The organism is Amycolatopsis rifamycinica, from assembly GCF_000695625.1.
Classification (GTDB): Bacteria; Actinomycetota; Actinomycetes; order Mycobacteriales; family Pseudonocardiaceae; genus Amycolatopsis; species Amycolatopsis rifamycinica.
On record NZ_JMQI01000064.1, the window covers coordinates 57,139 to 220,440 of the forward strand.

General features: G+C 71.2%; 169 protein-coding genes and 1 tRNA gene (1 of these 170 only partly in view). 89 read left to right on the forward strand and 81 right to left on the reverse strand.

Going from position 1 to position 163,302, the window contains the following annotated elements:
* Together DV20_RS30440 and DV20_RS30445 are read right to left on the reverse strand one after the other, a co-directional pair.
* Window positions 1–22: the 5' portion of an HhH-GPD-type base excision DNA repair protein gene (locus tag DV20_RS30440; RefSeq protein WP_043786366.1), read on the reverse strand. It extends 560 nt beyond the left edge of the window; 22 of the gene's 582 nt are visible here — the first part of the coding sequence; it begins with the start codon at window positions 20–22; the stop codon falls past the left edge of the window.
* Window positions 23–142: 120 nt separating this feature from the next.
* The gene (locus DV20_RS30445; RefSeq protein ID WP_043786367.1) at window positions 143–919 is read right to left on the reverse strand and encodes a helix-turn-helix domain-containing protein; all 777 of its coding nucleotides are present in this window, start codon (window positions 917–919) and stop codon (window positions 143–145) included.
* A 50-nt stretch (window positions 920–969) separates the two neighbouring features.
* On the opposite strand from DV20_RS30445, the gene DV20_RS30450 reads away from it, so the two are divergent.
* On the forward strand, window positions 970–1,383 hold the full coding sequence (locus DV20_RS30450) for a DUF2000 domain-containing protein (protein WP_043786368.1): 414 nt from the start codon (window positions 970–972) through the stop codon (window positions 1,381–1,383).
* A gap of 39 nt (window positions 1,384–1,422) precedes the next feature.
* A complete protein-coding gene (locus tag DV20_RS30455; protein ID WP_235191016.1) occupies window positions 1,423–1,956 on the forward strand; it encodes a hypothetical protein in 534 nt (177 codons plus the stop codon).
* A gap of 1 nt (window position 1,957) precedes the next feature.
* Here DV20_RS30455 and DV20_RS30460 read toward each other — a convergent pair whose 3' ends face one another.
* Genes DV20_RS30460 through DV20_RS30470 form a run of 3 tightly spaced genes read right to left on the reverse strand, consistent with a single transcriptional unit; the run spans window position 1,958 to window position 3,507 of the window.
* Complete coding sequence (locus DV20_RS30460; protein ID WP_043786570.1) at window positions 1,958–2,572, reverse strand: class I SAM-dependent methyltransferase; 615 nt, start codon at window positions 2,570–2,572, stop codon at window positions 1,958–1,960.
* Window positions 2,573–2,582: 10 nt separating this feature from the next.
* Window positions 2,583–2,963, reverse strand: coding sequence for a DUF2203 domain-containing protein (locus DV20_RS30465; protein ID WP_043786370.1), 381 nt, complete (start codon window positions 2,961–2,963; stop codon window positions 2,583–2,585).
* 25 nt (window positions 2,964–2,988) lie between these two features.
* A complete protein-coding gene (locus DV20_RS30470) occupies window positions 2,989–3,507 on the reverse strand; it encodes a hypothetical protein (protein ID WP_043786371.1) in 519 nt (172 codons plus the stop codon).
* A gap of 257 nt (window positions 3,508–3,764) precedes the next feature.
* Here DV20_RS30470 and DV20_RS30475 point away from each other — a divergent pair, with 257 nt between their 5' ends.
* Both DV20_RS30475 and DV20_RS30480 read left to right on the forward strand, forming a co-directional pair.
* Entirely contained in the window at window positions 3,765–4,988 is a 1,224-nt protein-coding gene (locus tag DV20_RS30475; RefSeq protein ID WP_043786372.1) for an NADP-dependent isocitrate dehydrogenase, read from the forward strand.
* A 172-nt stretch (window positions 4,989–5,160) separates the two neighbouring features.
* A complete protein-coding gene (locus DV20_RS30480; RefSeq protein WP_043786373.1) occupies window positions 5,161–5,457 on the forward strand; it encodes a hypothetical protein in 297 nt (98 codons plus the stop codon).
* Between the two features lie 651 nt (window positions 5,458–6,108).
* Here DV20_RS30480 and DV20_RS30485 read toward each other — a convergent pair.
* Entirely contained in the window at window positions 6,109–6,873 is a 765-nt protein-coding gene (locus DV20_RS30485) for an MBL fold metallo-hydrolase (RefSeq protein WP_043786374.1), read from the reverse strand.
* Between the two features lie 50 nt (window positions 6,874–6,923).
* Here DV20_RS30485 and DV20_RS30490 point away from each other — a divergent pair, with 50 nt between their 5' ends.
* The 7 genes from DV20_RS30490 to DV20_RS30520 all read left to right on the forward strand — a co-directional run bounded on the left by DV20_RS30490 (window position 6,924) and on the right by DV20_RS30520 (window position 12,848).
* Window positions 6,924–7,742, forward strand: a complete 819-nt coding sequence (locus tag DV20_RS30490; protein ID WP_043786375.1) for an exodeoxyribonuclease III — start codon at window positions 6,924–6,926, stop codon at window positions 7,740–7,742.
* Between the two features lie 253 nt (window positions 7,743–7,995).
* Window positions 7,996–8,358 (forward strand): hypothetical protein, encoded by a 363-nt coding sequence (locus DV20_RS30495; RefSeq protein WP_043786376.1) that lies wholly within the window; start codon window positions 7,996–7,998, stop codon window positions 8,356–8,358.
* A gap of 46 nt (window positions 8,359–8,404) precedes the next feature.
* Window positions 8,405–9,439, forward strand: coding sequence for a tryptophan--tRNA ligase (gene trpS, locus DV20_RS30500; protein ID WP_043786377.1), 1,035 nt, complete (start codon window positions 8,405–8,407; stop codon window positions 9,437–9,439).
* On the forward strand, window positions 9,436–9,936 hold the full coding sequence (locus tag DV20_RS30505; RefSeq protein ID WP_043786378.1) for an AAA family ATPase: 501 nt from the start codon (window positions 9,436–9,438) through the stop codon (window positions 9,934–9,936). The genes trpS and DV20_RS30505 overlap by 4 nt, the downstream gene beginning before the upstream one ends.
* Window positions 9,937–10,235: 299 nt before the next feature.
* On the forward strand, window positions 10,236–11,246 hold the full coding sequence (gene yhjD / locus DV20_RS30510) for an inner membrane protein YhjD (RefSeq protein WP_043786381.1): 1,011 nt from the start codon (window positions 10,236–10,238) through the stop codon (window positions 11,244–11,246).
* A 58-nt stretch (window positions 11,247–11,304) separates the two neighbouring features.
* The gene (locus tag DV20_RS30515; RefSeq protein WP_043786382.1) at window positions 11,305–12,414 is read left to right on the forward strand and encodes an acyl-CoA dehydrogenase family protein; all 1,110 of its coding nucleotides are present in this window, start codon (window positions 11,305–11,307) and stop codon (window positions 12,412–12,414) included.
* The gene (locus tag DV20_RS30520) at window positions 12,411–12,848 is read left to right on the forward strand and encodes a winged helix-turn-helix transcriptional regulator (RefSeq protein WP_043786384.1); all 438 of its coding nucleotides are present in this window, start codon (window positions 12,411–12,413) and stop codon (window positions 12,846–12,848) included. The genes DV20_RS30515 and DV20_RS30520 overlap by 4 nt, the downstream gene beginning before the upstream one ends.
* On the opposite strand, the gene DV20_RS30525 is transcribed toward DV20_RS30520, so the two are convergent.
* The gene (locus DV20_RS30525) at window positions 12,845–14,089 is read right to left on the reverse strand and encodes a D-alanyl-D-alanine carboxypeptidase family protein (protein WP_043786386.1); all 1,245 of its coding nucleotides are present in this window, start codon (window positions 14,087–14,089) and stop codon (window positions 12,845–12,847) included. The two genes, DV20_RS30520 and DV20_RS30525, sit on opposite strands and share 4 nt — an antisense overlap.
* A 43-nt stretch (window positions 14,090–14,132) precedes the next feature.
* Here DV20_RS30525 and DV20_RS30530 point away from each other — a divergent pair, with 43 nt between their 5' ends.
* Together DV20_RS30530 and DV20_RS30535 are read left to right on the forward strand one after the other, a co-directional pair.
* Window positions 14,133–14,372, forward strand: a complete 240-nt coding sequence (locus DV20_RS30530) for an SCO4848 family membrane protein (protein ID WP_043786388.1) — start codon at window positions 14,133–14,135, stop codon at window positions 14,370–14,372.
* 96 nt (window positions 14,373–14,468) lie between these two features.
* Complete coding sequence (locus DV20_RS30535) at window positions 14,469–15,866, forward strand: S8 family peptidase (RefSeq protein ID WP_043786389.1); 1,398 nt, start codon at window positions 14,469–14,471, stop codon at window positions 15,864–15,866.
* 76 nt (window positions 15,867–15,942) lie between these two features.
* On the opposite strand, the gene DV20_RS30540 is transcribed toward DV20_RS30535, so the two are convergent.
* From DV20_RS30540 to sdhC, 4 genes are read right to left on the reverse strand one after another with little or no spacing between them, the layout of a single operon-like run.
* Window positions 15,943–16,713: a succinate dehydrogenase iron-sulfur subunit gene (locus tag DV20_RS30540; protein WP_043786391.1), complete on the reverse strand. Its 771-nt coding sequence runs from the start codon at window positions 16,711–16,713 to the stop codon at window positions 15,943–15,945.
* Entirely contained in the window at window positions 16,713–18,467 is a 1,755-nt protein-coding gene (gene sdhA, locus DV20_RS30545) for a succinate dehydrogenase flavoprotein subunit (protein WP_043786393.1), read from the reverse strand. Before sdhA ends, DV20_RS30540 begins: the two co-directional genes overlap by 1 nt.
* A 20-nt stretch (window positions 18,468–18,487) precedes the next feature.
* A complete protein-coding gene (locus DV20_RS30550; RefSeq protein WP_043786394.1) occupies window positions 18,488–18,904 on the reverse strand; it encodes a succinate dehydrogenase hydrophobic membrane anchor subunit in 417 nt (138 codons plus the stop codon).
* A 1-nt stretch (window position 18,905) separates the two neighbouring features.
* Window positions 18,906–19,349 (reverse strand): succinate dehydrogenase, cytochrome b556 subunit, encoded by a 444-nt coding sequence (gene sdhC / locus DV20_RS30555; RefSeq protein WP_043786396.1) that lies wholly within the window; start codon window positions 19,347–19,349, stop codon window positions 18,906–18,908.
* Window positions 19,350–20,015: 666 nt separating this feature from the next.
* Between sdhC and DV20_RS30560 the strand changes: the two genes are divergently transcribed.
* The 6 genes from DV20_RS30560 (at window position 20,016) to DV20_RS30585 (ending at window position 26,827) form a co-directional block, all read left to right on the forward strand.
* Complete coding sequence (locus DV20_RS30560) at window positions 20,016–21,158, forward strand: BMP family lipoprotein (RefSeq protein ID WP_043786397.1); 1,143 nt, start codon at window positions 20,016–20,018, stop codon at window positions 21,156–21,158.
* An 80-nt stretch (window positions 21,159–21,238) separates the two neighbouring features.
* Complete coding sequence (locus DV20_RS30565) at window positions 21,239–22,810, forward strand: ABC transporter ATP-binding protein (RefSeq protein WP_043786398.1); 1,572 nt, start codon at window positions 21,239–21,241, stop codon at window positions 22,808–22,810.
* Window positions 22,807–23,898, forward strand: coding sequence for an ABC transporter permease (locus tag DV20_RS30570; protein ID WP_043786399.1), 1,092 nt, complete (start codon window positions 22,807–22,809; stop codon window positions 23,896–23,898). Before DV20_RS30565 ends, DV20_RS30570 begins: the two co-directional genes overlap by 4 nt.
* Before the next feature lie 32 nt (window positions 23,899–23,930).
* Window positions 23,931–25,163, forward strand: a complete 1,233-nt coding sequence (locus DV20_RS30575; RefSeq protein WP_051736210.1) for an ABC transporter permease — start codon at window positions 23,931–23,933, stop codon at window positions 25,161–25,163.
* On the forward strand, window positions 25,164–25,553 hold the full coding sequence (locus DV20_RS30580; protein WP_043786401.1) for a cytidine deaminase: 390 nt from the start codon (window positions 25,164–25,166) through the stop codon (window positions 25,551–25,553).
* Window positions 25,550–26,827 (forward strand): thymidine phosphorylase, encoded by a 1,278-nt coding sequence (locus DV20_RS30585; RefSeq protein WP_043786402.1) that lies wholly within the window; start codon window positions 25,550–25,552, stop codon window positions 26,825–26,827. Before DV20_RS30580 ends, DV20_RS30585 begins: the two co-directional genes overlap by 4 nt.
* On the opposite strand, the gene DV20_RS30590 is transcribed toward DV20_RS30585, so the two are convergent.
* Together DV20_RS30590 and DV20_RS30595 are read right to left on the reverse strand one after the other, a co-directional pair.
* Window positions 26,824–27,339, reverse strand: coding sequence for a hypothetical protein (locus DV20_RS30590; protein ID WP_043786403.1), 516 nt, complete (start codon window positions 27,337–27,339; stop codon window positions 26,824–26,826). The genes DV20_RS30585 and DV20_RS30590 overlap by 4 nt on opposite strands.
* Before the next feature lie 292 nt (window positions 27,340–27,631).
* Window positions 27,632–28,753 (reverse strand): hypothetical protein, encoded by a 1,122-nt coding sequence (locus tag DV20_RS30595; RefSeq protein WP_043786404.1) that lies wholly within the window; start codon window positions 28,751–28,753, stop codon window positions 27,632–27,634.
* A gap of 212 nt (window positions 28,754–28,965) precedes the next feature.
* Between DV20_RS30595 and DV20_RS30600 the strand changes: the two genes are divergently transcribed.
* On the forward strand, window positions 28,966–30,060 hold the full coding sequence (locus DV20_RS30600) for an adenosine deaminase (protein WP_043786405.1): 1,095 nt from the start codon (window positions 28,966–28,968) through the stop codon (window positions 30,058–30,060).
* 102 nt (window positions 30,061–30,162) lie between these two features.
* The gene (locus tag DV20_RS30605) at window positions 30,163–31,371 is read left to right on the forward strand and encodes an MFS transporter (protein ID WP_043786571.1); all 1,209 of its coding nucleotides are present in this window, start codon (window positions 30,163–30,165) and stop codon (window positions 31,369–31,371) included.
* A 334-nt stretch (window positions 31,372–31,705) separates the two neighbouring features.
* On the opposite strand, the gene DV20_RS30610 is transcribed toward DV20_RS30605, so the two are convergent.
* Entirely contained in the window at window positions 31,706–32,971 is a 1,266-nt protein-coding gene (locus tag DV20_RS30610; RefSeq protein WP_043786406.1) for a hypothetical protein, read from the reverse strand.
* A gap of 151 nt (window positions 32,972–33,122) precedes the next feature.
* On the opposite strand from DV20_RS30610, the gene DV20_RS30615 reads away from it, so the two are divergent.
* On the forward strand, window positions 33,123–35,627 hold the full coding sequence (locus tag DV20_RS30615; protein WP_043786407.1) for a DEAD/DEAH box helicase: 2,505 nt from the start codon (window positions 33,123–33,125) through the stop codon (window positions 35,625–35,627).
* A 78-nt stretch (window positions 35,628–35,705) separates the two neighbouring features.
* Window positions 35,706–35,915 carry a hypothetical protein gene (locus DV20_RS30620; protein WP_043786408.1) on the forward strand — a complete coding sequence of 70 codons (210 nt, stop codon included), beginning with the start codon at window positions 35,706–35,708 and terminating at the stop codon, window positions 35,913–35,915.
* A gap of 161 nt (window positions 35,916–36,076) precedes the next feature.
* On the opposite strand, the gene DV20_RS30625 is transcribed toward DV20_RS30620, so the two are convergent.
* Window positions 36,077–36,658, reverse strand: a complete 582-nt coding sequence (locus DV20_RS30625; protein WP_043786409.1) for an NADPH-dependent F420 reductase — start codon at window positions 36,656–36,658, stop codon at window positions 36,077–36,079.
* Window positions 36,659–36,725: 67 nt separating this feature from the next.
* Between DV20_RS30625 and DV20_RS30630 the strand changes: the two genes are divergently transcribed.
* Window positions 36,726–37,052 (forward strand): winged helix-turn-helix transcriptional regulator, encoded by a 327-nt coding sequence (locus DV20_RS30630; protein ID WP_043786410.1) that lies wholly within the window; start codon window positions 36,726–36,728, stop codon window positions 37,050–37,052.
* On the opposite strand, the gene DV20_RS44375 is transcribed toward DV20_RS30630, so the two are convergent.
* Together DV20_RS44375 and DV20_RS30640 are read right to left on the reverse strand one after the other, a co-directional pair.
* Window positions 36,940–37,626 (reverse strand): hypothetical protein, encoded by a 687-nt coding sequence (locus DV20_RS44375; protein WP_235191017.1) that lies wholly within the window; start codon window positions 37,624–37,626, stop codon window positions 36,940–36,942. The two genes, DV20_RS30630 and DV20_RS44375, sit on opposite strands and share 113 nt — an antisense overlap.
* Window positions 37,627–37,790: 164 nt before the next feature.
* A complete protein-coding gene (locus DV20_RS30640; protein WP_043786412.1) occupies window positions 37,791–38,777 on the reverse strand; it encodes a sugar-binding transcriptional regulator in 987 nt (328 codons plus the stop codon).
* Between the two features lie 128 nt (window positions 38,778–38,905).
* Here DV20_RS30640 and DV20_RS30645 point away from each other — a divergent pair, with 128 nt between their 5' ends.
* The 4 genes from DV20_RS30645 to DV20_RS30660 are packed head-to-tail and all read left to right on the forward strand — an operon-like array spanning window position 38,906 to window position 42,999.
* Window positions 38,906–39,910 (forward strand): zinc-dependent alcohol dehydrogenase family protein, encoded by a 1,005-nt coding sequence (locus DV20_RS30645; protein ID WP_043786414.1) that lies wholly within the window; start codon window positions 38,906–38,908, stop codon window positions 39,908–39,910.
* Entirely contained in the window at window positions 39,897–41,237 is a 1,341-nt protein-coding gene (locus DV20_RS30650) for an ABC transporter substrate-binding protein (RefSeq protein WP_043786415.1), read from the forward strand. Before DV20_RS30645 ends, DV20_RS30650 begins: the two co-directional genes overlap by 14 nt.
* On the forward strand, window positions 41,237–42,169 hold the full coding sequence (locus DV20_RS30655; RefSeq protein ID WP_043786416.1) for a carbohydrate ABC transporter permease: 933 nt from the start codon (window positions 41,237–41,239) through the stop codon (window positions 42,167–42,169). Before DV20_RS30650 ends, DV20_RS30655 begins: the two co-directional genes overlap by 1 nt.
* A complete protein-coding gene (locus DV20_RS30660) occupies window positions 42,166–42,999 on the forward strand; it encodes a carbohydrate ABC transporter permease (protein WP_043786417.1) in 834 nt (277 codons plus the stop codon). Before DV20_RS30655 ends, DV20_RS30660 begins: the two co-directional genes overlap by 4 nt.
* 67 nt (window positions 43,000–43,066) lie before the next feature.
* Here the strand turns inward: DV20_RS30660 and DV20_RS30665 are convergent, their stop codons facing one another.
* The 3 genes from DV20_RS30665 to DV20_RS30675 are packed head-to-tail and all read right to left on the reverse strand — an operon-like array spanning window position 43,067 to window position 45,720.
* Window positions 43,067–43,261: a ferredoxin gene (locus tag DV20_RS30665; RefSeq protein WP_043786419.1), complete on the reverse strand. Its 195-nt coding sequence runs from the start codon at window positions 43,259–43,261 to the stop codon at window positions 43,067–43,069.
* Window positions 43,262–43,297: 36 nt separating this feature from the next.
* Complete coding sequence (locus tag DV20_RS30670; protein WP_043786420.1) at window positions 43,298–44,488, reverse strand: cytochrome P450; 1,191 nt, start codon at window positions 44,486–44,488, stop codon at window positions 43,298–43,300.
* Between the two features lie 11 nt (window positions 44,489–44,499).
* Window positions 44,500–45,720, reverse strand: a complete 1,221-nt coding sequence (locus DV20_RS30675) for a cytochrome P450 (protein WP_043786421.1) — start codon at window positions 45,718–45,720, stop codon at window positions 44,500–44,502.
* 181 nt (window positions 45,721–45,901) lie between these two features.
* Between DV20_RS30675 and DV20_RS30680 the strand changes: the two genes are divergently transcribed.
* Both DV20_RS30680 and DV20_RS30690 read left to right on the forward strand, forming a co-directional pair.
* Window positions 45,902–46,540 (forward strand): TetR/AcrR family transcriptional regulator, encoded by a 639-nt coding sequence (locus tag DV20_RS30680; RefSeq protein ID WP_043786422.1) that lies wholly within the window; start codon window positions 45,902–45,904, stop codon window positions 46,538–46,540.
* A gap of 245 nt (window positions 46,541–46,785) precedes the next feature.
* The gene (locus DV20_RS30690) at window positions 46,786–47,478 is read left to right on the forward strand and encodes a GH12 family glycosyl hydrolase domain-containing protein (RefSeq protein ID WP_235191018.1); all 693 of its coding nucleotides are present in this window, start codon (window positions 46,786–46,788) and stop codon (window positions 47,476–47,478) included.
* A gap of 2 nt (window positions 47,479–47,480) precedes the next feature.
* Here the strand turns inward: DV20_RS30690 and DV20_RS30695 are convergent, their stop codons facing one another.
* The 5 genes from DV20_RS30695 to DV20_RS30715 form a co-directional block, all read right to left on the reverse strand.
* Window positions 47,481–48,536: a beta family protein gene (locus DV20_RS30695; protein WP_043786423.1), complete on the reverse strand. Its 1,056-nt coding sequence runs from the start codon at window positions 48,534–48,536 to the stop codon at window positions 47,481–47,483.
* A 126-nt stretch (window positions 48,537–48,662) separates the two neighbouring features.
* Complete coding sequence (locus tag DV20_RS30700) at window positions 48,663–49,529, reverse strand: aldehyde dehydrogenase family protein (protein WP_043786424.1); 867 nt, start codon at window positions 49,527–49,529, stop codon at window positions 48,663–48,665.
* Window positions 49,522–50,955, reverse strand: a complete 1,434-nt coding sequence (locus DV20_RS30705) for an aldehyde dehydrogenase family protein (RefSeq protein WP_043786426.1) — start codon at window positions 50,953–50,955, stop codon at window positions 49,522–49,524. The genes DV20_RS30700 and DV20_RS30705 overlap by 8 nt, the downstream gene beginning before the upstream one ends.
* Window positions 50,955–51,929, reverse strand: coding sequence for a deoxyribose-phosphate aldolase (gene deoC / locus DV20_RS30710; protein ID WP_043786427.1), 975 nt, complete (start codon window positions 51,927–51,929; stop codon window positions 50,955–50,957). Before deoC ends, DV20_RS30705 begins: the two co-directional genes overlap by 1 nt.
* Before the next feature lie 84 nt (window positions 51,930–52,013).
* The gene (locus DV20_RS30715; RefSeq protein ID WP_051736211.1) at window positions 52,014–52,628 is read right to left on the reverse strand and encodes a DUF1707 SHOCT-like domain-containing protein; all 615 of its coding nucleotides are present in this window, start codon (window positions 52,626–52,628) and stop codon (window positions 52,014–52,016) included.
* 85 nt (window positions 52,629–52,713) lie between these two features.
* Between DV20_RS30715 and DV20_RS30720 the strand changes: the two genes are divergently transcribed.
* Together DV20_RS30720 and upp are read left to right on the forward strand one after the other, a co-directional pair.
* A complete protein-coding gene (locus tag DV20_RS30720) occupies window positions 52,714–53,136 on the forward strand; it encodes a protein-tyrosine phosphatase family protein (protein WP_043786430.1) in 423 nt (140 codons plus the stop codon).
* Between the two features lie 5 nt (window positions 53,137–53,141).
* Window positions 53,142–53,765, forward strand: a complete 624-nt coding sequence (gene upp / locus DV20_RS30725) for a uracil phosphoribosyltransferase (protein ID WP_043786432.1) — start codon at window positions 53,142–53,144, stop codon at window positions 53,763–53,765.
* A 64-nt stretch (window positions 53,766–53,829) separates the two neighbouring features.
* Here upp and DV20_RS30730 read toward each other — a convergent pair whose 3' ends face one another.
* Window positions 53,830–55,221: a hypothetical protein gene (locus tag DV20_RS30730; RefSeq protein ID WP_043786433.1), complete on the reverse strand. Its 1,392-nt coding sequence runs from the start codon at window positions 55,219–55,221 to the stop codon at window positions 53,830–53,832.
* A gap of 76 nt (window positions 55,222–55,297) precedes the next feature.
* Here DV20_RS30730 and DV20_RS30735 point away from each other — a divergent pair, with 76 nt between their 5' ends.
* Window positions 55,298–55,873, forward strand: coding sequence for an RNA polymerase sigma factor (locus DV20_RS30735; RefSeq protein ID WP_043786434.1), 576 nt, complete (start codon window positions 55,298–55,300; stop codon window positions 55,871–55,873).
* Window positions 55,870–57,111: a hypothetical protein gene (locus tag DV20_RS30740; RefSeq protein WP_043786435.1), complete on the forward strand. Its 1,242-nt coding sequence runs from the start codon at window positions 55,870–55,872 to the stop codon at window positions 57,109–57,111. Before DV20_RS30735 ends, DV20_RS30740 begins: the two co-directional genes overlap by 4 nt.
* On the opposite strand, the gene DV20_RS30745 is transcribed toward DV20_RS30740, so the two are convergent.
* The gene (locus tag DV20_RS30745; protein WP_043786436.1) at window positions 57,087–57,701 is read right to left on the reverse strand and encodes a TetR/AcrR family transcriptional regulator; all 615 of its coding nucleotides are present in this window, start codon (window positions 57,699–57,701) and stop codon (window positions 57,087–57,089) included. The genes DV20_RS30740 and DV20_RS30745 overlap by 25 nt on opposite strands.
* Before the next feature lie 84 nt (window positions 57,702–57,785).
* On the opposite strand from DV20_RS30745, the gene DV20_RS30750 reads away from it, so the two are divergent.
* From DV20_RS30750 to DV20_RS30785, 8 genes are all read left to right on the forward strand, one after another.
* Entirely contained in the window at window positions 57,786–58,187 is a 402-nt protein-coding gene (locus DV20_RS30750; RefSeq protein ID WP_043786437.1) for a MerR family transcriptional regulator, read from the forward strand.
* Between the two features lie 50 nt (window positions 58,188–58,237).
* Window positions 58,238–59,161, forward strand: coding sequence for an aldo/keto reductase (locus tag DV20_RS30755; RefSeq protein WP_235191024.1), 924 nt, complete (start codon window positions 58,238–58,240; stop codon window positions 59,159–59,161).
* Between the two features lie 82 nt (window positions 59,162–59,243).
* Entirely contained in the window at window positions 59,244–60,779 is a 1,536-nt protein-coding gene (locus DV20_RS30760) for an NAD(P)-binding domain-containing protein (RefSeq protein WP_043786439.1), read from the forward strand.
* Entirely contained in the window at window positions 60,779–61,849 is a 1,071-nt protein-coding gene (locus tag DV20_RS30765) for an alpha-hydroxy acid oxidase (protein ID WP_043786440.1), read from the forward strand. The genes DV20_RS30760 and DV20_RS30765 overlap by 1 nt, the downstream gene beginning before the upstream one ends.
* A complete protein-coding gene (locus DV20_RS30770) occupies window positions 61,846–63,075 on the forward strand; it encodes a cytochrome P450 family protein (RefSeq protein WP_043786442.1) in 1,230 nt (409 codons plus the stop codon). Before DV20_RS30765 ends, DV20_RS30770 begins: the two co-directional genes overlap by 4 nt.
* On the forward strand, window positions 63,072–64,352 hold the full coding sequence (locus tag DV20_RS30775; protein WP_043786444.1) for a cation:proton antiporter: 1,281 nt from the start codon (window positions 63,072–63,074) through the stop codon (window positions 64,350–64,352). Before DV20_RS30770 ends, DV20_RS30775 begins: the two co-directional genes overlap by 4 nt.
* Before the next feature lie 63 nt (window positions 64,353–64,415).
* A complete protein-coding gene (locus tag DV20_RS30780; protein ID WP_043786574.1) occupies window positions 64,416–65,063 on the forward strand; it encodes a response regulator transcription factor in 648 nt (215 codons plus the stop codon).
* A complete protein-coding gene (locus DV20_RS30785) occupies window positions 65,060–66,253 on the forward strand; it encodes a sensor histidine kinase (protein ID WP_043786446.1) in 1,194 nt (397 codons plus the stop codon). Before DV20_RS30780 ends, DV20_RS30785 begins: the two co-directional genes overlap by 4 nt.
* 70 nt (window positions 66,254–66,323) lie before the next feature.
* On the opposite strand, the gene DV20_RS30790 is transcribed toward DV20_RS30785, so the two are convergent.
* The 9 genes from DV20_RS30790 to DV20_RS30830 form a co-directional block, all read right to left on the reverse strand.
* Window positions 66,324–67,601 (reverse strand): HEAT repeat domain-containing protein, encoded by a 1,278-nt coding sequence (locus tag DV20_RS30790; RefSeq protein ID WP_051736205.1) that lies wholly within the window; start codon window positions 67,599–67,601, stop codon window positions 66,324–66,326.
* Between the two features lie 56 nt (window positions 67,602–67,657).
* Complete coding sequence (gene hisS, locus DV20_RS30795; RefSeq protein WP_043786448.1) at window positions 67,658–68,947, reverse strand: histidine--tRNA ligase; 1,290 nt, start codon at window positions 68,945–68,947, stop codon at window positions 67,658–67,660.
* A gap of 34 nt (window positions 68,948–68,981) precedes the next feature.
* Window positions 68,982–69,371, reverse strand: a complete 390-nt coding sequence (locus tag DV20_RS30800) for a hypothetical protein (RefSeq protein WP_043786449.1) — start codon at window positions 69,369–69,371, stop codon at window positions 68,982–68,984.
* Window positions 69,372–69,483: 112 nt separating this feature from the next.
* On the reverse strand, window positions 69,484–70,659 hold the full coding sequence (locus DV20_RS30805) for an amidohydrolase family protein (RefSeq protein ID WP_043786450.1): 1,176 nt from the start codon (window positions 70,657–70,659) through the stop codon (window positions 69,484–69,486).
* 1 nt (window position 70,660) lies between these two features.
* Complete coding sequence (locus tag DV20_RS30810) at window positions 70,661–71,773, reverse strand: MAB_1171c family putative transporter (protein WP_043786452.1); 1,113 nt, start codon at window positions 71,771–71,773, stop codon at window positions 70,661–70,663.
* On the reverse strand, window positions 71,770–72,291 hold the full coding sequence (locus DV20_RS30815; RefSeq protein ID WP_043786453.1) for a hypothetical protein: 522 nt from the start codon (window positions 72,289–72,291) through the stop codon (window positions 71,770–71,772). Before DV20_RS30815 ends, DV20_RS30810 begins: the two co-directional genes overlap by 4 nt.
* Window positions 72,288–72,716, reverse strand: coding sequence for a helix-turn-helix domain-containing protein (locus tag DV20_RS30820; protein ID WP_043786456.1), 429 nt, complete (start codon window positions 72,714–72,716; stop codon window positions 72,288–72,290). Before DV20_RS30820 ends, DV20_RS30815 begins: the two co-directional genes overlap by 4 nt.
* Window positions 72,717–73,005: 289 nt before the next feature.
* The gene (locus DV20_RS30825; protein ID WP_043786459.1) at window positions 73,006–73,467 is read right to left on the reverse strand and encodes a flavodoxin family protein; all 462 of its coding nucleotides are present in this window, start codon (window positions 73,465–73,467) and stop codon (window positions 73,006–73,008) included.
* Window positions 73,467–75,098 carry a phospho-sugar mutase gene (locus DV20_RS30830; protein ID WP_043786462.1) on the reverse strand — a complete coding sequence of 544 codons (1,632 nt, stop codon included), beginning with the start codon at window positions 75,096–75,098 and terminating at the stop codon, window positions 73,467–73,469. The genes DV20_RS30825 and DV20_RS30830 overlap by 1 nt, the downstream gene beginning before the upstream one ends.
* 30 nt (window positions 75,099–75,128) lie before the next feature.
* On the opposite strand from DV20_RS30830, the gene DV20_RS30835 reads away from it, so the two are divergent.
* Window positions 75,129–76,292, forward strand: coding sequence for a glycosyltransferase (locus DV20_RS30835; protein ID WP_043786577.1), 1,164 nt, complete (start codon window positions 75,129–75,131; stop codon window positions 76,290–76,292).
* A gap of 79 nt (window positions 76,293–76,371) precedes the next feature.
* On the opposite strand, the gene DV20_RS30840 is transcribed toward DV20_RS30835, so the two are convergent.
* The 3 genes from DV20_RS30840 to DV20_RS30850 are packed head-to-tail and all read right to left on the reverse strand — an operon-like array spanning window position 76,372 to window position 78,505.
* On the reverse strand, window positions 76,372–77,151 hold the full coding sequence (locus DV20_RS30840) for a purine-nucleoside phosphorylase (protein ID WP_043786464.1): 780 nt from the start codon (window positions 77,149–77,151) through the stop codon (window positions 76,372–76,374).
* On the reverse strand, window positions 77,148–77,567 hold the full coding sequence (locus DV20_RS30845; RefSeq protein WP_043786578.1) for an ABA4-like family protein: 420 nt from the start codon (window positions 77,565–77,567) through the stop codon (window positions 77,148–77,150). Before DV20_RS30845 ends, DV20_RS30840 begins: the two co-directional genes overlap by 4 nt.
* Window positions 77,564–78,505 (reverse strand): hypothetical protein, encoded by a 942-nt coding sequence (locus DV20_RS30850; protein ID WP_043786465.1) that lies wholly within the window; start codon window positions 78,503–78,505, stop codon window positions 77,564–77,566. Before DV20_RS30850 ends, DV20_RS30845 begins: the two co-directional genes overlap by 4 nt.
* A 114-nt stretch (window positions 78,506–78,619) precedes the next feature.
* On the opposite strand from DV20_RS30850, the gene DV20_RS30855 reads away from it, so the two are divergent.
* Window positions 78,620–79,249 (forward strand): MerR family transcriptional regulator, encoded by a 630-nt coding sequence (locus DV20_RS30855; protein WP_043786466.1) that lies wholly within the window; start codon window positions 78,620–78,622, stop codon window positions 79,247–79,249.
* On the opposite strand, the gene DV20_RS30860 is transcribed toward DV20_RS30855, so the two are convergent.
* Window positions 79,246–80,985: a serine/threonine-protein kinase gene (locus DV20_RS30860; RefSeq protein ID WP_043786467.1), complete on the reverse strand. Its 1,740-nt coding sequence runs from the start codon at window positions 80,983–80,985 to the stop codon at window positions 79,246–79,248. The two genes, DV20_RS30855 and DV20_RS30860, sit on opposite strands and share 4 nt — an antisense overlap.
* Before the next feature lie 151 nt (window positions 80,986–81,136).
* Here DV20_RS30860 and DV20_RS30865 point away from each other — a divergent pair, with 151 nt between their 5' ends.
* The 6 genes from DV20_RS30865 to DV20_RS30890 all read left to right on the forward strand — a co-directional run bounded on the left by DV20_RS30865 (window position 81,137) and on the right by DV20_RS30890 (window position 89,022).
* Window positions 81,137–82,972: a methylmalonyl-CoA mutase family protein gene (locus tag DV20_RS30865; protein WP_200876534.1), complete on the forward strand. Its 1,836-nt coding sequence runs from the start codon at window positions 81,137–81,139 to the stop codon at window positions 82,970–82,972.
* Window positions 82,969–85,137: a methylmalonyl-CoA mutase gene (gene scpA / locus DV20_RS30870; RefSeq protein ID WP_043786470.1), complete on the forward strand. Its 2,169-nt coding sequence runs from the start codon at window positions 82,969–82,971 to the stop codon at window positions 85,135–85,137. Before DV20_RS30865 ends, scpA begins: the two co-directional genes overlap by 4 nt.
* Window positions 85,138–85,140: 3 nt before the next feature.
* Window positions 85,141–86,124, forward strand: coding sequence for a methylmalonyl Co-A mutase-associated GTPase MeaB (gene meaB, locus DV20_RS30875; RefSeq protein ID WP_043786471.1), 984 nt, complete (start codon window positions 85,141–85,143; stop codon window positions 86,122–86,124).
* A 49-nt stretch (window positions 86,125–86,173) separates the two neighbouring features.
* Window positions 86,174–86,485 (forward strand): hypothetical protein, encoded by a 312-nt coding sequence (locus DV20_RS30880; protein ID WP_043786473.1) that lies wholly within the window; start codon window positions 86,174–86,176, stop codon window positions 86,483–86,485.
* Window positions 86,486–86,681: 196 nt separating this feature from the next.
* Window positions 86,682–87,983 (forward strand): amidohydrolase, encoded by a 1,302-nt coding sequence (locus DV20_RS30885; protein ID WP_084093760.1) that lies wholly within the window; start codon window positions 86,682–86,684, stop codon window positions 87,981–87,983.
* Window positions 87,984–88,188: 205 nt separating this feature from the next.
* Entirely contained in the window at window positions 88,189–89,022 is an 834-nt protein-coding gene (locus DV20_RS30890) for a DUF559 domain-containing protein (RefSeq protein ID WP_043786477.1), read from the forward strand.
* A 64-nt stretch (window positions 89,023–89,086) separates the two neighbouring features.
* Here the strand turns inward: DV20_RS30890 and DV20_RS30895 are convergent, their stop codons facing one another.
* Window positions 89,087–89,539: a gamma-glutamylcyclotransferase gene (locus DV20_RS30895; RefSeq protein WP_187324689.1), complete on the reverse strand. Its 453-nt coding sequence runs from the start codon at window positions 89,537–89,539 to the stop codon at window positions 89,087–89,089.
* A gap of 126 nt (window positions 89,540–89,665) precedes the next feature.
* Here DV20_RS30895 and DV20_RS30900 point away from each other — a divergent pair, with 126 nt between their 5' ends.
* The 5 genes from DV20_RS30900 to DV20_RS30920 all read left to right on the forward strand — a co-directional run bounded on the left by DV20_RS30900 (window position 89,666) and on the right by DV20_RS30920 (window position 94,057).
* The gene (locus tag DV20_RS30900; protein ID WP_043786479.1) at window positions 89,666–91,066 is read left to right on the forward strand and encodes an NAD(P)H-quinone dehydrogenase; all 1,401 of its coding nucleotides are present in this window, start codon (window positions 89,666–89,668) and stop codon (window positions 91,064–91,066) included.
* 72 nt (window positions 91,067–91,138) lie between these two features.
* On the forward strand, window positions 91,139–91,588 hold the full coding sequence (locus tag DV20_RS30905; RefSeq protein WP_043786480.1) for a hypothetical protein: 450 nt from the start codon (window positions 91,139–91,141) through the stop codon (window positions 91,586–91,588).
* Between the two features lie 222 nt (window positions 91,589–91,810).
* Window positions 91,811–92,422, forward strand: coding sequence for a hypothetical protein (locus DV20_RS30910; RefSeq protein ID WP_043786481.1), 612 nt, complete (start codon window positions 91,811–91,813; stop codon window positions 92,420–92,422).
* A gap of 115 nt (window positions 92,423–92,537) precedes the next feature.
* Window positions 92,538–93,185 carry a class F sortase gene (locus tag DV20_RS30915; protein ID WP_043786482.1) on the forward strand — a complete coding sequence of 216 codons (648 nt, stop codon included), beginning with the start codon at window positions 92,538–92,540 and terminating at the stop codon, window positions 93,183–93,185.
* 80 nt (window positions 93,186–93,265) lie between these two features.
* The gene (locus tag DV20_RS30920; protein ID WP_043786483.1) at window positions 93,266–94,057 is read left to right on the forward strand and encodes a VOC family protein; all 792 of its coding nucleotides are present in this window, start codon (window positions 93,266–93,268) and stop codon (window positions 94,055–94,057) included.
* A gap of 46 nt (window positions 94,058–94,103) precedes the next feature.
* Here the strand turns inward: DV20_RS30920 and glpK are convergent, their stop codons facing one another.
* The gene (gene glpK, locus DV20_RS30925; RefSeq protein WP_043786485.1) at window positions 94,104–95,618 is read right to left on the reverse strand and encodes a glycerol kinase GlpK; all 1,515 of its coding nucleotides are present in this window, start codon (window positions 95,616–95,618) and stop codon (window positions 94,104–94,106) included.
* 31 nt (window positions 95,619–95,649) lie between these two features.
* Entirely contained in the window at window positions 95,650–96,399 is a 750-nt protein-coding gene (locus DV20_RS30930; protein ID WP_200876535.1) for an MIP/aquaporin family protein, read from the reverse strand.
* Window positions 96,400–96,646: 247 nt separating this feature from the next.
* Between DV20_RS30930 and DV20_RS30935 the strand changes: the two genes are divergently transcribed.
* The gene (locus DV20_RS30935; RefSeq protein WP_043786489.1) at window positions 96,647–98,380 is read left to right on the forward strand and encodes a glycerol-3-phosphate dehydrogenase/oxidase; all 1,734 of its coding nucleotides are present in this window, start codon (window positions 96,647–96,649) and stop codon (window positions 98,378–98,380) included.
* A 180-nt stretch (window positions 98,381–98,560) separates the two neighbouring features.
* On the opposite strand, the gene DV20_RS30940 is transcribed toward DV20_RS30935, so the two are convergent.
* The 5 genes from DV20_RS30940 to DV20_RS30960 all read right to left on the reverse strand — a co-directional run bounded on the left by DV20_RS30940 (window position 98,561) and on the right by DV20_RS30960 (window position 102,290).
* Window positions 98,561–99,091 (reverse strand): GNAT family N-acetyltransferase, encoded by a 531-nt coding sequence (locus DV20_RS30940; protein WP_084093761.1) that lies wholly within the window; start codon window positions 99,089–99,091, stop codon window positions 98,561–98,563.
* Window positions 99,092–99,120: 29 nt separating this feature from the next.
* A complete protein-coding gene (locus tag DV20_RS30945; RefSeq protein WP_084093762.1) occupies window positions 99,121–99,513 on the reverse strand; it encodes a DUF1707 SHOCT-like domain-containing protein in 393 nt (130 codons plus the stop codon).
* Between the two features lie 6 nt (window positions 99,514–99,519).
* A complete protein-coding gene (locus tag DV20_RS30950; RefSeq protein ID WP_043786491.1) occupies window positions 99,520–100,056 on the reverse strand; it encodes a DUF1707 SHOCT-like domain-containing protein in 537 nt (178 codons plus the stop codon).
* A gap of 58 nt (window positions 100,057–100,114) precedes the next feature.
* A complete protein-coding gene (locus DV20_RS30955) occupies window positions 100,115–101,908 on the reverse strand; it encodes an acetyl/propionyl/methylcrotonyl-CoA carboxylase subunit alpha (protein WP_043786492.1) in 1,794 nt (597 codons plus the stop codon).
* Window positions 101,909–102,014: 106 nt separating this feature from the next.
* Window positions 102,015–102,290, reverse strand: a complete 276-nt coding sequence (locus DV20_RS30960) for an SAV_915 family protein (RefSeq protein ID WP_043786493.1) — start codon at window positions 102,288–102,290, stop codon at window positions 102,015–102,017.
* Between the two features lie 180 nt (window positions 102,291–102,470).
* Here DV20_RS30960 and DV20_RS30965 point away from each other — a divergent pair, with 180 nt between their 5' ends.
* Window positions 102,471–103,196, forward strand: a complete 726-nt coding sequence (locus tag DV20_RS30965) for a hypothetical protein (protein WP_043786494.1) — start codon at window positions 102,471–102,473, stop codon at window positions 103,194–103,196.
* Window positions 103,197–103,272: 76 nt separating this feature from the next.
* Here DV20_RS30965 and DV20_RS30970 read toward each other — a convergent pair whose 3' ends face one another.
* Both DV20_RS30970 and DV20_RS30975 read right to left on the reverse strand, forming a co-directional pair.
* On the reverse strand, window positions 103,273–104,625 hold the full coding sequence (locus DV20_RS30970; RefSeq protein ID WP_043786496.1) for a dicarboxylate/amino acid:cation symporter: 1,353 nt from the start codon (window positions 104,623–104,625) through the stop codon (window positions 103,273–103,275).
* A 100-nt stretch (window positions 104,626–104,725) separates the two neighbouring features.
* A complete protein-coding gene (locus tag DV20_RS30975) occupies window positions 104,726–105,355 on the reverse strand; it encodes a Maf family protein (protein WP_043786497.1) in 630 nt (209 codons plus the stop codon).
* A 118-nt stretch (window positions 105,356–105,473) separates the two neighbouring features.
* Here DV20_RS30975 and DV20_RS30980 point away from each other — a divergent pair, with 118 nt between their 5' ends.
* Window positions 105,474–107,327 carry a glycoside hydrolase family 3 protein gene (locus tag DV20_RS30980; protein ID WP_043786498.1) on the forward strand — a complete coding sequence of 618 codons (1,854 nt, stop codon included), beginning with the start codon at window positions 105,474–105,476 and terminating at the stop codon, window positions 107,325–107,327.
* Window positions 107,328–107,403: 76 nt separating this feature from the next.
* On the opposite strand, the gene DV20_RS30985 is transcribed toward DV20_RS30980, so the two are convergent.
* The 4 genes from DV20_RS30985 to DV20_RS45190 all read right to left on the reverse strand — a co-directional run bounded on the left by DV20_RS30985 (window position 107,404) and on the right by DV20_RS45190 (window position 111,516).
* Entirely contained in the window at window positions 107,404–109,017 is a 1,614-nt protein-coding gene (locus DV20_RS30985) for a DHA2 family efflux MFS transporter permease subunit (protein WP_084093765.1), read from the reverse strand.
* On the reverse strand, window positions 108,998–109,624 hold the full coding sequence (locus tag DV20_RS30990; RefSeq protein ID WP_043786502.1) for a PadR family transcriptional regulator: 627 nt from the start codon (window positions 109,622–109,624) through the stop codon (window positions 108,998–109,000). The genes DV20_RS30985 and DV20_RS30990 overlap by 20 nt, the downstream gene beginning before the upstream one ends.
* A gap of 140 nt (window positions 109,625–109,764) precedes the next feature.
* Window positions 109,765–111,339, reverse strand: a complete 1,575-nt coding sequence (locus DV20_RS30995) for a TROVE domain-containing protein (RefSeq protein WP_043786503.1) — start codon at window positions 111,337–111,339, stop codon at window positions 109,765–109,767.
* Between the two features lie 103 nt (window positions 111,340–111,442).
* Window positions 111,443–111,516: transfer RNA gene (locus tag DV20_RS45190), tRNA-OTHER, on the reverse strand.
* 298 nt (window positions 111,517–111,814) lie between these two features.
* On the opposite strand from DV20_RS45190, the gene DV20_RS31000 reads away from it, so the two are divergent.
* Window positions 111,815–112,708 carry an LLM class flavin-dependent oxidoreductase gene (locus DV20_RS31000; protein WP_043786504.1) on the forward strand — a complete coding sequence of 298 codons (894 nt, stop codon included), beginning with the start codon at window positions 111,815–111,817 and terminating at the stop codon, window positions 112,706–112,708.
* Window positions 112,709–112,717: 9 nt separating this feature from the next.
* On the forward strand, window positions 112,718–113,176 hold the full coding sequence (locus DV20_RS31005) for a MarR family winged helix-turn-helix transcriptional regulator (RefSeq protein WP_043786505.1): 459 nt from the start codon (window positions 112,718–112,720) through the stop codon (window positions 113,174–113,176).
* Here DV20_RS31005 and DV20_RS31010 read toward each other — a convergent pair.
* A complete protein-coding gene (locus DV20_RS31010; RefSeq protein WP_043786506.1) occupies window positions 113,167–113,385 on the reverse strand; it encodes an acyl-CoA carboxylase subunit epsilon in 219 nt (72 codons plus the stop codon). The two genes, DV20_RS31005 and DV20_RS31010, sit on opposite strands and share 10 nt — an antisense overlap.
* Window positions 113,382–115,019 (reverse strand): acyl-CoA carboxylase subunit beta, encoded by a 1,638-nt coding sequence (locus DV20_RS31015; protein WP_043786507.1) that lies wholly within the window; start codon window positions 115,017–115,019, stop codon window positions 113,382–113,384. The genes DV20_RS31010 and DV20_RS31015 overlap by 4 nt, the downstream gene beginning before the upstream one ends.
* Window positions 115,020–115,074: 55 nt before the next feature.
* Between DV20_RS31015 and DV20_RS31020 the strand changes: the two genes are divergently transcribed.
* On the forward strand, window positions 115,075–115,857 hold the full coding sequence (locus DV20_RS31020; RefSeq protein WP_043786508.1) for a GNAT family N-acetyltransferase: 783 nt from the start codon (window positions 115,075–115,077) through the stop codon (window positions 115,855–115,857).
* Here DV20_RS31020 and DV20_RS31025 read toward each other — a convergent pair.
* Genes DV20_RS31025 through DV20_RS31040 form a run of 4 tightly spaced genes read right to left on the reverse strand, consistent with a single transcriptional unit; the run spans window position 115,841 to window position 118,897 of the window.
* The gene (locus tag DV20_RS31025; protein ID WP_043786509.1) at window positions 115,841–116,491 is read right to left on the reverse strand and encodes a response regulator; all 651 of its coding nucleotides are present in this window, start codon (window positions 116,489–116,491) and stop codon (window positions 115,841–115,843) included. The genes DV20_RS31020 and DV20_RS31025 overlap by 17 nt on opposite strands.
* Complete coding sequence (locus DV20_RS31030) at window positions 116,488–117,594, reverse strand: sensor histidine kinase (protein WP_043786510.1); 1,107 nt, start codon at window positions 117,592–117,594, stop codon at window positions 116,488–116,490. Before DV20_RS31030 ends, DV20_RS31025 begins: the two co-directional genes overlap by 4 nt.
* Before the next feature lie 34 nt (window positions 117,595–117,628).
* Window positions 117,629–118,426 carry an SRPBCC family protein gene (locus DV20_RS31035; protein ID WP_043786511.1) on the reverse strand — a complete coding sequence of 266 codons (798 nt, stop codon included), beginning with the start codon at window positions 118,424–118,426 and terminating at the stop codon, window positions 117,629–117,631.
* Between the two features lie 54 nt (window positions 118,427–118,480).
* Window positions 118,481–118,897, reverse strand: a complete 417-nt coding sequence (locus DV20_RS31040) for a MarR family winged helix-turn-helix transcriptional regulator (RefSeq protein ID WP_043786512.1) — start codon at window positions 118,895–118,897, stop codon at window positions 118,481–118,483.
* 78 nt (window positions 118,898–118,975) lie between these two features.
* Between DV20_RS31040 and DV20_RS31045 the strand changes: the two genes are divergently transcribed.
* Window positions 118,976–119,539, forward strand: coding sequence for a flavodoxin family protein (locus DV20_RS31045; RefSeq protein ID WP_043786513.1), 564 nt, complete (start codon window positions 118,976–118,978; stop codon window positions 119,537–119,539).
* 96 nt (window positions 119,540–119,635) lie between these two features.
* Here the strand turns inward: DV20_RS31045 and DV20_RS31050 are convergent, their stop codons facing one another.
* The gene (locus DV20_RS31050) at window positions 119,636–120,001 is read right to left on the reverse strand and encodes a winged helix-turn-helix transcriptional regulator (protein WP_200876536.1); all 366 of its coding nucleotides are present in this window, start codon (window positions 119,999–120,001) and stop codon (window positions 119,636–119,638) included.
* Window positions 120,002–120,083: 82 nt separating this feature from the next.
* Here DV20_RS31050 and DV20_RS31055 point away from each other — a divergent pair, with 82 nt between their 5' ends.
* The 4 genes from DV20_RS31055 to DV20_RS31070 all read left to right on the forward strand — a co-directional run bounded on the left by DV20_RS31055 (window position 120,084) and on the right by DV20_RS31070 (window position 123,745).
* Complete coding sequence (locus DV20_RS31055; protein ID WP_084093766.1) at window positions 120,084–120,935, forward strand: NAD(P)-dependent oxidoreductase; 852 nt, start codon at window positions 120,084–120,086, stop codon at window positions 120,933–120,935.
* On the forward strand, window positions 120,932–121,681 hold the full coding sequence (locus tag DV20_RS31060; protein ID WP_043786515.1) for an SDR family NAD(P)-dependent oxidoreductase: 750 nt from the start codon (window positions 120,932–120,934) through the stop codon (window positions 121,679–121,681). Before DV20_RS31055 ends, DV20_RS31060 begins: the two co-directional genes overlap by 4 nt.
* A gap of 140 nt (window positions 121,682–121,821) precedes the next feature.
* Entirely contained in the window at window positions 121,822–122,820 is a 999-nt protein-coding gene (locus tag DV20_RS31065) for a GlxA family transcriptional regulator (RefSeq protein WP_043786516.1), read from the forward strand.
* A 22-nt stretch (window positions 122,821–122,842) separates the two neighbouring features.
* Window positions 122,843–123,745, forward strand: coding sequence for a transglutaminase domain-containing protein (locus DV20_RS31070; RefSeq protein ID WP_043786517.1), 903 nt, complete (start codon window positions 122,843–122,845; stop codon window positions 123,743–123,745).
* On the opposite strand, the gene DV20_RS31075 is transcribed toward DV20_RS31070, so the two are convergent.
* Window positions 123,702–124,604 (reverse strand): LysR family transcriptional regulator, encoded by a 903-nt coding sequence (locus tag DV20_RS31075; RefSeq protein WP_043786518.1) that lies wholly within the window; start codon window positions 124,602–124,604, stop codon window positions 123,702–123,704. The genes DV20_RS31070 and DV20_RS31075 overlap by 44 nt on opposite strands.
* A gap of 96 nt (window positions 124,605–124,700) precedes the next feature.
* On the opposite strand from DV20_RS31075, the gene DV20_RS31080 reads away from it, so the two are divergent.
* Window positions 124,701–125,084, forward strand: a complete 384-nt coding sequence (locus DV20_RS31080) for a nuclear transport factor 2 family protein (RefSeq protein WP_043786520.1) — start codon at window positions 124,701–124,703, stop codon at window positions 125,082–125,084.
* 54 nt (window positions 125,085–125,138) lie between these two features.
* Here the strand turns inward: DV20_RS31080 and DV20_RS31085 are convergent, their stop codons facing one another.
* From DV20_RS31085 to DV20_RS31105, 5 genes are all read right to left on the reverse strand, one after another.
* On the reverse strand, window positions 125,139–125,795 hold the full coding sequence (locus tag DV20_RS31085; RefSeq protein ID WP_043786522.1) for a TetR/AcrR family transcriptional regulator: 657 nt from the start codon (window positions 125,793–125,795) through the stop codon (window positions 125,139–125,141).
* A 15-nt stretch (window positions 125,796–125,810) separates the two neighbouring features.
* The gene (locus DV20_RS31090; RefSeq protein ID WP_043786523.1) at window positions 125,811–126,629 is read right to left on the reverse strand and encodes a class I SAM-dependent methyltransferase; all 819 of its coding nucleotides are present in this window, start codon (window positions 126,627–126,629) and stop codon (window positions 125,811–125,813) included.
* Window positions 126,630–126,768: 139 nt separating this feature from the next.
* Window positions 126,769–127,623, reverse strand: coding sequence for a sigma-70 family RNA polymerase sigma factor (locus DV20_RS31095; RefSeq protein WP_043786524.1), 855 nt, complete (start codon window positions 127,621–127,623; stop codon window positions 126,769–126,771).
* Window positions 127,624–127,699: 76 nt separating this feature from the next.
* Window positions 127,700–128,098: a nuclear transport factor 2 family protein gene (locus DV20_RS31100; RefSeq protein ID WP_043786581.1), complete on the reverse strand. Its 399-nt coding sequence runs from the start codon at window positions 128,096–128,098 to the stop codon at window positions 127,700–127,702.
* A gap of 134 nt (window positions 128,099–128,232) precedes the next feature.
* Complete coding sequence (locus DV20_RS31105) at window positions 128,233–128,559, reverse strand: DUF6223 family protein (RefSeq protein WP_043786582.1); 327 nt, start codon at window positions 128,557–128,559, stop codon at window positions 128,233–128,235.
* A 192-nt stretch (window positions 128,560–128,751) separates the two neighbouring features.
* Here DV20_RS31105 and DV20_RS31110 point away from each other — a divergent pair, with 192 nt between their 5' ends.
* Together DV20_RS31110 and DV20_RS31115 are read left to right on the forward strand one after the other, a co-directional pair.
* Window positions 128,752–129,852 carry a sensor histidine kinase gene (locus DV20_RS31110; RefSeq protein WP_043786525.1) on the forward strand — a complete coding sequence of 367 codons (1,101 nt, stop codon included), beginning with the start codon at window positions 128,752–128,754 and terminating at the stop codon, window positions 129,850–129,852.
* Window positions 129,849–130,535, forward strand: a complete 687-nt coding sequence (locus DV20_RS31115) for a response regulator (protein WP_043786526.1) — start codon at window positions 129,849–129,851, stop codon at window positions 130,533–130,535. The genes DV20_RS31110 and DV20_RS31115 overlap by 4 nt, the downstream gene beginning before the upstream one ends.
* On the opposite strand, the gene DV20_RS31120 is transcribed toward DV20_RS31115, so the two are convergent.
* The gene (locus tag DV20_RS31120) at window positions 130,508–131,536 is read right to left on the reverse strand and encodes a C40 family peptidase (RefSeq protein WP_043786527.1); all 1,029 of its coding nucleotides are present in this window, start codon (window positions 131,534–131,536) and stop codon (window positions 130,508–130,510) included. The genes DV20_RS31115 and DV20_RS31120 overlap by 28 nt on opposite strands.
* 81 nt (window positions 131,537–131,617) lie before the next feature.
* On the opposite strand from DV20_RS31120, the gene DV20_RS31125 reads away from it, so the two are divergent.
* The 5 genes from DV20_RS31125 to DV20_RS31145 all read left to right on the forward strand — a co-directional run bounded on the left by DV20_RS31125 (window position 131,618) and on the right by DV20_RS31145 (window position 135,418).
* The gene (locus DV20_RS31125) at window positions 131,618–132,415 is read left to right on the forward strand and encodes a biotin--[acetyl-CoA-carboxylase] ligase (RefSeq protein WP_043786528.1); all 798 of its coding nucleotides are present in this window, start codon (window positions 131,618–131,620) and stop codon (window positions 132,413–132,415) included.
* Window positions 132,416–132,500: 85 nt separating this feature from the next.
* Window positions 132,501–133,097 carry a PH domain-containing protein gene (locus DV20_RS31130; protein WP_043786529.1) on the forward strand — a complete coding sequence of 199 codons (597 nt, stop codon included), beginning with the start codon at window positions 132,501–132,503 and terminating at the stop codon, window positions 133,095–133,097.
* Window positions 133,097–134,026, forward strand: a complete 930-nt coding sequence (locus DV20_RS31135) for a hydroxymethylglutaryl-CoA lyase (RefSeq protein WP_043786530.1) — start codon at window positions 133,097–133,099, stop codon at window positions 134,024–134,026. Before DV20_RS31130 ends, DV20_RS31135 begins: the two co-directional genes overlap by 1 nt.
* Window positions 134,027–134,171: 145 nt before the next feature.
* Window positions 134,172–135,158: a TNT domain-containing protein gene (locus DV20_RS31140; RefSeq protein ID WP_235191020.1), complete on the forward strand. Its 987-nt coding sequence runs from the start codon at window positions 134,172–134,174 to the stop codon at window positions 135,156–135,158.
* Window positions 135,158–135,418: a hypothetical protein gene (locus tag DV20_RS31145; RefSeq protein WP_043786532.1), complete on the forward strand. Its 261-nt coding sequence runs from the start codon at window positions 135,158–135,160 to the stop codon at window positions 135,416–135,418. Before DV20_RS31140 ends, DV20_RS31145 begins: the two co-directional genes overlap by 1 nt.
* Before the next feature lie 12 nt (window positions 135,419–135,430).
* Here the strand turns inward: DV20_RS31145 and hisN are convergent, their stop codons facing one another.
* The gene (hisN, locus tag DV20_RS31150) at window positions 135,431–136,216 is read right to left on the reverse strand and encodes a histidinol-phosphatase (protein ID WP_043786533.1); all 786 of its coding nucleotides are present in this window, start codon (window positions 136,214–136,216) and stop codon (window positions 135,431–135,433) included.
* Between the two features lie 42 nt (window positions 136,217–136,258).
* Here hisN and DV20_RS31155 point away from each other — a divergent pair, with 42 nt between their 5' ends.
* On the forward strand, window positions 136,259–136,954 hold the full coding sequence (locus DV20_RS31155) for a response regulator transcription factor (protein ID WP_043786583.1): 696 nt from the start codon (window positions 136,259–136,261) through the stop codon (window positions 136,952–136,954).
* Between the two features lie 3 nt (window positions 136,955–136,957).
* Complete coding sequence (locus tag DV20_RS31160) at window positions 136,958–138,241, forward strand: ATP-binding protein (protein ID WP_043786534.1); 1,284 nt, start codon at window positions 136,958–136,960, stop codon at window positions 138,239–138,241.
* Between the two features lie 37 nt (window positions 138,242–138,278).
* Here the strand turns inward: DV20_RS31160 and DV20_RS31165 are convergent, their stop codons facing one another.
* The 5 genes from DV20_RS31165 to DV20_RS31185 form a co-directional block, all read right to left on the reverse strand.
* A complete protein-coding gene (locus DV20_RS31165) occupies window positions 138,279–139,127 on the reverse strand; it encodes an NAD(P)H-binding protein (protein WP_043786535.1) in 849 nt (282 codons plus the stop codon).
* On the reverse strand, window positions 139,124–140,428 hold the full coding sequence (locus tag DV20_RS31170) for an MFS transporter (RefSeq protein WP_043786537.1): 1,305 nt from the start codon (window positions 140,426–140,428) through the stop codon (window positions 139,124–139,126). The genes DV20_RS31165 and DV20_RS31170 overlap by 4 nt, the downstream gene beginning before the upstream one ends.
* A gap of 234 nt (window positions 140,429–140,662) precedes the next feature.
* Window positions 140,663–141,190 (reverse strand): GtrA family protein, encoded by a 528-nt coding sequence (locus DV20_RS31175; RefSeq protein ID WP_043786538.1) that lies wholly within the window; start codon window positions 141,188–141,190, stop codon window positions 140,663–140,665.
* A 37-nt stretch (window positions 141,191–141,227) separates the two neighbouring features.
* The gene (locus DV20_RS31180) at window positions 141,228–141,737 is read right to left on the reverse strand and encodes a GtrA family protein (protein WP_043786539.1); all 510 of its coding nucleotides are present in this window, start codon (window positions 141,735–141,737) and stop codon (window positions 141,228–141,230) included.
* A 10-nt stretch (window positions 141,738–141,747) separates the two neighbouring features.
* Window positions 141,748–143,982 (reverse strand): sigma-70 family RNA polymerase sigma factor, encoded by a 2,235-nt coding sequence (locus DV20_RS31185; RefSeq protein ID WP_043786541.1) that lies wholly within the window; start codon window positions 143,980–143,982, stop codon window positions 141,748–141,750.
* Between the two features lie 271 nt (window positions 143,983–144,253).
* On the opposite strand from DV20_RS31185, the gene DV20_RS31190 reads away from it, so the two are divergent.
* From DV20_RS31190 to purE, 5 genes are all read left to right on the forward strand, one after another.
* The gene (locus DV20_RS31190) at window positions 144,254–145,099 is read left to right on the forward strand and encodes a hypothetical protein (RefSeq protein WP_043786542.1); all 846 of its coding nucleotides are present in this window, start codon (window positions 144,254–144,256) and stop codon (window positions 145,097–145,099) included.
* Between the two features lie 71 nt (window positions 145,100–145,170).
* Window positions 145,171–146,520: a glycosyltransferase 87 family protein gene (locus tag DV20_RS31195; RefSeq protein WP_043786543.1), complete on the forward strand. Its 1,350-nt coding sequence runs from the start codon at window positions 145,171–145,173 to the stop codon at window positions 146,518–146,520.
* Complete coding sequence (locus tag DV20_RS31200; protein ID WP_043786545.1) at window positions 146,495–147,703, forward strand: glycosyltransferase 87 family protein; 1,209 nt, start codon at window positions 146,495–146,497, stop codon at window positions 147,701–147,703. Before DV20_RS31195 ends, DV20_RS31200 begins: the two co-directional genes overlap by 26 nt.
* A gap of 13 nt (window positions 147,704–147,716) precedes the next feature.
* Entirely contained in the window at window positions 147,717–148,901 is a 1,185-nt protein-coding gene (locus DV20_RS31205; RefSeq protein WP_043786546.1) for a 5-(carboxyamino)imidazole ribonucleotide synthase, read from the forward strand.
* A gap of 14 nt (window positions 148,902–148,915) precedes the next feature.
* Window positions 148,916–149,413, forward strand: coding sequence for a 5-(carboxyamino)imidazole ribonucleotide mutase (purE, locus tag DV20_RS31210; protein WP_043786548.1), 498 nt, complete (start codon window positions 148,916–148,918; stop codon window positions 149,411–149,413).
* Window positions 149,414–149,535: 122 nt separating this feature from the next.
* Here the strand turns inward: purE and DV20_RS31215 are convergent, their stop codons facing one another.
* The gene (locus DV20_RS31215; protein ID WP_200876537.1) at window positions 149,536–151,209 is read right to left on the reverse strand and encodes a class I adenylate-forming enzyme family protein; all 1,674 of its coding nucleotides are present in this window, start codon (window positions 151,207–151,209) and stop codon (window positions 149,536–149,538) included.
* Window positions 151,210–151,314: 105 nt separating this feature from the next.
* Between DV20_RS31215 and DV20_RS31220 the strand changes: the two genes are divergently transcribed.
* The gene (locus DV20_RS31220; protein WP_084093768.1) at window positions 151,315–152,472 is read left to right on the forward strand and encodes an acyl-CoA dehydrogenase family protein; all 1,158 of its coding nucleotides are present in this window, start codon (window positions 151,315–151,317) and stop codon (window positions 152,470–152,472) included.
* A gap of 80 nt (window positions 152,473–152,552) precedes the next feature.
* On the opposite strand, the gene DV20_RS31225 is transcribed toward DV20_RS31220, so the two are convergent.
* A complete protein-coding gene (locus DV20_RS31225) occupies window positions 152,553–153,308 on the reverse strand; it encodes a class I SAM-dependent methyltransferase (RefSeq protein ID WP_043786551.1) in 756 nt (251 codons plus the stop codon).
* A gap of 116 nt (window positions 153,309–153,424) precedes the next feature.
* Complete coding sequence (locus DV20_RS31230) at window positions 153,425–154,279, reverse strand: helix-turn-helix domain-containing protein (protein ID WP_043786553.1); 855 nt, start codon at window positions 154,277–154,279, stop codon at window positions 153,425–153,427.
* 140 nt (window positions 154,280–154,419) lie between these two features.
* On the opposite strand from DV20_RS31230, the gene DV20_RS31235 reads away from it, so the two are divergent.
* From DV20_RS31235 to DV20_RS31245, 3 genes are all read left to right on the forward strand, one after another.
* Window positions 154,420–155,349, forward strand: a complete 930-nt coding sequence (locus DV20_RS31235) for an alpha/beta hydrolase (RefSeq protein WP_043786554.1) — start codon at window positions 154,420–154,422, stop codon at window positions 155,347–155,349.
* A 96-nt stretch (window positions 155,350–155,445) separates the two neighbouring features.
* The gene (locus DV20_RS31240; RefSeq protein WP_235191021.1) at window positions 155,446–156,366 is read left to right on the forward strand and encodes an alpha/beta fold hydrolase; all 921 of its coding nucleotides are present in this window, start codon (window positions 155,446–155,448) and stop codon (window positions 156,364–156,366) included.
* Window positions 156,367–156,434: 68 nt separating this feature from the next.
* A complete protein-coding gene (locus DV20_RS31245) occupies window positions 156,435–156,860 on the forward strand; it encodes a hypothetical protein (protein WP_043786557.1) in 426 nt (141 codons plus the stop codon).
* Between the two features lie 3 nt (window positions 156,861–156,863).
* Here the strand turns inward: DV20_RS31245 and DV20_RS31250 are convergent, their stop codons facing one another.
* Window positions 156,864–157,604 (reverse strand): SDR family NAD(P)-dependent oxidoreductase, encoded by a 741-nt coding sequence (locus tag DV20_RS31250; RefSeq protein ID WP_235191022.1) that lies wholly within the window; start codon window positions 157,602–157,604, stop codon window positions 156,864–156,866.
* 77 nt (window positions 157,605–157,681) lie between these two features.
* Between DV20_RS31250 and DV20_RS31255 the strand changes: the two genes are divergently transcribed.
* A complete protein-coding gene (locus DV20_RS31255) occupies window positions 157,682–158,284 on the forward strand; it encodes a TetR/AcrR family transcriptional regulator (protein WP_043786558.1) in 603 nt (200 codons plus the stop codon).
* Here DV20_RS31255 and DV20_RS31260 read toward each other — a convergent pair.
* Window positions 158,281–158,688 (reverse strand): hypothetical protein, encoded by a 408-nt coding sequence (locus DV20_RS31260; RefSeq protein ID WP_043786559.1) that lies wholly within the window; start codon window positions 158,686–158,688, stop codon window positions 158,281–158,283. The genes DV20_RS31255 and DV20_RS31260 overlap by 4 nt on opposite strands.
* Window positions 158,689–158,849: 161 nt before the next feature.
* On the opposite strand from DV20_RS31260, the gene DV20_RS31265 reads away from it, so the two are divergent.
* Window positions 158,850–159,665: a DUF1206 domain-containing protein gene (locus tag DV20_RS31265; protein WP_043786560.1), complete on the forward strand. Its 816-nt coding sequence runs from the start codon at window positions 158,850–158,852 to the stop codon at window positions 159,663–159,665.
* Between the two features lie 116 nt (window positions 159,666–159,781).
* Window positions 159,782–160,222 (forward strand): DoxX family protein, encoded by a 441-nt coding sequence (locus DV20_RS31270; protein ID WP_043786561.1) that lies wholly within the window; start codon window positions 159,782–159,784, stop codon window positions 160,220–160,222.
* Between the two features lie 46 nt (window positions 160,223–160,268).
* Here the strand turns inward: DV20_RS31270 and DV20_RS31275 are convergent, their stop codons facing one another.
* Entirely contained in the window at window positions 160,269–160,973 is a 705-nt protein-coding gene (locus DV20_RS31275; RefSeq protein ID WP_043786562.1) for a TIGR03089 family protein, read from the reverse strand.
* A gap of 108 nt (window positions 160,974–161,081) precedes the next feature.
* Here DV20_RS31275 and DV20_RS31280 point away from each other — a divergent pair, with 108 nt between their 5' ends.
* Complete coding sequence (locus DV20_RS31280) at window positions 161,082–161,918, forward strand: NAD(P)H-binding protein (protein WP_043786563.1); 837 nt, start codon at window positions 161,082–161,084, stop codon at window positions 161,916–161,918.
* 40 nt (window positions 161,919–161,958) lie between these two features.
* On the opposite strand, the gene DV20_RS31285 is transcribed toward DV20_RS31280, so the two are convergent.
* A complete protein-coding gene (locus tag DV20_RS31285) occupies window positions 161,959–163,236 on the reverse strand; it encodes an LCP family protein (RefSeq protein ID WP_200876538.1) in 1,278 nt (425 codons plus the stop codon).
* Window positions 163,237–163,302 lie beyond the last annotated feature (66 nt).

Genomic DNA, 163,302 nt, shown 5'->3' on the forward strand with positions numbered 1-163,302 from the left:
TCAGGTGCAGTTCGCGCAGCATGCCGTCATCTTGACACAGCCTGCTTCCCCGGCAAATGGGCGACGACCAGGGCCGTCGCCGCGATCCGGAGCGCTGTCGTGCCGGTGAGGACGGTGACCGCGAACCGCAGGCCGCCGATCCTCACCGGGTTTTCGCGTAGCGAGACGGCGTCGTGCCCAGGTACCGCTTGAAGTGCCGCGTGAGGTGGGCCTGGTCGGTGAACCCGGCCGCGGCCGCGACCTCGGCGGCCGGGGTGCCGTCGAGCAGCAGGCGGCGGGCCCGGTCCACCCGGCGGCCGGTCAGGTACCGGTGCGGTGGCAGGCCGAACCGGGTCCCGAAGCAGCGGACGAGGTACGCGGGGTGCGCGCCGAGTGTCTCGCCCGCTTCGGCCAGCGTCAGCGCTTCCGGCAGGCGCGCGTCGAGCAGGTCCCGGAGGTCGTCGGCGAGGCCTCGCTTCGGCTCGTGCGACGCCGGCTTCCCCAGGTGGGTGCGCAGGCGGTCGGCGACGAGCACGAGCCGGCTCTCGGCCTCGAGCGCGTCACCGGGCTCGGCGAGGGACTCGTGGAGCTGGTGGATGCGGGTGCGCAGCAGCCCGTCGGCGACGCTCGGCTGGTCGACCGCCGCGCCGATGAGGTCCTCGCCCAGCACCGGCGTGTCCAGGTAGAGCACGCGCTTGCGGAAGCCGTGGCTGGTCGCGGCGCGACCGTCGTGGGCGACGTTCGGCGGCAGCAGCGTCACGGCCGCGCCGAGCGCGCCGTGGTGGTGGCGGTCGAGGTCGTAGCGGATGACGCCGTCGTCGACGATCAGCAGCGTCCACGTGTCGTGCGTGTGCAGCGGGTAGGCGTGCGTGGTGAAGCGCGCGTGGAAGACCTCGGCGATCCCCGGGACCGCCGGCCGCCACGCTTCGACCTGCGCCATGTCAAGAACGTACAAGACGTACCGGTGGCCGCCGGGCGAGTCTTCGGGGCATGAGTTCCTTCGACACGAAGATCGCCGTCCTGCTCCGCGACGACCTGGCGTCCTGGCAGCGGCTGAACGTCACCGCGTTCCTGGTCAGCGGCATCGCCCACGTGACCCCGGAGCTGATGGGCGAGCCGTACGCCGACGCCGATGGCACGGAGTACCTGCCGATGTTCGGCCAGCCGATCATGGTCTTTTCCGGGACGGCGGACGTGCTGACCGCGGCGCACGCGCGGGCCCTCGGCCGCGGGCTGCGGTTCTCGATCTTCACCGACGAGCTGTTCCACACCGGCAACGACGCCGACAACCGGGCGGCGGTCCGCGCGGTGCCGGGGGAGAAGCTGGCGCTGGCCGGGATGGCCGTGCACGGGCCGAAGAACGCCGTGGACAAGATCCTCAAGGGCGCCTCGCTGCACCGCTGAGTAGAACTCCTCTATCCCTCGCCCGGGTGAGCTGCCAGCATGATCGGCAGTGCCGCGGAGGGCGGCTCGGACTGGGGAGGTTTCGTGGATTCACTTCGTCGTGCGTGTGTGGTCCTGACGGCGGCGGCCGGGCTGGGCTTGGCGCTCGTCCCGGTCGCCTCGGCGGACTCGCTGCAGACCGTCGACTACACGTCGGAGGACGGCGCCTGGCCGCTGCAGGGCAGCGCCCACTACGCGGCGCCGGGGGACGAGATCGCCGTGTGGGAGTACGACGGCCGGCTGAAGATCGACGTCCAGTCGGGTTTCAAGGACCTGCGCATCGAGCTGAGCGCTCCGGCGGGGGAGACGCTGCACACCGGGACGTACCCGGGTGCGCGGTTCCGCGGCCAGAGTGACCCGGCGTTGCCCACGCCGGGCGTCTTCGTGGTCAGCGGCAACTTCGGGTGCAGCGACGCCTACGCCGACTTCACGATCGACCGGCTCGACGCCTCGGGCGTGGACGTGACGTTCGTCCAGCGCTGCGGCGCCCCGGACGGCCCGGCGACGCGCGGTCAGGTGCACTTCACCGCCTGAGTCACGGAGCTGTCGCGTGCACCAGGAAGACGCTGCGGACCCGCTCGCCGTCGTCGGCGGTGAACGTCCGCGCTGACGCGTCCACGAAGCCCGCCGACGAGGCCAGTGCCGCGGCCTCGGCCTCGTCGTGCGGGAACTCCAGGTCGTCGGGCACCAGTTCCGCGAACGGTCCCGAAGGCCGGAACCGGGCTCTGGACACCACCGAGAACGCCAGCTGCCCGCCCGGGCGCAGGACGCGGAGCCAGTCCGGGAACGCCGCGGCCCCCAGGAAGTGCAGCGAGGACGCGCACAGCACGACGTCGGCTGAGCGGTCCTCGACCGGCATCGGCACGGCGGGCGCGGTGCGCCAGGTGATCCGCCGCTCGGGGTCGAGGTCCACCTTGGCCTCGGCGCGCGCCAGCATCTCCGGCGACAGGTCGACAGCCAGCACGCGTGCCGGCTTCAGCCGCAGCGCCGCGTACGCCGCGAAGCCGGTCCCCGTGGCGACGTCGAGGACCAGCTCCGGGCCCTCGCGCAGCGGCTCGACCAGTGCTTCCGCCACCCGGGCGTGGAGGGTGTCTTCGTCGTAGTGCTCGGCGGTGCCGTCGAAGACGGCGGCCCTCACGTCGTGGTCCACGGACCCCAACCTAGCGGGCGTCACCAGCGGTTTTCAGCGGACGACGGCCCGCGAAACCGAGGTCCGTGCGGTGGTACCAGCTCAGCTCCCGGTCGCCTTCGAGCCAGCACAGGAGGACGTCGGTGCCGTCCAGTTCGGCCGGGAAGTCGACCAGCAGCGGCGCGAACCCCTTGAGCTCGGCGCCGGTGCGCTGCACGGTCGTCATCAGGTCGTCGAGGCGCGCCTGTGCGGCTTTCCACTCGGGCAGCCCGCCCAGCTCGGTGGCCCGGCCGCCCGGCCGCAGCGATGCGGCGAGCTCGGCGGCGTCGGCGCGGACGCGCACGAGTTCGTCGAGGACCGGCCGCAGCCGTGCCAGTTCGTCGCGAGCTTCCGCGACGGTGAACAGTCCCATCGCCCGATGATGCCACCGGCGGGCGTCAGCCTTCGCGGCGCCGCCGGACCAGCGCGTTGGCCAGCCCGCTGCCGACCAGCAGGAAGCCCACGCCGAGCAGGCCGCCGATGAAGAGGAAGTCCATGACGCCGTAGGCGATGTCGCTCTTCGGCATCAGGTTGACCAGGCGGAACCCCCACTCGGGCACGGCCATCGCGGCGACGCCGGGCAGCACGCCGTAGATCAGGCCGCCGAGGATCGGGCCGACGGCCGACAGGGCGCCGAGCGCGGCGACGACCAGCAGCAGGATCGCGCCGCCGGCCAGCAGCGCGATGCCGAGGGGATCGCGGTTGGTGCTCAGCGTGGCCTGGATCAGCTGCTGCTGGCGCAGCCCGCCCCAGCTCAGCAGGCCCAGCGCGACCGGCGTCAGCACGAGGCCGCCGAGTGCGCTGACGACGTGTGCGGCGCCGCGGCGCGGCCGCTCGTCGAGCACGTCGGGGTCGCCGGAGTCCTGGTAGTCGTTCTCGTAGTCGTCTTCGAAGTCGGCGTACCGATGGGTCGACATGGCCGTCACCTCCCGCACGATGGATGCACGGGTGGCATCGTTCCCTGGTTCACGCCCGAAAGCGATCCTCGCTCGGCGAGCGGTCGGATCGGCTGACCGGCGGGTTCGCGCCCGGTGATCCCGGCCACAACGGGCGGGTGGAGACTTGATGCCGACCACTACTGGAACCATCCAGCTCGGTCAAGCAGTACGCTTGTACCGCTACCGGCGAGACGTATGAAGCAACGCGAAGATCCGCGGAAGGAGCACCGCTGCTCATGGCCAAGATCAAGGTCCAGGGCACCGTCGTCGAACTCGACGGCGATGAGATGACCCGCATTATCTGGCAGTTCATCAAGGACAAGCTGATCCACCCGTACCTGGACGTGAACCTGGACTACTACGACCTGGGCATCGAGGAGCGGGACCGCACCGACGACCAGGTCACCATCGACTCCGCGAACGCCATCAAGAAGCACGGCGTCGGCGTCAAGTGCGCCACGATCACCCCGGACGAGGCGCGGGTCGAGGAGTTCGGCCTCAAGAAGATGTGGCTGTCGCCCAACGGCACCATCCGCAACATCCTCGGCGGGGTCATCTTCCGCGAGCCGATCGTCATCCAGAACATCCCGCGGCTGGTGCCGACGTGGACGAAGCCGATCATCATCGGCCGCCACGCCCACGGCGACCAGTACAAGGCGACCAACTTCAAGGTCCCGGGCCCGGGCAAGCTGACCGTGACCTACACGCCGGACGACGGCTCCGAGCCGATGGAGTTTCAGGTCGCGCAGTTCCCCGAGGGCGGCGGCGTCGCCATGGGGATGTACAACTTCAAGAAGTCGATCGAGGACTTCGCGCGCGCGTCGCTGCAGTACGGCCTCGACCGCGGCCTGCCGGTCTACCTCTCCACCAAGAACACCATCCTCAAGGCCTACGACGGCCAGTTCAAGGACGTGTTCGAGGAGATCTTCCAGAACGAGTTCAAGGCCGACTTCGACGCCAAGGGCATCTCCTACGAGCACCGCCTGATCGACGACATGGTCGCCGCGGCGATGAAGTGGGAGGGCGGCTACGTCTGGGCGTGCAAGAACTACGACGGTGACGTCCAGTCCGACACGGTCGCGCAGGGCTTCGGCTCGCTCGGCCTGATGACGTCGGTGCTGCGCACCCCGGACGGCCGGACCGTCGAAGCCGAGGCCGCGCACGGCACGGTCACCCGGCACTACCGCCAGCACCAGCAGGGCAAGCCGACGTCGACCAACCCGATCGCGTCGATCTACGCCTGGACCCGCGGCCTCGAGCACCGCGGCAAGCTGGACGGCCACCAGGAGCTGATCGGCTTCGCGAACACGCTGGAGCAGGTCGTCGTCGAGACCGTCGAGAGCGGCCAGATGACGAAGGACCTGGCCCTGCTGATCAGCAAGGACCAGCCGTGGCAGACGACCGAGGAGTTCCTCGCGACGCTGGACGACAACCTGGCGAAGAAGATCGCCCAGGGCTGAGTTTTTTCGTGGTGGACGCCCCTTCCCGGTTCGCCGGGGAGGGGGCTTTCGCTTGATCACACCGTGTGACGTCGCTGGCGCCTCCGGGTGGTTGCGACGTCCGGCACTGCCGTCCGGGTAAAGGATTGCCTACCCTTGGCGGGGGGACGGGTCCGCGGGGTTGGAGGAAAGCATGTCGAAGAAGACTCTGCTCATCTTGGGCGCGCTCATCCTGGTCGTCATCGTCTACGCCATGAACACGGAAAAGCAGGCCTCCGGCGCGTCGGCCACCGGCTGCAAGGTGACGGTGACCGCGGACGTCCTGAACGCCCGCGAAGCGGCCGACGGCCACGCGAAGATCGTCGGCAAGTACCTGCGCGACGCCCAGTTCGACGCCATGCCGGGCGTGCAGAACGGCTTCCGCAAGGTGGCCGACGCCAAGTGGGTGGCGGCCGAGTTCACCCAGCCGGTCGCCGGCTCCGCCTGCTGAGGTCCTCCACGCCGGGCAGGTCGCGTTTCGGGCGCGGAGAGTTCCGGCCATTTCCCGGACGACACGTAGGTCGATCAGCCGCCGGCGATCCTTGACGTGCTCGTAGAGCTATCGGTCGTCGCTTCTGGCGTTGAGGCGCGTTTTTTGTCGGTGGTGGGTGCTAGAACTGATCACGTCGAAAACCGCAGGTGGGCGGCGTGGAGTCGCCAGGAAGGAGGGGGACGTCCGGGGGCGGGCGACAACTGAATGCGCGGCATGAGCCGGAGTGTCCGCGGGGTCTCCAGGGGGAGTCTCGCGGGCCGGACGGGCTCGGGTGGCGAGCGGACACCCGGCCGGGATCGCCCTGGGGACCGCGCTCGGACGGGGGTCGGAGCGCGAGGGGAGATCGTCGGTGGGTGGGTGTTCCGGAAGCCGGGCGGGCAGCGCAGTCGTGGGCCGGCACCGGACGCGGCGCGGGTGACTGGCAAGGGTCGGCGACTCGGGCGGCTGGCGAGGCCGGTCTGGCCGCCGAGGGCCCGCAGCGCCCAGCGGACCAGCTAGGGAAGCCTTCCGCGAGCGGCCCCCTCCGCCGAGCGAGCCTCGCTGTCCGAGACCTGCCGTGGCCGAGATCCAGCAGCCCGGCCGTGCCCATCGACCGCGGTCAAGCGGGTGTCAGAGCTTGACCACGAGGTCCTCGTCCGCGACCAGAACCTCTCCACCAAAGCCCCTGCGGGCCTCCTCGGCGGCCGCCGTCCGGTCGGTGCCCGGCCAGAAGTGGGTCAGCAGGAGCCGGCGCGCTGCGGCCTTCTCCGCCCAGTGGCCCGCCTCCGCCGCCGTCATCAGGTAGCGGGGCTCGCCCTCCGGGGGTGGGGTGCGGAGGGTGGCGTCGCAGATGAACAGGCCCGCGTCGCGGCCGAGGTCGGCCAGTGCCGGCGACGGTCCCGTGTCGCCCGTGTACGCCACCGTCAGCCCGGGCGCCGTCAGCCGCACTCCGAAGTTCGGCTGGTGGTGCGGGAGCGCGTACGGCGTCAAGCGGAACGGCCCGACGTCGGCCGGCTCGGCGAGGCCGAGGTCGTGCACCTCGAACAGCGTCGTCGGGTGTGGCCGGGGCTCCAGCGCCTCGAGCCGGCGGATCGTGCCCGGCGTGCAGTGCAGGGGCAACCGTGCCGTGGGCGAGCCGGCCTGGACGCGGTAGTGCCACGCCCGCCCGAGCGCGCTCACGTCGGTGCAGTGGTCGGGGTGCTCGTGCGTCACGACGACCGCGTCGGGCAGCCCGTCGCCGCAGTGGGTGAACAGCCGCGGGGCGGTGCCGTACCCGAGGTCGAGAACCACCCGGAAACCGTGGTGCTCGAGCAGGAACCCGGCGCAGGACCGGCCGGGCTCCGGCCACGCCCCGCAGCTGCCCAGCACGGTCAACCGGCTCGCCCCACCGCCCATCGCGGCAGTCTGGCAGAGCACCCCGCGCCCGCCCCGGTCCGGCCGGTAGCGTGCAGCGCGTGCTGACCGTCTCCACCGTGAACGTCAACGGCCTCCGCGCCGCCGCCAAAAAGGGCTTCGTCGAGTGGCTCGCCGCCACGAAGGCCGACGTCGTCGCCTGCCAGGAGGTCCGGGCCGAAGCCAGTCAGCTGCCCGCCGAGGTCGTCGAGCCCGAGGGGTGGTTCTCGGTGCACGCGCCCTCGGCCGTCAAGGGGCGCAACGGTGTCGCCGTCTACAGCCGCGTGGAGCCCGAAGAGGTGCGCGTCGGCTTCGGGGAGCCCGAATTCGAAGACAGCGGGCGATACCTGGAGGTGCACCTGCCGAACGTCGTCGTCGCGAGCCTCTACCTGCCCAGCGGGGACGTCGGCACCGAACGCCAAGCCGAAAAGGAGCGCTTCATGGACGCGTTCCTGCCGTACCTGGTCGAGCTGCGGGCGAAGGCCGCCGCGGCCGGGCGGGAGGCCGTCGTCGCCGGGGACTGGAACATCGCCTACGACACCGTCGACCTCAAGAACTGGCGCGGCAACCGCAAGAACTCCGGCTTCCTGCCCGAGGAACGCGCCTGGCTCGGCCGCGTCTACGCCGAGGCGGGCTACACCGACGTCCAGCGCCGCGTCGACCCGGAGGGACCCGGCCCGTACACCTGGTGGTCCTACCGGGGTCAGGCCTTCGACAACGACTCCGGCTGGCGCATCGACTGCCAGCTCGCGACACCCGGCCTCGCCGAGACGGTCGTCGATGTGGTGGTCGAGCGGGCAGCCGCCTACGACCAGCGGTGGTCCGACCACGCGCCGGTCACCGCGACCTACGCCATCGATTTCCCCCGCTAGGCCTGGCCCGGACACACTCCGAGCACGCACTACTTCGCGTAGTAGTCGATTCACCCAGCCGGGTGGCGCGAGTGAACCCTGGGGGTGCTCGAGGCGTATTACGGAATGAGCGCTACCCTCGCTTCGAGTTGATCAGGACCGACAGGCCTTGACACGCTCGGTAGTTTTTTGACCAGTAGCACGCAACGTCTCACTCGGATGGGTGGGCGTACTCGCGGGAGGCACTCCGGTGCGCAACCCAGGTCGAACCCTGTTGCGGTCCACCCTGCGCGGTTCCCGCGCGGCCGTGGTGGTCGCGCTCGTCCCGGCCGGCCTGCTGCTGGCCGGCGGCAGCGCGTTCGCCGCCGTCACGACGACCGCGCGAGCCGACAGCAACGCGGAGACCTTCGGCCTGCTCGGCCCCGTCGGGCTGGTCGCGGTCGCGCTCGGCATCGTCGGCATGACGCTGGGTGTGCTGCGCCAGCGCCGCAAGACCCGCGCCGCCGCGGCGCTCCCCGAGGTCACTCCGGTCGTCCCGGACCTGCCGGGCCCGGTGACCGCGATGGCCGAAGCCGTGCTCGCCGACCCCGACGTCACGCCGACGCGGCCGTTCCTCACGCCGCGCCCCCACGCCTGAGGGCCCTCGGCGCCCGCCGCTCGTCGCGGCCTGGAAGAATCCTGACGTGTCCGAAGAGCAGACCGTCGCAGCAGAGCGCCGCCCGCGGGTCCTGTCCGGGATCCAGCCGACCGCCGACTCGTTCCACCTCGGCAACTACCTCGGCGCGCTGCGCCAGTGGGTGAAGCTGCAGGACACGCACGAAACGTTCTACAGCGTGGTCGACCTGCACGCGATCACCGTCGAGCAGGACCCGAAGGTGCTGCGGCAGCGCACCCGCGTCTCGGCCGCGCAGCTGCTGGCCATCGGCATCGACCCGCAGCGCAGCGCCTTGTTCGTGCAGAGCCACGTCCCGGAGCACGCCCAGCTGAGCTGGGTGCTGGAGTGCCAGACCGGCTTCGGCGAGGCCGGCCGGATGACGCAGTTCAAGGACAAGTCGGCCAAGCAGGGTTCCGACCGCTCCAGCGTCGGCCTGTTCACCTACCCGGTCCTGCAGGCGGCGGACATCCTGCTGTACCAGGCGGACGCCGTCCCGGTCGGCGAGGACCAGCGCCAGCACCTGGAGCTGACGCGCGACCTCGCGCAGCGCTTCAACAACCGGCTGGGCAAGACGTTCGTGGTGCCCGAGCCGTACATCATCAAGGACACGGCGAAGATCTACGACCTGCAGGAACCGACGGCCAAGATGAGCAAGTCGGCCGCCAACGTCAACGGGATCATCGAGCTGCTCGAGGACCCGAAGCGTTCGGCGAAGAAGATTCGCTCGGCGGTGACCGACACCGGCCGCGAGGTCAGGTTCGACGTGGAGAACAAGGCGGGGGTGTCGAACTTGCTGACCATCTACTCGGCCCTGACCGACCGCACGATCCCGGACCTCGAAACGGCGTACGAGGGCAAGGGCTACGGCGACCTGAAGAAGGACCTCGGCGAGGTGTTCGTCGAGTGGGTGACCCCGATCCAGGAGCGCGTCAAGTCCTATTTGGACGATATCGCGGAGCTGGACAAGGTCCTCGCCGTGGGCGCCGAGCGCGCTCGCGAAGTGGCGTCCAAGACGCTCGCCAAGACGTACCAGCGGATCGGGTTCCTGCCGCCGGTGCGGTGAAACTGATCCTGCTCAACGGCCCGCCGGGCAGCGGCAAGTCGACGCTCGCCCGGCGCTACGCCGAAGACCACCCCCCGGCGTTGGCCCTGGACGTGGACCGGATCCGCGCCATGCTCGGCGGCTGGCGCACGTCCCCGGGCGAGGCGGGACTCCTGGCGCGGGACATCGCGGCGGCGGCCGCGCGCACCCACCTCGCCGCGGGGCACGACGTGGTGGTGCCGCAGCTGGTGGCTCGGCCCGGTTTTGCCGAACGCCTCGAAGCCGTGGCGAGCGAGTGCGGGGCGAGCTTCCACGAGGTCGTGCTGCTGCCGGGGCGCGAGGTGGTCCGGCGGCGCTTCGCCGCCCGCGGTTCGTCGGAGATCGAGGCCGCGGCTCCGCTGACCGGACGGGAGCTGGACCGGGCTTACGAAGCGATCGCCGCGTTCGCCGCGAGCCGGCGCGTACCCGTGCTCACCGAGCCAGACGCCTACCCCGCGCTGCTGGCGTGCCTCACGTGAGCCGTCGCGCGGGGCACGGTGCCGTGAATGAGTCATTCAAGACGTTCGAACCCGGCTGACACCGGCAGCGACGACCGCCCGGAGGACTTCGCGAAACCCCGCCCGCCCGCGGGGGCGCCCCCCGGGTCCAGCGTATCGGCGACGTCCGACGATCCCCGGCCTTCGCGGCCGGGAACCAGCGACCTGTCCACAACGGGCGGGCGCTGTGGACAACGCCGAGCCGGGCGCCTGGAGCGCGGGCCTCCCTCACGTGGGCCGCTCGCGTTGCGGGGTTCACCAAGCGTGGTTAGCGTTTCACGGTGGCGAACGAAGAGAAGGAAAAGCTGCTGCCGCGGCTGCGGCGGAAGTACCCGTGGCTCGATCACCTCATCCGGGCCAACGACGCCTTCACCGAGCGGTACGGCAACCACTACGCCGCCGCCATCACCTACTTCAGCGTGCTCTCCGTCTTCCCTCTGTTCATGGTCGCCTTCGCCGTCGTCGGGCTGGTCGTCAACCACGATCAGACGATCATCACCAAGATCACCGACAGCATCAACAACTCCGTGCCCGAAGGCCTCAAGGACCTCGTCAACGGCATCGTCAAGGGCGCGCTCGACTCCGGCGGCGGCATCGGGGTGTTCGGTCTGCTCATCGCCCTCTACTCCGGCGTCGGCTGGATGTCGAACCTGCGGGACGCGCTCACCGCGCAGTGGGGCCAGGAAAAGCAGCCGCAGCCGATCGTGAAGCAGACGCTCAAGGACCTCGTCGCGCTGATCGGGCTCGGCGTCGCGCTCGTCGTCTCCTTCGCGCTGACCGCCGTCGGCAGCGGGGTCGGGCAGTTCCTGCTGGAGCTCGTCGGGCTCGAGCAGGAGACCTGGGCGATCGTCCTGCTCCGCGGGGCGACCATCGTGCTCGGGCTGGCCGCGAACACCCTCGTCTTCATCTGGGTGATCGCCCGCCTGCCCCGGGAGCGGGTCGAACTGCGCAGTGCCGTCAAGGGCGCCGTGGTCGCCGCCATCGGGTTCGTCGTCCTGCAGCAGGTCGGCTCCATCTACCTGGCCAGCGTCACGAAGTCGCCGTCGGCCGCGCTGTTCGGGCCGGTCATCGGTCTGCTCGTGTTCGCCAACCTCGTCTCGCGCTTCCTGCTGCTCATCACGGCGTGGACCGCGACGGCGAAGGAGAACGAGCGCAAGGTCATCGCCCCGCCGCCGCCGGTGCGGCTCGAGCAGAACGTCACCGTGCAGCGCGGGGCGGGCGTCGGTGCCGTCGCCGGGGCCTTCGGTGCCGGCGCGCTGCTGGCGTGGCTGGGTGGCCGCCGGAAGTCTTGACACCCGCGCGGGCGGTAAAGAAACTGAACCGGTAAGAAATCCGAACCGGAGGGGTTTCGTGCTGCTGGACGCCGCCCGCGAGTGCGCCGACCTCGCCAGGACCCTCGCGCCCGTCACCGAACGGCAGCGCGCGTTGCCGCCCGAACTGGTCGCGAAGCTGACCGACGCCCAGCTGTTCCGCACCGGCGTCCCCGGCTACCTCGGCGGCCCCGAAGCGCCGCCCGCTGTCAGCCTCGAGACCGCCGAGACGATCGCGCGCGGGGACGCCTCGGCCGGCTGGTGCGTCTCGATCGCCGTGACGAGCAGCCTGCTCTCGGCCTACGCCCCGCGGAAGTGCGCCGAGGAGGTCTTCGGGGACCCGAAGACGGTCGCCGCCGGCGTCTGGGCGCCGCGGGGCACCGGCCGGAAGGCCGACGGCGGCTACGTCGTGACCGGCCGGTGGGCGTTCTGCAGCGGGATCCCGCACGCGGACTGGCTCTTCGCCGGGTTCGTGCACGAGAAAGCGCTTTACGTCGCCGCGTTGCCGAAGGCCGAAATCGAGGTGCTCGACACCTGGCACACCACCGGCCTGCGCGGCACGGGCAGCCACGACTGCGTGGCCGACGAGCTGTTCGTCCCGGACCACCGCGTCTTCTCGGTCATGGCCGGGCCGCCGCCGGAAGCCGTCGCGCTGCACCGCTTCCCGCTCTTCGGCTTCTTCGCGCTGTCGGTCGCGGCCGCCGCGCTGGGCAACGCGCGTGGCGCGATCGACGACCTCGTCGAGCTCGCCTCGACGCGCAAACCGCTCGGCTCCAGCCGGTCGCTGGCCGAGCGGACGGCGACCCAGGCGGCCGTCGCGGAGGCCGAGGCGGCCCTGCGGGCGGCTCGCCTGCTCTTCTACACCAGCATCGGCGACGCCTGGCAGGCCGCGCAGGGCACCGAACCGGTCCCGGACGCGCTCAAGCTGGGCCTCCGGCTGGCCGCGACCCACGTGACGCGCACCGCCGCGAAGGTCGCCGAAAGCATGTACGACCTCGGCGGCGGCGCGGCGATCTACGAGACTTCGCCGTTGCAGCGCCGATTCCGCGACGCGCACACCGCGACCGCGCACTTTCAGGTCAACCCGGCCAGCTACGAGCTCTCCGGCAAGGTCCTGCTCGGCGTCCCGGCCCGGACGGACCAGCTGTGACCGGCCTCGGGCACCGGTTCACGGCCGACTCGGTCGGCCGCGCGCTCGACCTGGTCGGCGAGCGGTGGAGCCTGCTCATCCTGCGTGAGACGTTCTTCGGCGTGCGCCGCTACGGCGAGTTCGCGCGCAACCTGTCCATCCCGCGCCCGACGCTGTCTGCGCGGCTGAAGACCCTCGTCGACGCCGGGGTGCTGGAGCGCGTCGACCCGGTGCCCGAGTACGTGCTGACCGCCGCCGGGCGCGACCTCTTCGGCGCCGTCGTCACGCTCATGCAGTGGGGCGACAACCACCTCGCCGGGCCGGAGGGACCGCCGATCCTGCTGCGGCACAACGACTGCGGCGAGATCGCCGGGACGTACGTGGCCTGCGCGCACTGCGGCGGCGCGATTTCCACCGATCGGGTGACTCCGGAGGCGGGGCCCGGTTTCCGCTAGGCCGAGGCCTTCTTGCGCTGGTGCCCGACGACGAACCCGCCGACAATGAGCAGGAACACCACCAGCGTGATGATCCAGCCGGTGACCCCGAACGGGTCTTCCTTCGCCGGCGCGGCGGCCGACGACGTCCCGCTGTTGCCGGTGCCGCCGTCGGCGAGCACCGACGGGTCGCCGCCCGCCGACGTCGTGGCCGGTGCCTGGTAGGTGATCTGACCGACCGGCGCGGCCCGGTCGTTCTCCAGCTCGAAGCCGTAGTCGAGCAGCTTCGCCGCCTGGTCGACCACCTTCGTCGGCTTCTGCTCGGCGCGCAGCATGACGACCGCCAGGCGCTTGCCCTTGCGCTGCGCCGCGCCGACGTAGGTGTGGCGGGCGTCGTCGGTGAAGCCGGTCTTGCCGCCGAGGAAGCCGGGGTAGACGCCGAGCAGCTTGTTGTCGTTGTAGATCGGGATGGCCGGTTTGCCGCCGGTCGCCGGGATCTCGAAGCTCTTCGTCGCGATGACCTTCGCGAACTCCGGCTGCTTCATCGCGTAGTGGAAGATCAGGCTGAGGTCGTAGGCCGAGGTCGACATGCCCGGCCCGTCCAGGCCCGACGGCGTCGCGGCGCGCGTGTCGAGCGCGCCGATCTTCGCGGCCAGCGCGTTCATCTTCGCCACCGTGGCGTCGACGCCGCCGAGCGCCGTGGCGAACGCGTGCGCGACGTCGTTGCCCGAGTGCATCAGCAGGCCGTGCAGCAGCTGGTCGACGGTGTACTGGCCGCCGGCGACGAGGCCGGCGCAGGTGCACTCCTGCTCCGCGTCCTCCTTCGTCGCGACGATCGGCTGCCGCGGGTCGAGCTGGGTCGCGACGACCAGCGCGAGCAGCGTCTTGATCAGCGACGCGGGCCGCTGCCGGGCGTGCGGGTCCTTCGCCGCGACGACCGCGCCGGTGTCGAGGTCCTGCACCAGCCACGACGCCGCGGTGTTGCCGTCCGGCGGGTTGAGCGCGCCGTCCGGGGTGATCAGGCCGCACTCCGCCATCCGGTCGCCGCCGACCGGGACCGCGGGCACAGCCAGCGGCGCCGGGGCCTGCTTGCCCGGCGCCGGCTTCTCCGACGTGTCGACCGGCGGCGGGGGAGCCTGGCGGTTCGCGCACTGGCCCTGCTGCGGCGCGGCGGCCGCCAGCGCCGGCGTGCTCAGGGCCAGGAGGGCGGCGGCGAGCGTCGTCGTGAAGACCTTGAGCGACCGGGAGACAACAGAGTGCACCCACGCAATCTAGCGCCGCGACCGCCGCCGCATACTCTGGGGCATGCGCATTTCACGCGGAACCTCGCTGTTCCTGCTGGCCTTCGGTGTGTGGTCGTGGATCATCTGGATCACCTTCGCGAAGAACCTGTGGGACAGCGACCGGGCCTGGACCCCCGACGGCTCGCCGACCGCGTACTTCGTGGTGCACGCGGTGCTGACCGTCGTTTCGTTCGTGCTGGGCACGATCATCGGCGTGCTCGGCTGGCGCGGGGTGCGGGCGGGTTCGCGCGCCAGTTCCTGAACCGCCTGCCTGAACCGCCTGCCTGAATCCCCTCCTTGGTCGGTGGCGCGGCCCGGCGGGCCGGTTTAGGTTGGCGCCACCGAACCTGGAGGTGGAATGTCCCGTTTACGTCGAATGGCGGCCCCGCTCGTGCTGGCCGTCGGAGGCGGCCTGTTCGCGGCGGCCCCGGCCGCGGAGGCCGCGCCGGCCGCCTGCGACCCGACGAGCACGCCGTACACCTACGTCGTGACGTACGACCCGGGCACCCGCGCGTCGGCCGTCGACAAGGAACTCGCGGCGAAGTGCGGCACGAAGGTCGCCTACTACGCCGAAATCGGCGTCGCGATCGCCAGCTCGCGCAACGCGGACTTCCAGCAGAAGATCGGCGTATACCGGGCCTACTCGGGCGGCAAGGACGTGGCTTCGCAGGGCGCCACGGCTTCGGCCCGGTCGCTGGGTGCGGTGCGGACGCTCGAGGACACGCGGTCGGTGGCCGCCGCCGGTGACCTCTCGGCGCAGCAGTGGGACATGAAGGCCATTCACGCGCCCGAAGCGAACAAGATCTACCAGGGCAGCCGCGCGGTGACGGTCGGCGTGCTCGACTCGGGCATCGAGGCGACGCACCCGGCGCTGAAGGCGGCGGTCGACCCGGCCGCTTCGGCGGGCTGCGTGACGGGCGCGCCGGACCTGTCCCCGGCGTCCTGGGCGCCGACGACGTCGGACCACGGCACGCACGTGGCGGGCACGATCGCGGGCAAGGACCCGGCGGCGGGCTTCACGGGCATCGCGCCGGGCGTGCGGCTGGCCTCGGTGAAGGTCGTCAACGACTCGGGCTACATCTTCCCGGAGTCGGCGGTCTGCGGGTTCGTGTGGGCGGCCCGGCACGGGTTCGCGGTGACGAACAACAGCTACTACATCGACCCGGGCCTGTTCTACTGCCCGAAGCAGCCGGGCGACGCGGCGGCGTTCGAAGCGGTTCGCCGGGCGGTGCGGTTCTCGACCCAGCGCGGCGTCCTGAACGTGGCGGCGGCGGGCAACGACAACCTCGACACGACCAAGCCGGAGAGCGACCCCAACCGCCCCCACCCGGTGGACTCGTCGTGCGGCATCCTCCCGAAGGCCATCGACGGCGTCGTGAACGTCTCCTCGGTCGGCTACGCCGGAACGAAGTCGAGCTTCAGCAACTACGGCCAGATCGACGTGACGGCGCCCGGCGGTGACTTCGTCCAGACGCCGCCCGCCGGCGAGGGCCCGGCCTGCCCGCTGTCGACCGTGGCCGGCGGCCAGTACGGCTCGAAGTGCGGCACGTCGATGGCCTCCCCGCACGCGGCGGGCGTGGCGGCGCTGCTGGCTTCGCGGTTCCGCGGTATCCCGCCGCAGCTGCTGGCGGGGCTGCTGGAGGGCGAGGCCGACGTGGTGCAGTGCGCGGCCACGGAGACGGCGTGCACGGGCCCGGCGAAGAACAACACCTACTACGGCCACGGCCTCGTCAACGCCCTGGACGCGGTGCGCTGACGAAGAACGGAAAAGGCCTCCCCGTTCGATGAACGGGGAGGCCTTTCTCGCTCAGCGCCCCAGGGCGGGGCGAACCTCAGACGCGCTTGAACAGCAGCGCGCGCTTCACTTCCTGGATCGCCTTGGTCACCTGGATCCCGCGGGGGCAGGCGTCCGTGCAGTTGAACGTCGTCCGGCAGCGCCAGACACCCTCGCCGTCGTTCAGGATGTCCAAGCGCTCCTCCGCTCCCTCGTCGCGGGAGTCGAAGATGAACCGGTGGGCGTTGACGATCGCCGCCGGGCCGAAGTACGAGCCGTCGTTCCAGTAGACCGGGCAGGACGAGGTGCAGCACGCGCACAGGATGCACTTCGTCGTGTCGTCGAAGCGGTCGCGGTCCGCCTGGGACTGGATGCGCTCGCGCGTCGGCTCGTTCCCGTACGTGATCAGGTACGGCTTGATCGCGCGGTACGCCTCGAAGAACGGGTCCATGTCGACGTAGAGGTCCTTCAACGTCGTCAGGCCCTTGATCGGGGCGATGGTGATCGTGGTCTTCTTGCCGTTCTTCTCCAGCAGGTCCTTCATCAGGACCTTGCACGCCAGGCGGTTGATGCCGTTGATCTGCATCGCGTCGGACCCGCACACGCCGTGCGCGCAGGAGCGGCGGAACGAGAACGTCCCGTCGATGTAGTCCTTGACGTAGAACAGCAGGTTCAGCAGCCGGTCGGTGCGCTGGGCCGGGACGTCGTAGGACTCCCAGTGCGGCTCCGAATCCACCTCCGGGTTGAACCGGAGGATCTTCAGCGTGACCGTGATCGGCGTGTGGTCCGAGTCCGACGAAGCGGCCGGAGCTTCCGTAGCGGTGGTCATCAGTACTTCCGCTCCATCGGTTCGTAGCGGGTGAAGGTCACGGGCTTGTAGTCGAGCCGGATGTCCGAGTTCAGCCCGGTGCCCTGCTTGTAGGCCATGGTGTGCCGCATGAAGTTCGTGTCGTCCCGGTTCGGGTAGTCCTCGCGGGCGTGGCCGCCACGGGACTCCTTGCGCGCCAGCGCGCCCACGACCAGGACCTCGGCCAGCTCCAGCAGGAAGCCCAGCTCGACGGCTTCGAGCAGGTCGGTGTTGTACCGCTTGCCCTTGTCCGCCACGGTGATCCGCTGGTACCGCTCCTTCAGCGCCTGGACGTCGGTCAGCGCCTGCTTCAGCGTGTCCTCGGTCCGGTACACCGACGCGTGCGAGTCCATCGTCTGCTGCATTTCCTTGCGGATGTCGGCGACGCGCTCGTCGCCGTGCTCCGACAGCAGGCCCGCCAGCTGCTCCTCGACCAGCTTGGTCGGGTTCTCCGGCAGCTCGACGTGCTCGTGCGCGAGCGCGTACTCCGCGGCCGCGATGCCGGCACGGCGGCCGAACACGTTGATGTCCAGCAGCGAGTTCGTGCCCAGGCGGTTGGAACCGTGCACGGACACGCACGCGACCTCGCCCGCGGCGTACAGGCCTGGGATGACGTTCTCGTTGTCCCGCAACGCTTCGCCGTGCACGTTGGTCGGGATCCCGCCCATCACGTAGTGGCAGGTCGGGAACACCGGCACCGGCTCCTTCACCGGGTCGACGCCCAGGTAGGTGCGCGAGAACTCGGTGATGTCCGGCAGCTTGGTCTCGAGGACCTCGACCGGCAGGTGCGTGACGTCGAGGACGACGTAGTCCTTGTTCGGGCCGCAACCCCGGCCCTGCAGCACTTCCTGCACCATCGAGCGCGCCACGATGTCGCGCGGCGCGAGGTCCTTGATGGTCGGGGCGTAGCGCTCCATGAACCGCTCGCCGGAGGCGTTGCGCAGGATCCCGCCCTCGCCGCGGACGGCTTCGGAGATCAGGATGCCCAGGCCCGCGAGGCCGGTCGGGTGGAACTGGAAGAACTCCATGTCCTCCAGCGGCAGGCCCTTGCGGAAGATGATGCCGAGGCCGTCACCGGTGAGGGTGTGCGCGTTCGACGTCGTCTTGAAGATCTTGCCCGCGCCGCCGGTGGCGAACACGATCGACTTCGCCTGGAAGACGTGCAGCTCGCCGGTGGCCAGCTCGTAGGCGACGACGCCGGACGCGACCGGGTTCCCGTTGTCGTCCTCCGACAGGATCAGGTCGAGCACGTAGAACTCGTTGAAGAACTCCGTGCCGTACTTGACGCAGTTCTGGTACAGCGTCTGCAGGATCATGTGGCCGGTGCGGTCCGCGGCGTAGCAGGCGCGGCGCACCGCGGCCTTGCCGTGGTCACGCGTGTGGCCGCCGAACCGGCGCTGGTCGATCTTGCCCTCGGGCGTCCGGTTGAACGGCAGGCCCATCTTCTCCAGGTCGAGCACCGCGTCGATGGCCTCCTTGGCCATGATCTCCGCGGCGTCCTGGTCGACGAGGTAGTCGCCGCCCTTGACCGTGTCGAAGGTATGCCACTCCCAGTTGTCCTCTTCGACGTTCGCCAGCGCGGCGCACATGCCGCCCTGGGCCGCGCCGGTGTGGGACCGGGTCGGGTAGAGCTTGGTGAGGACCGCGGTGCGGGCGCGCTGGCCGGACTCGATGGCCGCGCGCATGCCGGCGCCGCCGGCACCGACGATCACCACGTCGTACTTGTGGAACTGCATGGTGGGAGCTCTCCGGGCTTTCAGTTCGCGGGCATGTTCGGGTCGAAGGTGAAGATCACCATCGTGCCGACGGCCAGGATCAGCACCATCGAGACGTAGAGCACGATCTTCAGCCAGAACCGCGTGCTGTCCTTGCGGGCGTAGTCGTCGATGATGACGCGCAGGCCGTTGCCGCCGTGGATCTCGGCCAGCCACAGCATCAGCAGGTCCCAGAACTGCCAGAACGGCGAAGCCCAGCGGCCGGCGACGAAGCCCCAGTTGATCCGGTGCACGCCGCCGTCGAGGATGTTCATGATCAGCAGGTGGCCGAGCACCAGGATGACCAGCGCCATCCCGGAGATCCGCATGAACAGCCAGCTGTAGAGCTCGAAGTTGCTCCGGCGCGCGGCCGGGCGCTTCGGGGAGCGCGGCTTGTCGAGGGTGAGCGACTCGGCCATGTCAGTTACCCCCGAAGAGCATTTCGGCGGTGCGCTTCAGCATGAAGAACGCACCGGGGACCATCACGACGACCCAGACCACGCCGATCACCCAGAGCATCGCCTTCTGCAGCTGCGCGCCCTTCGACCAGAAGTCGACCAGCATGACGCGGATGCCGTTGAGCGCGTGGAAGAGCACCGCGCCGACCAGGCCGACCTCCAGGAGGTTGACGATCGGCGTCTTGTAGGTCTCGATGACCTGGTCGTAGGTGTTCGGCGACACGCGCACCAGCGCGGTGTCGAGCACGTGCACGAACAGGAAGAAGAATGTGAGCACGCCGGTGATGCGGTGCAGGACCCAGGACCACATGCCGGGGTCGCCCCGGTAGAAGGTCCCCTGCCGGCGTGAGGCACCCGCCCGATCGCTCGCCGCTGCCTCGGGGGCAGTGCTCGCCGTGGTGGACATCGGTGAACGGCCTCCAACGTCTGACTACGTGCCCGTCTGACCGTGAGGTCCGCACTGATCGTCGTCGTCCACCTGGGACGGCTACGGCGGCAATGCCGAGATCGAGGGTCATCGAGCGTGGATGAAAAGGATGCTAGACCCGCCCTCGGAAGACGGCTCACCTCCGGGTTCCTCTCTGTGACGGACCAGACACCTGGGTGCGCACCGATTGTGGGCGCCGTCACAGCCCGCGGCGTCCACTGTGGACTTGGCCGGGCCGCCCGGGGTGCGCTCGCCCGCTCGGTGGACCCTCGATCGGGTGGCGTCGGCGGGAACCGGCACTGAAACGATTCGGACGAGGGGGAGTGGACTGTCGTCTCAAGGAGTGATCGATGTGGTCCATTCCTCGGTCGATCTGCCACACTGAGTCACATCAAACGGTATTTCGGCCGTCCCGCGGCCCGAGACTCGGCCGAAAGCGACGCCGCGTGGGTCATTTGACTACGTTGGGTGTCCAGTTCGTCGCGCGTGCGACTCGTGAGTAAACGTTTGTGTTACGTAGCGTGCCTTTCCTATGGCGCATTCCGGTCCGGCGGGTACGGTCTGGCGGTCGACCCGGCAGTAGGGCCGGGTCGTGCCCTTGACCATCCGCTGGATCAGCGGGGAGGGAGACACACGTTGCGTCGCATGCGTGGAACCGCGCTGGCCGCCGCGGCCATGGCCGGGGTGCTCACCCTGGCCGGGTGCGCCAAGGATTCCGGCGGTGGTAACAGCTCGAACAACACCGCGGCCTCGACGGGCGGTTCCGACTGCGTCACCGCGCAGAAGCCGCCGGCCGCGCCCGCCGCCGCGAGCAGCTCGACCGCCGCCGGGGCGAAGGTCGACGGCAGCAAGCTCAAGATCGGCCTGGCCTTCGACGTCGGCGGCCGGGGTGACGCGTCGTTCAACGACGCCGCCGCCGCGGGCACCGACAAGGCGAAGTCCGACCTCGGCGTGACGACGGTCAGCGAGAGCACCGCCTCCGCCAGCGAGGCCGAGTCGGCCAAGCAGCAGCGTCTCGACCAGATGGCCGCCTCGGGCCTGAACCCGATCATCGCGGTCGGTTTCGCCTACGCGAAGTCGGTCGAGGCCGTCGCCACGAAGTACCCGAACACCAAGTTCGCCATCGTCGACGACGACTCGATCAAGCTGCCGAACGTGACGCCGCTGGTCTTCGCCGAGGAGCAGGGCTCGTTCCTGGCCGGCGTCGCCGCCGCGTACAAGAGCAAGAACTGCCACATCGGCTTCGTCGGCGGTGTCAACACCCCGCTGATCCAGAAGTTCGAGGCCGGCTTCCTGCAGGGCGCGAAGACCGTTTCGTCCAAGATCAAGATCGAGGACGAGTACCTGACCCCGGCCGGTGACTTCTCCGGGTTCCAGGACCCGCCGAAGGGCAACGCGAAGGCCGCGGCCGAGATCGCCAAGGGCGCGGACGTGATCTACCACGCCGCCGGTGCCTCGGGTAAGGGCGTCTTCGACGCCGCCAAGGCGGGCAACGCGCTGGCCATCGGGGTCGACTCCGACCAGTACAACCAGAAGACCGTCGAGGCCGACAAGGACGTCATCATCACGTCCATGCTCAAGCGCGTCGACGTCGCGGTGTTCGACTACATCACCGCGCTCGCCAAGGGTGACGTGACGACCCTGCCGAAGCGGTTCGACCTCAAGGTCGACGGCGTCGGCTACGCCACCTCGGGCGGCAAGGTCGACGACATCAAGGACGTCCTGGACGGCTACAAGGCCCAGATCATCGCGGGGGCCATCACCGTTTCGGACAAGCCGCAGAAGTAACTGGAGTGCGCGTCGGGGCTCGGAGGAATTCTCCTCCGGGCCCCTCACGCGTTTACACGAGATAGGGAATTCTCCCGCCCATGAGCACAGCCGAGGCCCCGGCCGAGGCCGTCCCCGACCGGGGCGCCCCCGCCGTCCAGCTGACCGGGATCACCAAGCGCTTTCCCGGCGTGGTGGCCAACTCCGACGTCAACCTCACCGTCGCCGCCGGCGAGGTGCACGCCATCTGTGGTGAGAACGGCGCCGGCAAGTCCACCCTGATGAAGATCCTGTACGGCATGCAGCCGCCGGACGAGGGCACCATCGCGATCAACGGCGAAGAGGTGAAGCTGCGCAACCCGCAGGACGCCATCCGCGCCGGCATCGGCATGGTGCACCAGCACTTCATGCTCGCCGACAACCTGACCGTCGGCGAGAACGTCTTCCTCGGCGCCGAGGGCCTGCACGGCATCGGCCGCGCCGCCCGCGCCCGGCTGGCCGAGCTCGCGGAGCGGACCGGCCTGCACGCCAAGCCGGAGACACTGCTGGAGGAGCTCGGCGTCGCCGACCGCCAGCGCGTCGAGATCGTCAAGGTGCTCTACCGCGGGGCGAAGATCATCATCCTGGACGAGCCGACCGCGGTGCTCGTCCCGCAGGAGGTCGACGCGCTGTTCGCGACCGTGCGGGAGATGAAGGCCGGCGGCTACACGTTCCTCTTCATCTCGCACAAGCTCGACGAGGTCCGCGCGATCGCCGACACCGTCACGGTGATCCGGCGCGGCACGACCGTCGGCACCGCCGACCCGAAGACCATCACCTCGCGCCAGCTCGCCGAGATGATGGTCGGCTCGGAACTGCCCAGCCCGGAGACCCGCGAGTCCACGGTCACCGACCGGGACGTGCTGCGGCTGACCGGGCTGACGCTCGGCGCCGAGGGCTCCGGCCGCAACGCGCTCGACGACGTCTCCTTCACCGTGCACGCGGGCGAAGTGCTCGGCATCGCCGGCGTCGAGGGCAACGGCCAGACCGAGCTCGTCGAGACCATCATGGGCATGCGCAAGCCGACCGGCGGCACGATCGAGCTGGTCGACGCCGATGGGCGTTCGAGGGACATCACCAAGGCGGGCACGCTGGCCCGGCGCGAGGCCGGCATCGGCTACATCGCCGAGGACCGCACCCGGCACAGCCTGCTGCTCACGCAACCGTTGTGGGTCAACCGGATGCTCGGGTACCAGACCCGCGAACCGGTCTCGAAGGGACAGTTGCTCGACATCGCGGGCACCCGCTCGGACACCGAGCGGATCGTGCGCGAGTACGACGTCCGCACGCCCGGGATCGACGTCCCGGCCGCGGCGCTCTCGGGCGGCAACCAGCAGAAGCTGATCGTCGGGCGGGAACTGTCCGGCAACCCGGTACTGCTCATCGCGTCGCACCCCACGCGCGGCGTCGACGTCGGCGCGCAGGCACTGATCTGGGAGAACATCCGCCAGGCCCGCGCCGCCGGGCTCGCCGTGCTGCTCATCTCCGCCGACCTCGACGAGCTGATCGGCCTGTCCGACACGATCCGGGTCATGCTGCGCGGGCGCCTCGTCAGCGAGGCCGACCCCGCCACCGTGACCCCGCAGGAACTGGGCTCGGCGATGACCGGCGCCGGAGAGGGTGACGAAGAATGACCTCCTGGCGCACGAAACTGCTGCCACCGCTGCTGGCGATCGTCTTCGCCGTGCTGCTGTCGGCGATCGCGCTGATCATCTCCGGGGCCGACCCGCTCGAGGCGTACGGCACGATGATCGGCCAGATGTTCAAGGGCTCGACCTCGGTCGACACGGTGAACCTGGCGACCGTGTACTACCTGTCCGGGCTCGCGGTGGCCATCGGCTTCCAGATGAACCTGTTCAACATCGGTGTCGAAGGCCAGTACCGGTTCGCCGCCGTCGTCGCGGCCATCGCCGGCGGCGCGATGAAGCTGCCGCCGGTGGTCCACGTGCTCGCGATCCTGCTGGTCGCGGTCGTCGCCGGCATGACGTACGCGGCGATCCCGGCGATCCTCAAGGTGACCCGCGGGGTCAGCGAGGTCATCTCGACGATCATGCTCAACGCGATCGTCGCCGGCATCATCGCCTTCCTCATCAACGCCGACCAGTTCGGCGTGCAGACCGGCAACAACATCGGCACCCGCGTGATCGAGCCGTCGGGCCGGATCCCGGGCATCCCGCTCGGCTCGGGCACGCTGTTCGGGTTCGTCGTCGTCGCGGCCGTCATCGGGGTCGCCTACTGGTTCATGCTCAACCGCACCCGGTTCGGCTTCGAGCTCAAGGCGTCCGGCGAGTCCACCACCGCGGCCGCCGCGGGTGGCGTCAACGCCAAGAAGATGACGCTGATCGCGATGCTGCTCTCCGGCGGCGTCGCCGGCCTGGTCGCCATGCCGGAACTGCTCGGCCGCGACTACAGCTACGGCATCACCGCGACGCAGATGTACGGCTTCACCGGCATCGCGGTCGCGCTGCTCGGCCGCAACCACCCCGGCGGCATCGCGCTCGGCGCGCTGCTGTGGGCGTTCCTCGACACCTCCGCGGTGTCGCTGGAGCAGATCAACGTGTCCAAGGAGATCGCGACGATCATGCAGGGCATCATCGTGCTGTCGGTCGTCGTGGCGTACGAAATCGTGCGCCGGGCCGACCTCGCGGCCGAACAACGGCGGGTGGGCCGCGCGCTCGCCGGCCGCAAGGGTTCCTCGGTCGCCGAAGGGGGTGCGGTGTGATCACCGACGTCGCTCCCGAATCCGGCTCGACCATGCCGGTGCAGCGCCGGCGCCGAGGCCGGATCCCCGGCTGGCTGCGCGGGGTCATCTGGGCCGTGATCGCCATCGCCGTCGTCTCGACGGCGTCCTACTCCACCGGCGTCGCCGCGCTGACGTCGTCGAACACCGCCTCGACGGCCTTGCGCCTGGCGCTGCCGATCCTGCTCTGCGCGCTGGGCGGTCTCTGGGCCGAACGCGCGGGCGTGGTCAACATCGGGCTCGAGGGCATGATGATCCTCGGGACCTGGGGCGCCGCTTGGGGTTCGTACAACGGCGGCGTGTGGGCCGGGCTGGTCTCCGCGATCGTGTTCGGGGCGCTGGGCGGGCTGCTGCACGCGGTGGCGACGGTGACGTTCAACGTCAACCACATCGTCTCCGGTGTCGCGATCAACCTGCTCGGCCTCGGTGTCACCAAGTACCTGGCGAACCTGATCTTCGCGCCGATCTCCGGCAACCCGCGGCAGTCGCCGGTGGTGCCGAAGTTCGACACCTACTCGGCGACCTTCCTCTCGGACTGGCTGGGCGACCTGGAGAAGCAGCAGCGCGTCGGCGTCTCCGACGTCGCCGGCATCCTGCGCGGCCTGGTCACCGAGGTGGCGCCGCTGACGATGCTCGCGATCATCCTGGTGCCGGTGAGCTTCTGGGTGCTGTGGAAGACCCGGTTCGGTCTGCGGCTGCGCTCCTGCGGCGAGAACCCGGTGGCGGCCGAGTCCCTCGGCGTGAACGTGTACCTGCACAAGTACGTCGCCGTGATCATCTCGGGCGCGTTCGCCGGCATGGGTGGCGCTTCGCTGGTGCTGCTGCGCGGTGGCGCGGACTACCTGGAGAACCAGACGAACGGCCGCGGGTACATCGGCCTCGCGGCGATGATCTTCGGCAACTGGCGGCCGGGCGGCCTGCTCGGCGGCGCGGCGCTGTTCGGCTACGCGGACGGCCTGCAGCTCGCCGGCGGTGGCGAAGCGGTGCTCGCGCTGCTGTACGGCGCGGTGATCCTGGTCGGCGTGATCGTCGTCGTGCAGCTGTTCCGGCGGCAGTGGATCGCGGCCGGGCTCGGCGTCATCGGCGCCGGGGTGCTGTACGCGATCTACTGGTCGAACGACACGCTGCCGTCCGACCTGATCCCGTACACCGCGCACTTCGTGACACTGATCGTGCTCGCGGTGGCTTCGCAGCGGCTGCGGCCGCCGAAGGCCGACGGGCAGCCGTACCGACGGGGTGAGGACTGAGTGTCTACTTTCGACTGGGACGCGTTGCGCGCTCAGGCCATCGAGGCGGCTTCCCACGCGTACGCGCCTTATTCGGGGCTGCACGTGGGTGTCGCCGGGATCGTCGATGACGGCCGGGTCGTGACCGGCTGCAACGTCGAAAACGCTTCCTACGGCCTCGGGCTGTGCGCCGAGTGCACGATGGCCGGGCAGCTGCGGCTGTCCGGCGGCGGGCGGCTGGTCGCCGTCGCGTGCCGCAGCGGCGCGGGTGACCTGCTGATGCCGTGCGGGCGCTGCCGGCAGATCCTGTTCGAGCTCGGCGGGTCGTCGTGCCTGGTGGACACGCCCAGCGGGATCCTGCCGATGTCCGACGTCCTGCCGGACGCGTTCGGCCCGGACGACCTGCCGTGAGCACGTTCGCGGCGGTCGACGTCATCCGGACGAAGCGGGACGGCGGGACGCTTTCCGACGAGCAGATCGACTGGGTCGTCGACGCCTACACCCGCGGCGAGGTCGCCGAGGAGCAGATGTCGGCGCTGGCCATGGCGATCTTCCTGCGGGGGATGTCCCCGGCCGAGATCTCCCGCTGGACGCACGCGATGATCGAGTCGGGGGAGCGGCTGTCGCTGTCGGTCTCCCGGCCGACGGTCGACAAGCACTCGACGGGCGGGGTCGGCGACAAGATCACGCTGCCGCTGGCGCCCCTGGTGGCGGCGTGCGGTGCGGCGGTGCCGCAGCTGTCCGGCCGCGGGCTCGGCCACACGGGCGGGACGCTCGACAAGCTGGAGTCGATCCCCGGCTGGCGCGCCGCACTGTCCACTTCGGAGATCCGGGCGCAGCTGGCGGACGTCGGCGCGGTGATCTGCGCGGCGACGTCCGGGCTGGCGCCGGCGGACAAGAAGCTGTACGCGCTGCGGGACGTCACCTCGACGGTGGAGTCGATCCCGCTCATCGCCAGCTCGATCATGAGCAAGAAGATCGCGGAAGGCGCGTCGGGGCTGGTCCTGGACGTGAAGTTCGGGTCGGGCGCGTTCATGAAGACCCTCGACCAGGCGCGCTCGCTGGCCGGCGCGCTGACGTCGATCGGCGCCGACCACGGTGTCCCGACGACGGCGTTGCTGACCGACATGAACGTCCCGCTGGGACGGGCGGTCGGCAACGCGGTGGAGGTCGCCGAGTCGGTCTCGGTGCTGCAGGGCGGTGGGCCTTCGGACGTGGTCGAGCTGACTCTGGCGTTGGCCCGGGAGATGCTCGCTCTGGCCGGGCTGGATGCCGACCCGGCGGCGGTGCTGGCTTCCGGCGAGGCCTACGAGGTGTGGTGCCGGATGATCACCGCCCAGGGCGGCGACCCGTCGGCGCCGCTGCCCACGCCCGCTCACGTGCACACGGTCGTCGCTCCGGCTTCGGGCGTCCTGGCCTCCCTGGACGCCTACGCGGTGGGCGTCGCGGCGTGGCGGCTGGGCGCCGGGCGGGCTCGCAAGGAGGATCCGGTGCAGGCGGCGGCGGGCGTGCTGTGCCTGGCGAAGCCGGGCGACGACGTCTCCGAGGGCGAGCCGCTGCTGGAACTGCACACGGACACCCCGGACGCGGTCCCGGCGGCGCTGGCGGCGCTCGAAGGCGGGTTCTCGATCGCTTCGGAGGCGCCCGCGCCGGGACCGATCGTCCGGGAGACCGTGCGCGGCTAGGACACCTGGATGGTGGCGGCGACCGGCTTGGCGCCGCTGCCACCGCAGGAGCTGATGAAGGTGCCGGTGCTGTAGTAGAGCACGTAGCTGCTGGTCGCGAGGGTGACCGGCCCGGCGGCGGGCAGCGTGACCTGACCGGTGCCCCCGGTCAGCCGGAAGAGCGTGCCGGGCTGGACGACGGGGTTGGTCATGCCGGTCGCGTTGACCCGGCCCGAGGCGGCGCCGCCGAGTTCGAGCACGACGTAGCCGGTGAACTGCCCGGCGGGTGCGGTCCCACCGGCCCACGCCGGTGCAACCTGCGTCAGGTCGGCGTGCACGGTGACGGCCTGCCCGGCGGTGGCGGTCGCCGGAGCGGTCACGGTGATCTCGAACGTCTTGGTCCCGGCGGGGCCGCCGATGGTGCCGCAACCCCAGGTGACCGAGACGGTCCCGGCTTCGGCCGCGACGGGGGCGACCAGCCCCAGCCCGGCGGCCACGGCGGCGATCGTCGCGAACCTCGTGAGTGTCTTCATGGTGCATCCCCTCGTAGTCGGACTACGAGGGTCGCGAAGGTCACCGGCGCCGGACGTCTCCCGAAATGCCGGGGTGGTCCGATTCGGCGGGTGTGACGATGATCGCGGCGATGATCACCCGGTCGAGTGAACGGTTCCCGCGGTGATCGCCGCCGAGCCGCCCGGAACCGTCGGTGGTGCTCGATAAGCTGGAAGACGGGGGCCGGAGGCCCGCGCCGCCATGCTCACTCCGTCGCCCGGCACGAAGAAACCCCCGCCGGCGCACCGGCGAGGGCCTCTTCGGGTATGGGCCTTACTCCGTGGGTTCTTCCGAACCCTCGGTCTTGGCCTTGGCGTCGGCCGGCTTGGGGGCGCGGCCGTTGCGGGAGCTGCGACGCGGCTGGCGCGGGGCCGGCGGGGGCGGGGCGATCTGCTGGACCGCCGGGCCGCCGCCGAGCATCAGCTCCGCGAACGTCGCCATCGCCTCGTCGAGCTGGCCGCCGATGCGGCGGACGCTCTCGTCGTTGCTCCGGCGGACCAGCGAGTCCACCGAGTCGGTGTCCGGCTGCTTCGACAGCGTGCCCTCGACCTTCGACAGCCCGGCCTTGAGCGCACCGTCGAGGTCGCCGATGCCGGAGAGGAAGCCGTCCTCCACCTTGTCGAGGCGGGAGGCCAGGTCGTCCAGGCGGGTGGTGACCGTTTCGAGCCGGTTGCCCAGGTTCTCCAGCCGGTCCGAGGCGTCGATCATCTCGCCGGTCTCGGTCAGCGCGACCTTGAGCGCCTCGGTGTTGGCGTCGATCCGCTCGTGCGTCGTGCGGCCCAGCTCGCCGACCCGCTCCTGCGTGACGCGGCTGAGCTCGTCGACCTTGTTCCGCAGCTCGTGGTCGGCGTGGTCGACCCGGTCGCGCAGCGTCGACTCGGCCTGCTCGATCCGCTCGCGGACCGGACCGTGCACCGACTGCGGCAGCGACTCGAGCTTCGCGTCCTGCTTGTCGAGGTGGCCGCCCAGCTCGTCGAGCCGGCGGTGGATGTTCTGGAGCTTGTCCTCGAGCCCGTCCATCCGGCCGGCGACCCCCTCGAAGCGCGCGGCGACGCCGTCGAGGCGCCCGTCGAGCTGCGCGAAGGGCTTGGCGAGCTTGTCGACGATGCTCTCGACCGCGCGGGTCAGGGCGGCGATCGCCGTGTCCTGCGCTTCGAGGCGGGACATCGTCTCGTCGAGGCGCTCGGCGAGGACGCTGACCTCGGTGCGGTCGGGCATCTCGGACAGCCGCTTGCGGACCGCGCCCAGCGAGTCCACCGGCGCGAGGCGGGCGTAGATGTCGTCGAGCGCGTCGAAGATCTGCTGCTGCTCGCTCTCACGCACTTCGGCCGCGCGCACCAGCATGTTGCGCATCCGGTCGAAGGACGGGGCGGCAATGTGGTTGTCAGTGGTCACTGCTGTGTGTCCTTCGTCGGCGGGGAAATGGAGGGACGTGCCACGAAGCTTATCGATTGCGAAATTGCTGTGCGTATGGCCCCCGTGAAGTGCCTATTGCGGAGGCCGCCCCCGGATGGCCGATTCGTCACCTGATCGTCGACGCTGAGGGTGAACCCGAACCTGAGAGTTACGGCCATGTAGGGGAATGACAACGAGGTTACCGTTGGGGGATGCCTGACGAAAGCCCTGTTCTGCCCACCGAGACACTCCGCCGCGCACCCAAGGTGCTGCTCCACGACCACCTCGACGGCGGTCTGCGGCCGGCCACCGTCGCCGAGCTGGCCGACGCGACCGGCTATGCCGGTCTGCCCACCACCGACCCGGCCGAGCTGGGCAGCTGGTTCCGCCGAGCGGCCGACTCCGGCTCACTCGTCTCCTACCTCGAGACCTTCGCGCACACCTGCGGCGTGATGCAGACGGAGGAAGCCCTGGTCAGGGTCGCCGCGGAGGCGGTGGAGGACCTGGCCGCGGACGGCGTCGTCTACGCCGAGGTGCGCTACGCCCCGGAGTTGTTCGTCGAACGCGGTCTGTCACTCGATGCGGTGGTTGAGGCTGTCCAAGCGGGGTTCACGGAGGGCACACGCCGGGTGGCCGCGAACGGCGGCACCATCCGCATCGGGACGTTGCTCTGCGCGATGCGCCAGCACGCCCGGGCCCTCGAGATCGCGAACCTGGCCGTCCGCTACCGCGACGCCGGCGTCGCCGGGTTCGACATCGCCGGACCGGAGGACGGATTCCCGCCGACCCGCAATCTCGACGCGTTCGAATATCTGCGTCAGAACAATGCGCACTTCACTATTCACGCGGGCGAAGCCTTCGGTTTGCCCTCCATTTGGGAAGCGATTCAGCACTGCGGCGCCGAGCGGCTCGGGCACGGCGTGCGCATCGTCGAGGACATCAAGACCGACGCGGACGGCACGGTCCACCTTGGACGGTTGGCCGCGTACGTCCGCGACCGCCGCATCCCCCTGGAGATCTGCCCGACGTCGAACGTCCAAACAGGCACGGTCCGCTCGATCGCCGAGCACCCCATCGGCCTGCTGGCCAAGCTGCGGTTCCGGGTGACCGTGAACACGGACAACCGGCTGATGAGCGGATGCACGATGACCAGCGAATTCGCCGCGCTGCACGAGACGTTCGGCTATGGTATCGACGACTTCCGCTGGTTCACCATCAACGCGATGAAATCCGCGTTCATCGATTTCGACGCCCGGCTCGCGCTGATCGACGACGTCATCAAGCCCGGCTACGCCGCGCTGACCTGACCCGCCCCCGCTTCGGACCGCAACTCGCTTGCGGTCCTTAGCCATGCCAACTATCGTTCACTATGTAGGAACAACTTCTCATAATTTGAGACGGTGGCGATGATGGCGCAGGTCGCGAGTGGTGCGGGTGAGCAGCTTCAGGCGAGTCCACGACGGTGGCTCATCCTCGCGCTCGGCCTCGCCGCGCAGACGGCGAGCTGCTCGTTCCTCTACGGCATCCCGTTCCTGGTCCCGGCGATGCGCGCCGCCGAAGGGCTGACGCTGGCCGAGGCCGGCACGGTCGTCGCGGCGCCGAGCATCGGGCTGCTGTTCACCCTGATCGTGTGGGGCGCGGCTGCGGACCGTTACGGAGAGCGCGTCATCATGGCCCTGGGCTTGGGCGTCTCGGGGTTACTCCTGGTGTACGCCGGGGCAGGAAATCACTCGATCGGGCTCCTCTTTGGGGTGTTTTTGGCGGCCGGCGCCTGCACGGCCTCGGTGAACGCGGCGAGCGGCCGCGTCGTGATGGGCTGGTTCGCGAAGTCCGAGCGGGGCGTGGCAATGGGGATCCGCCAGACGGCCCAGCCGCTCGGCGTGGGCGTGGCCGCACTGGGGCTGCCCCCGCTGGCCGCGCACCACGGTTTCCGGGCGGCGGTGCTGTTGCCGGCCGGGCTGGCGATCGCCGTGGCGCTGCTGGTGGCGTGGCTGGTGACGGACCCGCCGCGGCCGCCTCGCCCGGCCCGCTCGGCGGGCGGCGTTTCGCCGTACCGGCACGCGGCGCTGTGGCGGGTGCACGGGGCGAGCGCGCTGCTGGTGGTGCCGCAGTTCGCGGTGTCGGCGTTCGCGCCGGTGTACCTGGTGGCGGTGCAGCACTGGAGCCCGTTGTCGGCGGGCTGGTACCTGGGGGTGGTCCAGGTGCTGGGGGCACTGGGCCGGCTGGGGTCGGGCTGGTGGTCCGACCGGGTGGGCAGCCGGCTGCGCCCGATGCGGCAGCTGGCTTTCGCCAGTTGTCTCGTCATGCTCTTGGTCGCGCTCGGGGACGCCTCCTGGCCGTGGCTGGTGCTGCTGGCTCTGGCGCTGGCGGCGGTCATCACGGTGGCGGACAACGGCCTGGGCTTCACGGCCTCGGCGGAGCTGGCGGGCCTGGCGTGGTCGGGACGCGCGATGGGAACGCAGAACACGGCCCAGAACATCGCGGCCTCCCTGACCCCACCCCTGCTCGGCTTGGTGATCGGCGACAGCCGCTACGCACTCGCCTTCTGCGTGGCAGCGGTGTTCCCGGCCCTGGCGGTGCTGGTGGTCCCGGTCCGCGCCGAACCCCCGTCCCCATGACCCGTGTCGTCCACCCAGGTACGCGTGTCGTCCGTTCAATCACGCGAGTCGACCCTCGGATCACGCGAGATGCCCCCTGGATCACGCGAGCTGCCGGTTCGATCACGCGAGCTGCCCGCTGGATCACGTGAGATGCCTGCTCGATCACGCGAGATGACGGCGCAGCAAGCGAGTCCTTGGGAGTGCGTGGGCCGACGGCCCGGGAGCCGGACGGACGACACGCGTGCTTGGAGGGACGACACGCGTGCCTGGATGGACGACACGCGTGCTTGGAGGGACGACACGGCGAAGGCCGCCTCCCGACCTGCGGGAGGCGGCCTTCGGAAGCCGAGGCTCAGGCGACCGTCAGACGGTTCTCGAAAGTTTCGACGAGCTTCCGCCAAGCGCTCTGCTCGGCGTCGAAGGGCGCCGACGGCTCCAGGCGGGACGGGTCCGGACGCAGCACGAACGAGACCAGCCAGCCCAGGCTTTCGTTGCCCGCCAGTGCCGTCTCGGCCGAGTCGTCGCCCGCCCACTCCGCCGCGTCCGTGATCAGCTCGACCGCCAGCTCCAGCTGCGTCGGGTCGATCGCCTCCGGGCCCTCCGCGATGTCCGCGTCCAGGCCCGTCAGCACGTACGTGTTCTCCGGGTCGACGTCGATCTCGAGCTCGCCCGCCGTCGCCTTGGCGAGGACCTCGTCCCACGTGGACACGTCGGCCAGGTCCGTGTCGGCCAGGTCCTTGCCGTCCGCGAGGGCCCTGGCGAGCGCGCCCGTCGACGTGAACACGTCGATCTCGCCCTCGCTGCCCAGGAACACCGGGGCGTCGTCGAGGTAGCAGCGCAGCGTGTAGTACTCCGCGCCGGACGTGATGATCTTGATCGGGTCGATGCCGACCTCGGCCCAGAAGCCGACCGGGCCCTCGTCCTCTTCCTCGTCCTCGGCGTCGTCGTCCGCAGAGACGTCGATGACCTCGAGGTCCTCTTCGCCCTCGGTGCCGGCCTCGGCCTCCGCGGACTCCTCGTGGAACGCGGCCAGCTCCTCGGCCGTCTGCTCCAGGACCTTCTCGTCGACCTCCGGCTGGGTCACCAGGCCGTCGATCGCGTCGAGCACGGTGTCCCACTTCTGCGACACCGTCTCGGACAGGTCGTTCCACACCTGGACGCCGACGCTGCCGGTGAACGGCAGGGTGCCCTGGTCGAGCAGCGAGAAGCCCTCGGTCGAGTCGAGGATCTCGTGGACCTCTTCGAGGTCGCAGACGTCGGCGAGCGAGCGCACGATGCCGACGATCTCCGCCAGCTCGGCGATGTGCCAGACGTCCGGCTCCTCGGCGACGAGCTCCGGCACGCCGACGAGGTCGTACGTGTGGTCCTCGTCGGGGATCAGCTCGGGCACGTTCAGCGACGGCACCGCGTCCCAGGCCGGGTGGTCGAGCAGGTCGTGCCGCTCGGAGGTCCTCACGAAGGCGGCCAGGTGAGCGGCGTCGGCGAAGGCGTACAGGTCGTCCTCGTCACCGAGGAACGCTTCCCACTCCTCGCCGTCTTCCCGCCAGCGCGGCGCCCACAGGGTGACGACGTCGCCCTGCGGCAGGCCGAGTTCGATCGGGATGATGTCCTGTGCCATTCCTAAGCCCTCCGGAGTACCGCCCGTGTGCGCGCGGGACCGGAAGTAACTCCCAGTCGACGCGCGGTACCGCGAAGCCTACGGGTTTCCCACTCGCGATGCGATCGCCCCTGCCGACTTTGCGACGAGCGGATGGCACGATGGACGCCTGATGACTCTCACAGACCTCCTGCCTGCGGATCCCGACCCCGACGCCCTCTTCGAAGCCTTCACGACCTGGACGGCCGAACGGGGCATCGAGCTGTACCCGGCGCAGGAGGAGGCGGTGATGGAGGTCGTCTCCGGATCGAACGTCATCCTTTCGACGCCGACCGGCTCCGGGAAGAGCCTCGTCGCCGTCGGTGCGCACTTCACCGCGCTCGCCCAGGGCCGCCGCAGCTACTACACCGCGCCCATCAAGGCCCTCGTCTCGGAGAAGTTCTTCCAGCTCATCGACATCTTCGGCGCCGACAACGTCGGGATGATGACCGGCGACTCCAGCGTCAACCCGGACGCCCCGATCATCTGCTGCACGGCCGAAATCCTGGCGAACATCGCGTTGCGGTTCGGTGCCGGCGCCCCCGTCGGGCAGGTCGTGGCCGACGAGTTCCACTTCTACTCCGAGCCCGACCGCGGCTGGGCCTGGCAGGTGCCGCTGCTGGAGCTCCCGAACGCCCAGTTCGTCCTCATGTCGGCCACCCTGGGCGACGTCTCCTTCTTCGAGAAGGACCTCACCCGCCGCACCGGCAAGCCCACCGCCGTCGTCACGTCGGCGCAGCGCCCGGTGCCGCTGACCTTCCGGTACGCGCTGACGCCGCTGCACGAGACCATGTCCGAGCTGCTCAACGGCGGTCAGGCGCCGGTCTACGTCGTGCACTTCTCGCAGGCCGCGGCCATCGAGCGGGCGCAGACGCTGATGAGCATCAACGTGACGTCGAAGGCCGAGAAGGAGGCCATCGCCGAGCTGATCGGCGACTTCCGGTTCGCCGCCGGCTTCGGCAAGACGCTCTCGCGGCTGGTCCGCCACGGCATCGGCGTCCACCACGCCGGCATGCTGCCCAAGTACCGCCGATTGGTCGAGACCCTCGCCCAGTCCGGGCTGCTCAAGGTGATCTGCGGGACCGACACGCTCGGCGTCGGCATCAACGTGCCGATCCGGACGGTCGTGTTCTCCGCGCTCACGAAGTACGACGGCGTCCGCCAGCGCCACCTCAAGGCGCGCGAGTTCCACCAGATCGCCGGCCGCGCCGGGCGCGCGGGCTACGACACCGACGGCTACGTCGTCGTGCAGGCACCCGACCACGTCGTCGAGAACGCCAAGGCGCTCGAGAAGGCGGGCGACGACCCGAAGAAGAAAAAGAAGATCGTCCGGAAGAAGGCCCCGGAGGGGTTCGTCAACTGGACCGAGAGCACGTTCGACCGGCTCATCGCCGCCGATCCCGAGCCGCTGACGTCCAGCTTCAAGGTCACGCACTCGATGCTGCTGAACGTGATCTCGCGCCCGGGCAACGCCTTCGACTCGATGCGCCACCTGCTGGAGGACAACCACGAGGACCGCGCGTCGCAGCGCAGGCTCATCCTGCGCGCCATCGCGATCTACCGCGCGCTGCTCGCCGCCGGCGTCGTGGAACGACTGTCCGAACCGGACGAGCAGGGCCGGATCATCCGGCTCACCGTCGACCTGCAGTTCGACTTCGCGCTCAACCAGCCGCTTTCGCCGTTCGCGCTGGCCGCGATCGAGCTGTTCGACCTCGAGTCGCCGAGCTACGCGCTCGACGTCGTGTCCGTTGTGGAATCCACAGTGGACAACCCACGGCCGGTGCTCTCGCAGCAGCAGTTCAAGGCGCGCGGCGAAGCCGTCCAGGCGATGAAGGCCGAGGGCATCGAGTACGACGAGCGCATGGAGCTGCTCGAGAACATCAGTTACCCCAAGCCGCTCGAAGAGCTGCTGCAGGGCGCGTTCCACAGCTACCGGCAGGGCCACCCGTGGGTCGCCGACTACGAGCTGTCGCCGAAGTCGGTCGTGCGCGACATGTACGAGCGCGCGATGAACTTCGTCGAGTACATCGGCTTCTACCAGCTGGCCCGGTCCGAAGGCCTGGTGCTGCGCTACCTCGCCGACGTCTACGACGCCCTGCGCCACACGGTCCCGGACGAGGCGAAGACCGAGGCGCTGCAGGACCTCATCGAGTGGCTCGGCGAGCTCGTCCGCCAGGTCGACTCGAGTCTCCTGGACGAGTGGGAAGCGCTGCGGCACCCGACGGAAGAGGGGCCGGTGTCACACCGGCCGCCGGAGCCGCCGCCGGGCGTCACCCGCAACGAGCGCGCGTTCCGCGTCCTGGTGCGCAACGAGCTGTTCCGCCGGGTCGAGCTGTTCGCGCGGCGGGCGTGGTTCCCGCTCGGCGAGCTCGACGCGGATTCGGGCTGGGACGCCGACGCGTGGCAGGAAGCGATCGAGGACTACTTCGAGGAGTACGAGACGCTCGGCACCGGCCCGGACGCGCGGGGCCCGCAGCTGCTGATGATCGACCAGCAGCCGGACGTCTGGAAGGTCCGCCAGATCTTCGACGACCCGGCGGGCGACCACGACTGGGGCATCAGCGCCGAGGTCGACCTGGCCGCGTCGGACGAGGCCGGGATGGCGGTGGTCCGGGTGACCGAGGTGGGGGCGCACTGACACCGGGTCGCGCTCATCGGCGCAACCCGGCGGCGTGGTTTCGCGTTAGCGTGGACGCTTCGCGACCCGGGAGGGACCATGGGGAACGTCAAGCGCCTGATGGCCGGGATCTTCGTCGCCGCGGCGGTGGTCGTGGCCACCGCCCCGGCCGCGTCGGCGAGTTCGCCGGTGGAGTACGTGATCCTCCTCGATGGCGGCACGAACGCCACCGCCATCGAATACGGCCTCTTAGGATCGGTCTACGAGGACGCACGTAGAGGAAGTTCTGAGACCCGTCCCGTGATGTAGTGCTGCCCACCACGAGACGGGGCCAGTGTTGGTAACGGGCCTGGTCCGCGATCAACCAGGACGACCTCGAGCGTCACCCTTCGGTGCCGGTCGGATTCTTCCCGGAACCCAGAACAGCTTGAGTCGCCACTCTGCCGCGACTCGACACGCGGCAGTGCTTGCTAGCCCACCGGGGTCAGGATCGCCTGGGCGTCCTCGCCGGCGAACCAGAGCCTGATGACGAACGCCGCCGTGGCCTCCAGGAGGGCCGCGCGGTCCAGGCCGCCCGCTCGCACGGGGTGCGCACCGATGTCCCGGACGAGCGTGCTCACCGCGTCGAGCGCCGCCGGGTCGTCGCCGCACAACGGGACCGACAGGGGACGACCGCCGAACACTGGTGGCGTCATCCGCCAGACGTCGACGTGGGCGAGGTTGAACGCCTTCACCACGCGGGCCTCCGTCGTGATCCGCGACGCCACCGGGGTGCCGGTCAGACCGGGGTCGTTGGCGCAGTCCACCAGCACCTTCCCGGTCAGCGGGCCCGCCTCGGCGAGCACTTCGCCGATCGCCGCCGCGGGGACGGCCAGGAGCAGCACGTCGGCGAAGGCGGCTGTCTCGCGCCACTTGCCGGCCGCCGCGCCGAGCCGGGCGGCCAACGGGCCGGGGTCGGACCGGCCGCTCACCATCAGTTCGTGGCCCGCCCGCGCCCACTGCGTGCCGAGCGCGTCCGCCATCCCGCCCGTGCCGAAGATCCCGATCCGCATGCGTCCTCCTTGTGCTTGGCTGTACGAGAACGACGGTAGGAACCCGGGAAGGAACCGAACGGTAACCATGGACTTCCTCGCCGACTGCCGGACGCGGCTCGCGTTCGACCTGGTCGCGAACACGTGGAACCCCGTCGTGCTGTGGGCGTTGCGCGACGGCCCGCGGCGCCACGTCGACCTGCGGCGCACGATCGGCGGCATCAGCGCGAAGGTGCTCACGGAAGCCGTGCGACGCCTGGAGTTCGACGGTCTCGTCGAGCGGCGCGAAGGCGCGTACGCCCTTACGCCGTTGGGCGAGACGCTGCTGGAGCCGATCGAGGGCTTCGGGCGCTGGGCCGCTGAGCACGGCGACGACGTCCTCGCCGCTCAAACCCGAGCAGAACGATCAGCATGACCAGCTCCGCCAGTGGCGACGGGAAGCCGAGGACGAGCCCGGCGGCGACGTCCACGGCGGGTGCAGCGATGCCCGCCACGAACACCCAGGTCGGCGCCGTTAGCGGCTTCGCGGCCGGGGACCACGGCGTCTTCTTCCACGGCTTCGCGACCGAAAGCCAGGCTTGGAAGGCGAGCGCGCTCACCATCAGCGAGGTGCCGGCCACCTGCAGCCACGTGCCGGTCGCGGTGTCCGCGGATGCGTGCAGCGCGGGGGAGAGCAGGAAGATCCCGGCGTAGAGCTGGGCGAGGGTCAGGACGAGCTTGGTCAGGACCCACCAGTGCCGGAAGTACCCCCACGCGGTGGCGCCGGCGAGCAGCAGGCCGGTGAATGCCGAGACGTTCGCCATCGGAGCGAGCAGGACGGAGTCGAGTCTTTCGGCCATCGACGTCGCGGCCGGCGCCTGGGCGGCGTGGGTGAGGGTCAGCGACATCAGGACGACGAGGCCGAGCGCCTGGCTCATCCAGGCCACCGAGGACACGACGTGCAGCCAGACGACGGCCTGCCGCCAGCGGGGAGAAGTCTTCGCGGTCACGGGATCCAGGCTCGCCGAGCGGCGGCGCGGGCACATCGGGCGCGACCCCGGTTTCGCCCCGGACCCGCCGACGCCGGGTTTGCGCCCGCCGGAGTACGCCGCGGAGGCGGCAATACGCCCGGGGGAGTACGGAACTGGCGTGATCAGCGGGGCTTCTCGCGTGATCAGCGGGGCATCACGGGGTTCTTCGCCGCCAAGGCGAGCAGGGGGACTGCTGCGGCGGCGTCGGTGATCAGGGTCGAGACCATGCCGGACCGCAACACCGCGTCCACGGCCGCGGCTTTCGGGCGGCTGTAGCCCAGGGCGATCACCTCCGGCACCGCCATCAGTTCCTCGTGGCTGATCGCCAGGACGTGGTGGGCCAAGCCGGTGGAAAGAGCGTTTCCCGAAGCGTCGAAGAGCCGGGCCGCGACCTCCGCCGTCGCCCCGCGGGCCGCGATCGCCGCGCGCTCGGCTTCGTCCAGCGCGTCGTAGACCGTCGACTCGCCCGGCTGCCACGCGCCGATGCTGACCACCGCCTTGGTCAGGTTCCGGAACTGGCCGAACGTCTCCGCGATCCCCGGCTGACGCCGCAACGTCTCCGTCGTGCGCCGGTCCGGCAGCACCAAGGGCCCGAAGATCGGGTACGCGTCGCCGCCGGACACCGACGTCACGCGGCTGACCGTCTCCACCGAACGGCCGCGCATGTCCATCCCCGCCTGCACCCCGCACAACTGGACGATCGGGCAGCGCGGCAGCGACCGGACCGCCTCCGCCATCGCGTTCACCGACCGCGCCCACGACAGCCCGATGACGTCCGAGGGGACCGCGATCTCCTCCAGCAGCCGGGCCGCCAGCGAGCCGATCTTCGCCCGGACGACCTCCTTCGGCTCGCGCTCGGTTGAGCGTTCGAGCACCAGGGCGCGCTCCAGGCCGTACGCCGAACGCACCTCGTCCGACAGCGCCAGGTCCACCGGCGCCGGCAGCGAGAACTCGACCCTGACCAGGCCGGACTCCATGGCCGTGTCGAGCATCCGCGCCACCTTGAACCGGCTGACGCCGAACTCGTCGGCGATCTCCAGCTTGGAGCGTCCCTGCACGTAGAAGCGCCGGGCGACGGTGGCGAGCAGCAGCGCTTCGGTGAGCGAAGCACTCTTACGGGAAGCGCTCATTTGAGCATAATACCGCGAAATCCAGCCGAAAGGTTGACGTAACACCGACGTCAGACCTGTAATGCCCTCACATCTTCTCGTCGCGATAGGTCAACGTTGCTCGTTTGAGCGCGAGGAAGGGGCAAGGCATGCGTGCCGCCATCGTCGACCGGCCCGGTGAGATCAGGGTCGGCGAGGTGCCCGATCCGAAACCCGGGGAACGCCAGGTCGTCGTCAAGGTCGGAGCGTGCGGCATCTGCGGCACCGACCTGCACATCGCGGACGGGCACTTCCCGCCCACCCCGTACCCCATCGTCCCCGGGCACGAGTTCGCCGGGGAAATCGTCGAGCTCGGCGCGGACGTGCCGGGCGAGTGGAAGATCGGCGACCGCGTGGCCGTCGACCCGTCCCTGTTCTGCGGCTACTGCGGCCCGTGCCGCGCCGGCCACGGCAACCTCTGCGCGAACTGGAACGCCACCGGCGACACCGTCGACGGCGCCTTCGCGGAGTTCGTCGCCGTTCCGTCGGCCAACTGCTACCGCATGCCGGACTCGATGACCTGGGAGCAGGGCGCGCTGGTCGAGCCGGTCTCCTGCGCGGTGCACGGCGTCCGCCGGGTCGGCGTCGAAGCCGGCGAACGCTTCCTGGTCGTCGGCGCCGGCACGATGGGCCTGATCATGCAGCAGCTGCTGCAGCGCTCGGGCGCGCAGGTCACGGTGGTCGACCGCAACCCGGACCGGCTGCCCCGGGCGGCGAACCTCGGTGCCGTGGCGACCGCCAAGGACGTCGGCGACCTCGACGGCGAGAAGTTCGACGTCGCCGTCGACTGCACCGGCGCCGCGCCCGCCATCGAAGCCGCCTTCGACTCGATCCGGCGCGGGGGACGACTGCTCGTCTTCGGCGTCGCCCCGGCCGAAGCCCGCGTCGCGCTTTCGCCGTTCCGCATCTACAACGACGAGATCACCGTTGTCGGCTCGATGGCCGTGCTGCACAGCTTCGGCGCCGCCCTCGACCTCGTCGCGACCGGCGCGGTCGACACCGACGCGCTGCTCACCGACACGCTGCCGCTGGAGCAGTACCCCGAGGCGCTGGCCAAGATGCGCAGCGGCTCGGGCCTCAAGGTGCAGGTCCTCCCCGGAGGTGGCCGTGCGTAAGCTCCTCACCCTCCTCGCGGCGACGTCGCTGCTGGCCACCGGCTGCGCGGGCGCCGGCTCGCTCGGCACCGGCAGCAGCACGCTCGTCATCGCGATCGTGGCCAACCCGCAGATGAAGGACGCGATCGCGCTCGCGCCGGAGTTCGAGAAGGCCACCGGCATCGGGCTGAAGTTCGTCTCCCTGCCGGAAAACCAGGCCCGCGCGAAGATCACCGCGTCGACCGCCACCGAGGGCGGCGAGTTCGACGTCGTCATGATCAGCAACTACGAGGCCCCGCAGTGGGCGGCCAACGGCTGGCTCGAGAACCTCGAACCGCACATGGCGGCCACGCCGGGCTACGACGAAGGCGACTTCATCCCCAGCATCAAGCAGTCGCTGTCGTACCGGAACCAGATGTACGCGGTGCCGTTCTACGGCGAATCGTCGTTCCTGGCCTACCGCAAGGACCTCTTCGACAAGGCCGGGCTCACCATGCCGGCCAGGCCGACCTGGCCGCAGATCGCCGACTTCGCCGCGAAGCTCGACGACAAGGCCAACGGCGTCGCGGGCATCTGCCTGCGCGGCAAGCCGGGCTGGGGCGAAAGCCTCGCGCCGTTCACGACCGTGGCCAACACCTTCGGCGCGCAGTGGTTCGACCAGGGCTGGAACGCCAAGCTGACGTCACCGGAGTTCACGCGGGCCGCGAACTTCTACGTCGACCTCATCCGCGAGCACGGCGAAGTGGGCGCCTCCAGCGCCGGGTTCTCCGAGTGCGGCACGCGCTACACCCAGGGCAACGCGGCGATGTGGTACGACGCGACGGTCATGGCGGGCACCAACGAAGACCCCTCCAGCAGCAAGATCGTCGGCAAGTCCGGCTACGCGCCCGCGCCCGTCGTCAAGACCCAGGCCAGCGGCTGGCTCTACACCTGGGCCCTCGGCATCCCGAAGGTCGCCAAGGACAAGGACGCGGCCTGGAAGTTCATGGCCTGGATGACCGACAAGGCCTACGTGCAGAAGGTCGGGCACACCTACGGGTGGAACCGCGTCCCGCCGGGCGTCCGGCAGTCGACGTACGCGATCCCCGAGTACGCCGACGCGGCGAAGGCCTACGCGAAGCCGACGCTCGACGGCATCGCGGACGCGAACCAGCAGAAGGTCATGGCGAACCCGGTGCCCTACCCCGGTATCCAGTTCGTCGGCATCCCCGAGTTCCAGGACCTGGGCACCCGGGTGAGCCAGCAGCTGTCGGCCGCGATCGCCGGCCGCCAATCCGTCGAAGACGCGCTGAAGCAGTCCCAGGACTACGCGCGAACCGTGGGCGATTCGTACAAGGCGGTGCAGTGATGTCCACGATCTCCGTATCCACGCCGGCGTCCACCTCCCACGCGAAGGCCGAGGAGAAACGCGGCCTGAGTACCGCGGCCAGGCGGCGGCTGCCGCTGCTGCCCGCGCTGATCTTCGTCATCGCGGTGACGCAGCTGCCGTTCCTGCTCACCGTGTTCTACTCGTTCCAGTCGTGGAACCTGGTCCGGCCCGGCTCGCGGCACTTCGTCGGCCTGCAGAACTACGTCGACGTCTTCAGCGACACGACGTTCCTGGTCGCGCTGCTCAACACCGTCGTGCTGACCGTGGTGTGCGTGTTCGTCGCGCTGCTGCTCGGCCTCGGCCTGGCGATCCTGCTCGACCGCAAGTTCCTCGGCCGCGGCGTCGTCCGGACGCTGCTGATCACGCCGTTCCTCATCCTGCCGGCGGCCGGCGCGCTGCTGTGGAAGACGACGATGTTCGACCCCACCTACGGGCTGCTGCACTTCGTGTTCGGCACCGACGTCGACTGGCTCTCGGAGTTCCCGCTGGCCGCGGTGATGGCGCAGATCGTGTGGCAGTGGACGCCGTTCATGATGCTGCTCATCCTCGCGGGCCTGCAGAGCCAGGCCAAGGACGTCCTCGAAGCGGCCGATGTGGACGGTGCGGGTCGCTGGCGGACGTTCGTCTCCATCACGCTGCCGCACCTGTCCCGGTTCCTGCAGCTGGCCACGCTGCTGGGCGCGATCTACATCGTGAACAGCTTCGACGCCATCTTCCTGATGACCCAGGGCGGCCCGGGCACGGCGAGCACCAACCTGCCGTACTACATCTACCAGCGCGCGTTCGAGGGCTTCGACGTCGGCCAGTCCTCGGCGATGGGGGTCATCGTCGTGATACTGACGATGATCGTCGCGACCTTCGCGCTGCGCCTGATGTTCCGCACCTTCTCCGTGAGCGGAGGGATCAAGTGACCACAGTCGCCCCGCGTAAGCGGCACTACGGCAAGGGCGCGCTGACCGTCGCGACCTGGGTGATCGCGATCCTGTTCGTCTTCCCGCTGCTGTGGATGATCCTCACGGCGTTCAAGCAGGAAGCCGACGCCTACACCGACCCGCCGAAGCTGCTGTTCACCCCGACGTTCGAGCAGATCGGCAACGTCTTGGGCGGCGGGTTCCTGCCGTACCTGTCGAACTCGGCGTTCGTCACGATCCTCTCGACGCTGCTGGTGCTGCTCCTCGGCGTCCCGGCGGCGTACGCGCTGTCGCTGGCGCCGGTGAAGGGCACGTCGAACGCGCTCGGCTTCTTCCTGTCGACGAAGATGCTGCCGATCGTGGCGGCGATCATCCCGCTGTACGTCATCTCGCAGAACACCGAGCTGCTCGACACGGTGTGGGCGCTGGTCATCCTGTACACGTCGATGAACCTGCCGCTGGCCATCTGGATGATGCGGTCGTTCTTCCTCGAGGTGCCGCACGAGATGATCGAGGCGGGCCGCATCGACGGCGCCAACCTGCCGACGCTGCTGCGCAAGATCATCATGCCGGTGGTCGCGCCCGGGATCGCGGCGACCGCGCTGATCTGCGTGATCTTCTCCTGGACGGAGTTCTTCTACGCGGTCAACCTGACCGCGGCCCGCGCCGGCACGGTCCCGGTGTTCCTGGTCGGGTTCATCACCAGCGAAGGCCTGTACTGGGCGCAGCTGTCGGCCGCGGCGCTGCTGGCGTCGCTGCCGGTGATGATCGTCGGGTGGATCGCGCAGAACCACCTGGTCCGCGGCCTGTCGATGGGCGCGGTCAAGTAAGGCCGCGAACGGCCCATTCACGGCTTCACCCGATCGCCGTGAGTGGGCCGTTCACGGCCCTCGCGGGTCAGTCCTCCAGGGCGAGGGCCTGGCTCGGGCAGACGTGCACCGCTTCACGGGCCTTCTCGACCAGGTCACCCTGAGGCTGGTCGTCGAGCACGATGACCGTGCCGTCCTCCTCGCTCTGGTCGAACAGCGAGGGCTCGGTGAGTACGCACTGACCGGCGCCGACGCACTTTCCGGTGTCCGCGATGATCTTCATGGTCCTCTTCTCCTGTGGTGGTTTGGCAGTTCGTCTCTACCAGGTCACCGGCAACCGGTACAGGCCGTAGATGGCCGCGTCGTCCTTGAACGGCAGGTCGTCGACCGGCGCGGCCAGCTTGAGGTCCGGGATGCGGCGGAAGAGCGTGTCGAAGACGATCTGCAGTTCCATCCGGGCGAGGTTCTGGCCCAGGCACTGGTGCGGGCCGAACCCGAAGGCGACGTGGTGCCGCGCGCCGCGCTCGATGTCCAGCTCGTCGGGGGCGGCGAAGGCGCCGGGATCGCGGTTGGCCGCGTAGCCCAGCGCCAGCACGCCTTCGCCGGCGCGGATCAGCTGCCCGCCGACCTCGGCGTCCTCGACGCACAGCCGCGCGGTGGCCGCGTCGACGATGGTGAAGTACCGCAGCAGCTCCTCGACGGCGTCGAGCGTCTTGCCCGGGTCCGCCGTGATCAGCGCCAGCTGCTCCGGGTTCTCCAGCAGCCCGACCGTGCCCAGCGAGATCATGTTCGCCGTCGTCTCGTGCCCGGCGACGAGCAGCAGGAACCCGGTCGCGGCCAGCGAGGCCCGCCGGTAGGTGCCCTCTTCCCGCAGCTTGACGATCTGCCTGCCGAGCAGGTCGTCGGGCGGGTTCGCCTCCTTGCCGGCGATGAGGTCGCTCATGTACTCGCGGACGGCCTCGACCGCGGCCCGCCGCTCCTGCGGGGGCGTGCCGCGCTTGATCAGCTTCGCCGTGTGCGTCTGGAAGAAGTCGTGGTCGGCGTACGGCACGCCGAGCATCTCGCAGATGACCAGGGACGGCACCGGCAGCGACAGCGTCTCGACCAGGTCGCCCGGCTTCGGCCCGGCCAGCAGGGCGTCGATCCGCTCGTCGACGATCTCCTGGATCCGCGGCCGCAGCGCCTCCATCCGGCGCACGGTGAACTCGCCGAGCACGGCCTTGCGGGCCGGCCCGTGCTCGGGCGCGTCCATGGTGATCATGGTGCGCTCGTCGTCCGGCCGCCGGAAGCCCGGCACCAGCTGCGGGAAGTCCGGGTGCTGCCGGTCGGCGCTGAACCGCCGGTCGTTCAGCACGGTCCGGACGTCCTCGTGCCTGCTGACCACCCAGGCCTGCTTGCCCTCGGGCAGCCGCACCCGGGTGACCGGCTCCTCCTCGCGGATCTCGGCGTACGCCGTCGGCGGCGCGAACGGGCAGGTCCGGGCCATCGGGAACTCGTGAACGGCGGTCATGGCGTCCCCCCTCACCAGGTCACGGGCAGGCAGTAGAGGCCGAAGATCGACGAGTCGTGCTTGAACGGCAGCTGGTCCACCGGCGCGGCCAGCTTGAGGTCCGGGATGCGGCGGAAGAGCGTGTCGAAGACGATCTGCAGCTCCATCCGGGCGAGGTTCTGGCCCAGGCACTGGTGCGGCCCGAAACCGAAAGCGACGTGGTGCCGCGCGCCGCGCTCGATGTCCAGTTCGTCCGGGTTCTCGAACGCGGCTTCGTCGCGGTTGCCGGAGTAGCTCAGACCCAGGACGCCCTCGCCTTCGCGGATCAGCTGCCCCCCGATTTCGACGTCCTCGGTGGCGACGCGCGAGGTCGCGAACTCGGCGATGGTGAAGTACCGCAGCAGCTCCTCGACGGCGTCGAGCGTCTTGCCGGGGTCCTTCTTGATGATCTCCAGCTGGTCCGGGTTCTCCAGCAGGGCGACGGTGCCGAGGGAGATCATGTTCGCCGTCGTCTCGTGCCCGGCGAGCAGCAGCAGGAAGGCGAGCGAGACCAGCGAGTCGTGGTCGACGTCGCCGTGCTCCTCGCGCTGCTTGAGGATCTGGCGGCCGAGCAGGTCGTCGGTCGGGTCGGCCTCCTTCGCGGCGACGAGCTTGTCGAGGAAGTCCTGCATCTCTTCGACGGCCTGCACGCGCACCTCCTGCGTCACCTCCCGGTTCAGCAGGGTGGAGCTGCGCGACTGGAAGAAGTCGTGATCGGCGTAGGGGACCCCGAGCTGCTCGCAGATGACCAGCGACGGCACGGGCAGCGACAGCGCCGAGACCAGGTCGGCGGGCTTCGGGCCGGCCAGGATCGCGTCGATGTGCTCGTCGACGATCTGCTGGATCCGCGGCTGCAGCGCCTTCATCCGCTTGACCGTGAACTCGCCGACGACCTCGCGGCGGGCGGCGCCGTGTTCCGGCGGGTCCATGTTGATCAGCGACGCGCCGAAGCGGCGGCGCTGCGGGCGGCCGCCCTTCGCCAGGATGGGGAAGCCCGGGTTGAACCGGTCGGAGCTGAACCGCGGGTCGGTCAGCATCTGCCGGACCTCCTCCAGGCGGGTGATGGCCCAGGCCTCCGAGCCGTCGGGGAGCGCCACCCGCTGGACCGGACCCGCCTCGCGCAGCTTCTCGTACGCCGGCGGCGGGGCGAACGGGCAGGTGCGGGCCAGTGGGAAGGTCTCGTCCCGCGTCGCGGGCTCGGCCAATTCAGTCATTTCGGACCCCCTAAATCGGACGGAACGTATGCGGAAGATTACATTCCGGTTCTACGTCCCAAGGTACCGAAGCGGAAGGATGCCGTCCACTAGATGCCGCCTACCCATTCGAGGAGGCAGTGTGTGGCCGCCTGACCATGCGAGAATCACCCCGCGCGCGATTCAGCGGAAGGCGAACGGCATGACGGCAGACCCCGAGACCACCCTGCGGGCGGACGCGCGCCGCAACCGCGACCAGATCCTGGCCGCCGCGAAGAGCATCTTCGCCGTTTCCGGTCCCGAGGTGCCGATGGAGGAGATCGCCCGCGCGGCCGGCGTCGGTGTCGGCACGCTCTACCGCCGGTTCCCGGACCGCGACGCGCTGGTCCGCGCGGTCGCCATGGACAACTTCGAGCGGGTGCTGGTCGACGCGCGCGTGATCGCGGCCGAGGAGACGTCGTCGTGGCGCGCGCTGGAGCGGCTGCTGCGGCAGTCGGTGGAGCTGCAGCTGAGCGTGCAGCTGGCGATGGTGTCGCACCGGGCGCTGGTGATCCTCAAGAACGACCCGGAGGTCCGCCGGCTGCGCGACGACATCCTGGCGGTCCTCGACGGCTTCGTCGACGGCGCCAAGGCCGAGGGCAAGCTCCGCGAGGACGTCGGCGCCGGCGACATCGCGATCCTGTTCGCGACGCTGCTGCGCCAGGTGCGCGCGAAGTCCCCGAAGGTGGCCGAGATGGCGGCGCGCCGGTGCGTCGGCATCATGATCGACGGCCTCAGCGCGCGGCCGGGTTCCCCGCTGCCCGGCCGGCCGATCACGTCCGGGGACCTCGAGCCCGACTGAATCCGCACAATTCCGTGTTAGGGTTCCGCCTCGTTCTGCCGGAAATTGCAGCTACGGGCGGGAAAATGCGACGAAGAACGCTGGCCGTGTTGTTGGCGATTTCCTTCCCGGTGCTCGCCGGGTGCGGCGGCACGCCCGTCGACGGGGCGGCGGCCGCGCCGGCGTCCCCGCCTGCGTCCCTGCCTGCTCCGACGTTCTCGGCCGTGCCTTCCTCCTCCGCTTCGGCTCCGTCGACGTCCCGACCTGTGCCTCCGTCCACTCCGGCGCCGCCGTCGACCGCGCCGGTGCGGAACTGCCGCAGCCCGGAGTTCACCACCAGCGACCCCGACGGCGGCTGGTCGGACGGCGGTTACTACGTCCACAACAACATGTGGAACGCCGGCGAAGCGGGCCCGGAAACGCTGCGGGCGTGCGCGTACGACAACTGGTACGTCGAATCCACCCAACCCGATTCGACGTCGGTGAAAACCTATCCGAACGTGCACAAGGACATCAACGACCAGAATGGAAAACCGTTCAACGACTATTCGGTGATCAGATCGGCGTTCGCCGGCCGCGGCCCGGGCACGGGCATCTACGACGTGGCGTACGACCTGTGGCTGAACGGCGTGGGCAACGGCGCCGGCGTCAGCGAGCTGATGGTCTGGACGGAGAACCGCAAGCAGGTCCCGGCGGGCGAAAAGCTGACGACGTACACAGCGGGCGGCTTCACGTACGACGTCTGGGCGGAAGACGAGGGGTACGTGGCGTTCGTGTCCCGGACGACGCAGTACGCGGGGACCGTCGACCTGAAGGCGATGATCGCGTGGGCGATCGGCAAGGGCCTGATCCCGCCGAACCCGACGGTCAACCAGATCGGCTACGGCATCGAGTTCTGCTCCACCGGCGGCGGCAAGGCCCGATTCACCCTGTCGGACTTCTCGGTGACGATGAGCTGACGTCAAGCCGCGGCGCGGGTGGCCAGGTAGGCGAGGTGGTGCGAGGTCGCGAACGCCACCGGCTTGCTGGTGTTGCCCAGGCCCGTTCCACCGCCCGCCGCTGCTTCGTGGATTTCGCGATCTCCCCAGGAGAAGTCCGGGCCGGCGTAGCTCGCCGATTCGATCACGTGGCGGCACACGACCCGGAGCGCGCGGCCGCGGGCCGACTCGTCCCCCGTCTCGTCCGGCATCCGCTCTCGCGAGTAGAGCCAGCGGTGCGGGCACGTGTACTTGAGTGCGACGTGGTTGCTGCGGAAGCCCGGGCCGGGGATGGGGTGCACGACGCCGTAGTCGCCGAACCGCAGGTTTCCGGCGCCGCCGCGCACCAGGTGTTCCCAGAGCACTTCCTCGGCTCGCGCCTGCTCCCAGGTCGAGGTCTGGCCGAGGGTCATCGGGATCGAACCGGTCAGCAAGGTCGTCGATCCGAAGGCACCGACCTCGGTGAGTGCGGTCAGGACGCCCGCGGCTCGCTCGACCCGGGTGGCCGTGGCCTCGGCGACGTACCGGAGGTCCAGGACGACGTGGATGTCCCCCGGTTCGATCGCCAGCCGCTCGATCACCCGGCCGAGGGTGTCCCGGTCGGCTGCGTCCGGACGGACCCGGAGGGCGACGCCGGCTCCCAGCTCGGCGCCCAGGCGGCCCAGTGTCGCGGCCGATGGCCCGGTGGCGTCGCCGCGGACCACCGGGACGAACGGGACCGGCCAAGCCGTGTCGAGGAGGTCGGCCGGCCCGGCCAGGTGGTCGGCCAGGCGGCCGAGTGCGCCACCGGCGCCGAACCCGGGCCGGTCCGCCACGTCCGAGGCGTCGATCCAGCAGTGCCTGCCCAGGCGGTGCAGGTGGCGTGCGACCTCTTCGACGTCGTCGAGCTGCTCGGCCGGGTTCTTCCGTTCCGGGTCGAACTGCAGCAGTGGCTGCACCCGGCGGACCTGCTCAGGGCGCGACAGTGCTCGCAAAGCGGCCAGTTCGCCGGCTTTCGCGCGCAGAGCCACCAGCGTCGTGAAGCCGTCGTGAGCTTCCACGGAGCTCCCGATCACGTCAAGTGAGTGCCCGATTACATCGAGCGTAGATCGAGAGGACTCCGCGGAAAATCCACCACAAGAATGAAGGCCACCACCGGGCGGACCGGGTGGTGGCCTTCTCTGACCTCAGACGCCCAGCGGGTGCCAGACCGTCTTCGCCTCCAGGTACCGCCGCAGGCGGGTGATGTCCGGCGCTGCCGTCCAGTCCGGCTCCGCCTCCGGGACCGTCAGCACCCGCTTCACCGTGTTCGCCGCTTCGCGCGCCAGGTCCGGGCGGTCCGCTGGGGCCGCTCCCGTCGGGTCCAGCGCGTTGACGTCTCCGTGCGACGCCAGCCAGGGGCCCAGTTCCGCGGCCCGCCCGGTGAGGATGTTCGCCACGCCGCCCGGGACGTCGGACGTCGCCAGGACCTCCGACAGGGTGATCGCCGGCAACGGCCGCTCCGCGCTGGAGACCACCACTGCCGTCGAGCCCGTGGCCAGGACCGGGGCCAGGACCTCGACCAGGCCCAGCAGCGACGAGCCCTGCGGCGCCAGGACGCCCACCACGCCCGTCGGCTCCGGGACCGTGAACGAAAAGTACGGGCCCGCCACCGGGTTCGCCGCGCCCAGGACCGTCGCGATCTTGTCCGTCCAGCCCGCGTACCAGACCCAGCGGTCGATGGCCGCGTCCACGACGGCCTCGGCCTTCTTGCCGCCGAGGCCTTCCGACGCCGAAACTTCGGCGACGAACTGGTCGCGGCGGCCCTCCAGGACCTCGGCCACCCGGTAGAGCACCTGGCCGCGGTTGTAGGCCGTCGCGGACGACCAGCCCGGGAACGCCTTGCGAGCTGCCACCACCGCGTCGCGGACGTCCTTGCGGGACGCGTGGGCCGCGTTCGCCAGGAACTTGCCCTTGCTGTCCGTCACCGGGTACACCCGGCCGGACTCCGAACGCGGGAACTTGCCGCCGATGTACAGCTTGTACGTCTTGGCGACGGAAATCCGATCAGACATTCAGGTACGCCTCCAGCCCGGTGCGGCCGCCTTCGCGCCCGAAGCCGGATTCCTGGTAGCCGCCGAACGGGGCGGCGGGGTCGAAGCGGTTGAAGGTGTTGGCCCAGACCACGCCGGCGCGCAGCTGGTTCGCCATCCAGAGGATCCGGGAACCCTTTTCGGTCCAGATGCCGGCCGAAAGCCCGTACGGCGTGTTGTTCGCCTTCGCGACGGCCTCGTCCGGCGTGCGGAACGTCAGCACCGACAGCACCGGGCCGAAGATCTCCTCGCGCGCGATCCGCATCGACTGGTGGACGTTCGCGAACACCGTCGGGGCGAAGAAGAACCCGCGGTCCGGAACCGGGCAGGGGCTGGTCCAGCGCTGCGCGCCCTCGGCGTCACCCGATTCGACGAGCCCGCGGATCTTGGCGAGCTGCTCGGCGGAGTTGATCGCGCCGATGTCGGTGTTCTTGTCCAGCGGGTCGCCGATGCGCAGGGTGGACACCCGGTAGCGGAGCTTCTCGAGCACCTCTTCGGCGATGGACTCCTGCACCAGCAGGCGCGAGCCCGCGCAGCAGACGTGGCCCTGGTTGAAGAAGATGCCGTTGACGATGCCCTCGACGGCCTGGTCGAGCGGGGCGTCCTCGAACACGATGTTCGCCGCCTTGCCGCCCAGCTCCAGCGTCAGCTTCTTCGGCGTGCCCGCGACCTGGCGCTGGATCGCCTTGCCGACCTCGGTCGAGCCGGTGAAGGCGATCTTGTCGATGTCGGCGTGCTCCACGATGGACGCACCGATGTCGCCCGCGCCCGGGAGGATGTTGACCACGCCCGGCGGCAGCTCGGCCTGCTGGCAGATCTCCGCGAAGACCAGCGCGGTCAACGGTGTCGTCTCGGCCGGCTTGAGGACCACGGTGTTGCCGGTGGCCAGCGCCGGGGCGATCTTCCAGGCCAGCATCAGCAGCGGGAAGTTCCACGGGATGATCTGGCCCGCGACGCCGAGCGGACGCGGATCGGCGCCGTACCCCGCGTACTCCAGCTTGTCGGCCCAGCCCGCGTGGTAGAAGAAGTGCGCGGCCGCCGTCGGGACGTCGGAGTCGCGCGACTCCTTGATCGGCTTGCCGTTGTCCAGGCTCTCCAGCACGGCGAGCTCACGCGAGCGCTCCTGGATCAGCCGTGCGATGCGGAAGAGGTACTTCGCGCGCTCGGTGCCCGGCATCTTCGACCACACGGAGCCGTACGCCTTGCGCGCGGCCTTCACCGCGATGTCCACATCGGACTTCGACGCGGTGCCCACCTCGGCCAGGACCTCTTCGGTGGCCGGGTTGATCGTCTTGAGCGGCTCACCCGAGCCGTCGACGAACTCGCCGTTGACGAAGGGCTTGTAGGAGTCCTTCAGGTTCGCGATGGCGCGCGATTCCGGCGCCGGTGCGTACTCGAAAACAGGCATCAGTCCACCGTCACGTAGTCGGGGCCGCTGTAGTGGCCGTCCACCTGGGTGCGGCGCTGCAGCAGCAGGTCGTTGAGCAGGCTGGACGCGCCGAAGCGGAACAGGTCCGGGGTCAGCCACGCCTCGCCGGCGACCTCGTGCACGGCGACCAGGTACTTGATCGCGTCCTTCGTCGTCCGGATGCCGCCGGCGGGCTTGACGCCGCGCAGTTCGCCGGTCTGGGCGTGCCAGTCGTGGACGGCCTGCAGCATGACGTGCGTGACCGGCAGCGTCGCGGCGGGGGAGACCTTGCCGGTGGAGGTCTTGATGAAGTCGCCGCCGGCCAGCAGCGCCAGCCACGACGCGCGCCGCACGTTGTCGTAGGTCGCCAGCTCACCGGTCTCGAGGATGACCTTCAGGTGCGCGTCGCCGCAGGCGGCCTTGACGGCCTGGATCTCTTCGAAGACGGCCATGTACCGGCCCTCGAGGAAGGCGCCGCGGTCGATCACCATGTCGACTTCGTGCGCGCCGGCTTCGACGGCGATCTTGGTGTCGGCCAGCTTGACTTCCCGCGAAGTGCGCCCGGCGGGGAACCCGGTGGCCACGCTGGCGACGTGCACGCCGCTACCCTGGAGCGCCTCGACGGCCGTGGCGACCAGGTCGGGGTAGACGCAGACGGCGGCGACGCGCGGGGTGTCCTGGCGTTCCGGGTCGGGGCGGACGGCCTTCGCGGCCAGCGCCCGGACCTTGCCCTGGGTGTCGGCGCCCTCCAGGGTGGTCAGGTCGACCATGGAGATGGCGGTGTCGATGGCCCACCGCTTGGCGTCCTTCTTGATGCTGCGCGTGCCGAGCCCCGCCGCGCGCTGCTCGACGCCGACCTGGTCGACTCCGGGCAGCCCGAGCAGGAAGCGGCGCAGGCTCGCGTCGTCGCGAGTCGCGTCCACCAGCGGTGCCGGGGTGGCCGGCGCCGCTGACGTGCTGGTCGTGGCTGTCATGCGCCTGAGTCTAGGCGGCGGGTCCGACAGTCCGCGGTCCCGTTCGTTGTGACGCTGGGTGCCGAACGCGTCACAAACTCGTGGTCAGGACCCTTCGATCTGCGGCGGCTCCGACCGGTTCGCCGGCTTCCGGTACACGATCACCCCGCCCCAGAACGCCAGCCCGTTGATCTTCACCGTCGGTGCCGTCGGCGGTGCGGGTGGTGCCCCCGACTTGTCCTCCAGGCCGAAGCCGCCCATCAGGCCGATGCCCGTGACGTCCACGTTGATGTCGTCCGGGACCGTGATCTGGATGCCGCCCATGATGGCCACCGCGGTGATCGTGCAGTGGCGGTCGGCGAAGCGGGCCTGCCGCAGGTCGATCTCCGCGCCACCCCAGAACGCGAGGCTGTTGTGCTGCGGGGGCAGGACCCAGCTGCCCTTGCGGATCGCTCCGGACAGCACGCCGATCGACACCGGGCTGCCCGGGTGGCCGCCGATGCGCTGGTCGGGGTGGCCCAGGGCCCGCGTGGTCGCCGGCTCGACGGCCGCCGAAGCGACCGGCAGGTCCGCCGTCACCGGCTTCAGCTCGCCGAGCGTTTTCGCCGCGTACACCGTCGTGAGCCGCTCTTCCAGCTCGTTCACCGTGATCCGCCCTTCGGAGAGGGCGTTGTGCAGCACCTGGGCGACGCGTTCGCGGTCCGCGTCGGAAGCCCGCATCTGGTCGGGCGTCAGTTCGCTCACCCGGCGCAGCTTATCGGCGAAAACCCCTCCGGGTGTCCATCTTCCGGAGGACACTGGCCGGATGATCGAGTTTCCGGACGGCACCCGCGTGCAGGGGCGCGGGCTGAGGCGCCCGCGCCCGGACGGACCCGAACCCGATTTCGGGCTTTACCTGGGCACGAGCCGGTTGCGGCGCAAGCACGGTGGAGGCATCACCTGGCCGCACGAATGGGTCACCTGGCCCGATTTCCTGCTGCCCACCCATCCCGCCGAAGCACGCCGGCAGATCAAGGCCCTCCACGAACGGGCGAAGACCGAGACCGTCGAGGTCGCCTGCTACGGCGGCGCCGGCCGGACCGGCACGGTGCTGGCCTGCCTGGCCACCCTCTCCGGTGTCCCGGCCGAGGAAGCCGTCGCCTGGGTGCGGGCGCACTACCACGAGCGAGCCGTGGAAACGCCCTGGCAGCGCGGCTGGGTGAAGAGCTTCGCGAAACAGCTAGATTGACCCGCATGGATGTGCACGTCGTCGACCACCCCCTCGCGAAGGCCCGGCTCTCCACGATGCGCGACGCGCGCACCGACAGCGCCGCGTTCCGGGCCGCGCTGCACGAGCTGACCGTCATGCTGGTCTACGAAGCCACGCGCGACGTGCCGGTGAAGGTCGAGAAGATCCACACGCCGGTCGCCCGCACCGACGGCTACAAGCTGGCGAAGCCGCCGCTGCTGGTGCCGGTGCTGCGGGCCGGGCTGGGCATGGCCGACCAGGCGCACAAGCTGATCCCGGACGCGCAGATGGGCTTCGTCGGCCTGGCGCGCGACGAGGAGACGCTCAAGCCGACGCCGTACCTGGAGTCGCTGCCGGAATCGCTCGCCGACCGGCCGGTGCTGGTGCTCGACCCGATGCTCGCCACCGGCGGCTCGATGGAGTACACGATCCGCCTGCTCACCGACCGCGGCGCCGACGACGTCACGGCGATCTGCGCGCTGGCGGCCCCGGAAGGCCTGGCGCACCTGGAGAAGACCGGCCTGCCGGTCCGGGTCGTCACGGCGAGCATCGACGAGCGCCTCAACGACTCGGGCTTCATCGTCCCGGGCCTCGGCGACGCGGGCGACCGCCAGTACGGCGCCGTCTGAGCCGGGTGCCGGCCTGAAGCGGCGCCAGGCGGCCGGATGCGCCGGTCCGCATCGACGCGTTCCCTCAGGACGGCACCAAGTAGAGCTCCTGCTTCCCCAGCGTGGGGGCGTCGAGCGTCCAGTGCGCGAGCGCGTCCGGTGGCGGGCTCGGCAACCGCCGGAGCACCAGGTCGGGCCGGCGCGGGCGGATGTCGAAGTCGAAGAACGCGTAGTCGACCCGCAGTGCCGCGCGCAGCCAGCGGTTCCCCGCGCCGCGGGCCTCGATGGCCGCGGGGAGCAGGCCGCGGTCGGCGAAGACGTCGACGATCGCGCACTCGCACGTGTACGCCAGCACGCCGATTTCCCCGGCGCTGCCCACCACGCGTGATCCGGCCAGCACGCGAAGGTCGCGGCCGATCTCGGTGTACTTCGCCGTCGAGGCGTAATTGGACGTCAGCGGCGCGAATTCGCGGGGCGGAACCCCGTAGGTGACCACGGAAGCGCACACCACCGCGAGGACGAGGAGAGCCGAGCCGCGGTGGGACGCCGCCCAGGCGCAGGCGAACACCGTCGCCGCCGTGATCCCCGGGCCGTAGTACCAGTGGTACGGCGGAACGGTCAGCAGCACGTACGTCCCGTGGTAGAGCGCACCGCCCAGGGCCAACAGCGCGAACGGCCGGAGCGACGGCGACCGCCGGATGGCGAACGGCACCACGGCGAGCGGCAGGAACGACAGCACGGTCGTCCACCAGGCGGTGTGGGCGTAGAAGAGCGGTCCGTTGCCGAAGTTCCAGCCGCCCCACGCCCGTTGGGCGCCCTGCAGCGTCTTGATCACGAACGTGTCGGGCACCGCCGCGCCGAGCACGATCCAGCTGAACGCGAACCACGGCAGGGCAACCGCCGCGGCCCCGAGCACCGCGCGTCCGGAGCGCACGGTGAAGCCCAGGACGACCGCGAAGATCAGCAGGTCGAGCCGCACGAGCGCAACCACGCCGGCGGTGAGCCCGAAGGCCAGGGGCCGCCGCTCGACGGCGAAGACCGTCAGCCACCCGAGCCCGGCCGCCCCCAGCGCCACTTCCAGCCCGATCGACGACAACAGCAGCGGGTTCGCCGTCAGTGCCGCGAAGGCCAGCGCGGGAAACCAGCGCGGCAACGCGGTGCCGAGCCGGCGCAGGGCCAGGACGAGCGCGACCTGGCTCAGCACGTACAGCACCCCGGCCGCGAAGACGGCGTCGCGCACGATGAACGTCAACGCGGCCAGGGCGAGGACGTTCGCCGGTGACGTCGCGGAGTTCGACGTCGCGTCGGCCAGCAGCCCCCAGTGCCCGTGGAAGGCGAGGTTCCGCGCGTAGGAGAGCGTGATGAACGTGTCGTCGACGAGGTGCGGGCGCGCCAGCAGGAAAACCACTGCCGACACGCACGCCGTGGCCGCGGGTAGCCGCAGGCGAAGGTTGTCCGTGCTCCGGACCTGCTCCATGATCACGACCGGAAGTGGCCGCCCGGTTCGCGGAAGTTGCGCGCAACACCTCCTCCGCTGCCGGCCACTGAGGAGTGTGACCAGCCATGCGACGGGGGCGCCGGTGGGTGACCGGACACTGTGGGACCGGGCGTCCGGCGGTGACGAAGCGGCCTTCGGCGAGCTCTTCGAGCGGCACGCCGAGGCCGTCTGGAACCACGCCTACCGGTTGACCGGGTCGTGGAGCGCCGCCGAGGACCTGACGTCGAACACCTTCCTGACCGCCTGGCGCCGCCGCGCCGACGTGACGCTGGTCCGGGACAGCGCCCTTCCGTGGCTCTACACGGTGGCCGCCAACGCCGCCCGCGACGAACACCGCGGCGCGAGACGGCGGCTGCGGCTGCTGCGGAAGGTGCCGGACCCGCCGGTCGTGGCCGATCACGCCGACTCGGTCGCCGAGCGGCTCGACGGCGAGCAGCGGGTCCGCGAGATCGTCGAAGCCGTGCGGACGCTGCCGAAGTCGCAGCGGGAGGTCGTCGAGCTGTGCCTGCTCGGCGACGTGAGCGTCGCCGACGCGGCCGCGTTGCTGACCGTCGCCGAGGTCACCGTCCGCGCCCACCTGTCCCGGGGCCGGGCCCGGCTGCGCACGCTGCTGAAGGAGGCGGGGAAATGAACGACGGCTTCGGCCTGCCGCCCCGGCGCGAACTGCCGGACGACGTCCGCGCCCGGTTGCGCGCCGGGCTCCACCAGGGCATGGCGAAGCGCCGGCCGTCCCGGGTCTGGTACGCGGCGGCCGCCGCGGTGCTCGTCCTCGCCGTGGGCGCGGTCGTCGTGACCCGGCAGCTGCGGCAGCCCGCCGACGTGCCGCCGGCGGTCCCCAACGGGCTGAAGCTCGACGGCGTGCTCGCGAAGACGGCGTTGGACCGGTGCTGGGCCGCGGTTCAGGTCGCGGGGAAGACCGGCCGGGTGGCTCCGCGCGAAGACTGGGTTCCGCTGTTCACCGACGAACAGGAAGGGGACGCGGTCGTCGCCGCCACGGCCGCGGGCAAGCCGATGTTCTGCGAGACGACCGAGACGACCGTGACGCTTTCGGACCCGGAAGCCACTCCGGCGTACGGGCCGGGCTCACGCGCGGGGGTACTGCTCCACAGCCCGACCGGCCTCGTCGGCGGGCTGGTGGATCCGGGCTGGCGGAAGGCCGACCTCGGGACCCGGACCGCGCACGGCGACACGTCGTCGCACAACCTCGTCTTTTCCCCGGTCAGCCACCAGTTCGTGGTGCTGACCCGTACCGACCCGGCGCGGACCGTGCTCACCATCGGCAACCCCGATGTCCCCAGCGCCATGACGCTGCCTCCGGCGCCCCCGCCACTGCTGTCGGTCACCGACCGCCCCGAGCCCGCCGACCGGACCTCACCCGCGGGCCGGGTGCTCGGCGACTGCCTGGCCGACGCCGAAGAACGGATCCCGGACGGCGCGAGCTACCGGCCGGGACCGCTGCTCGAGGCGGACGGCTACCAGGTGGTCATGGGCCGCCTGGGTGATCGCGTCGTGGCCTGCACCCGGGAACCCGAGTACGGGCAGCCGGGGAAGACGCAGGCCCGCGCTTACCCCGACTTCGCCTTCGACCGGCGGGTTCCCGCCCGGCGCATCCTGGTGAGCACCCTGGGGGCGGTCGAGGCGGGTGGCGAGCCGGGCAAGTCGCGGACGCCGTTCGCGGCGGTGGTGCCGAAGACGGCGGCCGGCGTGTCGGTCGGCTTCGGCGGGGGGACGAGTGCCGAGGGCACGGCCGTCGACGGGATGTTCGTCGTCTGGGTGCCGAAGGAGCGGTACGAGACCGGGGTGAACGTGACCGTGGTGGCGCGGGACGGGCGGGGTGGGGTCGTCTACGAAGGGGACCTGCCGCTCTGAGGCCGCAGCCAGCCGGAGGCGTTCGCGCGCAGAGCGGCTTCGTAGGAGGTCGTGACGTCGAACTCTTCCGGCAGGTTGCCGGACAGCTCCAGGGACACCAGGCCGTGCACGATGGCCCAGCAGCCGACCGCGACGGTCTCCGGCGGGACGTCGAGGAAGACGCCGTCGGCGATGGCTCGGCGGATGATCCGCTCCAGCGGCTTGAGCGTTTCGCGGGCGAGCTTTTCGGCGTCCTCGTTCGGCTCGAACCCGGGCACCGACTTGGTGAACATGATCCCGTAGAGGTGCGGGTCGGCCAGCGCGCTCGCGCGGTACGCGCTGCCGAGCGCGACGAGGTCCTCGACGGCGTCGCCGGTCAGCGGCGTCCCGGCCATCCGGGCGCCGAAGCGGCGGAAGCCCTCGGTGTAGAGGGCGTTCACCAGATCGGGTTTGCTGCCGAAGAGCGAGTACACGGCGGTGGTCGACGTCCCGGCGTCGGCGGCCAGCTTGCGCAGGGAAAGCGCCTTCGGCCCGTCGGCCGCGAGGAGCTCGCCGGCCCGGTCGAGCAGCTTGAGCCGGAGCGCTTCGTCGTGCGTGCGGGGTCGCGCCATGCACCGAGCGTATCGGAACAGTGTTATGGATGGCCAGCGGGCGAATTTGACCTGGAGTGCACTCCAGGTCGTACTGTCGGGCGCATGAGCTACTCGATAGCGGAAGCCGCGCGACGTAGCGGACTGTCCATCGACACCCTCCGGTACTACGAGCGCATCAAACTGCTCGACCCGCCCGCGCGGGACGCCGCGGGCCGCCGGGCCTACTCCGACGACGACCTCAACTGGCTGGGTTTCCTGACCAAGCTGCGCACCACCGGCATGCCGATCAAGAGCATGCGCGAGTACGCGTCGCTGCGCCGCCACGGCGTCGCGAGCGCGGGCCGCCGCAAGGCCCTGCTGGTGGAGCAGCGCCGGTCGGTCGCGGAGCGGATCGCGGAGCTTCAGGGCTGTCTCGACATCCTCGACTACAAGATCGAGAACTACGAACGCGTCGAGCAGAAGGTGCTCGGCATCGAACCCGGCATGGAGGAGATTTCCGCGTGAAGACCAGGAAGCTGGGGGGCCTGGAAGTCGGCGCGCAGGGGCTCGGCTGCATGGGCATGAGCCAGGCCTACGGCGTCCAGGACAACGACGAAGAGTCCATCGCGACCATCCACCGCGCGCTCGAGCTCGGGGTGACGCTGCTGGACACCGCGAACGTCTACGGCGCCGGCGTCAACGAGGAGCTGGTCGGCCGCGCGATCGCCGGCCGCCGCGACGAGGTCGTGCTCGCGACGAAGTTCGGCATCGTGTGGACCGGCGACGCGATGGGCGCCCGCGGGGACGCCGCGTACGTGAAGCAGTCGTGCGACGAGTCGCTGCGCCGGCTCGGCGTCGACCACATCGACCTGTACTACCAGCACCGCGTCGACCCGGACACGCCGATCGACGAGACCTGGGGAGCTCTCGCCGAGCTGGTGGCGGCCGGGAAGATCCGGTACGCCGGGATCTCCGAGGCGAGCGCGGCGACGATCCGGGCCGCGCACGCGGTGCACCCGGTGACGGCGCTGCAGAGCGAGTGGTCGCTGTGGACCCGCGGCATCGAGGGCGAAATCCTCGACACGTGCCGCGAGCTCGGCATCGGCATCGTCCCGTTTTCGCCGCTGGGCCGCGGCTTCCTGACCGGCGCGGTGAAGTCGGTGCGGGACCTGCCGGAGAACGACATGCGCCGCGGCCTGCCGCGCTTCGCCGAGGGCAACTTCGAGCGGAACATGGCGATCGTCGACGCGCTGCGCGAGCTGGCCGAGGAGAAGGGCGTCACCGCCGGGCAGCTGGCGCTGGCGTGGGTCCAGTCCCAGGGCGAGGACGTGGTCCCGATCCCGGGCACCAAGCGCCGCCGGTACCTCGAGGAGAACGTGGCCGCGGCTTCGCTGGAACTGACGGCCGAGGACCTGGCGGCCATCGCGGCGGCCGCCCCGGCCGACGCCGTCGCGGGGGAGCGCTATCCGGAACGGCTCGCCCGCGCGGCGGGGAAGTAACTTACTTCTGAGGCTTTTCTGAGATCTCCGGAGCAGGCTCGGCGCCGATCATGCGGTCGGTGCGGAGCCTCAGGAGGTCGTCGTGGCGGAGGAAGTGCTCGATTATCTGGTCGTCGGGGCCGGGCCGGCCGGGGTGCAGCTGGGGCAGTTCCTCGGCCACGCCGGGCACCGGTACCTGGTGCTGGAAGCCGGGTCCGCGCCCGGGCACTTCTTCGAGACCTTCCCGCGGCACCGGACCCTCATCTCCATCAACAAGAAGCACACCGGGTACACCGACCCGGAGCTGCGCATGCGGATGGACTGGAACTCGATCCTCGCCGACGGCGACGAAAATCCGGTCCTGTTCACCGATTACAGCGAGAAGCTCTTCCCGGACGCCGAGAACCTCCTCCGCTACCTCGCGGACTACGCGGCGAAGTACCAGCTGAACATCCGCTACGACACCCGGGTGACGCGCATCCGCCGCGAGCGGGAGATCTTCGTTCTCACCGCCGGTGACGAGGAGTTCCGGGCGAACCGGCTGATCATGGCCACCGGCGTGACCAAGCCGTACATCCCGGACTTCCCCGGCGCCGAGCTGATCGACCAGTACGTGGACGTCGACGTCGACCCGAAGAGCTTCACCGACCAGCGCGTCCTCGTGCTCGGCAAGGGCAACTCCGCCTTCGAGACGGCCGACAACCTGATCGAGCAGGCCGCGGTCGTGCACGTCGGCGGCCCGCGGCCGGTGAAGCTGGCCTGGCGCACGCACTTCGTCGGGCACCTCCGCGCCTACAACGCGGGCATCCTCGACATGTACCAGCTCAAGCTGCAGCACGCGATCCTCGACGGCGACGTGCGCGAAGTCCGCAAGGACGCCGACGGCTACCACGTCAAGTTCGCCTTCGCCCGCGCCGACGAAGTGATCAAGGAGATCCGCTACGACCGCGTGATCGGCTGCACCGGCTTCCGGTTCGACGCCGGGCTCTTCGACGAAGACTGCCGCCCGGAACTCACCATCAACGACCGGTTCCCGGCGCAGACCTCGACCTGGGAGTCGGTCAACGTGCCCGGCCTCTACTTCGCCGGCACGATCACGCAGGTCCGTGACTTCAAGAAGGCCACCAGCGCCTTCATCCACGGCTTCCGCTACGGCGTCCGCGCGCTGGCCAAGGTGCTGAACGAGCGCTACCACGATGTTCCGTGGCCGCACACCGAGCTGCCCGCCAAACCGGACGCGCTGACCGAGGCGGTCATCGCCCGGATCAACCGGACTTCCGGGCTGTACCAGCAGTTCGGCTTCCTCGGCGACGTCGTGGTCGTGGACGGCGACACGGCCCGCTACCTCGAAGAGGTGCCGGTCGACCGGGTCCTCGAAGACCCGCCGGACGACGCGTACGTCGTCACCCTCGACTACGGCCCGGACCACGACAAGATCGACCCGTTCGACTTCGTCGCCCGCGCCGCCCAGGACAAGGCCAACGACCACGGCGAAGGCCACTACCTGCACCCGATCGTCCGGCACTACCGCCGCGGCGAGCTCGTCGCCACCCACCACGTCACCGAAAACCTCGAGAACGAGTGGGACAAAGAGGTGCACGTCGAGCCGCTGACCGCGTTCTTCACCCGGGAGCTCTGATGCGGACGATCGCGGAGTTCGAAGCCGCGGCCCGCGAGCGCCTCGACCCGGCGCACTACGACTACTTCGCGGGCGGCGCGCAGGACGAGATCACCCTGCGGGAGAACGAAACGGCGTTCCAAAAGCTGCGGCTGATCCCCCGGGTGCTGCGCGGCAGCGACAAACGCGACCTGAGCGTGACACTGCTCGGCACGCCGTCCTCGATGCCGATCCTCGTCGCGCCCACGGCGTTTCACCGGCTCGCGCACCCCGACGGCGAACTCGCCACCGCGCGGGCGGCGGCGCGGGCGGGCACGATCATGATCGTCAGCATGGCCGCGACCACGGCGATCGAGGACATCGCCGCGGCCGCCCGCGAGGTCGCGCCGGACCCCGGCCTGTGGTTCCAGCTCTACCTGCAGCCGGACCTGGAGTTCACCGAGGCGATCGTGCGGCGCGCCGAAGCCGCGGGAGTGAAGGCGTTCGTCGTCACCGTCGACTCGCCCGTGCTCGGCCGCCGCGAGCGCGACGACCGCAACGCGTTCCACGACCTGCCCCCCGGGCTGTTCGTCGAAAACCTGCGCAACATCGGCGAAAACCGCAGTGGCGGCAACACCAGCCACGTCCGCGAAATCGTCATGTCGGCCGGGCTGAACTGGGACCACATCGCGTGGCTGCGGTCCAAGACCAAGCTGCCCGTGCTGATCAAGGGCCTGCTCCACGCCGAGGACGCGCGGCTGGCCGTGCACCACGGCGTCGCCGGCATCGTCGTGTCCAACCACGGCGGCCGCCAGCTCGACACCGTGCCCGCCACCATCGACGTGCTCCCGGAGATCGCGGCGGCCGTCGGGGGAGCGCTGCCGGTGCTGCTGGACGGCGGCATCCGCCGCGGCACCGACGTGGTGAAGGCGCTCGCCCTGGGCGCGGACGCGGTCGGCGTCGGCCGCCCGGTCGTGTGGGGGCTGGCGGCGGGTGGCCGGGAGGGTGTTTCGGAGACACTCGAAATGCTGCGGGCCGACTTCGACCAGGCGCTCGCGCTGTGCGGCGGGCGGCACCCGGCGGACCTCACCCCGGACCAGGTGCGGCGATGATCGGCAAGGTGCTCGCCTGGCTGCCCGAGCGCGTCGTCGCGCTGCGGATGCGGATCTTCGCGCTGGTCAACGGCCAGGACGCGGTGACGATCCCGGGTCCGCAGGTCGGCGTCGCCGACTTCCGGCGCGTCTACGCCGATCCGGCGGCGAACGGCCGCAGCCGCGGTGCCGCGCTGTCCGACCTGTTCTGGTACTGGCTGTCGCCGGGGGCCGAGGTGCACCAGGAACACCTGGAAGCCGGGCCGCGCTACGACGAGGTGGCCAAGTGCACCCGCCACATCCTGGTCAAGTCCAAAAAGGACTCCGAAGAGCTGACCCGGCGCGTCGCCCGCCACGTCCTGGACGGCGTCCGCCCCGGGCTCGTCCGGCTGCGTGACGAGATGATGCCGATCTGGGCCGAGCTGTACTACGAGCTGGTGTTCGACGAGCCGTGCCCGCCGCGGGCTCGCGAGCTCATCGTGGCGCACGCGGACGACGTCGCTTCGGCGCTGAAGTGTGTGCGGCCGCGGAACATGCGCCGCCGGGCGAGGCTGACGAAGTACCTCAGGCAGCGTCTCGCCGATGTCCCGCACCCGCTCCCGCAGTCCCTGACCGCGGAGGAGCAGGCCTACTACCTGCAGGGCACGTTCTTCACCACCGCCGTCGTGCAGATGTCGGAGGCGATGGCGCACCTGCTGATGATCATCGCGCGGGACGACGGCGTCCAGCAGCGGCTCGCCGACCACCCGGAGGACATCGACCAGGTCGTCGACGACGGCCTGCGCCAGTACCCGCTGTTCGGCATCGCGCACCGGATCTCCACCGCGGACATCGAGCTGGACCAGCTCACCATCCCGGCCGGGACGGTGCTGTGCTTCAGCTACCCGGACTTCGCCGAACAGGCCCCGGCGGAGGAGTTCATCCCGTTCGGCGTCGCGCAGAACCGCGCCTGCCCGGCCCGCGGGATCGCCCCGGTGACCATGCGGGTCGTGGCGCAGGAAGTGCTGCGGCGCTTCAGCCTCGCCTCGACGGCCGCCCACACGCGGTCCATCCCCAACCGCGGCCCGGCCCTGCTCACCCCGCGCGGGGACCGCCGCCGGCGCGCGCCGCTGGTGTGGCTGGCGGTCCGCGACCGCTGGGAAGACGTCTGGCGCAGCTTCGCCCAGCTCGTGTTCGGCACGTACATGGTTCTCGACGCCCGCCGCCTTGCCCTGTGCTCGACCTACTTCGCCGGAGGCAACCGATGAGCCCGTCCGAAGCAGCACCGGTCTTCTTCCTCGCCGTCGTGGTGATCCTCGTGGTGGTCCGGCTGGTCTGCCTGGCCGCGGTCAAGCTCGGCCAGCCGCCGGTGGTCGGGGAGATGATCGCCGGCGTGCTGCTCGGCCCGTCGCTGTTCGGGCTGCTGCTGCCGGACGTGCAAGCGGCGATCTTCCCGGACGGCATCCGCTCGCTGCTCTACGTCGGCGGCCAGATCGGCCTGGTCATCTACATGTTCGGCGCCGGCTACGAGTTCAACCTGCAGAGCATCGCCCGGTCGCGCAAGTCGGTCGCGGCCATCTCCTCGGCCGGGACGCTGGTGCCGCTGGCGCTCGGCGTCGGCGTCGCGGTCCTCGGCACGTCGTGGGTCGACATCGGCAAGGACGGCGTTTCGCTGGTCACCTCGGCGGCGTTCGTCGGGGTGGCGGTGGCGATCACGGCGTTCCCGATGATGGTCCGGATCATCACCGAACGGGGGATCGCGTCGACGAAGTTCGGCTCGCTGGCGCTGGCCTGCGGCGCGCTCGACGACGTCCTCGCGTGGCTGCTGCTGGCCGTCGTGCTCGGCATGCACGCGGGGTCGGCCGGGCCGGTGGCGCTGGCCCTCGGCGGCGGGCTGCTGTTCGCGCTGCTCGTGTTCATCGTCGGGCGGCGGCTGCTGAACCGGATGATGCGCAGCGACCGGGTGACCGTCGACCAGCGCGTGCTCATCACCGCGATGGCGTTGTTCGCGGCGGCCTGGTTCACCGACACCATCGGCCTGTACGCGGTGTTCGGCGCGTTCACCGTCGGCGTGGCCTTCCCCCGCGGTCTCGCGTCCGACGCGGTGCTCGCGAAGATCATGCCGATCGGGCGGATCGTGTTCGTTCCGCTGTTCTTCACCTACTCGGGTCTGAACACCCGGTTCGCGCTGCTCGCCGACCCGAAGCTGCTCGCCTTCGCGCTGGTGACGGTGGTCGTCGCGATCGTCGGCAAGCTGGGCGCGTCCTGGGGCGCGGCCCGGCTGGCGGGCGAGCCGCCGGAGATCGCGTCGCGGGTCGGCGTGCTCGTCAACGCGCGTGGCCTGATGCAGCTGATCGCGCTCAACATCGGGCTGGCCGCCGGGATCGTCTCCTCGGCGTTGTTCACCGTGCTGGTGCTCGTCGCGCTGGTCACCACGATCATGACCGCGCCGCTGCTGAGCTGGCTCGACCGGCGCGATGCGCGCAAGGGGAGCACCGCCCTGCTCCTGACGGCCGAACCTGTTCCGGTGACCGGGAAAAGTTGATTCTTCAAGTTCGGAAATAACTGTCAAGATGGATCGGTGCGCGACGGGGTGGCGAAGCCGAGAGTGCTGCTGGTCGAAGACGACCGGGAACTGGCGGGCATGTTGGGCGAGTTGCTCGCGGACGAAGGCTACGAGACCGAGGCGGCGCACGACGGCCAGCGAGGTCTGCACCTGGGCCTCACCGGGCGGTACGACGTGATGGTCATCGACCGGCGGCTCCCGGTGCTCGACGGGCTGGAGCTGCTGCGGCGGCTGCGGGCCCGGGCGGTGACCACGCGGGTCCTGGTGCTCTCGGCGCTGGGTGAGGTGGCCGACCGCGTGGCGGGCCTCGACGCCGGCGCGGACGACTACCTCGTCAAGCCCTTCGAGGCCGAGGAACTGCTGGCCCGGCTGCGGGCGCTCGGCCGCCGTGACCTGGAAGGCGCCGAGTGCCTGCCGCTCGGCACGGCGGCCCTCGACCTGCAGCGGCACGAGGTCGTGCTGCCGCGCGGCGAGCGGATCACGCTGTCCGGGCGGGAGTTCGAGCTGCTGCGGGCGCTGGCGCAGCGGCCCAAGGCGATCCACCCGCGGGCGGCGCTGCGCACGCGCGTGTTCGCCGACTCGACCGGCGAGTCCATAGTGGACACTTACGTGTACTACCTGCGGCGCAAGCTCGGCCGGGACGCGGTGCGGACCGTGCACGGCCTGGGGTACCAGATCGGCGTGGTATGAGTCCCGACCCGGAGGAGCGAGCCCTGCGGCGGGCGCGGTGGGTGATCACCGCGCAGATCTCCGTCGTGGTGTCGCTGCTCGTGGCCGTCGCCGGCGCCATCGCGTACGGAATCCTGCTGTCCGGTCAGCACGCCGACGCGGACCGGCTGCTGGCCAGGACGATCCAGCTCGGCCCCGCCGCGACCCCGCCCGGCTGCGTCTGGCTGTTCACACCGGCAGCGCACGCCCCCGCGGGGCCGCCGCCGGCGGGCATGCCGATCCCGGAGCTGGACGCGCTCGTGCCGTCGCCCGGCGACGTCCACACCGAACGGCGCTCGATCGGCGGGATGACGCACACGATCCGGGTGGAGAACCGCGGCGGCGTCGTCTCCCAGGCGTTCTTCGAGGAGCGGTACCAGATCCAGGACCGCTCGTCGCTGGTGTTCGGGCTCGGCGTCGCGGAGGTGCTCGCCCTGCTGGCGGCCCTGGGGTGCGGCCGGGTGCTGGCCCGCCGGGCGATCCGGCCCCTGGAGGACGCCCTGCGGCGGCAGCGGACGTTCGTCGCGGACGCGTCCCACGAACTGCGGGCGCCGCTGACCCGGCTGCACACCCGCGCGCAGCTGCTGGCCCGGCGGGCGTCCGGCCGCGACGCGGCCGAGCTCGACCACCTGGTGCGCGGCACGCGGGAACTCGGCGAAGTCGTCGAGGACCTGCTGCTGTCGGCCCAGGCGTGCGGCGAACGGCCGTCGCTGGAGCTGGTCGAACTGGGCGTGCTGGCCGAGGAGGCGGTCGCGGCGGAAGCGGTGCGCGCGGAGGAGGGCCAGGTCCGCCTGGCGGTGACGCGCGAGCGGCGGCCGTACGTCGTCCAGGGCGTGCCGACGGCGTTGCGCCGCGTGCTCTCGGCGTTGCTGGACAACGCACTCGGCCACACCCCGCCGGGCGGCTCGATCGAGGTGTCCCTCGGGGTCCCCGACGAGCGGCACGTCGAGCTGCGGGTCCGTGACACGGGAGCGGGTTTCCCCCAGTCCGACGCGGACCGCATCTTCGAGCGGTTCGCCCGCGGCTCCGACGGCGACGGCCGCCGCTTCGGCATCGGCCTGGCCCTGGTCCGCGAAGTGGTGACCGGCCACGGCGGCACGATCGCGGCCGCGGCCCGCCCCGGAGCCGGCGCCACCTTCACCCTCCGCCTCCTCCGCGCCGACCCCTCGTGATCCGGCCCGGAACTCGTGTGATCAGGCCCGGAACTCGTGTGATTGAAGCCGGAACTCACGAGATCCGGCTTCAATCACGTGAGTTCCGGCCTTGATCACGTGAGTTCCGGGTGGCTGGGAGGGCGAAGCGGATTTCGCGGGCCAAGGCGGGGTCGAGGGTGGTGCAGGCTGCGTCGATTTCGGCGGCCAGGGCCGGGGGCGGGGTGGTGTAGGTGGTCGTCGAGTGCCGGAGCCAGGTGTGGATGTCCTGGTGGGCCTGGGCGGCCAGGTCCGGGTCGGCCAGCAGGGCGAGGTCCGTGTGCAGGCGCACCCACGTGTCGTGGTCGCGGAGGAGGGCCGCGGCCGCCCGGCGCGTGTGGACCGGGCGGGCGGGGTCCAGCAGGGCCCGCAGCGTGGCCGGGTCGGTGAACCGCCCGCGCAGGAACGTCACCACCTGGCGGGTCACCGCGGGCGACGGGTCGGTCAGCAACGGCCGCACCGCCTCCGACTCCGGCGCGATCCGGCGCAGGCCGCGGACCGCCGCGCGGCGGATCCGGGGCCGGTCGTCGGCGAGGTGACGCTCCAGCCGCGCAGCGTCGGCGGCCGTGCCGGTCTCACCGAGTCCGGCGATCGCGCCGAACGACGCCGGCATCGCGCGGTAGTGCGCCGCCGGGTCGCCGCCCGCCTTCAGGACCAGGGCTTGCGCCATCGACCGGACCGCCGACGAACGGTCCGCCAGGGAGACCACGGCGGCGTCGGTGCCGAGCAGCGTCAACGCCCGCACCCGGACCTTCGGTGCGCCGGCCGCCGCCAGCTCCTCGACGTGTTCGCCGCGGTCGAGCAGCACGTTGCCGCACACCGCGCGGACCACGAAGTCGTGGTCCCGCAACGCGATGTCGAGCAGCCGCTCGCGGGAAAGAAGCCCGATCGCCTCGCCGTGGAACCAGCGGCGGGTTTCCCGGTCCTCGAGTGCCAACGCGTCCTCGAGCACGTTCGGCAGCGCCTCGCGCAGCAGCGTGGTCATCCAGTCGTCGACCGCACGCCGCCGCAGGAGGCCGAGCAGCGGCAGCATCGCGCGCAGCGTGGGCTGGTCCAGTTTGGACGAGACGGCCGACCGGGCGCGCTCCCGGACCGGCCGGACCCAGTCGACGCACCGGAGCAGCAGGAGCGGCAGCGCTTCGGGGTCCGTGCTGACCGCCAGCCGTTCGACGGCGGCCTCGCGCAGATACCCGTTGCTGTCACACGCGGCTTCGGCCAGTTCTTCGCGCGAAAGCCGGCGGCGCAGCCGCCTTTCGGCGCGGTACCACGACGCTCGCCGCACGGCCGTGTCGAACTCGATCCACTGCCGCACGTCCTCGAAAACGATCATCGGCCTCCCCCTCCGGCGCCCAGGATGCCCTGGCGCCGGAGGGGAGTCGAACCCATTTACGCGAGCAGGGCCCGCACGGCCGCCGGGGCGTCCGCGGCCGCGACCGGGTTCTGCTCGCGCGTCGCCAGGCTCCGGACCGTCACGTTCCCGGCGGCCCAGTCCTCCTGGCCGACGATCACCACCGCGACCGCGCCCGCCTTGTCCGCGCGGGTCAGCTCCTTGCCGAGCTTGCGGTGCTCGATCGGCGTCGACGTCCGCAGTCCCGCGGCGCGCAGGGACGCCGCCACCGAACGGGCCGCGTCCGAAAGGTCCTCGGTCACCGGGATGACCATGACGTCGACCTCGCTGCGCGGGGCCGGCGTCAGTCCGTGCGTGTCGAGGAAGTCGATCAGCGTCACGTCGCCCATGCCGAACCCGATGCCCGGGATCTGCTGCGGCGTGAACATCGACGCGAGGTCGCTGTAGCGGCCGCCGCCGAAGAGGGCGCGGCGGTTCTCCGGCGAGGTGTCGAAGACTTCGAACACGGTCGACGTGTAGTACGCCAGCCCGCGCACGATGATCGGCTCGTACTTCACCAGCGAGCTCGCGCTGCTGTTGAGCACCTTCACGAGGTTCGACTGCTCCCGCACCTCGGCGGGCAGCTCGTCGAGCAGCGCCTCGCCCGCGTCGAGCGTCTCGGCGAGCTTCTCGAACTGCTTGTCCGACAGCCCGATCTCCCCGGCGCTCTCGGCCAGCTTCTCGCGCGGGTACTTCTCCCAGCGGTCGACGAGCGCGAACACCTGGGCCAGGTGGTCGGCCGACACCCCGGCGACGTCGGTGAGCGCCGACGTCAGCAGGTTCCGGTCGTTGACGCGCAGCACGAACATGTCCGGCGTCGCGCCCAGCGCGGCCATCATGTCGTGCACCAGCTCGAAGATCTCGATCTCGCAGTTGGCGCTGTCCGAGCCGAAGATGTCCGCGTTGATCTGCCAGTGCTCGCGCACGCGGCCGCGCTGCGGCGCCTCGTAGCGGTGGCAGTTCGGGTGGCTGTACCAGCGGACGGGGAACGACAGCGACTTCGCGCTGCCGGCGATCATCCGCGCCACCGACGGCGTCATCTCCGGCCGCAGCGCCAGCCGCCGCCCGCCCTTGTCGGTGAGGGTGTACAGCTGCTTGTCCGCGATCTCCTGGCCGGACTTCCGCTCGTAGATCTCGGCCGACTCGAGGATCGGGCCGTCGTAGCGGAGGAAGCCGCGGCGCTCGAGGACGTCGTAGAGATGACCGAACACCTGCGTTCGCACGGACATTTCGGCGGGCAGGAAGTCCCGGGTCCCCTTGTAGGGCGCGGTCGGCAGGTATTCAGGCACGTCGCCAGCTTAACGACCGGCCGCATCCGGGTTTTCAGGGGAAGGCGACCCCGTAGGCGGTGAGCAGCGTCGCCGCGGCCAGCAGGACCGCGCCCACGGACGTCACGCGCCCGCCGAGCCTGCCCCTGCCCGGGATCAGGTGGACGAAGAATCCACCCGATTGGGCGAGGATCCCGAACAGCAGCAGGAAGCAGCCGATCCACAACGTCGTGTCGGACAGCGTCGTGCGGCTCAGGATCTGCAGCGCGACCAGCGCGAGGATCAGCAGGACGCCGGCGTGCGCGTGGCCGGCCCGGAACATCGCGCGCTGGTGCTCGGTCAGCTTGCGCTCGCGCATGACGCCCATCAGCGCGTAGCCGCCGTACATCACGGTCGGCAGGGAGACCAGCGCGATCACCGTGAACAGCTGGGTCGGTCCGTGCATCGAAAGCTCCTCCTCGGGTTGACGACGCAACAGTAACACTGTTTTAAAACGCTGTCACCAAACCGGCACTTTCACGTGAAAGTGACCTAGAGGAGTTCCCTCCGGATCACTTTCACGTGAAAGTGGCGGACTGGCCTTGGGCGAGCACCAGCAGGGGATTGCGGAGAGCGGCCAGCGAGGCGAGCGGATCGCCTTCGACGACCAGGACGTCCGCCGCCAGCCCGGGTTCGAGACGGCCGGTCACCGCGGCCAGCCCCAGCCCGGCCGCGCTGTCCTCGGTCGCGATCTCCAGGATCCGGCGGCGGGAGAACCCCAGCCATTCGTAGAGCTCCAGCGCGCCGGCCGGGTCGTCGAACACCGAGCCCGGCAGGCCCGCGTCGGTGCCGGCGAGCAGCCGGACGCCGTGTTCCTCCAGCCACGGCAGCCGCCCGTACATCGCCTGTGCGACGTCGTCGCCGAGCTTCTCGACGATCACCCGCCAGTTGCGGCTGCTCGTGGAGCACGCCGAGATGCCGTCGGCCGCCATCCGCTTCGCCACGTGCGTACGGCGGTCGAACGACCGCGGCCCGGTCAGGAAGCTGCAGTGCTCGACCGTCGAAACCCCGGCTTCGACGGCGGCCTCGATCGCGTCGGCGCCGTGGGCGTGGGCCGCCACCGGCAACCCGTGGGCCGCCGCGTGCTCGGTGACCACCCGCAGCTGCCGGGCGTCGAACTGCGACTCCCACATGTCCGCGCCGCCTTCGGTGATCTGGCCGCCGCTGGCCATCACCTTGATGACGTCCGCGCCCGCGGCCGCGTTCGCGTCGATCAGGGCGCGGATTTCGTCGTCGGAAGCCGTTTCGCCGCCGAAAAAGTGGCAATGACCGCCCGGCACGGTGATCGGCGGCCCGGACACGAGCAGCCGCGGCGCCGGAGATCCCTCGAACGAGCGCCGGACGGCCGCGCCGAGGTGCTCGCGATCGCCGAGGTCCCGCACGGTCGTGACGCCGCTGCGCAGCAGCGCTGTGAGCCGCGAACGCGCGCCGTCCAGCCGGTCTTCGCTTTCGGAGAAGCGGGCCAGCATCTCCCGGGACGCGTCGAACGCCAGGTGCACGTGGACGTTGAACAGCCCGGCCAACGCGGTCCCGGTGGGGAAGTCGTGCCGGGCCGCGTCCGGCGCGGCCCGCGCGACGACGTCCGCGCGCGGGCCGCACGCGGCGATCACGCCGTCGCGCACGAGCACGGCACCGTCCTCGATCGGCGTGGCCGGCCGCGGCAGCACCCGGCCGGCGGTGATCAGGGTGTCCACGTCACTTCCCGTTCGTCATCGCGGCCGACAGCGCGAGCAGCGGCCGGACGTCGGATTCGAGGTCGTCCGCCCCGGCGGGCAGCACCTGCTTGGCGCGGCCGTCGGTGGGTTCGCCGTCCGCGTGCCGCCGCAGCGCCGCCTTCAGCGCGGCCGCCGCGGCACCGGGGTCGGTGGCCACGAGCTCGCCGAAGTCCGCGTCCAGGTACGGCGAGAGCTGCACCAGGCCGTCCCGGATCTCGATCACCCGCCGGTAGTGCCCGCGGTGGGACAGCCGGTCGCCGCGGCGCGGCGGGGTCCGCAGCACGATGCTGGGGAACGCCTCGACCAGGACCGTCCACAGGGGAGCGAGGGCCGCGTGCTCCCGCCGGTGCCGCCGGCGCCGCCGCAGCGCCGAGATCCGCGCCCGCACCCCCGGGTAGGTGACGCCCGCGAGGAACAGCATCCCGCCGGCGATCACGAAGGGCACCGCGAGCAGCAGCAGGATCTTCACGACCGGCCCGAACACCCACGCCACCACGATGTACAGCGCGCGGAGGATGCTGCCGGTGGCCGCGCTCGCCATGCCGATCGCGCCCAGCCGCAGCCCGATCCGCAGGTCGCGGTCGGCCACCCGCAGGTACCGCACGATCCAGGCGGTGCAGGCGATGAGGCCGTAGATCAGGTACAGCCCGGCGCCGAGGTAGAAGACCGCGACCCCGCTGTCGTGGATCGTCGAGGGCCCCAGCGGCAGCCCGCGCAGCTCCGGCCGCGTCAGCCGCATCGCGGCGATCATCAGCGCGATCGCCGCCGCCAGCGGGATCAGCTCGGCCACCACCCGGCGGTGCCGGCGGGGGCCCAGCGCCGAGCCGAGGAAGAAGATCACCAGCGCGCAGAGGCCGCACGCCAGCAGCGCGTTGTTCGCCACGCGCGACGCGCCCCGGCCCAGCAGCGCGTCGACGTCGTCGGAGAGCACCGGTTGCTGCAGCAGGAACGCCGCCGCGAACCCGGCCACGCAGGCGGTGACGGCCCAGTTCGGCACGGTCGGCGCTCGCGACACCTGGTAGATCCGCCACGCGAGCGCGGCGGCGAACAGCAGCAGGGCGATCAGGTTCACCGGGCTGAAAAGTGTGCTCACAACCACCCTTGGTGATCGCCGAGCGCCCCCTGGATCCGGCGGAGATCCCGGTCCGCGGCGCGCCGGGGGATCGTGTAGTTCAGGACCGACGCCCATTCGAGGATGATCGTCGCGACGGTCTCGGCTTCCCACTCGTGCGCGTCATCGTAGGACGAGCGGCGCAGGGCGCGGTGGACGGCATCGGGGTCGAGACCGGGCGCCGGGCCGCGCAGGAAGTCCGCCGGCTCGGCGTCGCCGTGCGGGTGGTGGTCGGCCAGCATGTGGCCGAGTTCGTGCAGGATGATGTGGTCCTGGTGCGATTTGGTCGTTTCGGCCTGGTAGAAGATGTAGTCCGCGGACGACGTCGCGATCCAGCAGCCGAACGGGCCCGGCACTTCGAGCGGGTACGCCATCAGCCGGATCGGCTTCCCGCGCCGCTCGCCCAGCCGCGCGCACAGCACCTCGACGTCCAGCGGCGGTCCGATGTCGAGCTCCTTGAGCAGCTTCCGGCAGCGGCGGCGCAGCTCGCGCTCCTTCATCGAGCCGCGCTTCCCTGGCCCCGGCTCTCGCCGTCCTCCGGGTTCCGGCCCTCGCGTTCGGCCCGCTCGTAGCGCTCGACGAGCTCCAGCAGGTCCATCACCTGCCGCCGCCCCTGCGGGGACAGCTCCTGGGCCCGCATCGCCATCAGCTGCGCTTCACCCGCCGGCGGCGCCGCCACCTCTTCGTCGAAGAAGTACGTCACCGGCACGCCGAACAGCCGGGCCAGCGCCTCGACGTAGTGGATCTTCGGGTTGACCCGCTTGCCCGTCGCGAGCTGCTGCAGGTAGGCCGGCGACATCGCCGGGCCGCCCGCCCGCTCGACGGCGGCCGAGATCTCCCGGTAGCTGTGCGGTGCCCGGCCGTCCAGCCGGGCGGCCTCGATCAGGGCGCTCAGGCGCTCCGCGAAGGTGCGTTCCCGTGCCATCTCCACCCCCTGGGAATCCAGCCGCGGAAAGTCTAGCCGCAGAGCCACTGTACGCACATGTTGACAGCTGTCGTATGCAGTGGTTTACAGTTGGCTCGCCTCTCGCCTGACCCTCCGTGCCCTGGGGGTGTACGGAACGGTTCAGGCGAGAGGTTGTCGCGCCTTCGACTCGTCATGATCGGCCGTCTGTAGTACGCTTCACAGGCCAAGGTTGATCGCCCTCGGGCGAACCCTTGGTCACGGCCTGTTGCCGGAGGTCGACCCCCAGGGCTTCCGGTGACAGGCCCCTTTAATTTCCGCGGTCCATCAGTGTCGCGGCCAGCGTGCCGCCCAGTTCGGCGCACGCTTCGAAGGTTTTCTTGTCCGGTTCACCCGTGGTGATGACGGGTTCTGCCGCTTTGGCCCACGCCAAGCCCGTCGTGATGGCCAGCAGTTGCCGTTCCGTGCCCGAGGTGTCGCTGTTGCCGTGAATCCAGTACCCGAACGGGCGACCTCGCGTCTCGTCCAGGCACGGGTAGTAGATCGTGTCGAAGAAGTGCTTCAGCGCGCCGCTCATGCTGCCCAGGTTCGCCGGCGTACCCAGCAGGTAGCCGTCGGCTTCGAGGACGTCGGTGGCGGTGGCCGCCAGCGCCGCCCGGCGGACCACCTCCACCCCCTCGATGTCCGGGTGCGTCGCCCCGGCCACGACCGCTTCGAACAGCGCCTGCGTCGACGGCGACGGCGTGTGGTGGACGACCAGCAGCCGCGCCATCAGGCGAGTAGCTCCTCGACGTCCGCCCGCAGCGCCGTCAACCGCTCCTGAGCGGCGGCGCGCGCGCCGGCCAGATCGTCGGTCACCGGGGCCACCACCTGCAGGTACGCCTTCAGCTTCGGCTCGGTCCCGGACGGCCGCACGACCACGCGGACGCCGTCGCCGGTCAGCCGCACGACGTCGGCGTCCGGCAGCAGGTCTTCGAGGGTGACCTCGACGCCGCCCAGCCGGGACGGCGGCGTCGCCCGCACCTTCGCCATCAGCTGCCCGCGGACGGCGAGATCGGTGACCCGCAGCGAAACCTGGTCGGTCAGGTGGACGCCGTGGCGCCGCGCCAGCTCGTCGAGCACGTCCAGTGGCGTGCGGCCCTGCGCCCTGAGCTGCGCGGCGAGCCCGGCGGCCAGCGTCGCGGCGGCGATGCCGTCCTTGTCGCGCACGAAGCCCGGGTTCACGCACAGCCCGAGCGCCTCTTCGTAGGCGAACACCAGCCCGTCGCCGGCCCGGACCAGCCACTTGAAGCCGGTCAGCGTCTCGGCGTAGCGGGCGCCTTCGGCCTTCGCGATCTCGCCGAGCATCGACGACGACACGATCGTGGTGGCCACCAGCGGGTCCGGCAGCACCGTCCGATCCACTGTGGACAGCACGTGCGAGCCGAGCAGCACGCCGGTTTCGTCGCCGCGCAGCATCCGCCACCGCCCGTCCCGCTCGCGCACGCCGAGCGCGCACCGGTCGGCGTCCGGGTCGAGCGCGATCGCCAGGTCGGCGTCCACATCGGACGCCAGGGCGAGCAGCAGGTCCGTCGCGCCAGGTTCTTCGGGGTTGGGGAACGACACGGTCGGGAAGTCCGGGTCCGGCGCGGCCTGGGCGCCGACCAGGTGCAGGTCGGTGAACCCCGCCCGCTCGAACGCCGCGCGCAGCGTGTCGGCGCCGACGCCGTGCAACGCCGTCGCGGCCACCCGCACCGTGCGCTCGTGCCCCAGCGGCAGCGTCGCCACCTCGTCGAGGTAGCGGGGCAGCAGGTCGACGACCTCGGCGCCGGGCGCGCGCGGCACGTCGGCGGCGGGCGGCGCGGCCTCGATGGCCCGCTCGATCTCGCCGTCGGACGGCGGGACGATCTGCCCGCCGGTCGCGTCGTAGAGCTTGTACCCGTTGTCCGCCGGAGGGTTGTGCGACGCGGTGATCTGGATCCCGGCCACCGCGCCGAGCCTGCCGACGGCGAACGCCAGGATCGGCGTGGGCAGTGGGCGGGGGAACACCTTGACGTCGAACCCGGCCGCGGTCAGCACCTCGGCGGCGGCGGTCGTGAAGGCTTCCGAGCCGTGCCGCGCGTCGCGGCCGACGACGACCAGCGCGCCGGCGTGCCCGTGCGCCTTCAGCCACTGGGCGACCCCGGCCGTCGTGCGGGTGACGACGGCGACGTTCATCCCGTTCGGCCCGGCGCGCACCGGGCCGCGCAGGCCGGCGGTGCCGAACTCGAGCGGGCCGGCCAGCCGGTCGGCCAGGTCCACGGCGGCCCCGGGGTCGCTGTCCACCCGGGCCAGCACGGCCTCGAGTTCGGCGCGGGTGGCGGGGTCCGGGTCGGCGGCGATCCAGCGGGAAGCGGCGTCACGCAGGGTGGAATCCGATGTCACCGCGACAGCCTACGGGCTATGGTCGGGGGAGTGCGCTTACTCTTCACCTCACTGGGGTCCTTCGGCCACACCTTCCCGCTCGTCCCGCTGGCGGTCGCCGCGCGCGAGGCCGGCCACGACGTCGTCTTCGCCACCTCGGAAGACTTCCTGCCACAGCTGACCAAAGCCGGGCTCGACACGGCGGCCGCCGGGCTCGCCATCAAGGACGCCTTCGGGCAGGCGTTCGGCCAGGTGTTCGGCGACGCGGGCCCGCCCGGCCCGCCGGGGGACATCCCGCGGGAGGTGCTGTTCCCGGTGGTCGCGAAGGTGTTCGGCGAGCTGATGCCGAAGCGGTTCCTCGCCGACCTGCTGCCGCTGTTCGAGCACGTCCGCCCGGACCTGGTGGTCAGCGAGGCGGGCAATTCGGGCGGCGCGTTCGCCGCGCTGAAGGCCGGGCTCCCGGTGGTCTCGCACGGTTTCGGCCGCGTGTCGACCGGCGACCCGATGACCACGATGATCCGCGAGGCGATCCTCTCGCACGCCGGCGAGCTGGGCATCGAGGTCGGCGAGGACCTGACGTTCGGCGGCCCGTTCGTCGACATCTGCCCGGAGTCGGTGCAGGACCCGGATTTCCTGGCGCGCACCCACCGGGTGCCGCTGCGCCCGGTCGGCTGGAGCGAGCCGGGCGAGCTGCCGCCGGGCGTGCTGGACAAGCGGCGTCCGCTGGTCTACCTGACGCTGGGCACGGCGATGGGCCACGCGGGCGTGCTCGGCGAGGCGATCGCCGGTCTGTCCGGTTTGGACGTCGACGTCCTGGTCGCCACCGGCCCGTCGCTGCCCGAGGACGCCCTGGGCGAGGTCCCGGCGAACGTCCGGCTCGAGGCGTGGGTCCCGCAGGCGGCGCTGCTCCCGCACGTCGACCTGGTGGTCCACCACGGCGGCAGCGGCACGACGCTCGGCGCGTTCGGCGAGGGCCTGCCCCAGCTGCTGCTCCCGCAGGGCGCGGACCAGTTCACCAACGCGGACGCCGTCTTCGCGGCGGGCGTGGGCGACCGCCTGCTCGGCGCCGAAGTCACGGCCGAAGCCGTCGCCACCAAGGCGCGTCACCTGCTCACGGACACCGCGGTCCGCGACGCGGCCCGAGCCCTGGCCGCCGAAGTCGCGGCCATGCCGTCCCCGGCCGACGTCGCCGCCGAACTCCCCACCCTGGCCTGAGCCCAAGCGCCACTTTCACGTGAAAGTGACCCGGAGGAGTCCCCTCCACGTCACTTTCACGTGAAAGTGGCGGGCAGGGTCAGGCGCGGGAGACGAGCTCGCGCAGCAGGGAACCCATCTGGGTGGCCGCCGCACGGCCGGCTTCCAGGACTTCTTCGTGGTTGAGGGGTTCCCCGGTCATGCCCGCGGCCAGGTTCGTCACCAGGGACAGGCCGAAGACCTCGACCCCGGCCGCGCGGGCGGCGATCGCCTCCAGGACGGTCGACATGCCGACCAGGTCCGCGCCCAGCGTGCGCAGCATCCGGATCTCCGCCGGCGTCTCGAAGTGCGGCCCGGTCAGGCCCGCGTAGACGCCTTCTTCGAGCGACGGGTCGATCTCGCGGGCGATGTCCCGCAGGCGCTTCGAGTACAGGTCCGTCAGGTCGACGAAGTTCGCGCCGACGATCGGCGAGCGCGCGGTCAGGTTCAGGTGGTCCGAGATCAGCACCGGCTGACCCACCCGGAAGCCCTCGCGCAGGCCGCCCGCCGCGTTGGTCAGCAGCACCGACCGGACGCCGGCCGCCGCCGCGGTGCGCACGTTGTGCACCACCCGGTCGACGCCCTTGCCCTCGTAGAAGTGCGTCCGGCCGAGCATCACCAGTACGTTCTTGTCCCCGACCTTCAGCGACCGGATGGTGCCGCCGTGGCCCACCGCGCCGGGCGTGGTGAAGCCGGGCAGTTCGGCGAACGGGATCTCCGTCTCGCACTCCCCGATGACGTCCGCCGCCGGACGCCAGCCCGACCCCAGGACCACCGCGATGTCGTGCGCGTCCACGCCGGTGCGCTTGGCGATGGCGCTCGCGGCCTCTTGTTCACTCATGCGAGGGAGCGTAACCGGGCACTTCGAACCAGCAGGAAGAACACCAGCCCGAACGGCGAGAGGAAGATCGTCACCACCAGGATCGGGCTGACGATCCACGGCGAAAGGCCGGCCGAACGTCCTTCGAAGTACATCCACCGCGCGATGAACAGGTCGAACGCGATGAGGTGCGCCCAGACGAGCCCAGCGCCCCACGGCGTGGCCAGCAACGTCTGCAGGACGCCGAGGTCGGGCCGCAGCATCGCCCGTCCCCACTCGCCCAGGTGCGGCAGCACGAGCCCGAAGTAGCACACCAGCGGCAGCAACGGCACCCACGGCGACTTCATGATCCGCGCGGTCCACCGCCACCGCGGGGCGAAGATCAGCAGCGCCCAGAACGGCGCCGCCAGCGGGAAGGCCAGGTCGAAGACGGTCATCGGACGCGCACCGTGGCCCACGAGACCAGCCCGACCACCGCGGCCAGCAGCGCGAACGCGCCCAGCGTCGCCGCGTCCGGGTGCGCGATCGACTGCGCTCGCAGCGCCTGCCAGGTGACCAGCCCGATCAGGCCGGCGTACCCGGCCGCGCCGATCAGGACGAGCCGGACGCGGACGACGTCGTCACGCAGCCGCGGGAACCGCGCGGCCAGTGCCACCAGCGCGATGGCGAGCAGTGGCAGGGCCTGCAGGGCGTGCATGCCGACGAAGTGCGGGATCCGCAGGTCGCCGCCCACCGTGCTCCAGCCGAGGATCGGCAGGCCGGGGCCGCCGTCTTCGAGCCCGACGGTGTGCCCGCCGACCATGTCCGGCCGCCCGCCGGTCTTCCACTGCGCGAGCTGCTGCGCGGTCGGGTTCGTCATCAGCTGGCCGAGCGAAATCCCCACCAGCGAGAGGACCGCCCCGGCCCGCACCGCCCAGTACGACGCGCGGTCGGACACCTTCGTGAACAGCATGAGCACCGTGAGCGCCAGGGTGGCGACCCAGAGCACGGCGATCATCGCGGCCATGGTGCCGAAGACCGCGGCGTCCTGCGGGGTGGCGACGTTGAAGTGGCTCGCCCGGCCGCGCGCGGCCTGGAACACCAGCAGGACGTACTCGGCGGCGAAGATGAGGACCAGGAGGTTCGTGAGCCAGTTCGCGGTGCGCCGGAACCGCGGCAGCAGCGAGACGAGCCAGCTCCAGGTGGCGAAGTAGAGCGCGCCGGACACCGCGAACTTGAGCGGCTTCGCCCAGAGCGGCGCCCCTCCCAGAGCCCGCTGGTCGAGGACCATGGCGGCCACGCACAGCACCGCCACCACCCCGAGTGCGGCGGCCGCGAACCCGGACGGCCGGTGCCAGGAGTTCGTTCTTCCCCGGAGATCGGCAAGGATGGTCATGGTTCCCTCCCAGAATGGATAGGCAAGCTCTCCATTTTGGGAAGTTAAACTATCCATGCTGAGAAGTCTTCAGGGGTTTCCCTGAGACGGACCCCGGGATCGGAGCGGAAACGCATGCGGATGGCCGAGCTGAGCGCCGAGTCCGGGGTGCCGGTAGCGACCGTCAAGTACTACCTGCGCGAAGGTCTGCTCCCGCCCGGCGAGCGCACCAGCCCGAACCAGGCGCGGTACTCCGCGGCGCACGTCCAGCGGCTGCGGCTGATCAAGGCGCTCACCGAGGTCGGCGGCCTGTCGCTGGCCTCGGTCGGCGCCGTGCTGAGCGCGATCGACGGCGACGAGACCCCGCACCGCACCATGGGCGTCGTCCAGCAGGAGCTGGCCGGGACTCCGCCGAAGGTGTCCGACGAGGATGCCGAGTGGGCGTCCGGGCGGCTGGCCGACCTCATGCGCCGGCACGGCTGGAAGGTGCACCCGCCCGAGCACCGGACGATGGCCAACCTCGTCGCGGCACTGGCGACGGCAAGGGAGCTGGGGCAGGAGACGCTGACGGAACGGCTCGAGGAGTACGCCGACCTGGCGATGCACGTCGCGGAACTCGACGTCCAGGTGGTGGCGCGCCTGACGTCGATCGACAACATCATCGAGGCGGGTCTGGTCGCCACCGTGCTCGGCGACCGGATCTTCGCCGGGCTGCGCCACCTCGCCCAGGAACAGGTGTCCCGGAAGGTGCTCGGCGGCGGCTAGTCCGAGACGCTCAGGGTGCCCGCGACCCGGTCGAAGACGTCCTGGCGGCCCGAGTTCTCCTGCTCGGCGGGCACGGTGACCGAGAGGAGCCACAGGCTGGTGCCCGCCTGGACCAGGTTCATGAACGTCACGCGGGTGCCGCCGCCCCGGTCGCTTTCCGGGAGGGTGCCGCCCTCGGCGAGGCGGTACGTCAGCGTCGTGCCCTTGCCGCCCGGCGACGGCGACGGCTCGGACAGGTTGAACGCGTTGGCTGGGTAGGCCTGCTTCAGCCAGGCGATGTACTCGCCGTCGTCGGGGTACTGGGCGAAGTACTTCTCCAGCCGCTCCACGCGCAGGGACCGGCGGCCGTCGGGGGAGACGTACTGGACCGCCGTGCTCGCCCCGAACTTCGTGGTGGTGTGCGGGGCGACGAACTTCTGCCAGCCCTCCGGCACCTGCAGGCCGAACTGCCCGCCGTTGCCGGTCGCGTAGCTCGCGTCGCCGGACTGTTGCACCAGCGTCGGCGGTGGAACGTCGGTGACGCCGTTCGGCGTGCTCCGCGGGGCGGCGTCCGGCGGCAGCAGTGACTGGCCGCCGACCGCCCTGGCCAGCGCGAACCCGCCGCCCGCGGCGAGGAGGAAGAGCAGGATCGCCACCGCGACGAGCACGGCGGTGGCCGTGGAGCTGCGCCGCGCCGGCCGCGGCGCCGGGACGAACACCGTCGGCGGACCCGACGTCGGGCTCGCCGGCGGCGGCGTGGGCGGGCGCAGGAACGGGAGCGGGCCCGGGTCGGCGGCGAGCTCGCTGCTCGACGCTTCGGCCTTCTTCTCCGCCTTGGCCGTGTTCTTCTCGGGCAGGACGGTCTTGATGATCTGGGTGTCGGTCGCGTCCGGCTGCGCGGACGTCTTCTTGCCGTCCGGGGTGCGGAACAGCTCGGGCCCGAACAGGTCGAGCGGCGTCTTCGTCTGCAGCGGGTAGAGCCGGTGCCGGACCTCGCGCAGGGTGATCCGCTGGCCGGGCTCCTTCTTCATCAGCGCGCCGATGACGTCGGCCAGCGGGCCGTCCTTCGGCTGCGGCACCTTCCCGTTGACGACCTTGCCGACCGTCTCCAGCGGATCGCCGTCGGCGTCGTACGGCGGCGCGCCCTCGACCGCCGCGAACAGCGTGGCGCCGAGTCCCCACAGGTCCGCGGCCGGGGTGACGGCCCCACCGGAGGCGACCTCCGGCGCGATGTAGGCGGGCGAGCCGAGCATGATCCCGGTGCGGGTCATGGTCGCCTCGGAGACGTTGCGGGCGATGCCGAAGTCGGTCAGCTTGATCCGGCCGTCGCTGGCCACCAGGACGTTGCCCGGCTTGACGTCACGGTGGGTGATGCCGGCCGAGTGCGCGGCTTCCAGCGCGGACGCCACGGCGATGCCGACCGCGGCGGCCTGCCCCACGGTCAGCGGCCCGTGGTCGCGCAGGATGTGCGCCAGGCTGCGCGAGGGCAGCAGCTCCATCACCACGAACGGCTGGTCGTCCTCGCGGGCGACGTCGTGCAGGATGATCACGTTGGGATGGGAGAGCACGGCGATCGCGCGCGCCTCGCGCAGCGTGCGCTCCCGCAGCTCGTCCGCCTGCGACGCCGGGATGCCCGGCGGCACCTTCATCTCCTTGACGGCGACCTGCCGGTGCAGGAACTCGTCGTAGGCCGACCAGACGGTGCCCATCGACCCGGAGCCGAGCACCGAACGCAGCCGGTAGCGACCGGCGACCACTCGTGTCTCTTCGCTGGAGGGGGGCACCCGCCAATTGTGGCGTACGGGACCGACAGTCCCTGCAAGCTGGCCCCCAACCCGGCCTCGTGCCGCCCCCGGCGCGACCAGACTCACAGGTCGAGCGCGGCGAGTGCCTCTACCATCACTGGTTATGACTGATGTGGCCGGTCCGGAGTCAGTGCCGATCTCCGAGCTCGACCTCGCGGCGGAATTCCCCCAGGCGACGCGCGAGCAGTGGCAGGAGCTGGTCGCGGGCGTGCTGCGCAAGAGCGGGAAGCTGCCGGAGGACTTCGCGGGCGCCCCGGAGAGCAAGCTCGTCACGCGCACCTACGACGGGATCGAGATCCAGCCGTTGTACACGGCCGAGGACGTCCCGGGCGAGATCGGCTTCCCGGGCCTGCCGCCGTACGTGCGCGGAGCCCGTCCGGAGGGCCAGGTCACCACCGGCTGGGACGTCCGGGCCCGGTTCACCGGCGACGACGCCCGCGCGGTCAACAAGGCGATCCTGGCCGACCTCGAAGGCGGCGTGACGTCGATCTGGCTCTCGGTGCCGCCGCCGGCCCTGGCCGACGCGCTGAACGAGGTCTACCTCGACCTGGCGCCGGTCGTCCTGGACGCCGGTGCCGAGTACGAGGCCGCCGCTTCCGCACTGCTGGCGCTGTTCGACGAGCGCGAGATCCCGGCGAGCGAGGCCACCGCCGTGCTGGGCGCCGACCCGATCGGGCTGGCCGCCCGCTCCGGCTCCGCCGTGGCGCTGGAACCGGCCGCCGCGCTCGCGGCGCGTGTCGCCGGGAAGTACCCGAAAGTGCGGACGATCGTCGCCGACGGCCTGCCGTTCCACGAAGCCGGCGGCTCGGACGCCCAGGAACTGGGCGCCTTGGTCGCCGCCGGCGTCACCTACCTGCGTTCGCTGACCGACGCGGGGCTCGACGTCGAAGCCGCGGCCGGGCAGCTGGAGTTCCGGCTCGCCGCGACCGCCGACCAGTTCTCCACCATCGCGAAGCTGCGCGCGGCCCGCCGCCTGTGGGCCCGCGTCGCCGAGGTGTGCGGCTTCACCTCGCCCATGCGCCAGCACGCCGTGACGTCGCCGGCCATGCTGACCAGGCGCGATCCCTGGGTGAACATGCTGCGCACGACGGTGGCCTGCTTCGGCGCGGGCGTCGGCGGCGCGGACGCGGTCACCGTGCTGCCGTTCGACGCGGCGATCGGCCGTCCGGACGCCTTCTCCGCGCGGATCGCCCGCAACACCCACGCCGTGCTGCTGGAGGAGTCGAAGCTGGCCGGCGTGGCCGACCCGGCGGGCGGCTCCTGGTACGTCGAGAAGCTCACCGACGACCTCGCGCACGCGGCCTGGGCCGAGTTCACCGCCATCGAGGGTGAGGGCGGCCTGGTGCCTTCGCTGGCCTCCGGCGCGCTCGCCGGGCGGCTGGCGGCGACGTGGGAGAAGCGGGCGAAGCGGATCGCCACCCGGCGCGACCCGCTCACCGGCGTCAGCGAGTTCCCGAACCTGGCCGAGAAGCCCGTCGTCAGAGCGCCCGCCGAGGCCACTGTGGAAGGCGGGCTGCCGCGGCACCGGTACGCCGAAGGCTTCGAAGCCCTGCGGGACGCTTCGGACGCGTACCTCGCTTCGCACGGTGAGCGGCCCAAGATCTTCCTCGCGACGCTCGGCCCGGTCGCCGCGCACACCGCGCGGGCCGGGTTCGCCGCCAACCTGTTCCAGGCGGGCGGCATCGAAGCCGTCAACCCGGGCGCGACCGACGACCTGCCCGGCGCGTTCCGCGCGTCCGGCGCGCGCATCGCCTGCCTCTGCGGCACCGACGACGTCTACGCGGACCAGGCGGCCGAAGTCGCCGCGTCCCTCGGCGCCGAGTACGTCCTACTGGCGGGGAAAGGGTCGTACGACGGCGTGGACGGAAACGTCTTCGCCGGCTGCGACGCCCTGGAAGTCCTCGACGGCCTGCACGCCAAGCTGGGAGTCACGCGATGAGCATCCCGAACTTCGCCGGTCTCGACCTCGGCACGCCGGCGCCGGGTGACCGCGACACGTGGGCGCGCGCGGTGGAGAGCGCCACCGGCAAGGGCCCGGACGCCCTGGCCTGGGAAACGCCCGAAGGCATCGGCGTCAAGCCCGTCTACACCGCCGCCGACCTGTCCGGTGTGGACTTCCTCGGCACGTACCCCGGCATCGCGCCCTTCCTGCGCGGGCCGTACCCGACGATGTACGTCAACCAGCCGTGGACCATCCGCCAGTACGCCGGGTTCTCCACCGCCGAGGAGTCCAACGCCTTCTACCGGCGCAACCTCGCCGCCGGGCAAAAGGGCCTCTCGGTCGCCTTCGACCTGGCCACCCACCGCGGCTACGACTCCGACCACCCGCGCGTGTCGGGTGACGTCGGCATGGCGGGCGTCGCGATCGACTCCATCTACGACATGCGCCAGCTCTTCGACGGCATCCCGCTCGACAAGATGTCGGTGTCGATGACGATGAACGGCGCGGTGCTGCCGGTGCTCGCGCTGTACGTCGTCGCGGCCGAGGAGCAGGGCGTCAAGCCCGAGCAGCTCGCGGGGACCATCCAGAACGACATCCTCAAGGAGTTCATGGTCCGCAACACCTACATCTACCCGCCGCAGCCGTCGATGCGGATCATCTCCGACATCTTCTCCTTCACTTCGCAGCACATGCCGAAGTACAACTCGATCTCCATCTCCGGCTACCACATGCAGGAGGCGGGGGCGACCGCCGACCTCGAGCTGGCGTACACGCTGGCCGACGGCGTCGAGTACATCCGCGCCGGGGTCGACGCGGGCCTCGGGGTCGACAAGTTCGCGCCGCGGCTGTCGTTCTTCTGGGCGATCGGCATGAACTTCTTCATGGAGGTCGCGAAGCTGCGCGCGGCACGCCTGCTGTGGGCGAAGCTCGTGAAGGGCTTCAACCCCCAGTCGTCGAAGTCGCTTTCGCTGCGGACGCACTCCCAGACGTCCGGCTGGTCGCTGACCGCGCAGGACGTCTACAACAACGTCGTCCGGACGTGCGTCGAGGCGATGGCCGCGACCCAGGGGCACACGCAGTCGCTGCACACGAACGCCCTCGACGAGGCCCTCGCCCTGCCGACGGACTTCTCCGCGCGGATCGCCCGCAACACCCAGCTGCTGCTGCAGCAGGAGTCCGGCACCACGCGCGTGATCGACCCGTGGGGCGGCAGCGCGTTCGTGGAGAAGCTGACCTACGACCTCGCGCGCAAGGCGTGGGGCCACATCACCGAGGTCGAGCAGGCCGGCGGCATGGCGCGCGCGATCGACGCCGGAATTCCCAAGCTGCGCATCGAGGAAGCCGCCGCGCGCACCCAGGCGCGCATCGACTCCGGGCGGCAGCCGGTGATCGGCGTCAACAAGTACCAGGTCACCGCCGACGAAGAGATCGACGTCCTCAAGGTCGACAACGCCGGCGTCCGCGCCCAGCAGCTGGAGAAGCTGCGGCGGCTGCGGTCCGAACGCGACTCCGCGGCCACCGAGGATGCGCTGCGGCGGCTCACCGAGGGCGCCGGCAACGGCGGCAACCTCTTGGAGCTGGCCATCGACGCGGCCCGCGCGAAGGCGACCGTCGGCGAGATCTCCGACGCGCTCGAGAAGATCTGGGGCCGGCACGCCGGCCAGATCCGGACCATCTCGGGGGTGTACCGCGAGGAGGTGGGGAAGACGCAGAACGTCGAAAAGGCCCGTCAGCTGGTTGAAGAGTTTGCCGCGGAGGAGGGCCGCCGCCCGCGGATCCTCGTCGCGAAGATGGGCCAGGACGGCCACGACCGCGGCCAGAAGGTGATCGCCACCGGCTTCGCCGACCTCGGCTTCGACGTCGACGTCGGCCCGCTGTTCTCCACCCCGGCCGAGGTGGCGCGGCAGGCGATCGAGGCGGACGTGCACGTCGTCGGCGTCTCGTCGCTGGCCGCCGGGCACCTCTCGCTGGTGCCCGCGCTGCGGCACGAGCTCGCCGAGCTCGGCCGCGAGGACATCATGGTCGTCGTCGGCGGGGTCATCCCGCCGCAGGACTACCCGGCGCTGCGCGAGGCCGGTGCCGCGGCGATCTTCGGGCCCGGCACGGTGCTCGCGGACGCGGCCATCGACCTGCTCGGGCAGCTGTCGGCGCAGGAGTCCTGACCCTTGCCGCGGAAGATCGACGTCACCGCCTACGCCAAGGGGGTCCTGGCGGGCGACCGCGGGACGCTGTCGAAGGCGATCACGCTGGTCGAGTCCCAGCGGGAGGACCACCGCGCGCTGGCGCAGGAGCTGCTGGTCGAGCTGCTGCCGTCGGCCGGCGGTGCGCAGCGCGTCGGCATCACCGGCGTCCCCGGGGTCGGCAAGTCGACATTCATCGACCAGCTGGGCAGCGACCTGACCGCGGCGGGGCGCCGGGTGGCCGTGCTGGCCGTCGACCCGTCGTCGACGCGGACCGGCGGATCGATCCTCGGCGACAAGACCCGGATGGCGCGGCTGGCCGTCGACCCGCGGGCGTTCATCCGGCCGTCCCCGACGTCCGGGACGCTCGGCGGCGTCGCGCGGGCGACCCGCGAGACGATCGTGCTGATGGAGGCGGCCGGCTACGACGTCGTGCTGGTCGAGACCGTCGGGGTCGGACAGTCCGAAGTGACCGTCGCGAACATGGTGGACTGCTTCCTGTTCCTGACGCTGGCCCGCACCGGCGACCAGCTCCAGGGCATCAAGAAGGGCGTGCTGGAGCTCGCCGACGTCATCGCCGTCAACAAGGCCGACGGCGACCACGAGCGGGACGCCCGGCGGGCCGCGCGGGAGCTGGCGGGCGCCCTGCGGATGATCTACGGGCCCGACGCGTCGTGGACGCCGCCGGTGCTGACCTGCAGCGGCCTGCACAACCTGCGGCTCGACGAGGTCTGGGGCGCGATCGAGCGGCACCGCGAGACGCTCACGGCGTCCGGCGAACTCGACGCCCGGCGGCGGCAGCAGCAGGTCGACTGGACCTGGGCGATGGTCCGCGAACAGCTGCTGGGTCGGCTGGCGGCGCATCCGGACGTGCGAACGGTCGTTCCCGACGTCGAACGGGCGGTGCGCGACGGTGAGCTGACGGCTACCCTCGGTGCACAGCGGATCCTCGACGCGTTCGGTGGCTGACGGACGCCCGGTCCGTCGGCAGAATGCCTGGTCGTGGCGAAAGGATGACATGGCGAAACTGCGGGGTCTGGTCCTGGTCGGCCTGCTCGGGGCGGTGCTGTTCACCGCGTCGCCGGCACTGGCGCTGGCCGGGCCGGTGCGTCCGGCGGCCGTCACGGTGAACGTGGCGCACGCCGCTCCGGTGCTTCTCCCGGCGCAGACGACCGTCAACCCGGGCCCGGTCCTCGACCCGGCCCAGACGGACCGGGCGAACACCGAAAAGACCAAGAACAAGCTGATCGCGGGCCTGCTCGCGGTCGCTTTGCTCGGCATCGTGATCTGGGGGCGCAAGATCCGTTCGAAGCGGGCCAAGGGGTCCTGAGGTTTTCGGCTTTGCCGAACTGAGCACACCGTTCAACGCAGATCCGGTACCGGCCGTCTAGGACGGCCGTTTTCGAGGCGCGGCTTGCCGCCTGCATGGTGCACGATCGTCTGCAAATGCGTACGACAGATCGATCGGCACGACGCGTGACCCCAGCCGCTGCGCGGGTTACCCGTGTTGCGGGAGGAGGTGCGGCGTGACGGTGCTCGACTCACGGCCGGACGTTCCAGGCGACCCCCAAGGGCGCATCATCAACCCCATGGAGGGGTCCGAGGCGCTCATTTCCGAAGCGGGCGTAAGCATGGCTCCCGTGGAGGACCTTGGTGCGGGCCGCGGCCCGTTCTGGCTGGACGACTGGCTGCGCGCCAACGCCACCGACGTGCTGGCCTGGCGGCGGCACATCCACGCGCACCCGGAGCTGTCCCGGCACGAGTTCGCGACCACGGAGCTGGTGGTCACGCTGCTCCGCTCGGTCGGGCTCAAGCCGTGGGTGCTGCCGGGCGGCACGGGCGTCGTCTGCGACATCGGCAGTGGTGAGCGGTGCGTGGCGCTGCGCGCGGACATGGACGCGCTGCCGCTGACGGAGGCGACCGGCTTGCCCTACGCGTCGACGACCGAGGGCGCGGCCCACATGTGCGGCCACGACGCCCACACGGCCATCCTGCTGGGCGCGGCCCGCGCGCTGGCCGGCGCGCCGGAGCTGCCCGGCCGCGTCCGGCTGATCTTCCAGCCTGCCGAGGAGGTCATGCCCGGCGGCGCGCTGGACATGATCGCGGCGGGCGCGCTGGACGGCGTCGAGCGGATCTACGGCCTGCACGTCGACCCGCGGCTCGAGGTGGGCCGCGTCGGGATGCGCGTCGGCGCTCTGACGTCGGCCGCGGACCTGATCGAGCTGCGCCTGACGTCGCCGGGCGGCCACACGTCCCGGCCGCACCTGACGGCGGACCTGGTCCACGCGCTGGGCACGGTGATCACGTCCCTGCCCGCGGTGCTCTCCCGCCGCGTCGACCCGCGGTCCGGCACGATCCTGGTCTGGGGAGCGGTCCACGCGGGCCAGGCGGCCAACGCCGTCCCGCAGGACGGCGTCCTGCGCGGCACCCTGCGGACGGCCGACCACGAGGTCTGGACGGCCCTGGAGCCGCTGGTGGCGGCCTCGGTGGAGTCCCTGCTGGCGCCGACCGGCGTCGGCTTCCACCTGGACTACCGCCGCGGCGTCCCGCCGGTGGTCTCGGACCCGGAGTCGACGGCCCTGATGCGCGCGGGCACCGAAGCGGCCCTCGGCGAGGGCGCGGTGGCCCCGACGGAGCAGTCCTCCGGCGGCGAGGACTTCGGCTGGTACCTGGAGCACGTCCAGGGAGCCTTCGCCCGCCTCGGCGTCTGGCCCGGCCCGCCGGCCCCCCAATCGGACATCCACCGCCCCACGTTCGTCCTCGACGAGCGGTCCCTCCTCTGCGGAGTCCGAACCCTCGTCCACACCGCCCTAACCACCCTCGCCTGACGAGTTCCGTCTCCAATCACGCGAGTTACGTCCCCAAGCACGCGAGTGCGGAGTTGCACACACAAGTTATCCACAGGTTCGACAAGTTATCCACAGTCTGAGAATGAGGTCCTTCCCTTGATCGGCGAAGGGCCTCATTCTCGATTGTGTGATCACTTGGGGAGGACAACACGGTGCTGTCTCGCGTCGCGAAGCTGACGCGGTTTTGGGACGCCGAGCCGTACTCGAGGGGCTCGCGACGGGAGTCCTCGCGCAGCCGTGGCGCGGCGTTGTCATCCACGCCGCTGATGCGCTGAATCTCGCGACCCGGGCTCAGGCCGCGCTGATCGCGGTGGGTCCGCCCGCGGCTTTGTCGGGAGCTACTTCCCTTGCGCTGCATGGGATTTCAGCTGTCGAAGAGTCCACCGTGCACGTCACCGTGCCCTATGCCCGACGGGTCGAGTCGAGGCCCGGACTGACCATCCATCGAGCCGAATTCACCGAGTGCGATGTGGTCGAACTCGACGGACTTGCGGTGTTTTCGCTCAATCTCGCCCTCGCCGATTTCCTCTGCGACGGAGGCAAGCGAACCGCGTTCGCCGCCCTCGACGAGGCTCTGCGAGGCCTGCTTCCCGATCACGGCCTGAGGCTCCGGGAGAACGTCCGTGACCGCATCCTGGACCGCCGAAGCAAGCGAGGTATCCACAGGGCGCAGATGCTCCTGGCACTCGCGACCGGGAAGGCGGAATCGCCGCCCGAAAGCATCCTTCGGCTGATCGTGGTCGAAGCCGGGTTGCCGGTCCCGGAGCCGCAATACGAGATCACCGCCATCGACGGTCGCAAGCTCTACGTGCTCGACATGGCTTGGCCGGCGCTGCGCATCGCGCTGGAGTACGACGGCTTCGCGGCTCACGAGGAGCGGCGTGATCACGATGCCGAGCGCGACCAGCGGCTGGCAGGCCGAGGATGGGTCACCATCCGGGCGACGGCGGCCGATCTCCGAGATCCCAGCCGGCTGCTGGCCGAGCTCCAGACACACTTCAGGCGACGAGCGGCGTAACTCGCGTGATCGAGGCCGTCACCCGCGTGATTGGAGACGTGACTCGCGTGATTGAAGACGGAACTCAGCCGGTGATGCCGGAGCAGGGGCGGGTTCGGAGGTCGTCGACGTAGTCCGCCGGGGCGCCGGCGGCTTCGGCTGCGTCGGCGAGGACGCCGAGGTAGCGGGCGGACGGGAGGCCGCCTTCGTAGGCGTCCAGGACGTACAGCCAGGCCAGGACCGAGCCGTCCATTGTCTGGACCCGCAGGCGGATCTTCGAATGGATGCCCAGCTCACCGCCTTCCCAGCGGTCCAGGCCCGTCTCGTCCAGCGGGGTCACGTCGTAGAGGACGACGAAGACCCGTGAGCCCGGGTCCTCGACGATCGTGGCCAGGGCACCTTCCCAGCCGAGGTCCTCGCCGCCGAAGGTCAGGCGCCAGCCCTCCAGCCAGCCGGTGCCGGCCATCGGAGAGTGCGGCGCGCGCTCCAGCATCTGGGCGGGCTCCATGTTCGATCCGTACGCGGCATACAACGGCACGCCGACAGCGTAGCGATACCTTCCTCACCCGAGTGGACGCACTCGCCGTGTTCGCCCACTTCAGTGTCTGGTCACCTTCGCCGCGTACGGTGAGAGCACCGCACGGACTGCCAGAGGAGGACCCAGGTGACCAGGATCGTGATCATGGGCGGGGGCCCGGCCGGCTACGAGGCAGCGCTGGTCGCGGCCCAGCACGGAGCCGACGTCACGATCGTCGAGCGGGACGGCCTGGGTGGCGCCTGCGTCCTCTACGACTGCGTTCCCTCGAAGACGTTCATCGCCAGCTCGGGCGCGCTCGCGAAGATGCACGACCTCGGCGAGCTCGGCATCAACACCGACATGGCGGACACCAGCGTCGACCTCCCGACCGTCCACGGCCGGGTGAAGGGCCTCGCGCTCGCCCAGTCCGCCGACATCCGCGCCCGCGTCCAGCGCGAAGGCGTCCGCGTCATCGCCGGCGAGGCCCGCTTCTGCGACGAAGAGCCCGGCCTGGCGACCCACAAGGTCGCCGTCACGACGAAGGACGGCACCGAGAAGCTGCCCGCCGACGTCGTCCTCATCGCCACCGGCGCCACCCCGCGCGTGCTGCCCGGCGCGGTCCCCGACGGCGAGCGCATCCTCGACTGGCGTCAGCTCTACGAGCTCCAGGAGCTGCCCGAGCACCTCGCCGTGATCGGCTCGGGCGTCACCGGCGCCGAGTTCGCGTCCGCCTACACCGAGATGGGCGTCAAGGTCACCGTCGTCTCCAGCCGTGACCGCGTCCTCCCGCACGAAGACGCCGACGCCGCCGCGGTGCTCGAGGAGGTCTTCTCGCAGCGCGGGACGACCGTCGCGAAGCAGGCGCGCGCCGACCGCGTCGAGCGCACCGAGAAGGGCGTCGAGATCTTCCTCGCCGACGGCCGCGTGATCGAAGCCAGCCACGCGCTGATGACCGTCGGGTCGGTCCCGAACACCAAGGACATCGGCCTGGACAAGGTCGGCATCGAGCCCGGCCCCGGCGGGTTCATCACCGTCGACCGCGTTTCGCGCACCTCCGTTCCCGGGATCTACGCCGCCGGCGACTGCACCGGCGTGCTCATGCTGGCCTCGGTGGCGAGCATGCAGGGCCGCATCGCGATGTGGCACGCGCTGGGCGAAGGCGTCGCGCCGATCAAGCTCAAGACCGTCGCCGCCAACGTGTTCACCCACCCGGAGATCGCCACCGTCGGCATCAGCCAGCAGGCGATCGACTCCGGCGAGGTGCCCGCGCGCACCATCATGCTGCCCCTGGCCACCAACGCGCGCGCGAAGATGGAGGGCCTCCGCCGAGGCTTCGTCAAGCTGTTCTGCCGCCCCGCCACCGGCGTGGTCGTCGGTGGCGTCGTCGTGGCGCCGCAGGCGAGCGAGCTCATCCTTCCCATCGCGCTCGCCGTCCAGAACCAGCTCACAGTGGACCACCTGGCACTGACATTTTCGGTGTACCCGTCGCTGTCGGGCTCGATCACCGAGGCCGGGCGCCAGCTCATGCGCCACGACGATCTCGACTGACGAAGCACGCAACCCCGGCGCACCCGTCGCGTCTTGTCGGTTGTAAGACTGAAGGACGCGAAGGGTGCGAGAGTGCGCAAGACGGTGGTTTTCGTTGCGGCAGCGGTGATCGGGACGACGGCGTCGACCGGATCGGCGACGGCGCAGAGCAGCAGCAGCCCGGCCCCGCGCACCACGGGCAGCGTCCAGCTCAACGTGAACACCGCGATCAACCAGTCGCTGGTGGACAAGTACGTCCGCGACGCGCCGAACGTCGCGCTGGCGAAGTGTGAAGGCCCTTCGCCGGCGTTCTCTTCGCCGGTGCTGACGTTCACCAACTACACGCCCGGCCCGTTCATGGGCGCCGACGCGAACATCAGCGCCGACGTCGAGCTGAAGCCCGGCACCGCGGCGGGGACGTACCCGCTGACCGTGACGTGCGGCAGCCAGACCTACACCACGCAGTTCACGGTGCCCGCCGCCCAGGTCGCGAAGGTGCCTTCCGGCGCCGCGAAGGCGGGCGACGGCAGCATGGCGGGCTGATCGCCACATATTCCACGAATCGGAAGCCGCCCTTCGGGGCGGCTTTTTCGTGGGTTTCCGATGTGGCGGTTCGCGATGGATTCGTGACCTTCGGGCGCAACCTTCCGCAGGTGGAGACGTCTTTGGTAGCAGATGAGGGGCCAAGGCCGATGCAGGGGGAACTGCGAACGGCGGCCGTCATCCGTTGTTTCCGACTCCGGGAAATTCGCAAGGGGAGAAAAGATGAAGAACACCGTTGTCGTCGCGGGTGCCGCCGCGGCCTTCCTGGTCCTCGCGCCCGGCGCCGCGCTCGCCGCCACGCCGACGGGGGCGCCGCCGGTCACGTCGACGAGCACGATCCAGACCGCGCCGCCGTCCCCGACCGGCATGCCGACGGTGACGCCGACGCCGGACCCGGGGACCGACTTCCCGGACGGCCCGATCGCCCGGATCACCCGGTCGTTGACCGTGTCGCCCGGCAAGGCGGTGCCGGGTGCGCGGGTGAAGCTCGACTTCGCCTGCCGGACCCACGGGCCCGACGAGAAGGTCTCCGTCCAGTCGGCGGCGCTGACCTTCGGCAAGCCCGGCGACCCCGCGAGGTGGGCGACCGCCACCGTGAAGGACGTCAAGCCCGGCAAGTACGCCGTGACGATGTACTGCGCCCACGAGGATTCCACCGCGTGGCTCGAGGTGCTCCCGGCCGCCAAGCAGGTCGCCAAGGTGCCGTCGGGCGCGCCGCAGACCGGGGGCACCGACGGCCCGGCCGTCGACAACTCCGGCGCCGCGGCCGCCATGGGGGTGCTGGCCCTCGGCGGGGCCGGTCTGGCGCTGGCGCGGCGGGCGCGGCGTCGCTGAGCCGGGCGGACCGCTCCGGGGCGCCGGAGCGGTCCGCCCGCGGAGGTACCGTCGGGGCGCAACCAAAAGGACCACCCGGACGTGTGAACTTTCAGGAGCCAGTCAGGGGGAGAGCATGACCAGGAGGATCACGAACGGAAGAGGCGTCCTGATCGCCGTCGTCGCGGTGGTGCTGGCCGCGCTGGTGGTGCTGGCGCTGACCCTCGGCGGTGGGCGTGACCCGGGCACCGCGCAGCCGCCGCCCGCCCAGCCGGTCGCGGTCGTGCCGACGCCGGAGGCGCAGAGCCAGGACGCCGTCGCGGCGCTGCCCAAGTCCGAGCCCGTCTCGCTCGACATCCCGAAGATCGGGGCGCACTCGTCGCTGATCCCGCTCGGGCTCAACCCGGACAACACCGTCGAGGTGCCGCCGGTGACCACGCCGCTGCAGGCCGGCTGGTACACCTACGCGCCCACGCCGGGCGAGATCGGCCCGGCCGTCGTCCTCGGGCACGTCGACGGCAACCACCAGAAAGGCATTTTCTTCCGGCTCAAGGAACTCGCCGCCGGTGACCGGGTCTCGATCGGCCGCAAGGACGGCACCACGGCGGTGTTCGAGGTGACGAAGGTGCACCAGGTACCGAAGAAGGACTTCGAGGGCGAAGGCGTGTACGACGACACGGCCGGCCCCGAACTGCGGCTGATCACCTGCGGCGGTGTCTTCGACCGGAACGCGCACAACTACGTCGACAACATCGTCGTCTACGCCCGCCTGGTCCAGGCTTGATTTCCGGTTTTTGTCGGTGCCCGGTGCCAGACTGTGCCGGTCGTCACCAGAGGCGGCACGGACGAGGGTTGGGAGTCGGCATGGTTTTCCGGGACGAAAGATGGCCCGACGGTACGCCCGGCTGGGTGGACCTGATGGTGCCCGACCAGGCGAAGGCGATCGCCTTCTACGGCAGCCTGTTCGGCTGGGACGTGCGGCGGGGCGGTGCGGAGAGCGGCTTCTACGGCCTGGCGGAGCTGCGGGGACGCCCGGTCGCCGGGATCGGCCGGACACCACCGGGCCGGGACGTCCCGGCGGCCTGGACGACCTACCTCGCGGTGTCCGATGTGGACCGTACGACCGCGGCCGTCACCGAGGCCGGCGGGCAGATCGTCATGCCGGTGATGGAGGTGATGAAGGAGGGCCGGATGGCCGTCGCGGCCGATCCGGCGGGCGCGGTCTTCGGGCTCTGGGAAGCCGGCCACCACATCGGCACGCAGGTCACGGCGGCCCCGGGCACCCCGGCCTGGAACGAGTGCCTGAGCGCCGACTACGCGGCCGCGAAGCCGTTCTACGAGCAGGTCTTCGGCTACGGCTTCCAGGACATCTCCGGCGACGACTTCACGTACGCGGTCCTGCTGCTGGACGGGCGTCCGGTCGGCGGGCTCGGCACGGTGCCACCGGGAGCGGCGTCGTACTGGTCGGCGTACTTCTGGGTGGCAGACGCCGACACGAGCTCCGCCAAGGTGGCCGAGCTCGGCGGCACCGTCGACGGGAAACCCTTCGACTCGCCGTACGGGCGGCAGGTGCGGGTCACCGACGACCAGGGCGTGCGGTTCATGCTCATCGCCCCGAACGAGCAGTCCGGCGAGCCGGAGGGCTGGGAAGTGTGACGGGCGGGCCGGGAGCGCCTGGGGCGGCACCCCCGGCCCTCGCCGGTCAGTCCTCTTCGGAGACCCAGTCGAAGGTCTTGGTGACGGCCTTCTTCCAGTTGCGGTACTCGCGCTCGCGGCGGGCGTCGTCCATCGACGGATCCCACTGCTTGTCCTGGGCCCAGTTGGTGCGGATGTCGTCCTCGGACGCCCAGAACCCGACGGCGAGACCGGCGGCGTACGCGGCACCCAGCGCGGTGGTCTCGTTGACCACCGGGCGGATCACCGGCACGCCGAGGATGTCGGCCTGGAACTGCATGAGCAGCTCGTTGACGACCATGCCGCCGTCGACCTTGAGCGACTTCAGCGGGACGCCGGAGTCGGCGTTCATCGCGTCGATGACCTCGCGCGACTGGAAGGCGGTCGCCTCCAGCACCGCGCGGGCGAGGTGGCCCTTGTTGACGAACCGGGTGAGCCCGACGATCGCGCCGCGAGCGTCGGATCGCCAGTAAGGAGCGAACAGACCCGAGAACGCCGGGACGAAGTACGCGCCGCCGTTGTCCTCGACGCTGCGCGCGTGCTCCTCGATCTCGGCCGCGGTCGTGATCATGCCGAGGTTGTCGCGCAGCCACTGCACCAGCGAACCGGTGACGGCGATGGAGCCTTCCAGCGCGTAGACCGTGTCGTTCGAGCCGATCTTGTAGCAGACCGTGGTGAGCAGCCCGTTCTGCGACATCACCTTCTCGGTGCCGGTGTTCAGCAGCATGAAGTTGCCGGTGCCGTAGGTGTTCTTGGCCTCGCCGGGCGAGAGGCAGGCCTGGCCGAACGTCGCGGCCTGCTGGTCGCCCAGGATGCCCGCGATCGGGACGCCGGCCAGCGCGCCCTTCTCGCGGACCTTGCCGTACTCCTCGGACGAGGAGCGGATCTCCGGCAGCATCGAAAGGGGGATGCCCATCTCGCCGGCGATCTCGGCGTCCCACTGCAGGGTGTCGAGGTCCATCAGCATGGTGCGGGAAGCGTTGGTCGGGTCGGTGACGTGCACGCCGCCGTCGGCCCCGCCGGTCATGTTCCACAGCACCCAGGTGTCCATGTTGCCGAAGATCAGGTCACCGGCCTCGGCCTTCTCGCGCGCGCCCTCGACGTTGTCCAGGATCCACTTGACCTTGGGCCCGGAGAAGTAGGTCGCGAGCGGGAGGCCGACCTTGTCGCGGTAGCGCTCCTGGCCGCCGCCGAGGTTGCCGAGCTCGGTGACGATCCGGTCGGTGCGGGTGTCCTGCCAGACGATCGCGTTGTACACGGGCTTGCCCGTGGTCTTGTCCCAGACGAGCGCGGTCTCGCGCTGGTTGGTGATGCCGACCGCGGCGATGTCCTTGGCGGTGAGGTCGGCCTTGGCCAGTGCGCCCGCGGCGACCCGGCGCGTGTTCTCCCAGATCTCTTCCGCGTTGTGCTCGACCCAGCCGGCGCGGGGGAAGATCTGCTCGTGCTCGCGCTGGTCGACCGAGACGACGCGGCCTTCGTGGTTGAAGATCATGCACCGGGTCGAGGTGGTGCCCTGGTCGATCGCGGCTACGTACGAAGTCATGTGTGCTCCAGGAATTCGGGAGGTTCGGCGATCAGGTCAGGTTGTGCACGAGGAGGTAGACGAGCGCGGCGATCGCGCCACCGACCAGCGGGCCGACGACCGGGATCCACGAGTAGCCCCAGTTGGCGTTGGCCTTGTTGCGGATCGGCAGCAGGAAGGCGTAGGCGATGCGCGGGCCGAGGTCACGGGCCGGGTTGATCGCGTAGCCCGTCGGCCCGCCGAGCGAGGCACCGATCACGAGCACCACGAACGAGACGCCCGCGTAGCCCAAGGCGGAGTTGCCGAAGTTCGGCGTCCCGCCGTCGCCCATGGCGTAGGTGGGGCTGAGCAGGATCCACACGACCAGGACGAAGGTGCCGATGATCTCGGTGACCAGGTTCCACGCGGTGTTCTGGATCTGCGGTCCGGTGGAGAAGATGCCGAGGGTGTTCTCGGGCTCGGGGTGGTCGTCGAACTGCAGCTTGTAGGTGGCCCAGCAGAGCACCGCGCCGATGATCGCGCCGGCGAACTGGCCGATGAAGTAGAACGGCACGTCGGCCCACGGCGTCTTGTCGGCGATGGCGAGCCCGAGGGTCACCGCCGGGTTCAGGTGCGCGCCGCTGGGCGCGGCGATGCTGGCGCCGGTGAAGACCGCGAAGGCCCAGCCGAGGTTGATGAACAGGAAGCCCGCGTTGTACCCGTTGTTCTTGCGCAGCACGTGGTTGGCCACCACGCCGTTGCCGAGCAGGATCAGCGTCGCCGTTCCCAGTAGTTCCCAGACGATTATTGCTCCAGCACTCACCGCTGCACCTCCACACTGGACACTCTGCGCAGGGTCGATCACGGCGTGCCACGGCACCGTTGCCGACCCACGTTCGCGCGACGTTACCGGGGCGTAGAAGCTACTTCCAAGCGCTGGGGAGCGGAATTCTGCCAAGATCGTGGTGAAGATCGCGGAGGGTTACGCCACAAGTGTCATCCGTGGACGGGCGGAGGCTCACCGGGTCGTGCGATGCTGGAAGCCTCGCCGGCACGAGGAGGAATGTCACGTGGCGCAGCACGCAGCGGAGACGAACCCGGCTCGACTGGGCCCGGTCAAGCGGGAAGAGACCTGGCAGCGGCTCGGCAAGGAGACGTTCGACCTCGTCGTCATCGGCGGTGGCGTGGTCGGGGCGGGCACGGCGCTGGACGCCGCGACGCGCGGGCTGCGGGTCGCGCTCGTCGAAGCCCGCGACCTCGCCTCCGGGACGTCGAGCCGGTCGAGCAAGCTGTTCCACGGCGGCCTGCGGTACCTGGAGCAGCTCGAGTTCGGACTGGTCCGCGAAGCGCTGCGCGAGCGCGAGCTGATGCTGACGACCATCGCGCCCCACCTGGTGAAGCCGGTCAGCTTCCTCTACCCGCTGACGCACCGCGTGTGGGAGCGGCCGTACACCGCGGCGGGCCTGCTGATGTACGACACGATGGGCGGCGCCCGCAGCGTCCCGGGGCAGAAGCACCTGACCCGCGCGGGGGCGCTGCGGATGGTGCCCGCCCTCAAGCGCTCGGCGCTGATCGGCGGGATCCGCTACTACGACGCGCAGTCCGACGACGCCCGCCACACGATGACGGTGGCGCGGACGGCGGCGCACTACGGCGCGGTCGTGCGGACCTCGACCCAGGTCGTCGGGTTCCTGCGCGAAGCCGACCGGGTGTCCGGCGTGCGCGTCCGCGACGTCGAAGACGGCCGCGAGACGGAGATCTCGGCGGCCGCGGTGATCAACTGCACCGGCGTCTGGACCGACGAACTGCAGCGGCTGTCGGGCGGCCGCGGCCGGTTCCGGGTGCGGGCGAGCAAGGGCGTGCACATCGTCGTCCCGCGCGACCGGATCGTCTCGGAGTCGGGGATGATCCTGCGCACCGAGAAGTCGGTGCTGTTCGTGATCCCGTGGGGCAACCACTGGATCGTCGGCACGACGGACACGGACTGGAACCTCGACCTGGCCCACCCGGCGGCGACGAAGCACGACATCGACTACATCCTCGAGCACGTCAACACGGTCCTCGCGACCCCGCTGACGCACGACGACATCGAAGGCGTGTACGCGGGCCTTCGCCCGTTGCTGGCGGGGGAGAGCGAAGAGACGTCGAAGCTCTCCCGTGAGCACGCGGTGGCGAGGGTGGCCCCGGGCCTGGTGGCCATCGCGGGCGGCAAGTACACGACGTACCGCGTGATGGCGGCGGACGCGGTGGACGCGGCGGCGGTGGACCTGCCGGGCCGGTCGCAGCCGTCGATCACGGACAAGGTCCCCCTCCTGGGCGCGGACGGCTACCACGCGCTGGTCAACCAGGCCGACCACCTGGCGGCGGAGCACGGGCTGCACCCGTACCGCGTGCGGCACCTCCTGGACCGCTACGGCTCCCTGGTGCACGAAGTCCTGGCCTCGGCCGAGGGCCGCCCGGAGCTGCTGAAGCCGATCGAGCACGCTCCGGACTACCTGGGCGTCGAAGTGGTGTACGCGGCTTCGCACGAGGGGGCGCTGCACCTGGAGGACGTCCTGGCCCGCCGGACGCGCATCTCGATCGAGTACGCGCACCGGGGCGTCGACTGCGCCGAGCAGGTGGGCGCACTGGTGGGCGAGGTCCTCGGCTGGTCGCCCGAAACGGTGAAGCACGAGGTCGAGGTCTACCGGGCCCGGGTGGAGGCGGAGCGCGAGTCCCAGTCCCAGCCGAGCGACGAAGCGGCGGACGCGTTGCGCTCGGCGGCCCCGGAGGCGCGGGCGGGGATCGTGGAGCCGGTGAGCTGAGGCCACGCGCCGGCCGCCCTCCCGGCGGCCGGGCGACTTCCGGCGGCCGGGCGACTCCCGGCGACTCCGGCAGCCGGGCGACTTCCGGCGGCGCGGCGACCCCCGGCGGCCCGGCGACCGGGCGACCCCCCGACCCCCGGCGGCGCGGAGACCCCGGCGACCCCGGCGGGTCGGCGACGCTCAGGACGTCCGGTGCCACCGGATCAGGCGCTCCCCGGTCGGGGCGCGCTCCGCTTCCGGGCCGACCAAGGTGAACCCGCAGCGCTCGGCCACGATCGCCGAGGCCGTGTTGCTCTCCTCGTACCGGTACGTGACCTCGGTCAGCCCCAGGCCGCCGAAGCCGAACCGGAGCGCGGCGTTCAGCGCCGTCGTGGCGATCCCCTTGCCGCGCTCTGCCGGGTGGACCCAGATCGTCGCCTCCGCGTAGGACGCGTCCAGGTTCAGCTCGCGCAGACCCACCTCGCCGAGCAACCGCCCCGAGGTCGGCTCCGCGATCGCCCACGAGCAGCGCTCGTCGCCCGCCCATTGGGCCGCGCGCAGGGCCACGTACTCGGTCGCCTCGTCGAGCGTCCGCAGCCGGTAGTTCAGCACGTACTTGCGGTGCGTCGGGTCGGCGAACGCCTCCATCAGCAACGGGCGGTCGTCGATGTGCCGGTCGGCGCGCAGCTGGCGCAGGTAGTACGTGCCCGCGTTGATCTCCACCGGTTCCACTCCGCCCAGCCTAGCCAGGCCGGGCGCGCTCAGCGACGGCGGCGGGCGCCCGCGATCATCGCGACCACCAGCGGCAGCGCGACCGAAATGATCAGCAGCCGGCCGCGGGAGAGGATCAGCACGGCGATGGCGAGGACGATCGCGATCGGCACGGCGCCCGCGGTCAGGAAGCGCACCAGGGCGTTGTCCTCCGACGACGCCACCGGGACGCGCGGCGCGGAAGCGCCGTTGAGCAGGGCGCTCGGGCGCGGCGATGGCAGGTCGTCGAACAGCGGGACGAGCTCGCTGACCCGCTTGGCCGCGGTGACCTTCGCGGACCGGGTCCCGTACTCGTCAATGTCGAGCCGGCCGGTGCGGACGTGCTCTTCGAGAACGTCCAGGGCGTCCTGGCGTTCGGCGTCGCTCAACCGCATGTCGCTCACCGGGGATCAGCGGTCCAGGCCACGCCGGTGGTCGCGGTAGGAGTCGCGCAGCTCGCGCCGGCGCTCCCGGTCGCGCAGGTGCCGGTCGCGGTGGTCGTGGTTCGGGTTCCAGTCGTGGCCCCACATGGACTTGCCGAAGACCGTGAGCCCGATCGGCACGAAGATGACCGGCCACAGGGCCCCGCTGACCGCGGCGATCAACACGATCGCGGCGATCCAGGTCAACGGCACGATCGCGGCGACGAACCGCTGCGGCGGTGACCACTGGTCGGGTGTCCGCGGCCGCGCCGGCCCGGGCGTGGCCGCGGGCTCGGGAGCGGCGACGGCCTGGGGGACGTCCTCGTACCGGGGGTGGGGCGCGGGCAGGTCCGCGAAAATGGCGACGAGCTCGCCGCGGGTCTTCGCCGCGGTGATCCGCGCCGAACGCTCGCCGTACTCGTCGATGTCGATCCGGCCCGCCGTCATGTGCTCCCCGAGGGCGGACAGCGCGGACTCACGGTTCTGGTCGCTGATCCGCAGCTGCGGAGAGGGGACGTCGGTCACGTAGTCGATGGTAGGCCGCCCCGGGGGCGGCCCACCACGACATCCGTGACGAACCGTGCTACTTGATCTCGAGCAGCTGTGTGCCCTGCGTCACGGCGGCGCCGACCTCGACCGAAAGCCCGGTGACGGTGCCCGCTTTGTGCGCGGTGACCGGGTTTTCCATCTTCATCGCCTCGAGGACGACGATCAGCTCCCCGGCTTCGACCGTCTGGCCCTCTTCGACAGCCACCTTCACGATCGTGCCCTGCATCGGCGCGGTGACGGCGTCGCCGCTCACCGCGGCCTTGGTGCCGCCGGCGCGCTTGCGCGGCTTCGCCTTGACGGCGGTGCCGCCCCCGCCGCCACCTTCGAGCGCGAACCCGCCCGGCAGCGACACCTCGAGCCGGCGCCCGCCGACCTCGACGACGACGTTCTGCCGCGGTTCCTCTTCGGCGGCTTCGGCCTCCGGCGCCACGAACGGCTCGATCTTGTTGTCGAACTCCGTCTCGATCCAGCGCGTGTGCACGCTGAAGCCGTTCTCGTCGCCGATGAACGCCGGGTCGTCGACGATCACGCGGTCGAACGGCAGCACCGTCGCCATGCCCTCGACGACCATCTCGGCCAGCGCCCGGCGGCTGCGCTCGAGGGCGTTGTTGCGGTCCGACCCGGTGACGATCAGCTTGGCCAGCATCGAGTCGAACTGCCCGCCGATGACGCTGCCGGACTCGACGCCCGAGTCGACGCGCACGCCGGGCCCGCTCGGCGCGACGAACTTCGTCACCGTGCCCGGCGCGGGCAGGAAGCCGCGGCCGGCGTCCTCGCCGTTGATGCGGAACTCGATCGAGTGGCCGCGCGGCTCGGGGTCGGAGGTGATCCGCAGCTTCTCGCCGCGCGCGATCCGGAACATCTCGCGCACCAGGTCGAGGCCGGTCGTCTCCTCCGACACCGGGTGCTCGACCTGCAGCCGCGTGTTGACCTCGAGGAACGAGATCGTGCCGTCGACGGCGACGAGGTACTCGACCGTGCCGGCGCCGTAGTACCCGGCTTCCTTGCAGATCGCCTTCGCGGACTCGTGGATCCGCTTGCGCTGCTCGTCGCTCAGGAACGGCGCGGGCGCCTCCTCGACCAGCTTCTGGTGGCGGCGCTGCAGCGAGCAGTCGCGGGTGCCGACGACGATCGCGTTGCCGTGCATGTCGGCCAGCACCTGCGCCTCGACGTGCCGCGGCTTGTCCAGGTACCGCTCGACGAAGCACTCGCCGCGGCCGAACGCGGCGACCGCCTCACGCGTGGCCGACTCGAACAGCTCGGGGATCTCTTCGCGGGTGCGCGCGACCTTGAGGCCGCGGCCGCCGCCGCCGAACGCGGCCTTGATGGCCACCGGCAGGCCGTGCTCGTCGGCGAACGCGACGATCTCGCTCGCGTCCTTCACCGGCTCCTTGGTGCCCGGCACCAGCGGCGCGCCCGCGCGCATGGCGATGTGGCGCGCGGTGACCTTGTCACCGAGGTCGCGGATGGCCTGCGGGCTCGGCCCGATCCAGGTCAGCCCGGCGTCCAGGACGGCCTGGGCGAAGTCGGCGTTCTCGGACAGGAAGCCGTAGCCCGGGTGCACCGAGTCGGCGCCCGACCGCTTGGCGGCTTCGAGCAGCTTGCCGAAGTTCAGGTAGCTCTCGGCGGCCGTCGTGCCGCCCAGCGCGAACGCTTCGTCGGCCAGGCGCACGTGTGGCGCGTCGCGGTCCGGGTCGGCGTACACCGCGACGCTGGCCAGACCGGCGTCCTTGGCGGCTCTGATGACGCGTACCGCGATTTCACCACGGTTGGCGACCAGGATCTTGGTCACCGGACCACCCGTGGATTCGCCGACCTGCTCGGCCACCCCGCACCTCCTGCGTCCGACAGCTGCTCTGCTGACCGCCCACGCGGCATCTCGGAAGTCTACGGATATGACGTCGCGAGTCTCTTGAGTGAGAGGTGAACCACGCTCAGACGTGGTGACGCAGCTCCTCGGGCAGCGGCGAATCGAGCACGATCACGTCGTACGGGTTCGCTTTGTGCACCTTCGGCAGGTGCTCGGTGCTCACCAGCACCCACGGCTGGTGCTCGCCGCAGCAGTCGATCAGCCGGTCCAGGGCGGTGAACGCGACCAGCGCGGTGCGACCGTCGGGCGTGCGGCGCAGCTCGATCGACGCGCCTTCGGTCTCGGCGCTGACCGGGCCGGTGGGGAGGTACAGGGCGGGCGGCAGGTTCGGGTTCGTCACCGGGACAACATAGACGGACACGGTCTGCTACGTGCGACCCCGTCGGGCATCCACGCTTCGGGGGTCCGCGGGAGCGAAGCCCGCCGGGCGGACACGGGGTGTGGCACCCCCGGGCGATTCAGTCACATCGCGACGGGGCGCTTCCGACACGCGGCCGCGAAGCGGCTTACGCTCTGCCTTATGCGGACTACGGCAGCGCGGACGCCCCGGTCGGCGCTGCTCACCGCGGTGCTGGCCGCGGTGGTGACCGTCGGCGCGATCGGCGCGGTGTTCCTGCTGCGGCCGCGGCCCGAAGCGGCCGTCGGACTGGCCGAACCCGCCGCCGCGCCGGTGACACCCGCCGTGACTTGCGGCGGCGGCCCGTGCCGCCAGCTCGCGGCGGTGACCGTCGGGGGCACGCCGGTGGTCCTGCTGACCGACACCGGGGGCGGTTCGGCCCGCCTGCGCGTGGGGCCCGAGCCGGGCACGGTGTTCGAGCTGTCGATCGCCCAGCTGGGCGTACGGCTGGACCAGAACTCGCTGCGCTGCATCGACGGCCCGGCCCCGGCGTGCCTGGTCCGCGGCGACGTCGGTGACGACGGCACGGCCGCGTACGGCGAGCTGCTCGTCCCCAGCGGGGGAGTGTGGCGCGACCCGGGCAAGCCGTTCTACGCGGACGCCGGGACGCTGTCGCTCTACGACGTCACGGCCGACGCCAGCCCCGACGTGATCGTGGTCCGCCACGACTGCCCGGACTCGGCGGCCGGCACCCCGAAGTGCGCGGCGGCCCCGGTGCTGGGCGAGGTGTACGACCTGGCGGGCAGATCGGTCGGCTGCACCCGCCGCTTCACCGCCCCGTCGGACCTGCGCGGCTGGCCGGACATCCGCCTCACCCGCGCCGACCTCCGCACCTGCCCCGGCTCTTGAACACAAAAGGCGGCACTTTCACGTGAAAGTGACGTGGAGGACCGGCCTCCGGGTCACTTTCACGTGAAAGTGGCGCTCAGGCGGGGGTGGGGGCGGTGTGGCGGGCGGCGGTGCCGTCGTCGCTGTGCTCGGGACGGTCGGTCGGGGCGTCGAGGACCTCGTCGTCGAGGAGGCCTTCGCCGCGGGCCACGATCGTCGGCACCACGATCTGGCCGGCCACGTTCGTCGCCGTCCGCATCATGTCCATGATCGGGTTGACCGAGTAGATCAGGGCCAGGCCCAGCGCCACCTGCTTGGCGTCGAGGCCGATGAACGACGTCGTCAGCGTGAACGCCGTCAGCCAGCCGGTGGTCCCGGCGGTCGCCAGTGCGCCGACCACGGCCACCACGACGATGCCCGCGTACTGCCAGAAGTTCAGCGACACCCCGGCCAGGTTGGCCACGAAGATCGCCGCGATCGCCGGGAACACCGCCGCGCAGCCGTCCATCTTCGTCGCGCTGCCGAGCGGAGTCGCGAAGGCCGCGTACGCCGGCTGGACGCCGAGGTTGACCGCGGACTGGCGGGTCAGCGGCAGCGTCGCGGCCGAAGACTGCGAGGCGAACGCGAACTGGATCGCCGTGCCGGCCTTCGCGAAGAACTTCAGCGGGCTGACCTTCGCCACGAACTGCAGCAGGATCGGGTAGACGACGAACAGCACGAGCAGGCAGCCGACGTACACCGCGAGCGTGGTGGAGAACAGCGGCCGGAACAGCGCGTCGCCGTAGTTGGACACCGCCGCGCCGATCAGGCCGACGATGCCGATCGGGGCCAGCCGGACGATCCAGCCGAGGTAGCGCTGGATGATCTCGAACACGCTCGTCGTGAAGTCGACGAACGGCTTCGCCTTGTCACCCAGGCTGTACGCGGCCGCGCCGATGACCAGCGCGAGGAACAGCACCTGCAGCGTCTCGCCGTCGGCAAACGCTTTCACGAAGTTCTCCGGCAGGAGGCCGTCGACGAAGGCGCTCCACGAACCCCAGTGGTCGACGCTCTTCGCGGCCTTGTCGGCGTTCTTCGCGGTCGCTTCGACGCCGCCGAGGCCACCGGAGCCCGGGTTGAAGATCCGGCCGACCGCGATGCCGATCAGCGACGCGATGAACGACGTGATCGCGAACCACAGCACCGTCTTGCCGCCGAGACGCGCGGCGGTGCGGCCGCCGCCGAGGCCGCGGAGGCTGTTGATGCCGACCACGATCGCCGTGAAGACCAGCGGGATCACCGCGATCTGCAGCAGCGTGGTGAAGATGGTGCCGATCTGGTCGAGGAGATCGGTCAGCCAGCCGGCCTCGGTCTGCCGCGCGACGACGCCCAGGAGGGCCCCGACGACGAGCGAGCCGAGAACCGCGGCCGCGAACACCCGCGGCTTGGTGTATGTCCGTACGAAAGACACGGGGCGACTCCGGTGCTCGAAAGTATCTTGTCTTGCCGGGTAAAGAGAACGTTAGGCAAGAGAGGACTCTTCCGGATCACCCGAAGGTGTGGTGCCCTTCTCAGGATGCGGGAGACCGCCAGAGATCCACGACACTCACGCCGACCTCGGCCAGCAGCCGGCGGGTCAGCGGCAGGCTGATGCCGATGACGCTGGTGTGGCCGCCGTCGAGGCCTTCGACGAACCAGCCGCCCAGGCCGTCGATCGTGAAGCCGCCGGCGACGTTGAGCGGCTCGCCGCTGGCGACGTAGGCGTCGATCTCCGCCGGGCTCGGCGTGCCGAACCGGACCGTGGTCGATTCCCAGCCGGCGGCCTCCTTGGCACGCGTCCCGCCGTCGAGCCGGACGACCGCGTGCCCGGTGAGGAGTTCACCGGACGTCCCCGCCATCGCGGCCCAGCGGCTGCGGGCGACGTCCGGTGCCCCCGGCTTGCCGACCATCTGCCCGTGGATCGAAAGCATCGAATCGCAGGCGACGACGACGGCGTCCGGGTGCGCCGCGGCGACCTGGTCGATGACCGCTTCGGCCTTGGCCGCGGCGAGGGCCTGGACCAGTTCGGACGGCGAGGGATCGGTCAGCGAGGCGGCGACGGCGTCCTCGTCGACGCCGGAGACGAACACGGCGGGATCGAGGCCCGCGGAACGCAGGAGGGCGAGCCGGGCGGGGGACTGGGAGGCGAGGACGAACTGCACCCCTGAAACTTACTGGGCCGGACGGTCGTGACCGAATTGTGACCGGCGTCACTCCGCAGGAGAGCTAATTTGTTTTGGCTCGCAACTTATGGATCGACGGATTGTCACGGAGAGAACAATGCCGCTCCTCCGCACCACGAGATCATTGCGAACCACCGCCCTGGCCGGTCTGCTGCTCGCGGGCACGGCCCTCGCGCCGATGGCGTCCGCGACCGCGGCACCGCTCTACAAGAACCCACGGGCCTCGGTGGCCGACCGCGTCACGGACCTGATGGCGCGGATGACGCTCGACGACAAGGTCGGGCAGATGACCCAGGGCGAGCGGGGCGCCGCGACGCCCGCCCAGTCCGCCGCGGCGCGGCTCGGCTCCATCCTCTCCGGCGGCGGTTCGACGCCGACGCCGAACACGCCGGCCGCCTGGGCGGACATGATCGACGCCTACCAGAAGGCGGCGACCTCGACCGGTCTCGGCATCCCGATCATCTACGGCTCCGACTCCGTGCACGGCCACAACAACGTGTACGGCGCGACGGTCTTCCCGCACAACATCGGCCTGGGTGCGGCGAACGACCCGCGGCTGGTCGAGAAGATCGGCGCGATCACCGCGGACGAGACCGCGGCCACCGGCGTCAAGTGGGCTTTCGCGCCCTGCCTGTGCGTCGCCCGCGACGACCGCTGGGGCCGCACATACGAGTCCTACGGCGAAGTTCCCGCCAACGCCGTCGCCAACTCGGTGGTCATCGAGGGCCTGCAGGGCCGCGCGCTCGGCGACCCGACGTCCGTCCTGGCCACGGCCAAGCACTTCATCGGCGACGGCGGCACCACCGGCGGCGACGACCAGGGCAACACCCAGATCAGCCTGGAGGAGCTGCGGCGGATCCACCTGCCGCCGTTCCGGGCCGCGGTCGCGCACGGCGTCGGCTCGGTGATGATCAGCTTCAACAGCTGGAACGGCGTCAAGGACCACGGCAACAAGTTCCTCATCACCGACCTGCTCAAGGGCGAGCTGGGCTTCTCCGGGTTCGTCGTCTCCGACTGGAACGGCATCGACCAGATCGACGGTCAGGAAGGGTTCACCGCCGCCGAGGTCAAGCAGGCCGTCAACGCCGGGATCGACATGGTGATGGTCCCGTACGACTACCAGAAGTTCGTCGCCACGCTGAAGGCCGAAGTCCTCAACGGGGACGTCCCGATGTCGCGCGTCGACGACGCCAACCGGCGGATCCTCACGAAGAAGTTCGAGCTGGGCCTGTTCGAACGCCCGTACACCGACCGCTCGCTGCAGAAGGACTTCGGCAGTGCGGCGCACCGCGCCGTGGCGCGGCAGGCGGTGCGCGAGTCGCAGGTGCTGCTGAAGAACGACGGCGTGCTGCCGCTGGCCAAGCAGAACAACAAGATCTTCGTGGCCGGCAAGAACGCCAACGACATGGGCAACCAGGCCGGCGGCTGGACCCTCACCTGGCAGGGCCAGAGCGGCGAGCGGGTGATCCCGGGCACGACGATCCTCGACGGCATCAAGGCCGGTGCCGGGAAAGGCACGGTGGTGACCTATGACCGTGCGGGTAACGGAATCGACCGCAGCTACCAGGTCGCGGTCGCTGTGGTGGGCGAAACACCGTACGCCGAAGGGCAGGGAGATCGGCCGAACGGACTCGGCCTCGACGCCGAAGACCTCGCCCTCGTCGGCAAGCTGAAGGCCTCGGGCGTCCCCACCGTCCTGGTGACCGTCTCCGGACGGCCGCTGGACATCTCGGCGCAGCTGCCGTCGGTCAAGGGCCTCGTGGCGGCCTGGCTGCCGGGCTCGGAAGGCGCCGGCGTCGCCGATGTCCTGTACGGCGACTACAACCCGACCGGCAAGCTGAGCTTCACCTGGCCGAAGAGCTCGGCCCAGGAACCGATCAACGCCGGTGACGGCCAGCAGGGCCTGTTCCCGTACGGGTACGGCCTGTCCTACCGCCGCCACCACCGCTAGGCGGACCACCGCTCCCGCGGTCCGTGCAGGCCCCCGCTCCGGTACCCGACACCGGAGCGGGGGCCTGCACGGTGTTTCAGGCCGCGGCCGCTTCGGGCGCCGGCGCCGGTGTCTGCCAGCGCGGCTTGACCCGCTGCATCACCGCCGCGGAAACGACCCCGAGCAGGAGGACGCCCATCGGCAGCAGCATCGTCACGCGGGCGGCGTCGGTCAGTCCACTGTGGACCGCCTCGGTGGCCAGCTTCCCGGCCTGCGCGGCGATCTCCGCGGGCAGCCCCGGCATCGGCGACGGGCCGCCCGCCGAGCCGAACTCGCCGGTGCTCGCCGCCGCGTGCGCGATGCCCTCCGTGAACGGCGCCCGGTACTGCTCCGGCAGCTGCGAAGCGGCCTTCGTCGCTTCGTCCGCGATGGACGCGCTGATCCGCGCCTGCAGCAGCACGCCGATGGCCGCGCTACCGAGCACGCCGCCCACCTGGCGCGCGGTGTTGAAGATGCCGGACGCGGTCCCGGCCAGGCGCGGCTCGATCGAACCCATCGTCAGGTTGCTCATCGGCGAGAAGATGCAGCCGATGCCGAGCCCGCACACCAGCAGCGCCGGGACGAACGTCCACGGGTTGCTGTCCGGCGTCGCCTGCAGCGCGATGATCCCGAGCCCGGCCGCGAGCGCCGCCAGGCCGAACATCACCAGGTACTTGCCGTTCACCTTGTCCGACGCGCGCCCGACGAACGGCGCGATGATCCCGGACAGCAGCGACATCGGGGCGGTGAGCAGGCCGCCCATGGTCGGGCTCAGCCCGAGCACCGACTGGATGTAGATGACCAGCGGCAGGAACATGCCGGTCATCGCGAAGCCGACGGTGGTCGCGGTGAGCGTCCCGGCCGAGAAGTTCCGGTTCGAGAACACCTGCAGCGGCAGCAGCGGCTCCCGCTTGTTGAACCGCTGCCACACCAGGAACGCGATCATCAGCACCACGCCGGCGCCGATGATCTCGAACACCGTGATCCCGGCGAAGACCGTGCCCCAGTCGTACTGCTGCCCGTTCTGGACGCCGAACACGATGCAGAGCAGCGCCGCGCTCGAGAGCACGATGCCCAGCAGGTCGAACGAGTGCGCGTGCTTCGGCTGCCAGTCCGGCACCAGCAGCAGGGTGAGCACGACGGCGATCACGCCGATCGGCACGTTGACGTAGAAGATCCACTCCCAGCCGAGGTGGTCGACGAGCACGCCGCCGAGCAGCGGGCCCGCGATGGTCGCCAGCCCGGCGACCCCGCCCCACATGCCCATCGCCGGACCGCGCTTGGCCGGCGGGAACAGGTGCGTGATGAACGCCAGCGTCTGCGGCGTCATCAGGGCGGCGCCGAGGCCCTGCACGGCCCGGGCGGCGATCAGCATTTCGACGTTGCCGGACAGGCCGCACCACAGCGACGCGCCGGTGAACACGACGAGCCCGGCGAGGAACACGCGCTTCGGGCCGAAGCGGTCACCGAGCCGGCTGGTGAACAGCATCGGCACGGCGTAGGTGAGCAGGTAGACGCTGATCACCCAGACGATCGAGTTCAGCCCGGCGCCCAGCTCGCGCAGCATGGTCGGGATCGCGATCGACACGATCGTCGTGTCGAGCAGGATCATGAAGAAGCCGAGGCACAGCGCGCCCAGCGCGGCCCACGGGTTAGCTTGTCTTGCGTTCATCGTCGTCTTCCTTGGTGATGAGCGTGAGCTTGGGTTGTCCTTCGTCCTTGAAGGCGATCCGCCCGGAGCGCAGGTCGTCGAGGAGCCGCTCGGTCCACTGGAGCTCGAACTTCCGGTGGTCGCACTGGTAGCGCCAGTCCAGCCAGTAGATCGGCGGCGTCCCGTCTTCGGCCAGCCGCTGCAGCACCGCCTCGTCCGCGGCCACCGCGGCGCGCAGCCGGGTGATCCGGTGCTCGAGTTCGATCAGCGAAGCTTCGCGCCCCAGTTCGTCGATCACCCCGAGCCCGGACAGGTAGGCGGGGAATTCCGTCGCGAGATCGCCGAGCAGCTCGCGGCCGCGCTGGGTGAACTCGTCGAGCCCTCGCTGCGTCATGCCGTAGACGGTCCGTTCGGGCCGCCGTCCGTCACGTTGCGTGTCGACGACCTCGATGAGTCCGTCCCGGAGCAGGCGCTCCACGGTGTGGTAGAGCGAGCCGGCCTTCACGTTGACCCGCATGTGGACGTACCGCTCGCGCATGAGCTGGGCCATCTCGTACGGGTGCATCGGCCCCTCGTGGAGCAGCTCCAGCACGGCGATGCCGAGCGGGGTCAGCTTGGGCGAGGCCATGGGTTCAGCTCCTCCAGGTCGGTTATTCCACGTGGACTATACGACGTGGGCTAGCGCCGGGTCCACGGTCATTCCTGTGACGCGCCGTACACAGCGTGAAGGCCCCCATGATCTCGTCATGGGGGCCTTCACGGCGTCTCTCAGAAGGGCCAGTCGGCGTTCCGGCCCCGCTCGATCAGCGGGATCATCCGGAACGCCTGGTCGGTCAGGCCGCCGAAGGTGTGCCGGTGCGCGCCGCCGGACGGCGCGTGGCCGGCCCGGTAACCCGCCAGGTTCCAGGTGTACAGCGGCACGTGCGCGGGCAGAGCTTGCCCGACGTCGCCGTACGCCGCCTGCTCGTCGGTGAGGATGACGACGCGGTCGTGCTTCGCGAAGTGCTTCTTCACCGCGCCCGCCGTGTCGGTGCCGCCGCCGATGAAGAACCCGCCGGACTTCCAGCGCTCGACGTCGGCCAGCAGCGACCCGCCCCGGCGCAGCTTGAACACCTTGGTGCCCTGGCCGCGGTCCCAGTAGCCGTCCGAGAACGACACGACGTCGGCCTTCGCGCAGCGCCGTCCGAGCGCCAGTCCGAACACCGCGGCCGCGTCCCAGCGCATCAGGCTGCCGTCCTTGCTGAAGCGGTCGTTCATCGACGCCGACGTGTCGACGAGGATGAGCGTCCGGCCGCGCAGCACGGGCACGTTGGCCAGCGCGTGCGCGATCGCCCGCTCGAGCGCCCACGCCCACCGCAGCGACGGCGCCGCCCGGTAGGCCGCGAGGAACCGCATCGGCAGCTGCCGCGACTTCGCGACCTGCACGGGACTGGCGAGCCGCTCGGCGACCCGCTGCGCGACCGCGTCCGAGACGCCGGCCTCGTCGAAGTTGCGGAGGTTCCGCAGCAGGGCCATGTAGCCCATCGACGGGATCAGCGCCTCCCAGACGCGCGCGTCCAGCGGACCCTGCAGCCATCCGGCGACGGACTCCCACGTCATGCCCGCCGCCCGCAGCACGTCCGCGGCGTCCGTCCGGCCGAACAGCGCTCGCCGCCGGTCGACGTCCTGGCTCATCAGCTCCGCGCGGGCGCGCAGCGTGGCCAGGGAGTCCGGGATGGCGTTGCCGCGGCCGTGGCGCTCGTCGAGGATGTGCTTGAACAGCTCGCCTCCGCCGGCCGGGTGGGTCAGCTCGAGGACGTCGGCGAACCGGAACGCGTGCGCGGCGGAGTCCCACTTGACGAAGGATCGCTCGTCGTACAGCCGCGCCGCGGCGTCGGCGATCCCGCGCTTGACGGGCTTCGGCACGGCCCGGCCGTGCACGGAAGTCCAGTAGGCGAGCAGCTCACCGGGCTCGTCGGCCCGCTGCAGCACGTCGGCGACGACCTGGCGGCTCATCCCGTCGAGGCCGGCGTCCCGCCGCGCCTTGGCGAACTCGGCCGCGCCGACCAGCGACGCCGTCCGCAGGTTCGCGGCGGTCCGCAGCCAGCGCAGGAACCGCGCGGTCCACTGAGGATCGTCCAACGTGGACTTGCGGACGAGCTCGGCGTAGCGCGTGTCGCGGGTGTCCGCGGACTCGTAGAAGGTGTGCTCGCCGACCATGTTCGCGACGGCGAGCAGGAAGAGCTCGGACTTGGTGTCGCGCGCGTAGCCGGCACCGCCCTGGTGGGTGACGGTGGACGGCGTGGCCTCGCCGCGGACCGGAGAGGTCGCGGCGGGCGCTCGTGCGGTGTTGAACTTGCTCATTTCTCCCCCTGTTGTGGAGGGAGTCACGGCCACAGCGATGCCCGAGATCGAAATCGGTGAAGGTACATAGCTGCTCTAGGCCACTGAGCTACCGGACCGCGAGTGGTCCGGGAGGGATTCGAACCCCCGACCTGCCCGTTGGAAGCGGAAGTAACCCTCGCCTGCGCACCGGGCACCGTGGTGGCCGTGACTCCCGAGATCGGTGACGCACCGGGAGTGCGTGTGAAGTTGGGTGCCCGAGGTCTCGGCTGGAGAAGGTGTCCACCGGTCACCGTGAGGCGACCGGTTTTGGATTCGAACCAAGGGATACCGGAAGTAACCTTCCCCGTCGCACCGGGCGGAACCCAAGGTAGCAGGCGGTCGGCCGCGGCTCGACCGGTTTTCCGGCAGGCCGCCCGCGAGCCCTCCGCGAAGTTAGTTCGTGCTAGGAACTACTTGTGTTATGTTCGTAGTACGAACTAACTGGGAGGAAACCATGACCTACTTCGGCATCGGCGTGTCCACGGCCGTCTCCGCCGTCTCCGACGCCCTGGACCGGGCCGTTCAGGCCGACCGCGGCGGGCTCGACCTCATCACCGTGTCCGATCACCCGTACCACGCCGATCGGCTCGACGCGTACGCCGAACTCGGGGTCCTGCTCGGCCGGACCGAACGGGTCTCCGGCCTGGTCAGCGTCACGAACCTGCCGACGCGCCCGGCGTCGGTGCTCGCGCGCACCGTCACGAGCCTGTCCGCGCTGACCGGCGGCCGGATCGTGCTCGGCATGGGCGTCGGCGGGCTGTGGGACGACATCGCGCGGCTCGGCTTCCCGAAACTCGCGCCGGGGCAGGCCGTCCGGGCCTTCGAGGAGGGCATCCGGCTGGTCAAGATGCTCGGCGGGGGCGGCGGGCCGGTCACCTTCGAGGGCGAGTTCCACCAGGTCACGAACCTGGAACCGGCCGCGGCGGAGATGCCGCCGGTGTGGACCGGGTCGGTGGGGCCGAAGTCCCTCGCCGTCACCGGCCGGGTGGCCGACGGGTGGATGCCCGGCCACGCCGCCGACTGGCTCAGCGAGCGCTACCGCACCTCACGGCCGCTGATCGACAAGGCCGCCGTCGACGCCGGGCGGGATCCCGCCGAGATCGCCACCGTCTACAACTTCCCCGGGCGCATCACGGCGGAGCCGCTCCGCAGGACCCGCGACGGCGACGGCCGCTGGATCGGTGGCTCGCCCGCCCAGTGGATCGAGGAGCTGACCGGCGCCGTGCTGGAGCACGGCGCCGCCGGGTTCGTGCTCTTCGGACCCGGCGGCAGCGCCCCCGACGAGGTCGCCACCGCGCGGTGGGCCGAGGAGATCGTGCCCGCCGTGCGCGAGGCCGTCGCGAAGTAGGCTGACCGGATGGGGAAGAGCGGGGCGGACCTCGGTGTGGTGGCCGGGCTCGTGCGGGCGTCGTTCCTGGTGAACGCCGTCTACACCGAGTCCGCCCGCGAGTACGGGCTCACCGTGCAGCAGGGGCAGCTGCTGTGCGTGCTGATGGGCCGGCCGTACGGCATGGGCGACCTGGGCGCGACGCTCGGCCTCGAGAAGTCGAGCCTGACCGGCCTGGTCGACCGCGCGGTCCGCCGCGGGCTCGTCCGGCGCGAACCCGACCCGGTCGACCGCCGGGCGGTCCAGGTCCTCCTGACCGCGGACGGCCACGACCTGGCGGAGGACTTCTACGCGGCGACGTGCCGCCGCGTCGACGAGCTGGCCGCGGGCCTGAGCACCCCGGACCGCGATCGGCTCGCGGCGCTGCTGGGCGCGATCGTCCGGGAGAACGAAGTCCCGACGGTCTTCCTCGACGCCCTTCAGCCCTGAGGCAGACCCGAAGCGCGCCAAGCACCCTCGCCGGGGTGCAGCGGCCGCCGCAGCGAAGCAGCGTGATCGCCCCACCACGACGTGCGCGGCTTCGGCTTCTCCGGCGTCTTCGCGGCCGACGCCGCCGCGACGACCGCCGTCAGCGCCGCCAGCTCGGCGTCGCTCGGGTTGCCCCGGACCACCCTCAGCAGGGGCTTTTCGCCGCTCACAGCGGGATGTTCCCGTGCTTCTTGGGCGGCAGCGATTCCCGCTTGTTCCGCAGCAGGGACAGCGCCCGTGCGACGTGCCCGCGGGTGTGCGCCGGCACGATCACCGAGTCGACGTACCCACGCTCGGCCGCCGCGTACGGGTTCAGCAGCGTGTCCTCGTACTCCTGGATCAGCTCGGCGCGCAGCGCGTCGACGTCCTTCCCCTCGGAAGCCGCGTTGGCCAGGGTCTTGCGGTGGACGATGTTCGCCGCGCCCTGGGCACCCATCACCGCGACCTGCGCGGTCGGCCAGGCCAGGTTGATGTCGGCGCCGAGGTGCTTCGAGCCCATGACGTCGTACGCGCCGCCGAAGGCCTTGCGCGTGATCACCGTGACCAGCGGGACCGTCGCCTCCGCGTAGGCGTAGATCAGCTTCGCGCCGCGGCGGATGATGCCGTTCCACTCCTGATCGGTGCCCGGGAGGAAGCCCGGGACGTCGACGAAGGTGAGCACCGGGATGTTGAACGCGTCGCAGGTGCGCACGAACCGCGCGGCCTTCTCGGACGCGTCGATGTCGAGGCAGCCCGCGAACTGCGTCGGCTGGTTGGCGACGACACCGACGCTGTGGCCGTCGACGCGGCCGAAGCCGACGATGATGTTCGGCGCGAACAGTTCGTGGACCTCGAGGAAGTCACCGTCGTCGACGACCCGGGTGATCACCTCGTGCATGTCGTACGGGGTGTTCGGCGAGTCCGGGATGATCGTGTCCAGCTCGCGGTCGGCGTCGGTGACGTCGTCGAAGAACCCCGGCCGGTCGGAAGGCGGCTCGAACACCGGCGCGTCCGACAGGTTGTTCTGCGGCAGGTAGGAGAGCAGTTCCTTGACGTAGGCGATGGCGTCCTCGTCGTCGGAGCCCAGGTAGTGCGCGACGCCGGACTTCGTGTTGTGGGTGCGGCCGCCGCCGAGCTCCTCGAAGGTGACGTCCTCGCCGGTGACCGTCTTGACGACGTCCGGGCCGGTGATGAACATCTGCGACGTCTCGTCGACCATCACGATGAAGTCGGTCAGCGCGGGGGAGTAGACGTGCCCGCCCGCGTTCGCGCCCATGATCAGCGAGATCTGCGGGATGACGCCGGAGGCCTGCACGTTGCGGCGGAAGATCTCGCCGTAGAGGCCGAGCGAGACGACGCCCTCCTGGATGCGCGCGCCGCCGCCCTCGTTGATGCCGATGATCGGACGGCCGGTCTTGATCGCCAGGTCCATCACCTTGACGATCTTCTCGCCGTAGACCTCGCCGAGGCTGCCGCCGAAGACGGTGACGTCCTGGCTGAAGACGCACACCGGACGGCCGTCGACGGTGCCGTAGCCGGTCACGACGCCGTCGCCGTACGGGCGGTTCTTCTCCTGGCCGAAGTTGGTCGAGCGGTGCCGCGCCAGCTCGTCGAGTTCGACGAAGGAGTTCTCGTCGAGGAGCAGCTCGATGCGTTCGCGGGCGGTTTTCTTGCCCTTGGCGTGCTGCTTCTCCACCGCACGGGCCGAGCCCGCGTGCACCGCCTCGTCGTACCGGCGGTACAGGTCGGCCAGCTTGCCGGCCGTGGTGTGGATGTCCGGTTCGTCCTCGGGCGGCGTCCCGAGCGGCTCCGTCGCACTGCTCATGCCACGGGAGCTTAACTACTTGTCGGTCACTTGGCGTGTGGCGTAGGCAACGTCCGTGGAGATCCGCACCCTGACCGCCGCCGACCTGCCCGCCTGCTCCGACCTGGCCGAGTCCCGCTCGTGGCCGCGCGAGCCACCGAAGTGGCGGCTGCTGCACGAGACCGGAACGCTGTTCGGGATCGACGACCCGGACGGCCTCGGGCTGGCGGCGTCCGCGGCCCTGGTGGCGTTCGGCTCGGTGGCGTCGATCTCGATGGTGCTGGTCGCGCCCCGCCACGGGCGGCGGGGGCTGGGTCGCGCGATCACCGAGCGGGCGGTCTCGGCGGCCGGGGACCGGGTGGTGTGGCTGCACGCTTCGACGCTCGGCCGGCCGCTGTACGAGTCGATGGGGTTCGTGGCCGACGGCGGTTGCCGGGGGCACGTCGGCCGATTCGCCGACGACGGCGGTCCGGGCGCTTCGCCCGGCTCGTTGGCCGAGGTGCTCCCGCTGGATCTCGCCGCGCACGGCGTGGATCGGCGGTCGTTCCTGGCGCGGCTGGGAACGCCGTTCGTGGTCGACGGGGGGTTCGCGTTCGGGACGGACATCGGGCACGTGACCGTGATCGGGCCGGTCGTGGCGCGGTCGGTGGAGCAGGCGAAGGCCCTGATCCGCGGGGTGGCGCGGACCGTGCCGGGGGAGGTTCGGGTGGATCCGGACTTCCGGTTCCCTTCGCTGGCGGCGTGGCTTGAGGAGCGCGGGCTGGTTCCGGGGCCGTTGGCGCCGCGGCTGGTCTTGGGTGGCCGTTCGCTGCCGGGGGATTCCTCGATGCGGTTCGCGCCGTTCACGCGGGCGGTGTAGGCCGGATCAGGCCCGATTCGTAGGCGACGATCACCAGCTGGGCCCGGTCCCGCGCGGCCAGCTTGTGCAGCAGGCGGCCGACGTGGGTCTTGACCGTGGCGATGCCCAGGTGCAGGCGCGCGGCGATCTCGTCGTTCGACAAGCCCCGCGCGATCAACGTCAGGACCTCCTGCTCGCGAGCCGTCACGCCGTCCAGGCGGGTCACCGGGCCCGACGGCAGCCGCGCGAACTCCGCCACCAGGCGCCGCGTCACCGAGGGGGCCAGCAGGGCGTCGCCGGAGGCGACCACCTCGATCGCCGCCAGCAGGTCCGCCGGGCGGGTGTCCTTCAGGAGGAAGCCGCTCGCGCCCGCCCGCAACGCCGAATACACGTACTCGTCCAGGTCGAACGTGGTCAGCATGAGGACCCGGACGTCCGTCTCCGCGCAGATGCGGCGGGTGGCCTCGATGCCGTCCATCTCCGGCATGCGGACGTCCATGAGCACGACGTCCGGCCGTTCGAGGCGGGTCAGGGCCACCGCCTCGGCTCCGTCGGAGGCCTCCGCGACCACTTCGAGGCCCGGTGCGCTGTCGACCAGCACCCGGAAGCTGCCGCGCAGCAGCGCCTGGTCGTCGGCGATCAGGACGCGGGTCATCGGGCCGCCACCTTCTCTTCGTAGGGCAGCCGCGCGAAGACGCGGAAGCCGGTTTCGGTGGGCGCCGCGGAGAATTCGCCCGCGTAGACCGCGACGCGCTCGCGCATCCCGATCAGCCCGTGGCCGGGGACGGCCTCGCCGCCGCGGCCGTCGTCGAGGACCTCGATCGTCACCTCGCCGTCGGCGCCGGTGACCTGGATGCGGCACTTCGCCGCGGCCGCGTGCTTGACCACATTGGTCAGTGCCTCCTGGACGATCCGGTACACCGACTGGCCGACGCCGCTCGGCAGTTCGGTGAGGCCGTCGACGACCAGGTCGACCGCGGGCCCCGCCTGCTGGGCGCGTTCGGCGAGGGTTCGCAGGTCGTCGAGCGAGGGGGCGGGCGCCAGCGCCGGGACGCCGGTGCCGTCGCGCAGCACGCCGAGCATGCGCCGCAGTTCGGCCAGGGTCTCGCGGCTGGTGTCTTCGATGACGCGCAGCGCGTCGCGCGCCTGATCGGGCTGTTCGAGGGCGAGGTGGTTGCCGACCGCCGCCTTGACCGCGATCAAGCTCATGCTGTGCGCGACGACGTCGTGCATCTCACGGGCGATCCGCAGCCGTTCCGCGGAAACCGCTTGCTGCGCATGGGTTTCGCGCTCGATCGCGGCGTGCTCACGGCGGCCGTGGACGGCGATGCCGAGCGCGAACCCGACGACCAGCGCCGACGCGCCGAAGTTCACCGTCGTCGCCGTGCTCGGGTTCGGCACCGCGAAGGCGATCACGCCGATACCGACCAGCCCGGCCGCGAAGCCGGCCCGGGTCGCGCGGCTGCCCCGCGTCACCACGAAGGTGTACAGCGCGCAGCCCGCGGCCACGACGGAGGTCGCCAGCACCGGCCCGCCGATCGGCACCGCCGCCGCGGTCACCACCAGCGACCCGATGTAGGCCGCGCGCGGCCACCACCGCCGGAGCACGATCGGGGCGACGCTCAGCACGAGAATGGTCCAGCCCAGCCAGGCGGGCAGCCACGGCGGCAGCGACCACGCGCCGGCGGCGAGGTTGCCGCCGGCCCCCAGGGCCAGCACGAGGACGGCGAGGACGTCCAGGACGACGCGAATGCGCATGAACCGAACGTAACGCCGAAACGGAGGCCGCGCGTCAGCCCTCGGTCGGACGCGCGGCGTAGTGCTTCCGCACGGCTTCGACGCGGTCGGGCGCCCAGTCCGGCACTTCGACACCGTGGGTGGCGGCGAACAGCTTGTCCAGCTGTTCGTGCCGCCGGGCCAGCTGCGCCGGGACGTCGTCGCCCGCCGCCTCGGTGAACTCGACGCGGGTGCCTTCGCGCGGGTCGTGGACCAGGTCCCAGCCGGGTTCGTCCGGCAGCAGCGGGCGGAGCTCGGCCACGGGTTTCCAGCCGAGGTCACGGCGGAAGCGGATGGTGCCGTCTTCGCGGACTTCACCCTCGTCCAGGCCGAATTCCTCCACATAGGACGCCATCCGCGCGTGCCAGCCCGATGGCTGTGCGGCCTCGCGGCCGGCCAGTCGCGCGGCGAGTGCGTCGAGGCAGGCGTCCCAGCCGGCGGCGGTGCGGGCGCCGGCGAGCTTCGCGATCGCCGGGTCGCCGCGGCCGAAGGTGTGGGTGAACTCCAGGAGGCTGCCGTCGCCGTCGGGGGAGATGAGCCAGCGCAGCGTGTCGTCGTTCCAGACGAAGGTGAACTCGCGCGGCGGGTCGGCGGTGACGACGCGTCCGGTCGTCGTGCTGTCCTCGCCGGGGAAGGTGAACCGGATCGCGCCGCCGTCCCGGAGCTCGACGTCGACCTTCGCCGGGAACCAGTGCTCGAGCTCCGCCGGGTCCGTGATCGCGTGCCAGACCTTCTCGGGCGGGTGCTTCAGGCGGCGTTCCAGCCGGAGCGCCGGGCGTTCGCCGATCGTCCGCAGCTTCGCTCGTCCGGACACGCGTCCTCCCGTGGGTTGCCTGCCCCGGTATATAACCACTGAGGAATATGCCGGTCAAGCACCCCGGACGGCGGAGACGGCGGCGGCGAGGGCCGGATCGCTCGCGGCCTTGTCGAGCGCGGTCCGCAGCACCGAGCAGTACGTCGGCTCGGTCTCGGCGTAGCGCTTGCGGCCGGCGTCGGTGATCACCGAGTAGACGCCGCGGCGGTCGTCCTCGCACAGGTCCCGGATGGTCAGGCCGGCGTCTTCGAGGCGGGCGCACATCCGGCTGACCGAGCTCTGGTTGAGGCCGATCGCGTCGGCGAGCTCCTGCATCCGCAGGCCGCCGCGGGGTCCCTCGACGAGCTTGCCGAGCGCGCGGTACTCGGACAGGCCGAGCCCGTGGCGCCGCTGCAGGGCCTTGGCGAGTTCCTGCTCGATCCGGGCGTGCAGCACGAGTACGCGGCCCCAGGCCTGTTCGTCGACGGTCATTTTCCGGCCTCCTCTTGACGCCAGGATAGTCCAGGGACAGTATTTATATGTACATGCAAGTACATCGAAGGGGTGGACATGAGCGATCGCAGCTTCCTGTTCCTGGTGGGCGCCGCGCGGGCCGGGGGCAACACCGAAATGCTGGCCCGGCAGGCGGCCAAGGAGCTGCCCGGCGACGTCGAACAGCGGTGGATCCGGCTGCCCGAGGTGCCGCTGCCGCCGTTCGAGGACCGCCGCCACGGCGCCGGCGAGCACCCGACGCCGGGGGAGAACGAGCAGCTGCTGATGGACGCCACGTTCGCCGCGACGGACATCGTGATCGCGTCGCCGGTGTACTGGTATTCGGTGTCGGCGAGCGTGAAGCTCTACCTCGACTACTGGTCGGGCTGGATGCGGCTGCCGGTGGAGTTCAAGCCGCGGATGCGCGGCAAGACGCTCTGGGGCGTGAGCGTCCTGAGCGAGACGGCGCGCGAGGCCCAGCCGCTGATCGGCACGCTGGAACTGTGCGCGGAGTACCTGGGCATGAACTGGGGCGGAGTGCTGCTCGGCAACGGCAGCCGCCCGGGTGACGTGCTCCTGGACGCCGACGCGACGGCGGCCGCGCGGACGTTCTTCGCCGGCGCGGATCTGGTCACCGCCTAGCTCGCGACGTCCGTCGCGACCAGGCGCCGGCCACGCGTCAGGGCCGGCGCCGGAGGGGGGACGGCGTGGTCGCGTCACCGGAGGGCGGCGACGCGATCACGCCGTCGCGGTGTGCGATGGCGCCGGCGTGACGCCGCGGCGCTTCGCGATGCCCGCCATGTTTTCCTCGCCCCAGTCGCCCAGCGGCAGCAGTGCCGTGTTCAGCCGCTGGCCGAGTTCGGTCAGCGAGTACTCGACCTTCGGCGGGATCTCGTGGAACACCTCGCGGTGCACGAGCTCGTCCGCCTCCAGTTCCCGCAGGGCCTGGATCAGCATTTTTTCGCTGATCCCGGTCACTTTCCGCTTCAGCTCGCCGAACCGCAGCGGCTCGGCGTGCAGCGCCCAGAGGATCAGGGCCTTCCAGCGGCCGCCGATGACGTCGACGGCCGCGTCCAGTCCGCAGCGGTACGTTCGAGGCTGCATGCAGGATCCTTACGTTTTGGTGAGTACCTGACTTATTAGTCGGTACTTGTCCAGTGTAAAGCGCGCCAGCAGCATGGAAGCCATGGGAGAAAGCCAAAAACACGTGGGCGTGCTCGGCCTCGGGCGGATGGGCGCCGCCCTCGCCGGCGCGCTGCTGGGGGCGGGCCACGACGTCGTGGTGTGGAACCGGTCGCCGCTCAAGGCGGGGCCGCTGCTCGATCGCGGCGCCCGGCTCGCGGCGACGCCGGCGGAAGCGGCGTCGGCCGACGTCGTCCTCAGCTGTCTGTCCACATACGACACTCAGCAGCCGGTGCTCGAAGCCGCTTCGCCGAAGGTGCTCGTCAACCTCACGTCCGGGACGCCGGAGCAGGCGCGTGACGTCGCGAAGTGGGCCGCCTCCGCGGGCGTCGAATACGTGGACGGCGTGATCATGGCCGTCCCGCAGGGCATCGGGACACCGGCGGCGCAGATCCTCTACAGCGGCTCGGAAACGACGTTCTCGGCGCAGCGCGACGTGCTGGAAGTGCTGGGGAAGCCGATCTTCGTCGGCGAGGACGCCGGCATGGCGGCGCTGTACGACCTGTCGCTGCTCGCCATGATGTGGTCGACCATGGCCGGTTACCTGCACGCGCTCGCGCTGGTCGGGACCGAGGGCGTGACGCCGGAGCAGTTCGCGCCGGTGGCGTCGGCGTGGCAGGCGGCCGTCGGGGGGTTCCTGCCCCGAATCGGCGAGCAGGTGGCCAGCGGCGACTACGCCACCGACGTGTCCGCATTGGACATCAACGCGGCCGGCCTCGCCATGCTGGTCGAGACGAGCCGCGCACAGGGGATCAGCACGGCGGTGCCCGCCGTGCTGCGGGAGTTGTTCGACCGCGCGATCGCGGCGGGCCACGGCGCGCACGCGATCGCCAGCGTCATCGAGGAGATCCGGTGAAGTACTTCGGCAAGAAGGCCGTCGTCACCGGCGGCACGCACGGCATGGGGCTGGCGGTGGTGCGCGCCCTGCTCGACGGCGGCGCGGAGGTGCTGCTGACCGGACGGGACGTTTCGCCGCTGGAAGGAACCCTGCCGGGCAAGGCGCACCTGCTGTCGTCGGACGCGGCTCGCCTGGAGGACGTCGCCGAGCTGGGCGCGGTGGCCGCGGACACGCTCGGCGAGCTCGACCTGGTGTTCCTCAACGTCGGGTTTTCCACGCTGACGCCGTACGAGGACGCGACACCCGAGCTCTACGACCGCACGTTCGACGTCAACACCAAGGGCGCGTACTTCACGGCCCGGCGGCTGGCCCCGCTGGTCCGGTCCGGCGGCTCGTTCGTGTTCACCACGTCGGTCGCGGCCGAGGCGGGCATCGCCGGAATGGGCCTGTATTCGGCGGCGAAGGCGGCGGTGCGCTCGTTCGCCCGCACGTACGCGGCCGAGCTGGCCCCGCGCGGGATCCGGGTCAACGTGGTCAGCCCCGGCTACACCGACACGCCGTCGATGGGCGTGTCCGGCGTGCCGGAGCACGTCCTTGCGGAGTTCAAGGCGATCGGCGACGAGATCACGCCCCTGAAGCGCCACGCCACGGTCGACGAGGTCGCGGCGGCGGTGCTGTTCCTGGCCTTCGACGCGACCTTCACCACCGGCGCCGACCTCCCCGTCGACGGCGGGCTCGGCCAGCGCCTCACATTGCCCGCGTAAGGCACACGCCGAGGCCGGTCCCGCCGGGCGCGCAATCGGGACGAGGTCATCGTCGTGGTCGCGTCGTTGCCCGGCGGGCGGTCGGCGCAGGGTCAGGCCGATCGAGTGGCCTGATCGCCATCGTGTGCAAGAATCGGGCCATGGCCGAATTCCAGCACCCGGACCGTCACCACGTCGCCGTCCTGGTGCGCCACGGCGCGCTGGTGATGGAGCTGGGCATCGTCCACCGCCTGTTCGGGCAGGCCCGGTCGGCGGCCGGCGTGCCGCTGTACGAGGTCGTGACCTGCACGGTCGAGCCCGGCCCGGTGCGCACCGACACGGACGTCGCCATCCCGGTCGACCGCGGTCCCGAGGTGCTGGCCGAGGCCGACACGGTCATCGTCCCGGCCTCCTCGGCTGAGTACGAGCCGACGGCGCGCGTGCTGACGCCGCCGCTCAAGGCCGCCCTCGACCGCATCCCGCCGGACGCGCGCATCGCGTCCATCTGCACCGGCGCGTTCGTGCTCGCGGCGGCCGGCCTGCTCGACGGCCGCCGCGCCACCACGCACTGGCGCTCCGCGGACGAGCTCCAGAACCGGTTCCCGCAGGTCGACGTCGACCCGTGCGTGCTCTACACCGACGACGGCGACGTGCTGACGTCGGCGGGCGTCGCCGCGGGGATCGACCTGGTGCTGCACATCATCCGCCGCGACCACGGCGCGGCGGTCGCCAACGAGGTCGCCCGCGGCACGGTCGTGTCCCCGCACCGCGAAGGCGGCCAGGCCCAGTTCGTCCGCCGCCCGGTCCCCGAGCCCCGCACCTCGTCGACCAAGGCGGCGCGGGCCTGGGCCCTGGAGAACCTGCACCGGCCGCTGACCCTGCGCGAGCTCGCCGCCCGCGAGGCGATGAGCACCCGGACGTTCACCCGCCGCTTCCGCGAAGAGGCCGGCATCTCGGCCCTGCAGTGGCTGACCCAGCAACGGGTCGAGCGCGCCCGCCAGCTCCTCGAGGAGACCGACCTCCCGGTCGACCGCGTCGCCACCGAAGCCGGCTTCGGCACGGCGGCCTCGCTGCGCCAGCACTTCCAGGCGGCACTGGGGGTGTCGCCGAGCGCGTACCGGTCCACGTTCCGCGGGGAACTGGCTGTTCAAGCGGGCTGAAATTTCGCTAGCGTCGGCGGCTATGGACGACTCCCGCGTCAGCCACGGCTTTTATGCCGGCCACAGCCGGTTCTCCGACCCGGGCCCGCACGCCGGCTGGCTCGACGCCACCCCGGCCGACCTCGCGGCCCTGCGCGAAGCGGCGTCCCAGCTGGTGTTCCACTACTGGGGTTCGGGCGCCATCACGGACCACGGCTTCCCGGCGGCCCGCAACGACGAGATCACCCTGCGGTACGCCGCGGACATGTGGGCCCGCCTGCGCGAACTCGACCCGGAACCACCCGGCCGGCCGCGTCCGCCGCTGCACCGGATCGTCGGCTGCTGCCGCGATTTCACCCTCCTCTTCGTCTCGATGGCTCGCCACCACGGCGTTCCGGCTCGCGCCCGCGTCGGCTTCGCGAGCTACCTGGTGCCCGGCTGGTACCTCGACCACGTCGTCGCCGAGGTCCGCACCGGCGACGGCTGGCGCCTGGTCGAGCCTCAGCTGTCGCCCGGCTTCCGCGACCCGGTGGACGACGTCGGGTTCGACCTCCTCGACGTTCCCCGCGACCGGTTCCTGACCGGCCCCGCCGCGTGGACCGCGGCCCGCGCCGGCGAGCTCGACCCGGCCCGGTTGGTCGTCTCGCCGGACCTCGACGTGCCGTTCCTGCGCGGCCTTCCGTACGCGTGGCACAACCTCGTGCTCGACCTCGCCGCGCTCAACAAGCACGAGATGCTCCAGTGGGACATCTGGGGCGCGCTCGACGACACCGTCACGCTCGCCCCGGCCACGATCGCCCGCGCCGACGAACTGGCCGAGCTGATGACCGGCGCCGACGTCGGACGACTGCGCGCCGCCTTCGAGGCCGCCGACGTCCGGGTGCCACCGGTGATCCGCACCGTCACCCCGCCGGGACGGCTCCCGGCCGAGGTAGTGCTTCGCTGACCTCGGCGGCGGTCCGCACGAACCGCGCGATCCGCGGATCCCGCGCCCCGGCCGGCCAGGCGAGGGCCAGCGAGTACGGTGTCGCGTCGACGACCGGCCGGTAGACGACGTCGGCCCGCGAGCGCAGCTCGGCGACCGACGCCGGCAGCAGCGCGATCGCCTGCCCCAGCGCGACCGTCTCCAGCAGCTGGGCGCTGTCGTACACGATCGGCCCCGGCGTCACCGGCCCGCCGGTCACGTCCTGCCCGGACCAGTACGCCCGGTCCGCGGCCGAGGAGAGCGGCCAGCACGGCGTCGGCCGCCCGGCGAAATCGGCGCAGGTCAGCACGGCCCGCCCGGCGAGCTCGTGGTCCGACGGCAGCGCCGCCACCCGCGGCTCGCTGAACAGCACCTCGACGTCCAGGCCGTGGACGCCGCCGCTTCGGCACCCGAGCACCGCCACGTCGGCCCGGCCGTCCCGCAGCATCTCCGCCTGTTCGCCGAACCCGCTGACCCGGACGTCGACCGGATCCGGGTGCGCGTCGGCGATCCGCCGCAGCAGATCGGTCGCGACCCCCGGCTTCGCGGTGACGACGAGCGCCGGCGTCCGCTGCGCCGCGCGCCGCGTGCGCCGGACCGCCGCGGTGACGGCGTCCAAGGCCTTCGCCGACTCGGTCAAGAGGACGGCTCCAGCCGGCGTCAGCGAAACGTGCCGGCTGGTGCGTTCGAAGAGCTGCACCCCGAGCCGCCGCTCCAGCAACCGGATCGCGCGGGACAGCGGTGGCTGCGCCATCCCGAGCCGCTCGGCGGCGCGGGAGAAGTTCAGCTCTTCGGCGACCGCGCGGAAATACCGCAGCTCACGGACCTCGACATCGTCCATACCGGGAGAGTATCGCGGCAGAGTCCACAGGTCTTTCCCCTTCTGTTTCGCGCATGGTGGGCTTGGTGTCGATAACTCCACAAAGGATGGACACCGATGACGGAACCGCAGCACAACAAGGAAGTGGTCCTCGCCTTCCTCCGGCTGGCCTTCACCGAGAAGCGCCCGGCCGACGCCTTCGCCGAATACGTCGGCGACGGCTACGTCCAGCACAACCCCCACGCCCCGGCGAGCGCGGAGGCCTCGGCCCGCTACCTGGCCGGTTTCGTGGCCCGGTTCCCGGAGCTCACCCTCGACGTGCGCCGGGTGATCGCCGAGGGCGACCTCGTTTGCACGCACAGCCTGCTCCGCTTGACGCCCGGTTCGCGTGGCAGCGCGATCGCGGACGTGATGCGGGTGCGGGACGGCCGGATCGTCGAGCACTGGGACGTGGTGCAGGAGGTCCCGGAGACCACGGCGAGCGGCAACCCGATGCTGTAGGCGAGGCGGCCCGGGACGACCGCGCCGGGCGGACGTGTCCCGCGCCGCGGGACGTCAGGCTTCGACGACCGGGCCGGGCTCGTCCGCCGGTTCGCTGTCCCTCGGCGCGATGCCGTGGAGGGCGGCGCTCACCACCGAGTTCACCGGCGGCGGATCGAGGGGCGCCGTGTGAGGGAAGACCGCCGTCAGCACCGACGCGTGGCAGTAGCCCACCAGCATCGCCGCTGTCGCGTCCACTTCGGACTCCACGCGGAGCCGACCCAGTTTCCGTTCGGCCTCGAGGTAGGCCACCAGCCGATCGCGCCAGTAGCCGGACCGCTCGCTGATCTCCGCGAACCGCTCCAGCACCCTCGGCTGCGAGACCAGGCCGCTGAACGCCGGCACGAGCGCCTTGTGCAGGGCCAGGCCGAACTCCACGTGCCGGCGGAGGTTCCCGACGAGGGTGCCTTCGCCGGGCACCGGCAGCTCGCCCAGTTCGGCTTCCGTCGTGCGCACGTGCTCCAGGAGGGCCCGGGCCACCAGCTCCTCCTTGTCGGAGAAGTGGTTGTAGAGCACGCCGTCGGCGACGCCTGCCATGCGCGCGATCTCGCGCACGGTCATGCCGGTCGTGCCGTGCGTGGCGATCATCTTCTGCGCGGTCTCGAGCAGCAGGTCGTGCAGTGACTGCCCGTCCCGCTGGGCGGCGGCTTTCCTCGGTGACATCACCGCCATCGTACGGGCGCCCCGCTACGGCCTCCTTCCCGTGACCAGCCACGCCGTGCCGCGCAGCCGGACCGCCTCCGGGCCCGCGAACGGCTCGAGCGCCGCGGCCAGTGCCTCGGTCGCCTTGGCCGCCCGCGCGCTGTCGACCAGGCCCAGGTGGTGGCGGACCGGACCCCAGTCCGCGATGAACCGCACCGCGTCGGGGACATCGCGGCCCCAGACCTGGTCGGCCTCGACACGGGTGCACGCCACGTCTTCGAAGCCGGCTTCGGTCAGCACCGCCCGGGTCCGGGCCGGGTCCGCGAACGACGTCGGCCCGCTGCCGTCCGGCCCGGTCGGCTGCGGCAGGTACGCCGCCATCGCGCCGAAGACGCGGCCGAGATCGGTGCCGGCGAGCGCGGTCATGCAGAGGAACGCCAGCCGCCCGGCGGGGGCGAGCGCGCGCCGGACGTTGGCGAACGCCGCCACCGGGTCGGCGAAGAACATCACCCCGAACCGGCTGACCGCCAGGTCGAACCCGGCTTCGGCGAACGGGTGGACCTGGACGTCACCCTGCTCGAAACGCACGTTCGGCACCTCCGCCGCCCGCGCCCGCGCGGTCGCGAGCATCGGCCCGGACAGGTCGACGCCGAGCGCGGACCGGGCCCGGGCCGCGGCGAGCCGGGTCAGCTGTCCGTTGCCGCAGCCGATGTCGAGCACGCGGTCGTCCGCGCCCACTTGATCGAGCAGACAGCCGTTGAAGCCGCCGTTCACCGCGTCGTAGCGCTCGGCGTGGGCCGCCCAGTGCTCGCCCTCGTACCCGTTCCACGCCTCGGCCTGCGCGGTGTTGACGATCCCGGTCATCCCCATCCCCTCCGTTATGAACAAATGTTCATGAACACATGTTCATGGTGTCTCCGACGCCATCCGCTGTCAAGGCTTCGACCCCGAGGGTCGTATCGATCACCTGTTCGAGTGGTTCGGATGCACCTGTCCTCCCGGATCAAGCGCTGAGCAGCGTGACGTGCAGCGCGGCGAGGCGGGCGGGGTCGGCGATCACCTCGTACGCCGCCACCCGCTCGCCGCCGACCGTCACGGCCAGTGCGAGCACCAGCCGCCCGCGGGGCGCGACGACGACGCCGACGGCGCCGTCGAGCAGGGCCGCTTGGGCGAACCGGGCCCGTCTCCCGAACACCTGCGTCTCCTCGGCCACCGCACGGGCCCCGCGGACCTCGAGCGCCGCACCCGCCGGCAGCGCGGCGGCGTCGGCGCGGCGGACGACGTCCGGGGCCAGCACGTCCAGCAGCGCGGCGAGGTCGCCGCCGCGGGCCGCGGCCAGGAACGCGTCGACCACCCGGCGGTGCCGGGCCAGGTCGGCCGGGGGCAGCGGCGAGCCGCCCCGGATCCGCTGCCGCGCGCGGCTCGCCAGCTTCTTCGCCGCGGCCGGCGTGCGATCGAGCACGGGGGCGATCCGATCGAACGGCACGGCGAACAGGTCGTGCAGCACGAACGCGACCCGCTCGGCCGGCCCGAGCGCGTCCAGCACGACGAGCAGCGCGCGGCCCACCGAGTCGGCGAGCGTGGCTTCGGCCGCCGGATCGACGTCGTCCACCGGCTCCGCGAGCACCTCGAACGGCTCCTCGCGGCGGGCTTTCCGCGAACGCAGGACGTCGAGGCAGACGCGGGAGACGACCGTCGTCAGCCAGGCCGCCAGGTTGTCCACCGAGTCCGCCCGGTTCAGCCGCAGCCACGCTTCCTGCACGGCGTCGTCCGCTTCGGCGGCCGAGCCGAGCATCCGGTAGGCCAGCCCGCGCAGGCGGCCGCGTTCGGCCTCGAAGCGCGCCGCCAGGTCGTCCATCGGTCACCTTTCGCCTGTGTCCACCGTCGTGTCCTTGACGGATCGCCGCGACCGGAGGTGACCGGACGAGCTCGTTCTACGCCGAGCAGGCGGCCGCGATGGCGGCGGTGTCCCAATAGAACGGGCGAACTTCGGTGATGCGACCGGCGGCCACGGTGATCGTCTGGAGGATGGGGAAGCCGAGTGCGCGGCCGGTCGCGCGGGCGCGGGCGCGCACGTTCGTCAGCACGACGAGCGGGGACGTCGTGGCGAGGAACGTCTGGTCCACGAAGTCGAAGGCGGCCCACGTGCGGCTCATCGCCGCGAAGAACCGCTCCAGACCGTCGTGACCGCGCCAGACACCGCCGTACGGCAGGCCTTCGGCTTGGTGCAGCACGAAGTCCGGGGCGAAGAACGACTGCAATGGTGCGAAGTCGCCGGTGGTGAAGTACTCGGCTTCAGCGGCGTACATGCCTTCGAGAACGGAGACGCTCATGATGATCACCATGGCGCTTCGGCGGGCATGGCACCGGCGGAAATCGGACGCCTCGCTACGCCTCCGGGTACCACACCGCCGGCTCGCGGAAGTGGAACCGGCGGCCGCCCGGGACGGCGAACGGCTCCCCGAAGCTAGGGGCGGCTTCCGGCAAAACGGCGCGTGCGAGCCATCGACAGCCCGCCGAGGACGAGGGCGGCCGCGCCGATCACCAGGGCCACGTACCCGCCGACGATCCCGTAGCCGGTGCCGGGGCCGCCCTTCGCGGCGGCCACGACCCACCCGCCGACGACCACGGCGGCCAGGCCCCCGGCCAGTGCCACGACGGCTCCCCGGCCGCGGCGCAGGGCCAGTACGCCCGCGACCACCCCGGCCAGGCCCGGCACCATGGCGATCAGGGACCAGAGCCGTCCCGGGGTCAGGTCGTAGGCGCTGACCGCGGCGAGGACGTGGACGTTCATGAGGCGCTCCTTCGGTTCCGGATCGGACGCCGGAAGCATGTCCGCCGGAGCGCTCGCCGGTCGTCGTGCGCGGGGAGGCACTTCGCGCTGCCGCGGGCGTCGCAGGAACCCGGGGACTACCGCGGGCGCAGTAGCCCGGAAATGCTCTTCGCGCGGGACTTCACCGCGCGCGCACCCGGTTAGGGTTCGGGGGTGAAGCGTGCGCACGTCGTGGACGGGGTGATCGCCGTCGGGATCGCGGCGGCCCTGGTGGTCGCCGGGCTGTCCGGCACGCGCCGGCTTCCGGACCTCGACGTCCTGGGGTACGCCGCGCTGGCGGCCGGCGGGCTGGCCCTGGCCGCGCGCCGCCGGGCGCCCGTCGCCGTGCTGACCATGACCGCGGTCTGCGCGCTCGCGTACCAGCTCGCCGGCTTCGAAGTGCCCGTCGTCGCCTACCTCTTCGCCGTGTACGCCGCCGTCCGGGCGGGACACCGGATCGCCGCGGTGGTCGCGTCGGTGCTCATGCTCCTCGCGACCCCGCTGGCGCTCCTGGCGTCCGGCGTGCCCGACACCGGTGCGGCGTTCACGCAAACGCGGGACGTCCTCCAGCTGGCGTGGCTGATCGCCGCCGGCGCGGCGGGGGAGGCGCTGCGCCAGGCCGAGCGGCGGGCCGACGAAGCCGAGCGCACCCGCGAGGAGACCGCGCGGCGCCGGGCGGACGAGGAACGGCTGCACATCGCGCGGGAGCTGCACGATTCGCTCACCCACCAGATCTCCGTCATCAAGGTGCAGGCCGAAGTCGCCGTGCACCTGGCTCGCAAGCGAGGGGAAGACGTGCCCGACGCGCTGCTGGCCATCCGCGACGCCGGCCGGGAGGCCGCCCGGGAACTGCGGGCGACGCTGGAGGCGTTGCGCGACGACGACAAGGACCCGCCGCGCGGGCTCGACGACGTCCCCGACCTCGTGCGCCGCGCCCGGACCACCGGCCTCGACGCGCGGTTGACCGTCGAAGGCGAGCGTGACGCCGTGCCGGCCGCGGTCGGCCGGACCGCCTACCGGATCGTCCAGGAGTCGCTGACCAACGTCGCCCGGCACGCCGCCGCGGCCACCGCGTCGGTCCGGATCGACCACCGGCCCGGCGCGCTGGTCATCCGGGTCGACGACGACGGCCGGGCCACTGTGGACGGCGTGCCGGGTGTCGGACTGACCGGGATGCGCGAGCGCGTCACGGCGCTGGGCGGCCGGCTCCACGCCGGACCCCGGCGCGAGGGCGGGTTCAGCGTCCAGGCCGAACTCCCGGTGGACCCCGCGTGATCCGCGTCCTGCTGGCCGACGACCAGCCGCTCATCCGCAGCGGGTTCCGCGCGCTCCTCGACGTCGAGGACGACATCGAGGTGGTCGCCGAAGCCGGCGACGGCGGCGAGGCGGTGCGGCTGGCACTGGCGCACCGGCCGGACATCGCGCTCGTCGACGTCCAGATGCCCGGCGTCGACGGCATCGAGGCGACCCGGCGCATCGCCGCGGAGCCGGCGCTGGCCGCGGTGCACGTCGTCATCCTGACCAACTACGGCTTGGACGAGTACGTCTTCGAAGCACTGCGCGCGGGCGCGGCCGGGTTCCTCGTCAAGGACATCCAGCCGGAGGACTTCCTGCACGCGGTGCGGGTCGCGGCCCGCGGGGACGCCCTGCTGGCGCCGTCGATCACCCGCAAGCTGATCGACCGGTACGTCACCCAGCCGCTCGTTCCCGGCGCGGGGCTGGCGGAGCTGACGAACCGGGAGCGGGAAGCCGTGACGCTGGTGGCGCGCGGGCTGGCCAACGAGGAGATCGCCGAACGGATGGTGATCAGCCCGCTCACCGCGAAGACGCACGTGAACCGGGCCATGGCGAAGCTGCACGCGCGCGACCGGGCGCAGCTGGTGGTGTTCGCCTACGAGTCGGGGCTGGTGGCGCCGCGGCCGTCCGGACGTCAGGCCGGGCGGCCCGCGCCCGCGTAGTCGTCGCCCTTCGAGTGGTACGTGTGGATCTGGATCGCCTGGCCCTCGGTCGGCGCGTTGATCATCAGACCGTTGCCGAGGTACAGGCCGACGTGGTGGATGCGCGTGGCCGGGTTGCCGTAGAACACCAGGTCGCCCAGGCGCGGCTCCTGCGTGGCCGGGACCGGCGGGAGCGCGCGGAACTGGCTGTCCGCCGTCCGCGGCAGGCCGACGCCCGCGCTGTCGTACGACGCCTTCGTCAGGCCGGAGCAGTCGAAGCCCGCCGCGCCCGCGTCCGGGCCGTTGCCGCCCCAGACGTACGGGAGGCCCAGCTGGCCGAGCGCGAACCGGGTCGCGCGGACCCGCGGTGAGTCCGCCGACGCCGGGTCGAGCGACAGCGTGGCGTACAGCTGCGCCATGCCGAGGACGCGCTGGCGGAACAGTTCCGCCTCGCCGCCCGGGTGGTAGGCCGCGATCGCCTTCCACCAGCCCGGGCCGGCGCCGAGGTCGGTGCCGCCCGCGCACAGCGCGCGACCGGCCGCCACCGGCGCGTCGGAGCCGTACTTCTTGGCCTGCGCCGCCGACAGGCCCAGCAGGTTGCCGCCGGCGCGCCCGTGGTTCGACGCCGCCGAGCCGACGCCCGCGAGGGTGACCCACGAGAGGTGGCACGACGGGGCTTCACCGCGGAGCGCCAGCTCGCCGTTCGCGTAGCCGATCAGTGCCTCGGCCGGGATGTCGAGGGGGCCGGCCAGCTGGTCGGCCCACTGCCGCAACGGGCTCTTGCCGCCCTGGCCGGACGCGCCCTGGCCCGGCTCCTGCGCCTTCACCGGTGCGCTGACTTCGAGGACCGAAGGACCCGACGCCGCCTCGCGCACGGCCGGCAGGGGCGCCGGGACGGCCGCGGGTTCCGGCGAGCGGTCGGCCAGCAGCCACCCCGCCGTGACGAGCCCGGCGACGAGCGGCAGCGCCACCAGGCCGCGCAGCGCGGCGCCGCGAGCCCACGAGGTCTGCTTCGTCGTCACAGGTTCCAACTTAGAAGAGCGCACCCCTTGGTGAACGAGCGAGTAGCTTGCACGTTAGGGGGACTCCCATATTGTGGACACATGCCTGAGATCGACGCTGCCCGGCTCACCTCCGCGCTCCAGGATTCCTACGCGCGGGTCGACGTCGTCGAGCGCACCGGCTCCACCAACGCTGACCTGCGGAAAGCGCTCGAAAACGGCGCTGCCGACCGGACCGTGCTGCTCGCCGAGGAGCAGACCGCCGGAGTCGGCAGGCGGGCCCGGTCGTGGAGCTCGCCGAAGGGCGCCGGGCTGTACCTGAGCGTCGCCCTCCGGCCGGGTGTCCCCTTTTCGGTGCTCGGCTCACTGTCCGTCGTCGCCGGGCTCGCCGTCCGGGCGGCCGCTGCGTCCGTCGGGGTGGACGCCGTGCTCAAGTGGCCCAACGACGTCCTCGTCGGCGGCGCCAAGTGCGCCGGCATCCTCGCCGAAGCCGTCGCCGGGGACGACCCGTCGATCGTTCTCGGCATCGGCCTCAACGTCCTGCCGCTCGGCGACGTCCAGCCGGGGCCGGGCGGGCTGCCCGCGACGTCGCTGGCCGAGCAGGGCGCCACGAACACCGATCGCACCGACGTCGCCGTCGCGCTGCTCACCGGGTTCGCCGACCTCGAGCGGCGCTGGCGCCTGGCCGGCGGGGACCTCACCGAGGCCGGGCTGCTCGGCGACTACCGCGCCCACTGCGCCACCCTCGGCCAGGACGTCGAGGTGCAGCTGCCGGACGGGACGTCGCTGACGGGCCGCGCGGCCGACATCGACGCCGCCGGGCAGCTGCAGGTCGACGTGGCGGGAGGGCAGCGGCACACCGTGTTCGCGGGTGACGTGGTCCACGTCCGCCCGGCCTGATTCTTCGGGGCGTTGCGCCCCACCGGCCGTCGCCTCGCCGGTACGGTGAGGCGACACCGCCGCACCGACCTTGGGAGCGTCCGCCGTGGCTTATCCGGACGATTTGCTCAGCGAGCAAGAGCACGTCGTGGTGCACAGTCACCCCCACTTCAAGATGCTGATCTTCCCGACGCTGGCGCTGCTGCTCACCCTGGGGGCGGGCACCTGGCTCGCGATACTGGCCAAGGACGCGTCCGCGCCGTGGAACTCGGCCGGGCTGATCGCCATCGGGGTCGTGGCGCTCGTGCTGGTCGTGTGGCTGTTCCTGGCGCCGCTCGTGCGCTGGCGGACCACCCACTTCATCGTGACGACCGACCGCCTGATCGCCCGCGAAGGCGTCCTCAAGCGCACCGGCATCGACATCCCGATGGGCCGGATCAACAGCGTCCAGTTCGAGCACGGCCTGCTCGACCGGGTCTTCGGCTGCGGCACGCTCATCATCGAGTCGGCGTCGGACGAGCCGCTGCGCTTCGAGGACATCCCGCACGTCGAGAAGGTGCACACGGTCATCTACCGCGAGGTCAACGACAACCCGTACGACGACTACCGGCCGGGTGCGCAGCAGCAGCCGCAGCAGCCCCAGCAGACCACGCCCCTGCCGCCCCAGGGCGGGCGGCCGCCGCGCGGCGAGAGACGCCGCTGATGGGCACGCGCGAACTGGGCCTGCCGGAGCACGTCGGTTCGACGGGCGAGCTGCCGGAGCGGGTCACGATCTGGGAGGTCGGCCCGCGGGACGGGCTGCAGAACGAGAAGGCGATCGTCCCGGTCGAGGTCAAGCTGGAGTTCCTCGACCGGCTGGCGGGCGCCGGGCTCACCACGCTGGAGGCGACCAGCTTCGTCCACCCGAAGTGGGTGCCGCAGCTGGCCGACGCCGAAGAGCTGCTGGCCCGGCTCGACCGCCGCGAAGGCGTCCGGTACCCGGTGCTGGTGCCGAACGAGAAGGGCCTGAACCGCGCCCTCGACGCCGGCGTCGAGCACATCGCGATCTTCGCCAGCGCGACCGAGACCTTCGCGCGCAAGAACCTCAACTCCTCGCTCGACGAGCAGTTCGCGATGTTCGAGCCGGTCGTCACGCGGGCCAGGGAAGCGGGCCTGGACGTCCGCGGGTACCTCTCGATGTGCTTCGGCGACCCCTGGGAAGGCGTCGTGCCGGCGAAGCAGGTCGCCGACGCCGGCCGCCGGCTGCTGGACATGGGGTGCTCGCAGCTTTCGCTGGGCGACACCATCGGCGTCGCGACGGCCGGGCAGGTCGAAACGCTCATCGGGCTGTTCGGCGATGTCGGTACCCTGGCCGTGCACTTCCACGACACCTACGGCCAGGCGCTCGCGAACACGCTGGCGGCGCTCCGATGTGGAGTGTCGACTGTGGACTCTTCGGCGGGCGGGCTCGGCGGCTGCCCCTACGCCGAATCGGCCACCGGCAACCTGGCGACCGAGGACCTGGTGTGGATGCTCGACGGGCTCGGCGTCGCCCACGGCGCCGACCTGGACGCGCTGGTGGCGGCCAGCACGTGGATGGCGGGACAGCTCGGCCGCCCGAGCCCGTCCCGCGTGGTCGCCGCGTTGAGCTGAGACGTTCGGGGCTTCGCCACCTGGAGCACCCGAAGAAAGACTGACCTCGTCGCGCCCTGGGGGAAGGGGTGCGGTATCAAGGGGGACCGGCAGCGCCGCGGCCGCGTCGAACAGCGTGTGCCCCCGGGCACCGACGAGCCGGAGGATGGGTGTGACCGAGCCTTCCGAGGCGGGCTCCGAACCGGTCGAGGCCGACCTCGACACCGGGCCGGTGCAGCTGCCCGGGTACGGCCTCGCGGATCCGGGCGCCTTCGACGAGGTGCCGACGCCGCCTTCGGGGAACCCCGCGGCGTGGCCGCACGCGGTGTCGCCGCTGCTGCCGCCGTTCCCGCTGCCCCCGGCCCCGCCTGTCCCGCCGCCTCCGCCGCCGCCCGTCCCGCCCGCGCCGGCAGGGCCGCCTCCGCCGGTGGCGGGCCCGCCGCCGAACCCGGGTGCCCCCGCGCCGTTGCCGCCGCTCGGCTCGCCGCGCACGGAACGGGAGAGCATCGTCGCGCTGTTCCTGGTGCACATGTTCCCGATCGGGCACCTGCCGGTCGCGATGGACAAGCCGGCACGCCAGCTGCCGCTGCCCGAAGACCCGGACGGCTTCCCGCCGAACGACCACCCGGACGCCCGGCTGATCTTCGACGACCAGGCGCTGACCAACGTCACCGCGGGCTTCCGCCGGTCGCCGACCGCGCCGTCGCGGCCGGTGCCGCGGCACCTGACCGCGGGGTACGTGCCGTACGCGCGGGCGACGCAGGCGGTGTGGATCCGCCGGTTCGTCCTGGGGCACAGCGAGCTCGGCCCGGAGTACGCGTGGCCGCCGGGCGAGCAGTTCCCCGAGGGCAGCGTGGACTGGCCCGAGCCGGTGATGGTCCCGGCCGACACGGTCCTCGACCGGTTCGGCCCGGCCTACGGGCGGGTGCTCTTCGCCGACGGCACGCCGTTCGCGGAACGCTCGCTGCCACCGGCGTTCCTGGACGCCGAGTACCGCCGGTACGTCGTGGTGCGCAAGGTGCCGATGTGGCGCTCGGAGACGGCGAACTGGTTCGGCCAGGTCGGCGGCGGCACCCGGTACCGTGCCCTGCTGGCGGCCGACGAACTGGTGACCCTCGGCTACCTCGCCGAGGCCAAGGGGGAAGAGGACTGATGAACACCCAGTCGATCCAGCGGTGGCTCGGCGTGCTGGGCGTGCCGCCGGAGGTCGTCTCGCTCGGCGCCGAGGTCGACAACGCCTGGTGCCTGATGCAGGGCGAGGACGAGGCGTGGGAGGTGTTCTGGCGCGAGCAGGGCAACCGCTACGACTGGGCCCGGTTCACCAGCGAACAGGTGGCGTGCCACTACCTGTTCGGCCGGCTGGCCTGGGCCCAGGTCGCCCGCGGCGCCGTCGGCCTGCTCCCGGGCGCCTGACCCGCCCGGAACTCAGCGCTTGAGGATGCCCAGGACTTCGTCGTGGAGGCGGCCGTTCGTCGAGAGCGCGCTGCCGTTGTCGTAGCGCCCGGCGCCGTCCAGGTCGCTGAACCGGCCGCCCGCCTCGGTGACGATCACCTGCGCGGCCGCGACGTCCCACGGGTTGACGACGCACTCGGCCGCCACGTCCAGCGCGCCCTCGGCCACCAGCACGTGGTGCCAGAAGTCGCCGAACGCGCGGGTCTCCCAGCACGCGTCCACCAGGCCGAGGTACTTCTCGCGCGAGTGGTACTCCGTCCACGAGTTCAGGTCCGTTGTGGACAGGTAAGCGTCCGAAAGGGACGAAACCTTCGAAACCGACAGCTTTCGCGTTCCGCTGCTGTCCGAAGAGAACGCCCCGGCACCCGATGCCGCCCACCAGCGGCGGCCCAGCAGGGGCGCGCTGATCATGCCGACCACCGGGTCGCCGTCCTGCACGAGCGCGATCAGGGTCGCCCAAACGGGTACTCCGCGGAGGAAGTTCTTCGTTCCGTCGATCGGGTCGAGCACCCACGCGCGGCCCGTCGCCGCCGAGCCGCCGCGCTCTTCGCCGAGCACGGCGTCGCCGGGACGTTCGGACGCCAGCAGGGCGCGGATCGTGTCCTCCACCGCGGTGTCGGCGTCGGTCACCGGGGTGCGGTCGGGCTTGCGCTCCACCGCGAGGTCCAGGGCGCGGAACCGCGCGGTCGTGATCTCGTCGGCGGCGTCGGCCAGCCGGGTGGCGAGAGCCAGATCATCTTCGTAGCCAGGCACGGTCACGATGGTTTCACGTCCGCGCGCCGTAGAGTTGGCCAGGTGAGCATGGTCCTACTTGCCGAAGACGATCCGGCCATCGCCGAACCGCTCTCCCGCGCCCTCGAACGCGAGGGATACGAGATCCACGTCGTCACCGACGGTCCTTCGGTGCTCGACGCCACCGCCGCCCAGCGCGTCGACCTGCTCGTGCTCGACCTCGGCCTGCCCGGGATGGACGGCCTGGAGGTCTGCCGCCGCCTGCGCGCCAACGGCACCGAACTGCCCGTGCTCATGCTCACCGCCCGCACCGACGAGGTCGACTTCGTCGTCGGCCTGGACGCGGGTGCCGACGACTACGTCGCCAAGCCGTTCCGGCTCGCCGAGCTGCTCGCCCGGATCCGCGCGCTGCTGCGCCGCCGGGTGCCCGAGGTCCTGGAGGCCGGCGGGGTGCGGATGGACCTCGGCGCCCGCCTGGTCACCGTGGACAACCACGAGGTCCAGCTGGCGAACAAGGAGTTCGAGCTGCTGCGCGTGCTGATGAGCCGCGCCGGCCAGGTCGTCAGCCGCGACGAGATCCTCGCCGAGGTGTGGAACGACCTCGAGTCGAAGACGTCCAAGACGCTCGACATGCACATGTCGTGGCTGCGCCGGAAGCTCTCCATCGCCGCCGACGAAGCCGCCGGCCGCACCAGCAAGGCCCACGACGGCGAACGGCGGATCGCCACCGTCCGCGGCGTCGGCTTCCGCTTCAACGCCGAATAAGCCGTGCGCCGCCGCATCCTGCTGGCCATCCTGCTGGCCGTCGCCGTCACCGCGGCGGTCCTCGGCATCCCGCTGGGCATCGTGGCGAGCTGGCAGATCGAGTCGAGCTACCGCGAGACGCTCGCGGAGAACGCCCGCGCGGCGGCGGCCATCCTGGACACCGAAATCGCCAACGGCCAGGAGATCGACCTCGACCAGGTGCGCGCGGCCGTCCCGGCGAACGGGTTGCTCACCGTTCGCGCCAGCGGCCAGACCGAGAAGCGCTACGGCAGCAGTCCCGGTCCCGACACCGTCACCGAGACGGCCGACCTGGCCCGGGACGGCAAGGTCGAGATCGCCGTCCCGGCCGGCCCGATGCACGAACGCCAGACGACGGTGACGCTGGTCGTCGTGCTGCTGGTGCTGCTGTCGATCGGCACCGGCGCGGTGGTCGCGATCGCGACGGCCCGGCGGCTCGCGAAGCCGCTGCGGCACGTCGCCGAACGCGCGGCCCGCCTCGGCGGCGGCGACTTCCGGCCCGACCCGAGCCGCTACGGCGTCGGCGAACTGGACATGGTCGCCGAGGCGCTGGACGCGTCCGGCACCGCGCTGGCCCAGCTCGTGCAGCGGGAACGCCAGCTCGTCGGGGACGTCTCCCACCAGCTGCGCAGCCGGCTGACGGCGTTGCAGCTGCGGCTGGAACCGCTCACGGTGCACCCGGACGACGAGGTGGCCGACGAGTCCAAGGCGGCCCAGGAGCAGGCCGACCGGCTCGCCGAGGCCCTGGACGAGCTGCTGGCGGCGGCCCGCGCGGCCCGCGAGGTCGGCGCGGAACCGGTGGACCTGCCGACGGCGCTGCCCGAGATGGCCCAGGAATGGCGCGAGCTGCTCCGCTCGGAAGGCCGCAACCTGCGGACGCGCGTGGCCGACGGCCTGATGGCCAGGGCCACCCCGGGACGGCTCCGCGAGGTCGTCGGCGTCCTGCTGGACAACGCGCTGCGCCACGGCTCGGGCACGGTCACCCTCATCGCCCGCCGGGGCGACGCCGAGGGCACGGTGGTGATCGAGGTGAGTGACACCGGCCCCGGCGTCCCCGACGAGCTGGCGCCGCACATCTTCGAGCGCGGCTTCTCTGGCGGCGGCTCGACAGGCGTGGGCCTGGCGCTGGCGCGGGCCCTGGTCGAGGCCGACGGCGGCCGCCTGGAGCTGTCGAACCGCCGTCCGGCGGTGTTCAGCCTGTTCCTCAAGGTGCCGCGGCCGAGCGACGTCCCCGAGGTGCGCTGGCCGGCCGAGCGCGTCCCGCGGTAGGGCGCTCGGACCGGCCTTGCGCCTCACGTCCTCGTTGTCACTCCCGAGGACAGAAGGCGGACGCGTTCTCCCGTGCCCAGGCCGCGAAGGTCAGCGGCGGCCGGCCGAGCAGCCGCTCGACGGTGTCGAAGACGACGTGCTCGTGCGGGGCGGACTCGCGCTTGAGCGCGAAGAGCCCGTCGACGGCCTTCGCGGGCCAGCCGGACACCCGGATCATGCGGTCCTTCGCGGCTCTTTCGGGTTCTTCGACGCACTTCAGCGGACGGCCGATCGCTTCGGACAGGATGGTGACCTGCTGCTCGGCGGTGAGGGCTTCCCCGCCGGTGAGCTCGTAGGTCGCGCCTTCGTGCCCGGACGTCGTCAGGACGAGCGTCGCGACCTCGGCGACGTCGCGGACGTGGATCAGCGCGGACGGCGGATCGGTTTCCGGCACGTACACGGTGTTTCCTTCGCGGACCGAGCCGATCCAGGCGAACCGGTTGTCCATGAAGGCGCCCGGACGCAGGATCGTCCACATCGGACCGGCTGCCCGGATCGCCTGCTCGGCTTCGGCGTGGGCGCGGGTGACCGCGTCGTTCTGTCCGAAGTGGACGCCAGTGGTGGACAGCTTGACGAGGTGGGCGACGCCGGCCCGCGCGGCAGCCCGCGCGACCGCCGCTTCCCGGTCGGCGCTGTGCCCCTGGGTCAGCACGAACACGCGGTCCGCGCCGTCGAGCAGGGCGGCCAGGTCCGAGGTGCCGAGGTCACCGCGGACCACTTCGGCACGCGGGTCGATCCGGGCCTTCGCCGGGTCGCGGGTCAGGGCGCGGACGGTGGCGCCGGCGTCGAGCAGGGCGGGAACGAGGTGGCGGCCGACCTTGCCGGTGGCGCCGAGGACGAAGATCATCGTGAGTTCTCCTGTCGGGAAAGCGGGACGTGGGGGAGCGCGAACGCCGTCACGAGGCCGAGCGCGAGCACGGGCAGCAGCGCGAGGAACACGCCGTGGGTGCCGGCCTGGTAGGCGAAGCCGAGCGCGACCGGCCCGAGGGCGGAGCCGAGCGCGCGGGCGAGGTTGACGCCGGCGGCGACCGCGCCGCGGTCCGCCGCGGGTGCGGTGTTCTGCGTGGCCATGGCGAGCACCTGCAGGTTCAGCCCGGCCGCGAAGCCGAAGACGACCAGGCAGCCGAGGACCTGCGGCAGGCCGTCCAGCGCGAGCAGGCCGAGCACCGCGAGCAGGCCGAGCGCCATGCTCGACCGCGGCGCCCAGAGGTAGGCGCCGGTGCGGGCGATGACCTTGCTCGCGACGACGGAGGAGAGCGACACGGCGAGCGTCATCGGCAGCAGCCGCAGCCCGCCTTCCGCCGGGCCGGCGTCGGCCTGCAGGAAGACCGCGATGTAGTTCACCGAGCCGAGGAACGCGAACCCGGCGAGCACACTGAGCAGCACGGACACGGTGAACGTGCGGTCGCGGAACAGGCGCAGGGGCAGGACGGGCGCTTCGGCCCGCCGTTCGACGAACACGAACCCCGCGGCCGCCACCGCGCCGAGGGCGACCGACCACGGCGTCAGCAGGGTGAACCCGGTGATCGCCGTGCCCAGCAGCAGCACGCCGGCGAAGTCGAACGGCGCTTCCCGGCGCCGTTTCGACAGCTCGAGCGGCTTGAGGCAGGCCAGGGCGACGAGCCCGAGCGGCAGGTTGACCAGGAAGATCGACCGCCACCCGGCGAGCCCGGTGAGCAGGCCGCCGACGACCGGGCCGGCGAGCGAAGCGACGGCGAAGCAGATCGAGAACCAGCCGAAGTACTTCGCGCCTTCGCGAGGCGAGAACATCTCGCCGAGCGAAGCGCCGACGGTGACGAAGAGGCCGCCGGAACCGGCGCCCTGCAGGACGCGTCCGGCGATCAGGAACGGGGCCGACGGTGCCAGTCCGCAAGCGAGCGACCCGAGCAGGAAGAGACCGAGCGCACCCAGGAGCACGCGTTTGCGGCCGAAGACGTCACCGAGCTTGCCGTAGAGCGGTGCGGTGGCGCTGCCGGCGAGCAGGTAGGCGGTGGTGACCCAGGCGTAGGCGCCGGTCCCGCCGAATTCGGCGGCGATCCGGGGGAGCGCGGTGGCAACGACCTGGGCGTCGAGCATCGCGAGGAAGACGGACAGGAACAGGCCCGTGAGGGCGGGTTTGAGGGCGCGCGGAGGCGCGGTCGTGCTCAAGAGGAAATCCTTGCTTCGTCAGAAGGGACGAGAGATGCGGACGCGCGGGAAAACGCGTCCCGTCGAGTCGGGAAAAGGCTCCATCGTCATCCGCGAACGGATGCGACCTCTTCGCGCTCGGAAACCACCTCTATCCGTCCCGCTCGCCCGGCCGAACCCGGACGGCGTCCGCTACGCAGGAACAACCGACGACGATGACCGTAGACAACTACATGTCAAAGTGCAAGTACTTTTTCAGGGGAGGCGGGTGGCCTGGTCGTTGTCCCGCCGTCGCTCGCCCAGTTCGTCCGGGAAGACCCACTTCTTGAAGCCCCAGAAGCGGAAGAACATGGCCAGCAGCATGCCGATGATCGAGCCGCTCGCGAAGTCGGCGATCTCCTGGACCAGGAACGTCACGTGCGGGACCTCGAGGTCGAGCACGTACCGCGAGACGACCAGGGGCACCAGGTTGACACCCACCGCGATGCCGCTGATGACGAAGAACAGCGCGGCTTCGTGGTGCCGTTCGCGCCCGCCGCGGGTCCGGAAGGACCACTCGCGGTTGAGGATGTAGGACACGATGGTCGCGACGATGATCGCGATCGCCTTCGCCGTCGTCGGTTTCGGCTCCAGCACCGTCAGCTTGAGCGCGTACCAGACGCCGTTGTCGACCAGGAACGTCGTGCCGCCCACGATCGCGAACTTCAGCAGCTCCCGGTGCTTGATCAACACCGAACGCAGTGGTTCCGGCGTGCGCTTGAGCACGGTTTCCACAACGGTCACACCACGCAGTCTAGGGACAATCGCGTTGACCTGTGGTTCAGGCGGCCTTGCTGCCGGGAATGTCCGGATCTTCGGCGGTGGGAACGGGTGCCGCGCGCGGGCGGCCGCCGGCGTCGGGAAACACCCACTTCTTGAAGGCCCACCAGCGGAACAACGTGCCCAGGAGCGTGCCGATGATGATGCCGCTGACGAAATCGGCCACCTCGACGCCGAACGGTGACAGCCGCGGCGCCTGCAGGTCCAGCACGTACCGCGAGAACCACTGCGGGAGCGCGTTGAGGCCCAGCGCGACGCCACTGAGCAGGAAGAACAGCGTGGCCTCGTGCGCCCGCTCCCGGCCGCCGCGGGTGCGGAACGACCACTCCCGGTTGGCGACGTAGGAAAAGATCGTCGCGACGAGGACGCCGACGATCAGCGCCGTCACCGGGTGGGTGCGCAGCACGGTGAACTTCAGGCCGTAGTTCACGGACATCGTGATCACGAAGCTGATCCCGCCGACGACGGCGAAGCGGAGGAGCTCGCGATGCTTCGTCAGCAGCTCGCGCACCGCGCGGACGCTACCCGGTCAGCCAGCCGAAAGCCCTCTCGGGGGTGACCGTCGGCGGCTTGGCCCCGGGGTTCCCGCCGGACCGCGGCGGGGCGCTCGTCGTGGTCGTGGCCACCGTCGGCTCGCTCTTCGTCGTCTCCTCCGTCGTCACCGGCGGCCTCGGCTTCGTGGGCGTCGGCTTGGACGGCGTCGGCTTGGGGAGCGAAGGCTCGGGGAGCGACGGCTTGGGGAGTGACGGCGGCGTGGGCAGCGGGTCCTGGCCGCACCAGTGGAGCCAGCAGCCGAAGTCGACGGTCACCGGCGGGGCCGTCGCCCGGCCCAGCTGGGCGTTGATCGTCACGCGCCCGTCGTTCGGACGGCCCTTCAGCCGCACCCACAGGTTGACGTGCCGGCCCGGCGCCACCGCGCTCGTCGTCGTGCAGCTCGCGCCGGCACCGGTCGTCGTGCAGGGGAAGCCGCGCAGGCTCCACCACTGCTCGAGCGGGTGGTCGAAGGTGACCGTGACCGGCTTGGTCGTCTCGCCGGTGTTGCGGACCCGCACGTAGACCAGCGGGTGGTGGTTCCAGGGGAAGCCCGAGAGGCCGTCGCCCTGTGCTTCCAGGACCACGGCGTCCGGCGGCAGCTTCACGGTGACCTTCACGCTCACCGCGACGGAGATCTGCACGCCCGCCGTGACCGACCCGGTCACCGTGCCGCCTTCGGCGTCTTCGTCGGCCTGGAGGCGGAAGTTCAGCGTCGCGCTCTGGCCGGGCTGCAGGCCGGCGCCGGTCTTGCAGGTGACCGTCACCTCGCCGCCGGGGCAGTTCACCGAGACCGGGCCGGGGACCTGCGCACGGGCCGCCGGCGCGCCGCCACCCCCGGTGTCGACCGCGCGCACCCCGCGCGGCAGGTTCAGGGCGACGGCCACCGGCTCGGACGGGCTGCCGCCGTCGTTGCGCACGGTGATCGGCACGTTCTGCGCGGTACCCGGGCTGAGTTCGATGCCGTCCGGCGGGGTCGTCGCGGACATCGACGGCGGGGCCGGCGCGGGCGGGACCGGCGCGGGCGGCGGTGCCGGGGCGGGCGGGGCGACCGGTGGCGGGGCGGGCTCCACCGGTGGCGCGGCGGGCGGGGCGGGTGGCTCGGGTGGCTGTGGTGCCGGCGGCTGCTCCGGTGCGGGCTGCTCCGGCGCGGGCGGGGCCGGGGGCTGGGGCTTCGGAGCCGGGGGTTCGACCTGCTGGGCGGGCGGGGGCACCTGGGCGGCGACCGGGACCTGCTGCGTCCCGCCGGCCGCGGTGAGCGCGATGACGACGGCCGCGACGATCGCCGTGCCCGCGGCGGCGACCCCGGCGAACTGGCGAGGCCCCGCGGCGGCCGCGGACGCACCCGCTTTGCCGCCGGCGGCCGCGGCACCGGCGGCGCCCGCGGCACCGGCGGTCGCCGCGCTCGCCTTCGCGGCGCCGATGGTGGCCAGGTAACCCAGTGCGGCGCCGCCCAGGACGATCGGGGCGATGACGGCGCGCAGCCCGCCGTTGACGTCGGCCAGCTCCGCGGCCAGCGCCCGGCACCGGTCGCACTCGTCGAGGTGGCTCTCGACCTGGGCGCGTTCCCGTTTGGACAGTCCGTCGCGGGTCCACGCGCCGAGCCGCTCGGCGCAGGCGCGGCAGCGTTCCTCGGCGTTGTCCTGCAGGTGGACCTGCAGGTACGCCTGGCGGAGTCCCTCGCGGGCGCGGTAGGCGAGGGCGGAGACGCCGTTCGCGGTCAGGCCCAGCAGCGGCGCGACCTCGGCCGGGCTCTGCTGTTCGATCTCGGTGTGCCAGAGCACCGCCTGCCAGCGTTCCGGCAGCCGGGTGAACGCCTTGGCGGCCATCGTCCGCTCGAGCCCGGCGACCGCGGTGTCGGAAAACGGCACGGTCAGCGCCTCGGCCGCGGCGCCGCCGACCTCGGTCATGTCCTCGTTGAGGTCGACCCGGCGCTCCTTGCGGGTGCGGTCGTACGCGGTGTGACGCAGGGCGGTCAGCAGGTACGCCCGGAAGGCTGTGTCCGGGCCCTTGCCGCCACGGAGCGTGTCGAGCACCTTGGCGAACGCCTCGGACACGAGATCGTCGGCTTCGGAGCTGGAGCGGGCCAGCTGACGGGCCAGATTCCGGGCCGCGCCGGTGTGCCGTTCGTAGAGCGCGCCGTACGACTCGATCTTCCCGGAGCGGACCTCCGCGATCAGCTCGGCGTCACTCTTTCCGCTGAGATCGGCGGGAACGGTGGACACGGCACTCCTCGGTCGGCTAGGGCCAGGACCTGCCATTACAGGCCGATCCGGGACGCGAGACTCAGTGTGACTGACCCTCCTCCGGCGGTCACGCCGTGGTCGGTGTGATGACTCCGACGGCGGAGCGAAATCACCCACCCCCGGGGAGGGCGGGGGAAAAGGTCCACGACAAAAACTGGTCAGTACGCGTCACGGTGCCCACCGGGGTACGTCCTCATCGTGAAGCGACGGACAAGATCCTTGCGAACCGGACGAAAGGGGCGGGTGGCCAGTGGATGCTCCGGCTGCGCGACCCGGCTCCGGTGACACCCCGTCCACCCAGGCCGAGCGGGACGCCTCCCTGCGTGCGCTGCGGGCCCGCTGGCGCACGGCGAGCCTCGCCGCGGGCTGGCGGTTCCCCAGCGACTGGGCCCTGCCCGAGGTCGACGCCGTTTGCGTGGCGGTGATGGCGAAGGGCCGCGTCGAAGCCGCCGAAACCGCGCTGGCCGGGCTGGCCAGGGCCCGGGCGGCGGCCGGGGCGGGGCTCGCGGAAACCCTCGCCGACCTCGCCGCGCTGCACGCGGTGCTCGGCCAGAGCGGCGACGGGTTCGTCTCGCCGGACGTCGACGCCACCCCGGCGCGGCTGCTCCGGACCACCGCGCTGGCCTGGGCGGACGCCGCCACCGACCAGCTGGTGCACACCGAGGTGACCGACCCGCTGACCGGCCTGCCGTCGGCCGCCTACCTGCGGACCCGGCTCGCGGAGGTCTACCGCGCCGCCGCCGCGCGCGAGCGGCCGGCCGCCGACGACCACGTGCTGCTCGTCGTCTCGCTCGACCTCAGCACCGTCGCCGGGTTCCCGCGGCTGACCGGGATGATCATGGTCGCCGACGCCCTGCGGTCGGTGTTCGACACCGGCCAGAGCATCGCCTCGCTGGGGCCGTCCGTCGTCGCGGCCCTGGTCCCGAAGGACGAGCGAGTCGCTTCGCAGGGCGTCGCGCTGCGAAGGGCGTTGCACGAGCGGCTGTCGGTCGACGCGCAGCTCGCCGACGTCGGCCGACCCCGCGTCTCGGCGGTGCGGCTGCCCGCCACCCACGAGCTCGCCTGCGACCTGCTGGCCCACCTGGCGCGCGCGTAGAACACCGGAAAAGCCCGGTTCCGCCCGGACCCTTCCGACCGGGACCCGGCCGGTCATGATTTCCTGGTGCGGTGACCCGGACCGTATCCACCGACGTCGACGGCGCAGTCGCGGCCAGATCCCCGCACCGGCTGGCCCTGCGGAAGTCACTCGCCCGGCTGTCCGTCCGCCCGCGGTCGATCCTCATCCTGTCGGTGATTCCGCTGGTCGCGATCGGGTACGGCATCTACGGCTGGCAGCACGACTGGGTGCTGGGCGTCGACAGCGCGGTCTACCGGGCGGGCGCGCTGACGCTGCTGAACGGCGACTCGCTCTACGACGCCAACACGCTGCCCAACGAGCCGTGGTGGGCGCTCCTGCCGTTCACCTACCCGCCGACGGCGGCGCTGATCTTCGTCCCGCTCGCGGCGTTCCCGACCCAGATCTCCTGGGGCCTGATCACGGCCGTCTCGCTGGGGGCGATGGCGCTGTCGATTCGCATCGCGATCGGCGCGCTGCCGCGGCCCGCCGCCGACGGGCCGCGCTGGTGGGCCTCGCCCGCCCGCTCGACCATCGTGTTCTTCCTGGTCTTCCTCGCCCTCGAGCCGGTGTGGCGGACGATCTTCCTCGGCCAGATCAACCTGATCCTGATGGCCATGATTCTGCTGGACATGCTGGTCATCGGTACCCGAGGGAGCCGCTGGGGCGGTGTGCTGGTCGGCGTCGCGGCGGCGATCAAGCTGACGCCGCTGGTGTTCCTCGGGCACCTGTTCATCACCGGCCGCCGGATGGACGCCCTTCGCGGGCTCGCGACGTTCGTGCTGCTCCAGGGCCTGATGTTCCTGATCAACGCGCACGACGCGGCGAAGTACTGGACCGTGACGCTGCCGGACACCGGCCGGATCGGCCCCGTGCACTGGGCGGGCAACCAGTCGCTGAACGCCCTGATGAACCGGGCCACCGACCTCGCGCCGTGGGCGTCCAAGGCGGCGATGGGCATCGGGTTCCTGCTCGCGATCCCGGCGTTGTGGCTGCTGATGCGCTTCCACCGCAAGGGGCAGGCGCTGGCCGCGTTGCTCGTCACCGCGTTCTGGACGCTGCTGATCTCGCCGATCTCGTGGACCCACCACTGGGTGTGGGTGATCCCGCTGATCGTGCTGCTGGTCTCGCGGCTGCCGAAGACCACCCCGAAGACGGCGTGGCGGCGCTGGGTCGGGACCGGGCTGGTGGCGTTCGTGTTCGTCAGCTGCGTGCTGCTGATCCTGCCCAACGGCCGCAACGTCGAGCTGCACTGGAAGGTGTGGCAGAACGTGCTGGGGGACGCCTACATCCTGATGCCGGTCGTGCTGGCGCTGGCGCTGATCCTGCGCTGGGGGCTGCTCCGCCGGGCGCGGAGGAAGGCCGCGTCGGACGAGCATGTCGACGTCGAAGCCGGCGTCTGAGGCGCGCACCGGCCGCGTTGTCGCCGGGGGTATCGCGCTTCTCGTCCTGGCCTTCGGGGTGGTCGTCTGGCTGGCCGGGTGGCACCTGGGCGCGGACAGCGCCGTGTACCGCGCGGGGGCGCTGACCCTGCTGCACGGGGACCCGCTCTACACGCGGGACGTGCTGACCGCGCTGCCGGACTGGGTGCGGCTGCCGTTCACCTACACGCCGGCCGCGGCGCCGCTGTTCCTGCCGCTCGCTCTCGTGCCGTCCGGCCTGGTCTGGGGCGTGATCGCGGTTTTGTCGGTGGTCGGGCTTATGGTCGTGATCACGGTGGTTTCGTCGCCGCCGGGGGGCTCGTCGCTTCTGGGAAGAAGATGGTGGGCGCTGCCGGCGGGAACGGCCTTCGCTCTGACGCTGGAACCGGTGTGGAAGACGCTGTTCCTGGGCCAGATCAACTTGATACTGATGGCGTTCGTGGTGCTGGACGTCCTCGTGCTGTCCGCTCGAGGGTCGCGGTGGGCGGGTGTGCTGATCGGCGTGGCAGCGGCGATCAAGCTCACCCCGCTGATCTTCGTGCCGCACCTGTTCTTCACGGGCCGGTGGAAGGACGGGCTGCGGGCACTGGGCACGTTCGCGGTGCTCGAAGCGGCGATGTTCGCGGTCATCCCGGTCGACGCGGTGCGGTTCTGGCGGGATTCGGCGACCGACCCGACCCGGGTCGGGTCGGTGCACTGGATCTTCAACCAGTCGCTCAACGGGCTCGTCAACCGCGCTTCGGAGCTGGCTCCCTGGTCGCTGGCGGTGGCGGTCGGCGTGGCGGCGGTGCTCGCCGTTCCGGCGGTGTGGCTGGTCGTGCGGCTGCACCGGCGCGGCGAGGACGCGGCCGCGCTGCTCGTCACGGCGTTCTACGGGCTGTTGCTGTCGCCCGTGTCGTGGTCGCACCACTGGGTCTGGTGCGTGCCGTTGCTCACGCTGCTCGTGGTCAAGGCGCGGTGGTGGGCCGCCGCGGCGGTCGCGCTGCTGTTCGTCTCGCAGGTCGTGATGCTGGTGCCCAACGGCGGTGACGCGGAGTTCCGCTGGGGCCTGGGCTGGTCGATCCTCGGCAACGGCTACGTGCTGGCGGCGGCCGCGGGGATCCTCGGGCTGGCGGCGCGTGAGCTTCGCCTGGTCCGGAGGCCGGCCCGCCTGGTGACCGTTTAGGCTGATCGGCGCTATGGACAAACACACCGGTCTGCCCGTCGTGGGCATGGTGGGCGGCGGCCAGCTCGCCCGGATGACCCACCAGGCGGCGATCTCCCTCGGCCAGTCCCTGCGCGTGCTCGCCGCGAGCGAGAACGAAGCCGCCGGGCTCGTCGCCGGCGACGTCACGCTGGGACACCACACCGATCTCGACGCGCTGCGGAAGTTCGCGGCCTCGGTCGACGTGCTCACCTTCGACCACGAGCACGTGCCGGGCGAGCACCTGCTGACGCTGGCGATGGAGGGCCACGTCATCCGGCCCGCGGCGAGCGCGCTCGGCTTCGCGCAGAACAAGCTGGTGATGCGCGAGATGATGGCCGGTCTCGGCGTGCCGGGCCCGGCGTTCGCCGAGGTGTCCACTGTGGACGACGTCGTGGCGTTCGGCGGCGCGCACGGCTGGCCGGTGGTGCTCAAGGCGGCGACGGGCGGGTACGACGGCCGCGGCGTCTGGATGCTGGACACCGCGCAGCACGCGCGCGAGACCGTGCCGGAGCTGCTGGCCGCGGGCACGGCCCTGCTGGTCGAGGCGAAGGTGGCGATGCGACGGGAGCTGTCCGCGCTCGTCGCCCGCTCGCCCTTCGGCCAAGGCGCGGCGTACCCGGTGGTCGAGACGGTGCAGACCGGCGGCATCAACACCGAGGTGCTGGCCCCGGCGCCGGGGCTGTCCCCGGACCGCGTGCACGAGGCCCAGGACCTGGCGCTGCGGATCGCGGCGACGCTGGACGTCACCGGGCTGCTCGCGGTCGAGCTGTTCGAGACCGACACCGGGCTGCTGGTGAACGAGCTGGCCATGCGCCCGCACAACTCCGGGCACTGGACCATGGACGGTTCGCGCACGTCGCAGTTCGAGCAGCACCTGCGGGCGGTGCTCGACTACCCGCTGGGGCGCACGGACCTGATCGCGCCGGCGTGCGTGATGGCCAACGTGCTGGGCGCGCCGGAGCTGCCGGAGATGGGGCCGGACGAGCGGCTGCACCACCTGTTCGCCCGGTACCCGGAGGCGCGGGTGCACCTGTACGGCAAGCAGGAGCGGCCGGGCCGCAAGCTCGGGCACGTCAACTTCACCGGCGAGCGCATGGAGGACCTGCGCAACCGCGCGCTGCTTTCGGCGCACTGGCTGTCCCACGCCGTCTGGCTCGACGGCTACGAAATCCACTGACGGGAGAGGTCGGTATGGCGCCGCAGGTGGGCGTGATCATGGGCAGCGACTCGGACTGGCCGACGCTGGAGGCGGCGGGCGCGGCCCTGGACGAGTTCGGCGTCGAGTACGAGGTCGGCGTCTACTCGGCGCACCGGACCCCGCAGCGCATGCTGGACTACGCAACGTCGGCGGTCGCCCGGGGCATCCGGGTGATCATCGCGGGCGCGGGTGGCGCGGCCCACCTGCCGGGCATGGTGGCGTCGGCGACGGTGCTGCCGGTGATCGGTGTCCCGGTGCCGCTGAAGTACCTCGACGGTCTGGACTCCCTGCTGTCGATCGTCCAGATGCCGGCGGGCGTCCCGGTGGCCACGGTCTCGGTGGGCGGCGCGCGCAACGCGGGCCTGCTGGCGGTCCGCATCCTGGCGGCGTCCGACGAAGGCCTGCGCGCGAAGATGGCGAGGTTCCAGGCCGACCTGGAGAAGCTGGTCCTGGACAAGGACGCGGCCCTGCGCGAGAAGACGGGCCACTGACCGCTGTCCTGTCCGGATTCCGCCTCCTCGCCCGGGAGAACCGGCTGAGGTCCTGACGCCGATTCCCCGGAGCGAGGGGCGAGAGATGGCGGCTCCCCGTTCCGCCGGCGCCGCTGCCGTTCCTACTCCAGCTTGCCGATCAGCTGCCGGCGCAACTCCCGCTTCAGCACCTTCCCGGCCGCGGACACCGGGATCTGCTCGACCACGTGGACCTCGCGCAACCGCTTGTACGGCAGCACCTTCTCGTTGACCGCGGCCATCAGGCCGTCGGCGTCCAGCGGTCCGCGGGGCACCACGAACGCCACCGGGAGCTCGCCGACCTCCGGGTCGGGGCGGCCGACCACCGCGGCCGCCGCGACGTTCGGCTGCGTCACCAGCAGCTCCTCGAGCTCGCGCGGGAAGACGTTGTAACCCTTGTACAGCAGCATGTCCTTCTTGCGATCCACAATGGACAGGTAGCCGTCGGCGTCGAGGATGCCGATGTCGCCCGTGTGCAGCCAGCCGTCCACCAGGGCCGCCGCCGTCTCCTCCGGGCGGTTGCGGTAGCCGAGCATGATCTGCGGGCCGCGCAGGCAGACCTCGCCCTGCTCGCCCGGCGGCAGCGGGTCCTCGCCGCCTTCGGCCGGGACGATCTTGACCTGCGTGTCGAAGATCGGCAGGCCCACCGAGCCGACCTTGCGGGTGCCCGACCGGTACGTCGGCGAGATCACCGCGCCCATCGTCGCCTCGGTGAGGCCGTAACCCTCAACGACCACCACGTCCGGGAACCGCTCGCGCAGCGCTTCGATCATCGCGTGGTTCATCGGCGCCGCGCCCGAGCCGATCGAGCGGACCGACGACAGGTCGGCGGTGTGGAACGACGGCGTCGCGAGCAGGGCCGCGAACAGCGCCGGCGCGCCGCCGATGCCGGTGATGCGGAGCCGTTCGGCGTCGGTGACGTACGCCGCCGGGTCGAAGCGCGTGTGCAGGACCATCGTCGTCCCGGCGATCACCGCCGCGTTGAGGCCGCCGATGATGCCCATCGCGTGGAACCACGGTGTCAGGTTGATCGCGACGCCGGTGCCCAGGCGCGACGGCCACTCGTCCTCGCTGCCAATCTGGTCGAGCGTGACGTCGCCGTGCGCGTCGAGCGCCGGGACCGAGCCGGTGCCCCAGCAGGCGTGCTGCAGCGTGTTGACCACGACGTTGCGGTGCGACAGCCGCACGCCCTTGGACCGGCCGGTGGTGCCGCCGGTGTAGGCGAGGTGGGCGAGGTCCTCGTGGACGTCCACCTCGGCCGCCGGGGGTGTCTCCGGCTGGGCGGCGTGGAACGCCTCGAACTCGACGGCACCTTCGGGCAGGTCACCGGCCGGCTGGACGACGACGGTGAACCGCGCCGGGATCCGGTCGGCGACGCTCGCCAGCGCGCCCGCGGCCGGGCCGAACGTCACCACGGCCGCGGCCTCGCAGTCGGTGAGCTGGAAGGCGAGGTCGTCCGGCGGGAGCAGGGGGTTCGCCGGGCTGAAGGTGGCCCCGGCCAGCAGCGTGCCGTAGTAGGCGACCGGGAAGGCCAGGCAGTTCGGCAGGTGCAGGGCCACGACGTCGCCGCGGCCGATGCCGCGTTCGCGCAGGGCGTTGGCGAACCGGCAGGCGGCCCGGTGGGTCTCGGCGAAGGTGAGGCTGTGGCCGTCGTGGGCGAAGGCGGTCCGGTCGCCCCAGCGCGCGGCACCCGCGGCCAGGATCGAACCGACGGGGACTTCGGGGTAGTCGAGGGAGGCGGGCAGACCGGGCGGCGTCGTCGGCGCGGTGATCGGCATCACCCGACCATACGAATGGTGCGGTCAACGCCACAAGGACGACGTAGGTGAACGAGCGCTAACATCGACAGAACCCTCCCGACGTCGTAGAGAAGGTGACCGGAAGTGACCGACGGCCTGTACCAGCTTGCCGAGGAGCACGAGGAGCTGCGGGCCGCGGTCCGGGCTCTGGCCGAGAAGGAGATCGCGCCGTACGCGGCGGAGGTCGACGAAAACGAGCGTTACCCGATCGAGGCGTACAACGCGCTCGTGAAGTCGGGCTTCAACGCCGTGCACATCGGTGAGGAGTACGACGGGCAGGGGGCCGACGCCGTCGGTGCCTGCATCGTGATCGAAGAGGTGGCCCGGGTCGACGCGTCCGCGTCGCTGATCCCGGCCGTCAACAAGCTGGGCACCCAGCCGATCATCCTGTCCGCTTCCGAGGGGCTCAAGAAGCTCGTGCTGCCCTCGATCGCCTCCGGCGAGGCGTCGGCGTCGTACGCGCTTTCGGAGCGCGAGGCCGGTTCGGACACGGCGTCCATGCGTACCCGGGCCCGGCTCGACGGTGACCACTGGGTGCTGAACGGCACCAAGTGCTGGATCACCAACGCCGGTGAGTCCTCCTGGTACACCGTCATGGCCGTCACCGACCCCGACGCCGAAAAGAAGGCCAACGGGATTTCGGCTTTCGTCGTGCACAAGGACGACCCCGGCTTCTCGGTGGGCCCCAAGGAGAAGAAGCTCGGGATCAAGGGGTCGCCGACCCGGGAGATCTACTTCGAGAACTGCACCATTCCCGAGGACCGGATCATCGGCGAGCCGGGGACCGGGCTGAAGACGGCACTGCGGACGCTCGACCACACCCGGCCGACCATCGGCGCCCAGGCTCTGGGCATTGCCCAGGGTGCTCTCGACGCCGCCGTGGCCTACGTCAAGGACCGCAAGCAGTTCGGTAAGTCGATCGCCGAGTTCCAGGGTGTCCAGTTCATGCTGGCCGACATGGGCACGAAGATCGAAGCGGCCCGTCACCTGGTCTACGCCTCGGCCGCGGCGTCCGAGCGGGGGGACAAGCGGGCCGGGTTCATGGCTTCGGCCGCCAAGGCCTACGCGTCCGATATCGCCATGGAGGTGACCACGGACGCCGTTCAGCTCTTCGGCGGGGCCGGGTACACCCGGGACTTCCCCGTCGAGCGGATGATGCGGGACGCCAAGATCACGCAGATCTACGAAGGCACCAACCAGATCCAGAAGGTCGTCATGGCCCGCGCCCTGCTCAAGGGCTAATCGATCTCTGACCCGGTAGTTCGGGCGGCCCTGGTGGTCCATGATCAGGCCGCCCGAGCACCGCGTCGACGGCCCGTCGTCTATACCTTGTTCGCCACCACCATGTAGTTCTCGGCCTCGAGGGTGAACGTGCTCAGTTCCGTCTGGAGTCCGACCCGCTGCAACTCGGCTTCGAGTTGTTCGTATCGGTAGGGCCAGCTCGACAGCAGTTCCGAGCGGGCAAGAACCGGCCCGGCCGTATCCACTTGCGCGATCGCGATCTCGATGTGGTGCTCGTCCTCCCAGTTCGGCGCGATGTCCCAGCGGTAGACCACGACGGCATTGCGACCGTTCCGGCGGACGAGCCGGTCTTTGATGTCCAGCCGGGAACCTCTGGCCCGCACGAGTTCCCAAGTGCGGGAGGTGAGTACCAAGCGCCCGCCACGGCGCAGAAGCCGTGACATCGATTCCAGAGCGGCAACTCTGCCTCGTGTGCCCTCGGCATGGTGCAGGGAGTTGCCAACGCAGAACACCACGTCGAAGGTGTCGTCATCGAAATGGCCGGGCAGCTCTTGCCAGTCCGCCCGCACTGTCCGGACTGATGCTCCGAACTCCTCGGACAACTCCGCAGTCCGACGAACCATCGCTTCGCTGGCGTCGGTTGCGACAACGTGCATTCCCAGACCGGCGAGGCCGACCGCCAACTGTCCGGTCCCGCACGCACAATCGAGGACGTGAGCGTTCGACGGCAGAAGACCGAGGACGTCATCGAACGACGCGGCGAACTCGGCCGGAGCCAGCTTCGCGTCCGAGATGAGCCACTCGTACACCTCGGCAAGCGCGTTGTAGCCACTCACAACCACTACCTCCGTCACGCGGCGGACTCACGGTGGCCGTCAGTACATCAGCGGAGCGAATCGGTCACCAATGGTTTTCGCGAGGGCTACGCGTCCGCGCATGCCGCATTTGGCGGCTATCGCCGGCTTGTTTCCGGTGCCCACGCCGTGAGGATCACCAAGGCGTCGTGGGTGGGAGTTCCCGGTTCCGCGGTCAGGACCATCAGGCGCTGGCCCGAACCGTCCGGGCTGGCCCAGGTGTCGCAGTCCAAGGTCATGCTGCCCACCGAGGGGTGGTGGTAGTGCTTGGTTCCGTACGTGGCGCTGTTCACGTGGTGCTCGGCCCACCACCGGCGGAAATCCGGGTCCTGGACCGACAGGTCCCCGACCAGGCGGGCCAGGTCGGGGTCGTCCGCGTCGGCCGCCGCCTCCATGCGCAGGGCCGCCACCGCTTCGCGGGCGTCGTGCTCCCAGTTCTCGTGCAACGAGCGGATCGCCGGGTTGGTGAACAGCAGCCTCAGGTAATTGCGCCGGTGTGGGGGAACGGCCTCGAAATCCGTGAACAGGGCCGTGGCCGCGGGGTTCCAGGCCAGGATGTCCAGGCGCTTGCCCAGCACGAGCGCCGGGGTCCCGGTGAGCTGGGCGAGCAGCCTGCGCATGGCCGGACGCAGGCGCTGCGGGGGACGGCGCCGGCGGGGGAGGGCGTCGGCCCGGCCGGCCAGCTCGTACAAGTACCGCTGCTGGTCTTCGTCCAGGCGCAACGCCTTCGCCAACGTGATCAGCACCGGTGCCGACGCCCGGACCCGGCCCTGCTCCAGGCGGGTGTAGTAGTCCACGCTGATCGCCGCCAGCTGGGCGACCTCCTCGCGGCGGAGGCCCGTCACCCTGCGGGCCGCGGCCGGCTCCGGCAAGCCGCAGTCCTGCGGGGTCAGCTGGGCCCGGCGGGCCTTGAGGAACGTCCCCAGCGCCCGGGGATCCGAATCCGGCGTCATGGTCTTCATTGTCCCCGGCGGCGCGGCGGATCAAGGGGGGCAAGTCCTTTCCCCGGCAGAAACCTGTCTCTCCCGCCCGGACGGGATCCGGCGGAACGTGGTGGAGCGACCAAGCCGCCACCATCCGAGGAGAGCGTCCCATGGCCAGGACCACCGTCAGTTTCGACAGCGCCGGAATTCCGCTCGCCGCCCACCTCCATGTCCCGGACGGCCCGGCCGGCGGGGCGCGGCCGGCCCTGGTCGTCGGGCACCCCGGGACCGGGGTGAAGGAGCAGACGGCCGGCACCTACGCCCACCTGATGGCCGAGCGCGGCTTCGTCACGCTCGCTTTCGACGCCGCCTACCAGGGGGAGTCCGGTGGGCTGCCCCGCGGGCTGGAAGACCCCGCCCAGCGGGTCGAGGACTTCAAGGCCGCCGTCTCCTTCCTCACCACGCGGGCGGAGGTCGACGCCGACCGGATCGGGCTGCTCGGCATCTGTGCCTCCGGGGGCTACTCGCTCGCCGCGACCGGCGGGGACCACCGCGTCCGGGCCGTGGCCACCGTCTCCGGTGCCGACGTGGCCCGGCAGTTCCGGCTCGGCGCCGACGGCACCCAGGATCCCGCCGTCTTCCAGGGGCTGCTCGCGCTCGCCGGTCAGGCCCGGACCGCCGCCGCGCGCGGGGAGGATCCCGGCGTCCTGACCGTGTTCCCCGAGACCGCCGAACAGGCCGGCGCGCTCGGCGGGGAGCACGGGATCGAGGGGTTCGAGTACTACTGCACCCCGCGGGGCGAGCACGAACGGTCCGCGAAGTTCCTCGCCTGGCCCAGCGTCGACAAGCTGGCCGCCTTCGACGCCTTCCACGCCGTCCCGCTCGTCGCCCCCCGGCCGCTGCTCCAGATCGTCGGCACCCGGGCCGTCACGTCCTGGATGGCCGTCGAGGTGCACCAGCGGGCCGGCGCGCCCAAGGAACTCCACTGGATCGAGGGGGCCAGCCACGTCGACCTCTACGACAGGAAGGAGTACATCGATCCCGCCGTGGAGAAGCTCGCCGGCTTCTTCGGCACCGCGCTGTCCGGCGCCGGAAAATGACCCACTAGGGGGAGGTCCGCCGCACCTACTCGCGCGTTAAGCCCACGGTGACGTGGGTCACCGTCGGTTCACAGAGAGGTGAAACGAATGGGCGCAATGACGCGCAGGTGGCTCACGGCCGCCGCCGCCACGGTGGCGGTGCTCGTGCTGGGGGCGGGGACCGCGCAAGCGGCCGAGAAGGAACCCACCGGGCCCGTGCAGCCCACCATCCTCACGGCCGCCGTCTACTCGCTGGGGGCGCCCACCATCGCCCCGCCCGGGGCCAACGACTGGAACTGCCGGCCCTCCGAGCGGCACCCGAACCCCGTGCTCCTCTCCAACGGGACCACCGCCAACGCCTACGAGAACTGGGCCAACCTGTCCCGGAAGCTCGCCGACGCCGGGTACTGCGTCTTCGCCGGGAACTTCGGCGGTGCGCCCGGCTCCTTCCTGCAGACCGTCGGGCCCGTCGCCGACACCGCGAAAGCGCTTGCCGCCTTCGGGGACCGGGTGCTCGCGGCCACCGGGGCGGCGAAGCTCGACGTCGTCGGGCACTCGCAGGGCGGGATGAACATCCGGTACTGGATCAAGTACCTCGGCGGCGCGGACAAGATCAGCCGGCTCGTCGGGCTGTCGCCGTCCAACCACGGGACCGACCTCTTCGGGCTGCTGAGCACCCTCGAGCGGATCCCCGGGGTCCCGGCCGCGCTCGGGACCGTCTGCCAGGCCTGCAACGACCAGGCCGTCGGCTCGGACTTCCTCGCCGACCTCAACGCCGGCGGGGAAACCGTGCCCGGCATCCAGTACACCGTCATCCAGACCCGCTACGACGACGTCGTGACGCCGTACGCCAGCGCTTTCCTCGCCCCGGCGGCGAACGTCAAGAACATCCTGCTGCAGAACGTGTGCGGGCTCGACTTCACCGATCACCTCGGCATCACCTACGACCCCGTGGCCCAGGGGCTGGTGCTCAACGCGCTCGATCCCGCGCACGCCAAGACACCGCCCTGCGTTTTCGTGCCGCCCGTCATCAGCTGAGTTTCGCCACATGAGACATAACCCACCGCCGGGGCGGATTTCCGCTCCGGCGGTGTCACCCTCGAAGGATGTACTGGCCGGTTCCGGCGTCCTGGACGCCCCACGACGAAGCCGAGCTGGTCGCCGGCTGGCGGCTGTGGCTCGAGCTGTCCGACCGCGCCTGGCCGAGCGCCGCCTGGGACGGGACCCCGGCCGGCGCCGTCCGCCAGCTGCGTGACCTGCTCGCCGCGTGCGACGACATCGAGACGGCCTATCGCGCGGCCGCCGACGAGCCGTCGCCCGGGTTCCTGAGCCTGATCCAGGGGCTCGCCGTCACGGCGGGCTCGGTCATCTCGCTCTGGTTCGACGACTTCGACCAGCTCGACGACGAGCGCGCGGTCCTCCTGCACGAGGACCTCGCGCGCTTCGCCGAACAAGCGGAACAGGTGCTGACGCTGCTCGCGGTCAACGGCGGCTGGGTGGCTCTCGCCGAGGTGCGGCGCCGCCCCGCCTGAGGGTCACCCCGCGAGGGCGGCGAGGTCGAACGCCTGCGGTGCGCCGCTGAGGGTGGCTTTCGCGTCGGCGCCGATGCGGTCCAGGATTTCGATGTCGCCGGCTTCGAGCCCGTCGAGCGCCACCCGGGCGAGGTCGGCCGGGTCGATCATGACGTGCTCGGGCAGCTCGAGCCCGGCCGCCCGCACGTAGTCGCGCAACGTCTCGGTCGCGATCAGGCCGGGGACGAGCGCGGCCACCAGGGTGCCCTGCGGGGCGAGCTCCACGCGGACCCCGTTGGTCAGCCCCCACTGGGCGGATTTCGCGGCGGCGTAGGAGGTGTTGCCGTCGACCGTCGTCCACGCCGCCGCGGAGAGGACGTTGAGGATGGCGCCGCCGCCGTTGCGGGCGAGGATCGGCGCGAACGCCCGGATCATGGCCAGGGTGCCGTAGTAGTTCGAGTCCATCACCTCCCGGATCGCCCCGAGATCGCCGGTGGTGAGGTTGCCTCCAGCCGTGAAGGCCGCGTTGTTGATCAGGACGTCCACGTCCGTGGCGGCCGACGCCGCCGCGTCCACCGACGCCTGGTCCGTGATGTCGAGGCGCAGCACTTCGGCGCCCGGGAGGTCGACCAGCTCGGGCCGGCGTGCGGTGGCGTACACCTTCGCGCCCCGCCGCAGCAGTTCCTGCGCGAGGTGGTGGCCGAGTCCGCGGTTCGCGCCGGTGACGAGAGCGGTCGCGCCGTGCAGCTTCATGATCTCCTCCATCAAAATGACCGTGCGGTCAAGTTAATCTCGAAGTTACACATAAAATGACCAAGGGGTCAAGTTGCTAGGATGACACGATGACGACCTCCAGCCGCCGCCTGCGCTCCGACGCGGTGCGCAATCGCGAACGCGTCCTGGCCGCGGCCGAGGACGAGTTCGCCGAGCAGGGCATCGAGGCGTCGGTCTCGGACATCGCCCGGCGCGCCGGGGTCGCCAAGGGGACGGTGTTCAGTCACTTCGCCACGAAGGAAGACCTGATCGTCGCGGTCGTGGCGAACCACCTGGCGGAGCTGAAGGAAGTCGCGGAGCGGCTGGGGAAGGCCCCGGACCCGGGCGCGGCGTTGCTGGAGTTCCTGACGGTGGCCGGGGATCGCCGACGGCAACGCGACCTGACGTTCCTCATGTCGGCCAGCGCCGACGACGCCACGGTCACGGAAATCCGGAACCGGCTGCACGCCGACGTGACCACGCTGGTCGACCGGGCCCGTGCCGCCGGCGCCATCCGGCACGACATCACGGGCACCGACGTGTTCCTGCTGATCTGCGCCCCGGTCCACGTCGTCGAGAACCTGCCGGGCGCCCCTTCGGACCTGTGGCTGCGCTACCTCGCGATCATCTTCGACGGCCTGCGGCCGGAGGGCGCCAGCCCGCTGCCCCGCCCGGCGCCGGACTGGTCCTAGGGAAGGGGCCCGGCCGTCGTCGGGTCGGTGCCGCCCTCGTCGACGGACCGGAACCGCGTGCCGCCGAGGAGATCGTCCAGCGGGCGGTCCAGGATCAGCTCCGGCCCCGGTTGCACCGCCCAGCCGAGCTCGACGACCGTGTCGGCCTCCTCCCGGGACTCGGGCCGGTGCGTGACGCCGGGGCCGTCCACCGACCACGTCCCGCCGATCGTCAAGCGCCGCCGGACGACGAGGACGCCGGGCGCCGGGACGCGCCAGCCGAACCGGTGGACGACGAACTCCGTGCTCCAGCTCGCCCAGTACATCCAGCCCGAGCCGTCGGCGCGGAAGCCCAGATCGGTGTACTCGGGTGAGCCGGGGTAGATCTCCTGGTCCGACCAGTAGCCGATCAATCGCGGGTCCACTCCGGGATGGTCTCACCGCGACGGCGGGCCGCGCCGACGAGTCCACATGCGACAACCGGTAGCCGTCCGGTCGCGCAGCCGGGCCGGATCACCCCAACGCCGCAGCGACGTTGCCCCACTCGGCCCAGCCGATCATGGAACGGACTGGGTACTCACAAGGCATGAACCGGACAGAGGCCACCGCCGAAAGAGGCGAGAAGAGCAACACCGCACAACTGCTCGGCCGGGCCGGCATGGCGTGCTACGGCGTCGTACACCTGGTCCTCGCCTACCTCGCCCTGCAGGTCGCCTTCGGCAGCAGTGAGCAGGCGGACCAGAAGGGCGCACTGGAGCAGATCGGCTCGTCGGCGTTCGGGCAGGTCCTGCTCTGGGTCGTCGCCATCGGGCTGGTCCTCTTCGGGCTGTGGCAGTTCCTGATGGCCGCCACCGGCTACGACTGGGTCAGCGGCGGGAAGCGGACGCGCAAGCGGATCGGCGCCGCCGCCCGCGGGGTCGTCGTCCTCGTGCTCGCCTTCACTGCCATCCGGCTCGCCACCGGCAGCAGCAGCGGCGGATCGAGCAGCCAGAAGCAGCAGGAGTTCACCGGCAAACTGCTGTCGCTGCCGGCCGGACCGGTCCTGGTCGTCCTCGTCGCCGCGGCCGTCCTGGGTGTGGCGATCGCCGCCGGGATCAAGGGAGCGAAGCAGAAGTTCCTGGTGGACCTCAACACCTCGGAGCTGCCGGGCCGGGCGCAGCGCTGGGTCGGCTGGCTGGGCACCACCGGCTACCTCGCCAAGGGTGTCGTCCTCGCCGTGGTCGCGATCCTGCTGGCCATCGCCGGGTTCGACGCCGACGCGCACAAGGCGGGCGGCCTCGACGCGGCGCTCAAGACGCTCGCCGCCCAGCCCTTCGGCACCGTGCTGCTGACCGTGGTGGCACTGGGGCTCGCCGCGTTCGGGGTCTACTGCTTCCCCGCCGCCTGGGCGCACAAGCGCTGAGCGAGGTGCCTGTCGGTTTCCTGTCGATCACCGTCCGGAACTTCGGCTGAAGGTACCCGGTGCCCTACTTTGGGTCGGGTCAGTTGAAACTTCACCTACCGGGGAGCTGAAACCGGATGTTCGGACGATTCAAGGACGTGGCCCTGTTGCTGGGGAGGATCGGCGTCGCGGTCGTCTTCCTCGCGCACGGGCTCCAGAAGTGGAACAACGGTATCGACGGCACGGCGAAGTTCTTCGGGATGACGGGCATCCCGCTGCCCACGGTGGCCGCGGTCTTCGCGATCGCCGTCGAGATCCTCGGCTCCATCGCGTTCATCGTGGGCTTCCTGCTGCCGCTCGTCGGCCTCGGCTACGTCGTGATCTCGGTCGGCGCGCTGCTGTCGGTGCACATCGACAACGGCCTGACCGGGCAGGGCGGCTACGAGCTGGTGCTGGTCCTGGCGCTCGCCGGGCTCGCCCTCGGCTTCAACGGCGGCCGGCTCTCGCTCGACCACCTGCTGTGGGGCCGCAAGCGGGCCCGCCGCGACGCCGACGTCGGCGAACTGCAGAACGCCTGAGTCCCCACTCTGCCGCGGCCCTCGTGAGGGGCCGCGGCAGAGTGCGTTACGCGGGGAGGTCGGCCGTGGTGCGTTCGGCCTCGCGGCGGGCGTCCAGCTTCGCCGGGTCCGCGTTGCTGACGTGGACCAGGTGGACGCCCGCGGCCAGGGGCACCAGCAGGCCGTCGAGGATGCCGTCCGGTCCGGTCCAGTCCCGGGTGGACAGCACCCGGTCGTCCGCGGTGAGGCCCAGTTTCGCCGCGCGGACCCTGGCTTCCGCCAGCACCTCGTCCACAGTGGACTCGAAGAGGGCCGCCGTGTCACCGGGGATCGGGAAGAGCGGCCGGTACTGGTCGCCCGCCAGCCGCGCCTCGCTGAGGTAGTCGAACGCGCCGCCGCCCGGCGGCTCGGCGAGGCCGCGGCCCATCGGGTCCAGCGTCACGACGGCGGTGGCCGCCGCGCCGGTCGGCTCCGGGTCGTCCGGCCCGACGAACGCCACCCGCGCGCCCGCGCCCCCGGTCACCACGCGCGCCCCGCACCACCACGCCCCGAGCAGCACGCCGACGGTCTGCCAGTGCGCCGGCAGCTGCACCGCCACGGCGTCGCCGGGCTCGACGTCGAACTCCTCGGTCAGCCAGTTGGCCGTCTTCGCCGCCCAGTTGGCGGTGGTCGCGACGGACAGCTCGACGCGGCTGCCCAGCTGGTCGTCGTAGTGGGTGATCAACGGTTGGGCGGCCGGCAGCGGGCGCAGCAGCTCGTCGGTCAGGCTCATGGGGACAAGGCTAAAGCGCGGACCACGCGCCGCGCCGGTTGACACGGCGACACCGTCCTCAGTACGTTTGCTTTTAAAGCAAACATATTCGGGAAGCTGGGGGCAGGCATGACCATTCTCGTCACCGGGGCCACCGGACACGTCGGGCGCGCGGTGCTCGACGCGCTCGTCGCCGCAGGTCAGGACGTTCGCGCGTCGAGCCGCGACGCCGCGAAGCTCGACGTTCCGGACGGCGTCGCGAAGGTGAGCGCCGACCTGGAGGACGCGTCGACGCTGGAGCCGGCGCTCGAGGGCATCTCCGCGGTCTTCCTGTATACGCAGCGGCAGGGCATCGACGGGTTCGTGAAGACGGCCGAGGCGGCCGGGGTGCGGCACGTCGTGCTGCTGTCGTCGGCCGCGACGCTGGAACCGGATGCCGCGGAGAGCCGGATCGCGCTGATGCACCGCGCGGTCGAGCAGGCCTTGGCCGCGGCGTCGTTCGCCTCGACGGCGTTGAACCCGGGCGCGTTCGCGACGAACACGCTGGGCTGGCGCGCGGACATCGCGGAGGGCGTGGTCCGCACGGCCTACCCGGACTCGCGGATCGGGGCGATCCACGAGCGGGACATCGCCGACGTCGCGGCCCGCGTCCTGATCGACGGCTCGCACGACGGCGAGTCGCTCGCGCTGACCGGCCCGGAGCCGATCTCGTTCCGCGAGCAGGCCGAGGTGCTCGCGGACGTCCTCGGCCGGCCGTTGCGGGTCGAAGAACTGACGAAGGACCAGGCGATCGAGCGCATGCTGGCGCTGGGCTGGCCGGCGGAAGTGCCGGCGTCGGTCCTCGGGGCCTGGGAGCGGACGTTGCGTGAGCCGTCACTGGTGACGGACGTGGTGCGTGAGGTGACGGGCCACGCGCCGCGGACGTTCCGGCAGTGGGCGGAGGAGCACCGCGCCGACTTCGCCTGAAGGACGGAGGGCACTTTCCCGGGAAAGTGCCCTCCGGGGGTCAGTTGACGCAGGTGACCCCGGGGGAGGCTTGGAGCAGCGGCGCCGCGACGGGGGCGGCGCCGCTGCCCGAGCCGCCGCCCGCCGGGGTCGCCGACGCCGGTGCGGGGCGGCCCGCCAGGCTCGCCACGAACTCGCGGACCGCCTTCAGGTCGATCTGCACGATGCTCTGCCCGTCGGGACTCCGGCCGTTCGCCGTGATGACCGGGATCGTCGCGAACGTGAGGTCGCCCGAGGCGATCCCCTTCGCCTGCTGGGCGAACTGCAGCAGGTCGAGGCCCGGGTCCAGGGTCAGTGACCGGTGCACCGCGTCCATCAGGTCGTTCAGCGTGCCGGGGCTGGCCAGCGTGCCCGCCGAGAGCAGCTGGTGCAGGGCCGACGAGAGGAACGCCTGCTGCCGGACGATCCGGTCCAGGTCGCCGCGCGGCAGGTTCTTGCGCTGCCGGACGAACGACAGGGCCTCGCCACCCGAGACCGTCTGCTCGCCGCGGTGGAAGTTCGCGCCCGAGTCCTTGTCCTCGGTCGCGTGGTTGAGGCACACCTTGACGCCGCCGAGCGCCTCGGTCAGCAGGTAGAAGCCCAGCAGGTTGATTTCGGCGTAGTGGTCGATCCGCACCTGCGTCAGGTCCTGCACCGCCTGCACCAGCACCCGGCGGCCTTCGGTGTCGGAATCGCGCTCGATCTTCGCTTGATCGCGCTCGCCCTGCCCGCGCAACGCCTGCGCGAAGTGCGCCTTCGCGATGCCGTAGGCCGAGTTGATCTTCGCCTCGCCGCGGCCCGGGATGGCCGTCCACGTGTCACGCGGGATCGAGACCGCCGACGGCTTGCCGCCGTTCTTCGGGATCCGCAGCAGGATCATCGTGTCCGTGTTCACCGCGCCGTCGTTGGCTTCGGTGCGCAGCTGCCGCAGCACCCGCGCCGGCAGCGCGTTGCCCTGGGCGTCCGTGCGCGCGTCGCTGCCGACGAGCAGGATGTCGTCGGCGCCGTCGTCCGCGGGCGGTGGCGCGGGCTCGCCGGCCCGCGGGGTGAGCGCGTCGGTCGTCGGGACGGTGCTCTGGAGCTGGTCCTTGGTGACGTAGACGTAGCCGCTGGCGCCGAGCGCGAGCAGGGACACCAGGCCCACCGCGACCCGGCGCGTCACGCGCCCGGCCCGTCGCACCCGCGGCGGCGGCGGCGGTGGTGGTTCGGAAGCCTGCCGCGGAAACGGCGACGGCTTCCAGTCGTCGCTGTCCGTTACCGGATCGGCGCTCGCCTCCGGTTTTTCCTGCTCGTCTGCCACGCTGTCCCGCCTCCCCCGAACACCCTGCGTACGCAGTCTAGTTGACGCAGGGGACGTCGCCCGCCG

Excerpts from the sequence above, each read along its gene's own strand:
- DV20_RS30590 (WP_043786403.1), bottom strand. The coding sequence starts at position 27,339 with ATGAAGACACTCACGAGGTTCGCGACGATCGCCGCCGTGGCCGCCGGG.
- DV20_RS30845 (WP_043786578.1), bottom strand. The coding sequence starts at position 77,567 with ATGACCGTCTTCGACCTGGCCTTCCCGCTGGCGGCGCCGTTCTGGGCG.
- DV20_RS30625 (WP_043786409.1), bottom strand. The coding sequence starts at position 36,658 with ATGCGGATCGGGATCTTCGGCACGGGCGGGATGGCGGACGCGCTCGGC.
- DV20_RS30665 (WP_043786419.1), bottom strand. The coding sequence starts at position 43,261 with ATGAAGATCATCGCGGACACCGGAAAGTGCGTCGGCGCCGGTCAGTGC.
- DV20_RS31070 (WP_043786517.1), top strand. The coding sequence starts at position 122,843 with ATGGACGACTCCCGCGTCAGCCACGGCTTTTATGCCGGCCACAGCCGG.
- DV20_RS30880 (WP_043786473.1), top strand. The coding sequence starts at position 86,174 with ATGGCGAAACTGCGGGGTCTGGTCCTGGTCGGCCTGCTCGGGGCGGTG.
- DV20_RS31240 (WP_235191021.1), top strand. The coding sequence starts at position 155,446 with ATGACGCGCAGGTGGCTCACGGCCGCCGCCGCCACGGTGGCGGTGCTC.
- DV20_RS31055 (WP_084093766.1), top strand. The coding sequence starts at position 120,084 with ATGGGAGAAAGCCAAAAACACGTGGGCGTGCTCGGCCTCGGGCGGATG.
- DV20_RS31025 (WP_043786509.1), bottom strand. The coding sequence starts at position 116,491 with ATGACCCGCGTCCTGATCGCCGACGACCAGGCGCTGCTGCGCGGCAGC.
- DV20_RS31215 (WP_200876537.1), bottom strand. The coding sequence starts at position 151,209 with ATGCCGATCACCGCGCCGACGACGCCGCCCGGTCTGCCCGCCTCCCTC.
- sdhA (WP_043786393.1), bottom strand. The coding sequence starts at position 18,467 with ATGCAGTTCCACAAGTACGACGTGGTGATCGTCGGTGCCGGCGGCGCC.
- DV20_RS31045 (WP_043786513.1), top strand. The coding sequence starts at position 118,976 with ATGAGCGATCGCAGCTTCCTGTTCCTGGTGGGCGCCGCGCGGGCCGGG.
- DV20_RS31230 (WP_043786553.1), bottom strand. The coding sequence starts at position 154,279 with ATGACGCCGGATTCGGATCCCCGGGCGCTGGGGACGTTCCTCAAGGCC.
- DV20_RS30865 (WP_200876534.1), top strand. The coding sequence starts at position 81,137 with ATGACTGATGTGGCCGGTCCGGAGTCAGTGCCGATCTCCGAGCTCGAC.
- DV20_RS30715 (WP_051736211.1), bottom strand. The coding sequence starts at position 52,628 with ATGCGGGCTTCCGACGCGGACCGCGAACGCGTCGCCCAGGTGCTGCAC.
- DV20_RS30610 (WP_043786406.1), bottom strand. The coding sequence starts at position 32,971 with ATGGCACAGGACATCATCCCGATCGAACTCGGCCTGCCGCAGGGCGAC.
- DV20_RS30560 (WP_043786397.1), top strand. The coding sequence starts at position 20,016 with ATGCGTGGAACCGCGCTGGCCGCCGCGGCCATGGCCGGGGTGCTCACC.
- upp (WP_043786432.1), top strand. The coding sequence starts at position 53,142 with ATGGATGTGCACGTCGTCGACCACCCCCTCGCGAAGGCCCGGCTCTCC.
- deoC (WP_043786427.1), bottom strand. The coding sequence starts at position 51,929 with ATGACAGCCACGACCAGCACGTCAGCGGCGCCGGCCACCCCGGCACCG.
- DV20_RS31100 (WP_043786581.1), bottom strand. The coding sequence starts at position 128,098 with ATGAGCGTCTCCGTTCTCGAAGGCATGTACGCCGCTGAAGCCGAGTAC.
- DV20_RS30475 (WP_043786372.1), top strand. The coding sequence starts at position 3,765 with ATGGCCAAGATCAAGGTCCAGGGCACCGTCGTCGAACTCGACGGCGAT.
- DV20_RS31015 (WP_043786507.1), bottom strand. The coding sequence starts at position 115,019 with ATGAGCAGTGCGACGGAGCCGCTCGGGACGCCGCCCGAGGACGAACCG.
- DV20_RS30850 (WP_043786465.1), bottom strand. The coding sequence starts at position 78,505 with ATGACCATCCTTGCCGATCTCCGGGGAAGAACGAACTCCTGGCACCGG.
- DV20_RS31165 (WP_043786535.1), bottom strand. The coding sequence starts at position 139,127 with ATGATCTTCGTCCTCGGCGCCACCGGCAAGGTCGGCCGCCACCTCGTT.
- DV20_RS30790 (WP_051736205.1), bottom strand. The coding sequence starts at position 67,601 with ATGATCGTTTTCGAGGACGTGCGGCAGTGGATCGAGTTCGACACGGCC.
- DV20_RS30825 (WP_043786459.1), bottom strand. The coding sequence starts at position 73,467 with ATGGCGCGGCTGCTGGTCGTCCACCACACGCCGTCGCCGTCGACGCAG.
- DV20_RS31085 (WP_043786522.1), bottom strand. The coding sequence starts at position 125,795 with ATGGCGGTGATGTCACCGAGGAAAGCCGCCGCCCAGCGGGACGGGCAG.
- DV20_RS30445 (WP_043786367.1), bottom strand. The coding sequence starts at position 919 with ATGGCGCAGGTCGAAGCGTGGCGGCCGGCGGTCCCGGGGATCGCCGAG.
- DV20_RS31080 (WP_043786520.1), top strand. The coding sequence starts at position 124,701 with ATGACGGAACCGCAGCACAACAAGGAAGTGGTCCTCGCCTTCCTCCGG.
- DV20_RS30820 (WP_043786456.1), bottom strand. The coding sequence starts at position 72,716 with ATGGCACGGGAACGCACCTTCGCGGAGCGCCTGAGCGCCCTGATCGAG.
- DV20_RS31000 (WP_043786504.1), top strand. The coding sequence starts at position 111,815 with ATGACCTACTTCGGCATCGGCGTGTCCACGGCCGTCTCCGCCGTCTCC.
- DV20_RS30565 (WP_043786398.1), top strand. The coding sequence starts at position 21,239 with ATGAGCACAGCCGAGGCCCCGGCCGAGGCCGTCCCCGACCGGGGCGCC.
- DV20_RS31030 (WP_043786510.1), bottom strand. The coding sequence starts at position 117,594 with ATGCGCATTCGCGTCGTCCTGGACGTCCTCGCCGTCCTCGTGCTGGCC.
- DV20_RS30575 (WP_051736210.1), top strand. The coding sequence starts at position 23,931 with ATGCCGGTGCAGCGCCGGCGCCGAGGCCGGATCCCCGGCTGGCTGCGC.
- DV20_RS31125 (WP_043786528.1), top strand. The coding sequence starts at position 131,618 with ATGCCTGAGATCGACGCTGCCCGGCTCACCTCCGCGCTCCAGGATTCC.
- DV20_RS30705 (WP_043786426.1), bottom strand. The coding sequence starts at position 50,955 with ATGCCTGTTTTCGAGTACGCACCGGCGCCGGAATCGCGCGCCATCGCG.
- DV20_RS30465 (WP_043786370.1), bottom strand. The coding sequence starts at position 2,963 with ATGGGACTGTTCACCGTCGCGGAAGCTCGCGACGAACTGGCACGGCTG.
- DV20_RS30720 (WP_043786430.1), top strand. The coding sequence starts at position 52,714 with ATGATCGAGTTTCCGGACGGCACCCGCGTGCAGGGGCGCGGGCTGAGG.
- DV20_RS31135 (WP_043786530.1), top strand. The coding sequence starts at position 133,097 with ATGGGCACGCGCGAACTGGGCCTGCCGGAGCACGTCGGTTCGACGGGC.
- DV20_RS30740 (WP_043786435.1), top strand. The coding sequence starts at position 55,870 with ATGAACGACGGCTTCGGCCTGCCGCCCCGGCGCGAACTGCCGGACGAC.
- DV20_RS30680 (WP_043786422.1), top strand. The coding sequence starts at position 45,902 with ATGACGGCAGACCCCGAGACCACCCTGCGGGCGGACGCGCGCCGCAAC.
- DV20_RS30540 (WP_043786391.1), bottom strand. The coding sequence starts at position 16,713 with ATGACCACCGCTACGGAAGCTCCGGCCGCTTCGTCGGACTCGGACCAC.
- DV20_RS31200 (WP_043786545.1), top strand. The coding sequence starts at position 146,495 with ATGTCGACGTCGAAGCCGGCGTCTGAGGCGCGCACCGGCCGCGTTGTC.
- DV20_RS30450 (WP_043786368.1), top strand. The coding sequence starts at position 970 with ATGAGTTCCTTCGACACGAAGATCGCCGTCCTGCTCCGCGACGACCTG.
- scpA (WP_043786470.1), top strand. The coding sequence starts at position 82,969 with ATGAGCATCCCGAACTTCGCCGGTCTCGACCTCGGCACGCCGGCGCCG.
- DV20_RS30770 (WP_043786442.1), top strand. The coding sequence starts at position 61,846 with ATGATCGGCAAGGTGCTCGCCTGGCTGCCCGAGCGCGTCGTCGCGCTG.
- DV20_RS31140 (WP_235191020.1), top strand. The coding sequence starts at position 134,172 with ATGGGTGTGACCGAGCCTTCCGAGGCGGGCTCCGAACCGGTCGAGGCC.
- DV20_RS31105 (WP_043786582.1), bottom strand. The coding sequence starts at position 128,559 with ATGAACGTCCACGTCCTCGCCGCGGTCAGCGCCTACGACCTGACCCCG.
- DV20_RS30570 (WP_043786399.1), top strand. The coding sequence starts at position 22,807 with ATGACCTCCTGGCGCACGAAACTGCTGCCACCGCTGCTGGCGATCGTC.
- DV20_RS30485 (WP_043786374.1), bottom strand. The coding sequence starts at position 6,873 with ATGGGCGGTGGGGCGAGCCGGTTGACCGTGCTGGGCAGCTGCGGGGCG.
- DV20_RS31065 (WP_043786516.1), top strand. The coding sequence starts at position 121,822 with ATGGCCGAATTCCAGCACCCGGACCGTCACCACGTCGCCGTCCTGGTG.
- DV20_RS30745 (WP_043786436.1), bottom strand. The coding sequence starts at position 57,701 with ATGGCGCGACCCCGCACGCACGACGAAGCGCTCCGGCTCAAGCTGCTC.
- sdhC (WP_043786396.1), bottom strand. The coding sequence starts at position 19,349 with ATGTCCACCACGGCGAGCACTGCCCCCGAGGCAGCGGCGAGCGATCGG.
- DV20_RS31255 (WP_043786558.1), top strand. The coding sequence starts at position 157,682 with ATGACGACCTCCAGCCGCCGCCTGCGCTCCGACGCGGTGCGCAATCGC.
- DV20_RS31075 (WP_043786518.1), bottom strand. The coding sequence starts at position 124,604 with ATGGACGATGTCGAGGTCCGTGAGCTGCGGTATTTCCGCGCGGTCGCC.
- DV20_RS30990 (WP_043786502.1), bottom strand. The coding sequence starts at position 109,624 with ATGGCCTCGCCCAAGCTGACCCCGCTCGGCATCGCCGTGCTGGAGCTG.
- DV20_RS30965 (WP_043786494.1), top strand. The coding sequence starts at position 102,471 with ATGCGGACTACGGCAGCGCGGACGCCCCGGTCGGCGCTGCTCACCGCG.
- DV20_RS30855 (WP_043786466.1), top strand. The coding sequence starts at position 78,620 with ATGCGGATGGCCGAGCTGAGCGCCGAGTCCGGGGTGCCGGTAGCGACC.
- DV20_RS30755 (WP_235191024.1), top strand. The coding sequence starts at position 58,238 with ATGGGCATGAGCCAGGCCTACGGCGTCCAGGACAACGACGAAGAGTCC.
- DV20_RS30910 (WP_043786481.1), top strand. The coding sequence starts at position 91,811 with ATGAAGAACACCGTTGTCGTCGCGGGTGCCGCCGCGGCCTTCCTGGTC.
- DV20_RS30605 (WP_043786571.1), top strand. The coding sequence starts at position 30,163 with ATGGCGCAGGTCGCGAGTGGTGCGGGTGAGCAGCTTCAGGCGAGTCCA.
- DV20_RS30750 (WP_043786437.1), top strand. The coding sequence starts at position 57,786 with ATGAGCTACTCGATAGCGGAAGCCGCGCGACGTAGCGGACTGTCCATC.
- DV20_RS30655 (WP_043786416.1), top strand. The coding sequence starts at position 41,237 with ATGTCCACGATCTCCGTATCCACGCCGGCGTCCACCTCCCACGCGAAG.
- DV20_RS30600 (WP_043786405.1), top strand. The coding sequence starts at position 28,966 with ATGCCTGACGAAAGCCCTGTTCTGCCCACCGAGACACTCCGCCGCGCA.
- DV20_RS30915 (WP_043786482.1), top strand. The coding sequence starts at position 92,538 with ATGACCAGGAGGATCACGAACGGAAGAGGCGTCCTGATCGCCGTCGTC.
- DV20_RS30800 (WP_043786449.1), bottom strand. The coding sequence starts at position 69,371 with ATGCACGGACCGACCCAGCTGTTCACGGTGATCGCGCTGGTCTCCCTG.
- DV20_RS30530 (WP_043786388.1), top strand. The coding sequence starts at position 14,133 with ATGCGCATTTCACGCGGAACCTCGCTGTTCCTGCTGGCCTTCGGTGTG.
- DV20_RS30815 (WP_043786453.1), bottom strand. The coding sequence starts at position 72,291 with ATGAAGGAGCGCGAGCTGCGCCGCCGCTGCCGGAAGCTGCTCAAGGAG.
- DV20_RS31250 (WP_235191022.1), bottom strand. The coding sequence starts at position 157,604 with ATGGAGGAGATCATGAAGCTGCACGGCGCGACCGCTCTCGTCACCGGC.
- DV20_RS31005 (WP_043786505.1), top strand. The coding sequence starts at position 112,718 with ATGGGGAAGAGCGGGGCGGACCTCGGTGTGGTGGCCGGGCTCGTGCGG.
- DV20_RS30615 (WP_043786407.1), top strand. The coding sequence starts at position 33,123 with ATGACTCTCACAGACCTCCTGCCTGCGGATCCCGACCCCGACGCCCTC.
- DV20_RS31205 (WP_043786546.1), top strand. The coding sequence starts at position 147,717 with ATGGACAAACACACCGGTCTGCCCGTCGTGGGCATGGTGGGCGGCGGC.
- DV20_RS31155 (WP_043786583.1), top strand. The coding sequence starts at position 136,259 with ATGGTCCTACTTGCCGAAGACGATCCGGCCATCGCCGAACCGCTCTCC.
- DV20_RS31235 (WP_043786554.1), top strand. The coding sequence starts at position 154,420 with ATGGCCAGGACCACCGTCAGTTTCGACAGCGCCGGAATTCCGCTCGCC.
- DV20_RS30840 (WP_043786464.1), bottom strand. The coding sequence starts at position 77,151 with ATGAGTGAACAAGAGGCCGCGAGCGCCATCGCCAAGCGCACCGGCGTG.
- DV20_RS31275 (WP_043786562.1), bottom strand. The coding sequence starts at position 160,973 with ATGAGCCTGACCGACGAGCTGCTGCGCCCGCTGCCGGCCGCCCAACCG.
- DV20_RS30675 (WP_043786421.1), bottom strand. The coding sequence starts at position 45,720 with ATGACTGAATTGGCCGAGCCCGCGACGCGGGACGAGACCTTCCCACTG.
- DV20_RS30920 (WP_043786483.1), top strand. The coding sequence starts at position 93,266 with ATGGTTTTCCGGGACGAAAGATGGCCCGACGGTACGCCCGGCTGGGTG.
- DV20_RS31145 (WP_043786532.1), top strand. The coding sequence starts at position 135,158 with ATGAACACCCAGTCGATCCAGCGGTGGCTCGGCGTGCTGGGCGTGCCG.
- DV20_RS30670 (WP_043786420.1), bottom strand. The coding sequence starts at position 44,488 with ATGACCGCCGTTCACGAGTTCCCGATGGCCCGGACCTGCCCGTTCGCG.
- DV20_RS31040 (WP_043786512.1), bottom strand. The coding sequence starts at position 118,897 with ATGACCGTCGACGAACAGGCCTGGGGCCGCGTACTCGTGCTGCACGCC.
- DV20_RS30455 (WP_235191016.1), top strand. The coding sequence starts at position 1,423 with ATGATCGGCAGTGCCGCGGAGGGCGGCTCGGACTGGGGAGGTTTCGTG.
- DV20_RS30765 (WP_043786440.1), top strand. The coding sequence starts at position 60,779 with ATGCGGACGATCGCGGAGTTCGAAGCCGCGGCCCGCGAGCGCCTCGAC.
- DV20_RS30640 (WP_043786412.1), bottom strand. The coding sequence starts at position 38,777 with ATGAGCGCTTCCCGTAAGAGTGCTTCGCTCACCGAAGCGCTGCTGCTC.
- DV20_RS30995 (WP_043786503.1), bottom strand. The coding sequence starts at position 111,339 with ATGAGCAAGTTCAACACCGCACGAGCGCCCGCCGCGACCTCTCCGGTC.
- DV20_RS30980 (WP_043786498.1), top strand. The coding sequence starts at position 105,474 with ATGCCGCTCCTCCGCACCACGAGATCATTGCGAACCACCGCCCTGGCC.
- DV20_RS31280 (WP_043786563.1), top strand. The coding sequence starts at position 161,082 with ATGACCATTCTCGTCACCGGGGCCACCGGACACGTCGGGCGCGCGGTG.
- DV20_RS30700 (WP_043786424.1), bottom strand. The coding sequence starts at position 49,529 with ATGTCTGATCGGATTTCCGTCGCCAAGACGTACAAGCTGTACATCGGC.
- DV20_RS31095 (WP_043786524.1), bottom strand. The coding sequence starts at position 127,623 with ATGGACGACCTGGCGGCGCGCTTCGAGGCCGAACGCGGCCGCCTGCGC.
- purE (WP_043786548.1), top strand. The coding sequence starts at position 148,916 with ATGGCGCCGCAGGTGGGCGTGATCATGGGCAGCGACTCGGACTGGCCG.
- DV20_RS30785 (WP_043786446.1), top strand. The coding sequence starts at position 65,060 with ATGAGTCCCGACCCGGAGGAGCGAGCCCTGCGGCGGGCGCGGTGGGTG.
- DV20_RS30630 (WP_043786410.1), top strand. The coding sequence starts at position 36,726 with ATGGACTTCCTCGCCGACTGCCGGACGCGGCTCGCGTTCGACCTGGTC.
- DV20_RS31265 (WP_043786560.1), top strand. The coding sequence starts at position 158,850 with ATGAACCGGACAGAGGCCACCGCCGAAAGAGGCGAGAAGAGCAACACC.
- DV20_RS30645 (WP_043786414.1), top strand. The coding sequence starts at position 38,906 with ATGCGTGCCGCCATCGTCGACCGGCCCGGTGAGATCAGGGTCGGCGAG.
- DV20_RS30550 (WP_043786394.1), bottom strand. The coding sequence starts at position 18,904 with ATGGCCGAGTCGCTCACCCTCGACAAGCCGCGCTCCCCGAAGCGCCCG.
- DV20_RS30480 (WP_043786373.1), top strand. The coding sequence starts at position 5,161 with ATGTCGAAGAAGACTCTGCTCATCTTGGGCGCGCTCATCCTGGTCGTC.
- DV20_RS30535 (WP_043786389.1), top strand. The coding sequence starts at position 14,469 with ATGTCCCGTTTACGTCGAATGGCGGCCCCGCTCGTGCTGGCCGTCGGA.
- DV20_RS30470 (WP_043786371.1), bottom strand. The coding sequence starts at position 3,507 with ATGTCGACCCATCGGTACGCCGACTTCGAAGACGACTACGAGAACGAC.
- DV20_RS30775 (WP_043786444.1), top strand. The coding sequence starts at position 63,072 with ATGAGCCCGTCCGAAGCAGCACCGGTCTTCTTCCTCGCCGTCGTGGTG.
- DV20_RS30985 (WP_084093765.1), bottom strand. The coding sequence starts at position 109,017 with ATGAACGCAAGACAAGCTAACCCGTGGGCCGCGCTGGGCGCGCTGTGC.
- DV20_RS31050 (WP_200876536.1), bottom strand. The coding sequence starts at position 120,001 with ATGCAGCCTCGAACGTACCGCTGCGGACTGGACGCGGCCGTCGACGTC.
- DV20_RS31090 (WP_043786523.1), bottom strand. The coding sequence starts at position 126,629 with ATGACCGGGATCGTCAACACCGCGCAGGCCGAGGCGTGGAACGGGTAC.
- DV20_RS30730 (WP_043786433.1), bottom strand. The coding sequence starts at position 55,221 with ATGGAGCAGGTCCGGAGCACGGACAACCTTCGCCTGCGGCTACCCGCG.
- DV20_RS30620 (WP_043786408.1), top strand. The coding sequence starts at position 35,706 with ATGGGGAACGTCAAGCGCCTGATGGCCGGGATCTTCGTCGCCGCGGCG.
- DV20_RS31245 (WP_043786557.1), top strand. The coding sequence starts at position 156,435 with ATGTACTGGCCGGTTCCGGCGTCCTGGACGCCCCACGACGAAGCCGAG.
- glpK (WP_043786485.1), bottom strand. The coding sequence starts at position 95,618 with ATGACTTCGTACGTAGCCGCGATCGACCAGGGCACCACCTCGACCCGG.
- DV20_RS31270 (WP_043786561.1), top strand. The coding sequence starts at position 159,782 with ATGTTCGGACGATTCAAGGACGTGGCCCTGTTGCTGGGGAGGATCGGC.